Origin of the sequence: Sorangium sp. So ce117 (assembly GCF_051524395.1) — a bacterium.
GTDB classification, from domain to species: domain Bacteria; phylum Myxococcota_A; class Polyangia; order Polyangiales; family Polyangiaceae; genus Sorangium; species Sorangium cellulosum_B.
Map to the genome: position 1 here is coordinate 4,519,900 of NZ_CP150309.1, position 230,686 is coordinate 4,750,585.

Sequence of the window (230,686 nt, forward strand, 5' to 3'; positions counted from 1 at the left end):
CGCCGCACGCGCAGTCGTCGTCGCAGCCGCGGCTGTCCTCGATGTCGGTGAAGAAGAGATGCCGCTCCGTGTAGGGGCCCGGCGGGCAGGCGGCGTCGCCGTCCCTGGCGATGCAGAGGCCGCCCTCGAACGGCGCGGCCGGCTTCGGCGCGCAGACCTGGCCGAGGTTGCAGCCGCGGCCGAGCGGCTCGGCCGCGGCGCACGCGCGGCCGAGGCGTGTCCACCTCGGGTCCGGCCTCTGCACCTGCACGGCGCTCGGCGCGCACTCGCCGCCGGAGGCCGCGAGCGGGCTCACGCTGACCGACACGGCGCACGGCGCGCCGGTGGTCGCCGAGCACTCCGCGTTGCTGCTTGGCCCGCAGGTCAGTCTGTCGCTGAAGACTCCATCGGGGCCCCTGCACACCTGGGCCGCCCAGCCGGGCGTCGCGAGCGGGAAGAGGCAGTGCGGCTCCGACCCGCAAGGCGCGTCCGCGACGGTGATCGTGATCCCGTCCACCGGATCGCACTCTTGCCCCTCCGCGGGACCGCACGAGCACGCGCAGCTCGCCGGCGGCGCGGACAGGCCGCGGTTTCCGGCGAACGGCGGCCCCGCGGCGAACTCGGGTGGGCAGCCCGGGTCCATCGCGGGCTCACCGTCGAACAGCGCGAAGTAGCCGCTCCAGCCTTCCGGCACGGCCGCCGTGCACACGAAGTTGCCGCACGCGGGATCAGCGCAATCGATCTGGCCGTCGCCGTCGTCGTCGGCGCCGTTCACGCAGTCCTCCGCCCCACCCCCGCTGGAGCTGCTGATGGCCCCGGGGCCTCCGGAAGGCTCGGGCTCATGGAAGGTGTACTCGGGGTACAGGCAGGCGGCGGGAGCGGCCAGGGCGCCTGCGGCGCCGAGCCCGATGCAGGCCGTGAGGCGCGCTCCCCGGCCGACGAGAAAAGAGCCCACCGAACCACCTCCGTGCCAGGTGGCCCCGCAGCGCCCGTTCGCGCTGCGTGCCCCCGCCCGGAGGATATCGCGCCGCGCGGCGTGAGCCACGAGCGCCCCGCGAGCGACGTGCGCTGCGCGGCTACTTCTTGGCGGGCGCGGCCGGCTTCGCCGGGGCGGCGGGCGGCGCGCCCTTGGCCGGCGGCGCGCCCTTCGCGGGCGGCGCCTCGCCGGCTTGCCCGCTGTTGTACATCTGGATCGCGCGATCGGTGAGCTCGAGATCGGCGCGGTAGTAGGGAACGGCCGACTTGTCGAGGATGAGGTCGTAACCCTCCTGCGCCGCGAGGCGCCGGAGAAGGCCGAGCACCTTCTGCAGCATCGGCGTCGTGAGCTCGCTCTCCTTGCGCTGCATCTCGCGCTGGGCGTCGAGCGTCGTCGCCTGGAACTCGGCGGCCTGGCGCTGCCAGGTCTCGAACCTGCGCTGGAGGACGTCCTTCGGCGTCTTGCCCGCCTGGGCCTCCTTGTCGAGCTTGTCCCGCTCGTCGTCGAGCGCGCGGCGCTTCGTGTCGAGCTCCACCTGGCGGCTGTCGAACAGCTTCTTGAGCGTCGCCTGGACGCGGAGCCCTTCCTCGGTCTCCAGCATGGCGCGGCGCACGTCGACGACGGCGATCTTCGACTGCGCGGACGCGGGCGCGGGCGACAGCAGCGCCGCGCTGCCGAGCGCCGCGGCCGCGAGCAGCGGCAGGACGCGCGCCGTGAGCCACCGGCCCGAGGTGGGGCGGGCTGCCAGCGCAGCACCCTGGCTCGCGCCGGCCGGACGCGCAGGGGTGGAGAACGTGGAACAGCGCGCGACGAGCCGCTCAGGAGCGTTGTTTCGCATCGCGGATGGCCTTAGCTACCCGGCCACCCAACGTCAAGAACGTGGCGCGCCCTTCTCGTGCGCTGCCGCCGCCGCGCCCTCCGGGTGCGCGTCCTTGCTCTGCGCAGGGCTCGCGCTCCTGTGCGCCGCTGGATCGTTGCTGCTCGGCGCCTCGGCGCGCTCCTTCCGTCCCAGGGCGGCGGCGGTCTTCGCGACCTTGCTCCGTGGCGGCGCCCCGGCGGCCCGCTGGGCGGACGGGTCCGCCGCGTGCGGCGGCCGCTGCGTCGAGGGCAGCGACCGGCCGAGGCGCTCTCGAGCGAGGGCGATCAGACGCCCGACGTCGTCGTTCCCCCGGAGGAACGCGTCGCGCTGGCGCGGATCCCGCAGGGCCTCGACGCGCGCGGCCAGGGCGGAGAACGCGGCGTCGAGCGCGGCGTTCGCCTCGCGCTCGTCCCCGATCGCGAGGAGGGCCTCGACGAGCGTGACGCGGATCGCGTCGCTCCACTCCTCGATGGGCCCACCCGCGAGGTGGCGCGAGGCCTCGCGCGCCGCGTCGACCGCGGCCCTGAGCTCGCGGCGCGCCAGCTGGACGCGCGCCATCGCGAAGCTCGCCATCGCCTGCAGCGCGGCCGCGTGGTGCGCCGCCTCCTCGCAGAGCCAGCGCGCGACGGAGTGGGCGGTCGCGTGGTCGCCGGGGGCGCCGCGCCAGACGAGGAAGAGCGCCTCGTACAGCCGGCCGGCGAACCTGAGGCGGGAGATCTGGCACGCGTCGGCGATCCCGCTCGCCTGGCGCTCGAGCGCGACGCCCTCCTCGATGTCGCCGAGCCGCGCGTGCGACATCCCGAGGTTGTGGAGCGCGAACCCCTCGAGCGCCCGGAGCTTCCGGCTCCGCGCGTCGAGCAGCGCGCGCTCGAGCAGCGCCTGCGCCTCCTCGAACAGGCCGAGCTGGTTCAGCGCCGAGCCGGTGTTCAGGCGGGCCCTTGCCGCGATGACGGCGTCGCCGGCCGCGTCGGCGTCCGCGACGAGCGACGCGCCCAGAGAGGCCGCGGCGGCCAGATCGCCGGCGTGCATCAGCGCGGCCAGGTGGGCCTCCCGGGCGTGGAGGAGCGCGTCGGTCGAGCCGCTCCCGCGCGCGGCCTCCATCGCCGCGTGCGCGGCGCGGAGCGCCTCGGCGGGCCGCCCCAGCGCCGCCAGGGCGCGGACGCGCGACGCGAGGAGCTTCGCGCGGATCGACGGCGAGAGCGCCGCCGCGAACTGCGGAGAGAGCGCGGACGCGGCGCGCGCGTCGCCCTCGGCGCCCTGGCCCGCCTCGATCATGCAGGTCACCGCGACGACCTGCGCCTCGCCCCACAGATCCGAGCCGGGCAGCGCGAGGCGCGACGCCTGCTCCGCGGCGTCGAGCGCCTCGCCGAGGCGGCCGAGCAGCTCGAGGATCTCCGCCCGGCGGACCAGGAGCGCGGCGCGCGTGGTCCCCTCGGCCCCGCAGGCGAGCCCGCGCGTCGCGAGCTCGAGCGCCTCGTCGAGCTCCGCGCCGCTCGCCGCCGGGTCCCGCGTCGCGCGCGCGTAGAGCAGCGCCGCCCGCGCCTTGTCGCCGCCCGCCTCGGCGTGGCGCGCGATCAGCCCTGGATCGACGCCCGCGGACTCGAGCCAGGCGGCCGCGGCGAGGTGGAGCGCGGCGCGGTCTTCCTCGAGGATCGACGCGTACGCCGCGTCGCGCACGACCGCCTGCCGGAACGTCCACTGCACCTGCCCCGGGACCCGCGGCTCCAGCTGGCGCGCGATCATCTCGCCCGCCTCCAGCTCGGCGAGCTCCGCGCCCACGGCGCGCTCGAGCAGCGCCGCGACGCCCGCCGTCCAGAAGACCTGGCCGAAGACGGACGCGGCGCGCAGCGCCCCGCGCACCCCGCTCGACATGCGATCGACGCGGGCCTGCACCACGGCCTGCACGCTGAGCGGCACGCCGTCGCGCCCCTCCGCGGCCGACCGGATGAGCTCCTCCAGGAAGAGCCCGTAACCGCCGGCGCGCTGGACGATGGCGCCGCGCGTGGCCGGGTCGGCCTGCGGGAGGGCGCTCGCCACGAGCCGATCCGCGGCCTCTGGGGCCAGCGGCGGGAGCGTCACGCGGGTCACGTCGCGGTGCTCCCACAGCGACGGGAACCGGGCGGAGAGCTCGGGCCGCGCGAAGGCGAAGACCCCGAAGCGGAGATCGGCGCAGCCGAGCAGCCAGTCGACGAGCTCGACCGTGGTGCTGTCGGCCCAGTGCATGTCCTCGATGACCAGGATCTGCGGCGTGGTCTCGGACTTCGAGCGGAAGAACGCCTCCACCGCCATCCGCGTGCGCGATTCCATGAGCTGCGGGCTCTCGCGGGCCGCGCGCAGCGGCTCGTTGCCCTCGTCGGGGAAGGGCACGCCGGCGAGCTCCCCGATGAAGCCGGCGAGGAAGCGGAGCGGGCGGGCCAGGCGCATCGCCACGTGGGCGCTCACCTTCTGCACCTGGTCCTCGAGGCGCTCGCACTCGCGGATGCCCATGAGCGCGCGCAGGGCGCGGCCCAGCCCCGTGAGGCCCGCGCCCTGGCTCATCGCGTCGCCGCGGCAGAGCAGGATGATCGGCGCGTGCGGCGCCGTCTCGAGGTGCTGGATCAGCTCGGCGCGGACGCGGCTCTTGCCGATGCCGGCGGGGCCGGTCACGAGCGCCGCGCGCGGCGCGCCGCCCTCGGCGATCTCTTTGAAGATGCCCTGGAGCCTGGCGAGCTCGTGCTCGCGCCCGAGGGTGGCCGTGGGGAGCCCGGCGAGCTTGCGCGCGTCGAAGCCGGCGGCGTCCTCGTGGATGAGCACGCCGCCGCGCGCGTCCTCCTGGACCACGAACCGCCCCTCCAGCGCCGCTGTCGCGTGGGCGTCGATCCGGACCGCGCCGGGCGCCGCGTACTCCAGCTGCTGCGCGGCGCGATCGAGCGCCTCGCCGGCGAGGCTCGTCCTGCCGCGGACGGCGTGCCCGACCGCGACCGAGGCCCGCGCGCCCGGCGTCGATCGGGCCACGGTCAGCGCCGCCCGCGCGGCGCGCGCCGCCTCGTCGCCCCGCGAGCGCTCCACCCCGAGCGCCGCGGCGAGCCTCCCGTCGGGGAGCGGCTCGAACCGCGGGTCGTCGCCGAGGACCTCGCGGAGCGCGGCGTCCACCGCGGGGCGGAGCGGGCCGGCGCCCAGCTCGAAGAGCGCGCAGGCGACCACGCGCCGCTCGCTGTTGGCGAGCCGCACCTGCGGCCGCTCGTCGCCCGGCCCGGCGGGCCTCGGCATCATCTCCTGCGCGGCCGCGCGCCGGACGATCGAGGCGGACCTGTCGGTCGCGGGGGGATCGTTGCTCAGCTCCCCGACCCGCGCGAGCGCGCGCGCCAGCTCGCCGCCGTTCTCGTACCGCTGCTCGCGATCGCGGGCGATGGCGCGCGCGAGCACCTCGTCGAGGGCCTCGGGCACGTCGAAGCGGATCTGCTGCGAGCGCGGGGGGTCCTCGACCACGAGGCGGCTGAGCAGGGCGATCGCGTTCTCGGTCTCGAACACGTTCCTGCCCGTGACCAGGCGGAACAGGACGGCGCCAAGCGAGTACACGTCGGCCCGCGCGTCGACCGCCTCGCCGCGCGCCTGCTCGGGCGCCATGAAATGCGGGGTGCCGATGATCGTGCCGCGCTCGGTGGGGCAGTCGTCCGGGACCGCGAGCTTCACGACGCCGAAGTCGATCAGCTTGATCGCGGTGCCCTTGCCGCGGACGAGGAAGATGTTGGAGAGCTTGAGGTCGCGGTGGACGACGCCGCGGGCGTGGATGGCGGCCATCGCGGCGGCGCTGCGCCGGACGACCTCCACCGAGTCGCGCAGGCCGAGCGGCGCGCGCCGCTGGCGCTGCCCTAGATCCTCGCCGTCCAGCCACTCCATCGCGAAGAAGAGGCGCCCGTCGAGCCAGGTGCCGTGCGCGACGTACTGGACGATGTTGGGGTGCCGCAGATCGGCGAGGATCGAGATCTCGCGCGCGAAGCGGGCGCGTTCCTGGTGCGACGCGGCGGCGCGCAGGATCTTGAGCGCGACCGGGGTGCCGGTGGTCTGATCCGTGCCCTTGAAAATATCACCCATGCCGCCGCTTCGGCTGCGGGCTTCGATCATGAAGCGGTCGGTCGGGTCGGTGAACTCCGGGAGCACCGTCCGGATAGGCTACGCGAACCTCGCGTCTTCATGCCAGCGAGAAGGCGTTCTACGCGGTGCGCAGCGCCGGCGGGCGACCTGGGCCGAAGCCCGAATCGCGCGCCGTCATCGTGCTGCTCCGCAGCGTAGCGCCGCCACGAGCGGCGCGATCGGGGCACGGCGCTCGAAAATTCCAGCCAGCATCCGCGCCGCCGCGCCGTCCGCACCGTCCTCCTGCCCGCGCGGGGGCCCTCCGTGCGCTCAGAACCCCGCGAGCAGCCCGGCGCCGAGGGAAGCGCTCGGACGCGGAGGTCTCAGCGCGCCGGCGAGCGGGTGGTCGACGAGCCCGAGCGCGGCGAGGACCTCGGCGTGGGTATAGAACGAGAGCGTGTCGTTGAGCGCGAGCTCGATCCCGCCGCGGAGCCCGAGCGCCATGAACAGCAGGGACACGTCGGCGGCGGGGGCGGTCCGATCGCCGACCTGCGCAACGCCCACCTCGACGAGAGCGCATGTGACGAGCAGGTCGACCGTGTGGAGGCACGGAGCGAAGGCGCCGCTCGTGTGCGTGCGCGGGTACGGCGATCGCGCTTTCGTGCTCCCGCCGGGGCTCGGGGCGTACGGACTCGACACCTCGCCGTGTCCGAGCGCGCTCGGCTTCGAGACGACGAACGTGCCCCGGCTCTCCAGCGAGAAGGAGAGGCTCTGTGACCAGCGAACCCTGACGAGCAAGGAGGCGCCGCCGAACAGCCCCTCGCGCACCCCGAGCCCGGCTATCGCGCCCATGCCGACCCGCGCCGAGCTCCACGGCTCGTCGGGCCTGCTCGCAGGCTCCGGGCGCGCCGGCGCGATCTCCGGGCGAGGCGGCGCGTCGGGCGCTCGCTTGTCGCTCGCGAACGGCGTCAGCGTGAAGGAGATCGCGACCGCGACGGTATGGGTGAGCTGCTCGCAGGCGCCATCTCCGTGCGAGAGGTCAAAGCCTCGGCCGGAGACCCGCCCGTCGGCGTTCCGGTAGGTCGTCGTCGCGACGACGTGGGCGCCGTGAGGCCTGATCGCGACGTCGACCTCCTCGGTCGCGTCCTCGCGAAAAGGGTCGTACCCGACGCGCAGCCGGATCCGCTCGCGCAGCGCGCGCTCTCCGGGGCACGAGGCCGCCTGCGCATCCTCGCTGTAGCGCAGCCGCAGCGCGCGGCGTGCCGGCTCCGCCGCGCGCGATGGCGCGCTGAGCAGCAGAGAGGCGAAGACGATCATGCAGAGAAAGGAGCGTGCCATATCCCCGGTCAGCGGCTCCGCTGGACGAGCCATCCGTGGCCGCCATGAAGCGCTCTCGAGGCAAAGCACGTCAAGAGCTCACGTCGCTTCTCTTCGCGATCCCGGCAGGCGTCAATTGACGTGATAATCGAAGCTTGTGAATGGTAATGGCCGCGAAATCGCGATTGCGCACGAGCGGGATCCGGATCCGTGACGAGCGTGACCACTCGCCCGTATACACGCAGGCAGCTGACCGGCGCGGAGCATGAGAATTCGTCGGGATTCGTGGCAATGCAGACATGCTGTCTGCAATGGCCTGCGCGCGGCGGGCATGCTCCGCCGGCCGCGCGGACCTCTCGGTCAGCGCCGTGCGCGGTCGATCTCGTTGGAGGGGGAGGGAGGGGGGAAGGGGGGAGGGGGGAGGGGGGGAAGGGGCCGGCGAGCGATCAGCCAGCGCTGGCGCCGGCGCTGGCGCCAGCGCGCGAGGCGAGCCGCGCGAGGTCCTTGGGATCGCTGACGCGGACGAGGATGACAGTGATGTTGTCCCGCCCGCCGCCCGCGTTCGCCTTCTCGATGAGCGCCTGCGACGCCTTCTCGGGATCGGGCTCGGCGAGCAGGACGTCGCGGATCGCCTCGTGGGTCGCCATCTTCGACAGGCCGTCGGAGCAGAGGAGGTAGACGTCGCCGGGGTGGGGCCGGGCGATGATCAGATCGACCTTGACTGCGGGGGAGATTCCGATCGCCCGGCTCAGGTGGTTCGCCATCGGCCCGGTGATCCCCGCGGCGCCCATCGTGTGATCGGTGGTGAGCTGCGTGAGCTCGTTGTCGCGCAGGCGATAACAGCGGCTGTCGCCCACGTGGCCGATGTAAAGGCGCTGCTTGTTGGGCGAGAACCGCGCGCTGACGAGGGTCGTGCCCATGCCCGTGAGGCTCCGCTCGGCGTGGGCCCGCTCGTAGATCGCCTGGTTCGCTTGCTGGATCGCGACCGCGAGCTCGCTGCCGCGACGAGGGACGTCGGGGTAGGGGCTCTCCTCGTCGCTCTCCACGAACGACTGATCCTTGAACGCGCGCGCGATCGTGTCGACCGCGAGGCGGCTGGCGACGTCGCCGCCCGCGTGGCCGCCCATGCCGTCCGCCACCGCGAACAGGTAGTGCTCGTCCAGGCAGAGGTAGCAGTCCTCGTTCTTCTTGCGCTTCTGACCGGGGTCCGTCTGGCCGACGGCGCTGATGAGCAGGAGCGGCGACGAGCTGGTCGGCTCGTCGACGGCGGCCTCGTCGTCGTAGATGATGGGGACGGCGGAGGGCTCCTCGCGCTCGTGCCCGTCGTCATCGTCGTCGTCGTCGTCGTCGCCGCCGTACGACGGGACGCTCGCGCGCTTGATCGTGCTCTGCAGCACCTCCGGCGGCGCCAGCGTGATCAGCGTGAGGTCGTCGTCATCGTCGTCGAACGCGTCGTCGTCGTCGCAGCGCGATGGGCCGTTCGAGCGCTTCCAGTCGGCGCTCGAGACCCGCTCGGTGCGGCCGTGACCTCCTGCGGTCTTCGCGTGGGCGCTCTCGCTCGTGGGCGTGCCGCCCCGCAGCCCTGCTGCGCCTGGCCTCGTCGTTGAATCTTCGAGATCTCCCTCCCCCTCGTCGAGGGCTTGGGCTCCTGGGCCCCCCTGCGTCGGCGTCGTCGCCGCGCGAGGACGGGTCCGGTCGCCGTTGTTTGAGCGAAAATACCAATAGATCAGCCCAAGAAGGGCGATTCCCATGACAAGGGCGGCTGCGAGATCGGCCATGTCCCGGCGACCAACGTAGCAAAGGCGCGACGCGTCTCCGAGATCAACGTGCAGGGGGACGGACGACGGCGATCGATCCTGGTCGACCTTGACCTGCGGAGCCCACACTGCAGGGGCGCACCTTGGGCACCACCCGGCGCAGGGGAGCGCCACCTCACCCCGCCGCAGGGCTCGCCACCCCGTGACGGGCGACCGCTGCAGGGCGCCTCGTCTAGAGCAGCGCGCCTCGCCAGGAAGAGGCTGCGCCTGGCGGGCTGTGCGCGCTCACCCGGGGCAGGCCGTGCGGGCGTGCTGCGCTGCGGCAGGCGCGCTCGAGAAACGAGGGTCTTCGCAGCGGCGTGTGCCGCTCGTTCGCCAGGAGGCCCGCTGCGAGCGCCGCGCGCCCGGCGCGTGTCCGCCGCAAACGAACCCACCGAGCGGAGCGGGTTGCCAGTGCTCCTGGTGCTGACTAGTCTCCGCGCCCGCATGAAGCTCGCCCGCACACTTCTCCAGACACCTCGCATCGTTGGCGTGGGCCTCGCGGCCTCGATCGTGGGCGTGGGCGGGCTCGGGGTCATGGGCTGCTTCGTCGAGGGCGAAGGCCTCCCGCCGCCGGTCGAGGGGCTCTATTACCCGACGGGCCTGGCGGTGTCTCTCGGGGGACGGGTCCTCTACGTCGCGAACTCGGACTTCGATCTCCAGTTCAACGGCGGCACGGTCCAGGCGCTGGATCTCCAGCGGCTGCGCAGGCGGGCGCTCACGCTCCAGTCGGCGCTCGCTCCCGGCGGGCCGAACGCCAGCGCCGGCGTGCGCGGCGCGTGCAATAACGTGGGGCTGGCGACAAACGCCGCGTCGTCGCTCTACCCGGGGCCGTGCGGGCCGCTCGACATCTCCGCCCTCGAGGGCGACGACGAGGTCGTCCGGAGCTCGGCCGTGATCGGCGCGTTCGCGTCCAACCTCCTCCTCGTGCACAGGCCGCTCAGCGGCGAGGGCGCCGACCCCGGCGCGGAGCGGCAGGCGCGCCTGTTCGTGCCCGTGCGCGGCGACCCCTCGGTGACCTTCTTCGACGTCGCCGACGATCGGTCCGACGGCGCCGGTGCGCAGCGCTGCGACGGCGACGCCTGCTTCCAGCTGGACTGCGGCGCGAGCGCGGCGGGCGGGCGCTGCAGCAGAGATCACCGCATCGGGGAGGACCCGGGCCAGGAGCTCATCCGGCGCAAGCTGCCGCTGGAGCCGTTCGGGATCGCCGCCGGCCCGGGCGGGACGAGCATCGTCGTCTCGCACCAGACGGAGAGCGCCGCGAGCGTCATCGTGAACCGCTGGGAAGCGAACGAGAGGCCGCAGCTCGCGCACGTCCTCACGGATCTCGCCTTCGGGCCGACGGAGGTCGCGGCGGTGCCGCGCCCGGGCGTGCTCGGGGCGCTGCAGCAGGGCGGGTGGGCGATCGACGACCAGCCGGCGTTCGCGGTCACGTACCTCGCGGCGCCGGAGCTCGGCCTGCTCCGCTATCAGGACGCCGCTTCGGGCGGGGCGCCGCGCCTGTACGAGTCGACCCCGACGCCGATCACCGCGCTCGCGAGCGGCACCGACTCCCGCGGGATCGCGTTCGACGCGAGCGAGCGGCAGGCGTGCGAGGACGGCTGCGCAGGCGCGGCCGAGTGCCTCGAGCGGTGCGTGGAGATCCCGATCCCGGTCTACGTGGCGCATCGCGGCCCGAACTCGCTGCTCATCGGCGAGCTGACGACGACGCTGGTCAAGAAGGACTCGGACGTCCCCGCGGCGAAGCGGGCCTCGGTGTTCTACTCGATCGCGTTCCACGACGCCGCCCCGCTCGGGGCCTACCCGTCTCGGATCGAGGTGGGCGAGGTGATCGACCTGGAAGGCGCGCGCCGCCGCAGGGTCTTCGCGCTCGCGTTCGACTCTGGGCTCGCGTTCTCCTACGACCCGGAAGCGCGCCGCGTCGACGCCGTCATCAAGACCGGGCGCGGGCCGCAGGCGCTCGCGTTCGACACGGGCTCCACGCGCAGCGACGATGCCGACAAGAAGCGCTGCGAAACCGAGCAGGGCAGCGCCGACTGCGAACCCTATTCCCTCATGTACATCGCGCATTTCACCGACTCGTACCTCGGCGTTGTCGACCTCGACATGCGCAAGGCGAACACGTTCGGAACGATGATCCTCACGGTGGGCACGCCCGTCCCGCCCCGGGAGTCCCAATGAAGCCGCGCCTCGCGCTCCTCGCCTCCACCTCCGGCCTGGCGCTCGCCGGGTGCGCCGCGGAGGCCACGCCGGTCCCCGTCGAGGCCCTGGCGCAGTCCGGCCGCAGCGCCTTCGTCTGCCTCGCCATCGACCGGCCGGATCCCGGCAAGCCGGGCGTGATGCGCTCGCTGCCGATCACGGACTGCTCGTACGGCACCGTCGAGTCGTCCACCGACTACGAGGTCGACGCCAAGGACGGGGGCAGGGCCACGCTCCCGCACCTCTACGGCCTCGTCACGCAGACCGCGCACGGCGAGGTCGCGGTCGTCGACCTGACGACCGAGTCCTCGCTGATCGTCGATCGGGACACGGGCGCGCCCGCCCCGAGCTTCCTCCCGGTCGGCGCGCAGCCGGTCGACATCGTCGCGACGCCGGGGGGGACCGCGTCGTTCGTGGCCGTCGCCGAGCCGGGGCGCGCGGGGATCTACGCGCTCCCGTCGGCGAAGGTGCTGCCGCGCGAGGGCTGCCCGGTCCCGTCGCTCAGCTCCTGGCCGGCCTGCTCGCTCCCCTCGGCGCCGGGCGAGATGCTGCTCGTCGCCGACCCGCCGGACCCGGACGCGGACCCGGAGGGCAGCGGCAAGCTGCGGAGCTCGTGCGAAGGCAGGTACGACGTCGAGCCGACCGAGCCTGGCAATCCCGGTGCGTTCGTGGACGACGTCTGCTCCACGTCGAACGGGAGCTTGGACATGGAGGGCGGCGGCCGGCAGAAGCTCCTCGTGACCCTGCCGGATCTCGGCGGCTTCGTCGTGATCGACGCGCAGAAGCTGCTCGAGGACACGGCGTACCAGGACGGAGGCTTCGCGGCGTGCGATGTGGAGCGTTGGGTCCCTCTCGAGGTCTCGCTCCCGCCGGCCGCGCCGCCCGACGAGCCGCCGCCCGGCGACGTGCCGCCCGACGACGTGTCGTGCGCTCAGCCGGCGGTCGCGGCCAGCCCGGAGCAGGCCTTCGACAAGGCCCGGCCCGCGGGGCTCGCGCTCTCCGGCGACCGGCTGTTCATCGCCGATCTCGACGCGCCTGTGATCCACGTCGTCGACCTCCCGACGCCCTGCGAGCCGCGCCTGCAGCCCCCGCTGCTTCCCGCGTCGACGCTCGACCCCGGGCGCGTCGTCACGACGAGGCGCCTCGCGGTGAGCCAGGCGTCGCCCCCCGAGTTCAACCGCTACCTCTACGCGGTCGACGCCGGCGACGGCAGCGTGATGGTCTTCGACGTCAGCGACGACGTCAGCGAAGACGCGTCCAGGCGGTCGCCGCTCTCTCGCGAGAACCCCGACTGGAACCCGTTCCAGCCGCCCGACCGCATCCGCCTGCCGGCGCCTGTCCGCGATCTCGCGATCGTGCAGCGCGAGATCCCGAGGAGCCTCCCGGCGACGGGCGTGGTGCCGAGGGGGATCCGGTGCAGCCCCCTCCCGGAGCTCAGGACGTGCGACAGCAGCGTCACGTCGTGCGACCTCGAGACGCTGTACCGCACGTCGACCGATCGCGACTCCGGCGCCGGCCCGCTGAAGCTCCGGGGCACGTTCGCGTACATGGCGCTCACGAACGGGCAGGTCGCGATCGTCGACATCGACGACCTCGACGCGGCCTGCCGCGGACCCGAGCGCCAGAGCGTCCGCGCGGGCTGCGACGCGGACGCTTCGCCGAGCAGCCCGCTGCTCGAGACGAGCGGCGAGGCGTCCTGCAACGTCGTCCTCCCGCACGCTGTCCGCTCGGAGACCTACATCGTGGCGAGCGACGGCTCCGGCCAGATCGAGCCCGGCGTGCAGGGCCTGCCGATCCTCTACGATCGCAGCGGCGCGGTCGTGCCGCTCTCCGGGGAGAGCCCGAAGATGCGCGCCACGTTCCCGTCCGAGGGGGCCGCGCCTGACCTCGCGCTCGCGGTGGGGGTGCAGCGCGAGGTGATCGCTTCGAGCGACAGCGCTGAAAGCGAGCTCGACGAGCGGGGGCTCGTGCTGAGGTCCGGCGGGCCGCAGCACGCGCTGACGATGAACCTCGAGGACCCGCGGGTGCACATCGCCAACGAGACGTGGGCCGTGACCTACGAGGGGGTGCTCACGTCGATCACCCGGGCCTCCGTCGCCTTCGACGAGAACCTCCACCTGAGGGGGACCGACGCCCGCTTTTGCCGCCGCGGCGTGCAGAGCCTGACCAGCGTGAAGGCGCAGCTGAAGGCCGCGGGCGTCCCGGAGGGCGAGGCCGAGACCCGCGCCGAGCAGCTCGCCGACTTCGCGCAGATCACGTCCGAGCTCCCGGACGAAGACGCCACCTACTGGAAGAGCGTCGACTCGGCCGTCTGCTCGTTCGACACCTGCAACGCGAAGTACGGCAGCGTCATCACGTCGCGCCCGGCGCTCCGCATCGTCGAGGCCTACGAGGACCACCTCGAGCTCGAGCGGACGGACGAGGTCGAGTTCGCGGCGTGCTGCTTCGCCGGCTCGGTGCAGCTCGGCATCCGCGCCGGGGGCCAGTGGGTCGTCCGGAGCAACGGCGCCGGCTTCCTGCACCACGTGATCGCCGATCCTGCGGGCGGCTACTGCCGCAACTCGTGCGACACGCGCCTCTCGCGGTTCAACGGGCGCGTCGCCCATACGCCGCGCGACGGGCGCGTCACCGACGGTGACGTGGGTGCGTTCCTCAACCCGATGTTCCGGTTCGCGGTCACGGGCGGCGTGCCCGAGCAGGACATGCAGTTCCGCTTCACCACCCAGGGGGCGTTCACGCCGCTCGCCCTGGACCTCGCGGACATCAGCGACACATCGGAGCTCCAGCCGCAGTCCATCCAGCTCGTTCCGGCCACGGGCCAGCTCGCCGTCACCGACGGCTCGGTCCAGGGCCTGTTCCTGCTGAGCTCACGCGACGTCGCCGTGACGCGCCGGTACCGCTGAGCCACCTGCCGGCCCCGCGGCATTGCGGTTTCGGCGCCGATATTTCCACGAAAACAGCGGAACAAACGCGCGAATCACGCGTAGACCTCACCGGCGGTCGAGACTAAGACGCCGGCGATGCAGCCGTCCGAGCAGCCTGCGGCCAGGAAGAAGCTGACCCCGGTGATGCGCCAGTACGAGGATGCGAAGGCGCTCCACCCCGACGCCATCCTCTTCTTCCGGATGGGCGACTTCTACGAGATGTTCAACGACGACGCGGTCCTCGTGTCGCGCGCGCTGAACCTGACGCTCACGAGCCGCAACAAGGGCGAGCCCGACGAATCCCCGATGGCCGGCGTCCCGCACCACGCGGCGCACGGGTACATCGCGCGGCTGCTCGCGCTCGGCCACAAGGTGGCGATCTGCGAGCAGTGCGGGGATCCGTCGAAGATCAAGGGGCTCGTGCCGCGGCAGGTCGTGCGCGTCGTCACGCCGGGGCTCGTCACCGAGACCGATCAGCTCGACGCGCGCGCCAACCATTACCTGGCGGCGGTCGACGGCGGCGGCGTGCCCCGCGGCGACGCCCTTGGAGCGGGGGGCCCCTACGGCCTCTCGCTGCTGGATCTCTCCACCGGCGAGCTCTCGGCCACCTCGGTCCCGGACGCCGCGACGCTGCTCGCGGAGCTCGCCCGGGCGGATCCGCGCGAGGCGCTCATCGCCCGGGACCTCCCGGACGTCCGCGCGGCGGCGGCCTCGCTCGCCTGCCGCGCGGCGCTGCGCGACGACGAGGAGCTCGACAGCGCGCAGGTCGCGTCGATCCTCGACGACGCCGCGATCGAGCCGATCTCGGCGGCGGCGCTGGCCGAGCACGCGCTCCCGGCGGTGCGCGCCGCGGCGCGGGCGCTGCGCTTCGCGCGCCGCTGCAGCCCCGGCGCGCGCATCCCGGTGCGCCGCATCGCCCCGCACGACACCTCGGGCACGCTGCGCATCGACGAGACGGCCCAGGCGCACCTGGAGCTCGTGCGCGCCGCGGACGGCGGCCGCCGCGGCACCCTGCTCGACGTCATCGACTGCACGGTCACCCCGGGCGGCGCCCGGCTCCTGCGCCGCCGCCTGCTCTCGCCGCTCGCGGACCTGGCCGGCATCCGCCGGCGCCTCGACGAGGTGGAGCTCTTCGTCTCGCACCCGCGCGCCCGCGGCGAGCTGCGGCAAGCGCTCGGCGGCGTCGGCGACCTCGAGCGCCTCAGCGTCCGCGCGCTCCTCGGCGAGGCCACGCCGCGCGACCTCGGCCTCCTGCGCGACGGCCTCACGGCGGCCCCCGCGGCGATCGCCGCGGTCCGGTCGATCCCCGACCTCGGCAAGGCGGCGGCGCGGAGCGACGACGGCGCCGCTGCGCGAGGCAAGGAGGGCGCTGCGGCGCGGGGCAAGGAGGGCGCTGCGGCCGGATCGAGCTCCGAGCCGCTCCTCGCCGAGGCGGCGGCGCTGGATGTCGTCGCTGACGTGTGCGCCGAGCTCACCGCCGCGCTGATCGAGCGGCCGCCCCCGAACACGCGCGAGGGCGGCATCTTCCGCGAGGGGTACGACAAGGAGCTCGACGACGCGCGCGGCGTGGAGAAGAACGCGACGGAGCTCATCCTCGCGCTCGAGGCGAAGCTGCGCACGCAGACGGGCGCGCCCTCGCTCCGGGTCAAGTACACGCGCGTCTTCGGCTGGTACATCGAGGTGACGCGCGCGCACATCGCCAAGGTCCCGGCGACCTTCCGCCGCAAGCAGACCGTCGCGACCGGCGAGCGCTACACGAGCGACGAGCTCGACGAGCTCGCCGACAAGATCGAGCACGCCGGGGCGCGCGCGCTGGAGCGGGAGACAGCGCTCTTCGACCGGCTGCGGGCCCTCGTCGCGAAGAGCGAGGGCCGCCTCCGCGCGCTCGCGCGCAAGCTCGCGGCGTGGGACGTCGCCGCCGCCCTCGCCGACGTCGCCCACCGCAACGACTACGTGAGGCCGCACGTCACGGTGGGCGAGGCCCTCGCGATCCGCGACGGCCGCCACCCGGTGGTCGAGCGCTACGCGGCCGCGGGGCACTTCGTGCCGAACGACACCCGCCTCGATCTCTCGGGCGAGCGGCTCTGGCTGATCACGGGCCCCAACATGGCCGGCAAATCGACGCTCATGCGCCAGGTGGCGCTGATCGTGGTCCTCGCGCAGATGGGCAGCTACGTCCCGGCGCGCGAGGCGGAGATCGGCCTCGTCGATCGGATCCTCTCGCGGGTGGGCGCGAGCGACAACGTCGCGCGCGGCGAGAGCACGTTCATGGTGGAGATGCGGGAGACCGCCGAGATCCTCCGCGACGCGACGCGGAGATCGCTCGTGATCCTCGACGAGATCGGCCGCGGCACGAGCACGTACGACGGCCTCGCGATCGCGTGGGCCGTGGCGGAGCACCTGTTCGACGCGATCGGCTGCCGCGCCCTGTTCGCGACGCACTACCACGAGCTGACGGAGCTCTCGGCGCGCGCGCCGGGCATCGCGAACTACTCCGTCGCCGCGCGCGAGCACGGCGACGACGTGATCTTCCTCCACAAGCTCGAGGCGGGCCCCGCGAGCCGCAGCTACGGCGTGGCGGTCGCGCGGCTCGCGGGGGTCCCCGAGGGGGTGCTCGCGCGCGCCCGCGCGATCCTCGCGACGCTGGAGTCGGGCGCCGCGCTGCCGGGCGGCAAGCACGCCTCCCTCCGCGGCCGCACGCGCGGCGGCGCGGCGCAGCTCGACCTGTTCGCCCCCGCGCAGGCCGCGGTGCCGCCGGAGCAGTCGGCCGTCATCGAGACGCTGCGCGCCGTGGACATCGATCGGCTCGCGCCGCTCGACGCGCTGCGGCTCGTGGCCAAGCTGAAGGGGCTCCTCGGCGGCGGCGGCTGACCGCGGCGGCTCAGTCCGGCGGCGCGATCTCGCGGAGCTCGGTGCCGCCCGCGTACCCGTAGCTCACGAACGAGTCGAACCCCGTCACGAGCAGCCCGACGGGCGCGGAGGCCGTGAGCCAGTGCACGCCGTCGCGCTGCATCCCGGGCAGCACGTTGTCCGGCGCCTGCCGCGCCGGATCGATCGCCGCGAAGCTCAGCTGGCAGCGGTAGACGACGAACGACGGCGCGCCGCCCCCGCGCTGCTCCTCCGTGAGCCCGTCCGCGGGCGCGATCTCGCACTCGTCCGGCCCGAGCGTCGCGTCGTCGAGCCGCACGACGGCCGACCTCGGCGCGACCACCGAGATGAAGTCGAACGCGTACTTGTCCGGGGTCAGGAACACGTAGTCCGGCCGGAACTGCTCGATGGGCGGCAGGATGATCAGGCTCGGGTCTCCGCCTGGCAGCCCCTGCTTGACCCCCGTCGCGTTCTGGCTGGCCATGATCTGCGACACGATGACCGGCTCGGAGCTCTCGATCATGAAGTCGCCCCACGCCGTCACCTCGCGGAACGCGCCCAGCGCCGACAGCGTGATCCGATCGTCCGGCGGCGGCAGGGTCGTCTCGATCACGGCGCCCTTGCCGCTGGCCGCCACGATCCTGACGTACTCCGGCTCGGGCACGGCCTCGATCCGCGCGCCGGCCTCCTTGACGGTCAGCGACCGGCTCGGCGTGTGCGGCACCGCGAACCGCTTGCCGGCGGTCCGGGTCGGATCGAGCTGATCCTCCAGGTGGTCGGCGCAGCAGCGGCGATCCGCGAGCACCTCGAAGTGCGGCGCGTCCGAGGCCTCGCTTCCGGTGAAGACCGCGATCGGCTGATCGGCCTTCACGATCGATCCGGTGAAGTCCGCGTTGAACCCGCCGCTCTCCAGGTTGAGCACGTCGAACGCGCCGAGCTTGACCTCGATCGACCCGCCCTCTGGCGTCTCCGGGACGGGCCCGCCCCCGACGACCTTCGCTGTCGTCGTCACCTGCACGGTCGTCCCTTCGCGCGTCCCGACGATGGTCAGGAACGCCCGGAGGTCGATCGGGTTCTGCGGATCGAAATTCGTGTCCGGATCGTCCGTGACCGCGATGGTCTGCGGCCACCCTGTGACGACGTACGCCGTCGCCATCGCGCCCGGGCTGTACGTCAGCGCCTCGCGCGGCTTCAGCAGCGAGGCGTCGTTGGAGAACACGTTGGCGTTCTCCAGCGGGTTGAACTGGTAGGCGACGATGGGGAACTTCGACGTGATCTTGTACGCGTGCCGCGTGAGCGCCGTGTGCGTGCCCGTGTTGTACTCGCCCTCCGGGCTGCCATCGACCTCGCGCGGCCCGAGCTTGAACACCTGGAGATAGAGCGGCGCGATGAGCGCGCTCGCGATCTCCACCGGGGCGGGCTCGTCGCCCGGCGCGCCGTCGTCCTGGTAGATGTGGATCTCGTTCGGCACGTCCGGCTGCGGGTTCGAGACCACCACCGCGAACTGCTGCGCCGCCGCGTTTCCTGTCGCGTCGATCCGCGCGTTGTCCAGATCGACCGCCCAGTACTCGCACCCCACGTTGCTCCGCTCGAGCTCCGCGACGGCGCAGAGCTGCTGGCAGCTCCCGCTCCGGCACGCCTCGCCGGCCTCCGTGTCGCACGTGTCGATCACGCGGCCGAAGCGGCCGTCCGCGTCGCAGACGACGACCTCCTGCTCGCGGCACGAGTGTGCAGCGGGCACGCAGGGCCGGCAGCCGAGCTCGAGCGACGCGCAGACGAGCCCTCGAGCGGCGCAGTCGTCGAGCGTCACCCAGGCCAGCCCTGCGCCGGTCTCCTCGCAGCGCGCGAGCTCCGCCCCGCAGCGCACGTCGCCGGCCGTGCAGAGCGGCGGCGCCTCCGGCCGCTCACCCCACCGCGTGCCGCTGTCGAAGCAGCTCGGCGCGAGCCCGAGCCCCGCGGCGACGGCGACGAGGGCGGCGGCTGCAGCGCGCCGCGATCGGGGGCGGTGTCCTGGCTTCCGTGCGCGCGTCGGCCTGCGCGCTCGCGTCGGGTGGGGCGGGGCGCTCATCACAGGTGTGCGTTGAAGCTGTCGAGGGAGTAGGCCGTCATCCCTGCCGGCTTGAGCTGCCGGTAGACGAGCTTGCCGTAATCGAAGCCGTCGATCCGCGCCCCGTACACCCCGATCGTGAGCGGCCCCGGCGGCAGCGCGCCGTGCTCGAGCCCGAGCTGCCGGAGGTCCGGCACCTCGACGGCGTGCGACCCTGCCGGCACGGCCACGGTCCACCGGATGAGGCCGTTTCCGCTCGCGATGTCGTAGACGCTGAGACCGACGGGCGCGCCCGCGCCGAACGAGGTCGCGAGGTGGGACCCATCCCAGGCGGTGTTCTGCGCGGGCGCCGCGAGCGTCGGCACCCCCACGAAGTCGCCGATGCGCACGGGCTCGCTCGTGCTGGTGGAGAGGACCCGCCCGACGACGGACAGCGGCGCGAGCCCGGCCTGGCCGGTCACCGCGCGCGCGGACGAGTGGTAGCTCGCGCCGAGCAGGTCGCGGGCGAGCGGCGGCACGCCCACGAACGTCAGCCCCCCGTCGAACGGGATCAGCGGGCTCTGTGCGCCGATCGGGAGCGTCGCGAACCCGTCGTTGCCGATCATCAGCGACACGTTCGCCTGGATCCGATCCGGCCCCTTCGGCCCCTTCGCCGGCGCCTTGACGTCCATCGAGAGGGCGTGGTCGAGCGGCTGATTGATCCGCAGGAACACCTCCCTCGTCCACTCGTTCGGGAGCACGGGGATCCCGCGGACCACGCCCATGGCGTATGCGGTGAACCGCGGCGGGGTCGTCGAGCGATCCTCGAGGCCCGCCAGCGCGTAGATCGTGCGGTTGCCGGGCGCGACGTACATCGTGAACCCGTGCCCGAGCTCGCCCGACGTCTCCGGCGTGAGCGCCTGGAACTCGGACGGCAGCTTGAAGGTCGCGAGAGGATCGGCGCCCGTCGTGAACAGGTACGCCGCCTTTCGCTCGGTGTCGCGGCGCGGGCTCGGGATGTTGCCCCACGCGACGCTCCCGGGGTCCAGCGACGTGTCCCAGACGAGCTCGCCCTCGATCGCCCCCGCGCTGCCGACCTTGCCGCCGACCGGCGGGGGCGGATCGCCGGACGCGCCGCACGCGGGGGTGAGCACCGGATCCAGGTAGACGGTCACCGTGTCGACCGGCACGTCTACGAACGAGATCGGGCTATGGCATGTCGCGGCCACGGTGACGGTGCGCGGCGAATCGAGCGACGCGTCCTCGATCACCGCGACGCCTGATGCGTCGACCTCGATCGGGGAGGTCGTGTCGGTGCCGACGACGACGCTCGCTCCGGGGATCGGATCACCCGTGAAGTTGTTGTAGACGAGCACCTTCAGCCGTCCGGCGAGCGGCGCGCCGCTTAGCCCGCCCTTGTAGCCGTTCTCGCTGTCCTCGTAGGTGTAGCCGTCCAGCACGAGGATCGTCTCGCCGCCGGTCGTCACCGAGATCGTCTTCGCGCCCGGCGTGCCCTGGGGCACCGTGCACAGGAGCCGCGTCGGCTCCTGGACGGCGAGCGACGTGCACGGCTTCTGATCGATCTTCGCGACCGTCCTCTCGTTCCAGCGCGTGCCCTGGCCGACGAGCTCGATGGTCGTCCCGCCGGAGATCGGCCCGCTCGACGGGGACGCATAGAGCGCGTCGTACACGTAGCCGCCCGGCAGCGTTCGCCGGGTCGACGTGTCGTCGCCATTCTGCACGGCGAGCTCCACCGGGCCCGCCGCGCCTGGCGGCGCCGCCACCTGGACCCGGCTGGGATCGATGGGCACGATCGCGGACGGATCGACCTCGACGTCGCCGAACCAGACGCGGACCTGGGAGCTGAAGCCGTTGCCGTGGAGCAGGACGCGCTGGCCTCCGTTGAACGGCCCGTGCGTCGGGTCCGCGCCGAGCAGCGCGTGCGGATCGCCGCCGGGCAGCCCTGCGCCGGCGGACGATGACGTCGACGTGGTCTGCGGGTCCACGCCGAAATCGCCGCCATCGCCGTCGGTCTGCCGGCGGATGCCCTCCGGCGCCGAGGCGATGCACGCAGAGACGATCGCGAGCCCTGCGCAGACCGAAGCGAAGCGTGCGGTAAGAAAGCCTCGTGATGCGGTTCGCACGAGGCGAGTGTACGCCATCGCGGATGCCGGGCCACGGCGCGCCAGGGGGCGTGGCCCGGCGTTCCCGTGCTCCGCGCCGCGTGGTCCCATCGGCGCAGCTGGCGCAACGAAGGCAACTGCGCTGGTAAATGCGCTGGTAAATGCGCGGGCAACACCGTGGATGGCTGCGCGGGCAACACCGTGGATGGCTGCGCGGGCGCCTGCGCGGCTGGCTGCGCGGACAACCGCGCGGAGACACGCGCAAACACACGGAAATTGTGCACGCCGAGGTGGCGCTTCATCGCTTGACAAGCGATGCACCTCGGGGTAGCAAACCGCCCCCCTTCTTGCGGTCTCGTGACGAGGGGGACAGCGGAGGCTGAATCCTCGCCTTCGCTGCTGCAGAACCGAATCCACACGCTCTCCTGGCACCCACGGCATTCCGCGGCCCGGTGCCCCATCAGCACGGACGCTCCTGTCCGCGCATGGGGTTGGTCGCGGGAGGGGGAGCGGCGGACCAACCGAAAGGACACTGCCGTGACCGATACCAGCTTCTCCGCATCCGTCCCCGCGGCCGACACCATGCAGGCCGCCGCCCCCCAGCCGGGGGATTTCCCGCTTCCGCTCCGCTCGCTGCTCGACGCGGGCGTGCACTTCGGCCACCAGACGAAGCGCTGGAACCCGAAGATGCGGCCGTTCATCTACGGCGCGCGCAACGGCATCCACATCATCGATCTCGACCAGACGACGCGGCTCTTCAAGCGCGCGTACGACTTCCTGACCGACGCCGTCGGCCGCGGCGGCCACGTGCTGTTCGTCGGCACGAAGCGCCAGGCGCAGGACATCGTGCAGGAGGAGGCCCGCCGGTCGGGCATGTACTTCGTCACGAACCGCTGGCTCGGCGGCACCCTGACGAACTTCCGGACGATCAAGCAGGGCCTCGATCGCCTGCGCACCCTCGAGCGCATGAAGGAGGACGGCACCTACGAGCAGCTGCTCAAGAAGGAAGTCGTCCGCCTCGAGAAGGAGCGCGAGCGGCTCGAGAAGTACCTGGGCGGCCTCAAGGGGATGGGCGGCCTCCCGGCGGCGATCTTCGTGATCGATCCGCACCAGGAGTCCATCGCGATCAGCGAGGCGCGCAAGCTGAACGTCCCGGTCGTGGCCATCACGGACACGAACTGCGACCCGGATCTCGTCGACTTCGTGATCCCCGGCAACGACGACGCCATCCGCTCGATCCGGCTGATCACGGCCCGCGTCGCGGACGCGTGCGTCGAGGGCGCGCAGCGCCGCAAGGATCACGGCGAGGGCGGGCAGCAGGCGGCGGGCGGCGGTCGCGGCCAGCGCGACGAGATCAACGTCTACCAGGGCGGCCGCGGCGGCCGCGGCGGCGGTCCGCGCCAGCAGCAAGCGTCGTAGCGCGGCGCGAGCCGAGCGGCCCAGCGCTCGGGCGGCGCGGTGACGACGACGTCGCCGCTCGCCTGGGCGGTGTGGCAGCCGCGAGAGAGCAGAGAGGGCGCAGGGACAGAAATGAAAATTTCACGCCTCTGCGCCTTCTGTGCCTCTGCGGTTCGACCCGCCCTCGCTCGGGCCGTTCGTGCAACAGCAGTCGGACGTGTGGTGAACGGGGGCCGCTCGGCGCGGCCTCTTCCTATCTAGGTTTCAGGTTGAAGGAGAAAGAGCCATGGCCGGCATCAATGCGCAGGCGATCAAGGAGCTTCGTGAGCGTACCCAGGCGGGGATGAGCGACTGCAAGAGCGCCCTCACGGAGGCCGAGGGCGACATGGAGAAGGCGGTCGAGATCATCCTGAAGAAGGGTCTCGCGAAGAGCGCCAAGCGGGCCGGCGCGTCCGCCACCGAGGGCGAGGTCCGCGCGGTGGTCGCGGCCGACCGGCGCAGCGCGACGATGGTCGAGGTCAACATCCAGACCGACTTCGCCGCTCGCAACGACGCGTTCCGTCAGTTCGTCGGCGACGTGCTCTCGGCGGTCGAGAAGGCGCCCGACGGCGCGGACGCGGCTCAGCTCTCGATCGGCGGCAAGTCGATCGCCGACACGGCCACCGAGCTGACCGCGCGCATCGGCGAGAAGGTCGCGGTGCGCCGGTGGGATCGCGTGTCGATCCCGGCGGGCAAGCACGGCGTCACGCACGCGTACGTGCACCTCGGCGGCAAGATCGGCGTGCTCGTGGCGGTCGAGGCGTCGAGCCAGGCGGTGGCGGAGCACCCTGCGGTGCAGAAGTTCATCGACGAGACGGCGATGCAGGCCGCCGCGATGAGCCCGCTCGTCCTCCGTCGCGACGAGGTTACGGCGGAGCTGAAGGCCAAGCAGCAGGAGATCTTCGAGGGTCAGCTGCGCGAGGATCCGAAGCCGAAGCCGGAGGCGGCGTGGCCGAAGATCATCGAGGGCAAGTTCAACAAGTGGTACTCGGAGGTCGCGCTCCTCGAGCAGGAGTCGGTGGAGGCCGCGTCGCGCGGTGAGAGCGGCCAGACCATCGAGAAGCTCCTCCAGGCGGCGTCGAAGGCGGCCGGCGGCGAGCTCAAGCTCACGCGCTTCGTGCGGTACGAGCGCGGCGAGGGCATCGCCAAGAAAGAGGACGACTTCGCCGCCGAGGTGGCGAAGATGGCCGCGAGCTGACGCGGTCCGATGCGGGGGCGCCTCGCCGCCGTCTCGATCGACCTCGACGAGGTCCCGAACTACTTCGCCATCCACGGGCTCGCCGTCCCGGATCGTTCCGGGGCGGCGGCCGCGCTGAGCGCCGTCTACGACACGGCGCTGCCGCGCATCGCTGACTTCGCTGCCTCCCACGGCATCCCCGTCACGCTGTTCGCGATCGGCCGCGATCTCGCGCGCCCCGAGAGCGCCGCGGCCTTGCGCGCGCTGAGCGACGCCGGTCACGCGGTCGAGAACCACTCGTACGGGCACCGCTACGACCTCTCACGGCTCCCGCGCGCCGCGATCGCGCGTGATGTCCTGCTCGGCGCCGAGGCCATCGCGGAGGCCGTCGGCCGGCGTCCGACGGGCTTCCGCGCGCCGGGGTACACGGTGAGCGACGCGCTGTTCGACGCGCTCGACGCGGTCGGCGTCGCGTTCGACTCCTCGGTGTTCCCGTGTCCGACGTACTACGCCGCGAAGGCGCTCGCGATGGGCGTGCAGCGGGTGAAGGGCAGGGGGTCGTCGGCGATCCTGGACACCCCGAGTGTGCTCTCGGCGCCGCGCCGGCCTTACCGGCCGGGGCGGCCGTGGTACCGGCGCGGCGGCCGGCGCTTCGTCGAGCTGCCGATCCAGGTGACGCCGGGGCTCCGGCTGCCGGTCATCGGCGGCAGCGTGGCGCTCGTGGGCGCGGCGTGCGCGCGGCTCCTGGCGCGCGCCTGCGCCGGGGAGGCGCTCGTCAACCTGGAGCTGCATGGCATGGACTTCCTCGACCGGAGCGACGGCCTCGAGGCGCTCGCGCCGTACCAGCCGGAGCTCAGGGTTGCGCTGGGTCGGCGGCTCGAGGCGCTGGGGGCGTTCGTGGAGGAGGTCTCACGGAGGGGAGCGAGCTTCGTGCGGCTGGACGAGGCGAGCCGGAAGCGCGGGCTCGTGGAGTGACCCGGGGGCGGTGCCGACGGGCGGCGCGAATTCCCTGACGAGCATGGTGCCGTCGGCTACCTTCCCGGCGATGGAGTTCGAGCGCCTCCAGGAGATCTACAACCGCTGCAACCCCGACGAGCCGCTGTCGCCGGGCGATGAGCGCAACGTGGACATCGACGTCCACGGCGTCCGCGGGGCTCACTGGACGAACAAGCTCGCACGCCAGATCGAGCTCTCCAGGACGCCGGTCTGCCAGCTCTTCACCGGCCTCCGCGGCACGGGAAAGAGCACCGAGATACAGCGCCTCGCCGCCAGGCTCTCCGATCAGAACCGGCGCAACCTCCTCACGGTCCTGATCGACGCGGACGATGTCCTCGACCTCACCGTGGAGATCGACATCTCGGACGTGCTCGCGCTCGTGCTGCTCCACACCGAGCGTACCGTCCTGGCCGCGGAGGGTGAGGACGCGGCCAGCGCGTTGACGGACGGGCCTCACCGGCGGCTCTGGGCGTGGCTCTCGCGGACCGACGTGGAGATTGGAAAGCTCACCGCGGGCGTCGAGGCGGGGGCGAAGACCGGGGTCGAGCTCAACCTCAAGACCAACCCGACCGTACGCCACCGGGTCCGCGAGATCGTGGCCAGGCACCTCTCCACGTTCGTCCGCTTCGTGCACGACGAGCTCCGGGAACTCGACTGGCGAGCGCGCAAGCTCGGGCGCTCCGGCCTCGTGATCCTCTTCGACTCGCTGGAGAAGCTCCGGGGCACGAGCCTCACGTGGAAGCCGGTGCTCGAGAGCGCCGAGCGTATCTTCTCGACCGGCGCGCCCTACCTCCAGCTGCCGGTGCACGTGCTCTACACGATCCCGCCGGCGCTCGCGCGCCGCATGGTCGAGCCCCCGGTGTCGTTCCTGCCGATGATCAAGGTCCGGGACGCCGGGGGCACGCTCCACCCCGAGGGGGTCGAGGTCATCACGGAGCTCGTGAAGAAGCGTATCGATGAGGCCGCGCTCGAGGAGATCTTCGGCAAGGCGGCGCTCCGGAGCCGGATCCGCGATATCGCGCTGTGGTCGGGCGGCTACCCGCGCGAACTCGTGCGGCTGCTCCAGACGCTGCTGGAGCTCGAGACGTTCCCCGTGGAAGCAAAGACGCTCGAGCGCGAGCTCCACCGCGCGGGGAACGCCTACCGGAGCATCGTCTACGACAGCGGCGCGATCCCGTGGCTCGCCACGGTGAACCGCACGAAGCGGCTCATCACGAACAACGAGCAGGAGCGCGAGGCCGCCGACCACCTGCTCCAGAACAACGTCATCCTGCGCTATCTGAACGACGACGAGTGGGTCGACGTCCACCCGTCGGTGGCCGGGATGCAGGAGCTCGCGGGGCCGGTTCCGGACGCGAAGGACGCCGCGGGGGAGAAGAGCGCATGACCGGCGCCGCGGGCGGGGAGCGCTCGCGGCTGGTCCGGGCGCTCGCGCTCTCGCGGCGATTCCACCTCTACCTGGCGCGCTGCGCGAGCCCTCGCGCTGCGGATCAGTTGGTCGCTGAGCTCGCCGCGGAGCTCCCGCGTGGCGGGCGCGCCGAGGTTCGCCTCGTCAGGCTGGATCCATACAACGCGCGGATCGAAGACACGCCGCTCACCGACGGCGAGCTCGCGGATCGCGTCCTGCTTCCGCTCCTCGACCCACCCGAGGAGCTCACTGGCGCGATCTACTTGGTCGACGCATCGCGTGCGGCCTACGCGGACAAGGAGGCCTGGGCGCGCTTCTTCGCGCTGTGGAACGAGAAGCGCAACGTCCTCGGTTCGTCCCGCGGTGAGGTCGTGGTGATGCTGCCGACTGCGCTCGTTCAGGTTTTCGCGACGGCGGCGCCGGATGTGTGGTCGATCCGGAGCGGGGAGTACGTCATCGAGGAGGACGCGGGCGCGCGCGAGGCCGACCTGGGGAGCGGCGCGCGGGGGTCCCTGTCGTTCGTGGGCGTTGCCCGCGTAGCGCTTCCCTCCTTATCAACGACGGTGTTGGGGAGCGTGAGCGCGCGCGACGGCGACGTGCTGTTGCTCGTTCGCGCCGTCTCGCCGCTTGCGCTCTTCGGCGGCGATCTGGTGGTCGGGCCGTGGGTCAGTGATTTCCTCGTCCAGAGCGGGGCCGACGCGCTGTTGAGCGAGCTGCACGCAATGGAGCAGCGCGGCATCGCCGAGGTCGCGCCGCCCCTCCGGGCGAGGCGGATGCTGCGCGTCGCCAATGCGCTGCTCGCCGAGCGGCGCTTCGGCGAGGCCGAGGCGCTGTACTCCGACCTTCTGGCTCTCATCGAGGCCGACGACGCGGAGCTGACCGCCGTCGCGCTCTCGCACCTCGCCATCGCGGTGGCCGCGCAGGATCGTGCCGATGCCGCCGTCGTCCATGCGAACCGGGCGTTTTCGCTCGTCGGCGCCGAGTCCGGTGGAGGGGGCGCCGGCGCGATCGAGTTGCCGGATGTGCGGCAGGCGAACGCGCTCGTGCAGTGGTGCCTCGGTCACCTCGAGCACGCGGATCTGCTCGACCAGTTGCTCGTCATGGAACCGAAGGGAGGAGCCCATCGATGGCGCCCTTACGTGCCATTCGCCAACCTTCTATCGCACATTCTCCGGCGGGTTGAGCGCGGCCGCGTCGCCAGCGCGCTGGCGTTTGGCCGTTCACTGGCCTCTCCCGAACTGCACGAGAAGCACCTCGAGGGAAGGCGTGCGGTCTTTCGCATCACCTGCGCGGACATTGAGTTCCTCTCCGGCAACATCGATTCGTCGCTCCGGGAGCTCGAGCAAGCCGCTGTCGAGGACACTGCCTGGCCGGCGGAGCACGCGAGCCTCGCTGGCCGCCGCGAGATCGCCGTGGCGCTCGTCGAGATCATTCGGGGAAACGAGGATCGGGCCTCGAAGATCCTCAGGCGAGCGAGGCGTGCAGCGGTTCAATTGCGCTCGGAGCTCGATCTAGACGGCGGTTGCCGGGCAGCGGCCTTCCACGCGGTGACGTCCGGGCTCCTCGCGATGGTCACGGGGGATCCTGGAGGCGCCGCCTCGTGGTTTGACAACGCGCGTGTTCGGATCGCCGACTGGGGGCGATTGGGTCTGGACCGGCGATCACGCCTTCGCGCGCAGCTCTTCGTCGAGCTGCTTCGGGCCGCACTCCAGCCGGAGGGAGACGGCGCTGTCGCGGCCACGCGCGACCTCACCCGCCAGGCCGAGGCGCTCCTCGGTGACACCGCGGAGGATCACATGAGCCGCGCGCTCGCGGTCGCGGCGCACCGGGAGCTCGCGCGGCGCCTCACGGGGGCAGGCGGCGGAGACGCTCGATCCGCCGCGCAGCGGGCCGCGGCGCTTGCCCAGCCCCTCGGCAGCCTCGATGTGCCCGCGTGGGACGAGCTGCTTCGCGCTGCAGAGCGCGCGCGCTGAGCTTCGCCCGCAGGCGACCTCCATGAGGAAGCGCTGGTGGCTGAGAGGGAGGGGGAGTGAAATGGATGCGACGCATCATGCGCGCGCTCCTCGTGCGTCATGCTCGCGTTCATGGCGTGTGGTGCGCGCGCTCCCGGCGCATCGTGCGCTGGGTTCTGCCGTGTCTGGCGCGTGGCGTGCAATGGCCCCCGCGTGCTGCTTGGGCGGTGTGCGCGCGCTCCCGGCGCATGGTGCGCGCGTCCCGGCGCGTGGTGCGCGCGTCCCGGCGCGTGGTGCGCGGGTGCGACCGCCGTCCCGCGCTTTCGCCCGCCGGCCTCGCGCGCGATCCTCGGCCGTCGTGGCGCTGCTCATCCTGCGCTTCGCGCGCGCCGCACCCTGCCATGCGCGTCCCTGCTGGCGGCCGCGTGCCGTGTCCCGGGTATGGTGCGCCCCTGAGCGTCATCGGATCGGGCTGTCGCGACGTGACTGTGCTCGCTGGAGTGCTCCCTTTCCTTTCATTGACGCCTTCTCATAGCTTCTTCTTTCATGGCCATTTCCAAGACCAAGAAGCCCGCGCCGGCGGTATCGCCGGCCGAGGTACCGACCGTCTCACCCGCCACCATCACCCTCGACGCGCTCGCGAGGGAGCTCGGCCCCGCGGATGGCGCGTTCGCCGCAGGCACCTACGCGGGCATCCCCGAGGAGGACCTCGTCGCCGAAGGGACGCGCATCGACTCGCAGAGCCTCATCGATGACGCCCCGCACTTCGTCGCCTCGGCGCGGCGGATCCTGGGCTCGCTGTCCGAGGCGCAGCGCGGCAAGGTGCGCATGCCCGCGGCGCTCTTGCCGCTGCTCGTCGCCGAGGCGGGCAGGCTCCAGGCGATGAAGCGGTCGCACGACGCGGAGGCGACCGAGGCGGCCGGCGCGAGGGCCGCGCTCGAGGTGCAGGAGCGGAGCGCGATGCGCGACGGCATCGGCGAGCGTGATCTCTGCTACGACGGCCTGCGCAACGCGCTCGGCGCTCGCCGCATGGCGCGGGTCGACGCCGTCGTGGGGCGCGCCGACTCCTCCGAGAGCCTCGCCAAGGGCCTCGAGGCGCTCGCGAGCTTCATCGACGAGACCCGAAGGGCCGATCCGGCGCAGGACGCGAAGCTCCTCGAGGACTACGGCGTCGGTGCCGAGTGCGCGGCCGCGCTCCGGGTCACGGCGCAGCGGGTGCGCGGCGTCGCCAGCGTCCAGATCGCCGCGGGGCGACGGGTGACGCAGCGCGCGCTCGATCTGCAGGACGGACGGGTCGCGATCGTGATCGAGAAGATTCTCCGCGCCTTCCGCGCGGCGCGCCGGGTCGATGGAACGATCCTGGTCCCCGAGCTGAACAAGGCCGCATGGATGTTCGAGGCCCGCTCCGGCAGCTCCGGCAAGAAGCCCCCGCCCGCCGGAGAAAAGCCCTCGTCCGGCGCAGAGACGCCCCCGCCCGCCGCCGGCGGAGCGCCGGGCGCTGCACCGCCGGCGCAGGGAGAGACGACGCCGAGCCTCGGCGCCGACGGCTGAGCCTCATCCCCCAGGACCACGGGCGGCGCCGCCTGCCGCCCGCGCCCTCCACGGCCCGTCTCCACGCCTTCAGCCCGCGATGAGCCGCCTCGTGATGACCATGCCGAGGACGCCGGCGAGCAAGCAAGCGACCAGCGTGATCGCGATGTTGGTGAGCCCCGCCGCCCACGACTTGTACTCGATGAGCCGGATCGTCTCGTTGTTGAAGCTCGAGTACGTGGTGAAGCCGCCCATCACGCCGGTGCTCAGGCTGAGGCGGAGCGTGGGCGACAGGAGCTCCGTCGTCGCGGCGATCTCTCCGATGGCGCCGAGCAAGAACGACCCGATCACGTTGACCGCGAGCGTCCCATACGGAAATCCGGCGCCGAAGCGCTGCTCGCACCACGTCGAGAGCCCGTAGCGGGCGAGGGTCCCCGCTGCACCGCCGAGGCCGATCCAGAACCACCGATCCATTCGTTTCGCCTCGTCGCTCGGGTCGAGATCACCGTGGCCAGTGGCGGTAACCTTGCGTCCGCCCCGCCGCTGGCCCGACGCGCGCGCGGGCGGAGCGCCGCGCACCTGCGCGCCCTACTCCGCCGCCTTCCTGAACTCGATCACCCGCCCGCCCGTGCTGTCCGCCAGCGCAGGCCGGTTCACCCGCGACACCTCATCCGTCGCCACCCCCGACGCCGCGATGAACTGGCGCGCCTGCTCGTTGTCGCCGTGCGCCAGCTCGTCCGGCGTCCCCGACGCGACGACGCGCCCCTGGATCACGAGGAACGCCTGGTGCGCGATGCGGAACGTGCTCGCCATGTCGTGCGAGATCACCACGCTCGTCACCTTGAAGCGCGCCCGCGTCTCCTCGATCAGGTCGTCGACCATCCGGCTCGTCAGCGGATCGAGCCCGCTGGTCGGCTCGTCGTAGATGAGGATCTCGGGCTCGAGCATCAGCGCGCGCGCCAGGCCCACGCGCTTGCGCTGCCCGCCGGACAGCTCCGACGGCATCCGGTCCTCCTTGTTCTCGAGGCCGAGCGAGTTCAGCATGCCCACGACCTTGTCGCGGATGTCTCGCTTCGACATGTGCTTCCGGTGCTCGCGCAGCGGGAACGCCACGTTGTCGAAGATCGTCAGCGAGTCGAGCAGCGCCGCGTACTGGAACACCATGCCGAACCGCTGGCGCATCCGGTTCATCTCGAAATCGTCGAGCGCGCCCATGTCCACGCCGTCGACCCAGATGTGGCCGGTGGTCGGCCGCTCCAGCCCGATGAGCAGCCGGAGCAGCGTGGTCTTGCCGGCGCCCGACCCGCCGATGATCACCGCCGTCTCGGTCCGCCGGAGGTGCATCGTGATGCCGTGCAGCACCTTCGTCGCCCCGAACGATTTCTTGATGTCGTCGACGAAGAGGTGATCCTCCGGCTGCCACCCCGGCGGCATGTTGCCCACCTGCTGCGCCTCCGGGGGGGCCCCTCGCGGGGGGGGCTGGCTGGGCGGCCTTCTCGACATCCGCACAGTACGGTACCACGGAGGGGGCCCCGCAGGACGCCGATCGCCTTGCATCACGGTAAGGGCGAGCACGTGCTTGACGCGGCAGGGCGCGGGACGGAAACGTTGCTCATGACCGACGACCTACTCAAGGCAGCCCTCGAGACGGCAGAGGCGAAGACCGACAAAGACGGCTGGGCCGAGCTCCCTGAAGGGCGCGTGCTCACGATCTACGCCGCGCACGACGGCGTGTCGCTCCCGGTGACCAAGATCGAGGCCGTGTCGAGCGCGGGCGGGCTCCTCAAGGCGCGCAGCACCAAGGGCGAGACGTTCGTGCTCGCGCTGAAGGACGTGTTCGCCATCGCCCTCGACGGCGGCGGCAAGGGAGCCCAGACCAGGAAAGCCGGCTTCCTCGGCTGATCGCGACGACCTTCGATGGCCCGATCGTCGAGAGCGGGAGGAGGTCCTGCGGCGCGGTCCGCCCAGCGGGCCGTCGACCTCGCGCTCGCCGAGCTGCAGCGCCGGTTCGGCCTGGGCCGCAGCCTCGCCGCCCCGGGCTGGGTGCGCGAGCGGGTCCTCGCCGTGCTCAGCGCCGTGGCCGCGCGCCACGGCGTGTCGCCGCTCGCGGCCGCCGAGCGGCTGCGGGACGACAGGGAGGCCATCGAGGAGATCGTCAGCGCGCTCCGCGTCGGCGAGACGCGCTTCTACCGCGACCCGATCATCTGGGAGGCCATCGCCACCTCGGTGCTGCCCAGGCTCCCGCCCGACCTGCCCATCGCCGGCCTCTCGGCCGGGTGCAGCACCGGCGAGGAGGCCTATACCCTGGCGATGGTGCTCGCGAGCGCGGGCCGCCGCTTCAGCGTGCTCGGGGTCGACCGCGCCGCTCCGGCGATCGAGGCGGCGCGCGAGGCCGTCTACTCCGCCGAGGCCGTCGACCAGCTCCCCCCGTCCTTCGTTCAGCGCTACTGTGAAGAGAAGGGCGGCGCGCTGCACGTCGGCCAGCAGCTCCGCGACGTCGTGTCCTTCGAGGTCTGCGACCTGGTGCACGCCGTGCCGAGCGGCGGGTTCCAGATCATCTTCTTCAAGAACGTGCTCCTGTATCTCGCAGAGCCCGCCGGCGACGCGGTGGCGCGCCGCCTCGCGGCCGAGCTCGGCCCGGGCGGGCTCCTGTTCTCCGCCGCGAGCGAGGCGCCGCGCCTCTGCGGCGCCGGCCTCACGCCGGTCAAGGTGAACGCGCACGTCACCGCCTTCCGCGCCCCGGGCGCCTGAGAAAGCAGAACGACACCGCATGAGCGTCGACCTCTCCCCCACGTCCAGGCCCAGCGGGCTCGTCGAGCTCCGAGCCGCCTATGCGCGCGAGCGCGCCGAGCTCGATCGCACGGCGCCGAGCGGCCCCACGCCGGCCGCGGACCCGGCCGCCGTCGGTGTCGCCCTGGGGCGGCGCCACGCGCGCCTGCTCGACGATCTCCTGGCGCGCCTCTTCCACCTGCTGCGCGAGTCCGGCGGGCCCAGCCGCAAGGAGTGGGACTCGGTCGCGATCGCCGGCGTCGGAGGCTACGGCCGCGGCGCGGTCGCGCTGCGGAGCGACCTCGATCTGCGCATCCTCGCCCACAACGCCCAGCGCGCCAGCGCCATCGCGGACGCGCTGCTCTACCCGCTCTGGGACATGGGGGTCGCCGTGGGGCACCAGGTCGTCACCATCGACGACCTCATCGACGGCGCGCGCGAGGACCTGCCCACCGCGACGAGCCTGCTCGACTGGCGGCACGTCGTCGGCGACGCGTCGCTGTCGGAGTCGCTCTGGCAGCGCGCCTCGTCGGGCATCTTCGCGCACTCGGAGCTGCCCCGCTTCATCGAGCGGCTCGGGAAGGAGATCTCGCAGCGGCACGAGCGCTTCGGCGGCTCGGTCTACCTCCTGGAGCCGGACGTGAAGAACGGCGCGGGCGGGCTGCGCGATCTCGACGTCGCCCGCTGGGCCGCGAAGGCGCGCTACGGCGTCGGCGAGTTCGACGCGCTCGTCCGCTTCGGCGCGCTCGTCGCCCGCGAGGCGGACGAGATCCGGAGCGCCGCGGAGATGCTCTGGCGCATCCGCAACCTGCTCCACGCCCACTCCGGGCGGAGGACCGACCGGCTGACGTTCGACGAGCAAGAGCTCTGCGCAGGCGCGCTCGGCTACAGCAAGGGCGCCGGTCCGGCCGACGCCGGCCGGAAGGGCGCGCCGCCCCCCGGCGAGGCCGCCGTGTCGCCCGAGGCGATCGAGCGGATGATGAGCGACTACTACCGGAGCGCCCGGACCATCTCGCGCTCCCTCGACATGATCGTCTCGCGCGCCACGCCGACGCTGACGCGGCGCCGCCGCCGCGACGAGGACCTCGGCGCCGGGGTCCGCCTCTTCGACGGCTGCATCACGATGAGCGATCCGGATCTGCTGAGGACCGATCCGGCGATCGCGCTGCGGCTCGTCTCCGAGGCCGTCGAGCGCGGCGTGCCGCTCTTGCCCTACGCGCGCGGCGCGATCGTCCGCGCCGCCGGCGATCCGGCGTTCTGCGCGGCGCTCCGCGAGAGCCCCGAGGCCGCCGAGCGGTTCCGGACCCTCGTCGCCACGTGCAAGGAGACGGAGCTGCAGAGCGGCTCGGTCGTCCGCGAGCTGCACGACCTCGGCCTCCTGCTCGCGATGATCCCGGAGTTTTTGCCGGTCGTCGGGCGCGTCCACCACGACGTCTACCACGTGTACACGGTCGACGTTCACTCGGTCGCCGCGGTCGATCGGCTGGCGGCGCTCGTGCGGGGCGAGCTCGCGGGCGAGTTCGGGCTCGCGTGCCGGCTCGCCGCCGAGGCGACGCGGCCGACGATGCTGTTCTTCGCCACGCTCCTGCACGACGTGGGCAAGGCGATCGGGGGCACCGATCACAGCGGGCGCGGCGCCGAGATGGCCCGGAAGATCCTGGCGCGGCTCGGCTTCCCTCAGGAGGACATCGACGAGGCGTGCCACCTCGTGCTGAAGCACCTCGTGATGTACCTCATCGCGACCCGGCGCGATCTCGATGATCCCGCGACGATCTCGGAGTTCTGCCAGGAGGTGCACGGCCGCGAGGGGCTGCGCGATCTCTACCTGCTCACGGTCGCCGACATCTCGACCACGAGCCCCACGTCGATGACGTCGTGGAAGGCGCGCATGCTCGACGAGCTGTACCTCTCCGCGGACAGGGCCCTGCGCGGCGCGCGCGAGGACGCGGGGTCGTTCGACATCGACGACCAGCGCATGGCCCGCGCGATCAGCGGCACGGTCGGCGCCCTCGAGGACCTCCCGGCCGCGAGCGAGGCCGAGCGGCGCGCGCAGCGGGACTTCCTGGCCCGCTACCTCGCGTCGATGCCCGAGCGCTACCTGCTCGCGAACAGCCCGGCCGCGATCGCCGCGCACTCGGAGCTCGCCCGGCAGCAGCAGTCCGGCGCCAACAGCGTCTCGGTCGCGCTCGTCCCGTCGCGCCACCCGGAGGCCGCGGAGGTCTGCGTGGTGGCGCCGGATCGCCCCGGCTTGCTCGCGGCGATCACGGCCGCGCTCGCGGCCTCGCGCCTCGAGGTCCACGCGGCGCAGATCCACTCGCGCGCGTGCGACGACCACGGGATGGACGACGGCGGCGTGATCCGCGCGAGGGCGGGCTCGTCCCCGCCCGCCGGCGTGCGCCTGCAGGCCGTCGACCTGTTCTGGGTGCGCGACCGCGGCGAAGGGGTAGGGGGGGTGGCGCGCGCCATCCCGAAGCTCGTGACCGACATCCAGGCGGTGCTCTCGGGGCAGCTCTCCGGGGCCGAGCTCGCCAAGAAGCGCCGGGGCGGCGCGCTGCGCGAGCGCCCGACGCCGAAGGTCCGGACGCAGATATCCATCGACGATCGCGCCTCGCACCACACGGTGATCGAGGTCCTCACGCGCGATCGCCCCGGCCTCCTGTTCGCGATCTCGGACGCGCTCTACCAGCTCGGCCTCTCGATCTCGGTCGCCAAGATCAACACGGAGGGGACGCGCGTGGCCGACGTGTTCTACGTGAGCGACGCGGACGGGACGAAGATCGCGAACGGCAAGCGGACGCAAGAGGTGGAGGAGCGGCTGCACGCGGTCCTCCAGGGCCTGGACGGCGAAGGGAGTGTCGGATGAACGAGAGCTGGTTTACGCGCGCGGTGTGGACGACGACGGCGAGGCCCGCCGCGCAGCGGGTCCTGGCGGCAGCGGCGCTCGCCGCGTGGGTCGCGGCGTGCGGGGGGGCGCAGGAGCCCCAGCGCGACCCGCTCCTGGCCGATCCGCCCGAAGGCAGCGACGCGGCGGCCTCGAAGGGCGCGTCGTCCACGGCGCTGGACCGGGGCATCGCGTACATCAAGAACGAGAAGTACGAGGAGGCGAAGCAGCACCTCCTCCAGGCGATCGAGCACGAGCCAGGCAGCGCCGAGGCGCACTACTACCTCGGCCTCGCGAACGAGAAGACGAACGATCGCGCCGGCGCCGAGGCGTCGTACAAGAAGGCGCTCGCGAGCGATCCCAAGCTCGAGGCCGCCGCGCTGAACCTGGCCGCGCTCTACCTGGACGAGCCGCCTCGGCCGGACGAGGCGATCGCGGTGCTCTCGAAGGCGATCGAGCAGGCGCCGGACCGGGCGGCGCTCCACCAGAACCTGGGCTACGCGTACGGGCTGAAGGGCGACGTCGCGAACGCGAGCAAGCACTACGAGGCGGCGCTCAAGGCGGAGGACTCGGCCGCCACGCGCTTCGCCTACGGCGCGATGCTGTTCGAGGCGAAGGTGCTCGACCGGGCCGCGGCCGAGCTCAGGAAGGCGCTCGCTGCGACCGGCGACGACGTGGCGACGATCGCGACGATCGGGCGGATGCTCGGGCCGGCGAAGGCCTACGCCGACTGCGTGGCGGCGTTCGACCGCGCCATCAAGCTGAAGCCGGAGGCCGAGTTCCACGTGCGCCGCGGGACGTGCCGCCACGAGCTCGGCGACGAGCCGGGGGCGCGCGCCGACTACCAGGCGGCGATCAAGGTGGACCCGCGGTTCGCGGCCGCGCACTACTACCTCGGCCTGTCGTTCCTGGCCGAGCGCAAGCCGCAGAGCGCGATCGCCGCGCTCACCGAGGCCGGGAAGCACGGCGGCGACACCGAGATCGGCAAGCGCGCCCGCGCCAAGGTGAAGGAGCTCAGCGCCAGGCTGAAGTAGCGCCCGGCCGCGCGCCTTCGGGCGCGCGCGGGCGAGGGGGCCGGCCGCGCAGGGTCACGCGCCGAGCAGCGCGATGATCCTGTCGAGCTCGTCGAGCGAGCCGTAGGTGATGCCGAGCTCGCCGTGGCCGCCCTCGTCGCGCACCTCGACGCGGGTCCCGAGCCGCCGCGCGAGCCGCGCCTCCAGGTCCTTGATCGCGGGCGACTTCCCGCCGCGCTTCTTCTCGCCCGGCTCCTCGCCCTCGGCGGCCCGGAGCTCCTTCTCCTTCGCCGCCTTGATCAGCGCCTCGACCTTGCGGACGGGGAGCTTGCCGTGGACGGTCCGCTCCGCGACGTCGGCCATCACCTTGTCGCTGGGCGCGCCGAGCAGCGCGCGCGCGTGGCCCTCGCTGAGCTCGCGCGAGATGACCATGGTGCGGATCCGCGGCGGCAGCCGGAGCAGCCGGAGCGAGTTGACGATCGTCGTGCGGTCCTTGCCGACGCGCTCGGCGAGGGTCTGGTGCGTGTAGCTGTGCTCGCGCAGCAGCCGGTCGAACGCCTCGGCGATCTCGATCGGGTTGAGGTCGGCTCGCTGCACGTTCTCGACGAGCGCGAGCTCGAACGCCTCCTTGGGGGAGACGTCCTTGACGACGACGAGCACCTCCCTGAGCCCCGCGCGCTGCGCGGCGCGCCACCGCCGCTCGCCCGCGATGAGCTCGAAGGCGTCGTTCCCCGCCTGCGTCCTGCGCACGATGAGCGGCTCGATGAGCCCGTGCTCGCGGATGCTGCCGGTGAGCTCCTCCAGCTCCGTCTCGTCGAAGTGCTGCCGCGGCTGCCCCTTCTGCGGGACGATCTTCTCGATCGCGCACACGAACACGCTGCGCCCCTCGGCCGCGGTCGCTGTCGCCGGCGGCGCCGCGGGGAGCAGGGCGTCGAGCCCTCGTCCGAGCGCGCGCCGCGCCCCTTTCTGATCGGCATTCATGATCTGGGTCGTGCGTCCCTCGCGGGCTCTCCGGGGTTCTGCGGGGGCGAAGGCTCGGCCGGTGGCTTCGCCTCCGCGGCGTCCCCGCGCGGCCGCTGCTTCGTGTCGGCCGCGGCGGCGGGCGGGCCGTCCAGGATCTCGCGCGCGAGGCTCAGGTAGCCCTGCGCCCCCTTCGACTGCGCGTCGTAGAGCAGCGCCGGCTTGCCGTGCGACGGCGCCTCGCTGAGCTTCACGTTGCGCGGGATGATCGCGTCGAAGACGCGGAAGTGCGCCTTCACCTCGTCGGCCACCTGGTGGGTGAGCGAGTTGCGCCCGTCGTACATCGTGAGGACGACGCCCTCGACCGTGAGCTCCGGGTTGAAGGCGCTCCGCACCCGGTCGATGGTCGCCATCAGGTGCGTCAGCCCCTCGAGCGCGTAGTACTCGCACTGGAGCGGCACGAGCACCCGGTGCGCCGCGGTGAGCGCGTTCAGCGTCAGGAGCCCGAGCGACGGCGGGCAATCGAGCACGACGTAGTCGTAGCCCGCGAGCTGCGGGCGCAGGGCGTTGCGCAGCCGCACCGCGCGGTCATCCGCGTCGACCAGCTCGAGCTCCGCCGCGACGAGGTCCTGAGTCGCGGGCACCACGCCGAGGAGCGGCACCTCGGTCGCGACGATCGCGTCCTTCAGCGCCGCCCGCCCGATCAGGACGTCGTAGAGGGACAGCTCGAAGCTCCCGCGCCGCACGCCGACGCCGCTCGACGCGTTCCCCTGCGGATCGCAGTCGACGAGCAGCGTACGGCACTCTGCCGCGGCGAAGCTCGCGGCCAGGTTGACCGAGGTCGTGGTCTTGCCGACGCCCCCCTTCTGGTTGGCGACGGCGAAGATGACAGGCGAAGGCTTGGGGGCGGAGCCGGGCTTGCCGGGCGCGCCCCCCTCGTTGGGCGATGGCATCGTGCTGTGTCGCGTCCGACCAGGCTGCTTACACGACCCCCATCGGCACGTCGAGAGAAGCGGGCGCCTCGACACAAACGTTCGACCGAGCGTGCGGGTCTGTCCTGCGGTCGACCCAGCGCGCGGACCCAGCGCGCTGCCGCCGCGGGCGCCCCGGGACGCCCTGGACGCTGGGCTGCGGCGCCCAGGACTCGCCCTGGACGCCGGGCTGGAGCGCCCTCGGGGGCGTGACCCGCGCGGGGCGTCGTCACCCGCTCGCCGCCATCCCATCGATCGCTTGCCGGATTGTTGGCCTGAACGGCAGGGATATCTACAGTGCCCACATGTCGCTTGATGTAGGCAAAGGTGGCCGAACGGCGAAGGCATGGGCGCGCGGTCGAGCCTCGAGGCGAGGCCGCTGCTTCGGCCTCGGCGGGGCGCTGCTCGCCTGCTGCGACCCGGGGCCCGTCGATCGGGTCCTTGCTCGCGCCTTCTGGGGCGACGGGCGCGGCCCTGCGCCGCTCGCCCCTGCGCAGGTCCTCGTGCTTTCGCCTTCGCTTCAACGCAGGTCGGCGATCGGCTCGCGCCGTCGTCCACCCTCGACCTCGAGTCGCGGGACGACGTCGACCGCCCCTTGATCACGGACGTGGTGCCCAGCTTCGCCGAGCAGACCGACGCACCGACGTCGCCTCGGCACATGTGAGGAGGACAGATGCCGCTTCCCAGGTCGTATCAGAGCTTCTCAGAGTTCGAGCGGGAGATTCTCCGCCCGAGCCGTGTCGGCTTCTCGCTCGAGGACATCGTCGAGGAGGAGGGGTCCTTCGACGCCGAGCTCGACTTCGACAAGGACCCCTTCGACGTCTCGGACGACGACTGAGCGCGGCGGCGCGGCGGCGGTGGTGTGCGGCATGGCTTCAACGTCCTCGCACGTCCTCGCGGTCGCGCTCGGCGCTGCTGCTCCGTCGCATCACCAGCGCCGGCGCTGCGCGGCGCTGAACATCAGCTTGCACGATCCCTCCCGGGATCCGAGCCCCGGCGGCCGCCTCTCCGCCGGGGCTCCTTTTTTTTAAAGCAGTGTCCTGTCGCTCGTCTTGACCCCCCCAGCGACGCGTGGCACGAGTGCCGCCCTTCGAAAAAACCGCCATGCAAGTCAACGTCGAAAAGCTTTCTCCCGTGCTGATGGAGTTTCAGGTGGAGGTCCCCGCGGACCGGGTCCGGAGCGAGGTCGACAAGGCCTATACGGCGCTCCAGCGGACGGCCCGGGTCCGGGGCTACCGGCCTGGCAAGGCGCCGCGCCAGGTGCTCGCGCACCTCTACGGCGGCCGCATCCACGCCGATGTCGCCCAGCGGCTCGTCGACGCCACGCTGAACCAGGCGCTCGCCGACAAGCAGGTGCAGCCCCTGTCCCAGCCGGCGATCGCGCCCACCGAGCTCCGCCCTGACGACGCGTTCTCCTACAAGGCCCGCTTCGAGGTCCGCCCCGACATCGCCGAGGTGAAGTGGGAGGGCTTCGAGGTGAAGCGCCCCTCGACCACGCCGAGCGACGAGATGATCGACGCCGAGATCACCGCCCTCCGGCGCGAGCACTCGACGCTGCAGGCGCCCGAGCCGGAGCGCCCCGCGGCGAAGGGGGATGTCGCGACGATCGCGTTCACCCTCGAGGTCGGCGGCGCGCTGCGCGACACGAAGGAGCAGGAGATCGAGACCGAGCTCGGCAGCGGACAGGTCTTCAAGGAGATCGAGGACGCCCTCGCCGGGATGACGCCCGGCCAGTCGAAGGACGTCTCGGTCACGTTCTCCGAGCAGCACTCCAACGCGGATCTGCGGGGCAAGCAGGCGACCTTCCACATCACGCTGAAGGATCTGCGGGAGCGCATCTTCCCGGAGGTGGACGATGAGTTCGCGAAGGACTGCGGCGACGAGAGCCTGTCCGCGCTCCGCGAGTCGCTCCGCAAGAAGCTCGAGAAGGAGCTGACGCAGCGGGCGAGCGACGCCGTCGCCGAGCAGCTCGTTGTGGAGCTCTGCAAGGCGAACCCGATCCCGGTCCCGCCGTCGCTCGTCGATCAGCAGGCGCAGCTCGCCGAGCGCGAGCTGCTCGCGACGGCGCGGAGGCAGGGGCAGCGCGTCGATCCGACGCCGGAGTTCCGCGCCCGCGTGCGGCTCGACGCCGAGATGAAGGTGCGCGCGGGCCTGGTCATGGCCGAGATCGCGAAGGCGAAGGCGGTCAGGATCACCGAGGCCGACCTCGAGAAGGGCTACGAGGAGCTCGCCGAGCAGACCGGCAAGAACGTGGCGAAGATCAAGGCGGAGTACCGCGAGCCCCAGAAGCGCGAGCTCTTCGCCGGGATGATCCTCGAGGACAAGATCCTCGACATCATCGAGGCTGCGGCGAAGGTCGCCGACGCGAGCTAGCTTCGTCCAGCAGCGGTCCGGCGCGGAATGTCCGGACTCCTGCCCCGCACGCCGGCGCCTCAGCTCTGCTGCGCCGGCGTGCGCCGTTTGTCCAGGTCGCGCCTCTCGCGCTCTCGAGCTACGTCGGGCGCGCGCGGCTGGATCGAGCGGGCCGCGGCGCGCCGCGTGTTCCGTGCGCCATGGGCGAGCGGCCGATATTTCCGGTAACCTCGGGCGCGTTCGGTCTTGCGATCGGACGCAGTCTGGCCCAGGAGTAGAGCCCCTGCCGCGCGGCAGCGAACCCCCCGGAGCACCGGATGACCCGACGAGTCGAAACCCGCACCCAAGCCATCGAGTTTCTCGAACGCGAGAAGGCCTACATCCTCCCGACGGTCACCGAGGTGACCCACCGCGGCGAGCGGGAGTGGAACATCTTCAGCCGTCTCCTCAAGGATCGCATCGTCTTCATCGGCACGGAGATCGACGACTTCGTCGCGAACGCCGTGATCGCGCAGTTCCTCTTCCTGGAGAGCGAGGATCCCGAGAAGGAGATCCAGGTCTACATCAACAGCCCGGGCGGCGTGGTGACGTCGGGGCTCGCGATGTACGACACGATGCAGTACGTGCGTTGCCCGGTGTCGACGATGTGCATCGGCCAGGCCGCGTCGATGGGCGCCGTGCTGCTCGGCGCCGGTCGCAAGGGTCGGCGCTTCGCGCTGCCGCACGCGCGGATGATGATCCACCAGCCGCTCGGCGGCGCGCGCGGCCAGGCGACGGACATCGAGATCCAGGCGCGCGAGATCAAGAAGATCAAGGAGACGCTGATCGACATCCTCGTCGACGCGACCGGCAAGAACCGGGACGAGCTGGCGAAGGACATCGAGCGCGACTTCTACCTGAGCGCGACGCAGGCCAAGGAGTATGGCCTGATCGACGAGGTCTTCCCGAAGCGGAACAAGTAGGTGGCCGCGCCGCCGCGTCCGGCGGGCGTGCTCGGGGTGAAGGCCGGCGCGGCGTCGCCCCGGGTCGCGCCGCGGCGCGGCGTGGCGAGTCCGCGCCACGGCCCGCCGCTGTGGCGGGCGGGGCATTGCGCGCGGGCGCGCAGCAGCGGAGCACACGGGCCCGGCGCCTCACGCGCCGCGCTGCGCTCGCTCGATCCGCTGCTTTTCGCGTTTTTCGCGCGATGCGCGGCCGCTTCGGTGGCCGACTGCGGGGCGCCATCGGGTGATTCCCTGACTTCGGCCACAGGCTGGAGACCACCCCCGTTAGCTTGCGACGGTACGGGCACCGCACTAGAATCCGAGCGCGGCGTTTGGCTGCGCATCGCTGAAAATACAGGGGACGGTGGAAGCCGTTCCCGCCGCAAGTTGGAGGGGCCGCCGCCGCGGCGGGACCCCACCTCTCATTGAAGCGGTAGCGTCGGCAGACCGCACTGAGGGTCGAAGTGGAGCGAAGGCGGGACGATCACTCGAATGGCAATCTAAGCTGCTCTTTCTGCGGCAAGTCGCAGAAAGAGGTGAAGAAGCTCATCGCGGGCCCCACGGTGTACATCTGCGATGAGTGCATCGGGCTGTGCAATGACATCATCGCGGAGGAGGTCGAGAAGGACGAGCCGTACGCGGGGTCGACCCCGGTGCCCAAGCCCGCCGACATCAAAGCGACCTTGGACGAGTACGTCGTCGGCCAGAACCGCGCCAAGAAGATCCTCGCTGTAGCGGTGCACAACCACTACAAGCGCATCGACAGCCGGGTCTCCTCGGACGACGTGGAGCTGTCCAAGTCGAACATCCTCCTGCTGGGGCCGACGGGGTCCGGCAAGACCCTGCTCGCGCAGACGCTCGCCAAGATCATCAACGTCCCCTTCGCCATCGCGGACGCGACGACGCTGACCGAGGCAGGGTACGTCGGCGAGGACGTCGAGAACATCATCGTTCAGCTCCTGCAGAACGCGGATCACGACGTCGAGCGCGCGCAGCGCGGCATCGTCTACATCGACGAGATCGACAAGATCAGCCGGAAGAGCGACAACCCGAGCATCACCCGCGACGTCTCCGGAGAGGGCGTGCAGCAGGCGCTGCTCAAGATCATCGAGGGGACGATCGCCAATGTCCCCCCGAAGGGCGGGCGCAAGCACCCGCAGCAGGATTTCCTGCAGGTCGACACGACGAACATCCTGTTCATCTGCGGCGGCGCGTTCGTCGGGCTCGATCAGATCATCCAGCGGCGCATCGGCCAGAATACCCTCGGCTTCGGCGCGGACATCAAGGCGAAGAAGGACTTCAAGCTGGGCGACCTGCTCAGCGTCGTCCAGCCTGAGGACCTCCTCAAGTTCGGGCTCATCCCGGAGTTCATCGGGCGCCTGCCGGTCGTGGCGACGCTCCACGAGCTGAACGAGGAGGCGCTCATCGACATCCTCACGAAGCCGAAGAACAGCCTGGTCAAGCAGTACCAGAAGCTCTTCGAGATGGACGGGGTGAAGGTCAAGTTCACCCGCGGCGCGCTCGTCGCGGTGGCTCGCCAGGCCCTCGAGAGGAACAGCGGCGCCCGCGGTCTTCGCGCCATCCTCGAGTCGGCGATGCTCGACATCATGTACGACGTCCCGTCCCGTACGGGGATCAAGGAGGTCGTCGTCAGCGAGGACGTGATCGTGAAGCACGAGCCTCCGCTCATCGTGTACACGAAGGAGGCGGAGCTCGCGTAGCGCTCGCCCCCGGGGGGGCGGCGGGCCGGGGGCGCAAGGAGCGGCCCGAGCTGCGCCCTCGCCCCCCGGAGGCCTCTCCGAGCGTGCCGGCGCCGCGTGTCCCTGGAGGGCAGCGGGGCGAACCGGCGGAAGTTCAGCATCAGATCAAGGCATTTGTGACAACCGAGGCGGGGGTGCCCCGACCTCCCGATACTCCCGGAAAGACGGCGGATGTTCTTCAAGAACGACAGTGATCGCGGCAAGAACGCACCCGAGCGCGGGATCGTCCCGTTGCTCCCGCTTCGCGACATCATCGTCTTTCCACACATGGTCTCGCAGCTGTTCGTCGGGCGCGAGCGCAGCATCGCCGCGCTCGACGAGGCGATGAACCGCGGCAAGGAGATCTTCCTCGCCGCGCAGCGCAACGCGAAGACGAACGATCCGACGCCGGACGACATCTTCGGCGTCGGATCGGTCGGCGCGATCATGCAGCTGCTCCGCCTCCCGGACGGCACCGTCAAGGTCCTCATCGAGGGCAAGCGCCGGGCGCGCATCCGCCGCTACGTCCAGAGCGATGCGTACTTCCTGATCGAATACGACGAGATCGTCGAGAGCTCGGTCGCGAGCGTCGAGGTCGAGGCGCTGATGCGCTCGGTCCAGTCGACGTTCGAGATGTACGTCAAGCTCAACAAGAAGATCCAGCCCGAGGTCCTGATGGCGGTGCAGGCCATCGACGAGGCCTCGCGGCTGGCCGACACCATCATCGCCAACCTGCCGACCATCAAGCTGACCGACCGGCAGGCGCTGCTCGAGATGGAGGAGCCGCAGAAGCGGCTCGAGCGTCTCATCGAGTTGATGCAGGCCGAGATCGAGATTCTCCAGGTGGAGAAGAAGATCCGGAGTCGCGTCAAGAAGCAGATGGAGAAGACGCAGAAGGAGTACTATCTCAACGAGCAGATGCAGGCCATCCAGAAGGAGCTGGGCGGCGGCGAGCGCGACGAGTTCAAGAACGAGATCCAGGAGATCGAAGAGGCCCTCAAGACCAAGCGGATGAGCAAGGAGGCCGCCGCGAAGGTCAAGAAGGAGCTCAAGAAGCTGAAGATGATGCACCCCACGAGCGCCGAGGCGACCGTGGTGCGCAACTACATCGATTGGATCCTGGAGCTCCCCTGGTACGACAAGAGCGAGGAGCGTTATGACCTCGTCGAGGCCGAGCGGATCCTCGATGAGGACCACTACGGCCTCAAGAAGATCAAGGAGCGGATCCTCGAGTACCTGGCGGTCCAGGCGCTCACGAAGAAGCTCAAGGGTCCGGTGCTCTGCTTCGTGGGGCCGCCCGGCGTCGGCAAGACGAGCCTGGCGAAGTCGATCGCGCGCGCGACGGGGCGCAAGTTCGTGAGGCTGTCGCTCGGCGGCGTGCGCGACGAGGCGGAGATCCGCGGCCACCGGCGGACGTACATCGGCGCGCTGCCCGGCAAGCTGATCCAGTCGCTCAAGAAGGTCGGGACGAACAACCCCGTGTTCCTGCTCGATGAGGTCGACAAGATGTCGACCGACTTCCGCGGGGATCCGGCGGCTGCGCTGCTCGAGGTGCTCGATCCTGAGCAGAACCACACGTTCAACGACCACTACCTGGATCTCGATTACGACCTCTCCGACGTGATGTTCATCACGACGGCGAACACGCTCTCTGGCATCCCCGTGCCGCTCCAGGACCGCATGGAGGTCATCCAGCTCTCGGGATACACGGAGTTCGAGAAGCTGAACATCGCGGTGAAGTACCTCGTGCCCCGGCAGCGCAAGGAGTGCGGCCTCGAGGACGTGTCGCTCGACTTCACGGAGGGCGCGCTCCGGACGATCATCCACCACTACACGAAGGAGAGCGGCGTTCGCTCGCTGGAGCGCGAGATCGCGAGCGTCTGCCGCAAGGTGGCCAGGCGGGTGGTGTCCGACGGCAAGGAGAAGCCGATCGAGGTCGTCGCCAAGAGCATCCCGAAGTACCTCGGCGTCCCGAAGTACCGGCTCGGCCGGCGCGAGGAGCGCGATGAGGTGGGCCTCGTGAACGGCCTCGCCGTGACGAACGTCGGAGGCGATCTGCTCCCGGCCGAGGCGACGGTGGTGCCGGGCAAGGGCAAGCTCGTGATCACCGGGCTGCTCGAGAAGGGGATGGAGGAGAGCGGGCACGCGGCGATGAGCTATGTCCGCTCGCGCCTCGACCGCCTCGGGCTCGAGGCGGACGTCTATCAGAAGGTCGACATCCACATTCACTTCCCCGATTTCGTCCGCAAGGACGGGCCCAGCGCCGGCGTCACGATGGTGACCGCGCTCGTCAGCTCGCTCATGAAGGTGCCTGTCCGGAGGGATCTCGCGATGACGGGCGAGATCACCCTGCGCGGGCGCGTGATGCCGATCGGCGGGCTCAAGGAGAAGCTGCTCGCGGCCCACCGCGGCGGCATCGCGACCGTCATCCTGCCGAAGGAGAACCGGAAGGATCTCCGGGACGTGCCGCGGCGGGTGCTGAAGGCGCTGCGGCTCGTGCTCGTCGAGCACGTCGACGACGTGCTCCGTGAGGCGCTCATCCTGCCGGACGCCTATGCGATCTTCGGGCCGCCCAAGGGCGTCCTGGAGTACCGGGACGGCGAGCTCGTCGTCGAGGCGGCGCCGGTCAAGGCGCCGCCGGCCGCGGCGGGCGAGCCGACGCCGGCCGCGCCGCCCGGCGCGTGAGCGCGGCACCGTCGGATAGGCTGGCGGTCGCCGCAGAGACGCACTAGCTCTGCGTCGCAATGATTCGACGCGCACTGATTTCGGTATCCGACAAGACGGGATTGCTCCCGCTGGCCAGGCGGCTCGCGGAGAAGGGCGTGGAGATCCTCTCGACCGGGGGGACGCAGCGGGCGCTCGCGGACGCCGGCGTGCCTGTCATCGGGGTGGAGGCCTATACCGGCTCTCCCGAGGTCATGGATGGCCGGGTGAAGACGCTCCATCCGCGGGTGCACGGCGGCATCCTGATGCGCGGCGCGATCGACGACGAGGACCTCGCGCGGCTCGGCGGGGCGCCGATCGATCTCGTTGTGTGCAATCTCTATCCCTTCGAGGCGACCGTCAGGAAACCGGGGGTCACGCACCCCGAGATCATCGAGAACATCGATATTGGCGGGCCGTCGATGGTGCGGAGCGCGGCCAAGAACCACGCGCGCGTCGCGGTGGTGGTCGATCCGACCGACTACGATGCTGTGCTCGCCGAGATCGACAGGCAAGGTGAGGTGTCGAGCGCCACCCGCCGACGGCTAGCCACCAAGGCGTTTGCGCACACGGCGGCCTACGACGGGATGGTGTCCGGTTACCTCTCCTCGCTCCCCGAGGAAGGCGAGCCGAACGCGGCGGAGCGCGAGGCCTATCCGCGCTTCCTCACGCTCGCCCTCGAGCGGGCTTATCCGCTCCGGTACGGCGAGAACCCGCACCAGTCCGGCGCCTTCTATCGTGAGCGGGGCGCGGCCGCGGGGTCGCTCGCGCTGGCGGAGTCGCTGGGCGCGGGCGGCAAGGAGCTCTCGTTCAACAACCTCGTCGACGTGGACGCCGCGTTCGAGGCGGTGCGCGAGCTCGCGCAGCCCGCCGCGGTCGTCGTGAAGCACACGAACCCGTGCGGCGTCGCGACCGGCGACAGCGTCGCGGCCGCCTACCGGACGGCGCGCGACGCGGACGCCGTGAGCGCCTTCGGTGGGATCGTCGCCCTGAACCGCGAGGTCGACCGCGCTGCCGCCGAGGTGCTCGTCGAGACGTTCCTGGAGTGCGTGGTCGCGCCCGCGTATACGCCCGAGGCGCTGGAGGTGCTCCGGACCAAGAAGAACCTCCGGCTGCTCGCCACCGGCGCGCTCCTGCCCGCGGATCACCGGGAGCTGACGTTCAAGCGCGTCGGCGGTGGCCTGGTGGTCCAGGAGCGGGACGCCTCGGCGGCCGGCGAGGTGCGCGGCGGCCGGGTCGTGACGAAGCGCGCGCCGACCGAGAAGGAGCTCGAGGCGCTCGATCTCGGTTGGCGCGTCTGCAAGCACGTGAAATCCAACGCGATTGTGCTCGCGATGCCGGGGCGGACGGTCGGGATCGGCGCCGGACAGATGTCGCGGGTCGAGAGCGTGCGCATCGCCTGCAGCAAGGCGGGCGAGCGGGCTCGTGGGAGCGTCCTCGCGTCGGACGCGTTCTTCCCGTTCCCGGACAACGTGGTGCTCGCCGCGGAGCACGGGATCACGGCGGTCGCGCAGCCAGGCGGCAGCGTGAAGGACGCGGAGGTCATCGCCGCGGCCGACGCGGCGGGGATCGCGATGGTGTTCACCGGGGCCCGGCACTTCCGTCACTGAGCTGGTCTGGCGCCGAGGTCCCGTCACTGAACCGCCTCGCGCCTCTGTCCCGGGATGCGCGCGCTCCCACGCCCTTGCGCCGGAAGGGTGGGTCACGCTCGCAGAAAAGTTGACCTTTGCGCCTTGACTGTGATGATGGTCAACGCTGCGCCTGGGCAAAGCGCTGTGCGCGGCGCGAAGGAGCGAGCTGTGGGCGGAATCAGCGAGACGTGCAGCGTGTGCGGGACCGGATTCGAGGTCCAGTTCCGGTACCAGATGGAGGAGAAGGACGGCGGCTTCTCCTTCTTCTGCTCGCAGAAATGCCTGGAAAAGAGCCAGCTCGGCGGGCAGGGCGGCGCTGCGCTCGCCACGTGCGACGCGTGCGCGAAGCGGTTTCCACCGGATCTCGTGTCCCAGGTGCTCTACGTCGCCGGGCGCCGGCACTACGCGTGCTCGCTGGGGTGCCGGACGCAGCTGGTCCGTGAGGCGAAGGGGGTGCGGCTCGGCGACATCGCGGCGGCAGCCGCGGCGCCGCCCGAGGGAGCAACGCCGACCGGTGACGAGGCGCCGCCGGCAGGAGGCGGGTCGCGCTCCGCCGTGGCGGCAGGTGAGCCGGCGGCTCGGGCGAGCGCCCAGGGCGAGGCGACGGGGCGGGCCGCGCCGGCCGGGTCTGCCGCTCGCCCGGCGGAGCTCAAAGGGCAGGGCGCGGTCGCGGTGCCCCTCTCGCCGGCGGGGGGCGCGAAGCGGCCGGCGCAGCCGCCGCAGCGCCCGGCCGGGGTGCCCCGCTGCCTGGCCGTGTTCAACCACAAGGGCGGTACGGGCAAGACGACGACGGCCGTGAGCGTCGCGGCCGGGCTCGCGGCGCGCGACAAGCGGGTGCTCCTCGTCGACACCGACGCGCAGGGGAACGTCTCTGTCTCGCTCGGCGCGGGCGCGGAGCGGTCGCTCTATCACGTGCTCGTGATGGGGCTCCGGGTCGCGGACGCGACCAAGACGGTGCGACCGAACCTGGATCTCCTGCCGTCCAACGAGACGCTCGCCGCGGCAGAGCTCTACCTGGCAGGGCGCCAGAACCGCGACCGCGTGCTCTCGGATCGCCTCTCCGCTGCAGCGGCCGAGTACGATTACGTGGTGCTCGACTGCTCGCCGAGCCTGTCGCTGATGAACCAGAACGCGCTGGTGTTCGCCGACAGCGTGCTCGTCCCGGTCGCGTGCGACTATCTGTCGCTCGTCGGCGTCCGGCAGGTGATCAAGACGGTGAAGAACGTGAACGCGCTGCTGCATCACCCGGTGCAGATCTGGGGCGTGCTGCCGACCTTCTACGACGGCCGCGCGAAGATCGCGCGCGAGGCGGTGAGCACGATGAAGCAGCACTTCGGGGAGCGCTGCCTCGCGCCGATCCGGCAGGCGATCAAGGTCAAGGAGGCGCCCGCGCAAGGGCAGACGATCTTCGAGTACGCGTCGGGAACCCCTGCCGCGGACGACTACCTCGCGGTGGTCGATCGCATCATCGAGAGCCGCGAGCGCGGCACGGCGGGCTCCGAGGCAGGGGCGGCGCGCGACGGGACAGCGTGGAGCGTCGACCGGGGGGACGCGGCCACCGAGCGGCCGGGCGCTGCGGCGGCGGGGGCGTGAAGGGACCCGCGGACGCGGAGTCCCGCTGGATGAAGGGACCCGCGGACGCGGAGTCCCGCTGGGTGAAGGACCCGCGGACGCGGGGTTTCGCTGAATGAAGGGCCCGCAGTCGCGGAGCCTCGACCGGGCAGGGGAGCTGGAGGAAGCAATGAAAAGCGAAGGCGATCTCGGGGGCGCCGCGCGGGCGCTGCTCGATCGCGATGAAGTGGAAGGTGTTTTGTCCGGGGCGTTCTATACGCCCACGGAAGCGCCTCGCGTGCGCGCGAAGGCCCGGACGAGCGGCGCTGCATCCGAGCCGGGTGCTGCGCCGGCGCCGGAGAGACCGCAACACTACAAGGTCATCTGTATCTCGATGTACACCGAGGATCTCGAGCGGCTGGACGAGATGGTCAGCTCGCTCAAGGCGCGCGGGATGACCAAGGCCAACAGGAGCGCGCTGATCCGGCATGCGCTCTCCCAGGTGGACCTCGACAAGATCCCGAAGGGGATTTAATCCCTTCTTCCAGGGAGACTTCGACAGGACGCAGGGCGCGACGTCCGCATTTCCATCATCGTGCGGCGGGCGCCGCGGGCTCCGGGGGGCCCTGAGCGGTGCCGTGGGGGACCTGCGGGCCGGCCGGCTTTCCCGGGAGCGAGCGGCGGAGGGCCCCTGCACAGGCGCCGGCGCTCGCGACGTCGTGGCGCTGCGCCTCGTCCCGCGGCCGCCTCGCCGCGGGCATGCGGCGTGCTTCACGTGCTAGAGTCGAGGCCTACCAGAGAGGGAACATGGACCAGAACTACGTAGGATACGGGACACGCTCGTCGGTGCTCCGCGCCGGTGCCGAGTCGCGCGAGCGCTTCATCGTGCGAACGTACAACCACCTGTTCGGTGCGATCGTCCTCTTCGCTGCGATCGAGGTCGCGCTGTTCAAGACCGGCGTCGCCTCGGTCATCGCCAGGGCGATGATGGGCACGAGCTGGCTGCTGGTTCTCGGGGCGTTCATGCTCGTGAGCTGGCTGGCCAGCCGCGCGGCGCACACGTCGGTATCGAAGCCGGCGCAGTACGCCGCGCTCGGCGGCTTCGTGCTCGCCCAGGCGATCGTCTTCGTGCCGCTGCTCTACATCGCGGACATGGTCGCTCCCGGCGCGATCCAGAGCGCTGGGCTCGCCACGATGGCCGGCTTCGCCGGGCTCACCGCGATCGCGTTCGTGACCCGCAAGGATTTCTCGTTCCTTGGGGCGCTCCTGCGCTGGGGCGCGATCTGCGCGCTCGTCCTCATCGCGGCAGGCGCGCTGTTCGGCTTCCAGCTTGGCACCTTCTTCAGCGTCGCCATGGTCGCGTTCGCTGGGGCCGCCATCCTGTACGACACGTCGAACATCCTGCACCACTTCCCCGAGGACCGGTACGTCGGCGCCGCCCTCGAGCTCTTCGCGTCGGTCGCCATGCTGTTCTGGCATGTGCTCCGCCTCTTCATAAGCTCGCGCAACTGAGCGGGGGCACCCGCTTCGGATACGGGCCCACCTCGACGTTTTCGGTGCTCGGCGTACAAGAGTACGCCTCCGCGCCGAAAACGCCGATCTGGGCCCGTCTCCTGTGCGGGTGCGCCCCGCTCGGGCGGGGGACGTTGCGGAGAAGGACTCGGGCGGGGGACGTTGCGGAGAAGTGAGGAGAGGGGGCGTCAGGAGCCGAAGAGGGCTTGTAGCGCTCTTGTCAGCGAGAAGAGCATGAGAGCTGCCAGGGCGAGGATGCCTGCCAGCGCCAGGAACAGGCCGGCGTAGAAACGAAGATTGGAGGGCGGCGCGCCGCCCTGCGTTCGCGCCGCGAGGTGGGCGCGCAGCAGGTCGAGGTTGCGCGCGTTCGCCTTGTAGGTGGCATCGAAGAGATCGCCTACGAGAGGGACCGTGCCGAGCAGCGTCTCGAGGCCCACGTTGAGCACCATGCGCAGCACCGCGGAGGCGGGGAGACGGTAACGCGTCGCCGCGAGCACGATGTAAATCGAGAGCGCGAAACCGATGAGATCGCCGACCCCAGGGATCAACCCGATCACGGCGTCGTAGCCGACCCGGTAGCCGACTCCAGGGATACGGATGGAGTTGTCCAGAAAATGCCCGAGGGCGTTCAAGCGTTTCAGCCGCTCGTCCTCGAGATCAACGGCCTTCAGCGGGGCAAGGGGCGGCACGGGCATGGCGGACCCATCTCTGCGAAGCGGCTCAGACATCCCTTGCAGTTTACTTCTCGCCCCCTCCAACGGCGACTCAAGAGAGACCGCGGGGCGGCGTCGCAGCGACACGCGGCGCGGCGGGCGAGGATCGGGCAGGAGCACGTCGCCTCGGGAGGGGGCCGTGGGCGGGCGGGCGCTGCCGCCATTGCGGCGACGGCGCTGTGATCCATGCTGGCGCCTGCCATGTCGAGCCCGCGCGCCCTGGTTCGCAGCTCCGGAGCGCGCCGAGCGCTGCTCGGCCTCGCCAGCGCGCTGCTCGGGACGCTCGGCGGAGGCGAGGCGCGCGCGCAGGGAAGGTACGAATCCGCGCTCCTCGGCGGGCGATCGGCGCTCCTGGGGGGCACGGGGGTCGTGCTGGGCGTCGACGGCGCCGCGCCCTTCCTGAACCCGGCCACGATCGTCCGCATCGAGGACCGGAACATCGCGTTCTCGTCGGCGTTCTTCCGCTACGCGCACCGCACACTGCAACGGTGGCACCAGCCAGGGCCGGTCGACCCCGGCCTGTACGGCGATCTCCGGCTCGATCGCACGTCGGTGAGCGATCATGGGCTGGACAGCCTCCCCGACGCGACATGCTATTTCTTCAACTGGAAGAGCGGCGCACGAGGCCCGGATTCGACGCGGGTGCCGGTCGGCCGCCAGGTCGTCGCCGCCTGCCTCGGCAAGACGGAGGAGAACGAGTTCGGGTTCGACGCGCTGCGATTCTCGGGGGAGTCCGCCTCGCGGCGCGTGAGCCAGGCGCAGACGCTCCGCTACGCGTGGGGTCGCTTCAGCGCCGGCCCTTCGTGGAGCTACAGCGCCACCTCGCGCCTCGCCGTGGGCGCCTCGCTCTCGCTCGTGCGCACCCGCTACACGAGCTCGCTCGGCGTCGCCAGCCTCGTGGAGGACACCAGCGCGGGCTCGGCGAGCAACGCGACCTACCAGGCCGCGCTCTCGGGCGATTCATGGGACCTCCTCGCCCACCTCGGCGTCACGTACCGGCTGAGCCGGGTGTTCTCGGCCGGGATCAGCCTGCGGACGCCCAGCGTTCACGCCGTCGACTCCCTGGACGCGAGCTACGTCGACACGCGCGCCGATGGGACGGCGGCGGCGCGCTACTGGGCCGGTGAAGGGGAGTTCGTGGCCCCCTCTCCAGCCCGCGTCGCTGTCGGCGCGAGCGCGGAGTGGAGCAGGCTGCGGCTGGAGCTCGACGGCTTCTTCTACATGGGCCAGCGCGAGTTCGCGAGGATCACCGCCGATCGCGAGGAGATCGCGATCACCGGGGGCGCGGTGACGAGCCGGGCGCAAGGCCGCCTCGACATCGTCGAGGCGGCGGCGCCCATCGTCAACGTCGGGCTCGGCGCCGAGGTGTTCCTCACCCGCGACCTCAGCCTCGTGGGCGGCGTCGCCTCCGATTTCAACGCGCTGTCGAGCCTGCGAGGCCCCATGTCCGCCGAGTCGAAGCTCTTCTTCGAGCGGATGAGCGGCGCCCACGCGTCGCTCGGGTTGGTCTCCTATACCCGGTACGGCGACCTCGTGTTCGGCGCCCGCCTCGATTACGCCGCCGGGCAGATGGCGGCCGTCAACGCGTTCGCGTCGCCGGTGCGGCTGGATCCCATCGACTGCAGCGAGATCGGCGCGACCCTGGTGCTCGCCGGGAGGATCAGCCTGCGCACCGTGGAGGACGTGGCGCGCGAGATCGGCGACGCCGTGGAGGGCTCGGCCGCCGCGCCCCCCGAGCGGACCAGGCCGAGGGAGCCGATGCGGGCGCCCGCTCGAGAAGACTGAGCAGCGACGCGCGCCGTGGATCGATCGGGCGCCGCGCTCGTCCGGCGCGAGGATCTGCGCCGGCAGCTGCGCCTGAGGCCGCTCCCACGCCGCGGCGCCGCGGCGCTCACGCCGCCCCGGCGTCCCGCGGGCGCACCCCGGCGCGCTCCGCGAGGGCCTCGGCCTCCGCGAGGGCCTCCGTCTCCGCGAGGGCCTCGGCCCCGGCGAGCACGTCCGCGTCGCCTTGCTCCCTCAGGCGCTCGAACGCCGCGAGCGCCGCCGGCGCGACCGCCGAGAGCCAGCGCCGGCTCGCGGCGTCGAGCCGGAGCTCCTCGCGGAGCCGCTCCACCTCGCCAGCGCCCGCGGCGCCCGGGCTCGCCGCCGCGCGGCACACGTCGCCGAGCAGCTCGTCGCGCGCGTTCAGCGGCAGGTCCGCGTCTCGCTCGGTGAGGCGCGCAGCCCCGGCGATGTCGCCCTCCCGCGCCCGCAGCGCGAGCGCCACCCGCATCCTGGCCCTCTCCAGGAACGGGTACGACGCGTACCGCTCCGCGAGCAGCGCCATCTCGGCGCGCGCGTCGGCGCGCCGGTCCATCGCCGCGAACAGGAACGCGCGCTCGGCCAGGAGCGCAGGCAACAGGATGTCCGCCGCCATCGCGCGCGCCGCCTCGGTGCCCAGCCGCGCGAGCCCCGCCTCGCACGCCGCGAGCGCCGCGGAGAGCTCTCCCTGTCGCTCCGAAAGCTCGGCGAGCGCGAGGTGCGCCTGCGCCGCGGCCGCGGGCACCTTGCTTCGCGTGAGGGCCTCGATCTCACCCTTCCCTCGCTGCTCCTCGCCCTTCGCGACGGCGATCTGGGCGGCCATGAAGCGCTGCGAGAGCTTGCGCGCGCGCGCCATGTTCACGAGCACGGCCCCGACGAGCATCACGATGAAGAAGATCGGCAACGCCAGGACAATGGCGAGCGGTCCGACGATCGGCTCCGCTGGCAGACGCTCGATCTCGGGCGCCACCGGCGGCGCCCCATCGGAGCTCAAGAGCTGCCACACCCCCAGGAACAGCATCACCAGGGCCACCCACAGGAGCAGCACGCGGCGCGCCGCCTTCGTCACCGGCTGGCGGTTGCTCCCGGCGCGCCCCTCCGCCGCGGCGCGCGCGGGGGCGTCGGCGCGGTCCACCTCCGCGCGCGACAGCTCCTCGACACCGCCCGCCGCCAGCGCGGGGGCGCGCATGAACGGCGCCGCGTCGGGCGAGATGCGCGCCGCCCAGTCCGCCGCCGAGAGCTCGCCTCCCGCCTCCGGCTCCCGCTTCGCGCCGGTGCGGTAGACCGAGCTCGCCTTCGCCTTCAGCATGCGCTGGTAGGCGCGGACGAGGGCGCGCTCGCGCGGGCGCGTGTGCTCGACGAGGAGGATCCGCTCGCGGAGCAGGTGCGCCCGCAGCGCCTCCCTGTCGCCCGAGCGCTCCAGGAGCACCGCGGCCGCGAGCTCCGCGCGGGCGCGCACCTCGGGCGACGCCAGGGCGCTCGTCCGCACGACCTCGATGTCCGCCGCGGCGCCGTCGCGATCGCTCGTCGAGGCGCGGAGCAGGGCCCGCAGCGAGCGCGCCGCGGCGATCGTCGCGTGCTCCAGGTGAAAGGAGAGCGGGTCGGTGCGGCGGGTCACCGCGGCGTCGGCGCGGGCGAGCGCGCCCGCGAGGTCGCCGCGCTGCATGGCGGCGAGCGCGCGCTGGACGTCGATGACGCGCAGGACGTAGCGCGAGCGGCACGTCGCTTCCGCGTAGTCGAGCAGCTCGGCGGCGTCCTCGCGCTGGCCGGAAGCCGCGAGGTTGTACGCCTTGTTGACGACCTGCACGGCGACGCCGATCGATCGGGCGCGTAGCCCGAACGCGATCAGGAGCGCGCCGGCCATCCCGAAGGGCACTCCGGCCGCGACGCTGCCGAGCCCCGTCACGCTCACTCCCGCGCCCACCAGCGCCATCGACGCGCCGATCGCGATCTGCCGGTTCGCGAGGCGGCGCGCCGCGTGCGGTGTGATCCCGAACCGTGCAGGCAGCTCTCTCGCCATCGCGCGAGCGTAAGAGACCGCCGGCCGCGCGGGCCAGGGGATCTCGCGGGCGCCGCGTCCGCCGCGCGGGCCGCGCGCTAGGGCAGGGGCGCCGGCGGGTCGATCGGCTCGACGCGCACCCGCTCCTCGTAGAGCGCGCCGCCCTCGCCGATGTCGGTGGTGCGCGCGGTGATCAGCGCGTTGGCGCAGCGGCCGTCCCGGAGGTGACCTCCCTTCGGGAGGAGCGCGACGTCGCGGCGCTGGGCAGGATCGTGGCGGAGCAGCGCCGTCATGGCGCCGACGCGCGACGTGATCCGGCAGGCGCCGCCGTCGGGCACGCCGCCGGCCGCGTCCGGGTGGACCGTGACGACGGCCGGACCGTGCTGGGGTCGCGCCCACTGCGACGACTGGGACTTCTCGGTTGAGAGCGCCATGAGCAGCAGCGGGAATTCGCTCGCGTCGGGATCCACGCGTTCATCGGGCGCCTCGGTGATGAGGTTGACCCGGCCGCTCGGGGTCGGGAACTTGCGGTCCTCGAACAGCACCTTCGGCGCCAGCGGGTTGCGCACGGGCCCGCGCTCCAGCGTCTCGAGCGTGACGCCGAGCGGCGCGAGCCTTGGCTCGGTGACCCGCCGCTTCCAGTCGCGGGCGCTGCCGTCGAGCGCGCCGCCGAGGCCCACGCGCCGCGCGAGCGCCTGCATGATCTCGAGATCGCTCTTCACCCCGGCCGGGGGCGGGACCACGGGCGTGGCGACGCCGAGGTAATGGTGGCCGTAGGCGCCGACCACGTCGTCCGCCTCGAGGAGCGTCGTCGTGGGCAGCACGAGGTGGGCGGCCCGCGCCGTGTCCGTGAGGAAGGAGTCGACAACGACGACGAACTCGCGCGTCCGGAGCGACTCCGCGACCGTGTCGGACTCGGGCAGCATGGCGACCGGGTTGCCGGCGGTCACCCAGACGGCGCGGATTGGCGGGTCGCTCATCCCGAGCACCTCGCGCCCGAGCAGGGGCTCGCAGACGGTGCGGGGCGCCGGGCGCTCGCCCTCGAACGGCGAGAGGTCGAACGCGCGGCGCCGCTTGAAATAGAAGGAGACGCCGCCGCCCGGGATGCCGAGGTTCCCGCTCACCGCCCCCAGCGCGTCCAGGGCGCGCACGATCGCACCGCCCGTGGTGCGCCGGCCCATGCCCCAGCCCACGAGGATCGCCGTGGGCCTCTCGGCGAGGCGGCGCGCGAGGTCCAGGGCCGCGCGCTCGGGCACGTCGGCCTCGCGGCACCACGCGGCGACCGAGCTCCGGCGCGCGAGCGCGCGGAAGGCGTCGAGGTGATCGCAGTAGTCCGCGGCGCGCGGGTCGGTCCACCCCTCGTCGAAGAGCACGCGGGCGACGGCCATCGCGAGCGCGAAGTCGCCGCCGGGGCGCGGCTGGTAGAAGGCCCCGCAGAGCGACGCCGTCCTGTGGTGCACAGGATCGATGAGCACGAGCTCCGCGCCGCGCGCCTTCGCCTCGCGCAGCACCGGGAGCGTGTGAGGGCTCGAGGTGAAGACGTTCTTGCCCCAGAGGAGGATGTGCCGGGCGTTGAGGAGATCGGCGAGATCATGGCTGTCCTCCTCGCCGAAATCGGCGAGCTGCGCGGCGTCGCCCGCGCCGGAGCAGATGTCGCCGCGCTTGACCGTGACCGGCCCGAAACGCGCGAAGAACGCGTCGGCGATCCCCGTGAGCATCCCGAGCGAGCCGCCGCTCCGGTAATGGAAGATCGCGGCCGGGCCCGACTCGCGCCGGATCGTGAGGAGCTGCTCGGCCGCGGTGTCGAGCGCTTCCTCCCAGGAGACGGGCGTGAGCTCGCCGCCCTTGCGGAGCAGCGGCGTCGTCAGACGCTCGGGCGAGTACTGGGTCTCGAGGAAGCGCGACGTGCGGTAGCAGAGGAAGCCCCGCGTGATCGGGTGGTCCGGGTCGCCGCCGAGGCGCACGACGCGGCCGTCCTCCACGGTGGCCACGATGCTGCAGGCGTCGGGGCAGTCGCGGTTACAGGTCGTCTTGCGGAGCTCCTGCATGGCGGCAGCGTAGATCGGGCGTGCGGTGCGGTACACCCGCCCCGCCCCCCGGAAGTCCGTCCGGACCTGGCCAGGCTTCCACGCCGCGCCGGGGCGGCCCCGCGCGCCGGCTCAATCGGCCGCGAGCCGCTCGGGCGCGTACTCCCGCGAGTCGTCGCCCGAGACCTCCTGAGCGATCGCCCGCAGCTGCTCGTAGCGCTCGCGCAGGAGCGACCACAGCCGATCGCGGATGTCCCTCGAGTCGAGCCGCTCCGGCGGGCGGGTGTTGCTGAGCAGCCACTTCGCTGTGCCGTTCAGCTGGGTCAGCTCCTCCCTGGTGATCGGGATGCGGCTCTGCACGTGGCTCCACCGGTCCAGGATGAGGTTGGTGATGGTGGCCGTCGCGCTCGCGGGATCGCCGGCGACGAGCGCGCGCCGGACGATGCCGAAGGTCTCGGGGACGATGCTGCGCGGGAAGTACACCTCGGCCGTGGCGAGCGTCGGGCGCAGCACGCCGTAGAGCAGATCGAGCTTCTCGACGATCTCGGGCGGCGGCGCGCTCTCGGGCTGCATGCGTGTCACCGCGTAGTCGAGCGCCATCGCGAGCTCCGGCAAGCTGCGGATCGCGTCGAAGCGGGACTTCGGCAGCCGGCGCCGGTGGCGCGCCGGATCGCGCGTGACGGACTGCACTGCGCGCCGGACGATCGCGAGCACCCCGCTCGCGTCGCCGCGAAAGGCCTGCACGTTGGCCGCGGGCAGGTCGCTCGCCGGCATCGCGTACCGCTCGTAGCGCTCCCGATCCAGGCTCTCGTCGCCCCGGGCCCGCGGGTCGGCCTGCAGCGGCGCGGCGCCGGCCGATGAGGCCGCTGCGGCCCGCTCCGGGCCTGCCTGCCGCGGTTCTCCGGCGCCGGCAGGCTCTCCTGGAGAGGGCGCCGCCGCGTCCTGCCTCGTCTCTCCCGGACCAGGCACCGGCCCGGATGTCGTGCTCTGGGCGGTGCTCTCGGCCTCGAGCGGTGTGGACCGGAGCGCTGGATCCCGCAGCGCCTCGAGGTCGTCTCGCGCACGCGTCATCTCGGCCATCGTACGTAAGTCGGTACTTCGGCACAAGATCCGCAGGCGATCGAGCGCGCTCGCGCGGGGCTCCGGTTGCAGCTTCCATGGCGCGCCGCAGGCGCCGCCTCGCCCACCGGTGTCATCGCGTCCCGCAAGCGTCACCCCGCACACACACGAGCGGAGGGGTGGCCCGCGCTGGATCCTCCGCCTTCCGCGTGGATCACGCGTCGAGCGCGTCCCAGAAGGTGCGCAGATCGTCCGAGAGCGGCGCCTCGATGCGCACGCGTTCGCCTGTCATCGGGTGTGTGAGCTCCAGGAGCCCGGCGTGGAGGGCGTGACGGTCGAGCTCGAGCGCGCGGCGGTCGTCGTCGGTGAGCTCGCCGTCGGCGCCGCGCGCGAACATGCCCTCGTCCGGGCCGTAGAGCTTGTCACCGACGAGCGGCAGGCCGCTCACCGCGAGGTGGACCCGGATCTGGTGCTGCCGGCCGGTCTCGAGCGTGCAGCGGACGAGCGCGTAGCGCCGGCCGGTGAGGGGATCGGCGCGGCGGCCCAGCACCTCGCACGCGGTGGCCGACGCGAGGCCGCGGCCCGGCGGCGCGACCCGCATCTTGACCTTGTAGCGGCTCGCGTCGTCGAGCTCGAGCGGCAGCTCGACCCGGAAGGTATCGTGCTCGGGCCAGCCCCAGGCGATCGCGGCGTAGCGCTTGACGACGCCGGTGCGCTCCTCGAACTGCGCCTTCACGTTCCGGTCGGCCTCGGGCGTGCGGCAGAGCAGCAGCACGCCGCTCGTCTCCCGGTCGAGCCGGTGGGCCAGGAACAGCCGCTCGTCGGGGCGCGCGGCCTCCATCATCTTGATCACGGTGCTCTTGTGGTACCGCGCCGTGGGGTGCACCGGCAGGCCCGCCGGCTTGTTGATGGCGAGCAGCGCGTCGTCCTCGTGGAGGACCGGGATCGGGGTGTCGGGCGCCTGCTCGTCCCATGGCTCCCGCCAGAGGAGGATGCACTGCTCCGGCCGGACGCGATCGCTGCCGCGCAGGCGCCGCGCCTCGGGCGAGTAGGCGCCGCGGGCGACGATCTCGGCGGCGCGCGTGCGGCTCGTCCGCTTGAGCTGGGTCTGTACGAACCGGTCGAGCCGCATGCCGGCCGACTCCGGCGGCACGCGGAGCACGGTGACGACCGACCCCTCCGGCACCTCCGCGGGGCGCACCACCGGCGTGCCGCGGCCGAAGGGGCCGCTCGTGCCGGCGAGCTCTCGCGCGCTGATCCTGGTCATGGGCCGAGCCGGCCTTGGCATTTAGCAAAAGCGCCGGCCCGCGGCGCGGAAAAGGGGCGGCGCGCGTCGGCGCGCTGCTCCCTGGGTTCACTGGGGGACGAGGATCTCGCAGGGGAAGTCGAACGAGATCTCCTGCGCGTCCTTGAGCTGCTCGCAGGCGTCGCCGACGAGGGTGAGCTGGGTGGCGCTCTCCATCGTCCAGCCGTTCTGCGCGTCGTAGGGCACGGGCGTGCCGTCGAGGAGCACCTGGCCGAGCGACGCGTTGCGGAGATCGACCTCGATCGAGCCCTGGAGGTCGAACGTGCAGCTCTTGACGCCGGCGATGGCCGCGTCGAGCTCGTCCTCCAGGGAGGACGCGTCGGTGGGGTCCGGCGTGTAGTAGGTGGCGGTGCCGCCGGCGTCGGCGTAAGTGCCCGCGCCGGCGAAGCAATCCTCGTTCGTGCCGCTCCGGGGCCGCTGGACGGGCTGGCCTGCGCCCGCGTTCGCGACGTCCTGCAGGTGCTGCGCGAGCGCGCCCGACCCGAGGCCGAAGACGAACGTGCCGATGCCCTGCTCGTAGGCGTCCTGCACCGCGCCGACGACGTCGTCGCGCGCGCACACGGCCAGCACGTCGTCGCAGCGATCGGGCTCGCCGTCGGTGACGAACAGGATGTACCTGGGGCCGGGCTCCGGGAACGCGAGGAGCTCCGGGACGACCGTCTCGTTGAACGTCATGGCGGTGGGCGTCTCGAGCTTGCCGGGCGGCACCGTGGAGGCCTCTTCGTAGGCGGCCGAGATGGCGGCGTGGTGGTTGAGGGCGATGCCGTCGGCCCTCGCGAGCAGCGGGCACTGCATGTTCTCGATCCCGGTGAACGTCACGAAGCCGAAGCGCACCCTGTCCTGCAGCCTGTCGACGACGTTGAGCACGGCGGTCTTGAGCGGATCCCAGAAGCCGCTGCCGTACATGCTGCCCGAGCGATCGACGACGATCATCACGGTCGGCGTCTGCGGCTCGAACGTGATGTCGAGCTGCTGGCATGCGCCGCCGCCGCCGCCGTCCGTGCCGCTCGATCCGTGCGAGCCGGCGAAGTCGAGCCCCGCGCCGCCTTCGCCGACGACCGAGCCCGAGACGGGGCCGGCGCCGGCGCCGCCCGCGCCGCCGCTGCCGCCATTGCCACCGATGCCGCCGGAGCCCTGGGACGAACCGCCGCCGTCGTTCTTGCCGCCGCAGCTCACGGCGACGCCGGTGGCGAGGAGGGCGAGGACCAAGGAAAGCCTGGGAAAGTAAAGCGTACTGCTCATGGAGAAACGATACACAGGGCAGGACGGCCCGTCTCCGCCATGCAGGGCCCTGGAAGTGGATGTGGCGCGGATGGAAAGTTGCTCCAAAACGGCGCGCGCGGCGCTGCGTCTGCGGCGACACCCGAGCGCTGGCCAGCGTTCAGCGCCGCTGTGGGTTCGGAAGCCGCGCTGTACGCGCCCCGGTTCGTGCGACACACGGCGCCCGCATGGACATCCTCTTCGCTGCGTCCGAGATCGCGCCCATTGTCAAGGTCGGCGGCCTGGCCGACGTCGTTTCGTCGCTCTCGAAGGCGCTCCGGCTGCTCGGGCACAAGGTGACGATCGCGCTGCCGCGCTACAAGGCGCTCGACTCGAGCGGGCTGATGATGGCGCGCCGCCTCACCCCGATGCCGCTCGAGGTCGATGCGAAGGTGTAAACGCGCGCCGGTTCTCCCTGTTCTCCCGTGCCGTCGTGGAGCTTGTCCGCCAGCGCGCCCGGTCAGGGATGCACTGCTCCGGCCGGACGCGATCGCTGCCGCGCAGGCGCCGCGCCTCGGGCGAGTAGGCGCCGCGGGCGACGATCTCGGCGGCGCGCGTGCGGCTCGTCCGCTTGAGCTGGGTCTGTACGAACCGGTCGAGCCGCATGCCAGCCGACTCCGGCGGCACGCGCAGCACGGTGACGACCGACCCCTCCGGCACCTCCGCGCGGCGCACCACCGGCGTGCCGCGGCCGAAGGGGCCGCTGGTGCCGGCGAGCTCTCGCGCGCTGATCCTGGTCATGGGTCGAGCTGGCCTCCGCCTTTAGCAAAAGCGCCGGTCGGTCGTGCGGAAACGGCGGCGGGGCGCGCCGCTCGACGAGCGCCTGGACGACCGATGCGCTGGGGAGATCGACCTCGATCGAGCCCTGCAGGTCGAACGTGCAGCGCTTGACGTCGGCGCCTCCCAGCGTTCAGCGCCGCCTCGGCCGCCCCCCTCCCGGAGCCGACCGCTCCACGAGCGCGGGTCTGCGAGGGCACCAGGAAGTAGCACGGCATACAGATCTGCCTGAGCGGGCCGACTTGGAAGTATTAAATCGTACAAATCTTCCTGCGGAATAGCGACTGGAAGCTCGAGCGGGACGAATACGTCCGCCTGACAGAAGGCGACGTGACCTCGCCGTCGGTGACGAACAGGATGTATTTGGGGCCGGGCTCTCCGAAGGCGAAGAGAGCGGGGATGATCCCGTGGGACTGGTCGTCATGGATTCCCGCTCGCGGGTTCTGATGATGTTGTTGTGCCGCGAGTCAGTAACCGCGAGTCAGTAACCGCGAGTCAGTAACCGCGAGTCAGTAACCGCGAGTCAGTAGAGGATGTGTCCTCGTGCGCATCATGGATGAGACGAGCAGCGCTCCAGGGCCGGGATCGCAGCGACGACCGCTCATCGCCGGCCTTGGAATCCTGGCTATGCCGGGTTTTGGGTGTTGAAAAGCTGCGGATCGATCGTGACATCTCACGGTTGACCCGTGACATCTCACGGATCGACCGCGAAATGCCGGAGCATGGCGGCACGTGGGCGTCGAGCAGACCAAGCCGCGCGGGCGCTACCCTGATGCCCGCACGTGCGGTCACGTGCGCACCCGCACGTGACCGCACGTGCGGGCGCTACGTTCTGCAGGCATCAAGCCATTGAGGGCGACGTTTTCATCGGCAATCCCCGCCTGTCCTCGCTGAGCGCGGGTTGGTCCGAGCATTGCTGGATGCCGCAACGACCGCGGCGCGACCGCGCGAAATCCCGTCGAAGCGGCGCCGGCAAGCGCCGGCGCGACGACCCAGGACGAGCGCGCAGCTCGAGCACGGACACGAAGATCGGTGCGCGATCGACGTGCGCCACGCCCGGGCGGCGCCAAGCGGGCAGCAACCCCATTCAATCAACGCTTCAACATAACGGAGTTTGACATGCTCAAGAAGATCATGGCCGGTGCTTTGATGGCGGCGGGCGTCTCGGTGGCCTTCGGCGCGTACGCCAGCCCGACCGATACTGCGATCGACTGGCGTATGGACGCCTTCGTAGGCGTCTATCGTCATCAGGCTGACGGCAACGTCTCCATCAATTTCAAGAGCACGCCGTCGTCGACGACGTTCATCAACTCCTTCCCCGGCTCCGGCGGCACGGACATCTGCGGCGGCACCACCACGCTCATCTTGAACTCGGGGCTCCCTGGCTTCCAGGATATCGTCAGGTCCATCAGCGCTGCCGGTATCTCCGGCAAGAAGGTGAAGATTGGCTACGACGAGTACAGCGGCGTTTGCTACCTGAAGGAGTTCACGGTCTTCATGTGACAGGGTGGCTGCGGCCGGGTGAATGCACCTGAGCGGGCGGCGCGGCTCCACGGAGCGCCGCCCGCTCAGGGCGTCAGACGAGCGTGACCGCGACGGGCGCGCGTCGCTCGGTCCGAGGTACGCGCGCGGGTCACAGTGGTGAATCAACGATGCGAGGTTGATATGTCGAGACATTTCAGAGCGCAGTACCCGGTGCTGGCAGTGATCGCGGCCATGTCCGCCGCTTGCTCCAGCGCCCCCGGCGGAGAGGCGCCGGGGGACGACTGGGTGGAGAAGAACGAAGATCTGAGCACCGTCCCGACTTATGAGCAGTACAGGGACGAGGCGCGAAGGACCATACTGGGCCGCGACGTCTTCGTGGTCGAGACGGACATGCTCTTTTCGGACGAGGCCAAGCTGCTCGATTATTACAACGAGCGCTACACCGATCCGGTGGACAAGAGCATCATCAACGTGGCGAGCGGAAACCGCGACACGCGCAGCAGCCCCAAGAACATCCGCTATTGCTTCAGCGCTGGCTGGGGCCAGAATCAGGGAACCTACACGGCGCCCGATCTGGAGCCGGTTCGCATCGCAATCCAGCAGGCCATGGAGGCGTGGGAGGGGATCGCCAATGTCCAGTTCGTCTACATGTCCGCCCTCGACGGCGCGACATGCTCGACCTCCGGGGCCAACCCCGGCGTGGACTTCATCGTGCAGCACTACAGCGACTCGAATACTGCGATCGGGCCGTTCCCTTCGAACTCCTGGTCCAATCAGAGGCTGCTCGTTCCGACGAGCGGGATCGGCCGCCTGCTCGCGATTCACGAGGTCGGCCACGCGCTCGGGTTCAGGCACGAGCACACCCACTCGGGCGCGAGCCCGCGGTGCTCCGAGAGCGGCACGTACGAGGAGCTCACGGCGTTCGATACGGACTCGGTGATGAAGTATTCAGACTGCACGGTCAGCCAGGCGATCAACGGGACCGAGCTCAGCGCGCTGGATGCAATCGGCGCGCGCGTGGCGTATGGCCCCCCCGACTGGTGGTGGGCCGTGATCGTCAACTAGCACTACGACGGGCAGTCGCCCCGGATCAGCAGAAAAACCGCCAAGGTGCCAAGGCCGCCAAGAGGAGAAGGGAAGGGCCGTCCCGGTATTCCCCTGGTTCCTTGGCGCTCTTGGGTGCGCCGGTAAAACCGGCATCAGGAAGTAGGTGAGCATGCAGCAGTACAGAAGCAAGTCCTACCCCGGGAGGTGCCCACCCCCGGGAAGTCAACCTTGCGGCGGCGTGGGCGACCACGACGGCGAAGCGTAGGAAGACGAGCGGACGGGCCGGGCGATGGAGCCTCGAAAACAAGTCAGTCAGTGGGAGCCGACGCGTTCCAAGACCGCGGAAGGCCACGGTGCAGCGGCCGCAAAGACAGCGGTGGGCGATGGCACTGCACTCCCCTCGGGGTCGGAGAGTTCGGCACGTCAGCACTTGCCTGATGAACGGGAACCGGGAGGCCTCGGAGGCGCCTCTTCGCCAGTGGTGGGCGGGAGGCAGGCGCGGGAAGGCGACAAGCCGCAAGCCGCAAGGGCGAAAGCCCCGGAGCCGCATGCCCCGATGGAGTCGGACGAGCCCATAGTACCGAAGAAGTCGGCGAACTCGCGGGTAACGCCCGAGGAGTCGATGGAGGGAAGGGGCGAGGCCAACGGGAATCTCGACCAGCGAAACGCGTCCCGGGCTCAGGATCGGCAAGACGCGCTCACGCACCTGGATCGAGTCGGAAAGCGAGCGACGAAGGAGAAAGGGACGCGGTTCGATAACCTGCTGAGCTACATCAAGGCGCCGCTGCTGAAGGAGGCGTACGAGCGCCTGCGGAAAGACGCGGCACCTGGCGTCGACGGTGAGACGTGGAGCAGCTACGGCGAGAGGCTGGACGCACGGCTGCTCGACCTTCAGGACCGCGTACAACGCGGAAGCTACCATCCGCAACCGGTACGGCGCGTGCACATCCCGAAAGGCGATGGCCGCACGAGGCCGCTCGGGATCCCCGCGCTGGAAGACAAGATCGTCCAGCTGGCGGCGCGGATGCTCCTGGAACCGATCTACGAGCGAAGCGAGTTCCTGGGGTTCTCGTACGGCTATCGGCCAGGCCGGTCGGCGCACGGGGCTCTGGACGCGCTGAGCGTAGCGATCGTCAGCAGAAAGACGAACTGGGTGCTCGACGCAGACATCCGGGCGTTCTTCGACACCATCGATCACGGGTGGATGCAGAAGTTCGTCGAGCACCGGATCGTGGATCGACGCATGGTGCGGCTGCTGATGAAGTGGCTGCACGCGGGCGTCATGGAGGACGGCCAGCTCCACGACGTGGAGGAGGGAACGCCGCAGGGGGGGATCATCAGCCCCCTGCTGGCAAACATCTACCTCCACTTCGTGCTCGATCTGTGGGCGCATCGATGGCGGAAGCGGCACGCGCGCGGGGAGATGTACATCGTGCGCTACGCCGACGATGTCGTGATGACCTTCCAGTACGAGCGGGACGCACGGGCGATGCAGGAAGCGCTTGCGGAGCGCCTCGCTCAGTTCGGACTGGAGTTGCATTCTGAGAAGACGCGGGTGCTCCGGTTTGGGCGGTACGCATCGGAGCACTGCGGCAAGGAAGGACACGAGCGGCCAGAGACGTTTGATTTCCTCGGCTTTACGCACATCAGCGCGAAGCGCGTGGATGGACGTTTCGCGCTCGTGCGCCGGACCTCCCGGAAGAAGAGGGCAGCAAAGCTGCGGGATCTCCGTAGGAAAATGAGGCGCAAGGCGCACGACCCAGCCAGGGAGCAACACCGATGGCTGAGCGCCGTGCTCCGAGGGCACTACAACTACTACGGGGTACCTGGAAACGCGCGAGCCCTGGGCTCGTTTCGCCACCAAGTGCGCGAGGCGTGGCACAGGGGCATGCAACGTCGCAGCCAGCGGGCTCGTTGGACGAACGACCAACGGACCCGTTTCGACGAGCGTTTCCCGCTTCCTCCGCCGCGCATCACACACCCCTATCCCACCGTGCGCTTCTCATCCGTAGACCGGAGGTGGGAGCCCGGTGCGGGAAAACCGCACGCCGGGTTCTGTACGGGGGGCGGCCCGAAAGGGCCGTCCCTACCGTGACCGCCTTGGGTGCGCCGGTAAAACCGGCATCAGGAAGTAGGTGAGCATGCAGCAGTACAGAAGCAAGTCCTACCCCGGGAGGTGCCCACCCCCGGGAAGTCAACCTTGCGGCGGCGTGGGCGACCACGACGGCGAAGCGTAGGAAGACGAGCGGACGGGCCGGGCGATGGAGCCTCGAAAACAAGTCAGTCAGTGGGAGCCGACGCGTTCCAAGACCGCGGAAGGCCACGGTGCAGCGGCCGCAAAGACAGCGGTGGGCGATGGCACTGCACTCCCCTCGGGGTCGGAGAGTTCGGCACGTCAGCACTTGCCTGATGAACGGGAACCGGGAGGCCTCGGAGGCGCCTCTTCGCCAGTGGTGGGCGGGAGGCAGGCGCGGGAAGGCGACAAGCCGCAAGCCGCAAGGGCGAAAGCCCCGGAGCCGCATGCCCCGATGGAGTCGGACGAGCCCATAGTACCGAAGAAGTCGGCGAACTCGCGGGTAACGCCCGAGGAGTCGATGGAGGGAAGGGGCGAGGCCAACGGGAATCTCGACCAGCGAAACGCGTCCCGGGCTCAGGATCGGCAAGACGCGCTCACGCACCTGGATCGAGTCGGAAAGCGAGCGACGAAGGAGAAAGGGACGCGGTTCGATAACCTGCTGAGCTACATCAAGGCGCCGCTGCTGAAGGAGGCGTACGAGCGCCTGCGGAAAGACGCGGCACCTGGCGTCGACGGTGAGACGTGGAGCAGCTACGGCGAGAGGCTGGACGCACGGCTGCTCGACCTTCAGGACCGCGTACAACGCGGAAGCTACCATCCGCAACCGGTACGGCGCGTGCACATCCCGAAAGGCGATGGCCGCACGAGGCCGCTCGGGATCCCCGCGCTGGAAGACAAGATCGTCCAGCTGGCGGCGCGGATGCTCCTGGAACCGATCTACGAGCGAAGCGAGTTCCTGGGGTTCTCGTACGGCTATCGGCCAGGCCGGTCGGCGCACGGGGCTCTGGACGCGCTGAGCGTAGCGATCGTCAGCAGAAAGACGAACTGGGTGCTCGACGCAGACATCCGGGCGTTCTTCGACACCATCGATCACGGGTGGATGCAGAAGTTCGTCGAGCACCGGATCGTGGATCGACGCATGGTGCGGCTGCTGATGAAGTGGCTGCACGCGGGCGTCATGGAGGACGGCCAGCTCCACGACGTGGAGGAGGGAACGCCGCAGGGGGGGATCATCAGCCCCCTGCTGGCAAACATCTACCTCCACTTCGTGCTCGATCTGTGGGCGCATCGATGGCGGAAGCGGCACGCGCGCGGGGAGATGTACATCGTGCGCTACGCCGACGATGTCGTGATGACCTTCCAGTACGAGCGGGACGCACGGGCGATGCAGGAAGCGCTTGCGGAGCGCCTCGCTCAGTTCGGACTGGAGTTGCATTCTGAGAAGACGCGGGTGCTCCGGTTTGGGCGGTACGCATCGGAGCACTGCGGCAAGGAAGGACACGAGCGGCCAGAGACGTTTGATTTCCTCGGCTTTACGCACATCAGCGCGAAGCGCGTGGATGGACGTTTCGCGCTCGTGCGCCGGACCTCCCGGAAGAAGAGGGCAGCAAAGCTGCGGGATCTCCGTAGGAAAATGAGGCGCAAGGCGCACGACCCAGCCAGGGAGCAACACCGATGGCTGAGCGCCGTGCTCCGAGGGCACTACAACTACTACGGGGTACCTGGAAACGCGCGAGCCCTGGGCTCGTTTCGCCACCAAGTGCGCGAGGCGTGGCACAGGGGCATGCAACGTCGCAGCCAGCGGGCTCGTTGGACGAACGACCAACGGACCCGTTTCGACGAGCGTTTCCCGCTTCCTCCGCCGCGCATCACACACCCCTATCCCACCGTGCGCTTCTCATCCGTAGACCGGAGGTGGGAGCCCGGTGCGGGAAAACCGCACGCCGGGTTCTGTACGGGGGGCGGCCCGAAAGGGCCGTCCCTACCGTGACCGGTTCGCTTCCCGGCCCGACTTCCCGCTGTAATGCTAGCTCCCCTGGGCCGACATATCTCCACCCGGCAAACATCCCATCGCCGCACGGGAGGGCGCGCCGAGCGACAGCCCCGCTGCTCGGCGGCGTCGGCTCGGTGTCGCGTGACCCGCCATCATGAAGTGAGAGCTGCGCCATGTCGTTCTGCACATTCAGGGTCGGTTCGGCGCGCGATCGAGCTGCTCGGCGTCCTCTCCAGCGGCTCCGTTCGATTCGAGGTCCGATACCGATGATCGTCACCGTGGCGGTCCTCACATCGGCGTGCGGGTCCCCGGGCACGGAAGAGTGCACCGTCGTCGCTGTATCGAGCGCGCTCGTCGGCGGTGTCGAGCACACCGGCTACCTTGGCCTCTCTGGCCAACAGACTGGCGCGGTCGTCGCCGTGGAGCTGAACCCGGGAGAGGATGGCTCTGCTGCGAACCTCTGCACGGGTGTGATGCTGAGCGAGGAATCGCTGATCACCGCGGCTCACTGCCTCTGGATGGGGACCGCTCGGCTGAAGATCGCTGCTGCGGACTGGCAGCGCGACGTTGTCGCCCAAGGACAGGAGATCGCGCTGCACCCCTCGCGTGACGTCGCGATGATCAAGATCGCGGGACTGGGCGCGCCTTCGTGGCTCCCGCGGGCCCGGGGGAGCGCTTCCGACCGCGCTGGCCATCTGGTAGAGGTCGCGGGGGCGGGCCTGAGAGAAGACGGCGGTGCCGGGACCGTCGAGTTTGCCGTCGCGAGGATCGCGTCAGCCACCGAGGATCATCTGATCGCTCAGATGTCCGGTGGCGGGCTCTGCGGAGGAGATTCCGGCGGTCCCCTGCTGCGCCGAGGCCCGTCCGGTGCGGTCGAGGTCCTCGGCGTCCTCTCGCAGGGGGCGCCCAGCTGCGCTGGACCGGACAGATACGAGCGGCTCGACAACCTCGTCGGGTGGCTCGACGCGATGGTCGGCGCACCGAGCTCGAGCGAGTCGGCCTGCGAGACGCTGGGCACGAGAGGAAGGTGCTTCGGCAGCACCGCCGTCTGGTGTCAGTCGGGCGTGGAGTCGGCGGCATCGTGCGAGGGGGAGTCCGCTTGCGGATGGGACCCGGCGCAGCGCGGGTTTCGCTGCGTGAGCGCCTCGAGCGACCCCTGCCGGGGCATCACCGATCTCGGCCGCTGCGACGGCGAGAGCGCGCAGCGCTGCGTCGATGGCGTCGTGGAAGAGCTCTCGTGTCCCGCCTGCGGCAGCACCTGCACGATCTCGTCGCGCAGCGGAAAAGCGACCTGCTCCTGACCCGAAGCCGGGGGCGAGATCATGCTGTACGGCGGGGCGCCTGTCCGGGGTGCGGTCACCGGGCGCGCGCGAACCCACGAGCCGGGCCGGAGCTGGCGTCGCGCAGCCCCGCGACGTCGATCGCGTGCTTCTTGAGCAGACGATACAGCGCGTACCGGCTCGTCAGCCCGAGCTCGCGCGAAGCGCGCGCCAGGTTGCCCTCTTCCCGGACGATGCAGGCGCGGATCTCCTCGGCTGTCGGCTCGTGCGATCGCGCGCGCCGATCGCGCGGCGCATCACCGGGCTCGGACGGGGGCGGATGGCTCGACGCGCTCCGGCGGTCGGGACCGCCGAGGAGCGTATCGGGGTTGCCCGGGAGCGTGATGATGCTCCCGGTGCTGTCCGCCATGGCCTGCCAGAGCAGGCTGTCGAGCTCGCGCACGTGGGTCGTGAAGCGGTGGTGAAGCAGGTGCTCGATGAGCTCGCCGGAGACGCAGTAATCGCCGTTCTCGTCCCGCGCGAAGCGGCGCATGAGATCGGGGCTCCTCTCCGCGGCGCGCCGGAGGAGGTAACGCACGAACAAGGGGATGTCGTCGATGCGCTCCCCGAGCCCGGCCACGGTGAGGCGCAGCGTCATGCGCGCGAGCAGGTCGTGCTTGAGCACCTCCGGCGGCCGGTTTGTCGCGGCGAGGAGCCTGAAATCGGCGCGCCTCGGGGCGGCCTCGCCGAGGCGCTGGTGCTCGCCGTCGGCGTCGAGCACGCGCAGGAGGTTCGCGTGGATGCTCGACGGCAGCTCGCCGATCTCGTCGAGGAACAGCGTGCCGCCATCGGCCGCGCCGACGAGGCCCGGCCGCCCAGGCATGCCCGGGTTGGGGTAGTTCTTGATGTTCCCGAAGAGCTCCGCGTCGACGAGCCCCGGAGGGAACGTGGCGGCGTTGCGCGTGACGAGCGGACCCCCCGCGCGCCTGGAGAGCGCATGCACGGCGCGCGCGACCCTCTCTTTCCCGGCGCCGCTCGGGCCGAGGATCAGGGTGTGGAGGTCGGATCTCGCCGCGAACGCCACCCGATCGCGCAGCCGCCAGGCGGCGGGGCTCTCGCCGAGGAGGCCGTAGGCGTCCGCGTCGCCGAACCTGCCGGAGCACTGCTCGGGAAAGTGTCGCATCAGCGGCAGCGAGAGCGCGCGCCTCGTGCACCGAAGAAGAAGCTCATCCTTGAGGAGCAGCGTGTCGCCCGGCGTGAGCACGCATCGTGATACCGGCGCTCCCCGGAACAGCGCCGGGCAGGACCCCAGGCGCTCAACGTGGAGTCCGTCGCTCAGGAGGCGGATGGAGAGCTCCTCGCTCGAGATGCCTGGACCCCGGAGCGGCGACGTCGGCTCCAGTTTACCCGGGCGCTGCCGGAATAGCCGGATGCGCCCGTCGCGGTGCCGGTCCGACGCAGGCGTCTGACCGAGCACCTGGGGGCAGTCGCGACGCGTGAAGAACGCGACCTCGCCGACGCGCCACGGCTCCGTGGCGGACCAGGCGAGCACCAAGGCCAGCGCCTCATCGTCGTCGCTCTCTGAAAAACGCAGCGCGGCCTCAGCCAATCCGGACACTGGCCATCCCCTCATGTGCGATCCACCGGAGATCATCGGCGTAAATAGTTAGTTACAATACATCAATTGAAAGCAAGAGTCGCGCCATATTGGTCTCTGAGGGCTGACGTCACCTGCAAGCGCTCCTGTTTTCGGCTGGCCTGCGAGGCACGGAGGGACACGAGCAGCCGACCGTCACGGCGTCGTTCGATGCTGGACGTCACGGCGTCGTTCGATGCCGGTCGACGTGCGCGTTGGCCTGGTGACGAGAGAGTACGGGTCGCAGGGCGCCCGCGACGCCTGCTGGCACGCTGGTGCCAGTGTGCCGCACGATGTGCCACCCTTGACGCGTTGTGTTGGCGTTCTATGGCGCATTCGTTCGTCGCTCGGCCGCTGTCACCGGTGGCCCCCCCCCTCGAGGTGGTGGCGGCGCGCGGGCGGCCCCGTGCTGCTGCCGCGGGCAGCGCGACGGCGGGCGCCGGGGGAGGAGAAGAGGCATGGGGCGGGTACACGGCGCCGAGCCGCGACATCGAGCGCCGGCGCCGACGAGAGCTGCGCTTCGATGCGCATGCAGAGGCGCCGGGGCGCGCCGAAGAGGCGCCGTCGCACGCGCCGACGAGGACACGTCCGGCGGCGAGGAGCCACGCCCGGCCGTGCGGAAGCCGCGCTGTACGCGCCCCGGTTCGTGCTACACACGGCGCCCGCATGGACATCCTCTTCGCTGCGTCCGAGATCGCGCCCATCGTCAAGGTCGGCGGCCTGGCCGACGTCGTTTCGTCGCTCTCGAAGGCGCTCCGGCTGCTCGGGCACAAGGTGACGATCGCGCTGCCGCGCTACCAGGCGCTCGACTCGAGCGGGCTGATGATGGCGCGCCGCCTCACCCCGATGCCGCTCGAGGTCGACGCGAAGGTGTCGCCGGGCGGGCCGATCCAGGTGACGCTCTTCGACGGGCGGCTCAGCACGGGCGTGGAGCTCGTCGTCCTCGATATGCCAGGCTTCCACGATCGGCCCGGCATCTACGGCGAGGAGGGGCGCGACTACGAGGACAACGCGCGGCGGTTCTCCCTGTTCTCCCGCGCCGTCGTGGAGCTCGTCCGCCAGCGCGCCCGGTCGGGCGCGCCGTTCGATATCGTCCACGCCCACGACTGGCCGACCGCCATGGTGCCGTACCTGCTCCGCCACCAGCCGTCCGCGCCTGGCCGCACCGTGCTGACCCTCCACAACGCCGCGCACCAGGGCCTCTTTCCGAAGGACACGCTCCCGTACCTCGGCCTCGACGACGACCACTTCCGGCCCGAGCGGCTCGAGTTCTACGGCCAGCTCAATTTCCTCAAGGGCGGCATCCTGGCCGCGGACACGCTCACCACCGTCTCGACCACCTACGCGAACGAGATCCTCACGCCGAAGCAAGGCGAGCGCCTCGACGGCGTGCTCCGCACCCGGGCGAACCAGCTGTCCGGCATCGTCAACGGCATCGACTACGCCGTCTGGAACCCGATGACCGATCCGGCCATCATCGCCCGCTACGACGCGGAGGACGTGAGCAACAAGGGCCGCTGCAAGAGCGCGCTCCTCCAGGAGCTCGGGCTCGAGATCCGGCCGGATCGCCCGCTCCTCGTGTCCATCGGCAGGGTGGTCGCGCAGAAGGGCAGCGATCTGCTCGCGAACGCCATGCCGAAGATCCTGAAGAGCGACGTCAGCGTCGTCGTGGCCGGCGAGGGCGACGCCGAGCTCATGGAGAAGCTCTCCGCCGCCGCGGCCAAGGCGCCCGAGCGGGCGAAGTTCCTCGGTGGGGTGAGCGAGGCCGTCGTGCACCGGCTCATGGCCGCGGCCGACCTCGTGGTCGTGCCGTCGCGCTTCGAGCCGTGCGGCCTCGTGCAGCTGTACGCGCAACGCTACGGCGCTGCCCCGGTGGCGTGCAGGACCGGAGGCCTCGTCGACACGATCGTCGACATCGACGCCGCCCTGGAGACCGGCACGGGGTTCCTGTTCGACAAGCCGACGGCCACCTCGCTGCTCGGCGGCGTGCAGCGCGCCCTCGCGGCCCTCACGTCGCCCCGCTGGCCCGCGGTCCAGCGCCGCATCATGCGCCTCGACCTCGGCTGGGACCGCCCCGCGCGCCGCTACGTCCAGGTCTACCGCCAGGCCCTCGCCAGCTGAGCGCCGCGCCGTCGCCGAGCCGTTTCCGTTCCGCGCGCGGTCGCGAGGCGCTGCGCGCGGAACGGAAACGGCTCGGGACACCGCCTGAAGGTGCGGCCCGACCGAGATCAGGCGCCCTCTGCGCGACAACGTGTCGCATTGGCGCGGGGCAGGAGCCTCGCCTATAGGAGCGGCCGTGCTGGCCAGAGCCGTCGCCGGTGTGGTGCTCCTGCTGTCGGTCGCGGTGCACCCGAGGGCCGCGCGCGCGTCGGCCTGCTGCGGTGCGGGCCACGGCATGGCCCAGTGGCTCGCTCCCTCGGAGCGCGCCGCGGCGAGCTTCTCCGTCCGGCTCTCCGAGCAGCTCGGGGCGTGGGCGGTGGACGGAGGCTTCGACGCGTCCGGCGAGGGCGTGTACCACCGCGAGCTGAGGGCCGAGGCCGGGTGGCTGGTGCGGGCCGGGGATCACCTTCAGCTCGCCGTCTCCGTGCCGATGATGGTCACCTGGAGCGGGGTGGGGCTCGGCGCCACGTCGTCCGGCGGCGGGCAGGGTGACCTGGGCGCGGCAGCCAGGATCGACCTTATCGACGGCGCGGCGTCGCCGTGGATCCCGTCCGCCGCGTTCACGCTCGGCGTGACGCTCCCGACCGGGCGCGGCCCGAGCACCGCGACGGCGCCGTTCGACGCCGGCGTGAGCGGCGCGACCGGCGCCCGCGCGATGGGCGTCGACAGCGTCGACATCACCGGCGCCGACACGACCGGCCTCGGGGTGGCCGAGATCCGGCCGGCGATGGTCTTCGAGAAGTCGTGGGGCTCGTTCCACGCGCTGCTCTCCGCCTCGACCAGCGTCCGCACCAGCTACCGTCTCCCCGACGGCGACGCGGCGCGGTCCGCGCCCCGCCTGCAGATCCTCGCCGCGGCGGGGCCCTCGTGGCCCTCCGGCGCCTCGCTCACCGTGGGCGCGCTCCACGAGCGCGAGGGCGAGCCGCGCGAGGATGAGCCTGGCCCGGGCCCGCGCGATCCCATGGGAAAGGAGCGCGTGCGGACGGCGCTGCTCGCCGTGCTGGCCCACGACGTCGGCGCGCGCTGGACCGCCGTCGGCAACCTCCAGGTGGACGTGCCGATCTCCGGGATCGGCCGCAACGAGGGCGCGTTCGCCGCCCTGTCCGCAGGCCTCCGCTACGTGTGGGGAAGACGTGATTGAACCTCGTGAACAGCCTTCGCCGAAGTCACCTCCGAGGCGCCGCTGGGTGCGCGCCCGCGCCGCCCTCATCGCGGCGCTCGCCGTCCTCTCGCCGGCGGGCTGCGGATCCCGGGACGTGGAGCCGGACGACGGCCACCGGCTGGACGTCGGTGCGAACGGGCGCATCGAGTTCGCGGTGGAGTCGACCGAGCCGATCAAGCGAGGCTTCAACACCTTCCACGTGCGGCTCACCTGGACCGACTCGCGGGACCCGGCGCAGCGGATGAAGCTCCGCTGCTACGCCAGCATGACGAGCATGGGGCACGGGTCCGTGCACGAGGGCACGGAGATCGAGCCCGGCCTGTACGAGGTCGCCGACGTGCCCTTCGGGATGGGGGGCCTCTGGGACGTGCAATGCCGGGCCCTGACCTCGTCTCTCATCGACGAGGCGGCATTCGAGTTCGACGTCCACTAGGCTCACCCCTCGTGCGAGTCCCTACAGAACGCTCCGTGCGAGCCCTCCCAGCGCTGACGCGTCACTCCCGCAGCGCGCCAGGCGCGCGGCGGCGTGGCCCCCTCTCGTCCTGCGCGGCGCCGCTGCTCTCGGTCGCGGCGCTGCTCTCGGTCGCGGCGCTCTCCGCGCCGGCCTCGGCCAACGGCCGCTTCCCGGCCGCAGGCTTGATCGCGTCGCACCCGAGCGACCCGTCGCGCCTCATGGTCCGCGCGACCTACGGCCTGCTCGCCACGCACGACGGCGGCGAGCGCTGGCGCTGGATCTGCGAGCCGGTCGTCGGCTTCGGCGGGAACGAGGATCCGATGCTCGCCTTCCTCGCCGACGGGACGATCATCGCCGGGGTCTTCGACGGCCTCAGCGCGTCGAAGAACGGCGGCTGCGACTGGTCGTTCGCTCAGGGCGATCTGACGAACCGCTACGTCACCGACCTCTCGGCCGATCGTGAGGACCCTTCCCGTGCCGTGCTCGTCGTCAGCATGGGGCTCGGGGCGGGCCAGTTCCTGACCCAGCTCTGGGAGACGAGCGACAACGCGGACAGCTGGACGAAGGCTGGCGTCGATCTGCCCGGGGACTTCCTCGCCCACACGGTCGACGCTGCGCCCTCGGACCGCGCGCGCGTCTACGTGAGCGGCCGCTACGGCGCGCCCGACTACACCGGGGCCCTCCAGCGCACCGACGATCGCGGCGCGACCTGGGAGCGGCTCGACATCCCGGGGAGCGACGACATGCGCCTGCCGTTCCTGGGCGCGATCGATCCCGTCGACCCCGACACCGTCTACGTGCGGCTCGACGGCGATCCGACCGACGCGCTGCTCGTCTCGAAGGACGGAGGGCGCAGCTTCACCACCGCCTTCGAGAGCGCCGGCGACCTCCTCGGGTTCGCGCTCTCGCCGGACGGCGCGACCGTGATCGTGGGCGGTCCCCAGGACGGAATCTGGCGCGCGCCGGCCGCGTCGCTCGAGTTCGAGAAGATCTCGGACGTCGGCGCGCGGTGCTTGACCTGGACCGCCGCGGCGCTCTTCGCCTGCGGCGACGAGTTCGCCGACGGCTTCACGGTGGGCCGATCGATCGACGACGGCGAGAGCTTCTCCGCGCTGCTGCACCTCGACGGGCTCTGCGGGCCGATCGAGTGCGCGCCGGAGAGCGGGGCGACCTCGACCTGCGCTCCGCTGTGGGGTGCGACGGCGCTCACCATCGGCTCGCAGCAGTGCGACGGCGGCGCCGCAGCGGCCGGCAGCGGCGGCGGGGGATCCGAGCCGCCACAAGAGGAGGCGTCGGACGGGTGCGGGTGCAAGATCGGCGCGGCAGGCGCGGCGCGGGGCGAGGACGCCGCGCCGTCCGCCGGCGGTGCGGTCTGGCTCGCGCTCGCGGCGGGCCTCGCGAGCGCGCGGCGGCGCCGGCGCGCACGCTAGCGCGGCGACATGCGCGAGCGCGCCGGCGGTCGGGAGCACGGGCGCCACGGCACACGAGCGAGCGCGACGGCGCAGGCGCGCAGACGAGCGCAACATAACCGCTTATGGAAGGGCGCTCGCATGGCGCAGGCAGGAGGGTACGGACGGAGAGGGCGGACCGATTCGGCGCCGTCCGCGGGAGAGCCGGACGGGCGAGCCGCCGCCGGTTCGTTTCTGGATCTACGTCCTCGTGGGCTGGCGTAGACTGAGGGCGCCGCGGCTCCGGCCAGCGCGTGAATGGCCCCTAGAGACCTTCCCAGATCGCCGCTCGCCGTCTTCCTGCGCGCTCACAGCGCGGAGATCCTGGAGGCTTGGGAGCGCGCCGAGCGTCGCCGCGCGCCGGGCGAGCAGTCCCTCGGCTACATCGCGCTGCGCGAGGAGCTTCCCTCCATCTTCGCGCGCCTCGCCGAGCGCCTCGAGGCGGCCGTGTCCACCGCGGCTGCGCCGCCGGGCGACCAGGAGCAGGACGCGTGGAGCGGCGTCGAGTCCGTGTCGGTCGAGTTCCCCGAGCCGCTGCTCGGCTTCCGCGTGCTCGACAAGCTCCGCGACGGGTTCGAGCTCGAGGACGTCGCCGCGCAGTACTCGGTGCTGCGCCGCTGCGTGCTCCGGATGCTCGAGCGGACAGGCACGCAGCCGTCGTGGGTCGAGATGACGATCCTGCACGAGGTGCTCGATCAGGTGATCATCGATCCGGCGACGCGGAGCGCCGCGCTGCGCGAGCGCGCGCTCGGCGCGCTCGATCGCGTCTCGGCCGAGGGCATGGGCAACGTCCACATCGATCGGCTGCTGCGGCGGCTTGTCGAGGTGCTCGTCGAGTCGGCGCGGTCGGTCGACTGGGCGGTGATGCTGCTGCTCGAGGGCGAGGTGCTGCGGATCCGCGCCGGCATCGGCGTCGATGAGGCGCTGTGGGGCCTGCGCGCCTACAGGCTGGCGGAGGGCTTCGTGGGGCGCGTGGTCCGCGAGCGGCGCCCGGTGGCGCTGCGCTCGGCGGCGCCGGATCCGCTGGCCACCGACGCCGGGGGCGGCGCGGCGGGGCCCGAGTCGGGGGCGCAGAGCGAGCGCCCGAGCGACGCGCTCCACGCGCTCTACGGCGTGCCGATGCTCTCGGAGGGCCGCCTCGTCGGCGTCACGGTCGTGAGCTCCCGCCGCGTGCCGGAGTTCTCCGAGGGGGACCGGCTGCTCTTCAAGAAGGCGGCCGAGCGCGCGGCCGCGCTCGCGACCCAGGCCCAGCTGCGCGAGCAGCTCGCCGCGGAGCGCGGCCGGTTCGAGGCGACGATCCAGCGGCTCCCGGTCGGCGTGGTCGTCGCGGAGGGGACGTCGGGCGCCGTCGCGCTCAACAACCGGCGGTTCGCGGAGATCGTCCGCGGCCCCGAGGAGACCCCGAGCAACGCGCCGCTGCGGACGCTGCTCAGCGAGACCGACGACGACCAGCGCGCGCGCTGGCTGCTCCACCGGGCGCTGCACGGCGGCGAGACGGTCTCCCGCGACGAGATGGAGTTCGTCCGCGCGGACGGAGAGCGCCGCCTCGGGAGCTTCAGCGTGGCCCCCGTGCGCGACGCCGAGGGGCGCATCACCGCGGCCGTGATGACGGTCGAGGACGTGACCGAGCTCAGGAAGGCCGAGCGCGCGCGGCAGATCCTGATCGACGCGAGCGCGCTGATGGCGGAGTCGCTCGATCACGACGGGACGATCGAGCAGGTGGTGCGCCTCGGCGGCGAGCGCTTCGCGGACCTCTGCGCGCTCGATCTCGACGACGGCGGCGGCGCCCCGCGGCTCGTCGCGTCCGCGCGCCTGCCCGAGGCGCGGGCGCTCCTGCCGAGGCTGCTCAAGCACCCGCCGCTGCTGCTCGGCGACGCCGCCTCGCTGGCCGAGGCGACGGCCCGCAGGGAGGCCACGCTGATCCCGCTGGTCACCGATCCGTGGCTGCAGCGGATCGCCCGCGGGCCGGAGCACCTCTCGGCGCTGCGAGAGCTCGGCGCCCGCTCGGCGATCCTCGTGCCGCTCGCGGCGCGCGGCCGCAAGCTCGGCCTGCTGAGCCTCTGGACCGTGGAGCGCGAGCTCCGGCAAGACGACACGGGCGTGGCCGCGGAGCTCGGGCGCTTCGCGTCGCTGGCGATCGAGAGCGCGCGGCTGCACGGCGAGGCGGCGCGAGCGAGGTGACGCCGCTCGTGCGCCTCGGGATGTGACGCGCGTGCCCCGGGCGTGCCCGGAAGGCCACGCCCGCCGCCGGCGTCGGGCTGTCCCTGCCCGCCCTCGTGGTCCATGTCGGGGCGAGCTCGGCGGTTCGCCGGAGCGAGCCCGGCGGGTTCGTCCGAGGCGACGCAGCGAGGCGCGGGCGAGCGCGTGGCGGCTTGCGTCGCGGGGGTGGATGAGGCGAAGCTCCCGCCCTCGCACACGACCGTATGACCACCACCAACCAAGAACGTCCCCTCGCTGTGCTCGTCGGGGTGCAGCTCCCCGGCGTCGACGATGTAGAGCACGCCGCCGATCTGGCCGAGCTCGGCCGCCTCGTGCACACGCTCGGCTTCAACGTGATCGCGACCGTGTCGCAGCGGCGAAGCGCGCTCGCGGCGGCCGCGGTGCTCGGGGAGGGCAAGCTCAGGGAGCTCGCGGAGCTCACGGGCGGCAGCGGCGTCGTGCCCTCGGGCGCGCCGGAGCGAAAGAACAAGGCGCGCGCGCGCCGGGCCGCAGAGAGCGGTGAAAGCGGTGAAGACGACGTCGAGCTCGGCGAAGACGACGGCGACGACGCGGGCGACGACGACGGCGCGGAGCCACGCGCGGGCGGCGCCGAGCAGGCGGCGCGCCTGGCGACGGTCGTGGCGGTCGACCACGACATCTCGCCGAGCCAGGCGCGCAACCTGGAGCGGGCGACGGGCGCGCAGGTGCTCGACCGGGCGGGCGTGATCATCGAGATCTTCCACCGCCACGCGCGGAGCCGGGAGGCGAAGCTCGAGGTCGAGATCGCGCGGCTCAACTACGTCGCGCCGCGGCTCCGGGAGACGGGCGGCGGCGGGGATCGGCAGCGCGGCGGGATCGGCGGCAAGGGCGCCGGCGAGAGCGCGATCGAGCTTGATCGGCGCAAGATCCGCGATCGCATCGCGGAGCTGAAGGAGGAGCTCGTCGCGGTCCAGCGCGAGCAGTCGACGCGCCGCGCGCTCCGGCAAGGGCAGCGCCGCGTCGCGCTGGTCGGCTACACGAACGCGGGGAAGTCGTCGCTGATGCGGGCGCTGACGGGCAGCGAGGTGCTCGTCGCCGACAAGCTCTTCGCGACGCTCGACACGACGGTGCGCGCGCTCCACCCGGAGGTGCGCCCGCGGATCCTCGTCTCGGACACGGTCGGCTTCATCAAGAAGCTGCCGCACGATCTCGTGGCGAGCTTCCGCTCGACGCTGGACGAGGCGCTCGAGGCGTCGCTCCTGCTCTACGTGGCCGACGCGTCGGATCCGACGTTCCGCGATCAGCTCGCGGTGACGCGCGGCGTGCTCTCCGAGATCGGCGCGAGCGAGGTGCCGAGCCGGCTCCTGCTGAACAAGGTGGACCGGCTCTCCGAGGAGGAGCGGGAGGCGCTGCGCCTCGAGTTCCCCGAGGCGACGCAGCTGTCGGCGAAGATCCCGGACGACGTGGCGGCGCTGCGGGAGGCGATCATCGCGTTCTTCGAGCAGTCGATGGTGGAGGCCGAGCTGCTCTTGCCGTACGCGAAGCAGAGCCTCATCGGGGAGATCTACGAGAACGCGCGCGTGCTCTCGGAGGAGTACGACGACGTCGGCGGCCGGCTCTCGGTGCGGGCGCACGCGGCGGCGCTCGATCGGCTGCGCAGCCTGCTCGCGCGCTGAGGGGCGGCGGGCGGCGCGGGCGCGCGCGGCCTCGGCGCGGGCGAGCGGGGTCAGCCCGGGCGGGAGGCGCGGGCGCGCGCTGCGTCAGCGTGCGCCGCGATGGCGCGCGCCTCGTCGGCCTGCAGGCGCCGCCGTCGCCTGCGGCGGCGCAGGAGGATGCCGATCGCGAACGCCAGGAGGTGGAGCCCAGCAATCACCGCGACGAGGATCCACCGCTGCACGCGCCGAGCGTAGCACCGGAGCACCGGAGCGCGGGCGTCCGGGGCGCGTGGTACGCTCCGCTGTCCGCTGTCCGCTGTCCGCTGTCCGCTGTCCGCTGTCGCTCCGCGCCATGAGCTCCTCCACCGACGCCGCGCTCGAAGCGATCGTCCAACGCGGGCTGGAGGCTTACCGCGCGGGGCGGTTCTTCGAGGCGCACGAGCTGTGGGAGTCCGGGTGGCGAGACGAGCCGGACCCCGTGAGGAAGACGTTTCTCCAGGGGCTCATCCTCGTCGCCGCGGCCCTGCACAAGCTCACGAGGATGCAGAGCCCACCGGGGGCGTTGCGCCTGCTCGACAAGGCGCGCGCTCGGCTCGCGGGCACGCCGGATGGCATGGGCGGGCTGGCGATCCCGCTGCTCGTCGACGACATCACCCGCGCAGCAGCCGTGATCGAGCAGCTCGTGCGCGGAGAGAGAACCGAGATCGACGCCTCGCTTCTGCCCAGGATGGAGATCGCGGGCGATGTCGCGCCGCCCTCGCCGTCCGGGGCGCGTTCGCGGCCGTGAGCGTCTGACCCGAACGGGCTCCGCAGTCGATATTGCGCTCGTCGCGTGCGACATGGGACGCGGGCGTGACATCGTTTGCCTGAGTGGTGGTCGCGCATGGGAAGCGCCCGTGTGGGGGGATATCGTGGCAGACGGGTACTGTGGAACCGGAGTGGAGGGGACGGCGAGCGCCGAGCCTCGGGCCAAGCTGCAAACCGAAAGGAGCCGCGTGACACGGCGCAAGCAGATCCTGATCGTGGACGACGACCAGGAGATCCGGGAAATGCTCGAGATCACGCTGGAGGAGGAGGGCTATGACGTCCTCTCGGCGAGCGACGGCGAGGCCGCGCTCGCGCTGCTGGAGCGCAACCGGCCGAATCTCATCCTGCTCGACATGCGCATGCCGGTGATGGACGGTTGGGGGTTCGCCCGCGCGTATGCGTCGTGTCCTGGTCCGCGCGCGCCCATCCTCGTGATGACGGCCGCGGTGGACGCCGGCACCTGGGCCCGCGAGGTGGGCGCGTGCGCGTCGGTCGCAAAGCCGTTCGATCTGAACCGCTTGCTCGATTCGATCGCGGCGCACACGGGGTGCCCGCCCGGCCCGAGCCCGGCCTCCGCTTGAGCAGGTCCAGGCCGGGCCGCGGGCCCGGCGCGCTGCCTGAGCGGGTCATCTGAGCGGGTTCATTGCCGGCATGAGCCCGACCGAGGCCGCGGCGGGTCTGCGAGGGGCTCGGCGGTGGATCAGCCGCCCGTGGCGCGGCGCATCGCGCAGAGGAGATCGCCGCGGCACGGGTCGGTGGGAGCGCGGCGGTCGGTCGTGTTCGGCGCCGAGGGGCCCGGCTTGGCGCGTGTCGGCGCGGCTGCGCCCGGGGCCCGTACGCGGTTCCCGGGTGCGCGCTGCGAGGCGGCGACGCCGTCGGGCGCGTCGCCAGAGCTGTCGCGCTCGGCAGGAGGCGCGACCAGCGCGCGCTCGGCAGGAGGCGCGACCAGCGCGCGCTCGGCGGGCGCCTCGACGCGCGGGAGCCGCGCCTCGACCGCGCGGGCGGCGGCGGCGAGGCCGGCCGCCGCGCGAGGGCCGGTGGCGGCGGCATCCGGGGCAGAGATGCCCGCCGTGAGGGCCGCGATCGCGGTGGCGCCGGCGAGCAGGACGGCGATCGAGCGGGCGCGCCACGCGCGCGCCGGCACGTCGAGCGCCGGCGCTTCAGGCACGGGTGCGGACGCGGGCGGCTCGCCGAAGGGGAAGATCGGCAAGAGGTCGAGGACCTGGGGGCGGGCGCCCTCCTCGCCGGCCTTCAGCGCGGTGAGGTCGATCTGCCCCGAGGACGCGTCGCGCTCCTCGCTCGCGGCGCGCGCCGCGGGCGTGGTCGTGACGGCGGCATCCTCCGTGATCGCCGGCGTATCCAGCGAGGGCGCGTCCACCGACGGCGCGTCCACCGAGAACGAGACCGAGGTGTCTTCTCCGGGGCTGGCGGCGGCTAGCGGTTCGTTCGTCCACTCCTCGTGCTGCGTGTACTTCATGGTTGCTCCCGCTTCAGCCGTATCGGTCGAGCGCTGGAGTCGCGCGCCTGCGCCGGCCGGTCGGCGTGTCCTTTCGAGATTTGGACATGCACACGCGCGCGTGCTTGGGCCCGCCGTGCGCCCAGGCCCACGCTGATCGGCTGCGGTCGCTCAGCGTTGTAAGCGATTCCGCCCCGCGCGCGCGCAGGCGTTCGCCGCGTTCGCCGCGTGCCTCACGTCCGTCGCGCTCGCCGTGTTCGCCGCGACGCACGCGCCTGCTACCGAGGTCGGGGAGCACCTGAAGCGCGCCCGTCGGCGGCGTTCGCGATCTTGCGAGCGGGCTCGTGACGCCCATACTTCGACCGCTCGGATCGCCGAGGGCGTGCAGCCGGCGGGCCTCATGACCGCGTGCGCTCGGGGAAGTTGGTTGCGATCGGGGCGTTCCTCGTCGAACAGAAGTTCCCACGCAAACGCGAATCGGATACTTGAGGTGAGATGAAACCTACACGGCTCTTCACGGTTCTGGGGGCGCTGATGTTCCCCCTTGCAGTGGCTCTGGTCACCAGCGGGTGCCCCAAGAAGGAAGAGGACGACGTGCCGCCGGTGCCCTCGGCTCCGCCCGTCGTGCCGACGCCGGCCCCGACGCCGACCCCCACGACGCAGATCGTGCCCGAAGAGGACGCCGGGGCGGATGCGGCGGACGCCGACACGGCGGACGCGGACGCTGGAAAGAAGGTGGTCGGCACGGGCGATTCCAGCGGGATCCGCAAGTGCTGCGCGGCGCTGCGCCAGAACGCGAAGTCGGCCCCGCCCGAGCAGCAGGGCGGCTACCTCGCGGCCGCCTCGGCGTGCGACGGCCTGGCGAACTCGCCGCAGGGACGGCAAGCGCTCTCGACCCTGCGCGGCCTCCTGGTCGGCGCGCAGATGCCGGCGTCCTGCCAGTAACGGGACGGACGGGAGGGCCGGCAGCGGTCGGGTGAGCGGCCCTCCCGCCCAGCTTGCCGGATGCACCTGGCGAGCTGGGCCGGTCGTCCGGCTGTCCTGAGGGGGCCGGGGCAGCCGGAGCCGTCAGCCGTGCACGGAGCCGTCAGCCGTGCACGGAGCCGTCAGCCGTGCACGGAGCCGTCAGCCGTGCACGGAGCCGTCAGCCGTGCACGGAGCCGTCAGCCGTGCACATAGACGAGCGTACCGCCGCCCTCGATGTTCATGGCTCCGTGCCACTCGGGCGGGACGGCGGGCTCGGTCCACTCGAAGAGCCAGGCCGCGTCGGCAGGGGCCAGGTTGATGCAGCCGTGGCTGCGCGCCTTGCCGAACTCGTCGTGCCAGTACGCGCCGTGCAGCGCGTAACCCCCGTGGAAGTACTGGGTGTACGGCACGTCACGCAGGTCGAACGCCGCCTCGGACGCCTCGTCATCGCCGTCCATCGTGGTCGAGACGTGCTTCGCGTGGATGTAGAACGAACCACGGACGGTGGCGTCGGTCTCCTCGGGATCGGCCATGCCGCTGCGACCGCTGGAGATGAGCGCTGCGAACACGGGGCGCGTGCCCTCGTAAGCGACGAGCATCTGGCGGCGGATCGAGATGTCGATCCACTTCTTGCCGTCGCGCGCGAACCCCTGAGGGTCCTTGCGCAGCTCGGCGATGACGAGGTGGTCGGCGGCGAGCCATGAGCCCTCGGTGGTCTCGAGCAGCCCCTTGGCGCCGCCACGCGTGCGGCCGGTGAGCACCCAGCCCGAGCGGTGCGGCGCGAGGCCCGCGTCGACGAGCGCGCGGCCCGACGCGGAGGGGCGCTGCCGCGTGGTGCCGTGGACGCGGACGAAGGCTGGGGCGCCCTTCAAGGCGGGATCGGGGCGGGGATCGGTGCCGGGCGGCGGGGGAGGCAGCTCGTCGGCAGGCAGCTCGGCGATGGAGAAGCTCGCGGTGTCGGCCGGTGGAGCGGCGGCGGGCGTCGGGGCGGCCGAGGACGTGGGGGATGCCGACGACGCCGCGGCGGCCGCCGATGCCGTGTCGGAGGCGCTCGCGGGGACCTCGGCGCCCTCGGCGTCGAGATCCTTGATGATCACGCCGCGCATCGCGCTGAGGCGCGCGGGACGGGTGCGATCGAGCGGGATGAGATCGAGCTCGGTCGTGAGGCCGAAGCGGCGGTTGGTCCACTCGAAGGTCGTGATCAGGCCGAAGGCGGAGCTCTCCTTGGTGCGACCCGTATGCACCGAGTAGTGGAGCTTCTCCTCGGCGCCGTACGGCTTCGGGAGATCCCGGCCGGCGAGGAGGAACTCCGGCACGGGATCGAGCGGCAACGACGAGGGCGCGACAGCGGCGCGGGCGAGGTGGACGCCGAGCGTGGACCCCTCGACGCGGCGCTGATCCTCGACGGTCGGGAGCCGGAAGTAGAGGTGCGGCGGGGGCGAGCCCGACATGACGTAGTAGTAAGGCACCGGCGCACCACGGCGCGGGCCGCGCACGGCGGCGGCGACCACCTGGTGCTCGAGCGCGAGCGAGGCGCCCTTGCCCACGCAGACGTAACCGCGCGGCGCGATCCGGTACCAGCCGCCAGCACATCCATCGGCGCCCGCGGGGAGCTCGGCCCGATCGACGACCGCGCCGGCGCGCAGGTAACCGAGCTTCGTCGAGCGCTCGTCGGGAGCGACGTAGATCCAGGTGCGCATCGCGATGCTGGCGATCTTCGCGCCCCGGCCCGGGAGCGTGGACTCCTTCGAGGAGGGTGATGCGGCGGCCAGCGACGCGAGCGACGCAGGGGACACGGCGTCCGGCGCGGCGGATCCAGGAGAGGGGGCCAGCGGCTCGGCCGAGGGGAGACCCGGGGCCGCGATGGCGGCACCGGTGGCGGACGGGGCGGGCGCGACGCCGGAGCGGTGATCGTCGGTGGCCCTGCCGGGCGGATCCTGGGACGGAGAGCAGGCCGCGGCCGAAAAGGCGAGCGGGGAGGCGCCGGCGAAGGCGACGGTCACGGCGAGAGCGCGAGCGCGGAGCAGGGCGCCGGAGAGCGAGCGGGAGGGCGCCGTGGCGCGAGCACCGACGCGGGGGCGAGCGCGCGTGCGCAGAGAGCGCTTCGGTGCGGGCAGCGACACGGGGGCGGAGGCTCGAGCGAGGGAAGGCATCGACGCGAAGGCGGAGGCAGGGACACCCAGGCCCGAGGTGCGAAGGCGCGCGGGGCCAGCGAGCCAGCGGGCGACGAGGAGCCGAAGCTGGAGCCGCAAGGGCTGAGCGGGCGAGGTGTATGCTGAACCGAGGGGGAGATGCAATCTCCTGCCGGCGGCTTGGGGACGGGGAAGGAGAGGAGGGAGAGGGAGACGGGAGGGAGAGCTGGAGACGGGACGAGGGGGAAGAAGCGCTAGCGCTTGATCTTCTTCGCGAGCAGGTCACCCAGCGTGCCGAAGTTGCGAGGCGCAGGCTTCGCGCCCTTGTCGTTGCCGCCGCCGGAGCGCTCGCCCTTGGCGTACGACTCGAACTGGCCGCGCTCCTCGTCGACGCGGAGCGCGGAGATCGAGAGGCGGATCTTGCCGGACTCGTCCACGTTGAGGATCTTCGCCTCGACGTCCTGCCCCACCGTGAAGTGCTTCTTCAGGTCGGCGGAGCGAGGCGTCGCCGTTTCGGCCGTCGGGACGAGGCCGCGGCCCGAGCGGCCCGAGGTGCCCGCGATCTGGACGAAGACGCCGTAACGCTCGATGCCCGTCACCTTGCCCTTGACCCGCGCTCCCTCGACGAGCAGCGGCGCGCCGCCCGCGGCAGGCGCGGAGACCGCGAGCGACGTCCCACCGTCGCCGTCGTCGCTCGCGCGCACGACGACCGGCGTGAGGCGCACCTGGCCGGTGCCCGAGTCGACGCCGGCGACCACGGCCGAGACGCGCGAGCCGACCGCAACGCGGAGCTTGCCGTCGCCGTCGGCGAGCGCGACGCGCTCGAACATGCCCTCCTGCTTGCCGCCAAGATCCGCGAAGACCGCCTCGCGAGCGATCGCGACCACGGTCACCTCGACGGTCTCACCCGTGTGGTACTGGCGGCGGCGCTGCTTGCCAGCTCCTTCGGACTGCTCGAAGAGCGAAGCGAACGATTCCTTGGAGGCGGCGGAAGGGCGTGACGACGACATGGCGCGACCTCATAGCGCGAGGCGAGGGCGCGAGGAAGGCGGCGGTGAGCGGGAAGCGAGGGGAGAGGCGGGAGGACGGGGAGGGAGGGGCCGAAGCAAGGGGCAGGGGCCGAAGCGGGAGGAGAGGGAGACGGGGGAGGGGGACGGGACTGGGGAGAGGACGGGGAGGGCGGAGAGCAGGGAGGCGGCGGGAACGGAAAGGTGGAACCTGGCAGGGGCTTCTGCTAGCTTCCGCGGCCGCTGAATCGGGTCGATAGCTCAGTCGGTAGAGCTGCGGACTTTTAATCCGTAGGTCCAGGGTTCGAGTCCCTGTCGACCCACTGAATGATTCCGAGAGGTTAGACGCGAAACCTCAGGTGGAATCGAGGCGGAGGTGGGCAGCGGCGCTGCCCACCCGGGCGTCTGGCGGACGGCGCCCTTGATGGCCGTCTCGCTCAGGTGCGCGTAGCGGTGCGTCGAGGCGATCGACGTGTGGCCGAGGTGCTCGCGGACGCTCCTCCGAGCGTCCTGCGACGGCCGCAGCCGGCGGCCGGCGAGCTGATACGTGGGGCCCTCCTCGCGCGCGAGCGGCCGGCATGAGCCGACGCCCGAGGCGAGGCGAGCCGAGGGGCACGCTCGCGCGCGACGATCCGCAGTGCGCGCTACGTCGAGACGTCCTCCAGCAAGTCGCCGTCGGTGCGTTCGCCTTCTCGCTCTCGGGGTCGTGCGCGCTGACGAGGTGGTATGCGAACAAGGATGCGAGTTCACTGCCCCTGGCGGGCTGCTGCTCGGCCGCGTCGAGCCGGTGCGGCTGTGCGGTGGGGCTGCTCTGGTCATCAACGCACCAAGCCGACGTGATGTCTCGTCGACCTGGCCGAGCTCTGATGTTGGTCGCAACAGGTCGTGGTACCCGTCTCGGCAGGTGCAGGTGATGGTGGCGTTCTCGTTCCTATCGCGGCGAGACGCTATCGAGCCGAAAGAAAAAGCCGCCGGCCCCGATCCGTCGCCTTGAACTTCATGCGTAGCCTCCTCGTCGATGCGCATTGCCCCGGACTGCGGGCGTGTGGGGGCATCCGGGGGCCAGGCGGTGTACGTTCGTCGGCCGCGACCGTCCGGCGCACCTTCGATCTCATGGGTGACGTCGTCGAACGCACCACGTCGCTCGGCCACTCCGCCAGGTGGATTAGCAACGTCTGCGGGCTCCCCGAGAGGGTGATCCCCGACGGGAAAGACGAGGTTGCGTCGGAGTTCGTCGAGGCGTGAGACCTGGCGTACGGCACGCGCCGCTTCGAGTGCCACCCTGCGAGCCAGATCCTGGCGAAAACGACAATGTCTGGCACAAGGGACGCTCCATGCCGTTCAGGACCGCTCCCTCGAGCACGCCGCCCTTCGCAGCGCCATGATCCCTGCTCCGCGATCACCGGATGCGCTGGCCAAGGGCCCGGCGGCGGCGGAGCGTGGCGTCCTCGCCTTCTGGCGCGAGGTCGAGCGCTGCAGCAGCGCCCCCCTCGGTGGGAAGGCGCGCGCTGGCGCCGTGGCGGGCCTCGAAGGGTGGCTGGATCATGGCGGTGCGCGCGTGGCGCTGCTCGGGCCGAGCGGGCGCGGTAAGTCGATGCTGCTGGGCGCGTGGGCGCTGGAGCTGGCCCGCGCGGGCCGGCACGAGATCGCGTTCGTCCCCGTGAGCCGCCGGTTCGGTACGGCGCTGGAGTCCACGGCACTGAACCTCCTTTACGCGCGCGTGGCTCTGTTTCTCAGGTCGCGATGGCGCACCGGCAAACGGCCGCACGGGGTCGAGGAGATGCGGCGCGTCCTCGCGACCATGGTCGAGGAGGGCCGCCCGCCCGGAAGCAGGCCGCTCGTCGTCATTCTCGACGGGTTCGACGAAGGCGTCTCCTGGACCCTCGATGCAGCGCAGCGATTCCTGCGAGACCTCGGCCCCGGCGTGCGCGCCGTGCTGTCGGCGCGCTCGAGCGAGGCGCTGGGAGGGCTCCGGGAGGGGACGGAGGTGGTCGCGCTGCCGCCGATCGCGGTCGACGACGTCGCGGAGGCGATCGGGCGGAGGCTCGGCCATCTGCCGGCCAGCGTGAAGGACGAGGTCGCACGGGTGAGCGGCGGGGAGCCGTTCCTCGTGGAGGCGCTCGTCGAGGCCCTTGCGCAGGAGCCCGCGGCTGTGGCGCCGGCGCTCGCGAGCGTTCCCGCCGGGGCTCCGGGCGTCCTGGATCTCTGCGCCGGCGGCACGATCCGCCCCGTATTGCCATGGCTTGCAGGCGCGCTCGCGCCGATCGAGGTGGAGGAGCTCCTCGCGATCTCGACGGTGAACGGCGGCGCCTGGAACGAGCTGAGCGGACCGCTCGTCGCCGCCGGAGAGTCGGGCCTCGCGCTCCGTCACCCGGCCTGGGCCGAGGCCATCGAAGGGCGGCTCGCGCCGCACGAGCGCGCCGCGGTCGATCGCCGGTTCGCCGACCACGGGAAGCGCGCGTTCGCCTCGGGCGCGGTCTCTGACTACGTGTGCCGGAACTGGCGCGCTCACCTGGAGCGGGTCGGCGCGAGCCTCGCAGAGCGGCTCGACGTGGTCTCGAGGGCGTGGCTCGACGTGTGGAGGACACGCCCGGATGGCTCGTCCGGGTTCATCGCCGACGTGGACGCGACGGCGGCGTGCGCGGCGAGCCTTCTGGTCGATGCCGCGGCCGGAGGCGATATCGTGGCGGTGCTGGCCGCGCGGGTCCGCTGCCTGCTCGTGACGAGCTCGGTGCGAACGATCCTTGGCTTCGAGGAGACGCGGCGCGCGCGGGCCGCGCTGGCGGCGCAGGACGACGAGGAGGAAGAAGAAGGGGCCGAGGGAGGCGAGGGCTCCGCCGGACCCCACATCGAGATGCCGCGCGTCGGCGAGGACGTCCTCGAGGCCGGGCGGCCGATCGCCGACGCCGCGGAGCGCGCCGGCGCCCTGATCCGGCTGGCGCACGAGCTGCCCGACGCCGAGCGCGCCGTCGTGCTCGACTGGGCGCTCGAGGCCGCCAGCGAGGAGCACGCCGGCGGGGTCGCGCTCGCCGCCGTGGCGCGCGCACTCGGCGGGCAGGCGCGCGTGACGGCCGCGCGCGAGGCGGCGGCGCGGCTCGGTCGCGAGCCGACCAGAGAGAGCCGCCTCGCGCGCGTGTCCCTGGCGGCGCTGCTGCCCGAGGACGAGGCGCGCGACCTCGGTCGCGAGGCGTTCGCCGAGGTCCCGGCCGACGCGAGGAGCAACGAGCTGCCGCGGCTCTCGGAGGCCGCCGCGCGATGGTCTCCCGCGGCGGTGCGCGGGCTGTGGGCATGGTCCGAAGCGCTGCCCCCCTCGGAGCGGCACATGGTCCTCGCTCGCCTCGCTACGGGCCTGCCCGCGGAGGAGCGGGAAGCGGGTGCGTCGGAGGCGCTGGGGCTCGCGCTGTCGCTGCTGGCGGACGACGCGCTTCCACCGGACGCGTGCTGGAGCATCTGCGCGCTCGCGCCGCACGCGCCTGCCGGCGCCGCGTTCGCGCTGGTCCAGGCGTGCGCGGCTGCGGCCGGCTTCCACCTCCCGGTGGTGAAGGCCGTCGCCGCGCGCCTCTGCGATCTGGGGCGCGTGGAGGATGCGCTCGCGCTGGTGGAAACGCTGCCCCAGCCGTCGGACCGGGTCGAGGTGCGATCCGCGCTGCTCGCGCACCTGCCCGCCGCGGTCCACAAGGCCGCCTGGGCCCAGCTGTCGGGCGATCTGCGGGAGAGCGACGGCGCGCGCCTGCTCTTTGCGCGGAACGCCGCTGCGTGGACCCGGGCTCTCGGGGCCGATGCGGTCCTCGACCTGTCCCGCGAGATCGGCGCCCCGTGGTCAGAGCTGGTCGCGATCGCCGTGGCCTCGCCGGACGACGCGCCGGCGATTGCGCGCGATGTGGTCGAGCGCGCTCTGGAGCGGCCGAGCGACGAGGACGAGGCGCTCTTCGCGCTGATCCCGCTGGCCGCCTCGATGACCGAGCCGCACGCGCGCCGCGTCTGCCAGAGACTCCTGAACGAGCTCGGCTGGAAGCCGCGGCCCGATCTCCTCGACGACTGGACGAAGGACGACCTCGGGCACCTGGCGCCGTTGTTCGCCCGCGTCGCTGGGCCGCAGGGCGTCGTCGCGGTGGCGCGGGAGATCGTCGATGTCGCGCGGTGGCTGCCCTGAGCATCCGCGTGGAGATGGCGCGCGCCGAGCCCTTCAGGCCTCATCTCCGCGGCGTATTCGCAGCTGCCACCGGGCCATAGTCGCTGACAGGCCTTGAGGGCACGCCTCCCGACGCCGCGTACGCAGCGAACAGGCCGCCATGGATGACAGGCGGCGCAACGAGGCTATGGCCTCGAGGGGGCTCACGGTTCGATGGGAAGATCTGCGCGACGTGCTCTATGCAGTCGAGGCCTCGACGCATCCAGCGCCGCAATCTACGCGTCGCCGGGCCGACCTTCCCGAGGAGCTCCTCGGCAACACGGGTCAACTGCCCAAGCCCGGGTGAGCTGCCCACCCCCGCCTGCGGCTCATAAAGCATTGCGAGAAGCTGACTAATTTTCTCGTTGTAGCCATCCTATTTTTTCATGTCGCGCTCGCTCCGTGCGGACGATTTTTGGTGTCCATCGCGTTGGCCTGTGGGGTAGGAGTGGCGTGAAACGGCTTCATGAACGAACATCGAAACCCAGGTTGCTCACGACCTCCGCACAGGTACGCACGACCAGCTCTTCCCGAGTTGGCCGGGCAGCGACGTGCTGGATTGCATCCGGTCCACGGCCTCTTTCCGGCTCGTGAGCACGACGTCGTGCTCGGCGTCCTGGAGCGCTCGATCGTGCTCCTGACGCCGCACAACATCGAGACTCTCCTCGCTGAGACGACCTGGCACACATGAGCGAGTACCAGTGCTACGAGTTCGTCGCGCTCGATCGTCCCCTCACGCCCAAGCAGATGGCGGAGCTCAGGGACATCTCGACGCGCGCCGACATCACGCCCACGCGCTTCTGGAACGAGTACCAGTGGGGTAACCTCAAGGCCGACCCGGCGAGGCTCCTCGAGCGCTACTTCGACGCGCACGTCTACTTCGCCAACTGGGGTACGCGGCGGTTGATGTTCCGGCTCCCGGCGGCGCGCGCCGACGAGAAGCAGCTCCACCCGTACTTCCCCGGCGGCGCCGCGCGCATGACGAAGGCCGGCGAGCACGTCGTGATCGAGCTGGTGAGCGACACCGAGGAGCCCGAGGACGACTTCGCGAGCGGCGTGTCGCTCGCGTCGCTGGCACCCGTGCGGAGCGAGCTCCTGGGCGGAGATCTGCGCGCCGCGTACCTCGCCTGGCTCCTCGCCGTCGAGGCAGACGATGTCGAGGACGACGAAACGGAGCCGCCGCTGCCGCCGGGGCTCCGCGAGCTCTCCGCGCCGCTCGAGGCGATGGTCGGCTTCCTCCGCCTCGACGGCGATCTCCTGGCGGCCGCGGCGGAGCCGAGCGGCGCAGAGCCGGAGGATACCGACGCGCTCCGTGCGTGGGTCGGCGCGCTCCCCGCGCGTACCAAGGATCAGTGGCTACGGCACGCGGTGGACGAGCCGGAGCTCGCGCTCGGCGCCGAGCTGCGCCGCGCGTTCCGTGCTCGGGTGAAGGCGAAACCAACCAGGGTTCCACGAACCGTCGCGGAGCTGCGTGCCGCGGCCGAGGAGCATCGCGAGAAGAGAGAGCGCGCCGAGGCGCTCCGCGCCGAGCGGTCGCGCAAGGCCGCAGAGGCCGCCCGGACGAAGCAGCTCGACGCGCTGGCCAAGCGGCTCGACGCAGCCTGGAGCGAGCTGGAGGCCCTGGTCGCGAAGAGCGCCTACGACGAGGCGCTGAAGCTGGCGATCGACCTTCGCGACCTTGCCGCCCGCGACGGCACGAGCGCGGGGTTCGCGGAGAGGTTCAAGGCGATGCGGAAGCGACAGTCGCGGCGCCGAGGCTTCTTCGACCGCTGGAAGTGAGAGAACGAGCCGAGGCGAAGGTGAAAAAAGACGATGGCCGAGCGAGGCGCCTGCCGCAGCCAGCGGAGCGTCCGCTCGACGACGGCGTGCGCTACGGCCCGGAGACATGGCGCGAGATCGACGGCGTCGCCTTCGCCCACTGGGACCGGTGGCTCCTGCGGCTCGCGCTGGCGGAGCCGCGCGGTCTCGATGCGATCGCGCGTGAGTTCCGTGCGCGCGCGGCGAGTCGACGCGTCAGCAGCGAGGCCGCCGAGGCGATGCTCGCGCAGGTGGTCGACCTGCGTGGCCGGCTCGCACGCCTCGCGCGGACTCCGGAAGAGGTCCTCGATGCGGAAGAGCGAGCGAGCGGGTGGCTGCTGAAGAAAGCCTGGAGGCGGGTCTGGCATGACGGTCCGAACCGCCGCACGGACGCCATGCGCAACACCCCTCGCCGGCGGATCGAGGCGCACGCGCTCCGGGGGAACTGGCCGCGCTTCCCGGTGTCGCCCGCGCGCTTCGAGCCCGAGCTCCGCCGCGTCGTCGGTGACGACGCGTACTACGATCACCGCGCCACGGATCTGGTCGCGCACCTCCTCGAGAGTCAGGTCGACCTCCTCGGAGCGATGGCAGCCTCGGATCTGGAGCGCCTCGCGCTACATCGAGCGGCGATGACCGTGATCATCGAGATGATGGATCGGATCGACGACTCCCTCGCCGACATGAGCGAGGTGTTCGCGGCGAGCGAGCGCGCGTACCTCGCGCTCGCCCGCGATCATGCCGGGCTCGACGGGATCCTGCGCGACCTGCTCGAGCTTGCCGTGTGGGAGGATTACGGGTTGCTCCGCAATGTCGGCGCCTTCCTGGGGGCGCTCCAGGAGGAGCACGCGAACCTCGCCGTCCGCGAGCTCTCCGGCATCATCGCGGAGCTGCGGCGAGAGGGCCTCGATCACGAGCTCGCCCGTGCGCTCACGCTCCGCAAGGCGGTGCTGGCCCCCTGGGGATAGGGACCGCGGCGAGCCGGCCTCGCCCACTGGAACGGCGCAACCCTCCCACTCGTCCCACCCGGCCAAAGACCTATTCCAAACCTGTTCCATGACTCCGGTCGACTCCCGCGGACTTCGCAGGTTCACCACCAGGCGGAACACACGGCATCCGGGGACATGACGCCACGTCCCTGGATTGCCGCTCACGGACGGTACCGCGGATCGTCGAGGAAAGCGGGATCGGTCAGCGACCGCAGGAACGCCACCAGATCGGCCTTCTCGTCCGGAGAGAGCCCCAGCTCCTCGATCTGCGGATCGGTGGAGAAATGGCCCAGCCCGCCGCGATCGTAATGGTCGCCAACCTCCTCCAGCGTCGCCAGCGATCCGTCGTGCATATAGGGGGCGCTCGCCGCGATGTTCCGCAAACCGGGCACCTTGAATTTGCCAAGGTCTCCCGTGCGCCCGGTGATCACTTGGCGCCCGACGTCGCCGCCGTCGAGGTAGGTGCCGTTGTTGAAGAAGCCTTCGTTGGTGAGCATTCCGGACGGGTGGCAATGGAAGCAGCCAGCCGGCTCGCTCAGGAACAGCGCCTCGCCGCGGCGCTCGGCGTCTCCAAAGGTCGTGTCGTCCCCGCGCTTGTGCCGGTCGTAAGGGCTGTCGGCGCTGACGATCGAACGGACGAAGCTGGCCAGGGCATGGCGCAAGGACTCCTCCCCGGGAGGCCCGCCATAGGCATCCTTGAACGCCTTCACGTAGACGTCATCGCCGGCGACACGAGCGACGGCCTCGGCGAGCGGTAGATCCATCTCGTCGGGGTTCTCGATGGGCTTCCCCACCTGCTCTTCCAGGGTGGCCGCGCGGCCATCCCAGAAGAAGCTCTCGCCCCAGGCCAGGTTCACCAGCGCGGGCGCGTTCCGCTGTCCCAGACGGCCGTCGACCCCCCGGGAGACGGGGTCCGGATCGGCGAAGGCGTACTCCTGGCGGTGGCAGCTCCCGCACGCTACCTCGCCGGTGCGAGAGAGGCGCTTGTCGAAGAAGAGCCTCTTGCCGAGCTGGGCCCTCGCCTCGGTGAGCGCGTTGTCGGCCGGCGCTCTGGCCGCCGCGGTGCGCGCCGGAAACCCGGCGGGGATGGCGTCCGTGACGAGCGGCGGCAGAGGTCCAGGGGCCGTCGGACCGTCGTCGCCGCATCCGCCCGCAAGGAGCAGCGCCGTGAGGCCGATGGCCCCACCACGGTTGGAGCCCGGCGTCACGGACCGAAGGTGAACACCGTCAGGTCGGGGAGGCCGCGCCGCAGGCGCTCACCCGCGAGGAGCTCGTCTCCCACGGGCCCGGGCGGAGCGACGAACCCGGTCAAGTCGATGTCCGCCGTGGCGCCCCCGAAGACCTCGTCCATGACGACCCGGACGACCTTGCCCGTCGAGCCGCTCGCGGGCACGGACAGCGCGCCTCGTACCTCGACCCTGGGGGCGAGATCCTCGGCCAGGTTGCCTCCCATGTGGACCGCCGGCGGAACCGCGGCCGTCTCTCCGTCCGGATCATCGGAACCACCCTCACCCTCGGCCGGCGGAGCCACGCTGCCCTCGTAGCGCAGGAAGAGGTAACCGCTGTGCGGCCACGTCATCTGGGAGGCTTCCGACAGAGGCGCGACGTTCGCTTCGGGCCGAGAGGTGCTGCAGGCCTTGTGCAAGCCCCAGACGAAGCTGACGCCTTCATAGCTGCCGTCCGGAGCGCGCAGCCGGAGCGTGGCCGAGCCCGGGTCCTCGGCGTTGAAGAAGTGGACCCCGTAAGGGGTGGCGGCGCCGTCCGGGCCGACGATATCGACGGGCACGAGATTGCCGTCCGCCCCGATCAGCGCCGCGTGCGAGACGTAGAAGCGAACGTTGAGCGGCGTGACCGTGCTGCCGTCCGGCGCGACGTTCGGCTCGCCGAACACGAACGGCTCGCCGCCGAGGACGAGCTCGAACGCGAGCTCGACGATGGCGCCCTCGGTCCTGATGGACGCCGGCTGCTCTGCGCAACCGGTCGGCCAGGTGGCCTCGGCCTGGCCGCCGGCGCCACCCGCGCCGCCCGTGCCGCCCGCGCCGGCCTGGCCGCCCGCTCCACCGGACCCGTCGGGCTGGCTGCCGCCCGCCCCGCCGGTCCCGGACGTCACTTGCTGCTGATTCGGAGACGTGCCGCAAGCGGTCGCGGCGACCAACAGCAACCCGATCCACCGGAACAAGCCAGGAGATTTCATCGTGGGATCGAGTGTACGCGAGGAGGCACCCCACCGGAACAGATGACGCATCGCCGAGATCTTGCTGGGCGAGACGCGATCAAGGCGCGAGCGATGGCGTGACGAGCGGTAGCAAAGACTCCGGACGGCTCATGCGGATGGCAGTACGGCGAGGTCGACCAGGATCCGTCGGAGCTCCTCCACCCGCGCCTTCTCGAGGGGCTGCAGCGGGGCCCGGAGCGGCCCGACCCGTGTGCCCATCAGCTCGAGGGCCGCCGAGATGGCCCGCGGCAGGCCATGCGCGACGATGAACTGAAGGAACGGCAGCTGGCGATAGAAAGAGCGCCGAGCGGCGTCGAGATCACCACGGGTCACCGCGTCATAGAGCTCGACGGTGAGGCGAGGGATGATGTGCGGGGCAGCCGTGCACCAGCCGCGAGCCCCGGCCACGAAGGCGGCGAGCGCGAGCGGATTGCTTCCGTTGTAGAAGGCAACCTGGTCGCCGCAGAGCTGCACGAGGCGGTGCATCCGGTTCACGTCCCCGGTGCTCTCCTTGACCATCGTGACGTTCGGGATCTGCAGCAACCGTGCGATCACGTCCGGGCTCAGGTCGAGGCCGCCCGTCGCCGGGTTGTTGTACACGGCGATGGGGAGGGAGATGGCCTTCGCGACGGCCTCGAAGTGCGCCACGATCTCCCTGTCCGAGAGCTTCCAGTAGCTCATCGGGAGGATCATCACCGCGGCGGCGCCGGCCCTCTCCGCGTACCTCGCGTGGTGCACCGTCCGCTCCGTGGTGAGGCTCGAGACGCCGACCAGCGTCGGGACCCGGCCCGCCACGCGCCTCACGACGATGTCGGTGACGGCCTCGCGCTCCGCGTCCGAGAGGTACGGCAACACCCCGGTGCTGCCCAGCGGGGCGATCGCATGGACCCCCGCGGCGAGCATGTCGTCGACGATGCGGCCGAGGAGCTGTTCGTCGACGCGTCCAGCCTCCGTGAACGGCGTGATGGGGTAGGCGATGATGCCACGGAGAGAGGATGTCATCGCACGCCTCCTTCCGCCTCGTGATCCCAGTCGAAGAGCTGATCTCCCCGATCGGGCACCTCTTCGCGGAGCGCGACACCTCCCATGTTCTGCAGCATCGGCGCGTTCTCGCAGGCGAGGTAGCGGGCCCGACCCTTTCCGGTGTTGACGTGGTTGTGCCAGGCCCAGACAGGGACGTAGATCGCGTCCCCCTGCTTCCAGTCGACACGCCTCCCGCCCACGTACGAGTAGCCCTCTCCCTCCAGGACGTAGAGGATGGTCTCGTACGTGTGCCGATGCCGGTTCGAGGATTGCCCCGGATCGAGCCATCCCAGGGTCACGCTGATCGCGTGGGACGGGAGGTCCACGAAGAAGACAGGATGCTTCCTCGCCCTCGAGTACTTGCCGTGAAGCCCGGCGGACTCGACCGCGGGATGCGCGAGCCTCTCTGGCATCACCACGCGAGGCCGCGGCGGCGTCTTGTCGAAGTCTGCTGAATGGAATTGTTCGCTCATGTCGGCTCCCTGTCAGCGCAAAAGGCGTCTTGCGCAGGAGAGTGGATAGCGCGAAGCTGGACCCATGACAGGCTCCAGAACGAACATCTCGACGGGTCCAGCTGGTCGGCCCTGGCGCTTCGACCTGGTGCTCGACGACGGCGCGTCCGTGCCTCGGCAGACCCAGCTGAGCAGGGCGATCGTTCAAGAGATCCAGCGCGGGCGGCTGCTGCCGGGTTCAACGCTCCCGGGCAGCCGGACGCTCGCGGCGCAGCTCAACGTGAACCGGAAGGTCGTCGTCGCCGCCGTCGACGAGCTGGTGGCCCAGGGGTGGCTCGAGGCGCTGCCCGCGCGCGGCACCCGCGTCGCGCTCAACCTTCCGACGCTCGCCGTCGCGGATGCCGAGGGCCGCCGCTCGGTCGATACGGTCCTCGCCAAGCGCCACGGCGCCATGATCGCGGTGAACGACGGGATCCCGGACGCCCGGATCGCGCCCGTGGACGAGCTCGCGCGCGCGCAGCGGCGCGCTCTCCGAGCGCTGGCGCGGACGGGCCTCGGCTACGGAGATGCCGCGGGCGATCCCGTGCTCAGGGAGGTCCTTGCGGGCTTCGTCAATCACGCACGCGGGTTGTCGTGCTCCTCGGAGGAGGTCGTGCTGACGCGCGGCAGCCAGGGCGCGCTGAGCCTGTTCGCGCTGGCGATGCTGGAGCCTGGGGATGTCGTCGCCGTCGAGCACCCTGGATACACGCCTGCCTGGCGCGCGTTCCAGCTCGCCCGGGCCGACGTCGTTCATGTGCCGGTCGATGCCCACGGCCTTCGAACGGAGGAGCTGGAGGCGCACGCCAGGAAGCTCAAGGGGCGCCTCAAGGCCGTGTACGTGACGCCTCACCATCAATACCCCACGACCGTCGCCATGTCGGCCGAGCGTCGGATGCACCTGCGACGAATCTGCGAGTCGTTTCGTCTCTACATCGTCGAGGACGACTACGACTACGAGTACCACTTCGAGGGCGCGCCGCTGCTCCCCCTCGCCGCGACCAAGGACCTCTCGTCGCGCTGCATCTACGTGGCCTCGCTCTCGAAGCTCATCGCTCCGGCCCTGCGGCTCGGGTACATCATCGCGGACAGGTCCGTTGTCGCGCGCTTGAGGGCGGTCCGTGAGCTGCTCGATCGTCAGGGAGATGTCGCCCTCGAGCGCGCCGTGGCCGAGCTCATCGAGGACGGCGAGATCCAGCGTCACGCGCGGCGCGCCCGGCAGCTCTACCGGCAGCGTCGTGATCACCTGCTGGAGCAGCTCGCGTCGAGGTCGCCCTTGCGTTCCGCGATCGAGTGCGACCCGCCCGGCGGGGGATTGGCGCTCTGGATGCGCTTGCGCAACCTGACCTCGGAGGAGCTCGTCCAGCGCGCGCACGCACGCGGCCTGGCCCTCACCCCGGGGTCCGTTCATGTCGCGGCCGGGGCGGTGCCCGCATTTCGCTTCGGCTTCGCGGCGCACACGAGCGAAGAGCTATCGAGGATCTGCGATACGCTGGAGGCGTGCCTGATGTCCGACGCCCGATCGAGGCGCCGATGAACAGCGTTCTCCGCGTCGTGCGTCGTGTTCGCCTTCCGGAGGCGCCCCAGCACGAGCACTTCCTGTTCTATTGAGGGCTCGGGAGGATAGGACGAGCCGGCTGGATCATTCCCACCCGCTCGTCGTCAGTGACCGCGTCACACCACGCGCCGGCGGTCGCGCTCGAACAGCTCGCGCTCCAGCTCGCACGTCTCGAGCCCTGTCCGGACCGGCCACGGGGTGCCGGTCACGACCTCGACCACCTCGGCGATCACCTCCGGCGCGCGCAGGACGCGCCTGTGGCCGAGGCCGCGGGTCGACATGAGCCGCGCGCCCGGCCAGCGATCGGCGAGCGCCGCGCCTGCCTCGAACGACACCTCGCGATCGTCGCGGTCGTGCACGACGAACAGCGGCGCGTTCATCCGCGGGGCCGCAGAGAGCGCGTCGAGGTCCGCGAGCGGCACGCCGTAGCGCGCCTCGAGGCGGGCGACCATGCGGCGCCGGACGGCCTCGTCGATGCCGAGGAGCTTCGCGAAATGCTGGGTGTAGCGGACCGCGCTGTTCGGCGGCGCGATGAACACGAGCCTCGGCGCCGGAGCGCCCGCGCGCCGGACGGACGCCGCGCGGGACAGGGCATACGTCGTCGCGGCGCTCCCGAGCGAGTGCGCGACGATGGCGTGGACGGGCCCGACCTCGTCCATCGCGACGGTGACCGCGCGGGCCAGCTCCACGAGCGTGGCCGACCGGCTCGGCCCATCGCCGTGCCCCGGCGCGTCGAACGTCACGACGCGAAAGCCCAGGTCCACGAGCGGCCTCACGAACGCGCCGAGCTGGCTCCCACGCCCCTCCCAGCCGTGCACGAGCAGCACGGTCGGCCCGTCCCCCCACGACCACGCGGGCAGCGCCTCCGCGCCCCACGGCAGCGAGAAGCGCGCCGCGCCGGCGAGGATCTCCTCCTCCCAGGCCGGGCGCGCGTGCCGGCGCGGAGAGCGGAACAGCCGTTCGGCCGCCAGGGAGGCCAGATCCGGCGCGGCCTTGTTGAGGAGCTTGAACCCGAACCGGAGCCCACCGCGCAGGAGGACCTGCCGCGGATCAGTACGAACGATCGTTCTATTATTGGGCGACGAATGGACCTGATTGGCTTCCTGCATGGGGGACCTCCTCGGGGGATTGCGAGACGGATCAGGCAGAGCGGCGGGGCGAACGCCGGGCGTCGGCCACGAGCCTCTCGAAGGCGGTGCGGGCCCGGCGCTCCGACGCCTCTTCGCGCATCAAGCGGCTGAGCGCGTGGGAGCCGGACGCGATGGCATAGACCTCGAAGGCGAACTGCCCGAGGTCGAGGTCCGAGCGGAAGTGGCCCTCTTCGACGGCGATGCGCGCGGCGGTCGCGAGCGTGGCCAGCCAGTCTTTCTGCGACGCGACGAGCGCGTCGCGCGCCGGACCGGGCTTGTCGTCCAGCTCGGCCGCGGCTGCATGGAAGACGCAGCCGCCTGGCATGAAGTCCTGCTCTGTCCAGACGAACCATCGATCGATGAGCGCGCGCACGCGCGGCTCACCGCGCGGCTCGCGCAGCGCGGGCGCGACCACGAGGTCGACGAAGCGGCGCTTGGCCTCTTCGAGGATGGCGACGTCCAGGTTCTCCTTGGAGCTGAAGTGCGCGAAGAGGCCGCTCTTCGACATCTTCACGCGCTCCGCCAGGGCGCCGACGGTCACGCCCGAGAGCCCGACCTCGCTCGCCAGCGCCAGCGCCTCGGCCAGGATGGCCTGCCGGGTATCTTCACCTTTCGCCACCTCGACTTGATAGAACGACCGTTCTATTTTGTCAAGCGACGGGGCAGCCGACCCAGGTAGGGCCGACAGGGCAGCCGACCCTCCTCGACGATCGCCTGCATTGCCGGCGCACGCTAGGCGCGCTTCGCCAGGTAGGCATCGACCAGCTCGATCAGCCGTGCCCGGCCGAAGCTGGGGTCGTGGCCTGCATGCACGATCTGCACTGGGAGCTCCCGCAACCGCTTCATGGTGCGGACGTAGGCGGGAATGTCTGCGCCCTCGATCTCATCCAGCAGCGGCCCGTCATAGATCGCATCGCCCGAGAACAAGGTTCCGGTCGCCGCCTCCCACAGACCGATGCTGCCCGGCGAGTGACCGGGCAGGTGCAGCACCTCGAAGTGACGGTCGCCGAGATCCACGACGTCGCCTTCGGCGACGACCTCCGTGACCGGCGCGCCATGCAGGGCGTAGCTTGCCATGTCGTACTCCGCGTAGGGCAGGGCGGTGATCACATCGCCCTCGATCGGATAGCCAGCGTCGCCCAGCTTGCGGATCTTCGCGGCGCCCATCACCGAGGCCAGCAAGGTGCCGCGGTCGGTCGGTGAGCGCAGGTTCTCCGCCTCGAGTTCGTGCACCAAGGTGTGCTCGAAGTCATGGTGGCTGCCCACATGATCGGCGTGGGTGTGGGTCGCGACCGCCGTCACCGGTTTGTCGATCAGGTGCTTCATGGCCTCCCGCAGGCTGACGATGCCCAACCCCGTGTCGATCATCAGGTCGCGATCGCGACCGCGCACATGCCAGATGTTGCAGCGCATCAGCGGCACCACGTGCGGCTCGATCAGCAGCGTGATGTCATCGCTGACGCGCGTGATCTCGAACCAGCGGTCGGCGATCGGCAAAGTGGCCATGCGTTTCACTTCAACCGCCCGCCTGACTCCTCGCTCGGCCGATCGTCCACGGTTACCAGCTCCTGGTCACCCCGTCGTCCCGGTTACCACGTCCCCTGGTAACCGCCCCGGTGCGATGCGCGAAATCCATTGAAATTCAATTACTTGGCGCGATGGCCCGAGAGCTGCTTCAGGGGCTGGCAGGAGACCTTACCATGGTAACCGAACCGACATCCCACCGCCTCATGCTTCCCATGCTCCTCGCTACCCTGCTCGCCGCGTGCGCCGGAACGGCCGACGGCGGCAGCTCGACCGGCGACGCCCCGGCCGATCCGGCCGGGCCAGCGCCTCACGAGGGCGTCCGCCCCGGCCAGCAGGCCACGCCCGCCGTGCCTTCGGCGCCGGATCTCGCGTACCCCGGCAAGGGCTTCATCGTCCACGAATGGGGCACCGACACCGTGGTCGTCGGCTCCGACGGCTCGCTTCAACCGGGGCTGCACCACGAAGAGGAGGACCTCCCCGCCTTCGTCTATGACCGGCTCGGAGCCGGCACGCTCGATGGCTCGATCTCGACGAGCGTCAACGTGAAGATGGAGACGCCGGTCACTTACTTCTACGCCGAGGAGCCGCTCGACGCGCATGTCCAGATAGGGTTCCCCAAAGGGATCTTCACGCAGTGGTACCCCGCCGTCCGCGAGTTTTACCCGCCCATCATCGCGCCCGGCAGCGTTGCTGGCGTGACGACGTACGCGGACCCGGCGTTCGACCCCGACTTCCCCTTCAGCTCGCAGACGTGCGCGGAGGCGTACGGCCCGAACGCGCGCGGGTACCTCCAGTGGAGCAACATCGAGGTCCTCGGGCGCGACAGCGATGTCCCCCTGCCCGAGGCGCCGCTCGATCGGTTCACGTGGGCGCACGCGCGCCAGGTCGGCGCCAACCCGCTCCGCATCGCAGGCGTGCCCGGCGCGATGGAGGCGCCCCAGCACGAGCGCTTCCTGTTCTATCGAGGGCTCGGCAACTTCGACCTGCCCGTCCGCGTGACGGCCGGCACCGGCGGGGAGATCTCCGCCGAGAATACCCTCGACGAGGCGATCGGCGCCGTCTTCGTCCTCAACGTCGGCGCCTCGACGGGGGCGTTCGTCGCGCACCCCCAGGGCATCGCCACGGGCGGCACGCTCGTCGAGCGCGCCCCCTCGCTCGACGGAGCTCCGCCGCTCGACGAGTTCGTCGAGTCGCTCGGCGCGAGCATGATCGACACCCTCGACGCGACCGGTCTGTACCACGACGAGGCCGTCGCCATGGTGAACACCTGGAAGCGCCAGTGGTTCCGGACGCCCGGCGTCCGGGTGCTCTACCTCGCTCCGGAGGCGTGGACCGACGCCTCGATCCCGATCGACATCATTCCCACGCCTGCCGATGTCGTGCGCGTCATGATGCTCCGCGTCGAGGTGCTCTCGCCCGAGCTCGAGGCAGCGGACGTCGGCGCGGCGCGGCGGCTCGCAGATCCTTCCCTCGCCGGCGACGCCGAGCGCCACTTCGACGATCTCGGGCGCTTCGCCGAGCCGCGCCTCCGCCGCGCGCTCACGATGCTCGGCGAGCCCGCGTACGGCCAGCCCCTGCTCGCCCGCATCGCAGCCGGAGCGACGGCGAGCGCCGCGCGCGAGTAACCTCTCCACCATGCACGCCCCGCGGCGCGAGCCCTTCGTGGCCCATGCTCGGTACGAGCCCGGCGAGATCCTCGGACAGGGAGCGCAGGGCGTCGTGGGGCGCGTGATCGACCGCGAGGCGCGGGGGCGCGAGCTCGTCGCGAAGGTGTTCCGTCAGGGCGCCTTCCGCGAGGACACCCTGCTCGGCGAGTTCGCGCTGCTCGCGCGCCTGCGCGTCCCCGGCGTTGTGCGGGCGCACGATCTCGGGCGGGACGAGCGGACGGGAGCGCCCTTCCTCGTCGAGGAGTACGTGGCCGGCGACGACGCCGCGGCGTGGGTCCAGGAGGGCCCGGCCGCAGAACGCCCGGCGCGGCTCGCGGGCGTGCTCGCCGGCGTCGCGAGGACGCTCGCCGCCCTGCACGACGCGGGGTTCGTGCACAGCGATCTCAAGCCGGCGCACGTCCGGCTGCGGCCGCTCGGCGGGGGCGGCGCCGAGGCCGTGCTCCTCGACCTCGGGGCGGCGGTGTCGAGGGCGCGCGCGCCGGGCGGCGCCGTCGCGTTCACCTCGGCGTTCGCTGCGCCCGAGCTGCTGGCCGGGGGCGCGCCGTCGGCCGCGTCCGACCTCTACAGCCTGGGGGCGCTCGCGTGGTGCTCGGCCGCGGGCCGCCCGCCCGGGCCCTTTCGCGCGCGGCGCCCGCTGCGCGACGCCGCATCGTGGGTCCAGCCGAGCGTGGCCGAGGTGATCGAGGCGCTGCTCGCGCTGCACCCGCGAGACCGCCCCTCCGAGGCCCGCGAGGTGCTCCGGCAGCTCGGCGTCGCGGCCGCGGAGGCGGGCATCGCCGTGGGGGCGCCGCCCGCGCCCATCGGGCGGGAGCGCGAGCTCGAGGCGCTGCAGCAGGTGCCGTCACCGTCAGGCCGCGTGCGCTACGTCACGGGGCCGAGCGGCGCCGGCAAGAGCCACCTCGGCCGCGAGCTCGTGACGCGGGCGCTGCTCGCCGGGCGGAGCGCCAGGTACGTTGCGTTCCCGCGCGAGGCCGACCCGCTCCAGCTGCGGCTCATCGCGTTCTTCCGGGGCGCCGAGCGGGCGCCGCCGTTCGTGACGCCGCCCGGCGACGGGCCCCCGCTCCTGCTCTTGCTGGACGACCTGGATCAGGCCCCGGCCGAGCTGCGCGCCGCGCTCGACGCGTACCGGTGCCGGCCGGCGGCGCCCGGCGGCGCGGCGATCGAGGTGGTCGCGACGGCCCGGAGCGCGCCCGAGGGCGCGGCGTGCGTGGCGCTCGGGCCGCTCGGCGACGCGAGCTTCGCTGCGCTGTGCCGCGCGCTCGGCGTGGACGACGACGCGAGCGTGCGCGAGGCCGCCGTGGCGTCGGGGAAGAACCCGGGGTGGCTCTTCGCGTCGCTCGGCCGCGTGCCGCTCACGAAGGACACCGCGATCGAGCGCGTGCGCGGGCTGTCGGCCGACGCCTGCGCGACGCTCGCCGCGATCGCGATCGCGGGCGGCGCCCTGCCCGAGGCGCGCTGCGCTCTCGGGTTCGGGCGCGGCGGCCGGGCGTACGCGCGGGGTGGCGCGCAGCCGGGCGCCTCCGGCGAGCGAGCCCTGGGCGAGCTGCTCGCGGGCGCGCTGATCGCGCGGCGGGAGGCGGCGGCCGGCGCGCTCACCACGCTGTCCGCTCCCGCCCTGGCGAAGGATCTCGCCGCGGCGCTCGCCACGCCGGAGGTCGCCGAGGAGGTCGCCGCGGCGCTGCTCGCGGATCCCGGCGCGCCCGCGTCGGCGCTCCTCTCGGCGGCGGCGGCGCCGTGCACGAGAGCCCGGCGCGCGCAGCTCCACGAGCGGGCCGCGGCGCAGGCGCGCGAGGCCGGGCTGCGGTCGGAGGAGATCGAGGCGCTGCTCGCGCTCGGCGAGGACGCGGACCGGAGGACCCCGGCGCTCCTCTGCAGGCTCGAGCGGCTGACGCGCGACGCGGGCGTGGGCGCGGCGCACCCGCAGGTCGTGGCGTGGCTCGACGAGGCGGCGCAGCGCGACGAGCGGGTGCTCGTGCTCGCGCTGCGGCGTCGCGCGGAGAAGCGCGCGCGGGATGGAGACGCGACCGCGGCCAAGGAGCAGGCGCTCGCGGCGCTCGCGGCGGCGCGAAGGCTCGGCGGCGGGATGGCCGAGGCGTTCGCGCTGTCGACGCTGGGGCTCGTGGCGCTGATGCGCGCCGACTGGGGCGAGGCGGAGGCGTGGCTCGCGGGGGCGCAGGCGAAGCTGCCGTCAGCGGGCGAGCGCGTGGACGACGTGGAAGGCGAGCGTGTGGACGACGTCGAAGAGGTGGCGCGGCTCCACCACAACGCGGGCGTCGTCGCCCTGTACCGCGGCCAGGTGGACGGCGCGGTGCGGACGTTCGAGGCGTCGCTCGCGGTCAAGCGGACCCTCGGGGACCGCGCCGGCATGCGCTCGTGCCTGATGAACCTCGGGATCGCGCTCGGGAAGGCGTCGCGCTACGAGGAGGCCTTCGGCGCGCTCGACGAGGCGATGCGCCTCGCGCGGTCGCTGGGGCAGGTGGCGGGGCGCGGCTGGTGCCTGTCGGCGCGCGCGGACATCGAGGTGCGCCGCGGCGACGCGCGCGCGGCGGAGCGCTGCATCGAGGAGGCGTGGGCGCTCGCGGCGTCGCTCCCTGCGGCGATCCAGGCCGATCTCGTGATCGCGCGGGCGAACGTGGCGTTGCTCGACGGCGACGGGCGGCGGGCGATCGCGGCGCTCGCGGCGCTGGACCCGGGTGTGCGGGCGAACGACCCGCTGGTGGACGCGCGGGCGCAGGTGGCGGAGGCGCAGGCGTACCTCACCAGGCTGCCGGCGGAGCCCCGGCGGGCGGCGCGGGGGGCGATCCGGGCCGCGCGGCGGGCGCGCGCGGCGATGCTCGCGGAGGTGGAGGCGCAGGCGCTCGACGTGCTGCGCTCGGCGCGGCCGGGCGCAGCACGTCGAGCGCCGGCCGCGGCGACGGCGCGGGGCGGCGCGCATGCGGCGCAAGGGGCACCGTCCGCAGCGCAGGGCGCACCGGCGGCGGCGCACGGCGCACCGGCGGCGGCGCAGAGCGCACCGGCGGCGGCGGGCGGCGCGTATGCTGGCCCAGGCATGACGGCGGCGGCGAGCGGAGAGGACGACGCGCTCTGGGCGTGGCTCGCGTCGGCGGCGACCGCGGACGGCGCCGCGGAGGCCGCAGTCGGGCTCGCGCGCGCCCTCGTGCAGCAGTCGGGGGCCGAGCGCGCGCTGCTCGCCGTGGTCGACGAGCAGGGGCGGGTGGTCGCGGCCTGGGGCGCCGACCTCGACGGGCTGGAGATCGCCGAGGCGGCGCGGCGCATCGCGCCCGACCTGGCGCAGCTCGCGCTGAGCCAGGCCGCGCCCATCCACTACCAGCGCGACGTGGAGACGCCGGGCGGCCGCGGCTCGCGGCTCGTGCTGCGCGTCGGCGCGGGCCACGCCTCGATGGGCGCGCGCGCCCTGGCGGCGAGCGCGGCCTCGCCGGATCCGGCGCTCCTCGGGCCTCCGCGCGCGCTCATCGTGGTCGAGCACCGGTTCCGCCCGGCGTGCTTCGACGCCGTCACGGAGGCGCGGGCCGCTCGCTGGGCGTCGCTCGCGGGGCTCTTCCTGCGGCTCTTCGCTCGCCCCGGCGCGCCGGAAGAGCCCCGCCGCGAAGGCCCGGCGCCTCCCTGCGTCCCCTCGTTCGCCGAGCCCGCGCCCGATCTCCGGCGCGCCGACACGACCGTCGTGCCCGCGGCCCAGCCGCGGAGGAGCTTCCCCGACATCCTGGGCCAGAGCGCCGCGCTGGGCCGGGCGCTCGCGCGCCTCGACGCGGCCATCGACAGCGATCTGCCCGTGCTCCTCATGGGCGAGACCGGCACGGGCAAGGAGCTCTTCGCCCGCGCGCTCCACGATCTCGGCCCGCGCCGTTCGCGCGAGCTCGTCGCCATCAACTGCGGCGCCGTACCCGACGCGCTCTTCGAGGCGGAGCTCTTCGGCCACGCGCGGGCCTCGTTCACGGGGGCCGAGCGCGCGCGCCCCGGCCTCCTCGCCCGGGCCGAGGGCGGCACGCTCTTCCTCGACGAGCTGGGGGAGCTGCCGCTCGCGCGGCAGGCGGCGCTGCTGCGGGCGCTCGAGTCACGGCGCTATCGCCCGGTGGGCAGCGACGACGAGCGGCCGTTCGACGTGCGGATCGTCGCGGCCACGAACCGGGATCTCGCGCAGGCGGCCGCCGAGCGGGCGTTCCGGCAGGACCTGCTCTTCCGGGTGAACGCCATCGAGATCCACCTGCCGCCGCTCCGCGACCGGGAGGGCGACGTGCCGCTGCTGCTCGCCGGGTATCTGGCTCGGACGGGCGCCCCCATCGAGATCGCGCCGCGCGCGCTCGCGGCGCTCGATGCCTACACGTGGCCCGGCAACGTGCGGGAGCTTGCGCACCTGGTCCAGCGCCTGGCCGCGCTGGGCGTGCGCCGCGTCGAGCTGGAGCACCTCCCGCGAGGGGTGAGGGCGAGCGCGCTGCCGGCGAGCGCGCGCCGGACGCCCGACGCCGCCGAGCGCCCCGCGTCGCCGGCCCGGCCGCCGATGGCCGGACCCGTCCCGCCGCCGGCCGCGGGGCGGGGAAACTCGGGCGAGGCGCGCCACGCGCTGGCCGAGGACGACGAGCGCGAGCCGATCCGGCGCGCGCTCGCGGAGACCGGCGGGAACATCAGCCGCGCGGCCGAGCGCCTCGGCATCACGCGCCACGGTCTGAAGAAGCGCATGGCGCGCCTCGGCATGCGTGCTCCCTCCGGGTCGCAGAGGAAAGCGGAGTGAATCCCCTCGTGAAGGCGCTGCTGACAGAGAGGCAAGCAAACTCAGTCGTGGAGGACTCTTTATGAAGGGCAGCGGTTCCGGAGCACTGAACACATCGAGGCTCGAGGAGGAGCGCCGACAGGGCCGCGCGGCAGGAGAAACGGTCGTTCCGATCTCCCCGCGCCCCTGCCATCGAGAGCCGCGCGCTCGCCGTGGATGGATCGGGCGGTTCGCGCTCGCGCTGCTCGTCGCGGGCTGCTCGCCTGCGGCCGTCGACGGATCGCCGGCGCCCCTGCCGGACGGCGGAGGGGGCGCCCCCGCCGAGCCGCCTTCGCCCGCCGAGTGTGATGCCTCCGCGGCCGACGGCGTCGCCGTCTTCGCCTCGAGCGTCGATACAGGCGCCCCGCAGGCGCCCGGAGCTCCCCCCTACGCGATCGACGGCTGCTTGCTGGCCTACGTCGCGCCGCGCGAGGCGGGCGACGTGAGCGGCGCTCTGAGGCTGCGTGATCTCGGTACGGGCGAAGAGCTCCTCCTCGCGCCGGCCGTCGAGACGCCCCGCCGGCCTGCGCTCGCCGGCGACGTCGTGGTCTGGGAGGCGACGGACAGCGGAGCACGCGTGGTGCGCGTGCGCCGGGGTGGCGAGACGCAGACGATCCGCGGCCCGTTCGATCACGCGGGCGAGCCGCGTGTGGCGGGAGACGCCGTGGTGCTGACGGGCTGGCTGACCGCGGACGAGAGCGGCGACACGGACGTCTTCCTGTACGAGATCGGCCAGGCGGAGGCGGTCCAGATCGCGTCCGGCCCGGGGCAGCAGCGTTTCCCGGACATCTCGGCGACGCACGTCGCCTTCGCTGATTTCTCCGAGGATCCCGACGGCCGCTTCGATGAGGACGAGCGCGATCTAGCGGACATCGTGGTCTATGACCGGCGCACGAGGCGCGCTGTCCCGCGATTCCGGGAAGGCAAACAGTCCTTCCCGATGCTCGGCGCGCTCGGCGCTGGAGAGAGGGTGGTGGCTTATCTCGAATGGGCGCCGTTTCATCCGGAGCCCAAGTACGAGCAGTTCGATCTTCGGATCGGGGACATCACCGCTCCTGCGGACGGCGACGCCCTGGCCGCGAGCATCGAGCAGTCGGGCCGGCCGTACGTGCTTCCCGAGGTCCGCGGCGAGCTCATCGAGTGGGTGGAGCGGCCCGCGGACGGCAATGCGTCCTTGCGGCGGAGGCCGGCCGATCTCTCGGCGCCCGCGGTCGAGGTCCCCGGGCTCTCGGCGTTCGAGCTGTTCGGGCCGTCGGCTTCTGCGACGATCACCGTGGTCGCGGCGCGCTCGCCGGGAGGCGAGCTGGAGCTCCACGGCGTCGCCCGGTGATCCGGGGGCGCAGGCTGGCTCCGTGGCGACGCGGTGCAGGTCCGGGAACGCGACCTCCCGGCGGGACAAAGGCCTTGCGAGGGGAGTCGGCGTCGGGCGCCCGCGATCACCGGAGTGATGACGAGCGCCCCCCACGCCTGCCGAGCTACTTCTTCGCAGCAGCGGGAGCAGCGGTAGCAGGCGCCGCGGCCGGCGCCTTCCCAGCAGCAGCGGCAGCCGGCGCCGCGGCCGGCGCCTTCCCAGCAGCAGCAGCGGCAGCCGGCGCCGCGGCCGGCGCCTTCGCTGCGGCAGCCGGCGCCGCGGCCTGCGCCTGCGGCGTGATGATGCGGAATTTCCCGCTCAGGTGCAGCAGCGACATCGTGTACAGCATGCCGTCGTAGTACCGCCACTTGCCGGTGGGCGCCTCGCGCTGATAGAGCTCCTCGACGAAGCGCCAGGCCCGCGGATGGGTCGCGGCCAGCGCCGCGACGGCGTTCGCCGACACGAGCCCGAGCGAGTCGTAGTCGACGGTGGGCTTGCCCTCGAGGGTGAAATTGCCCTTGTACTTGGGGCCCTGCGCCTCGAAGAACGCGAGGAGGCGATCGCTCAGCTCGGTCTGGCGCGGATCCTTCGCCCACCACGCCGCGTCCACCGACCAGTTCATCGCGGTGCGGAACGCGTCCTGACGGAAGTTGGCGGTCCCCGCGTCCCAGGAGGCAGCCTTGGGGGTGCCATCGAAGTTGGCGTAATCCGGAGCGAGCCCGGTCTTCGGATGGGTCACCTTGACGAAGTAATCGCGGCTCACCTTGGCCGCCTCGGCCCAGAACGCGCGATCGGCCTCGGGGCCCCAGGCCGCCCAGACGTCGTAGAACGCCGGCAGGTGATACGACGGATCGGTGTGATCACCGTTCTTGGCGAAGTTGTCCGCGTCGGGCGTGAACCGCACCATCTTGTGCTCGGTGTTGAAGAGCGAGTGCAGCGTCGTCTTGCGCTTGTCCTTGTTGACCGGCCCGGTGATCGGCTTCCGGTTCTTCATCGCGTCGAGGATGGCGAAGGCTTCCTTCTTGTAATCGTAGATCCCCTTGCCGTTCCCCCAGCGGTTGGACGCGAACAGCAGCGCGGTGGCGAAATACTCCTCCGCGTCCGGGGCCGGATTCTCATCCATGGCCGTGCCGTCCGCGCGCATCTGCCACGAGAAATAGCCGAAGCCGGGGTGCTTCGGATCCGCGCGGTACATGTGGGACTTGGCCCAGTTCCACAGGGCGTCGAAGTCGTCTTTGCGATCGACCTGCACCGCGATCATCATGCCGTACGACATCCCCTCGGAGCGGACGTCGTTGTTGCCGATGTCCATGATGTACGCCTTGGGGCCGTTCGCGTTCTTTCCCGCCGGGAACAGGACGGCCTGCTCCTTGGGATCGCCGTGAAACAGCTGCTCGTAGGCCTTCGCGATCTTCGCGTCGATCTCTTCGGGCTTGTGTCCCAGCTCGGCGAACAGGTTGCGGTACTCCCCCGTGGCGAACGCTCCCTTGGCAGCGGGCTTGAGCGGCGGACCGAGGGGCGCGGGCTCCGCCGGGGCGGGCGTCTGGGCCGCGCCGCTCGGGGTCGCGGTGCTGGCCGGAGCGGCGCTGCCCGCCGGGTTCGTGGAGCTCGCCGGATCGGGCGAGCCGACCTGGGTGCCTTGGTTGCTGGGCGCGCAGGCGATCACCGTGACCGCAAACCATGCCGATACGACGGGAGACGTTAGCATTCGCAAGTTCATCGCTGTCCTCGTGTTCGAGCTCGCATCCTCTGAGGACGCGCTCGGCGTGAACATCGCTGGCGACGTCCACGTGATGACGCTACTGGGCGAGAAGGAAATCCAACCGCTCGGAGGCGTCAAGTCCCAACTGCCGGGCCTGCCTCGGGGTGAGAGGACACCGTGACAACCGCGATCCGGCTCTTCTGTAAAAGTCGCGTGATCCCGGCATCTTTCATGCGTCGAAGGGGACCGCCTTCACGCCACAGCGCTGCTCGCTCACGGGTCGACGTTGTCGACGTTGTCGACGTGATCGACGTTGTCGACTTTCGGCCGCCCCGAAGCGACGCCGCTCGACCGGGCGCGGCTACGCCCCGAGCTCCGCGAGCGACCGGCAGACGCGGCGGAGCCGGTCGCGCAGCCACCGGTGCGCCGGGTCGGCGTCGAAGCGGGGGTGCCACGCCTGCGCGATGGTGATGGCCGGCGTGGTCACGGGCAGCGGGAAGGTGACGAGATCGAAGCGCGGGGCGGCGTGCGCGAGCCATTTCGATGGGAACGCGCCGACGAGGTCGGAGCTGGCGAGGAGGCACAGCGCCGCGTAATGGCCTGACGCCACGGCCGCGGTGGTCCGGGCGAGCCCTTTCTTCTTGAGGGCCTCGTCGATGGGGCCCCAGGTCTTGCCCAGCCTGGAGACGCCGAGGTGGGCGTGCTCGACGAACCGCTCCAGCGTCACCTTGCCGGACGCGAGCGGGCCGCCGCGGCGCACCACGCCGACGAAGCGGTCCCTGACGAGCGCCTGCACGCGGATCTCCGGGCCCATGTCGCCGATGATGCCGAGGTCGAGATCGATCCGGCCCTCCCGGAGCGCGGCGACGTCCTCGTCGCCCTCGGGCAGGAAGCGGACGGTGACGCCCGGGGCCTCGGCCCTCAGCGCGTCGAGGAGCGGGGCGCCGACGAGCCCGAGCATGCCGTCGCTGGTCCGGACCGCGAAGCTGCGGGTGAGCGCGGCGACGTCGAGCGCGCCCCGCTCGCGGAGGACCGCGCTGGCCGAGGCGACCACCGCGCGCACGCGCGGGCGCAGCTCGGCGGCGCGCGGCGTGGGCACGAGCCGCCGGCCGGCGCGCACGAGGATCGGGTCGCCCACGGCCTCGCGGACGCGCGCGAGCGTGCGGCTCATCGCCGAGGGGCTGAGGTGCATCCGCTTCGCGGCCAGGAGGACGCTCTCCTCCTCGAGGAGCACGTCGAGCGCGACGAGCAGGTTCAGATCCATGGAGTGCATGGGACGCAGCAATAACTTACCGTACATGCACTGGAAGTCATGTCTGTTCGGGCGCAGGTTCTGTGTCGACCAGGGCAGCCGCGAGGGCAGGGGAGCCGTCGCCTGGGCCTGCCCGGAGGAGACATGCCATCATGAGCACGACGCTCGATTCGCCGCGCGTTCAAAGGACCCTCGACCGCCTCTTCCAGGACGCCGACAGCGGCGATCCGGGCATCATCGCCCGCGTCCGCGGCGACTGGGAGCACCGCGGCCCGAGACCCGACCCCGAGACGCTCGCCCACATGCTCGCCGACGCGTATCTGCCGGTCTCCCGCGAGGTCGGGCGGCTGCTTCACCTGCTCGCCTTCGCGGCGCGGGCGCGCACGGTGGTGGAGTTCGGCACGTCGTTCGGGATCTCGACGGTGTTCCTGGCCGCGGCCATCCGCGACGGCGGCGGCGGGCGGGTGATCGGCAGCGAGCTGCACCCGGAGAAGGTGCGGCGGGCGCGGCAGAACGTCGAGGAGAGCGGGCTCGGCGATCTCGTCGAGATCCGCGAGGGAGACGCGCTGGTGACGCTGCGGGACGTGGAGGGGCCGATCGATCTGGTCCTGCTGGACGGATGGAAGAACCTTTATTTGCCGGTGCTCCGGATGCTCGAGCCCCGGTTGCGGAGGGGCGCGCTCATCGTCGCGGACGATCTCGACATCGCGCCCGACGACCTGCGGCCGTACCTGGAGTACGTGCGCGGCGCGGGCAGCGGCTACGGGTCGGTGGAGATCCCGCTGGGGGACAGGCTGGAGATCTCCTGCTGGCACGGGCGCGAGCGCGAGGCGTGAGATAGGCCGCCTCGTTCCGTTCCTCGCGCGAGGGCGAGCGGCGCGCGGCGGCGCGTGTGCATCAATGGTTCTTCTTGCAGCCCCCGTAGCGCTCCACGCTCGCGAGGGTCGGCGGATTGCTGAAGTACGTCGCGTCATACCCGCCGGTGATGAGGACCGAGCCGTCCTGCAGGGTCGTCGCGGTGGGGAAGCCCCTCTGGATCGGCTCGTCGATCGGGGTCCAGCTGCCGTTCGCCTCCTTGAAGATCTCGGCGCCGTCGCTGCCGACGGCCATCACGCGGCCGTGGGACATCGGCGCGACGGCGGACGCCCACGTGTGGAGGAAGTTCGGCGGCGCGGTCAACGTCCACGTGTCGTTTGCGGGATCGTAAATCTCGGCGGTCTCGCCGGCATCGACGAGAACCTCGATCTCCTCCTCGGTGCCGCCGTAGATCCTGCCGCCGCCGCCGACCACCAGCACGCGCCCGCTCGGCAGCAGCGTGGCCGTGTGCTGCATGCGGGGCAGGTTCGTCGGCGCCGCCGCCGTCCAGACGCCCGTGGCCGGATCGTAGATCTCCACGCTGGTGCGGCCCTGGGGCATCTCGTTGCCGTTCAACGTGTAGCCGCCGACGACGAGCACGCGCCCGTCGTGGAGCAGCGTCGCCGTGTGCAGGTAGCGGGTCACCGACATCGACCCTGCGCTGGACCACGTGTTCGTGGCAGGATCGTAGAACACGGCCTCCTTGAGCGTGCTGTCGTCGTCGCTGCCGCCCGTGCGTAATACCCGCCCGTCCGGCAGGAGGGTGAGCGCGGTATAGGCGAACTCCCAGCCACGGGCCGCCTCGCCGGGCGTGAGCGGGACGCTCGCCGTCGTGCCCGTGATCGGATCATAGACAAGCCCGCCTGGGCTGAAGAGCACCCTGCCGTCCTGGAGGAGCGCCGCGCCCACGGGGGACATGGGGTAGGCCAGCGTGTGACGGGGCGTCCACGTGTCGGCGGCTGGATTGTAGAAGTCGACCGTCGTGGGGTAGGGGTAATCGCCGCTGCCGCCGGCGACCATCACCTGGCCGTCCGGCATGAGCAGGGCGATGTGCCGCTCCCGCGCCGCTGGCAGCGGCGCCACGGACGACCACTCCGCGTGGACGCCGACGTGGCGCCGGCACTTCTTCTTCTTCGCGTGGTGGTTGGCCAGCGGCGCTGAGGTCACCTCGAGCGCCGCCTCCTCGAGCGCATCCGCGGCGGGGGGTTCAGGCTCCGCCCCAGCGCCGCAGCCCGCGACCGCGAGCGCGGCGAGGGAGAGGAAGGGGACAAGACAACGATGATGGCGACGACCGATGGTAGACATGTAGGACCTCGTCAGGAGCTGGGGGAGCGGCAGCCGTCCTTTGCCGGGGAGGCGCCATGGAGCGCAACAGAAGACCATATCAGATGGTCGTGTAAGTCGGAACGGGGCGCGCTTGCCCTGGCGAGCAGTCCCCATGAGGTGCCCTGCGCTCTGTATCACCCATGGGCGTTAACCAAGCTTCGCGCCGCGTTCTCCTACATCCGAACGTGAACGTAGTCGTGGTCGTGGTCGTGGTCGTGGTCGTGGTCGTCAACGGTCGGCCGTGAACGACCACGACCACGACCACGTTTACGACCACGTTTACGTTTACGACCACGTTTACGACCACGTTCACGTTCACGTAAACGTTGGTGACAGATGGTGGAGCGGTGCGGGCTTCGGCGACCGAACGAGCTTGGTCAACACCTATACACGTTATACCCCCACTACCGCTCTCGCCATCGCCCCCCGCGCGCTCGCCACCGCCGCAAACCGCTGCCCCAGGTACTCCGCCACCCTCACATCCTGGCTGAACACCACATTGAACCGGATATGCGGATCGCCCGCCCCCTCGGCCATGAACGTCGCCCCGCGGGCCAGCAGGATCTTGTTGAGGTACGCGTCCTTCACCAGCTCGTCGACGTCCACCCCGCGCGGCGCCGTGCCCCAGAGGAACAGCCCGCCTTCACCCGGGTGGTCCAGCAGCACGCCGGCGTCGCGCAGCCGGCGCGCCGCAGCGTTCCGTGCCGCGCCGAGCTTCTGCTGCAGCCGATCGATGTGCTTGCGCCACCTGCCGGCCGACAGCACCTCCAGGAGCACGAGCTCGTTCAGCGCGCCGCTCGTCAGCACCGAATAGATCTTCTCGCGCAGGAGCGGCTTCAGCCGCCCCGGCTCGGCCGCGATGTAGCCGAGGCGCAGCGCCGGGCTCAGCGCCTTGCAGAAGCTGGAGTAATAGATGACCCCGTCCAGCCCCGAGAGCTGCGCCAGCCGCGTGGGATGCCCGGGGTGGAAGTGACCGTGCACGTCGTCCTCGGCGATGAGGACACCGTGCTGGTGCGCGATCGTCAGCACGCGGTGCAGGTTGGCGGCGCTCGAGCCCCAGCCGGTCGGGTTGTGCAGCACGCTCTGGAGGAACATCAGCCTGGGCCGGTGCTCGCGGCACGCAGCTTCCAGCGCCCCGAGATCCACGCCGTCCGGCCTTCGCGCCACCGGGACGAGGCGGTAGCCCGCCTGCCGCAGGCGGCCGAACAGCAGGAAATAGCCCGGGTCTTCCACCAGCACCGCGTCGCCTGGCTGGAGGTAGCCCCGGCAGATCAGGTCGATCGCATGCGTGCCGCCCCAGGTCGTGAGCACGCGGCCCGCGTCGGCCGCGATGCCCTGGGAGCGCATCAGCATCGCGATGCGCTCCCGCAGCTCGGGCAGCCCCTGCGGCGGGCAGCGCGCCGCCATGCCGGCGTCGTTGCGGGCGAGCGCGCGCTGGAGCACGGTCGCCGGGATGGCGTCGCTCAGCCAGCTCGCCGGCAACGCGCCGCTGCTGGCCAGCAGCACGCCGGCGCGCTGGTCGTTGGACTGCTGCGCCAGCCACACCGGCTCCTGCTCCTCCCCGGCCTCGAGCCACGCCTCGCTCGGCATGGCCGACGCCGCCTCGCACACGAAGAACCCGGCCGTGCCGCGCGACTCGACCAGCCCGGCCGCCGCCAGCCGATCGTAGGCTGCAACCACGGTGTTGGGGCTCACGCCGAGCTGACCCGCGAGCTGGCGGATCGACGTCAGCCGCGCGCCGGGCGGCAGCTGCGCGCCCTCGATCAGCGCGCGCAGCCGCGCCTCGATCTGGTCGGCCAGGGGAACGGCGGAGTCGCGGTCGAGCGAGAACATGGGTCAACGCAGGAGCAGGAGCGCCAGCACGGCCAGCGCGCCGGCCATGATGCCATTGAACAGCCGGTGCCGTCGCGGATCGGTCAGAAATCGCCGGATCGCCACGCCGAACAGCGCCCACGCGGAGGTGCATGGAAAGGTGATGGCGAGGCTGATGACGGACACCAGCAGGGCGCCGCTCGCCACGCCCATGCCCGCCGGCATGAACACCGAGGCCACCGTGATCGCCTTGACCCAGCTCTTCGGGTTGACGGCCTGGAACAGCGCCCCCTGCGCGAACGAAAGCGGCCGCGGCACCTCGGCGCCCTTGACCGCGGCGCCGCCGGTCAGCTTCCACGCCAGCACCAGCAGGTACAGCGCGCCGGTCACGCGCAGCACGGCGTGCAGCGCCGGGTAGGCGGCGAAGAGCGCGCCAAGGCCCAGGCAGGCGAAGAAGGTCTGGACCGCGCCGCCCACGCCGATGCCCAGGAGATGCGGCAGCGATCCGCGGTAGCCGAAGTTGGCGCCCGAGGCGGTGAGCATCATGTTGTTCGGCCCAGGAGTGCTCGACATCACGAAGCAATAGGTCAGGAGGGGCAGCAGCTCGGTCATCGTAGGTCGCTCCGGTCGGGGATGGACCGGAGCGTAAGGAGGCGGTGTTCGCCGGAGAAGGCACAGGGGACGCGCCGCACGAAAGCACTGTGTCAGTCGCGCGACCGGTACAGCGAAGGGCCCGGGCCCGGGGTGCGCATGGCGGAAGCGGCAGTAGCGAAGCCGCTGGATCGAGCGTCAGCACGGGTGGAAGCGACGGCTTCACCCCCGCCACGATCAGCTTCAGCTGGTCTACGTACAAACTGCTGGGCACCACGCGGACGCCGCTCACTTGCAGCGACATCGGCGCCGGGACCGTGGGATTCACGCTCAGTGGCGACTCGCTTGAACGCGCCGAGAACTGGTACAGCTCGAACGGCGAGTTCTGCGCCTCGGGTGACTACCCGACCTATCGCTGGGAGCACGGCCCTGGCGACTTCTATCTGACCATCACCCTGTACACCGGCTTGGCTTCGGACAACACTCGGAACGCGCTCATTTCGGGCGTGGTTGGCTTCACGGTGCCGGAGGGGGCGGCGCACGTCGACGTCCCGGAGGTCAAGCTCGCTCGCATCATGTTCCCGCTGAGCTGGTCAATCGAGAAAGCCGGCACCGCCGCGACCTGCGCCGACGTGGGCGCCACCGAGGTGGATTTCCTGCTGGCCGAGATCCGCGAGAACTTCGAGAGCACCATCTCGTGGAGCGAGCCCAGCGTCCGCGGCTTCGCCGAGCGGCAGCGCGAAGGGATGCGGGAGCGTTTGGTGCTAGCGGCTGCGACGTGCCGGCGGATGCCATCGCACCGGCTAGACTCCACGTTCCGGCTGGCGCGGAGACGGCTTGATCGCGTACCTGTATCACTTGGAGCAGCACAGCCGGACGAGGCCCGTGGGCGCGGAGGAGACATGACGGACGAATCCGCGGCAGGCGCGCCCGACAAGGCGGCGTTCTTCCGACCGGAGAACGAGCGGGAGGGCTCGCGCCGCGAGATCTCGAGCCCCACGGGGAAGTACAGGCTCGTGGTGTCGAGCTTCTCGACCGGACGTGGCACCTGGGACTATGCCCAGGGCGAGGTCTACAGGACCGCCTCTGCCGATCCCATCGCCGTCGTGCAGAGGAACTTCGACTGGTTCCCTTTCCTGTTCGTCGAGGCGCACCCGAACGGCCACGACTACCTGGTGTGCGGCGAGGACTACCAGGGCCAGACCGTGGTGGAGCTCGATACCGGGAGGCGCCGCGACCACCTGCCGGACGAGGCGAAGGACGGGATCGCCTTCTGCTGGGCGGACATGCGCTTCGAGCCGCTGGCCGCGATGCTCGTCGTCGAGGGGTGCGTCTGGGCGTTCCCGTACGAGATCCGCTTCTTCGACTTCTCGGACCCGATGTCGGGATGGCCCGAGATCGAGGCGCCCATGGTGAACGACCCGGAGGGGGCGGGCGCGTGACCCCCGTCTCTCCCTGCGCGCTCGCGCCTCCGGGGGTTCAACCTCGCTTCATTTCGGAAAGTCCGTCGACTCCGCGACGGCGCGCCACGCGGCGAGCTCCTGCGCCACGAACGCGTTCTTCGCCTCGATCGCAGCGACGGTGTCGCTGCCGAGCGGGAGGCGGAGCGGGGGATTCTTCGCGCGGGCGAGCTCGACGACCACGCGCGCGAGCCGCTCCGGGTCGCCAGGCTGCTGGAGGCTGACCGTCTTCGCGTAGCTCCGGACCTTGCCCGCGGTCTCCGCATAATCGGCGATGACCTTGCCCGTCTCGACGACGGACTTCGCCTCGAGGAACTCCGTCCGGAAGTAGCCCGGCTCGATGATCGTCACCGCGATGCCGAGCGGCGCGAGCTCGGTGTGCAGCGCCTCCGAGATGCCCTCGACGGCGAACTTCGTCGAGCAGTACACGCCGAACCCGGCGCCCGACCGGTAGCCGCCGAGCGACGAGATGTTCAAGATCTGGCCGGCGCGCTGCTTCCGGAGCTGCGGGAGCACGGCGCGCGTCACCGCGAGCAGGCCGAACACGTTCGTCTCGAAGACCCGCCGGACCTCGTCGCCCGAGGTCTCCTCGATCGCGCCCATGACGCCGTAACCGGCGTTGTTCACGAGGACGTCAATCCGGCCGAACCGAGCGATGGCCGCCTCGACGGCCGCGGCGACCGACGCCTCGTCCGTCACGTCGAGCGCGACGGGGAGGAGCGCCTCGGGCCGCCCGAAGCGGTCCGTGATGCTCTTCGGATCGCGCGCGGTGGCGACGACCCGATCGCCGGCGGCGAGCGCCGCCTTCGCGATCTCCGCGCCGATGCCGCGCGACGCGCCCGTGATGAACCACACCCGCTCGTGCTTGCTCGTTTCCATGGGGATCTCCTCTTCGTGGCCGGGGCGCTGCGCCCCTCACACGACGGAAGATGCAACATCCCGAGCATGAAGAGAATGCGCGAAGATGCTGATGCTTTATGAACATTTTGTTCATAATCCAGCATGACCGACGCGCTCGACGGGCTCACGACGTTCCTCGCCGTGGGCCGCCACAAGAGCTTCACCGCCGCGGCCGCCGCGCTCGGTGTCACCCCCACCGCCGTGAGCCAGAAGATCAAGCTCCTCGAGCGGCGGTGCGGCGTTGTGCTGTTCCAGCGGACAACGAGGCGCGTCGCGCTCACGGAGCCGGGCGAGAGCCTCTTTCAGCGACTGCGGCCCGCGATCGCCGACGTCGAGGACGCGCTCGCCGCGCTCGGCGACTACCGCGGGCGCCCCTCCGGGAACCTCCGCATCACCGCGCCGCGCGTGAGCGGCGCGTGGCTCGTCGCGCCGCTCGTGGCGCAGATGCGGGAGGTGTACCCGGAGCTGTCGATCGAGGTCTCGCTCGACGACGCCTTCGTCGACCTCGTGGCATCCGGCTTCGACGCGGGCATCCGGCTCGGCGACGCGGTGGAGAAGGACATGGTGCGGGTCCCGATCTCGAGCCACTCGTCGTGGTCGATCGTCGGCTCGCCGGCCTATCTTGCGAAAGAGGGGCGGCCGCGCGCGCCGGAGGACCTCGTTCGCCATCGGGCGATCCGCCAGCGCCTCCTCGCGAGCGGCGTCGTCTATCGCTGGGAGCTGGAACGCCGGGGCAAGACGATCACGGTCGACGTCCCCGGCGGCGTCGTCACCGACGATATCGGGCTCATGGTCGCGCTCGCGTGCGCGGGGGCGGGCCTCGCCTACGTGCCGGACCAGGCCATCGAGCGCGACCTCTCGGAGGGACGGCTGGAGCGCGTGCTCGAGGCGTTCATCACGAAGGGGCCTGGCTTCTGCCTCTATTTCCCCGCGCGCACGCAGGAGCAGCCGAAGCTCCGCGCGCTGATCGAGACGGTCACGAGCTTCCGCGGGCAGGAGGCCAGGCCGCTCAGTCGCACTCCCCGACGCTCCACATCCCGGGCGCCTCCACGTGGAGCGTGACGATCTCGTCCTCGTCGAACCCGAGCGCCTGCTGCACGCCCGTTGTGCGGTATCCAAGGAAGATCTGGTCGTCCCCGAGGTCGACGATCTGCTTGTGGGCGCGGCCGTGGATCTCGTGCTCCGCCACGGACGCGGTGATCGCGTTGCAGGCGAAGGGGACATAGCTGACGTGCGCGAGCATGATCGGCCCGGAGACGTTGAAATCCGTGACCGAGAGCCCGGTGAACTGCCCGTCCGCGTCGTCGCTGCTCGGGTCGGTGAACGGCGTGAAGGTCCGGCCCCCCTCCTCGTTGTAGAGGTTGGCGATGGAGCTCGGTGAGCTCGGGTTGCTCGCCATGACAGCGATCTTCCCGGCGCCCGCCTTCCTGGCCTCGTCGACGCGGTAGATGGCCACCCCGCCGGAGACGTCATCGAAGTCGAGCCAGCGCTGCAGGCCGCGGTCGTATCCCTCGTTCTGGCGGTTGTCGATCAGGAAGTACTGATCCGGATCCGAGGTCTCGACCTTGTAGATGGTCGGCGCGACGCCCTGCCCGAGGAACTCCGCGCCGGCCGTCCGGACGATGGCAATGTCCTGCGGCGGGGACCCGGGCTCGATCACCGTCGGCGCCAGGAATCCGGCCTTGATCCGGCTCCAGGCGCCCATCGCCACGGGCACCGAGCCCGCGGGCGAGCCGCTCGTGCTCCCCCAGCTCCCGCTCGCCATCACGCACCATGACCCGAGCGGGGTAGGGCCCTTGTAGAGATCCGGGAGGCCGACCGCCGAGTGCCCGAGCTCGTGGACGATGACACCCACCGTGGCCGGCATCGTGGTGGGCACGCCGCCGACCGAGTGGACCTGCCGTTCGCCGAGCGCGGCATAGCCGGTAAGGACCTTCCCGTCGAGGGTGATCGGGTCCTCGAAGCCCTTCGCATGGGCCCAGATGGAGGGCGTCTTGCTCGTGTTCGCGGTCTCGTAGCCGGCCACGATGAAGACCGTGTTGAGCTCGTCGCCGCGGACCTTGCCGTCTGCGTTGGTGTCGTAAGAGGCGAAGTTGACGAAGGGATCCGCCATCACCAGCGCCTCCTTCAGGTAGAGCTGGAGGAGGGAGAAATCCTTCTTGCTGTTGGGGTGCGCGAACGGGAGCTTGATCCGGACGATGCCGTCGTTGGCGGTGCCCTGGGTCTCCTTCGCGCGGGTGAAGGAGAAGTTCCCTCGCGACATGTCGGCGTAATAATGGTTCACCGAGCCAGGGAGGCTCCCGTACATCGTCTGCTTCCAGTACGCGAAGTCGGTGTTGAAGTTGCCGGTGAACGCGCCCGGCGCGGCGAGCCCGCCCCCCTGGGTGAACTCCAGCAGGATGGTCAGCAGGGGGCGCCGGATCCCGGAGATCACGGTCGGATTCGCCGCGAACGAGAGCGCGCCCCGGGAATGTGCGATCTCGGCCTCCCAGAGGGTATCGAGCGCCTCGTCGTCGATGCGCTGGAGCAGCGACGGATCCACGGGGCCGCCGTGCCCGCGGAGATCGCGGACCAACACCCCGGAGGGGACGAGCCTGAGGGCGCCGCGCGCGTCCGAGCCGAGCTCGGCGACCTCGTAGTCGCCCGAGAGGGCGTTGAGCACGACGGCGGTGCCGTCCGCCATCCGGAGGTAATCGAAGTGCTCGTCGCCGATCACCTCGGCGCGGAAGGTCGCGCCGGTCGCGTCGAGCTGGATCTCGCGCAGCCCGGGCTCGGCGCTCACCGCGGCCGCAGGGCGGCTCGTCGAGACGGCGCTCGCCAGCGCGGCGAGCGCGACGAGCCCGAGCCGCGCCGATCGGCGCGCGCCGGCGATCCCCTGGTGATCCACGTTGCCCGCGCCGCTGTTTCGAGACGTCATGTCCGCATCCTCCTCAATCCGCGTTTCGCCGCGTTCGAGGGGCGCATCGCAACCCGCGTGCCGCCCTCGGCCGGCGGCGCGGATCGCCGCGTTCTCAGGCCGATCCGCGCGCCCCGGGCGAGCGCTGCGCCCCGCGCCGACACGCCTGCGGGACATCTGTCATGCGCGCGCGACAGCGGCCGTCGCGCGCGCATGACAGATGTCCCGCAGGCGCGCGGGCGCGGTCCCGCGGCGCGCGGGCGCGGTCCCGCGGCGTGCCGGTTCCGGGTTGACGCGGCCTCCCTCAGGGGCACCATGGCGCTCATGGGCGACGATCCCGGGGCGACCTGCACGCTCACGAGCTTCGATCAGGGGCGCTCCCTCCGGCTCCCGGCGGTCTCGGTGACGGTCACCCTCCCGGACCGGCGCACGCTGACCGCGCCGCTCGAGTTCGGCGACGCCGCGGGCCGGAGCCTCACCATGCGCGCCCTCTTCGCCAAGCTGGAGCGCGCGGCCCCGACCGACGAGACCCTGCTCCTGCTCGGCGAGTCCGGCACCGGCAAGGAGGTGCTGGCGCGGGCGATCCACGCGCGGAGCCGCCGCAAGGACGGCCCGTTCGTCGTCGTCGACTGCGGCGCCATCGCGCCGAACCTGGTGGAGAGCGAGCTCTTCGGCCACGCCCGCGGCGCGTTCACGGGCGCCGCGGCGGCGCGGCCGGCTCCGAGAATCTTGAATTTGCGGAACGCGTTTGCTTGTCCTTCTATGGAACGTAGTGTCAAGCCAGATCCCTCCCGATCGCCGACCGTCCTCTTCAACGGAGGCGTCCGCTCCCAGTCGGCACGTGCGGCGTGGCTTGTCCGGGTTAGGCTGGCTTTTGCGACGGGGCTTGCCCGCGTTCAGCTGGCAAGCGCGGCGAGCCTTGAGCGCTTCCCGGTCGGTCACGCGTCCGCGATTGGCGTTGAAACCGCTAGCCAATACGGAGGATGACGGTAGCTCCCTTTCTGGGGTGTTTTCGCTGGCATCCTCGACGAGATCGAAGCCCTGTTGTTCTCGCGCACGGAGCGGGAACCATCCTTCTATCTGGGCCTCTTCTGACCATGGCTTCTTTCGGTACTCCGAGGGGGCATAGCCTATCCGAGGGACCTCAGGTCGACTGCGCCTGGGCCAGGACAAGCATGGATACTCACCCTCGAACCTTGCTCGTCTCCAGCTGCTGCGCCGGCGATTACGCCGCTGTTGGGGATCGGCAAATCCACACGTGAGACGAGTCTTTAGCCTTGCTTGCGATGCTTCGTCGGGTCGTACTTCTCCTTGCTCTTCCACATCGAAAGAGCGATCGCGGCGATCTTGCGGGCGATCGTCAGCTTCGCCAGGTTCGGCTTCGTGCCCGCATCGATCAGCCGCTCGGCGCCGCTCCCGAAGTATGTGGTCGACACCTTCGAGCACTACCTCGGCTGCGGAGACGTCGCGGGAGGTTTTCTCCGCTGTCATTGCGAGGGGTGTAGCCACGACGTGCTGGTGGCTTTCTCCTACAAAGCCAGACGTGTGTGTCCAAGTTGTGGGACCCGCCGGATGTGCAACGAGGCGGTGCAGCTCGTCGATCGCGTCTTCCCCAACGTACCGATCCGGCAGTGGGTCGTCTCCCTGTCATGGGAGCTTCGCCGCTTGGCGGCGACGAAGCGCGGCGTGCTGGGCGCGATGAATCGGATCTTCGCCGAAGAAATCGGGCGCCTGACGAGGCGGCTCGCGGGCGTCGCCGATGCGCAGACGGGGTCGGTCGGATGCCCTCAAATGTTCGGTGGCAGTCTCAATTTGCATCCGCATCTGCACACGCTCGCGGTGGACGGCGTATTCGAGAAGACGGACGGCGGCGGCGTGCGCTTCCACGAGGCGCCGGCTCCGTCAAAGGACGACGTGAGTGAGGTAGCCAAGCGCGTGCGCGAGCGAGCGGTGCGGTGGCTGCGCCGTCATGGATATGTCGACGAACGCGCAGCCGAAGAGCGGAGCAACGAGACCCCCGAGCCTTCCGCCGCCCTCGACGCGTGCACGCAGCTTGCGCTCGCGGGCGGCGCGTTCCTCGCGCGACCGTTGGCGCCCCGAGAGAAGTCCGACGCGGACCTCAATCACAAGGAGCGGCGCTTCTCGGCGACGTGCGACGGGTTCGACGTGCACTGCGCGGTGCGCCTCGCGGCCGATGACGACCAGGGTCGCGAACGGCTCGTGCGCTACTGCACGCGTCCGCCGTTCGCTCTCGACCGGATCGAGGTGCTGCCTGACAAACGCATCGCGTACCTTCTGAAAGTGCCGCGTAAGGGGCGCACCCATCCCGTCATGACGCCGATGGAATTCATGGCCAGGCTCGCCGCTTTGATTCCCCCGCCCCGGATCCCGCTTGTCCGCTACCACGGCGTGTTCGCGCCGCGTTCGTCATGGCGTGCGCGCGTGACGCCCAAGCCGCCGGCCCACGCGGCCAAGCCATGCGCCGCGGCGCTGGCCCACGCGGCCAAGCCATGCGCCGCGGCGCTGCCGGCTTCCACGCCTGCGCCGGCTTCCGCTGCCGCGTCGCTCGCGGTCGTGCCTGCGTCGCCCGCGGTCGCGCCTGCGCTCGCGGTCGCGGTCGCGGGTGGACCTATGGCGCCCGAGGTGGTCGTCGATCCAACCATGCTCTCCGTCGCCCACTGGGGCCGCCTGGAAAGCGGCGAGCTGTTCGCCCGGGCGAGGTACGTCGAGCGGTCGGTGCTCATGAAACGGACATGGGGCTTCGACGTTCTGCACTGCCCGCGCTGCGCGAAGAAGATGCGCGTGCTCTCGACCATTACGGATCCGGCCACGATCCGCCGGATCCTCGAGCATCTGGGCGTGCGCGCGGACCCGCTTCCCCGCGCACCAGCACGCGACCCCACCTGGGAACAGGTCGACCTCGGGTTCGACAACGCCGCAGCGTAGCTCGACGCGGCGCCGCCGGCCGGCATGGCGAGCCGCGACCAGGGCCCAGGGGCGGAGTTGCGCCCGGCGTATGGCGATTGCGGTTACGGACGCGCGCAGGCTGAGCAGGAGCGCGCAGGATGGCTCGGCCGGCACGCCCCACGAGGGAGCTTGACACGGGCGAAAGTTCTAGCGTTGACTATCCGCTCGCGCTTGCGCTGGAGGAAGGCGTCGCAACCTGGGACGCCGATGCGAGCCACGGCACCGGATAAGGCACGTTCGGAGGGGGTCGGATGCGCACGCGACGTCTCAGTCACGCGAGGCTTGACGTCTCGCCAGAGGGGCGCTCCCATGCGCGTGGGAGAGATCGGAGGAACAGATGCCACAGGATGTTGCACGAAAGGGTTATATCGACATCATCGAGTCGCAGCTGGCCGCGCAGCTGGGCTCAGTCGGTGTGGCGTACACGGAGAAGGTGACACTGTTCATCGCTCACAAGGATCGGGATGGCGCGGATCTGTCAAATGTCGTGTTCTGGATCCAGGAGGCCGAGCGGGCGCTCTCGTACGTCGGCGGGGGCGCCACCTCACTGCAAGCGCGCGGAGCCTGGCTTGGTGAGCGCGATACGCCGCTGTACGAAAACACCACGCTCGTATACTCCTATGCGCCACCTGCTGCTATCCTGGAGAACGTACCTCGACTGCGAGACTTCCTCCATCGTTACGGGCGCGAGGCCAACCAGGGGGAGGTCGCGCTGCTCTTGGAGAATACGGATGGCCAGTGGTTCTATCGCATCCGCGCACCCTACGATGTGGTTGCCGTCGAAATGTGAGCGGTACTCCGTACTCGGTACTTCGCAGTGAGGTACCACCACATAAAGGTTCACCGGAGGCTTACGGCATACGACTCCGAAGGCAAGACGTGGCCAGGCGAGGACTTACAATAGATCGCGTCGCAGCGGTTCCATCGCAAAACCTCTTCGAGCGATGCCGCGCAGAGTTCAATCGTGCCGAGCCCAGTTATGACGATCGCCGCTTCGTGAGCTGAGAGCGGCAGCCGGTCGAAGAACCGATCGAGCTCTTCATTGTGGTTCGGATCGAGTTCGGCGTGCTTGTACAGCGTGCGGAACGCCGCCTGGGGGTAGCCGCTCCGACGCCACGAATCATCGATCACCGACCGACGTGCAGGGTAGCCTTCAAGGGCCGCGATATGCCCGAGCAGACAGGCCGGATGATAGTGATGAATGAAATAGTACTGGGCGCCAACGAGTCGTGCGACCGTGTTCGACGGCAGCCTTCCTAAGATCTGTGACGCTGAACCCCAATCACTTCTAGGTCCTCCAAGAGCCATGCATCATGATGCGATTCCTCGACGATATGCTCCTGATAGAATCAAAGCGCAGGGCGTACTCTCGGAAGCAAACGAGCGAACACGGCCGCCTGGACCGCAGCACGACGCCGCCCGCCTGCATCGGAACCCTCGCAGGCGAGCACGGCCGCCTGGACCGCAGCACGGCGCCACCCACCTGCGTCGGACACCACGCAGCGCCGGTGCGCGCCGCCGGTCGCCCTGCGGTGGTCCGCACGTGCCTCCCGACGGGCCGTCGCGGCCCGCGGAGCGTCAGGGCCGGCAGGCGCCGCAGAGGCAGCGCCGGGTGCGGACGGCCGCGAGGAAGCGCTTGCGGGTGGCGGCGTCGAGCGCGTCGCCGTCCAGGCCATGGCCGTCGCCGACCAGATGCCGGCCGCCGCCGCTCTCTTGCCCGACCCAGTAGCGGCCGTCCCACGGCACGAGCACCACGTCCGGGTCGTCGACGTGGGTGAGCCGGACGCCGAAGTCCTCGGACACGACGTCGTCGCCGAAGCCGCGCACGATGCGCGACACCCAGTGTGCCCATGCGTCCGCTCGCGCGTGCTCCATCCCGGCGGAGTCGACGAACGTGTACTTGAGCAGGCGATCGGCGGCGGTCCAGCCGCGGCGGCGGTGGTCGGCGAGCCGCAGGTGCCAGGCGTCGTCATACACGAGCGGGCGGCCCTCGGCGCCGACCGTGAAGCCCGCTCGCCGCAGGACCTTTTCCCACATGCCGTTGAGTGTAGACGGCCGCAGCTTCCGGGGCGTCGTCCGGCCCTCCCGGAGCGGTTCGTAGCCGATGGTGACGACCCGGCCGCCCACGACTCAGCGGGCCTGGCCTTGCCGGACCTGCAGCGTGTGCTCGAACGAGACCGGCATCACCGCCGGCATCCGCACGTCCACCCGGTGGCCGAGCACGTTCACCAGCACCGACGTGGCGGTCGCGCTGATCACCTCGCCCGCCGGCTGGCCCGGCGCCGTCACCGTCGCCGCCGCGATCTGGGCGGAGGTGATGCCCGGCTCGACGGTCGCGGTGACCGAGAGCGGCGCGGGGCCGGCGAGGCTCGTCGACGTCAGGACTGCCGAGATCAGGAAAGCCAGGAACACGGGCACGTCCGGAGGATCGGGACCGGAGCGTACGCCGCGCCGGACTCGGACGCCAGGGGCTCAGATCCCGCCGTTCACCGCCAGCACCTTGCCGCTCATGTACCGGTTCTCCAGCGCCAGCCACCCGGTCAGCGGGCCGAGCGCCACGAGGTTCGCCCGCCCCTCCGGCGCCTCGAAGCGACACTGACCGCGAAGGGCTCTCGACGACGGCGCGCGCGGTGCTGGAGCGGATTCGCCGCTCGGCCGCGGGATAGCCGATGGAACCGCGGCACGCAGGCGCTCCGGCGAGCAGCCGGAAGGTGCGCGGCGTGAGCCGCAAAAACGCGCGCCTGGTTGACAGCTGCGCATAGGAAGGGACGCCTTCCGCCGCCCATGAGGTCCACTCTTGACACACGGGGCCTCATGGGCTCACCTAGGGCTCGATCCGCAGGCGGACCTCGCCGAATCAAGTGCCGTAGACAGTGAATTCGACGTCAAATTAGGCAGGTCGTCCGTCGCGAAGGATCGTGAATGAGCGTCCTGTGTTTAGGGAGCAAACGATGGGCGACACTCCGAGCGTTGCTGAGCTTACCACATTGCGGATCCATGGAATCGTTTCGCGAGCTGCTGCTGCATATATGCGGGTGCGCATGCAAATTGATTGGAAGAGTGCGATGCACTCGCTCGACGGTGCCTTGAAGCCTTTAAATGCACAATTAAAAGCCAAACAGATAACATTCGATCAATTTCGATCCGCGGTGACCAAGCTTATCGACCACTTCGAGCGGGTCGTCGAGGCGTCCCACCCTATCGGGGACAGGCGAAGCGAGGCCGAGGAGGTGGCGTTGTTCGGCAACGATGCGCCTCGATACATAATCCTGATGCTTGACGCACCCACGTCCGCAGACGCCGCGGAGGCCCTGATGCGCGCAGGACCATCCTCGATTCCCGTCCTTCTAGAGGTTCTCGCGATTGGAAACACGTACGCGCGTGCCGGCGCGCTGTGGGCTTTGGCAGACAAAACCATGTCTGATCCTCGGAGCGTCGGCCCTGCCCTAAACGCCATCGCGAAGGAGAAGCACCCCTACCTACGCACGTATGCGTCGGTGGTGCTCGGCCACTCACAGGATTCGTCGAAACGGAACGAAGTAAGGGCAGCGCTCACGGCAGCGGCGCTGCACGATTCGGATGCCGACGTCCGAGACGCCGCGTCTTGGGCTCTCGCGGGCCGTGCTTGGCGCACGGACGACCCAGACGACGTATCCGCCGCGTCGCGGGCTCTCTTGCCGCTCGCCCGGAGCGGGGATGCCGACGCGCAGAGCGTCATTCAAGAGCTGCTTAAGCAGCAAATGATTCTGGCTGCCATGCCATACGCGGTTGCGCGCCATGACGGATTTGTACCGGAGAATTTTACCGTAGAGGGGATTGCACGCGCGAGCATGGCCGTTGTGAAGGAGATTCTTAAGGCGACAGCTGTGGATCTCGCGGTCGATATCATCAAAGACGGATTGGAACGCTGGCGCGACAGCATGCGCGCGATGAATGAGCGCATAAACGCGGAGAACGCTGAATTTATGCGTAGCATGGAGGAGCGTGCCCGGATCGATCGGATAGTCCGCGAGCAGCGCGAGCACTTTGAGCGAGAGCTCAGCAGAACCGCAGATGGCCGCACCGATCTCGCGCGTCCGGCGATCGAGCGCGATCGAGACCACTACGCGTGATAGCGTTTCCAGTCTGACAGAGGACGTTCGCACGGGGCACCGGCAGTAGCCCATTGCTCTTGTTGCCGGACCTGAGAAACCGGCGAAATTTGAACAGCCCGGCGGAGGGCGGAGCTGCTGGGCGGGAGGACTACGACTTCTTCGCCTTGCCGGCGTCCTTGCTGGTGGACGCACGGCGTGACGAGCTCTGCTCCTCGGCATCGCGGAGCCGATAGCTCTGCCCCTCGATGGCGATGACGTCGGCGCGGTGGATCACGCGGTCGATCAGGGCGGTGGCGCAGGTGGCGTTGGGAAAGATCGAAGGCCAGTCGCAGAGCGGTCGGGTAGCCCCGGGTCGTCGCCTTCCCGGGGCCCCCACGGATCCGGACGTGCAGGTTTCCCGCATCCGGCTCTTCGAGACACGGCTTCGCTACACGATTCGGACGGCGGTCGGCTTCAGAAGCGGGTAGCGCTTCAGGAGCCGGTTCATTGCCGCCCAGGAGAGACCACGCTGGGAGCGGCGATGCAGCCACCGCCACCACACCCGCGTGGCCCAATGCAGAAGAGTCCAGAGCCTCGCCCGATTGCCAGGGCGGCCATAGTAGCCGTAGTGGCCTCGGAGCTTCAGGTTCAAGACGTGCTGCTGCCTCTCGAGTGGTTCATGGCGATGGGCCTTGCACCACTGCGAGATACCCCTCAATGCCCGTTGGAAGCGATCCGATGCCGTTCGTGTCTTCACTGCCCACTTGCCCGCGAGGCTCTTGCCCCAGTGGATGGTGAAGCCGAGGAAGTCGAAGGTGGCCGGCTTGTACGGCCCCTTGTCGGTGATCATCGCGTGCCGCGCCCGATCGGTGAAGACCGCGGCCCCATGATCGGCAGCGTTCACCGTTCACCGCCGGCACCCACGCCGATCTGGGCCGCGCTCGCCTCCGCGGCGTAGACGTAGCGCCGGCCGAAAAGTCGAAGGCCCGAGGGCTGCCACCCTCGGGCCTTCTGGAGCTCCGCGTTGCCGGAGTGCCCCACCTTCATCACAAGCCGGGCTCCAGGTCCAGAAAGCGGCGTCATGGATCCCGTTGCCTTCGCCCGCCTACCGCCTCGCCCACTGCGCCCGCTGCCGCGTCCAGCTTCGGTTCTGCCGTCGCTGCGATCGCGGCCAGCGCCTCTGCTCCAACTGCCGCCCGCTCCGGCGTCGTGAGTCGCTCCGCCGCGCCGGCGCCGCCTACCAGAGCCGGCTTCGCGCTCGCCGCCTCCATGCCGCTCGCCAGGCCCGGTACCGCGACCGGCAGCGGGACAAGTTCTCCGCGCAGAAAGTGACGCATCACGTGGTGACGGAAGCCGCGGCCGCGTCGATGTCCCAGGTCGCGCCGGAGATCACCCCCGGCCGAAAGGACAACGATGACGATCGGATCCGAGATGTCGGCCGCTGCTCGCTCTGCGGAGCGCGGCTTCCGCCCTGGGCCATGCGCGAGCGGCGCGCTCGGTCAGCTGTTCACCGACGCGCTCCCCGCGTCCCACGAGGCCCTCCGCGGTGATGGGAGGCGGCGGTGATCGCCAAAGACAAGGAGGCGGACATCCTGCGCCTCTACCACGGCGAGAAGTGGCCTATTGGCACCATCGCCGCCCAGCTCGGGCTGCATCACACCACCGTGCAGCGCGTGCTCGGGCAAGCGGGCGTCGACCCGAAGGTCGTCGCGCCCCGCCCGTCGATGGTCGACCCGTTCGTGCCCTTCATCGTCGAGCAGCTCGGCAAGTATCCCTCGCTGCGCTCGAGTCGCCTCTTCGGCATGCTCAAGGAGCGGGGCTATCCGGGCGGTCCCGATCATCTGCGCCGGGTGATCGGCCGTCTCCGCCCCAAGAAGCCGGCGGAGGCCTTCCAGCGGCTCCGTACGCTGCCCGGCGAGCAAGCGCAGGTCGACTGGGCGCACTTCGGCAAGCTGGCTGTCGGCCGGGCGCTGCGCCCGCTCTGGGCCTTCGTCATGGTACTCAGCTACTCGCGGCGGATCTTCCTGCGCTTCTTCCCGAGCGCGGCGATGCCCTTCTTCGTTCGCGGGCATGTCGAGGCGTTCGCCGAGTTCGACGGCGTCCCGCGCGTGCTGCTCTACGACAACCTCAAGAGCGCTGTCGTGGAGCGTCACGGCGACGCGATCCGGTTCCACCCCATGCTGTTGGAGCTCTCGGGGCATTACCGCTTCGAGCCGCGCCCTGTCGCCGTCGCCCGCGGCAACGAGAAGGGCCGCGTCGAGCGCGCCATCCGCTACGTCCGCGAGGCGTTCTTCGAGGCCCGGACCTACGCCGACCTCGACGACCTCAACCGACAAGCGACCGAGTGGACCAGCTCCGCAGCGCTCGATCGCTCCTGGGTCGAGGACCGCGCCCGCACCGTGCGCCAGGCCTTCGACGACGAGCGCAGCGTGCTGCTCGGGCCCCCCGACACGCCGTTTCCAGCTCACGAGCGCGTCGAGGTCGAGGTCGGAAAGACCCCCTACGCGCGCTTCGATCTCAACGACTACTCGGTTCCCCACGACCGGACGAGCCGCACGCTCGTCGTCCTCGCCGACCTCGAGCAAGTGCGCATCGCCGACGGCAACGAGATCCTCGCGACCCATGTCCGCTCGTGGGACCGCGGCCAGCAGATCGAGCAGCCCGTGCACATCCAGCGCCTGGTCGACGAGAAGCGCCGCGCCCGCGAGCATCGCGGCCTCGATCGCCTCGCCCGCGCCGCCCGCAGCAGCCAGGCATTCCTGCGCATCCTCGCCGAGCGCGGAGACAACGTCGGCAGCGCCATCGCCCGGCTTCTACACCTGCTCGACGCCGTCGGCGCCGCCGAGCTCGAAGAGGCGCTCGTCGAGGTGCTCGAGCGCGACACCATCCACGTCGGCGCCGTGCGCCAGGTGATCGACCGTCGCCGCTCCGAGCGCCACCTGCCGCCTCCGGTCTCGATCCCCGTTACGCGCGGCCAGTACGCCGCCCTCGTCGTCACGCCGCATTCGCTCGCCACCTACGACGCCCTGAAGAAGGACCCGACGCCATGACCGATCTAACGCCCGCCGAGACGAAGGCCCGCCTGAAGGGCCTCGGCCTGTTTGGTCTGCTCGCGTGCTGGGAGGAGCTCGCCGACAAGCCCTGGCTTCGCGAGGTGCTCGCCATCGAGGAGCGCGAGCGCCACAAGCGCAGCCTCGAACGCCGCATCAAAAACTCCCGCGTAGCCGCCTTCAAGCCCATGGCCGACTTCGACTGGTCCTGGCCCAAAAAAATCGACCGCGAGGCCGTCGACGACCTCTTCGCTCCCGGCTTCATCACCACCGGCCACAACGCCGTGCTCGTCGGCCCCAACGGCGTCGGCAAGACCATGATCCTGAAGAACGTCGCTCACCAGGCCGTCGTCCGCGGTCACACGGTGCGCTTTTCGACCGCGAGCGACATGCTCGCCGACCTCGCCGCGCAGGAGTCCTCGGCCGCGCTCGCGCGCCGGCTGCATCGCTACACGGTTCCCGCCCTTCTTTGCATCGATGAAGTAGGCTATCTCTCCTACGACGGCCGCTACGCCGACCTGCTGTTCGAGGTCGTCACTCGTCGCTACGACACGCAGAAGCCGATCCTGCTCAGCACGAACAAGGCATTCTCCGACTGGGGCCAGGTCTTCCCGCACGCCGCCTGCGTCGTCACGCTCGTCGACCGGCTCGTGCACCGGGCCGAGGTGATCGAGATCGAGGCCGAGAGCTACCGGCTCAAGGAAGCCAAGGAGCTGAGCGCCATTCGCACCAAGCAGCGCCGCGCCAAGAAGCACTGAGCCACCTCTTCACCGGTGAACTTCACCGCCGCCGGATGCGGGTTTCACCGGCACCGGGCGCGGATTTCACCGGTGAACTTCACCGAATCCCTGCGGATTGCCGCGATCATCAACACCCCTCGTCAGCGTCGCGTCGGCGCGTCATCCGGTCCGGCCGCTCGAACGGCAGAATCCGGGTCTTGTCCGGGTGCAGCGTCAGACCGTACTTGCGGAATCGCTTCGGTAGCACAGCCATCACGCGGCGCGCGTCCTCCTCGTACTCGAACAACATCACAGCGTCATCGGCATAGCGCACCAGATGGGCTCGGCCGCGCATGCGCGGTCGCACCTCTCTGGCAAACCACACGTCCAACACCTCGTGCAGAAGGACATTTGCAAGAATCGGGGAGACGACCCCGCCTTGCGGACTACCCGCGTCCGGGTACTTCAGACTTCCGTCCTCGAGCACTCCCGCATTCAACCACTTACCTATCAGGCGCAGAATCGCTCCATCGCGTATCCGGCGACGCAGCACTTCGCCCAGACGCTCGTGATCGATCGAGTCAAAATACTTCCGTATGTCGATCTCGATGACCCAACCGCCAGCCATCCTCATCGCCTCTCGGTGCAGCTCGTCCAGCGCTTGTTGCGCCGACCGGCCGGGACGAAAGCCGTACGAGCAGTCCAGAAACTCCTCCTCGTAGACGGCTTCAAGCACCATGGCAACTGCGCGTTGCAGTACCTTATCCTCGAAAGTTGGAATACCGATCGGCCTCGATTCCGAGCCCGACCCTTTCGGGATATGGACTCTGCGCACCGGCGGCGCACGGTACGTGCCGGACTTCGCGCGTTCGAGAAGCGACCGGAGGTTGTCCTCCAGGTGCGCCGCATAGTCGTCCGCACTCTGTCCGTCCACGCCCACCGCGCCATCTTTGCGCGTCCTTCGGTGTGCCTCACGTAGCCATCCCAGGTCGATGTGATGAGCAAGCGTCGTGAGCGGCTGTTCGCGGAGTTGCCGCGCCAGCCCTGCTATCCGTTTGAGTCGCGTTGAGATGGGTACCAAGCCCGATGTCTCTTCCATCTTTCCCTCTTACGGTTCCGTGTCCCGGCGCGCCCTTCGCTCCACGGGGTCCCACGGCTCGGTTCCCCCGATTCATCGCTACTATGGCGCGCTCCGACGTCCCACCGCCCCGCTTCTGCTTCGCTCGCGCTCGCCTTCACGGTTCCGTCTCACGACGGAGCCAGTGGGACCTCCCAAGTTCCTCGGCGACCCTCGCCACGCATGCCCCGGCTCTTCGACTCCGGTGGAATCTCAGGAGCAGGCCTCCGGGAACATGTCCCTACGCATCGCTCCCTCGATGTTGCCTTCCGGGCTTACGGTCCCGTCGGCTTCCACGACTTCTTTCTTTCGGAGCCCGATTCCGCAGCCCGCGTGCTCGCTGTCTACGCTTCGTGGTCCGGGTTGCCCTCGGTCACCACGCAAGACTCGCTTCCGACTGGCGGCCCTACCTTGGTCGGGCAGGAATTCAACCCGCTGGGTCGCTACATCAGGTTTCAGTTGGTGTGGACTTCACATGGCATCCTCCTGATCGAAGCTGTGCTTGGCGCACCGTAGGTAAAAGAAGCCGGATCGCAGCGCGAAGAAGTGTAGCGCAGCAAACCGAAAGGGTGGGGCCGCGAGCGTCGTGATGGCTCGGTCCTGGGTCGAAAGAGCGTGGTCCGGGCGGCGCCGAGCGCGCTACGGGGGCGCATCGGCGTGCCGTGGGCACACGTGTCCGTCCGGGCGTTGGTCTGGCCCGGGACGCGCGACGCGAGACGCTATACGGCGTCACCGAGCGCCTTGCGGCGCAGAACGAAGCCGCCTTCGTCGGCAACTTCCTTCGCCCGCGCAGACCGTTTAGGCTGCCGTAGCTGGCCGCGCGTAGGCGGCGATGCCCAGCCGACCCTCTTCCCATGCCGGCGGGGAGGGGGCATTGGACGAGCCACGTGGCAGGTCCTCGGGTGTCGACGGCTTCCGCAAACCACGACGGGAATACTGCCGCGGATTTTTTGGTACCCGCCCGGGTGCCCCGCTTGAGGTCTGCCCGCAGCTCCCGCTGCTTCAGCAATTTCCCCGTATTTAAGAGCAAGGCGCATGCCGGTACCGGACCGGGCCTCGCTGCCCTCCCGTGCCGTTCTGCAGCGCCCCGCCCGGCTTCGTTCAACCCGACGTTTGCGGGACTGCGCCGCGATCTCGCCGCCGCTGCTGCTCAGGCGCAGTCCCGCAAACGCCTATTCGTTACGTTTGCGGGACTGCGCCGCGACCTCGCCGCCGCTGCTGCTCAGGCGCAGTCCCGCAAACGCCTATTCGTTACGTTTGCGGGACTGCGCCGCGATCTCGCCGCCGCTGCTGCTCAGGCGCAGTCCCGCAAACGCCTATTCGTTGGGCCCGGGTTGGGTCCATGCCACCCGAGGGTGGTGCGATCCGTCGTCACGCCCCCCCGAAATCCCGCCGAAAGTAACGGATCGCGACGGTTCGACACCGCACCGGAATCCTGGCGGGACTGTTCGGTGGTGGCGAACCGTCGCGATCCGTCGGATCCCCGGGGATTTGGGGAGAGCGTAACGACGGATCGCACCCCCTCGGACGGCATGGGCCCAACCCGGGCCCAGCGGTCAAGCCCTGGGTCCGGGGAGATCGCCCTGGCCGACCAGTCGCGTCGCGCCGCCGTGGTCGCCTCGCTCGCCAGCACCCTGAGCTGCGCCGTCGCCCTCGGGGATGAGGTGGCGGCCCGGGTCGTTCACGGGGCGATCGGCCGGCTGCTCGGGCTGCCGGTGGCACCGGAGTCATGAGCAAGCTTGGACCGAACGCCGAGCCCGCCGCTCGCGTCGACTCGCTGCCGAAGCCCTGCCGCCCGCCAGTGCCCGCGGGCTCTGCTGAGATCGCCCGCGCGCGATGGTTGCGTGCCGGTAAGCATTCACCGTCGGACTGGCTAATCCAAAGCATCACAACGGAACATGTTTGCTTGCTTGCATGAGTTCGCGTGCCACGTCGCAGGGCCATGGGGCCACCCGGTTGCAGGGTCATGGGGCCAGGGGCGCCAAGCTCCTGGATCAGCAGGGCTCGTACACCTGACTCCGGTGCATTTGCCAGCGGTGACCGTACAGAGACCGGTTTCACCGGCCCCGCACCTTGATCTTTCGCTTCGCACCCGACGTCAGACTCACCGTCTCGACCGCCTTCTCGGATCCGGCCCCGACCTCACGCGCCAAAAACAAGCCGTGTCCTGCGCCGTCGTCATTAGCTACGCACGCCACCACGGGCGCGAGGGAGAGGGCACGATCACCGTGAAGGATGTAGGTCCATCCCTCTTCAAGCCTATCGCGCAGCGTCACCTCACGGATGGGGAAGTGCGCCGGGCTACCATGGAGCTGGCGCACTTGATAGCGGACCGTGCCGGCCGTGGGATCCGCATCGACCAGGCCCGCGAGGGCAACGAGCTGCGTGCAGCGGAGACCCTCGACGTCTCGTTCGAGCTGTGTCCACAGCTCCTTGAGTTGCTGCTCGGTAGCGGCGACCGCCTCCTCGGTCGCGGTCACCGAGTGCGAGAACATGTTGCGATCGGGGATGACCTCGGTCTCGATCGCGTGGGCGAGGGCCGAACGCTTGCCGTCGGCCGTCACCAGCGCGCGCACGCTCGTGACGACGGGGTCGTTCGCATCGGGAGGCAGCTCGGCGGCGAAGGCGCAGGCCAGTTCGAACCAACCACCCATCGAGAGGGGCTTGCCGGCGAATCGGCCGATCGCCTTGCGCGCCTTCTCCGGCACGGTCCCGCCGGATCGCTGACGCAGGAGGGCAAGACCGATTGCGGCCAAAAACGTGAGCGCCTTCTCGAAGCCGTCCCGGCGCGTCTTCACGCGCAGCACGGCATTGGCTTGTGACCTCACGAGACCGTCGACAATCGCGAGAGGGGCGGGGAGGGCGGCCGTCTCACGCACAACGGGCGCCGTTTCCTCGGAGACTGTCGTCGGCGCTTCGGAGGCGCCTTCCGTGACGTTGATCTTGAGGCGCTCCGCCTGTTCGAGAACGAGCTGCGTCGCGCGCTCGGTCCCGTCGGGCGGGTAGCCGCGCTTCTTCAGCACCTTCTTCACGGCCAGGCGGAGCTTCGCCTGCACCGACTTCTTCTGGTTCCAGTCGATGGTGGCGGTGCGGTGCACGACCTCGGTCAGCTCGCGCGCGATCGCAGCCAGGCCGGCGTCCTTCAGCACCTCGACGGCGCTGTCGTTGTCGGCCAGCGCGTCGAAGAATGCGCTCTCCTCGCGGGAGAGGTTCCGCGCCCTGCTCGCGACGTCCCCCTCGCGAATGATGCGGGCGATCTCGAGGAGCTCATCGATCACCTCGACGGTCGTGATTGTCCGCGCCCGGTAACGCCGGAGGGCGTCTTCGAGCATTTCGGAGAACTTCCGGCCCTGAACCACGTTGGTCTGCTGCCGCGTGCGCACCTCGTCCAGGAGCAGGCGCCGCAGCAACTCGGCCGCGAGGTTCTTGTGCTGCATGCCGCGGATGTCGGCGAGAAACTCCGGCGACAGGATCGAGATATCGGGCTTGGGCAGGCCGGCGACGGCGAAGACGTCGACGACCTCGGTAGGGACCACCGCGTTGGCGACGATCTGGCGAACGGCGTGGCTCAGATCGGCGCCCGAGGTGCTCCGCCCGGTCTCCAGCTTCAGGAGACCAGCGCGAACGGCCTGGTGGAAGGCGACCTCGTCGCGGACCTCGTCGCAGCGCTCGTGAGGGACCGCGGCGGCGAAGGCGGTGGTGAGCTTACCCGCGGCCTGGAGGTAGCGGTCGTGGCCGTCGGGCGGCGCGTTCTTGGACTGCCCCTCGGCTCCCCTCTGCGCGAGGACGTGCTCGCGGGCCATTGGCAGGAGCGCCAGGCGCTTCGCGGGCGGAGCGGCGAGGAAGCCGGGGATGTCGAAGCCATGGAGCACGTCGCGGCAGATCTCGAGCTGCTCCAGCATCAGGGCGACGACCTCGTCCTGCTGGTTCGAGGGCGCGCCCTTGCCGCCGCTCGCCGTGTAGGTGGCGAGCGCCTTCTTGAGGAACGGTGCGATGCCCAGGTAGTCGACCACCAGGCCAGCCGGCTTGTCCCCGAAGACGCGGTTCACGCGAGCGATCGCCTGCATGAGGTTGTGACCCTGCATAGGCTTGTCGACGTAGAGCGTGTGCAGGCAGGGCGCGTCGAAGCCGGTCAGCCACATGTCACGGACGATGACGATCTTCAGCGGATCCTTCGGATCCTTGAACCGCTCGGCCAGGCGCTCTCGGGCGGCCTTGCTGCGCACGTGGGGCCTGAGGAGCGGGACGTCGGAGGCCGAACCGGTGATGATGACCTTGATAGCGCCGGAGTCGTCGTCGGCTCCGCGCCAGGTCGGACGGAGGGCGACGATGTGATCGTGCAGCTCGGCGGCGATGCGCCGGCTCATGCACACAACCATGGCCTTGCCGTCCATGGCCGCAAGGCGCTTCTCGAAGTGCTCGATCACGTCGCGGGCCACGAGGCGGAGCCGCTTCTCGGTGCCGACCAAGGCCTCGAGCCTGCTCCAGTCGCTCTTGAGGGCCTCCTTGCGCCCTTCTTCCTCGCCCTCCGTGACCTCGTCGAACTCGGTGTCGATGTGCGGCTTCTCCACCTCGTCGAGATCGAGGCGGGCCAAGCGGCTCTCGTAGAAAATGGGGACGGTGGCCTTGTCGTCGACGGCGCGCTGGATGTCATAGCGGCTGATGGTGTCGCCGAAGACCTGTACCGTGCTCCGATCGTCGAGCTCGATGGGCGTGCCCGTGAACCCGATGAACGATGCGTCGGGGAGCGCGTCGCGCAGGTGCTTGGCGAGCCCGTAGACCGTGGCGCCGGTCTTCTGGTGGATGCGCGCCTCGAAGCCGTACTGGCTGCGATGCGCCTCATCGGCGATGACCACGATGTTGCGCCTGGTGGAGAGCGTCGGCGTCTTTTCCCCCTCTTCGGGGAGGAACTTCTGGATGGTGGTGAAGTAGACGCCGCCCGACGCGGTGCGGAGGAGCTTGTGCAGGTGCTTGCGATCGGCCGCCTGCACAGGCGTCTGTCGGATCAGCGCTTCGGACTTGGCGAACGTGCCGAAGAGCTGGTCGTCGAGGTCGTTGCGGTCGGTGAGCACGACGATCGTCGGGTTCTCCATCCGCGGGTCGAGCACCAGCTTGCCGGCGTAGAACACCATGCTCAGGCTCTTGCCCGATCCCTGCGTGTGCCAGACGACGCCGATGCGCTTGTCGCCCCCGGAGCCGACCGCGCGCACCGTCTCCTCCACGGCGCGGCGCACCGCGTGGAACTGGTGATAGCCGGCGACCTTCTTCTGCACCTCTCCGCGATCGTGCTCGAAGGTGGTGAAGCTGCGCACGAGGTCGAGGAAGCGCGCTTTGTCGAAGACGCCACGCACCAGGACATCGAGCGGCTGCGCGCCCTTGGGCTCATCCTTCTCGCCGGTGATGGTGCGCCAGAAGGCGAAGCGCGAGGCGTCGGCGGTGAGCGATCCGATCTTGGCGTGAACGTCATCCGAGATCACCAGGACGGCATTGGTGGCAAACAGCGATGGGATGTCGGCTTTGTACGTATCGAGCTGGCGGATCGCCTTGCCGATGTCGGCGTTGGGGTCCGCCGGGTTCTTCAGCTCGAAGACGGCGAGGGGGAGGCCGTTGACCCAGACGACGACATCGGGGCGGCGGAGCTGGCCGCGGCCGTTGATCCGGTCGACGATGGGTACCTGGTTCGAGACCACCCAGTCGTTGGCTTCGGGGTCGTCGAAGTCGATGAGGCGGACCAAGGTCCCGCGAACGCCGCCGGTCTTTTGAGCGACGTCGATCTCCACGCCGCGGGTGATCAGGCGGTGCAGGGCCTCGTTCTGAAGTGGCAAGGTGGGGGCATCACGGCGCAGGACGCGCCGGAGGACCTCGGCGACGGCGTCCTCGGATAGCTCGGGATTGATGCGGCGGACGGCCGCGGCGAGGCGGCCCTGGAGGATGGTGTCTTCGAGGCTGGATCGTTCGTCGTGGGCCGATTCCGGGTCGAGATTGTCGGCTGGGAGGACCTCGTAGCCGAGGTCCGCGAACCACTCCAGGGTGGCGAGCTCGAGGTCGGATTCCCGCACTGCATTCATGAATTGGTTTCCTTCGCCGATTCGAAGAGCGCTTTGATCGCGTCCAGATCGGCCACAAGCTCTGCAGAGTCGTCCTCGAACTCCTCCGCGACCCCGAACGCCTCGAACGTAAAGATGCTGTGACCGCGCTCGACCCGCCGCTTCTTCATGAACGCGAGCTCGGACCGGTGCCCCCTCGCGTCACGCCAGACGATGATGGGGGAGAGCGGGAAGAGTTCCTCGCCCGATTTGAGGAACACGTCGTTGGACGAACGTTGGATGAGCGCGGCCGCTATCTGTGGCGACATGACCCTCGTCTCAACGGTTCGGGTGGATGCATGGCCAAAAAACGTCTCGAAGACCCCCTCCGCCCGCCTGGGCCCCGGTCTGTCGAAACGGACGATCTCGACCCGTTCGAGCGCGCTAACCTCCCGAAGCACGCTGTAAACTTCAGGTTCCAGCTCCGCGATGAGCGCGGACGATTGCCGGTCACTCAGCGTACCGAGGTGCGCGAAGTCTTCGTTTCTGTGCGCATTCAGTCGAATCATCCGTTCCACAGCCGTGCGCGACACGGTCGAGCGAAGCAACGGCAGATCCGCGCTCGACTCGTATGCCACGCAGACAACCTCAAGACGATCTCGCACGTTGCGCGAGTCAAGATATCGCCTGAAGTCCCGGGTCTTGGTAGCTGTCACGGCGATCTTGCTCTCGCGCGCTCGAACCTCGGCGAGGGTCAATGCGTAGACGAATTCAATGATAGATTCCCAGGTATCTTTGAGAAACTGGAGGCGCTCGTTCTCGGTGCGCGCGCTATTGAGGTAGCGGTAGAGGCAGTGCGCGATCGGGTGAGGGAAGCGCTCTGTGGCGGTCTCGAGGAGCTCGTCGAGCTGTTCCTGACGCCATTCCAGGAGCGCCTCCCTGTAGTAGTCCTCGTCCGAGGCGAGGATGTTGCTGCGCAGGAACTCTCTGCCCGCGATCACAACTGGCCCATCGGCGTTGATATACTCATCAAAGCCGTCGTCTCGGACGAGGGGCGCGCGCTCCTCCGCCAGCATACGCGGACCTACAGCTTCGCAGCGTGCTCGGCCTCGGGGACGCGGAGCTCGCCAGAGAGGAGTTTGGGGAGGAGGGTGTCGCGGAGCGCGCCGAGAGTCTCATTTTCCCTTACCAGAGCCCTCGCGGCTATGCGCCACTGATCGGCGCTGAGCGCAAACGCCCCCTGGACGGCCGCAGGGGGAATCAAGACCGGATCCATGTGGAGGTGATTCCGGTTGATGCCGGGAACAGCTACCTTATCGCTGTACTTCTCGAAATCGACACGCTCCAACGTGTGAAAGACGAAGCTCGGCTCGTTGCCCTTCAGATCCGAGGAATAGAGCGTAGTATTGAGCGGCCAATAGTCTTCGCTCATGAAGAACACCCGTCCAAGGGTACCGTATCGCCCAGTTACGATACCTGGCGCCTTCGCTTGAGCCACGCTATGCGTACCACTCACGCCCCCAGAAGAAACAATCGGGACAGTGCCCGGTTTCCTTGCCGAAGACGGCAGATCATGCCCCCTTCGCAGCTCGACGAGGGCGTCGAGCCTGTCGACCCGCCATCCACGAGGGATTGTGCCAATCTGCGAGTCAGTGAACCCGTCCGGAAACAGCTTCGCTGTCTCGGCATCCATCCCGACCGGCGGCCGGCCTTCAATCTTTGCGCGCACTGGATCGAATTTGACGAACCACGACTGAACGTGGATTTCGCGCCTACGAAACCGATCCGAGGCGTGAGAAATCCGCCGTCGTAAACGGAAGTCCTTGAAAGAAAGGCTCGGCGTGGCGACCCGTCCGGGTTGCTATGACCAAACGAAGGCACACGCCGAGCACCTCCAAGGTGCGTCGACGCGAGCTCGGGTTCAAGAGGAAAGGCGACGGACGGCACCAAGAGCGAATCCGGCGGCCAGACCCTCGCAGCATTCACGTCGAGCCCACGGAGAAGAACCTGACGGGCGTCGCAGGGCTCGCCCCGTTCGGCGCCTTCATCCGCGAGCTCGGCATCGACGCGGCCCTGAGCCGCTGGTTCTCCCGGCTGAAGACCGGCCGCACGGTCATCTACCCGATGGCTGCGCAGATGCGCCTGCTGATGGACAGCGCGCTCGCCGGCGAGGAGCGCGTCTTCGGCATCGAGGCGCTCGCCGTCGATCCGCTCTTCGTGCGTCTCGCCGGCGGCGTCGTCCCGAGCATCGACACCGTCTACCGGGACCTGTGCCGGTTCGATGAGGAGGCGCTCGAAGCGCTGCACAGCATGGTCGTCGACCACGGGCTCGCCCTCGTTGCTCGCCGAAAGCACCGTTTCGTGCACATCGACGTCGACACGACCGTGGAGCCGCTCTTCGGGATGCAAGAGGGGGCACTTCCGGGCCCGAACCCACGCTACCGTGGCCGGCCGAGCTATCATCCGATCCTGGCGCGCATCGCCGAGGTCGAGGCCATTGTCGGGGCCAAGCTGCGACCGGGCGACACGAGCTTCGGCGAAGCCGATGTGCCCTTCGTCGAGGAGTGCATCGACCGGGCGCGCGCCGCAGCGCCGAGCGCGGCCATCTACGTGCGGATCGACGGCGCGGGGGATTGCAGCGCCTTGATGCACGCCGTCGCCACGAAGGAATGCTTTTTCCTGACCAAGGCGCGGATGAGCCCTGATCTGGTCGGCAGGGTCGCGTACGCCACCGGATGGCGTACCATCGACCGGGATGCCGACGGTCGTCCTCGACGGCAGGTGACCGAGGTCCCCTTCCGGCGCAGCGGTTGGCCGAATGGAGTCCGCGTGATCGCCGTACGCACACGCGATCGGGAGAACGGCAAGCAGATCTACCTCTGGGAGGGCCTCGACTACACGGTGCAGGTCTTCTTGACCAACGAGCCGGTCGAAGCGCCGGAAGACGTCGCGGCGCGGTATGACCTGCGCGCGGGCATCGAGCCACTCATCGGCGATCTCAAGCACGGATGGGGATGCGGTCGCGTGCCGAGCCATAGCTTCAACGCCAATCATGCCGCGCTGCTGCTGAAGTTGCTGACCGCCAACCTGATGCGCCGGTATGTCCTCGACCATGTTCCGCACCTCGCGACCTGGCGAACGCCGTGGTTGCGGCGCGCGCTGATCCTCGTCCCTGGAAGGTTGGCCCGCTCGAGTCGGTGCACGAAGCTGCACGTGCCGGAGCGCTCGCAGCTCGCTCGCCGGCTCAATTGAGCCCAGAACCAGCCGAAATCATGGTGGGGGGTAAGGGGGGCGTGTGCCTTTGCGCCGCGCTGAGCGCACCCGATTGTAATCGACGTCGCATTCGTCGGCGGAACGCCACTCGCGCGTCGCCGTCGGCCCACTCGTGCCCCGTAGGCGCGAAATCCACGCTGAAAGATCGCTCGGGCCATCGCCTCCAGCGTCTCGTTCGTGCGGCGGTTTAGGTCGATCTTGTCATCGAGCGCGCCAAGAATGCGCGCGATGGCGTGTTGCGTATGAAGCGGAGGAACCACAACAGAGAGTCCACGTTGCGCCGTGAGACTGACGTATGGCGCCATGTCAGTTTCGCCTGCACGCGAACGCAGTTGTTCATGAAATCCGGGCGACCGCATGTAGCAGTAGAGATAAATTCGATCGAGCCTCCGACTATCGACAGCCCGCCAGAATGTGGTTTGTGGACTGCAAACGAACGGCGGAGCATCTAGGGGCGTTCTGGCGACCTTGCCAACAGTCCCCTTGTGCGATAGCAAGATGTCTCCGCCTGCGCCGACGCCTTTGGTGATGCGAGCATGCGCCACGCTGTTGATTTTGGAGGCGCGATCAAAATGAACCCGTCCGTCGTTCATGTCCGCGGCGCGAATGAAAGCAATCCCGTGCTCAACAAACTCGTTTGTGCGGGGGCGGTACTCTCCGTGGTTGCCATCTTCGACGAGCAGAACCCCTTCTTGCTGAAGTTCAGATACGGTTGCCGCTCTCCAGGCGGAAGTCTTAGAGCGCATAGCCCAGACCCCTAAGATTCTCCCGAATTTCCTTCTCGAGCCCGGCTCCCTCGGCAAATTGCTCCGCCAGCGCCGCCGTGAGCCGTTTCATCTTCTCTTCGAACGGCTCACCGTTGTCTTCCGCCTCCTCAGCGCCGACGTACCGCCCGGGCGTGAGCACATATCCGTGGCCTGCGATCTCATCCTTTTTTGCTAACTTGCAGAATCCGGGCTCGTCCGTGTACTTCCCGGCGTCCTTCTCGCCGCGCCACGCGTGGTACGTACGTGCGATGCGTGCGATGTCTTCGTCCGAAAACTCGCGATGCACCCGATCCACCATCGTGCCCATCTTACGAGCATCGATGAACAGTACCTCCCCCTTGCGCCTCCTGAGCGCTCCCGCTGCCTTATTCTTCGCGAACACCCAAATGCACACCGGGATCTGCGTCGCATAGAAGAGCTGCCCCGGCAGTGCCACCATGCAGTCGACTACGTCCTCCTCGACCATCTTCTGCCGGATGGCCGCCTCACCCGACTGCATCGATGACATCGACCCATTGGCCATCACCACCGCTCCAACGCCACGCTCGGGCGAGAGATGGTGCAGGATGTGCTGCATCCAGGCGAAGTTGGCGTTTCCGACAGGCGGCGTGCCGTACACCCAGCGTGCGTCGTCGCGCAGGGCCTCGCCACTCCAATCGCTCACGTTGAACGGCGGATTGGCGAGTACGTACTCCGCCTTGAGCGGCTTGTGTAGGTCATTGCGGAAGCTATCGGCCCAGGTATTTCCGAGGTTGGCCTCGATTCCGCGGATGGCCAGGTTCATCTTCGCCAGGCGCCAGGTGGTGGCGTTGAACTCCTGCCCGAAGATCGAGATGTCTCCGGCTTTGCCGCCGTGCGCCTCGAGGAACTTCTCGCTTTGCACGAACATGCCGCCGGAGCCGCAGCACGGATCGAAGACGCGGCCCTTGAGCGGCTCGATCATCTCGACCATCACCCGCACGACCGACTGCGGGGTGTAGAAGTCGCCGCCGAGGCGCCCCTCGGCGGAGGCAAACTTGGAAAGGAAGTACTCGTACACCCGGCCCAGGACGTCCTTCGTCCGGTTCTGCGCTTCGTGCAGCTCCACCGCGCTCAGGAGATCGATGAGCTCGCCGAGCCGGTGCTTGTCGAGCGCAGGGCGCGCGTAGTCCCTCGGCAACGTCTGCCGGAGCGAGCTGTTCTCGCGCTCGATGGCGTCCATCGCGTGGTCGATGAGCACGCCGATCTCGGGCTGCTTGGCCTGCTTCTGGAGCGCGCTCCAGCGGGCCTTGGGCGGGACCCAGAAGATGTTCTCGGCGAGATACTGATCGCGGTCCTCTGCGTCCTCGCCCTCCGCCACCAGCGCTGCGTGCTTCGCTTCGAAGGCATCGGAGATGTACTTCAGGAAGATGAGGCCGAGGACGACGTGCTTGTACTCGGCCGGATCGAGGCTCCCGCGCAGCTTGTCGGCAGCGAGCCAGAGCTTCTCCTCGAAGCCGATGACGGCGCCCGAGATCTTGCCATTGCCCTTTCGCGCCGCCGACTTCGGCGACGGAGGCGGCTCGTTCTCTCTCGCGGTCGGCTTTGGCGACGGGGGCGGCTCGCTCCCCGCGAACAGCACAGCCTGCGCTGGGGCCGCCTTGCTGGCAGCACCGCTGCGGGCGCCTCGCCCGAAGAGCTTCTCCAGCTTGGCGACGATCTCCGGCGGGGGATCGGCCTTCCCCGTCTCCCACTGCGACACGCGCGCCTGGCTGACGCCCAGATGCGCGGCGACCTCCGCCTGCGAGAGTGCCTTCGCCTTGCGCCCGTCACCCAACCAGCTCGAAACCTTGCTCACCGATCGCCTCGATCAATTCCGCGCCATCCCACGCTCCACGCGGGGGGCGGGCCAGTTCTGACACGGCGTCCAAGGTAACGCTTCGCGGCTCGACAGGTCCAGCCCTGGTCGGGCTTTGCCGCTCCGGCGGGAGCTGGTAACGTGGCAGCGTGGGATCGCCTGCGGAGTGGCAAGACCTCGCCAGGGAGATACGCGCGGCGAAGGATCCGTGGCCCAGCCGCGCGTTGGTGCGCTTGTTCGCGCTCGCGGAAGAGGACGGCCGGAAGGCGCTGCGCAGCTTCACTGGGGAGATGGATGACGCGGCTATCGTCGACCTGATCCGCGATCTCCTGGTCACCCAGCTCCGCGCCGTCCTCGAGGCAGAGGAGCCGCGGGGTTTTTTCTGGCGAGCGCTGGTGCGGCGGGCGATCTCCCGGAAGAGAAAGGGCAGCTCCCGCGTCGAGCCCACACCCGAGCAGGAGCCGCCGCCGTCGGGACCTCTCGATGCCGAGGAGCAAAACCGCGTCTCCCGGCTCGACAGGGCGGCGGCCTGGGCGCGCCTCAGCCCGCGGGAACAAGAGGTGCTGAGCGCCCTCGGCGAAGGCGAGGACCGTGACGCGCTCGCCGAGCGCTGGGGCACGACGCGAAACAACATCGACCAGATCATCAGCCGTGCCCGACGCCGCCTCGCCGAGGTCGACCTGTGAGGCCGATCTTGATCCCCTCGCGTACCGTGGCGCTTCCCGGCGGGCTCGTCGCACCACCGGTGGAGCAGAAGCTCACGACGTGGCAGGCGCACTTACTGAAGCACCCCCTTGGCGTGCATGCGGTGCGCGGCAACCAACCGTGGAACCAGGAGGGGTGGGACCGGACCGTGCCTCCGGTGGTGACCACGGAGCAGCGGGAGCGCATCGCCGGTCGCATCATGGCGCTGAGCCCTAACGGGATGCGCTGCCAGGTGCGCGAGCTACGCGGCGCGCGCTCGCCGGAAGCCGAGCCCTGCTACGCTTGTCAGACGCCGCTGATCAGCCTCTGCGCTGCGATCCTCGACGAAGCAGACGGTGTAGGGCATCCATACGCAGCCACGATCGAGGCGCTCCTGACGGGCGTCGCGGAGGAGGCGGCGGTGGTGATCCCGCGCCGCGATCTGTCGTTCCGCTTGATCAGGAGCCTGACCCGGCCGGCCTGGATCGAGGCCGGGACCGTTCTCGCGGTCGGGGTCGATGGGAAAATGCCGATGGTCAGGATTGCCCGAGCGGACGGGACTCGCGCCGATTTCTGGCTGAACGGGAACGGCTTGAAATGGCGCACGACGTACCGAAAGCCCCAGGCTTCCGTGCGCACGCAGTTGAGCTTCCTGACGGATCACTTCGCGCCGGCGCCGTCGCTTCCGCTGTCAGATGTCTACGTGGTGCCGCGTCGATGGTGGGAAGCCTATGGGATCTGACCTGGAAAGCTCGCCCTTTCACCGCCAGCTCCTCGCCGCGCTGGACGGCCTCCGCGGGCTCGCCTTGGCCGATCTGGAGCCCGCTGCGCTCTTGGTCGCGCTGACCGTCGTTGGCGACGCGATACGCCTCGGCGTCGAGGTGCCGAGCCCGGTCATGCGCGCGGCTGAGGCGCTGCCCAACGACGCGTTCTGCGCCGCATTCCTGGCGCTTTACGAGGAAACGGCGACCTGGGCACTTCCCGTCGAGCCCGATACAACCGGAGATCTGCCCGACTTCGCATGGGCGGTGCGACGGCGCGACGAGGCCGAGAGCGTCATCGTTGCCACCCGCCGCGTCTTGGTTCCCCGAGGAACGCTGCTGGACGAGCTCGAAGAGGTCCGGGCGTTCGATGCGTTCCTCAGGCTCTCCGACTTCACGTGTGGAGGCAGGCTCGGACGCAAGGACGCCGAGCGCGCGCTGGGGGAGCGCGTGATCCTCGCCACGCCAGGCTCGTGGGTCGAGGCGCTGCCCGACCTTGAGCGTGCCGAGGAGCGCATCGCGGAGGCCGAGAAGACAACGGGCGAACCGCTCCCGTTCGCGATGCCTTCGGACACGTCCGTCGACGCCTACGTGACGCACGGGCGCCTCGCCGCCTGGATCGAGGGGGCCGCGCGGCGCTCGCCCGCGTTCGCGGAAGAGCTGGAAGCCATGATCGACGCGAGCTTTGCCGCCGGGGCCACGGTGGTGAGCCTGCGGGCGCTCCGCTGGCTGAGCGGGCGACCGGGGCTTTCACGCGCGAGCAAACCCGGCGCGGCGCTGGCGAAGCGCGCGTCGGTTCGGATCGCCGTCGTGCCGCCCGCCGCCCTCGCCGCCGCCGACCGGGACGAGGCGCTCGTCGCACCGCAGCGGACGGTGCATCTCGGCGCGCTCGACCCGCTCGACGTCGAGGCCAGCCTGACCGTCTCCGCCGAAACCGCCACGCTCCAGCTCTTTCCCGCGCGCGGCCTGGACCTCGCGAGTGTGCAGCTCGGCTCGGCCGTCATTCACGCTCCTGACGTCGAGGGCATCTGGCGCGTGAAGGTGCCGACCACAGCCCAGCCGCTCGATCTGCGGGTTCAGGCATGCGACGGCCGTGTCTTCGAAGAAACCATCGAGCTCGGGCCGGAAGGGTGAGCTGTGGATCGCGCGGAGCTGACGCATCTCCTCGACACAGCCGAGCGCGCGTCGCGTGAGAACAGGGCGCGGATGCTCTTGGACGAGGTGCGCCCGCACCTCGTCGCCCCGTGGGTGGACGAGGTGCTACACGCGCGCGCCGCGTCTTTGTGCGAGCGCCACGGGCTGACCTGTCCGCCGCGCGCGGAAGCTCCGCTCCGCGCCGGTGAGACGTGGCTCCTCCTCGTCGGGCCGGGCGGGCAAGGCCACGTGGTGCGGCTCGCTGCCGGAGATGCGGGCGTCGATCCCGGTCCCTCCGCGCAGGCTGAAGGACGGCGCGCCCTGTACGGCCTCCATGCTGCCGCGGCGAGCCGCGGTCGTCAGATTCCCCAAGACGTCGCGACGCGCGGCATCCGGGTCCGAGGCGGGCTCTCGCGAATGCAGATCGAGGGCGGCTCGCTGGGCCTGAGCACGGCCATCGCGACGCTGTCGGCGGCGCTGCGCACGCCCCCGCGCTGCAACGTTGCCGGGAGCGCCATGGTGCTCCCCGACGGGCGCCTCGGGCGGGTGTCGTTCCTCGCGGAGAAGGTCCGCGTCCTGCGCGCGCAGTGGCCCGCCGTGGACAGGCTCGTGGTCGCCGCGGAACAGGACGACATTGACGCGGTCAGCGGTCTCGTTCAGGTCGTCCGTGCTCCCGATCTCGCCACGGCCTGCGCCCATTTCGATCTATCGCTCGAAAACCTGCCGCGATGCCGGATCGAGGAGCGCCGCCGTATGCTCGCCGACCTGCGCAGCCACGAGCACAAGCCGCACGACGTGGTCCAGTGGCTCGAGAAGTCGGCGGAGGCGTGGGAGGTCGCGCGCGCGTTCCACGTAGCGGCGTGTGCGCGGGACGCGCTCGAAGCGCGCCTCTTGGCAGCGATCTTCGCCTCCCATGCCGGCGATGGCCAGCTGTCACGTGTGATTCTCGAGGAAGTCTCCGAGGATGATGTCAGATCCCGGCCTCCGCTGCGCGTGCGCGGGCTGATCTACCTGGCGACGGGGAACATCGACGACCATGTCGTGCTGGCTGAGCGCACCGCCGCGCGCGCCGTTGAGCTTTGCGCCGAGTTGTCCGGGGATGATCGGACGGTGCTGATCGGTCAGGCGCTCGGCACCCACGGGCGCACCCTCCTGCACGCGGGCCGCATCGACGAGGCGGAGCCGCTGCTCCGCGCCGCGCTGGCGCACCACCGGGACCACCTGGAGGTACAGTGGCCGCGCTCGGCGTGCTACCTGGCGACGTGCCTGCGCCATGCGGGGCGCGCGGCCGAAGCGCTGGAGCTGATCGGCGAGGCGCTGGCCGCAGCCGAGCGGCACTCCGACCACTGGGAGGTCGCCGAGACCACGGCGCTGTACCTGCGCCTGGAGCGCGGACGGGCGCTCGCCGTGCTAGGGCGGCTCCGGGACGCGGTGTTGGATCTGGAGCACGTAGTTCGCAAACAGGATCCAGCCGCGGCCTATCCACGGCTCGGGGCCCACCGAACACTGGCCGACGTGCTCGCGCGGCTCGGAGACGCTGACGAGGCCCGCAAGCATTTGCGCGTGTGCGTGGACATCGCGCTGGGGACCGGACCGCAGACGCTGCGGCGGGTGGGCGGTGTTGCCGCAGCCGAGGCGCTCCTCGCCGCGAGGCCGCTGCTCCCTGCCCTCGACCTCGAAGCAGCCTGGATGACGTGCTTTCCAGCGGATGTCGATCGCGGGCACGTCCTTCGCACGTGGGTTTACTGACTGCCGAGTGCGGCTCAACGTCCGCTGGGCTCGTGCCCACGCGCTGTTGGACGGCAAGGTGCTCTCCCGGACTGAGAGCGCGCGAGTCCCCGGCTGCCCGCCACACTGACGCGAAATCTCTCCATGCACTGTCAGAAACTCTCGCCGCCTGCGTGGGAGAGGCATGCAGCATCAAAGAGATCCCGCCATGGCGGGGATCCGCTTCCTCCACACTGCCGATCTTCAGCTCGGCATGCCGTTCGGCAAGATCCCCGGTGACGCTGGCGCCAAGCTGCGTGAGCGGCGCCTCGATGTCATCGACAAGCTCGGCGAGGTTGCGCGCGCCAACCGGGCCGATTTTGTGCTGGTCGCTGGGGACTTCTTCGACGCAAACAACGCGCGCGATCGGCTCGTCCAACAGGTCCTCTCGCGGGTGCGTCAGGCGAAGGTTCCCTTCCTGGTGCTGCCCGGCAACCACGATCACGCCGGGGCCGGATCCGTCTACGCGCACCCGTGCTTCCACAAGGAGTGCCCGGAGAACCTCGTCGTCCTCGATCGGCGCGAGCCTGTCCCGGTGCTCGGCGGTCGCGCGGTGATCCTGCCGGCGCCGCTCCACCGGAAGCGGGAGCTTGGCGATCCGACGGCACACCTCACGCCGGAGCTCGGCGCCGACGAGGTCCGCAACGCGATCCGCATCGGCGTGGCGCACGGCTCGATGCTGGACGTCGCCCGCGACCTCGACGGCAGGACGCCCAATCGCATCGCGACGGATCGCGCCGAGCGCGCCCACCTCGACTACCTGGCGCTCGGCGACTGGCACGGGATGAAGCGGATCTCCGATCGGACATGGTACTCGGGCGCGCCGGAGCCGACCAGCTTCAAGCAGAACGAGTCCGGGTTCGCGCTGCTCGTAGAGATCGCGACGCACGGCGTGGTACCCGAGGTTCAACCGATCTCCGTGGGCATCACGCGCTGGCTCGTCCATGAGGAGACGACGCAAGGCGCGGACGACGTCCAGCGGTTGCGGGAGTGGTTCGATGCGCTCGAAGCGCCCCAGGACGCGCTCGTGCGGCTCACCCTCGACGGTGCCTTGGCGCGCGCCGACATGGAGGCGCTCGAGCAATTGCTGGCGCGGATGTCCAACCGACTCCTCCACTTGGAGCACGACTTGCGGGTCCGCACCTGGCTCACCGACAACGATCTCGCGACGGTCGCCGTGGACGGCGCCGTCCGGAGCACGATCGACCGACTCCGTTCCGTAGCGTCGTCGCCCGCGCCGCAGGCCCGTGCCGCGACTCGCGCGCTCCTCACCCTTCACCGCCTGGCTGTCGCCGCCGGAGGCCCGTCATGCTGATCAAGTCCGTCGCGGTGCGGAGCTACCGCACCATCCGCCACGCGAAGGTCGACTTCACAGCCGGCCTGAACGTCATCTATGGTGACAACGACATCGGCAAGAGCACGCTCATTGACGCGCTGCGCGCCGGCCTGGTGCGGCCTGGGCGCCTCACCGGCAAGGTGCTCGCGTCCATGTGCCCGCGCGACGGTGGCCACCCGGAGGTCGACGTGTGCTTCGAGCTCGCCGGCGACGAGTACACCGTGCACAAGAAGTTCGCGTCGAACGGGTCGACTCGTCTCTACCGGCGCAGCGGCGGCGGCGACGTCCTCCGCGAGATCACCGGCGATCCGGACGAAGAGCTGACCCGGCTGCTGCGCTTCGGAGAGCGGCGTACCGCCCGAGGGGCCACCGATCTCGGCATCCTGCCCCTGATCTGGGTGACGCAAGGGGCGAGCGGCCTCGCGCCGAGCGAAGTCATGGCCGGCGAGGCCGGCACCGCGCTCTCGATGCGGCTCGCAGAGATCGGCGGATCCGCTTTCGACGGCGCAGGCACCGAGCACTTGTTCGATCGGGTGCGGGCGGAGTACGAGCGCCACTTCACGCCGGGGCGCTGTGAGCCGAGGACGGCCTCGCCGCTCTTCCAGGCTCGCGAGGATTTGGAGCGCGCCGAGGCCGACGTGAAGGAGCTCCACCAACGCCGAACGGAGCTCGACGCGATCTTCGCCGAACGGCAACGCTGCGAGCGTGAGCGCCGCGAGCTTGCGGAGCGCCTGCCGGTGCTCGAAAGGGCGCTGGAGACGGCGCGCGCGACCTGGGAGCAGGCGCGCTCGTTGCTCGCCCAGCGGGCCGCCGCCGCGTCCGAGGGCAAGGCCCTGCGGCTCGAAGCGCAGGCGGCCCGCGATCGGCTTACCGGGCGCCGCGCCACGCAGAGCGAGATCGCCGAGCTGCGGGGCATGGTCGAGATCGCTGCGCGGGCGGCCGAGGACGGCGCTGAGCGGCTGCGCATGCACGATGCCGGGCGCGAGGACCTCGCGCGGCACGTGGACGCCGCCACGATGGAGGAGCGCGCGGCGGAGCGCCGGCTTCGCGTGGCCCAGGCGCGCGTCGAGCTGCTCCAGGAGAGCGGCGCGCTCGCTGCGCTCGAAGCGCGACTCGCCGAGGCGGAATCGATCGAGCATCGCGTTGCCAAGCTCCACGAGCAGCTTGGCGGGATGCAGATCCGTCCGGAGGATCTCGAGCGCTTGAGCAAGCTCGAGCGCGACGCGGAGAAAGCCGCTGCCGCGCTGAAAGCGGTGGCGGCCAGCGTCGAGATTGTGGCCCTTCGAGACGGGCCCGTCGAGATTGACGCCGAACTCTCCCAGCTGCGCGCGGGCCAGCACGTGAGTCGCCAGGTGGCGGCCCGTACGGTCGTGCGCGTCGGCAACATCGCCGAGATCGTGGTGAACCCAGGCGGCAGCAGCCTGGCCACAGCGCGCGAGGCTGCCAACACGAAGCAATCGGCGTTCCGGCGGGCGTTGGAGCAAGCCTCGGTGGCGAATGTGGCCGACGCGCGCGCGGCCGTCGAGGCACGGCGGGCCGTCGAGGGCGTGATCGCCGTGGCCAACGCGAAGCTCGGCGCCGTCGCCCCCTCCGGCGTCCCGACCCTCCGGGAGGAGTGCGCGGCACAGCGGGCCAAGACCAAAGCAGCCCAGAGCTTGCTCGACGGCGCCGACGTCGCCGCCCCGACCGGCGAGAGCATCGACGAGGCGCGGGTGAATGCGAAGGCTGCCGATCGCGTGCACCAGGCGGCGCGGACGGCGTGGGTGCGAGCGCAGGCGGTGCTCGCGCGTCACGACGCCCAGCGGGCGGAGCTGCTCGCCGCACGCGACGTCGCCGAGTCGCAAGTAACGGGGGCCCGCCGGGGGCTCACGGATTTGGAGACGGCCCACGCGCGTTCAGTCGTGCGCGACGGCAGCGACGCGGTCCTCGAAGAGCGGGCGCGCGCCGCCGAGGCCGTGGCAGACGAGGCAGATCGCAACCTCGCCACCCTCGCCGCGCGGATCGCCGAGCTCGATCCGGAAGTCGCGCGCAACCGCGCAGAGGCCGCCGATCGTGCGCGCGACACCGCGCGCGCCGAGGGCGCTCGGCTGGAGAAGGAGATCCACGGGCTGGACGCGCGGCTCGACCAAGCCGAGGTGCTGGACGCGGACGATCGCCTGGAGATCGCCGAGGCCCATCTGGCACGGGCCAAGAAGACCGAAGAGCGCTGCGCCGACGAGGCCGAAGGAGTGCGGCTTCTCTACGAGACGCTGCGCACGTGCCGCGAGGAAGCCCAGGCGAGGTTCCTCGCGCCACTGACAAGCGAGGTGCAGCGGCTCGCCCGCCAGCTCGACCCGACCAGCAGGGTCGCGCTCGACGCGACGTACGGCGTCCAGCTCGAACGCGCCGCATTCGGCTCCCACAGCTTCCACAGCCTCGGCGGCGGCTGCAAGGAGCAGATCGCGACGGTGGTGCGCCTCGCCATGGCCGGGATCCTGGCCGGTGACGGCGTTCTGCCCGTGCTCTTCGACGACGCGATGGTGAACACGAGCAATACCCGCTTCGACGGCATGGCCGACGTACTGCTCGGGATGGCGTCTCGGCTTCAGATCATCGTTTTCACGTGCCACTGGGAGCGCTACGCGGCCCTTGGCGCTCACAACGTAGTCAACCTGGAACGAGTTAGAGCGCAGCTCGAGGTGCCGACGAGGGCCGCCGCGGCCTTGTAAGGCACCGCGGGAGTCGTTAGCCCGAGCGGCGGCCATCCGCGGCGCGCCGAGGCCGCCCTCGGGCGCTCACGGCGCGATCGACAGTCTCCCCTCGACGTCTCGCGCCGTGTGCCGCTCAACCCAACCAGAGGAAGGAGCCGTCGTCGTCTAGGATCGGCAAGGGCTCGACCTGCGCGAACAGCTCGGCGCTGGTGAACCCTTCGTGCACGTCGCACGGGGCCAGCAGCGCCTCAAGCCATCGATCGATCAGCGCAAACAGCTGCGCCCGCATTTTTGCGGTCGTGTGCGTGACCGCGTGGGCCGCGTCGCGACGGAAGGAGTGCACCGAGAAAGCTTTGTTCAGTGCCTTGAAATCATGCTCCGGAGCCGCGACGTCCGGCCGCTCCATCCGTCTCGCGACGGCGAAGTAGGCGAACGCCTCGAACGATGCGAATGAGTCGCCAGGTGCCGTGCGGGTGAGCGTGCCGTGAGGCCACGCGGCCTCCGCCCGCTGCCACGTCGCGTCGGCGCCGTCCGGCGCTCGATAATAGTCGAGCTTCAAGGCCCAGAGGGCCCAGACGCGGAAGATCTGCTCTGGCAGCGCCAGGACGGACATGCACGCCAACGCGTCCCCCGCGATGGCGCGGGCAGCCTCAAGCTTGAGGAGCAGCAGGAGCGCCGCCGTGCGCGGGTCCGGATCGCCCCCGCGAAACCCGGCGAGAGTGTCGACAATCCGCACGTTGCCGCCGCGGAGGGATCCCTGGACGCGGCTGGAGAGGGCCTCGATTTCCCGGTAGCGCGCCTTGACCCGATCAACGTCGGCGGCCCTGACGGAGAGGGCCTCCAGCACCCTGGACGCGGCCTCGACGGCCAATCGGAGTTTGCCCCAATCGGTGTCCATGCCCGGCTCGCCTTCGTTGCTGGCGTAGAGGATCGCCATCACGCGAGCGTGCACCCCTAGCAGCCTGACGTTGCCGGGGCTCGTCGAGCGATCCGCGGCCTCCAGCATTACCGATGCGACGTCGTACTTCTTGCGCTGGTAGAACGTCCTGGCACGCTCGAACAGGATCCGGGGATAGGAGCTCTCGCGGTGCTCATTCACCGCGTCTTCGATGGCGCCGCGCACCGCGGCCTCGCCGAGCGCCTCGGCCCGGAGCGCGTCCTCCTTCAGGAGGATGTTCTTCCAGGGGTGGTGCGCCAAGGTCTGGAGCGCTTCGGTCTCTTCGCTCCCCTGGTAGAGGTCGACGACCGAATTGCAATAACGCTGCTCCTTGGGGCGATCGAGCTTCCTGACCAGCGGGCGCATCCGCTGCACCGCCTCCTCGCGGAGCTCACGGCGCACGCTCGCCGTGAGCTCCGGCTCCTTCATGCGGATCCACCGATCGACGACAGCTCGGAACGGCTCTGGATACCCGCCGGTGAGATCGCTCGCCAGCTCGATCACGTGCATGGGGGCGCGCTTCTGCGAGCGGCAGAGCTCCCGGAGCTCCTCCTCTGAAGGCGCGTCGACCTGCCGCATCGAGTGCGTGTCGCCGTAGTCACTGGCGAGAAGGATCTGCCCGGCGCGCTCCCAGCGCTTCTTCAGCTCGTCGTAGCCAAACGGCGAGATCGTCACGGTCCGGAGGCGCATGGCATTCTCGGCGTCGCGGAGGGTGCCGAGCACGAAGCGATCCAAGGAGTCCAGGAAGCGGTGGAATCGCTTGATGATCTGTACCACCGGCCGCCCAGTGGGGAGCGTGTGGAGGAAGCGCTTCAGCCGCGCGTCCGAGGCCACGTCCGACCGCTGCGGCGGCAGGCGGACAACGTCGCCCCATTGATCTTGCAAGAGCGTCAGGTAGTCGTCGACGCCCTTGACGGTGTCGGGGGCGAGGACGGCAACGAGAGGGCGCGGCGTGAGCGCGGCGAGGCGCTCGGCGATCTGCTCCGCAATGGCATTCTCGCCGAAGCCAGGCGGGACGACCAGGTTGTAGCTGGACGAGGCAGTCCGGTGCACCAGCCCGTCCACGACCTCGACGACCAGCTCGTCCTGCTTGTGGACGCCGATCATGATCTGTCCTTGCGCAGCTCGCGGTTGCCGTCCTCGCGCAGGAGCGTCGCGTCCTGCCGGAGCGCCGAGGCGGTGAGCGGGATGCGGATGCGCACGCGCGGGCTCCCGGTCCGACCGTCAACTTCGAGGGCCCCCTCGCCGGTGAGGGCCTTGAACGCGTCGAGCCGCTCGACATCGTCGGTCTCACGGAGATCCGCGCCCGCGCTCCCGTCGGCGATGGAAAGCCACGGGTACTCGGGCGTCGTGCGCTGCGCTACCTGCACGAGGATCAGCTTGGCGATGGCCTGCACCCGCGGAGTGAGGCGCTTCAACGACTCGAAGATGGGCGCGTAGAACCGGACCGCGTCGATCCGCGGGCCGCTGGCGCGCACCGTCCCGGTGATCATCGCGTCGACGATGCGGTTCAATGACGCGGGGGTCAGCGGCCGGCCCGCGGAGAGCATGGCGGCCGAGTAGCCGAGCATGGTCAGGTAATACGGGTGCCCGCCGGAGAGCTGGTGCGCTGTGCGGGCCAGCTCGGCGAACGCCCCTTTGGCGCAGACCCGATCGCGGGCGCGCAGCGGGAGGAACGTCTGCTCGATCGCCTCACGATCGGACTCCCAATCGAACGGCGGGATCTCGAGCTGGTCGATGCTGCCGAAGAGCGGCGCGGCGTAGTCGTCGACGAGCAGGCGCTGCAGCCCCGAGCCGGCGAGCACGAGCGAGATCGACTCGGAGTGCTGCACGATCTGGCGGATCTGCCACATCAGCTGCTCGACCTCGTACCGCTGCTGCGCATCAGCGAGCAGAGGCTCGACGAAACGATCGAACTCGTCGATGAACAGGGCCAGGCGCGAGATGGCCCCCCTCGACTCCCGCTTCATCCGGTCCAGCAGCGCCTCGAGGGCGTAGGAGAAGGACGCAGCGGGGTTGAGCCCGCGCGCGAGGTGGGTGATCTCGGCCCGATCCTCGAGCGCGGCGCGGATCGGCCCGTTCTTCGCGTCGGCCTCGAGCGCGGCGATGATCAGGTCGAAGAACCTCTTGGCGATCGAGGTCTTCTCGAGCGCGAGGCCGGACACATCGAGGAACGCTGCCGTGACGCGCCCCTGGCCTGGCGGCAGGCTGGCCACCATCTGGCAGAGGAGGGACGTCTTCCCGATCCTCCGCTGGCCGAAGATCATGATGCTCCGCTGGCGCTCCTCGGCGAGGAGGTTGCGCTCCACGGCCTTGATTTCCCGCTTCCGACCGTGGAAGTTCCCGGCGGTCGTGACGGGATCACCGGAGGCGCCGGGCCAGCCGAGGCGCAGGTCGTGCTCGTTCAGCGGCTGTGCGGAGGCGCTCTCCGCGATGCGCACGGTCCACGCTCCGCGTACGTCGATCCGATTGCTGCGGATGGTCTGCCCGGTGACGCGGTAGGGGATGTCGAGCACGTCGCCGGGCGGCCCGAGCTGCGCGCGCGGGATGCGGCCGAGGAGGAGCGTCTCCTTCACGAGGATCTCGTCGACTGCGATCTCCGCCTCGATGCCGGCTGCCTCTCCGCCGATCCGGATCCGCAACGACTCCGGCAGGTCGAGCGAGGGGACCAGCCGGATGGGCAAGACCACGATGCCGTCGGGCTCTTCGCCGACCGTCGCCCCGTCGAGCGAGCAAGTGACGGCGCTGCCGGGCATCTCCCCGGCGCTGGGCTCGATCCGCGCGAACAGGAGCGTCCACGGCTTGGTGTTGGCGCGGCCGCGGGACTGCTCGTAGAGCGCGGAGGAGATCTGGCGCGCCGGGAGGCGCAGCTCCGGATCCACCTCAGCGCGCTCGAAGACGGTCACGCACTGGCTGATCAGATCGTCGAACGGACGGGCGGTGTGCGCGAGGTGGCGGAGCGCCTCGAAGCGTCGAATCCGGTAGAGCATGTGGAGCAGGTTGCTGCGCGGACGAGCGCTGTCCTTCACGCCCGTCAGCGCGTTCCAGAGGCTCGCGGCGAGCGTCGAGCTCCCGGTTCCTTCGCGGACCTGTATCGTGCTGGCGGTCGCGAGCAGATCGGCGATCCACCGATAGGCGCGATCGGCCGGGCTCGTTTCCGAGAGCTGCGCGAGCAGATCGGGCAGGCGCTCGGGACCCACGTTCGCGTCGTCGACGAGAACGCGCGCCAGCGCTCGAGGGAGGAGCGCGTCGATGTGCGGTGTCAACCCATAGAAGCTCGCGTCCGAGCCCCTCCACACGCTCGCCAAGGACGCGTTCCGGAACACCTGGAGGATCACCTCGGGCTCGTCGTCGAGCGGCGCGTGCGTGAGCGTGACAGCATACGCGACCTCGCCGCCGGTCAACGTCGCCTCAACCGACTCGGCGTCCTTGAGAAGAAGCGCAGCGCCGACCGGCCGCGCGCTGCGCCAGTCCTTCTTGTGGATCGCGTTCCGCAACGCCTCGGGCGAGGGGGGCGGGAGCCGGGCCTCGCGCTGCGCCTGCTCCTGCAAGAACCGGCGGATCTCCAGGGCGACGTTGACGGGCGGTGGCACGGTCCGCTCCCGCCGCTCGGCACGCGGGGGCTCCTGCGCGCCCAGGGGATTACCCTGGCGCAGGGCCAGGTCGAGGATCGATGCGGACGCCGTCGACTGCGGAGCGATCTCTCCGACGAGCCGCAGGATTGAACGCTCCGGGGCGTTGTTCTCGATCTGCTCGGCGAGGTCGAGCAGCGGCCTGGCGGCCTCCTCCCGATCGTCTCCCTCGATCGCGTCCTTGATGCGCGCCGGGATCCACCGCTCGAGGCTCGCGACCAGGAGATCGACCGTGTTGGGATCATCGTCGCGGTAGCGGAGCTTGCCGCGCATGAACCTCGCGCAGGTCTTCACCGCCATGCCGAGGCGGAGCGACAGCTCGTCGTCGAGCCAGAGGGCCGGGCGATCCACGCGTCGCGCGAAGGCGGACCAGCTCTCGCGGAGCGAGGCGCTGAACACCTCGAGGCGCGCCGCGTCCTCGAGCTCCAGGAGGTGGCTCCGCTGATCGCGGCGAGCGGCTCGGATGGCCTCCGCTCGCTTCGTGAGCTCCTCGATGGGGAGATTGTCGACCTGCTCTTGACCCGCCTCGCGCAGGAACTCGACGAGCGCGAGCCGCGCGGGATCCGTTCTCAACCGGTATACCGCGACGAGGTCCTCGAGCTCGACGATGAGCTTCCCGGCTTGATCGAGATCCAGCGACGCGAAGGCGGCGTCGAGATCCTTGAGCCAGAGATCGAAGTACTCGTCCTGATCGCGCGCGGCGTGCGCCTGCGAGAGGGTCGGCTGGTGCTCGTGACGGATCGCGTCGATCTTCTGGGCGATCGCCTCCTCGACCTTGCGCTCGCCCTCGGGATCGCCCTTGACGGCGCATCGAGCCGCCAGGAGGGCGTTGGTGCGGAGGTACACCTGCGCGGCGGTGAAGGTGTCGGGGGGCGCCACGCCGCGGGCGGCGCGCAGCCGGTCGACGGCGAACCACCACAGCGGCACGACGCCGTCCGTCACCGCACGAGGCCAGGAGAAGATCATCCGCGGCCTCACCACCACGTTCCAGATCACCAGGCTCACGACGCCGCTGGAGGACAGCTCGCAGCGGCGACCGAAGTCCGCGGCCAGCCCGAGCGGCGCCGTCGACCCGACACCGAGCTCGTCGACGGCCTTCTGCAGCGACGTGCACTGGTCGTTGCGGGCGAGCGCAGCCTCCCTCCGCAGCGCGGCGAGCGCGTCGTCTGTCTGCGTCCGCCGCACGGGAGCGCCGAGCCGGCGCCAGCGTTGCAGCTCCTCGTCGAAGCCAGCGAGGTACGCGCGCGTCTGCCGGTAATGCGTGTCCTCGAGCTCGCCTTTTCGGCCGCTCTCCCGCGCGCACTGCTCCACCATTTCGTCGAGCGTCCCATAGGAGGCCCAGGTGCGCGCGACGGCTTCGACGTCTCTGGCGTGCAGCGCATCATCGAGCGGCAAGAAGTACCGGGCGCGGGCGATCACGCGCAGGCGGTGGTAGTTGCCCCTCATGCCTGGCGGGTTCCGGACCAGCTCGAGAAGGTGAGCCTGTGACCGCGCCGCGTCCTGTTGTATCGTTGCGGCCGCTCCTGCGTCATCCCGGCGGATCAGCGCGCGCAGGCTCCCGGGCGTTTCTCTGCGCTGGTTGCAAAAGGCGCGGTAGACGGCGAGGCAGGTCGGATGAACGTCTGGGTAGGCGAGGAAGCTCGCGAGGTAGTCGAGCGCCTCGAGCTGATCGGACATCACCGCCGCGGTGAACGTCATCTCCGCGAGATGGCCGCGCAACGAGGCCGCCTTGTCGGCGAGCCGCTGGAGATCGGCGAAGCTGAAATAGGCGAGCAGGTTGGCCCTCTGGAAGCGATCCCCCTCGACGATCAGCGGCTCGAGGAGCTCGGCGGTCTCTCGTGAATGGGTGTGCCAGGTCAGCGCGAGCGCGATCCCGGCCAGCTCGATCCGGCCTTCGAGCGCGGCCTTCGGGTGCTTCGAGGCGCCGAGGAACGCGGCGAGATCGAGCCAGTGAGCTGGGGTGAGGTCGCGCACCAGATCGTCGAGATCCGCGGTCGGATCGAGCACCGCGAACCGCTCGATCATCTCCTGCGCGCGCGCCTCGCTCTGGGTCTTGCGGGCGAGCTCTTCCCTCAGTCGAGCCGCTTCTTCTTCGAGCCGCGAGGCCATCTCGTCGAGATCCGCGACGCCGCGCTGGACGATCGGGGCCGGCGTGCGCGACAGGCGCTCGGTCAACGCGAGGAGCTGCTGGTGCGCGTTGAGAACGCGAGACGCGCGCAGCTCGAGACTCGAGAGTCTGTCGTTGGCGCTCTCAAGCGAGTCGCGCTCGACGAACGCCGCGTTCTTCTCCAGCGGTGGCGCCGCCGAGAGCCAGGGGATCCCCGCCACGTCGAGCAGCCTCTTCTCGACCCTCGAGTGGAGCTCGTCGAGCAACTGGAGCCGCTCCTGGTAGCTCTGCGCGGCCTTGTAGAGCTCGCCGACGCCCGCTCGGAGCGCACGGAGAGGCAGCTGGTCCCAGCCCTGCCAGTTGCGGAGGAGCTCAGTCAGCTCCTCTGACATCGCCGCGCCGGCGGGGATGACGGGCGGCTCCGGAGCGGACGTCGTTGCAGGTCTGGACGCGTCGACCGACGGCCGGGGGGCCGCGCCATTCTCGACGGGCGCCGGCGCGGGGCCTGCGCCGCTCGACGCGGGGGGAGCCAGCCGAGGCGCCGCGACGCGCGGCGCCTGAGAGGGGACCTGCGACGATGGAGCGCCGTCCCCTGCCACCGACGCGAGCTCGACGCCATTCTGCGAGAGGATCGCGAAGAGGCGCGGCCCGAGCGCCGGAGTGTTCATGGCGGCGAGGCTGGCGTACCGGGCCACGAGCAGCGCCTGCTCGGCGCTTCGCGGGTTCTCCGCGAGCCACCGCTCGAACCGGGCCGGATCGAGCCGCAACGGCTCTTGTGCCGACTCGCAGATGGCCTCCGCAGGGGGGAGCCCTTCCTGCTTCGCGAGATCGTTCCAGATTCCGTGCGACAAATGGCGCTGGAGATCCGTGATGCTCCTCGGGCGGTGGCGCTGGTTTCCCAGCACTTTGCCGAGGCGCGCATCGTACATTTGCATGGCCTTCTCACGGGCACGCTGTGAAGCCATGACGCTGATGACCGCGCCCCCGAACTGCTCGTCGTTGTCCACGGAGAAATGCGGACCGCGCGCGACGACGTCGACGCGCTTGAAGACCGCGCGGAAGAACTGGCGCAACGAAGGGTGCTTGATCGCGCGGCTCCACAGCGAGGGGTCCCACAAGGCCTTGCAGAGGCCGTTCCCTTTCGACCAAGGGAACGGCGGGTGCGCGTCGACCGGTCGAGACACCGGGAAAGCCGGGATCGTCGCCCCAGCAGCGTCGGAAGGGACGGGCGAGGTCTCGGCTGTGGGCTCATCGGCGCTCATCTCGCCTCCATCATCGTCGGATCCTCCTTGCTCGCCGGCGAGCCGATCTCCGCCAGCGGCGCTTCGCGCGCAGCCTCGAATCTGCTCTCGTACCCTCTATCGGGTTCGGCCTCACCGCGCGCCACCACAGGCTCAACGCGCGGTCGACAACGATCGGGTCGGCGCGGCGGGCCGGGCCGAGGTCCCTCATCACGCGCCGCGGAGGGCGGTTGAGCGAGGCCGGGGGCGGGCACGGTTGGGCCGATCAGACTAATGACTCGACGCGGGGGATGGAAGGCGATCATGGAGCGCTCACGGGGAACGACGCACGAAAGCCAAATTATCTGACAGTCGCTTTCGGAACAAAGTCCGATCCGCGCACGTTGGCAACCAGTGTGGGTTCGCCTCGCACATCGCGTACAGCCGGGCCTCGTCGAGCCGCCCGGTGTCCCGAACCCCGGTCGCTGCCGGCGCCTTAAACCGCTATCAGCTACGTGTCTCTCTCGAAAATGGGATCGTCGTAGGATGGGAGGATAAGAGAGATGCCTTCTAGCCGGACCGACCTGGTGCCCCGCCGGCAGGGCGGAGCGGGGCGAGCCAGCCAGGGCGGGGAACCCCACTGGCGCCAACATCCCCGTGCAGCCGCGCCCGCCGATCTGGCTCCGGGCCGCGCCGGCATGTAAGTTCGGCACCGGAATGAACCCCGGTGGCTCGGTGTCGTCGTGGATCTCGGACTGCACGGTCAAGTGCAGCGGGGGCGCCCGCTGCACTCGCGCAGGAGACGGTGATTGCGGGCTAAGCGGGTTTGCAGCGGCCGCGCCAGTACGTAGAGTTCGGCTCCGTGTTGGTGGGGCCTGACATCCCCGCTCGGGAGTCCATCGCCTCAACGTCCCGATGATCGAGGACGAAGTCCTTGATGGTTTCCCGAAGCCCGATGATGTCGCGCAGCGCGCCGATGGCCTTGATGCGTCGCTTGTAAATCACAGAGAGAGGCAGCCCCGCGTTTTCGGCGATCTGGGCCATCCAGACTCCGTTCAGATCGTGTGCCACGAGAACGACGCGCAGCTTCGGGTCGAGCTCGTTCACCGCGTCGATGACGCACGATCTGATGCTGTCGGATTCCATCGCAGCAGCGGCATCCGGTGCTGGATCGGCTACATCGATGAAATCGACGAGCTCGTCCCTGCGGTGCCGCATGCGCTCGTGATAGTGCCAGGCAGCGTGTACAGTGATCGCGTTCAACCAGCGTTCAGGCCTGCCACGCTTCGGATCGAACCTGGGCCAGCTCTCCCAGGCATTGAGCCAGACTTGGCCTGCGACGTCGGTACGGTGGCACCGTGGGACCCCGAGCCTCCCCAGCCAGCGCAGCACGGCACGAACCTGCGCCGGGCAAAACAGGCGCGCGTGCGCGGCGGCGCGCTCGTCTTCATTCGACAGACGATCCATGGCGTTACCCTCCCCCGCGGGCAACCGCCCCTAAGCGGGTCTTGCCGTGCGTCCGCCTCATGCGGCACCGGTAAGGGTCTTCCCCGTCCTCTACCAAAGGAAGACGTCAGCCGTAGCTGCTCAGTTCCCGTAGCGGCGGCATGCTCGCCAGCAGGCTCCTGATGGTGTGTAGCTTGGTGTGTAGCTGCGAAGCGCGGCGGCGCTCATCCATGGCTCCCTACGCCCGGAAGTGTCGTGTTCAGCGGAGAGCGCTCTGCGTCCTCCCAGTCGGACGCGTTGGCGGAGCTCGTCCCCCCTTCGTCACGCTGTAGCGGGAAGCTCGTCAGCGTGGCGGCGCGCTGGACGAGCTCCGCCCCCGTGGCGGTGCGGACAGGGAGCGGCGACCGAAGCCGCGGCAGCGGAGGCGGCGGGAGCTTCGCCCGCGGGCTCCTGGCCGCAAGCACGGGAGACGGCACCACGGGCGGAGGAACGTCGAGCGCGCGGGGCGGTATCGTCGGCGGAGTCGGTGGCGCCGAGCTCGGCGCCACCGACTCCGCGGGAAGCGCCGAGCTCTCACGCTTGGTGCTGGGCGCACCGATCTGCATTGCCACCGTCGTCTCCGCGTCCGTTCGGTGGTCGTCGTGCAGCCGCCACAGGCGCTCCCAGTACCGCGCAGGCGTGCCGGTGAAGGACTCCAGCTGCCGGGCAAGGCCGGGCGTCATCGGCAGGTCGCTCCTCAGCAACCGCTCCACCTCCCTCGGTTCCAACCCCGTGCTCTCGGCCAGCTTTCTCCTCCACGAAGGCGTCGTCGCGCAGAACGACTCGAGGACCCTTCCTGGCCAGGGGACAGGGCGCGTGCGGGTTTCCGTCAGCTCGGCGAGCGCCGCGTCGACGTGACAGTCCAGGAGGCGCCGGTATCGGTCTCGCTCGCCCGCTGCCTGCTCCTTCGCATCGGTGAGGGCTGCCTCCTCGTCATCGTGCGCGTGCTCGCGCGCCTCGCGAAGCCCGCGCTCGCGTCCCAGCGCTTCGCGCGCGGTGACCGCGAAGCCGATCGCGACGCACGCGATCATCGCGAGCCCGAGCGGCGACACGAGCCACATCGCACCCAGCATGTCTTCCATGAACTTTCGCCTCCTGGACTTGAGCGTCTTTGTCCGACGCAAGGCGGATCTCGGCGTTGCGCTGCGCGGAAGCAGCACCGCTATACCCGCCTGCCTAGCTGTTGATGGGTAGCCGACGATTCAGCGAAGCTGCCTTAACAGCTCTTCGCGCTCTGCGGCGAGCCGCCCTCGCGGGAATTGCCGCGCGTGGGCCTCAAGCAGCCGCCGAGCCTCGACGTCGGCCATGACGTCGTTGGCCTCGATGGCCCTCCGCGCCTGGTTGACCAGGCTCCTCTCGACCTCGCCGGCGGTCGGTCGAACAGCGCTCGCCGGAGGCGCGGCCCGGTGACTTCTCGTCTTCGCGTTCGAGGGAGCGGGCGTGCCGGTCACCATCGCTTCGCCGTGCGCGCTTCCATGTTCCGCCCACGACGAGATCTCGTGCGCGGTCGCCGCGGCGTCGGGCGCCCCATCTCCGCCGGCGGGCCCCGCGGCGCTCTGGGCGCCATCTCGCGCGGGGGGCGCCACGGCGTCCTGCTCCGCGGGCGCGGTGGCAGGGGCGCGAACCGCCGCCACCCTGATCCACGATTCCAGGTCGGGCAAGGGCGGCACGGCGGAGACGAGCGCGCCGGTCAGCAGGACGAGCGCGGCCTGAACGATGATCCTCATGCCCAGCCGGCGCAGCGAGGCCACCCACGACGCGCGACGGCCGAAGCCCAGTGCAAGCGGCACGCAAATGCGCCCGTCCCTTCCCTGAGAGCGCTCCTGCGCCTGCCACCGTCCCCCCTGCACCTCGAGCTCCTTGTGCGCCCGCCGGTGTCGCGTCTTCACCGTGTCCAGCGGGAGCCCCTGCTCGGCGGCGATCTCGGCCAGCGGGATCTCCTCGAGGTCGTGCTTGATCACGAGATCCCGGTACTTGGGATCGAGTTGGTCGATCAGCTGCCGGGTGAGCTTTTCCCGCTGCCGTCTGCGGAGCAGCTCTTCCGGCGTGGGGAGCTCATCTCGGATCTCGCGCTCATCGAACGACGTGAGCACCTCGCCGCGGCAGCGCGCGTCCCGGACGTGATTGCGCGCCTGGTTGACGGCGATCGTGACGCGGTAGGGCCCCGGGTCTCCGCCCGGCTCGATCCGTTGGTCGGCGTCGAGCCCCCGCAGCAGCGCCTCCTGGGCGATATCCTCGGCGTTTCTCGCCGGTACACCGTGGCGCCTGGCCAGGCGCCGGAAGAGCTCGAAGCCGGGGGAGACGGTCTCTGGCTTGGCCACGGTAAGCAGCACACGCGAGGCGGCCCAAAAGGTTCAGAGAAATGAGTCGAGGAGCAACTTCGGTCGGACAATGTGCCGCCATGTAGTTTCTTGGACTACGTTTGGCCATGTCTGACGGATGGTTGAACGCATTCCCTCATCCGACCGCCAATTCCCACCGAAGCCGCCGAGACGTGGCGGTTTCTGCCGGTTGACGCCTAGCAGCCGGCGTCGGTACCGTCGCGGCATGCGTTGCATTGCGCATTCGCTCTCGATTCTTCTTGTGCTCGGGGCCGCAACAGGCTTCCCGAACTCGTCCAGTGCGGACGATACCCATCCGAAGGCGGGACCGAGCGACGGGTCGACGGTGAAGGAGCATGTTCGCCGTGGTCAGAAAGCGCGCAAGGCCGGGCTGTGGACCGAGGCAACCGCTGAATACAAGGCAGCTTTGGAGGCCGCGGACGCGGCGACCAGCACCGAGGTGGAGCGCGCGGAGCTCGCCGGCGAGCTCGGCCTTTGCGAGCTCGCGCTGCACAGGTACCGCGACGCAGCCGAGCACCTGGCCAGGAGCCTAGAACAGCGCGAAGCGTTGCCGGAAGCGCTCCAGCGGCGATTCGAGGCAGGGCAGCGCAACGCAGCGCCGCACGTCGCGCGGCTCGTGCTCGGCGTCGATCCGCCCGACGCCGAGGTGCTCGTCGACGGCAAGCGCATCGGCCGGACCGCGCGGACCTACACGCTGTTCTTCGAGCCGGGCCAACACATGGTGCGGGGGCGTGCACCCGGCTGCAAGGACGCTCTTCATTCCTTGCGCGCTGTGGCGGGCGCGGAGCACGAGTTCACGATGCCGTTGCTGTGTGCGGCGGCGAGCGGCACCAAGGACGCGAGCGGCGCCAAGGGGACCGCGACCGCGACGCCGACTCCCGTGCGTGCTTTGCCCCCTCCGCGCGCGCAGGCCCCCAGCCCGTGGGCTTCCTGGCCGGGGACGCTGCGTGTCGTGGGAATCACGCTCGCGACGGGCACCGTATCGACAGGCGCCATCCTCATGATCAGCGCCAGCAAGCTCGATCAGGATATGAGCGCTCGGCGTGACCAGCTCATGACCGACCCAGGTTCGAGCTCGTCGATGTGCTGGCAAGCGCCAGAGCGCTCGCCATGCGGCGAGCTGCGGCGGCTGCGCGACGCGCGCAACCTGTCCGACCGGGTGGGCATGGCCCTGGTCATCACGGGCGGCGTGATCGGCGCGGCAACCGCCGCGTCCTTCTTCACCGACTTCTCCTTCCTGGGCCGTACGTCAGCTCAGGATCGGGTCCAGATATCGCCCGTCGTGACCGGGCACGAGACGGGCGTGAGCATCGAGGGGGTGTGGTGACCATGCCGAGTACCGAGGGGATGCGGCCACAGGCAGACCGAAGAGCGTTGGCCGCCGCCGTTGCTGTCGTGGTCTGTGCGTGGGGAGCGAGCAGCACGCTGATGGCTTGCACTTCGTACCGTGACGATTGCTGGGAAGTGATGGAGTGTGTCCCTGCGCCTGAGCCGACTTTCTGCGACGGCGACCCAGTGACCGCAATGGCGCTCGACGAGTGCGGGGTGTTCGTCAGCGAGCAGGGCGACGACAACAGCCCCGGAACGAAGGACGCTCCGGTGAAGACCCTGCAACACGCGATTGGGCTCGCCGCGCATGGGCGGAGCCACGACGAGGAGCCGACCCGGCGCGTGTACGCGTGCGGCGGGGAGTTCACGGAGACGATCTCGCTGCCCTCGGGCGTCGACCTCTGGGGCGGGCGTCGGTGTGACGGCGGGGATTGGTCGTACGAGGGGTCATTCGAAGGGCCGGATCACCCGACGATCATCGCTCCGCCGGGGGGGATACCGCTGCGGATCCTCGGGGAGGAGGGTGCGGCGCTCGCGGGGAACGACGCGACGTCGGTGATCGCCGGCGTGCGCGTTGTCGCGGCGGACGCCTCGGCGCGCGATGGCAAGTCGTCGATCGGGATGATTCTGAGCACGGGGGCCAGGGCGAGCGTGCGGGAGAGCGTCATTCTCGCGGGCGACGGCAAAGATGGAGAGCCGGGCAAGGACGCGCCGAGCTATCGAGCGACGGATGGCGTGGAGGGGAACGATGGCGCGTCTGCCTGCACGGCCGACGCCGCCGTGGGCGCCCTTCCGGTGGCCAACATGTGCGACGACGGCATCGAGTCGACGGGCGGATACGGCGGCGACGGCGGGCTTAACGGCGGTGGCGATGGCACGCGAGGACAGCCCGAGCCCGCGGAAAATCCCGAGGGCAAAGGTCTTGGAGGAAGCGGTGCAGGCAGCGCACTGTGCAAAGACGGGGCGAAAGGCGCGTCGGGCGCCGACCGTGGTCGCGCTGACGGCGCGGCTGGTGAAGGGTATCTCAACATCCACGGATGGGTCGGCGTTCTGGGCGAAGACGGAGAGACGGGCGGCGTCGGCCAAGCGGGCGGCGGGGGTGGCGGCAGCAAGTCGCGCGGGCCCATGTATGCGTGTCCGACAAGCCGCCCCCAAAGTGGTGCGGCCGGTGGCTCGGGCGGAAGTGGCGGCTGCGGCGGCACGGGGGGCAGGGGCGGCGGCTATGGCGGCGCGAGTATCGCCATCGTTGCACTGGAGGACACCGAGTTAGAGCTAGCGGCGACGCTGATTGTCGCGGGTAACGGTGGCAAGGGCGGGGTTGGCGGAACGGGCCAACTGGGCGGCATCGGTCAACTGGGAGGTCAAGGCGGTTTGGGTTTTGGTAATGGTATGTGGAACGCGTGCGACGGCGGCCGGGGAGGTGACGGCGGCCGCGGCGGTGATGCCGGTGGCGGGCTCGGCGGCGCTTCGGTCGGCATCGCCTACGTGGTCCCCCATTTCGCCATCCTGCCCGGCACGACCATCGAGGTTGGGGGAGCTGGAGACGGCGGCCCCGCAGGAAACGCCGATGCCAATGACGAGGTGGGCAAAGGCGGGCCCGGCCCATCGGGTCAACTCTATCGTTTCGGTGCGGAAAACGAGCTGCCCCGCTGAGTCGCTCACCGCAGCGCTGCCGTCGAGGAATGCCGATGATGTCCAATTCAACGTGCTTCGTTCTCCTTGTTGTTCCGCTCGTCGCTGCCGGTTGTGGCACCACGCCAGGGGTGAACGACCCCGGCGAGGCGGTCCCAGAATCGCTATGCATCGAGCAGCTTGCCATGGATCAGGTGATCGATGGCTGCGGCGTGTTCGTCACTGACCCGTTTTTCGGCGGCGACGACGCGAACCCCGGCACGAAGGACAGGCCGGTTCGTTCGATGCAGCGCGGGATCGAGCTCGCACGCACCGGGCGCGGTCGCGTGTTCCTAACCAACCTCAGCCTTGACGAGCACGTCACGCTGCCCTCCGGCGTGGATATCTATGGAGGCTTCCAGCTCGTCGATTGGGGACGCGGGCCGGGTGATACGACCAAGATCGTCCCCCGCTCCGGTAGGAGCATCGCGCTGATCGTCGAGCCAGCGGGCGCGGGCGACACCGGGGCAGCGGATGGCGTCTCGACGATCGACCATGTGACCGTCCTGGGCGGGATTCATGTCGGGATGCTGGTCAGGTCGGATACCGTGGTGGAGTTCACCCGGGGCAAGATCCGCGCATCCTGGGGATTGGGAGGCCGCGATGGCGAAGAGTGGCCCTGGCCATCTCAGGCTGCGGACGGCCCGCACGGCATGTACGGCGGGGATGCGTGCTCGGCGGCCACGATCGCTGGCGGGCCGGCGGTCGTCAACCCGTGCGACGGCGGAACGCCGAGTGTCGGTGCTAAAGGGGGTGACGGGCTGCCCGACGGCGCGGAGGATGGCGACACCGGCACGCCCGTCCTTGCGTCCGACCCCACCAGCTCAGGACGGGGCGGGGACGGAGACCGCGAAGTAGACGGCGGTTGCGACAGTGGATTCCACGGCAGTCCTGGCCTCTGGGGAACACCGGGCGCGGCTGGCGAGGGCATCGGGCGGATCACCGAGACCGGATGGGAGGGCGATGGGGCAGCCGAGGGCAGCCGCGGCATGCCGGGCCAAGGCGGCGGCGGGGGCGGCGGCCGTCGCGGCGGGCTCGTCGTGTGCGGCGAGGCCTCGAAGGGAGGCGCCGGCGGCGGCTCGGGCGGCGCAGGGGGCTGCGGCGGACGAGGCGGCCGAGGGGGCGGGAACGGCCAGCCGACGATCGGCATCGTCGCGCTCCACGCCAAGCTGACGGTGCGCGACAGCGAGATCGAGACGCTCGACGCGGGAACGGGGGGTGACGGCGGGGAGCCCGAGGATGGCGGCAAAGGCGGCCGAGGCGCACCCGGCGGGGCCGTGGGCGATGGTAGGTGGGGCTGTGAAGGCGGCAACGGCGGCCGAGGTGGCGATGGCGGCTACGGCGGCCCGGGGCGCGGCGGCGACTCGATCGGCATCGCTTACCTCGACGAGGACCAGCTCACGCTCGAGGGCGTGACCTACGAACTGGGGCCGCCAGGCAAGGGCGGCGTGAGCTGGGATTGGTCCGGCGACGAGATCACGGGGGAGGACGGCATCCAGGTCGAGACGCTACGTTTCCCTGAATAGGATCACGACACTTCAGGCGGGACCCTGTAGTGACAAGGCGCCGACGGTGGCACAGTCGGAGCTCCACGAGGGCGCCCGCGGGCCTGCTGGTGGCGACGTGGACAGCCGCGCGGCGCCAGGAGCACGACGCCGAGACCTCGCTCGCGGAGCTCGCCGGCGAGGGTCACGAGCTCAGCGGCCTCCGCCTCAGCAGCCTCCGCCTCGACCCCGCGGCCGGTCCGCAGGCCGTGGCGCCACGCACCCCCAAGCACACCAATCCGGTTCCGCGACTGTCCGCGCATTGAGGACGGACAACCTGGCGCTCGGGGCGCGATCCACGGCCGAGCAATGTCCTAGCGCTTTGGTGGGGACGCTTGCTTCTGGAGGACGTGCGGGCGAGCGTGCGCGAGCGAGAAAATTCGCGGGGTGGAGGCAATGCGCATGAGCGAAAGATCCAGACCGAGGCGACGGAGGACGATCCTTGCGGTCGCTGTGGCCGCCCTGGCGTTCGGCGCCGCGGGGGCAGGTTGTTTGTGGAAGTTCGGGGACGACACGTTCGGGAGCTTCTGCGCAGCCTCGGTGGGCGGCGAGGAGCACTGCGTGGGCGAGAATCAGGGGCCAGGCGCCGCGTGGGCCCAGGCCGAGAAGGACGGCGCGCTGCCCATCGAGGTGTGGGCCACCTGGCCGAACAACAAGACGCCGGAGGAGATCGTCGCGAGCGAGACCTCGCTCGGCGTCTGGTTCGGCCACATCGACGAGGCGATCGCGTACGTGCGCGACGACGCGAGGAACGCCGAGTCCCTGCGGGCGACGCTCGCGGGCAAGCTCGCGCGGCTGCTCGACGAGGCGAGGGACCGCCAGAGGGTGCTGCTCGCGGAGGCACCGGTCGACGCGGCCGGCAACTTCAGGGCGGCGATGCTCGACAAGGCCAGCGCCGAGAGGGAGCCGCTCGCCGCCACGCTCGCGGCCGACAGGCAGGCGATGGCGGCCGTGCAGGTGATCTTCGACCAGGCCCGGGAGGAGGCCGCCCCGCTGCGATCGAAATACGCGGGCGTCGCGGCGCGCTTCGCCGCGTACCGCGCGACCGAGGCGGCGGAGACGGCGGCGTACGCGGCGCTCTCGGCGCAGGCGTCGCAGTCGGACATCGACGGCCTCGACGGCGTGGAGCAGGCCGTGCTCGCGGCGGCGCGCGAGGCGAGCCGCGCGCCCGGCGAGCTCACCGCGGATATCCTGGGGTGGTCGGCGACGCTCCAGGTCCTCGCGGCCTCCTTCGATGAGGCGATGGCGCCGCACAGGGAGCTGCTCGCCACGCACGGCGCCGTGCTGCCGGACATGACGTCGGGCGCGCTGCGCTCGCTGAACGCGATGCTGGGTTACGTGACGGGGCGCGTCGCCCGGAGCGACGCGACCGCGGCGGCGCTGCTCGGCGGCATCGCGCTGCGCCGGCAGGCGCTCCGCGTGCTGCAGATGGACGAGGGGTCGCGCGAGGCCGTCGCAGGGGCGCGGACGCGCAAGGCGTCGGACGCCTTCGAGCAGCGTGCGCGCGCGCAGGTCGCAGCGCTCTCGGCGGCGCCGCCGGTGAGCGAGAAGCTCGGGCTGCCGCTCTTGGCCGAGCGGTGCGGAGAGCTCCTGGCGCTGGCGCAGCTGCGACCGCTCTGCGAGGCGGCGGGGTTGTCCTGGCGCGAGGCCGGGTGCGCAGAGCTTCGAAGAAGGTTCGACGCCGCGGAGGCCGAGCTCAGGACGGGGGTGCCGCAGAAGATCGCGGCGGGTCTCGCGGCGCTGCGGGAGAAGGGCATGGCCGCGGCGGCGCTCGACGCGGCTCAGGCGAGGCTCGACGCCGGGGACGTGAAGGGCGCCGCGATCGCGTATGACGCCGCCGTGCGCGGCGCGGAGGGGACATGACAGGCTCCAAGGACGTTGCGCCGCGCGGCCGGAGCGCCGCGGTGTTCCAGAGGCTCGTCGCGCTGATCACTGCGGTGGTGTTGGTGGCGCCGTCGTTTGCGTGGGCCGGCACGCCGTACAGGCTTGAGTGGGAGCGCACGGAGCTCAGCTCCTCGTGCGAAGGGGCGTTCCTCGTCGGACACAACTTCTTCAGCGTAAACGACACGCCGCTGACCACGTACGAGGTCCCCGGCGCGCTGCTGGATCTCCCCGACGGAACGCAGACGAACAGGGCGGAGACGGAGTTCGACTCGGTGCTGCTCCAGATGGGAGCGAACGACTTCGACTTCCATGTCAAGAACTCCGCCGGCGAGGACTGGTGCACCGAGTCGCACGAGGTGGTGCATCTCGTCTCCGAGCCGCTCGGACTGAACAAGCCTCTCTTCAATGTGCGGCGCAGCGGAACGGCGTTCTCCGGCGACACGACGCTCGACCTGAGCCTCGCGGAGATCAACCCGGCGCTGGCGCGCGACATCGAGATCCTGCTGGCCGAGATCGCCAAGGAGCGCGCGGCGCTCGTGGCGAACGCACGGGCGGTGGGCCTGCTGGCGGAGAAGATGGACCTGCTCCAGCAGCTCGACACCGAGCTCAGGGACCTTGTCGGCCGGCCGCTGGACGAGATCTCGCGGACCGACCTCGAGGCGATCCTGGACCGGTACGAGGACGCAGTCGCGCCGGAGACGCGCGCGGCGATGGAGCAGCTCGTCGACGATCTGAAGCAGAGCGTAAGCGCTCTCGAGGACGAGCTCGCGCGGCTGATGGACGAGTTCGGCGCGCAGGCCGACGAGGTGGCGGACCTGGCGACGGAAGACGCGCGCGCCGAGGGGTGGGACCCGGACGACCCGCAAGCGTACGCGCTCGGGGAGAGCGAGGTGCCGTGGGTCGAGGTGCCGGACATCGCGGAGGTGGACGGCGCGTTCGACGAGGGGCGGGATCCCTATGCGGCGTACGCGGACGCGGTGCTCGCGGCGCTGGAGGCGGACGTGAGCGGCCGGGTGGTGGTCTTTCGCGCGGACTTCGTGGCGAACGTGAGGGCGTGGCGGGCGAACAGCGCGGCGCTCGAGATCGCGCTGCGCGACCGGATGGGGGTGTCGCTCGCGGAGACCAACGCGTTCCTGAAGGCGCAGAACCGGATCACCGGGTTCGTGCGGCAGTTCATGGATGCGTCGGACTGGTTCGAGGACTCGCCCGTGCCTGCCGACCTGCGGGCGCAGGTGGACACGGTGCTCAAGCCGAGGTTCGATGCGCTCGCGGACCAGATGAAGGACAGCCTGAACCAGTGGACGGGGGACGGGCTCGACCTGGAGCAGACGCAGCTCTACCAGACGATCAGCGCGTTCGCGGGGGCGATGTCGACGGTCGCCGAGGGCTTCGAGGCGTACGCGGAGGTGATGCAGACGCTGGTGCACGCGACGACGCGCATCGGGGTCGGGTTCGTGCCGGTGGTCGGGCCGACGCTCGACCTGTGCGAGGCGGTGACGGGCAAGGAGTGGTGCCTGCCGGCCGGGCGAGAGTTGAGCGATGAGGAGCGGATCTTCTCGGGGATTGGCTTCGGGCTCGGGGCGGTCGGGCACATCTGGCACGGCGTTGCCGCCGCCGGTGCGCTACCGCCGCGTGGGATCCGGATCGCCGGGGAGATCGCGAAGGTCGATAAGGTCGTTGTCAAGGGGTTCGAGGTATGGAGGCTCCGCGGGTTCAAGACGCTGAAAGGGCACGTCACGGAAGCCGGGTTCAACACCTTCGAAAAAACGGCGATCAGCTTCATGACCCGCGACGAGCGGGCGCTCCTCGGCGTCGGCGACGGCGGCGTGCGTAAGATGCTTGACCTTCCAGGCGAGTCGCTCCCCGGCATGTCCGGTGGGAAGGCTCCTGACTTCGTGACGGTGTCCCGTGGGCAGAAGCTGATCGTGAGCGAAGTGAAAGGGGGCAACCCGGTTGAGCTAGACGATGTGTTCAAGCAGTTGTCGAACGGGATGGAGGGGCTACGGAACAAGGGGGTCGCGGGGGATGTCGAGCAGGTCGAGCTCATCATGACGCGCGGTGCGAAATTCAAGCCGGAAAAAACGTATAGTGTCAAGGACGGGTACCTCTTCAACACGACGACGCGCAAGAAGGTGACCCTGAAAGGATTCAATCACCCCATCAAGGTGACCCAGCTATGAGCGAATCAGGACCGTCGTTCTTCGCCTGGTGTGACGCGGCAGAGACGCTCGACGCGTTCCTGGCGGCGCTGCCGGCGCTCATGCATCCAGGGACTCGTATTAGCATGTTGACAGACGATGGCCTGTTCTACACGTCCTCCATGGACGAGGCGGTTGCGATGCTCCGCACCCAGTTTGCCGCAGGTCCTTCGGCTGGAGCAAGCGTCGACGTCATGCTGAGCGCCACCAAACGCCTCTTCGGTTGCAGCGGTGACTGCTACACCGAAGAGGCCGGCCGTGACATTTCGGCCGGCCCCATCCACATGACCACGTGCGACCAGGAAGGCTTCCTCTGCTCGTATCTCGAGCTCGCCTGGGGCAGGGGCCCGCGCTCGATCGAGGCCGAGGCCGCGGTCGCATGGCACCTGCTCCGGGACGATCTCGTGGACCTCCTGCTCCGCCTCTGCGCGCCGGACGCGAGCGGGCGCGTCCGCACCGGCGCGTGCACGAACGGGGGAGACTGGATCGCACCCGTCCGCGTGTGCGCGACGTACAACGCGGACGCGCGGGACATCGCGCGCGACCTCGCCCTCTCGTGGCTACAGCGCCACGACAAGGAGATGGTATCGCGCAACGCGGGCCTCTCGCTGGAAGCGCTCCGCGCGCGGGTGGAAGCCGCGCCGGCCGGGGCGCGCGTCCCGCTCAAGGGCGGCAGCGAGCGCGCGCACTCCCTCTCCCGCGAGACCGTCCTCAAGGCGCTGGCAACGCCGCCCTCCGCCCTGCTGGAGGCGCTCGAGGCCGCGGCGGCGCCCGACGAGGCGTGGCGCGCCGCCGAGCCGCGCGCGCGAGAGATCCTGGCGCTGACGAGCGAGATCGCGGAGACGGGTGAAGGCCCGCCCACGTGGCAGGTGCACACGGACACGCGCGCTCACGTCCGCTTCCTCCGAAAGCACGCACCTTTTCACGTGCGCCGCCTCGCGGGCGGCGGCGTGATCCTGGCGACCCACCCGCTCCGCTCGCTCTGGCCGCTCTGGGTCGACGCGCTCCTCTCGCTCGGCCTGATGCCCTGACCCAGCAACCTCATGAGGGTGAACCAAGGATGAAACCAGGGCCGTACTTCTTCGCCTGGTGTGAAGAGGCAGAGCGGGTCGACGCGTTCGCGGCGGCGCTGCCGGCGCTCGTCATCCCAGGGATGTATATCCGCGTGACGATGGGCTCCGACGTGGATCGCACCGTGAACTTTGTGGACGAGGCGGTCGCGATGATCCGCGCCCGCTTCGGACGCACCGATGCCGAAACCTACTTCGCCATGGAGCTCGACGACCGGCGCTCATTCTATGGCCACTATCGCTGCTTCACCGGCAAGAGCGAACGTCGCAAGCCGATGGGCCCCATCCACATGGTCCCCGCAGCAGTGGCGAACATTGTCCCGCTGGATTTGTACCTCGCCCTGGGCAGCGGACCGCGCTCCGTGGAGGCGGAAGCCGAGCTCACGTGGCACATCGTTCTGGACGACCTGGAGGACCTGCTGCTCCGCCTCTGCGCGCCCGACGCGAGCAGGCGCGTCTCGACCGGCGGCTGCACGAGCGCGTGGACCTGGCTCGCGCCGGTCTCGATGTGCGCGACGTACAACGCGGACGCCCGCGATATCGCGCGCGATCTGGCCCTGTCGTGGGTCAGCCTCCACGACAAAGAGAAGGTCTCGTTGATCGCGGGCCTGTCGCTGGAGGCGCTGCACGCGCGTATCGACGCCGCGCCGGCCGGGGCGCGCGTGGTTCCGACAGACAAGAGCGGGCGCTCGATCCCGCTCTCCCGCGAGACCGTCCTCAAGGCGCTGGCCATGCCGGGCTCCGCCCTGATCGAGGCGCTCGTGGCCGCCGCCGATGTGCCCGACGAGGCGTGGCGCGCCGCGGAGCCACACGCCGAGGAGATCCACAACCTGACGGTGCAGGCCCGGGCGCGCGGTGAGGGGTTCACCCGCGACGGCGGGTCCCTTACCTGGGTGAAACTGACGGGCGAGCACGTCTACTTCCTGGTGGATCACGCCCGGTTCCACGTCCGGCGCCTCCCGAACGGTGGAATCTTGCTGGCGACCCACCCCTACCGCACGCTCTGGCCGCTCTGGTCGGATGCCCTCTTCGCGCTCGGCCTGATGCCCTAACGATCCTGCCCAGCCGCCGCGGCGTGCCCGCCTCGCTCGAGCGCATCGACCTGGTCGTCGAGATCGCCGGCCGGCGCTTCGAGGAGCGATTCGCCTGCCCCTGCGAGCCGAACAGCGAGACGACGTTCTCGTGGGACGGCAAGGACGCCTCGGGCGCCCCCTCGAAGGCGCGCAGCCGGTGACGGCGCGCAGCCGGTGACGGTGTGGGTCGGCTACGTCTACCGGGGTGGGGCTTCGGAGGCGACGGCGTACCGGCCGAACCCTTTCGCCCGGTGCGCGTGGGTCGCGTTCTGCGCGGTGTGCCTACCTTGGGGCCCCTCCTCGGTGTCACCTCCGCGCGCATCGCTGAGGGGGCGCGCAGAACTACCAAATCGAGCCCTTCATTTTCCCCGTTTTTCGGCCCCTCAGCGACGCTTCCCAGAACACCTAACCTCGCGATACGGCTCGATGTTCTTTCCGGGCGCGTAGCCCGGTAGTTCGCGGCGAACTACCGGGAGCGCAGAACTACCGTTTCGTGCCCCTTCCGGCGGCGTCGGTCACGGTTGCGAACGAACCCAACACGGATGGAGGTACATCATGACACGAGCGGCGCTCGCCCGTGTATCGGCACCCCTTGCGCTTCGTCAGGTGGAACACGGCACACGCGTGGTCGAGAGGACATTCCCGGACGTGCCTGGCCGAGGATCGTGCCCCCCGAGGGGGCTTCCCCAGCCCACCACGGCAACGGCGACGCTCGCGATCCCGCTGGACGGGCTCACGCTCACAGCGCCGCAGCCGGAGATGCTCTCGCAGAAGAATGTCGAGTCAGTCACCGGGATCCCGGCACGCGTCTACCTCGACACGATCCGCGGACCAGGCTTCCCGCTCGCGGTCACGAGGCTCGGCAAGCTGCGCCTCGTCCAGCGCGAAGCGTTCGTCGCCTACCTCCAGGCGCTGGCTGGTGACCCAGCATCGCGCCGTGACGCAGAGGTGGATGAGCGCACGCGGATTGCTGCCGTGTTGGCCTCTGCCGGCCTCGAATCTGTCCTATGTCCGCGCACCAACCGGGCGAGCGCTCCTCCCGCAGGAACACGCCGTGGTAGGCTGCCGCCGAAGTAGAGCGGGCCCGCTCGGCGGTGGAACGCCGGACGGGCCCTTGATCGAGCCCCGCTATCACCGGAGACCGACCCATGACCGACGTACCCCAGCGACGGGCGCGCGCCAAGCGCTCGGCGTCGTCCCCCGCCTCATCCCTCCCTGCACCAGCGTCGACCGACCGGCGTTCGCGTCCGAGCCGCTCTGGCGGGCGGCCCTCTCCGGTGGCGGAGGCAGCTGCGCCCGCCGCAGACTCGCCGAGCTCGGTGAGCACGACGGCGCTATCGAAGCTGGCGGCCCGCGCGCCCGGCAGGCCCGTCGGAGACAAGCGCGCCAACGGCTCCGGGTCCGTCCGGCTGCGCGGGAAGACGTGGACCGCGCGCCTTAGCCTCGGCGAGGCCGGTCGATCCACGTTCAGCTTGCCGACATGCCGGACCGAGCAAGAAGCCAACGCGCGCCTGGAGGTGCTGGCCGACCTCGCCGGGCGCCTGCTCACAGCCGGCCAGATCGTTCTCGGCTTGCCGCTGCTGGAGCGGGCTGCGGCGCGCGAGGGCAGCGCGCTCCGCGACGTCCGGCTTGCCATCGAGCAGCTCTGCAGGGGCGAAGCGCGTGCTCGTGCGTCCGGGGAAACAACCTTCGCTGAGTTCGCCGAGTTGGTTGTTTCTGGAAGGCTCGCCGAGCAATACCCACTGCATGTGAAAGCGCTTCGCCATCCCGAGCAATACCGGCATAAGCTCAATCATGTTCTAGGGGTACTCGGCCCCGTTCCTCTCTCTCGTTTGACGCTCGACCATGCGGATCGCGCGATCTCCATGCTGCCAGGACATCTTGAGGACTCCTCGCGTCAAGGAGTCGCAAAGGTCATTCATCGGATACTCGCGCTCGCGACCTATCCGGCGCGCATCATCGCCAGCAATCCGCTGCCGCGTGGATGGATCCCCAAGGCGGAGGACAACAAGGCCAAAGGCTCCCTCTATCCCGACGAGGATAGGCGCCTGATGGCGGCGGTGAATATTCCGCTGTCCTATCGGATCTATTATGGCTTCCTGATTCGCGAGGGAATGCGGGCAGACGAGGCCGGAAGGCTGGAGCCGTCTGACCTCGATCTCGAGCGCGGCGCCGTGGTGCTCGACGAGAACAAGACGGATGACCCACGCGCCTGGGCACTCTCACCCGACGTTGTGCGCGCGCTTCGGACCTATTTCGTTATATGTCCCCCGAAAGAGCGTGTCTTCGTTGGGCCGAGCGGGCCCCTGCCGGGGCGCAGTGGGGCGCACAACTTTCGAAATCACCTGCGCCGTGCTGGCATCGATCGGCCCGAGTTGTTCGAGACCACGCAGTCAAGGCTGAATATACGCTTGCACGACACCCGTGCGACTTTCATCACGATCAAGCTCGCGAACGGCCGCACGGAGACGTGGATCTCCGATCGGACCGGGCATAAGTCGAGCCGTCAGATCCACCACTACAAGCGCGCAGCGCGCAAGGTCGCTGAGCTCGGCTTGGGGGACTTCGCTCCTCTGGACGAGGCGATCCCCGAGCTGAACGGCAGGGGCAGCCGTTTAGGTGGAAGTGATCCCATGTCCGCGGGACCGGAGGCGGGCTCGCCGTCCCCGAGCAACGGCGCGTCCCTTGTCCGCGCGCTGCACCACCGAGCGCCGGCCGCGGTCGATAACCACGCCGGCCAGCCCGCAGCGGGCGCCCCGGTGGCTGCAGGCGGCCCGTTGGGCCCGCATTGGGCCACGTCGGAGAGCGAGTCGGCCGCGAATCAGACAGAACAGATTGAAATCATTGACATTTCGTCCGCATCCGCCCCGACGCCGCAGAAATCCTGGCGGGATTTCTGACGCACGGAACTAGGCGCGCCGGTGCGGCGCTCGCCTACGAGGCTCGGGCGCCGCCCCGCGGGCGCGCGGGTTCCGGGTTGACGCGGCCTCCCTCAGGGGCACCATGGCGCTCATGGGCGACGATCCCGGGGCGACCTGCACGCTCACGAGCTTCGATCAGGGGCGCTCCCTCCGGCTCCCGGCGGTCTCGGTGACGGTCACCCTCCCGGACCGGCGCACGCTGACCGCGCCGCTCGATCTGCGCCCCCTCGTCGTGGGCGCGGGCGCCGACTGCGATCTGGTCCTCGCCGATCCGCGCGCCTCGCGCAGGCACTGCGAGATCCGGATGACCGAGCAGGGGGTGCTCCTGCGCGACCTGGGCAGCAAGAACGGCACCCTGGTCCGCGACGTCCGGATCCGCGAGGCCTTCGTCCCGCCCGGCGTCCCCGCCACGGTCGGCGGCTCCGAGATCGTCGTCGGCCCCGCGGGCCCGGCGGCGGTCCTGCCGCTCTCCGCCGCGGACGCGTTCGGCGACGCCGCGGGCCGGAGCCTCACCATGCGCGCCCTCTTCGCCAAGCTGGAGCGCGCGGCCCCGACCGACGAGACCCTGCTCCTGCTCGGCGAGTCCGGCACCGGCAAGGAGGTGCTGGCGCGGGCGATCCACGCGCGGAGCCGCCGCAAGGACGGCCCGTTCGTCGTCGTCGACTGCGGCGCCATCGCGCCGAACCTGGTGGAGAGCGAGCTCTTCGGCCACGCCCGCGGCGCGTTCACGGGCGCCGCGGCGGCGCGGCCGGGCCTGCTCGAGCAGGCGAGCGGGGGCACGCTCTTCATCGACGAGATCGGCGAGCTCCCGCTCGATCTCCAGCCGAAGCTCCTCCGCGCCATCGAGGGGCGGCAGATCCGGAGGCTCGGCTCGAACGAGTGGGTCCCCGTCGACGCGCGGATCGTGGCGGCCACGCACCGGAACCTGCGCGCGAAGGCCCAGGACGGCTCGTTCCGGGCCGATCTCTACTTCCGCCTCTCGGTGGTGGAGGTCCATGTCCCCGCGCTCCGGGAGCGCAAGGACGACATCCCGCTCCTCGTCGAGCGCTTCCTCGTCGCGCGGGATCCGCCGCGCGCGCTCGCGGACCTGCCGCCGGGCGCGCTCCCGCTGCTGGAGGCGTACGACTGGCCGGGGAACGTGCGCGAGCTCCGGAACACCGTCGCGCGGCTCGTCCTCTTCCCCGAGCTGCTCCACGAGATCCTCGGCGCCGCGCCGCCGGCGCCGCAGGGGAGCGTCAGCGCGGAAGCGGCGCGGCCCGATCCCTCGGGCGCCGCGCCCTCTGGAGCGGCTCCGTCGGGCGCGGCGCCCTCCGGCGCGCCGCCGGCAGGGGCAGGGGATGCGCGCCTCCGAAGGCTCCTCGAGCTGCCGCTGCCCGAAGCGCGGGAGGTCGTGCTGGAGGAGCTGGAGCGCGCCTACGTCACCGAGAAGCTCCGGCAGCACGGGGGCAACATCTCGCACGCGGCCGACGCGATGGGCGTCTCCCGCCAGCTCGTCCACCGGCTGCTCCAGCGCCATGGCCTCCGGGCCCGATGATCGTGCCCGTGGACGGTGACGAGCCCCGCGTCGACGCCCCGCCGTGGCCGCGGCGCGGGCGCGACGACGCGACCGTCACCGGCCCGGCCACGCCCGGGGCTTCGCCCGCTGCGCCCGGGGCGTCGCCTGCCGCGTTCGAGGCCACGTCCGATCTCGGCCTCGGCGAGGAGAGCCGGCGCTCCGCCGACGCGCCCGCGGTGCCCTCGTCGATCCCACCCTCGCCGGTACCGCCCTCGCTCCACGCGCGCTTCGAGGACTTCCACCTCCTCGGCCGCGGCGGCATGGGCGTCGTCTACCGGGCCCGGGATCTCCGGCTCGGCCGGCGCGTCGCTATCAAGCTCCTCTCGGCGGGCGCGCAGATCGACGGGAGCTTCCTGCGCGAGGCGCGCTCCCAGGCGCGGCTCCGCCACGAGAACGTCTGCGAGGTCCACGAGGCAGGCGTCGCCGATCACGTGCCCTTCCTCGTCATGCGCTGCATCGACGGCCCCTCCCTCCAGGACGCCCGCGGCGATCTGACCCTCGAGGAGAAGGTGCGCGTGGCCCGGGCCGTCGCCGCCGCGCTCCACGAGGCGCACCGGCTCGGCCTCGTGCACCGCGACGTCAAGCCGAGCAACGTCATGCTGGAGCGGGGCACGGACGGCGCCTACCGCCCCTACCTCATGGACTTCGGCATCGCGCGCGAGGCGGGGGAGAGCGGGCCCACCCTGACCGGCGCCCTGCTCGGAACCCCCGCGTACATGGCGCCCGAGCAGGCCGCGGGCCGGGTGCACGCCCTCGATCGGCGGACCGACGTCTACGGCCTCGGCGCGACCCTCTACGCGCTGCTCGCCGGCCGCCCGCCGTTCACCGGGGGCGCCGTGATGGACGTGCTCCGCCAGGTGCTGGACGCGGACGCGCCGCCGCTCCGGACCCTGGACCGCGACATCCCCCGGGATCTCGAGGCGGTGGTGATGCGCTGCCTCGAGAAGCAGCCCGGCGCCCGCTACGAGTCGGCGCGCGCGCTCGGCGAGGATCTGCAGCGCTTCCTGGACGGCGATCCCGTGCTCGCGCGCCGCGCCTCCCTCGGCCGCCGCCTCGCCCGGCATGCGCGGCGGCACCGGGCGGCCGTCGCGGGCGTGACCGCGCTGCTGCTCGCGGCGCTGGTCGTCGCCGGCCTCCTCGTCCGCGGCCGGCGCGCCGCCGCGGAGCAGGCGGAGCTCGCGCGCGAGCTCGGCGAGACCGTGAAGGAGATGGAGCTCTTCCTGCGCGCCGCCCACGCGATGCCGCTCCACGACGTCGAGCGCGAGCGCGACGTTGTCCGCGCCCGGCTCGGGGCCGTCGAGGCCCGGATGGCGACAGCGGGCGAGGTCGGCCGCGGCCCCGGCGAGTACGCGCTCGGCCGCGGCCTGCTCGCGCTCCAGGAGCCGCGCGCCGCGCTCGACCACCTCCGCGCGGCCGAGCGGGCTGGGTACCGATCGCCGGGGCTCGACCACGCCGCCGGCGTGGCGCTCTCCGAGCTCTACCGCCGCGCCCTGGAGGAGACCCGCCGCATCCGCGACCCGGCGCAGCGCGAGGCCCGGATCGCGGCGCTCGAGGTCGAGTACAAGGCCCCGGCGGTCGGGCACCTCCGCGCGGCGCTGGGCGGCGCCGGCGAGGCGCCGGCGCACGGCGCCATCGAGGCGCCCGCCTACGTGGAAGGGCTGCTCGCGTTCGCCGAGGGCAGGCACGACGAGGCGCTGGAGAGGGCCCGGGAGGCGTTCGCGGCGGCGCCGTGGCTCCACGAGGCGAAGAAGCTGGAGGGCGACGTGCTCTTCGCCCTCGGGAGCCGCCACCGCCACGACGCCGCCGCCTTCGACTTCGACCGGATGAAGGGCTACTTCGACCGCGCCGCCGAGGCGTACCGGATCGCCGCCGATCACGGCCGGTCCGACCCCTCGGTCCACGCCGCCGCGTGCGAGCTCTGGACCCAGACCATGAACGCCGCCGGCAAGCGCGGCGACTCGATGCGCCCGAGCTTCGAGCGCGCGCGGGCGGCCTGCGAGCGGGCGCTCGAGGCGAGCCCGCGGAGCCCCGAGGCGCTGGTCAAGCTCGCCTGGGTCCACAACTGCTTCGCCTGGTGGGCCGCGAGCGGCATGCAGCCGGGCGAGGACGCCGAGGCCGCCCTGCGCGCCGCGACCGCGCGCGCCGAGGCGGCGCTCGACAGGAGCCCGGACGACGCCTTCGCCCGGTACGTCGCCGCCGCGGTCGCCCGCGCGCGGGCGTACCACGCCGACATGCTCGGCCGCGACCAGCGCGCGGACCTGGAGCGCGCCATCCAGGGCTACGAGGCCGCGCTCCAGCGCGAGCCCGACTTCGCCTGGGCCCTCGCCGAGCTCTGCTCCGTCCACGCCGAGCTCGGCCGCCACGACTCCCTGCACGGCCGCGACCCGAGCCGCTCCTTCGAGCGCGCGGGGGCCCGCTGCGACCAGGTCCTCGCGCTCGACCCGGGCCTCGACGGCGCGCGCACCTCGCGGCTCGTCACCGGCGTCTACGAGGCAGAGCACCTCGTCCGCGCCGGCCGCTCCCCCGAGGAGGCGGTTCAGCGGACGCAGCAGGTGATCGAGGCGATGCATCACAAGGACCCTTCCTGGGGCTGGGCGCCCTACTGGCGGGTCTGGCTGGAGCACGCGCTCGCGCTGCACGCGCTCGACGCGGGCGCGGATCCCGGCCCGGCGCTCGCGCGCGTCCGGGCGAGCGCGCTGGAGGTGGCGCCGGACGCGACCGCCTTCCCGGACTCGCTGCGGGCGATGCTGGCGGTGCTCGAGGCGCGCGCCGGGGTCGCGCGGGGTGAGGACCCGTCGCCCTCGATCCGGATCGCGCGCGAGGCGCTCGATCGCCAGATCGCGGTGGCGCCCTGGGACGTGTCGGACCGGCTGCAGCGCGCCGAGGTGGAGCTGCTCGCCTACCGGTGGAGCGCGCAGCGCGGCCGGCCGGACGCGGCGCGGCTCGACGCGGCGCTCGCCGTGCTCGACCCCCTGCTCGGCGGGCAGCGCGCCGATCCCCGGCTCCCCGCGCTGCTGGCCGAGATCCACGAGACCCGCGCCGCCCACCGGGCGGACCGCGGGGGGGACGCCGCCGCCGACATCGCGGAGGGGCTCCGGCATGCGGACGCGGCGCTCGGGCTCCACCCGCAGTTCGACCGGGCGCTCGTGGCCCAGGGCGGGCTCTGGCTGCTGCGCGCCGCGGCCGCGCCCGGCGCGGCGGCCCGGCAGGAGGCCGCCCGGCGCGGGGCCGCGGCCCTGGAGGCGGCCCTCCTGGCGAACCCGCTGCGCGCCCGGACCGAGGGCGCGCGCCTCGCGGAGGCGCGGCGGCTCGCGGGCCAGGCGCCCGACCCTGCCGCGCCCTGACCGCCCCCGCGGACCGCGGACCGCGGCGCTCACCGGGGGAAGAGCGCGGGAGCGCTCGCGCGCTCGCGCCCGGGCTCACGGCACCAGTCGGGCTCGATGTCCTTCAGCCACGTCATCGTGCACGGCTTGTCGTTGCAGATGAACTGGCCGTGCCCCGGGAGCCCGACGGGCTGGCAGGTGCCGTCATCGATGCTGTCCGCCAGGGGCCCCATGTAGTTGAGGCCGCAGGCCCCCTCTTTGTAGCAGTACCGCTGCTTCAGCGCCGACTCAGGGTCGACATCGCAATGGGCGATGAACGGGGCCGTTGCATAGACGGACACCATGGCGCCGAACGCGGTCGAGGGGACCGCGCACCAGAGCGCCTCGCGGTGAACGTACTCGGTGTGAGGCGCCCCGTCGTCGGTCACCTGGGTGCCCGTGAGCAGGACGCTGAGGCCGTCGGTCACGTCGTTGACGTAGGCGATCACGCACTCCAGCACGTTGCCGATCACGGCATCGGAGAGCCCCTCCTCCGTCCAGGCCGACGCGCTGCTCACCATCCCTCGCCCCAGGTAGACCTCCTCGCCGTGGTGCACGACGGTGCCGGCGGCGGCGGCGCAGCGGACGGTGTGACCGAAGACCTCCTTGCCGTCCACGCCCCCGGGCGCAGCCTCGTCGAGGATCTTGGTGGCGAGGATGTCCGGGTGGATCTGGTCGCCCTTGAGCAGCGGGCTCCGCAGCGCCGTGACCACCGCGTACTTCCATGTGTGCCACGCGAGCTTCGGGGTCCCGTTGGTGTCCGGGATACCGGGCTTCATCACCGTCGCCTCGAGCCCTGGTTCGTCGATCTCGACCTCGATCTCCAACTCCGACGCCGGCCCGCAAGCCGCCATGAGGAGCCCGACGCCCATCACCATCCCGTGCGCACCAGCAGAGCGCTTCATCGCGATCTCCTCGTCCAGAGAGTTTCGAGCCTTCGTTCACGGCAACGGCGAGCTCGCCGAGCGTGGACACAAGCGGCCATGATCGCCGCGCTGCGTGCCGGGGACAAGAGCATGCGCCGTGCCATGTTTGGGAGCGGCGCGGCGGCGGCGGATTTGGCCGCGCGTCTCCCGGCGAGGTGGTACGGCGGCGTTACAGGTGACCGTCGCGCGGACAGCGGGTGTTGCGCCGCCATGACAGGCGCCCATCGGAGCTGCCCGAGCTGCCGGAGCGAGGGGAAAAATCGACCGAGGCCGTGTCGGGTCGGCGGGGCCTTTTGCGGGAGTAGGGGAAAGAGGGCGCGATCGCGCGCTCCACGAACGCCTTCGGCCCGAGGTACGCGCCATGAACAAGCCGTCGTCGCTCTCCGTTTTCCTCACGCTCGTTCTCGCCGCGGTCGGCTGTGGCAGCAGCACGGAGCCCGTCGAAACCGAGACGCCCGTGCCCGCGCAGGAGGCCCTGCGGGGGAGCCGTTACTGCGAGATCCTGCTCGGCGACGCGGATCCCGGCGCGGGATCGGTGACGATCGACGTGTACAACACGCAGGGCCTGAACGAGTGCCCCGAGGCGGCGTGGGCCGCGGTCGATGAGGCCGAGGTGAAGGCCGAGACGAGGGCGGACGTGGTGGTCATGAACGGCCCGCGCCACTGGATGATCGACAGCTTCGAGGGCTCGAAGGTGCTCGATCCTGAGGTGCGCACGCTCGGCGGCATCGAGATGCGCAAGACAGGCACGCTCAACGTCGCGCTCGCCGAGGCCTCGGGCAAGGCGAAGCCCTACGAGACACGCACCGTGCGGCGCGACACGACGTGGGGCTACGACGCGGGAAAAAGCGTCTACGAGCTCGTCGATCCGGAGGGCGCGATCTACGAGATGCAATCGTACAGCGTGCAGGAGGTGCAGCAGGACGAGGCGTCGCTCGCGAAGCTCGGCGAGACATTGACGCTCCCCGACGGCTGGGCCTTTCGAACGCGGGTGCTCGACGAAGAGCTCGAGGTGGAGGCGGTGGACGGGCTCGCCGTCGTGGTGCAGGACGACTCCGGGAATACCTATCAGCGCTCGCAGCAATAGACTACGAAGGGAGGGGGAGTGGCCGCGAGGATCACGCGGTGGCGTGGCGTCATGAGTGTCCAGCCCAAACAGCACGCGTTCCTGAAGCGCCTGTCAGCGCGCGCTCTCGCCACGCTCGATCTCGGTCCCGGCGACGCGCTCGCATCGATGAGCCTGGACGAGCGCCGCCGCCATCTCGCTGGAGCGAGGCTGCCGGTCTGGGACGTCCTCTTCGAGCTTCACGCGCAGCTCGCTGGCATCGGTCCCCGGCGCGCGCCCGGAGCTACTTCGGCATCTTCATCACCGCGCCGCCGTAGTACGAGTTCGTCCAGTAGACGCTCGTCGCGTCAACCGCGATGCTCCCGGCGTCCGTTTGCCTGAGCGCGAGCACGGCGGGATCGCCACCCTCGATAGGCATCTTCATCACCGCCCCGTCCAGGTCCGTCCAGTAGACGCTGGCGTCGTCGACTGCCAGCCCCGCGATCGGGGCCAGCTTGTCAGCGAGGACAACAGGGGTTCCCCCCTCGATAGGCATCTTCATCACCGAGTGCGTGACCTCATGCTGGTTCTGCGCGGTCGTCCAGTAGACGCTGGTGGCGTCGACCTCGATGTGCCTTGCGTACGGCTGCTCGCTGGCGAGGACGACAGGGGTGCCTCCCTCGATCGGCACCTTCATCACCGAGTCGCCGACGCCGTTCGTCCAGTAAACGCTGTCGGCGTCGACCTCGAGATCCTCTGGATAGCGCTGCCCGTCCGCGAGGATGACACGGGTGCCTCCTTCGATCGGAATCTTCATCACCGTCTCGTCGTCCGTCCAGTAGATATTGCGGGCGTCGACCTCGATATCGAGGGGGTCGCCCATCACTTCGTCCAATTCGGCGATGATGACGGGGGCGCCGCCTCCGATGGGCGCCTTCATCAACCGGGTCATCCGGCGCTCTTCTTCGGCGCTTATGTACACGAAGACGTTGCTCGTCCAGTAGACGTGGGTGGCGTCCACCGCCAGGCCCCATGAGATATCCCCCTCGTCGAGGACGGTGGGCGCGCCGCCGTCGAGAGGAGACTTCATGACCCCGCCATCGGAGGCGTTCAGCCAGTAGACATTGGCGCCGTCGAGCGCAATGAAACCGGGCCAGGCCTGCTCGTCTGCCAGGACGACACCACAGCTCGACGCGTAACACACCACATGTTCCGGATCTTCGCCGGTGCGCTGCTCGCAGCCTGAGCCGATGGTGCCGGCTCCGATGATCGCTGCCAGCATCGCTGCGGCTCTCGTGTTCAACATGGTATTCTTCATCGAATCTGGCTCCGGCGCAGAGCGCGCTTCCGCGATCCGCCCATCTGGGGTTGCGACGACCGGCCTCGGAGAGGTCGCCCGACCGTTCGACGTTATCCCAGCGATCCATCCCGATCGAGTCTCGCGCACGAAAGACGCGCGCTCGAGAACATGTTCACGAGCTTTTCGAACGCTCCACGAGCCTTGCCGCTCGCCAGCGCCCGCAGGCTCTCGTGAGCCGCCGGCGGGCGGTGGTTCGTGATCGTGACATGTCATGCTGCGATCCGTGACATGTCACGCCGTGATCGTGACATGTCATGCTGCGATCCAATCTGGGCGACGCGTATGCGCGTATGGTAGAGCGGTAGAAATCGGTAGGGCTCCCTGTTCGCCGGAGCGCGGACGCGTCGACGGCCCACCTTGAGACTCGGATCCCGCGCAAAGGTGCTGTTTCTGTGAACCTGAAACCGTGATCGACCAGACGAGCGTTCGGCATGTTCCTGAAGATTTTCATCGTCCTTTTGCTCGCGCTGCCAACTCTGTTTTCCATCTATGTCTTTTCGATTGAAGGAACGAGGATGCTCAAGCCGTTGGCGTTTGCCTTGACGCTGGCCTCTGCGCTCTACGTCCTTGTCGTCAGTCTCGTTCGCGTCCGTCACCCTTCCACGCCGTACCTCGGTTTCTGGCTCGTGTTGCCCATCTGCTCGGCGCTCATTCTCGCTTGCGTGGTGATGGCTCTCTCCGTCGTCGGTCATTGACGAGCCCGTGAAGGGGGACATCGCGCTCGTCCGGCAGCGCCAGTACCTCGTCGAGGACGTCATCACGCCCGAAGCCCCGAGCGAGGCCACCCGCGTCGATCTCGTCTGCCTCGACGACGATGCGCAGGGCGTCCGCCTCTCGGTGCTCTGGGAGATCGCGCTCGGCGCGAAGGTCCTGCAGCTCGAGGCCGAGGGGCTCGGCGCGGTCGCCTCGCTCGACCCCCCGCGCCGCTTCGCGGCCTACTTCCACGCCCTCAAGTGGAGCAGCGTCACGGCCACGCGCGCCGACCTCTTCCAGGCGCCGTTCCGCGCGTCAACCGCGCTCCCATCCCCCGAGGGGCGCGCCCGGCAGCTGCTCCAGCGCATGCTCGACCTCTCCCGCCAGCACCGCCACCGGCCCGACGCCAAGGTGGCGGCGCTCCTGCGCTGGCTCCGCGCGGAGCTCTGCCATCGAGGACGAGATCCGGGACGAGCCGGCGGAGCTCGAGGCGCTCTACCGCGTGAGCCTGAAGCGGCTCGCGCCGGTCGGGCTCGTGTACCTCTGGCCGACGACGAGCATCTAGCGGGGTCGTCCGGACCGCCGCCGGTCCGATCGCGGCCTACCCGGTCGTGGCTTGGCCGTTCGCAGGATCGTCGCCTAGGATGCCCTGGACCCGACGATGCATCTCCAGCGGTTCCAGGTCCAGGGCTACAAGAACCTCCGCGCCCCGGTGTGCCTCGCCGATCTCGGCCGGCTCAACGTGCTGCACGGCGACAACAACGTCGGCAAGTCGAACCTGCTGGAGAGCATCGGGCTGTTCTTCGCGGCGATCCAGGCGCTGCGGGAGGAGGCGCGGGGCGGCCCGAGCCTCATGGAGCGCTACGCGCGGACCGCGCCGCCTCCCCAGGCCGCGCCGGACGAGCGGCCGCCGCGCGAGGCCGTGCGCGGGTACGAGTACTTCACCCTTCAAGGATACCCGCCGGCCGAGATCTTCAATTTGAAGGACGCGGGGCCGATCGTCCTCGAAGCGGAGCTCCAGCTCGATCGCGAGAAGGACGATCCGCCCTGGCTCGATGAGCCGATCATCGCCCAGGTCCGCCTCGAGCGCGGGGAGGAGGAGGTGACCGTCCGGATCACCACGCTCCGGCGTACCACGGACGGCGCGGATTTCGCGGCCGGAGCGGGGGACAAGGCGGCGACGGACGCCGCGTTCGCGCTGGTGCTGGAGCGGCTCGGGCAGCGCGTGCGCCGGAAGGAGGTCGTGCCGCGCTTTGCGCTGGTGCGCGCCGATCGCACCCTCACGCGCGACGCATCGGAAGGCGCGTCGCCGCTCGCGACGCGCGAGCCGCTCCCCCGCGCGCTCGGCAAGGCGCTGCACGACGCCGAGAGCGCGACCGGCGCACCGCGCGAGCGCTTCAAGCGTTTCGTGGCGGCGCTCGGCCGCTTCGGGGATCTGGTCGGCCCCGGGCAATGGCGCATGCGCTTCGACACCGAGGCCGATCGCGCGGAGCTGGTCCTGGATACCGGATCGGAGCTCTTGCCCTTGCGCTTGATGGGCTCTGGCATCCAGCAGATAGCGGTCCTCTGTGCGCGCCTCGTGATGACGGGCGCGGACATCATCGGAGTCGAGGAGCCGGAGCTGAACCTGCGCTGGACGGCGCAACGTGCGCTGCGCGACGTGCTCGACGAGCTCGCCGCCGACCCCGAAGCCCCGTCGCAGCTCCTCATCACGAGCCACTCCGGGCAGTTCGAGAAGCAGCCTCCCTTCTACCTACTCACGCGCTCGGAGGACGGGCCGCGGATCCACAAGGTGTCTGCCGAGGAGGCCTGGGAGTTCACCCAGCCGGCGGCGCCGCCGCCGCCCTCGGGCGCGCGCGCGCCGCGCGGATACCTGACGATGGAAGGGGTGGTGCAGGTCCCGCCCGAGGTCCAGCAGCAGCTCGGGCTCTCGCACGGAGGCGGCGTGGTCTTCGTGCGCGATAACGACGGGCATTATCGCATGCTGACGAACGACCAGTATGCCGAGCTGTTCGAGGACCGGGGGCCACAGCAGTGACGGCCGACGAACTCGCGGCGCGGCTGCGCGAGGGCGCCGTCACGCTGGCGTTCGACACCAACGCGGTGTACCGCGACCGGCGGCTCAACGAGCTTTGTGACCGCATCGCGCGGCACAACCTCCGCCTGGCCGCCGAGGGCCGCGCGCCGGTCCGGCTCGTGATATCGGCCGTCGCCTATGCCGAGAAGCTGTTCGACCTCAAGCAGCGATGGCGAGGGACCTTCAACCTCGATGTCATCCTCGACGGGCTTCGCTCCAAGGGGATCGAGGTGCAGCCGTTCGACGCCCGGCACGCGCTGGAGACGGCGGCGCGGCTCGGCGAGCGGTACCCGAACGACGCGGCCTGGCAGCGCGCCAAGCGCGACCGCTGCCTTTCGTGCCTGGGGCTGCCCCCGAGCGCCGCGGAGGCTCCCGGCACCGGCCGGACCTGCGGCGCCACGGTCGACTGGCTCGTCGGCGGGCATGCCCGGGCCGAGGGGTGCATGCTCGTGACCGACGACACCGATCCAGAGCTGGGCGGGCTCCTCGATCGGGTCGGGCTGGAAACGCTGGCCGCCGCGCTCCGCCTGCTGTCGGAGGCGCCTGCGTGAAGGCGACCCCCTTGCCCAGACCGCGCCCGTGCATCGTCACGGCGCTGGAGCTGCTCGGGGTCGACGACCCCGAGATGCCCGAGGGAAGGGCGCGCCAGGCGTTATCGATCGTCCAGCGCCACCTCGGCGACTCCGAGCTACCCAAGCTCTGGGGAAGCCACATGTTCCTCGCGGCCCCTCGCGTGCTCCACGTCGCGCCGGTGAGGCCAGCGGGGATGCTCTTCTTCTGGCAGGCGCTCAACATCGTCCACCTCCAGGCGGCTCTCGTGCCGCTCGGCGTGCTCGTGCGCGGCGCGATCGCGCTCGGCGAGGCCGCCGCGAACGGCGATCTCGTCATCGGCCGCGGCATCGTGGAAGCCGAGCGCCTGCGCGACGAGGTCGCACACGTCCCGCGGGTCATCGTCGACCCCCGTCTGCTCCGCGAGGTCGAGCAGAACGCCGTCCTGCGCGCTCCGCAACATTCGGTCATGGAGGAGCTCGATTACATTCGCAAGCTTCTCCGCCAGGACAGGGACGGCCTGTGGTTCGTCGATTATCTGTGGGCGATCAGCTCGGAGGTGGACGAGCCGCCCGAGTACCTCGATTTCTTCAAGGACCATCGCCGGCTCGTGACGCGCAAGCTCGAAGCTGCGACCGTCCTCGATCGCTCGTCGCATGCCTGGATCTGGCTGTGGAGCTACCACGGCCGGATCTTCGAGCTGCTGGAGAGCAAATGGCCTCTCGACGATCAGGAGCGCTCGGAGCTCCGCATCCCTGCGACGAGCCCCCTCGTCTACAGCTTTCCCCCGTCTACCAAGGCCCCCTGAGCGCATGGTCCAGTTCGCCGAGGCCTTCCCCGAGGAGTCAATTGTCGCGGCGCTGTCGCGACAATTGACCTGGAGCCACTTCGTTCTCCTGCTGCCGCTCGAGGCTCCCCTCGCGCGCGCGTTCTACGCCGAGATGTGCCGCGTCGAGCGCTGGATGGCTCGACCGCCACGAGCGCGAGCCGAGAACGGCGGCGTCGCCGCACCCAGGCAGCCGAGCACCATCTGCCAGCGCAGGTCGACGACGGACAACTCCACCGCCTCGGCATCCGATGCGCCGACGTAGCCTTGGAGCAGCGTGACCATGCACATCAGCGCCGGTGGATGCGGCGCCTCGCCTGCCCCCGTCGTCCGGTACATGCCCTCCAGCTGCTCCTGGAATGTCTCATCGAACAGCTCGTGCCGGTGCTGCCTCGGCGGTGGACGAGCCCCTGTCTTGTGATGCCTCTTGGATGTGCGCTCGCCTGCCGTAGACTTGCTGGCCATGACGGCGAGCCGGCGCGGTCTCTACCAGGATCTTATCACCGAGGCGCTGGCGTCCCGCCTGCGCGAGCTCGACGCCAGCCTGGAGGTCCGCACCGCGGGGCTCCGGGCCGCTGAGGCCGCCGACCGTATCGCACTGCACCTGGGTCGCCTCGTGCAGCGCGCCATCTCCGGCGTGCCCGATGCAGAGCGTGTGGCCGTCGGCGTGGGTCTGGCGCGGAGGCTCGTCGAGCAGATCGATCAGGTGATCGCCGGCGCGGAGCTCCAGCCCGAGGCGCCGGTCGAGCCGGCGACGGTGCTCCACGCCATCGTCGGGCGCCAGCCGGACGGCAGGCCGGAGACGATCCCCGAGCCGCTCATCCCGCTCCTCGACACGGCGCTGCTCACCAACGCGCCTGGCGAGCCGAGGGTGGGCCACCAGCTCCTGACCGAGGTTCGCTCGGCGGACCGCATCGACGTCGTCATGGCGTTCGTCCGCCGGAGCGGCATCGCCCCGCTGCTCGAGGCGCTCCGCGTGCACTGTCAGGCGGGCCGCGCGCTGCGTGTGCTGACGACCACGTACACGGGATCGACCGAAGCGCTGGCGCTCGATGCGCTCCGCAAGATCGGCGCTGACGTGTGTGTGTCGTACGACACGGGGACGACCCGCCTGCACGCGAAGGCCTGGCTGTTTCATCGCGCGTCGGGCTTCTCTACCGCCTATATCGGTTCCTCCAACCTGACGCACACCGCGCAAACGAGCGGGCTCGAGTGGAACGTTCGCGTGTCCGGCGCGCGCAACCCGGATGTCATCGCCAAGGTCGCCGCCGTCTTCGAGAGCTACTGGAACAGCGGCGACTTCGTGCCGTACGACCGCGCGGAGTTCCTTGAGCGCGTCGATCTGGCGACGAACGCGGCGCCATTGGTGATGCTCAGCCCGATCGAGCTCCGCGCCGAGCCGTTCCAGGAGCGTCTGCTCGAGCAGATCGCGCTCTCCCGCGAGCGCGGGCATCACCGCAACCTGCTGGTATCGGCGACCGGCACCGGCAAGACCGTCATGGCCGCCATCGACTACGCCCGACTTCGGGAGGCGCTCCCCCGCGCACGCCTGCTCTTCGTCGCGCATCGCGGGGAGATCCTGGAGCAGAGCCTCGCGACCTTTCGTCACGGCCTGCGCGATCATGCCTTTGGCGAGCTGTGGGTCGGCGGCCGTCACCCGCGGCGCTTCGAGCATGTCTTTGCGTCGATCCAGAGCCTCTCGGCAGCAGGGCTCGATGATCTGGATCCGTCCCATTTCGACGTGGTGATCATCGATGAATTTCACCACGCAGCCGCGCCGTCGTACCTCGCGTTGCTGGAGCGCGTGCGTCCCGTCGAGCTCCTCGGGCTCACGGCCACGCCCGAGAGGAGCGATGGGCTCCCGCTCCTCGGCTGGTTCGATGACCGGATCGCCGCAGAGCTGCGGCTCTGGGACGCGATCGATCAGCACCGGCTCGTTCCGTTCGTCTACTACGGCATCCACGACGGGCTGGACCTGCGCGATGTGCCCTGGCGTCGCGGGCGCGGCTATGACGTCGATGGCCTCTCCAAGCTGCTCACCGCCAACGACATCTGGGCCCGGCAGGTGGTGGCCCAGCTCGCCGCGCATGTCGATGACACGCGAACGATGCGGGCGCTCGGATTCTGCGTCAGCATCGAGCACGCGCGGTTCATGGCGCGCGTCTTTCGCGAGGCCGGTGTCGCGGCGACCGCGGTGTGGGGGGACAGCCCCGATGATGAGCGGCGCGCGGCCCTCGCGGATCTCGGCGCGCGGCGGGTCAACGCTGTCTTCTCCGTGGATCTGTTCAACGAGGGCATCGACGTCCCTGCGGTCGACACGCTGATCCTCCTGCGCCCGACCGACAGCCCCACGCTCTTCTTGCAGCAACTCGGACGTGGCCTGCGGCGCAGCGTCGGCAAGACGGTGTGCACGGTGCTCGACTTCGTCGGGCACCATCGGCGCGAGTTCCGCTTCGATCGCCGCTTCGCTGCCTTGCTCGGCGGGAGCCGGAAGGAGCTCGTTCAGCAGATCGAACGCGGGTTCCCGTTTCTGCCCGCGGGCTGCCACATGGAGCTCGACCAGAAGGCATCGGAGCTCGTGCTCGACAACATCCGGCAAGCGGTGCCGTCGGGGTGGACGGCCAAGGTCGACGAGCTGCGGCGGCTCGCCCGCAGCGGCGACGTGAGCCTTGCGCGGTTCCTCGAAGAGACCGGGATCGAGATCGAGGACGTCTATGCCGGGCAGCGCTCGTGGTCAGACCTCCGTGGTGACGCTGGGCTCCCGTCGCTCGGCGTGGGCCCGCACGAAGAGGTGCTGCGGCGCGCGTGCGGGCGGCTGCTCCACGTCGACGACTTCGTTCGGATCGAGGTGTACCGCCGGCTGCTCGCGTCTGACGCGTGTCCCGATCCGGGGGCGATGAGCTTGCGGGAGCGCCGCCTTCTGCGCATGCTCGTCGCGACCGTGGCCGATCGCGCCATCGACAAGGCGACCACCCTTGCGCAAGCGTGCGCTCTCGTCTGGGCACACCCCCAGGTGCGCGCGGAGCTCGTCGAGGTGATGGACCTGCTCGCTGCCCGCGTGGACCACGTTCACCGGGAGCTCGCGACCCATCCGGACGTGCCGCTCCAGGTGCACGCGCGCTACTCGCGCATCGAGATCCTGGCGGCGTTCGGAGTCGGGGGCAGCGCGAAGGTCGCGCCCTGGCAGACAGGCGTGTACTGGGCGAAGGACGCCCGCGCCGACCTGCTCGCGTTCACGCTCGACAAGACGAACGGGCAGTTCTCGCCGACGACGCGCTACCGCGACCATGCCATCAACCGGCAGCTGATCCACTGGGAGAGCCAGTCGACCACCCGCGCCGAGAGCGAGACGGGGCAGCGCTACCAGCGGCACGAGGACCTCGGCACGGCGGTGATGCTGTTCGCGCGGCTGCGCAGCGACGAGCGGGCGTTCTGGTTTCTGGGGCCGGCGAGTTATGTGCGGCACGAGTCGGAGTTGCCTATGGCGATCACGTGGCGGCTGAAGCATGCGCTGCCGGGCGACCTGTTCGCGTCGTTCGCCGCCGCGGTGGCGTGAAGGGAACCTCGTCCGCTTCTGCGGACAAAGTGCTTGCCTGCGGTGCGCGTTGCAAAGTGACCCACCCGCCGGCTCCCGTCTCGGCATTGCTCGGAGCTCGAACTGCCGCCGGAGTCTGAACCACAAGCAGGTCGTTCCGGGCCGCCATCGGCAATGTCATTCGGGATGAGGTAAGTGCCTGTTGCGGTAAACCACCTGCGCGCCAGGTGATAACATCGCAGGCGAAGTACAGAAGGGTGAGTCGTGTCTCTTGACGCTGCGCGCGTCTGTGCGCTCTACTCTGCTGTCAGGGCGGCATGGCATCACCGCAGAGCATCGCTGGCTGGATCGACATCTCCCCCGCGGCGCTGCGCAAGCTGCGCGCCGAGCTGGAGCTACACGACAAGAGCGTGCTTGACGAGATGGGTGTCGGCGCGATCCATACGGGTTACGCCGATCTCTTCTTTCCGGGCACCTCCGTGTTGCACACCCGGGCGCGCTACCTGCTCTTCGTCCCATGGATCTACCTCGGGCTCGCAGCCCACCCGCGGGCTCGGGCCGAGCGTGTGCGCGAGCTCAAGGAGAAGGCGGAGTTGTGGTTGACCGGGTGTCTGCGCGCTCATGCCCAGGAGAACGACGACGGCATCATCGGGGGAAGGGTCTACCCCGAGCCTCCCGCCCAGCCGCCTGATTTCGCCTACTGGTCGGCGCTGCGCGAGTATCGCCTCTACGATGGCGTTCCGCGAGCACAGCTTCTCGCGCGCTGGGACCGGGCGCGGGTCATGCTGCGCAAGGACGTGCACACGCGCGAGGACCGCGTGGATCAGCAGCCGCTTGGCCTGTTCGATGTGCCTTCCTTGCCTGAATGGTGGATGCAGGAGGACGCCGACGTCTCCTTCCAGCTCGAGTCCCACGAGGCGGAGTTCCTCCGGGAGCGCCTCGCCCAGCGCCGCCCTCCCTGCCTCCTCGGCGTGGCTGCGGCCCTGCTTGGCAAGCGAGTCCGGCCGACTGCCAGGACCCTCTGGGGAGACCCCTTCATGCGTCGAGCAGCTGAGGTGTTTGATCGGGATCACAGCGGCCCCGACCTCCGTCCCGCGTCGGCTGCAGCGGCGCTCCAGCGGGCGGACGGTGCCTCGGCACTGGCCGAGCTTGTGCGGGCGATCTATGCGGCGCTCGTCGAGATGCTGCGGGAGCAGGATCTCCGGGCCGCGAGCCGCCTGCCTCTCCCCGAGGACCATGCCCACTACCGGGAATACCTGCGGAGCTACTGGGAGGAGGACGACGGTGATACGGTACGCCGCGCGCGTGATCTGCCCCTCCAGGGGCTCAAGGCCGATATCCACCTGCCGGGGCGGCTGCCGGAACTCCTGGCCCACGTGCAGGCGCGCGTGAGCTCCATCCGGCGCGCTTCGGAGGTCCAGGCGCGGCTCCTCGACAGCACCACCTTGGAGCTGTTCACCAGCCTGGAGTGGGACCGCAAGCGCACGCGAGCGAGGCTCCCCCGGCGTGACGGCCGCGGGCGTCGCGAGGGCTTCGGGAAGGGCACGGTCCGGGTGGCGGACATCAATTACCGCTGGCCCATGGTCTCCAGGATGCTCCGCGACATCCAGGAGGGCTTGCCCGATGTCTGATCAGGAGCAGCAGCGCGTCCGCTCCATGGGGGGCCTCGCGCTCCTCGACTGGCTCCGCCCACCCCCCGGCTTTGTCACCGATGCCGCGCTCGGCACCACCTACTCGCTCGACCTCGTCACGTGCGCCGCGGCGCTGGTCAGCCTCGACGGGACCGCGCGGGACAACACAGATTTCGGGCTCACCGCAGCCCTGCGCGCCATGCAGCGCCTCGCGGAGCGGGTCTTCGTCGTGGCCCAGCAGGGATGCGTTCACGCGCCGGAGCGAACGAAGGAAGCTCTCTTGCCGATGCTGGACCGCTTCGTGCGCATGGTGCGCCGTCCGCTCGACGAGGGCGCCTTTCACCCGAAGGTCTGGTTGATCCGACAGATCCGCGCGCGACACCCTGGCGCGGCGCAGCAGGAGGACGAGATCCGCTATGTGCTCGTCGTGGGCTCACGCAACCTCACCCGCGATCTGTCGTGGGATCTCGGCGTCGCGTTGCAGGGATCTGTGCGGGGGCGGCGCGAAGCCAACCTGCCCGGCGTCGGCGACTTCGTCCGGTTCGCGTGCCGCCTCGCGGATCTATCGCCCGTCGCCGATCGTTTCGCGGACGTGGATCAGATCGAATGGGAGTACCCGGACAAGGTGCGCGCCATGCGATTCGGATTCCACGGCGAGGAGGGCGTCAGTGCCTGGGACGGGACCATCCTGCCCGAGCTGTTGGAGCGCGCGCGGGGCGTGCTCTGGATCTCGCCGTTCCTGGACGCCAAGGGGGTGGAAGCAGCGGCGAAGCTCTCCGAGAACGCCGAGGACCGACGGCTTGTGGCCGGCACCGCGGATCTCAACTGCGTCGCGCAGACCTCGATCCGGACGAACCTGGAGCGCTTGGAACTGCGCTCGCTGCCGTCGGCATCCGAGGAGCCGTCGCGGCGTGCGGCGCCGGACGCGCTCGATGCGGACGGCACCTCGACGGAGGACCCCGAGTTGATCGAGGACGCGCGCGGGCTGCACGCCAAGGCGATCGCGGTTTGGAAGCCCCGTGCAGCCTCGGTCCTGATCGGCAGCGCCAACCTCACGCGCCGCGGCTGGCTCGGCGCCAACGTCGAGGCCTGGTTGCTGCTCGAGGGCCGCACGGACCTCGCCGACGCGCTCTGGGCCTGGTCGGAGCAAGTCGCAGCCGAGTATCACCTGCCAGAGCGTGGTCACGGCTCGGAGCAGGACGATGACACGCTCGATCGGTGGCACCATCGGATCGCTGCGCGCTCCTTCGTGCTGCGCGAGGGCGCCCCTGCCGAAGGTGCCGAACTCTCCGCGGATACCCCGCCTCTTCCGGAGGACGCGCGCAACGTCGAGCTCCGTGTGGGCCGCCTGGCGCGCCTGGCGGACCTCTGGGCCTGGACTCCGGGCGCGAGCTCGATGGCGCTTGCTGGCTGTGAGCTCGCGCAGCGAAGCGCCCTGCTCCATTTTGTGCTCCGCACCGGCAGCGCCGACGATGTCCAGGAGCGCGCGTGGCTGCAACATGTGCGGATCGAGGCAGCCCTGGATCCGGACGCTCGCGATCGTGCCCTTCTCCGGAGCGCCCTGCCGCCCGAGCAGTTCCTCGAATACCTGCGCGGGCTCCTCGATGACGACCTGCCTGACGACCTGGGCGACGACGAGCGTGGCGCATCGGCGCGATCGGCGCGCCAGGAGCATGCCGGCGGCGATCGGGCGGCGGGCTTAGGCGTCGAGGTCCTGCTGAGGGCGCTGGCCAGGGCACCCGATCCTCGGACCAAGGTCGCGGAGATCGGCCGCGCGCTCTCGGCGTATCTCTCCGCCGCCGACGCTGCGGAGCCTCGGCTCGCTGAGCTGCAGGCGCTCTGGCGCGCGATCGAGGAGGCCTACACGTGAAGCATGGCGCCGCGTGCAAGCGATTCCAGAAGGCGACGGTCGCCGCGGCCTTTCAGGCGCTCAGGGATCCAGCGGGATCGCGACGCTTCCTCGTGGCCGATGAGGTTGGCCTCGGCAAGACGCTGGTCGCGCGCGGGGTCATCGAGGAGTTCATGCGCCGACCCGAGCGGCCTCCGCGCATTTTCTATGTCTGCTCCAGCCTGGGCATCGCACACCAGAATACCGCACGTTTGCTCGAGGTACTGCAGGAGCAGGACCGGGAATCAGCCAAGGTTCAGGTGGATCGCCTCGGCCTCGTCCCGAGCCAGCCGCGCCCGCGGCCGGCCCCCTTCCACCTTTACTCGCTCACGCCGGACACCTCGATCAAGACCACGGGCCGCGGTCGCGCGGAAGAACGTGTGCTGATCGGCCGAGCGCTCCAGAAGATCTGCGGGCTGCGCGAGTCCGAGTGGCTTCGTGGCGCTCTGCAGGGAGCGGTTGGCGGGCAGCGCTGGGAAAGCCTGTGGTACGGCAATCCCTGGCCTGACGACGCCGAGGCGTACCTGGAGCCGTTCAAGCGACGTTTGCGCCGCGAGCTCGGGCTGAAGGAGCACGCATGGACCTCGACCCTGGCGGACGCGATCAGGGAGCGTCTCCGCGACGGGGACGAGGCGTGTCTCACCCGCACGCTGGGGCGGCTGCGGCGGGCCATGACCCTCGCGGTCATCGACGTCGTGGCGCCAGACCTGGTGATCTTCGACGAGTTCCAGCGCTTCTTTGAGGTGCTCGTCGAGGACGACGAGGAGGGCGAGGACGACCACGAGAACGAGCGGGACCACGAGGAGGAAGCGCACCACGTCCTGCGCGCCATGCTCGCGCCGGAGGCAGCCAGCGGCCACACGCCGGACCGGCGCCCGGCGGTTCTCCTGCTCTCGGCGACCCCCTACCGCCTGTTCGCGCGCTTCCGCGAGGGCGGGCAGCACCACGACGAGCTCTTTCAGCTTCTCCGCTTCCTCTTCGCTGACACTGCTGGCCAGCACCTCGCCGAGCTGAAACGCGATTTCGGCGCCTACCGAGATGCCTTGATCCGCGATGCCCCCGGATCGGCGCGGGCCCTCGAGGCCAAGCAACGCATCGAGCAGCGGCTCCGCCGCGTGATGGCGCGCACCGAGCGCGATCTTCTCGCACCGCTCTCGCAGGACCGACGCAGCAGGACGCGCAGCACGGCCGAGGCGCCGGTCACGGCGCAGGACCTGGTCGTCTTCAGGCACTTCCTGGAGAGCGTTCGCGATGACGATCGCCACGCCGTCGAGGCGTTCTGGTCGTCGATCCCGTACCCGCTCCAGATGATGGGAAACGACTACGTCGCCAGCAAGCATGCCGACTCGAGCCGCGCCAGCGGTCTCGCGAAGACGGCCCGCCTCGTTCCCGCTCGCCTCGGCGATTACACCCATGAGGCCTGGGCCCATCCCAGGCTCCGCGGCCTGCTCCAGCGGCTGCCCGCGGACTTGCTCAAGCTCCCCTGGCTGCCGCCGTCCCGACCGTGGTGGCCGCTCGCCGGGCCGTTCGCCGACTTCCCGAGCGCGACCAAGGCCCTGGTATTCTCGCGCTTCCGCGCCATCCCTCGCGCGCTCGCGACCCTGCTCAGCTACGAGGCGGAGCGGCGCGCGTTTGGCGGGGCGGTGGGGCGCAAGCGCTACGGTTACTTCCGGACCCGCTCGGTTAGGGCCGGCCGGCGCTCCCGCGGGAAGCGTCACCTACGCCCGCTTCCCGCCGAGGCCTTCACGTTCGGCACCTCGTCCGGGCACAACCGTAGGCTGCTCCTGATGTTTCTGCCGCTCCCGGCGCTCGCCGCGATCGGCGATCCGCTGGCCATGGCCGGCATTTCGAGCGGCACGCTCGACCGCGTTGCCGCGCGAGAGCAGGTGCGCGTCAGGCTGGTCGAGCTGCTCGGGGAGGACCGCTCACGCACCCGGCGGGATCCGCTCGGGTGGGCGCTTGCGTTGGAGCGGCGGAGCCCCGCCGGGTGGAGCGCGCTGCGCAAGGGAGCAGCGGCCTGGGTCGCTACGGAAGGCAAGGAGCACGGGCGCGCATCGAGGTCCTTGCGGCAGGCGCTCGACGCGGCAGCGCCGGTCGGATCGCCTTCCCCGGGCGATCTGGATGACCTCGCTGATCTGGCGCTCACGGGGCCGGGCGTCGCGCTGTTCCGCGCAGTGCGGAGGGTATTCGGGGGCGCGAAGGACGAGGGGGAGCGCATTGAGGCGGTGTGTCGCATCAGCCTGGGGCCCCTCCGCACGTACCTCGACGGACCCGAGTGGCACCTCGTGCTGAGGCAGGGCGGCGCACGGCGGTCGCATGGCGACGCCGTGCGCGCGGCCGTCTGGGGCGGCAACCTCGAGGCGGTCCTGGACGAGTACCTGATCACGCTCCAGGGCGTCGATGCGGCCGAGGTGCACCACGAGGGTGAGGCCGACGCGCTGAAGAAGCTCGGCGAGGTGCTGGGCGTGCACCACGGCGCGCGGCTACAGGTACACACGCTGTTGCGCGGCAGGGCGATGCGGCTCCGCTGCCATGCCGTGCTGCCGTTCGGTCTCGGCGCTGGAGCGATCGAGGAGCAGCAGGCCGTGCGCGGCGACCGGGTGCGCGACGCCTTCAACTCACCGTTCCGGCCGATGGCGCTCGTCACCACGTCCATCGGCCAGGAGGGCCTCGACTTCCACCGCTACTGTCGGCACGTCGTCCACTGGGACCTGCCCAGCAACCCGGTGGACCTGGAGCAGCGCGAGGGGCGGGTGGATCGTCATGGGGGTCTGGCCGTGCGACGGGCGCTGGCCGGACGCATCGTGGATCTGCCGCACGACCGCAGCCCGTGGCGCAGCCTGGCAGCGCGGCTTGGCGCCGAGGAGTCGGCCGGCGGTCTGGTGCCCTGGTGGCAGGTTGAAGGCGCGGAGATCTTGCGCTCGGCGGTCATGCCGAGCTTCTCGGAGCAGGCGGGGAGGCTCGCTGCGCTGGAGGCCGATCTGGCGCTGTATCGCTATGCCCTGGGCCAGCCGGATCAAGAGGCGCTGGTCCGAGCCCTCGCGCGCCGGCTGGATAGGGTAGGGGAGGAGGACGGCGCGAAGCTCCGAATTTGGCTGCGGGAGGTTGCCATCGATCTTTGCCCGTTGCCGCCGGAGCAGCGCGACGCGGGATGAAGCGCCATACCCGCGGGGGCGGAGCGCTCCGTCCCCGCTGGCTACTCAAGCCGCGCTGGTGTCCGCGAGGAACGACAATGCGGTGTCGATGTCCGAGAGCGAAGCCTCCTGGGTTGTCCGTTTACGGAGCAGCCGTAGGTTCAGAGCGAGCAACTCGCTGACCTCTGGCGAGGGCAGAGGCAACCCCTTCAGCTCGTAGAGCCTGCGGGACAGACGCGAGGGCGGGTGCAGCGCGACGAGCGCCTGAAGAGCCGCGGATGCTGCCTCCGCATCGCTGACCTGGATCGCAGCCTTCAGCCGGCGCAGCAGCACCACTGCCAACGCCTCGTGCATCGCGGCGAGGAGCTTGGGTCGCGATGCGGCCTCGCCCGTCGCCGAGTCCGGTTGACGCGCGCTGTCTCGCATCAACTTGTAGATGGCCGCCCACGCCTTCTGCTGCACCAGGACCTCCATCACACGGGGTCCTTGCTGCTCCCACAAGGTCCGGGTCGACAGCATCGTTGCTAGCCACCTCATCAGCTCGTCTATCGCGTTATGCGCCATCGGGCGCTGCGCGATCCTGTCCAGGGCCAGGCTCACCAGATCGGCTGGCGGGTCGCCGTGCCCGGCGAGCCAGCGGGCGAGCGCCAGGAACTCTCGCCCGTCGCCGACGACATGCGCCCGCCGGCGCACCGCCGACGCCACGCTGCCAGGCAGATCCACCTCGTCGGGCCAGCGGTACCAGCGCTCGCCGGGCTCCTCCGCGCGCGCTTCTGCGATCGCAACGAGCGTCGTCTCGTCCAAAAGCCAGGGCGCCTGCGCATGCACCCTCGCTGCCGGCAGGACCGGTAGATCCCGGCTGCGAGCAGCGAGCTCCTGCTTCAGATCCTCGGTGAGCAGAAGATCAGGCGCGAGCTGCGCCCGCTGGAGCGCCACCAGGATCGAAGCCTCCGGCAGCCCGTACCCCAACAAGTCCTCGCCGGCCTCTGCGCGTTCTCGGCGGAGCGGCGCCCGCGCCCACTTGTGGAGACGCGCGGCGGCGGCGGCTCCCCCGAGGCGCAGGTATGCCGCCACGGCATCCGCGGCAGACGCCTGGTGGTACGGCTGCAAGAGCACCTCCGGCGCTGGCAGCCGATCCGGCGGCAGAGGGTCAACAGCAGCCGCCACTTCGCTCAGCTTCGATGCCGGCAGCTCGCACAGGAGTTTCGGATTCTCGAGGACCATGGCCAGCAGCCGAGCAGCGCGCGCGGGGGTGACCGGGAACGACACGCGCCGCGCGAACTGCATTTGCACGTCATTGAAGCGAGGCAGGAGCTTCTCCATGTAGCTGAAGAGGCGTTCTTCGAATGCCTCGTCCGCGTCCCCAGGCAGCGGCGCCCACAGCAGGACCCAGCCGACCATTTCCCCGGCCCACATCCACCGGAACTCGCCGTCGGTAAGGCTCCGGCAGGCTATCACCAACCTGCTCTCCTGTGCCGGATCGACATCCAGCACGCCAGGATCGGAAAGGCAGCGCTCCAGGTATCGGAACGCGCGCTCCCAGGCATCGGGCTCGCCGCGCTGGAACGCTGCGCGGACCGACTGCACCACCCAGGGCGCAACCGCTGGCCCGTCGAGCGACGCCCAGGCGATCTCGTCGAGCAACTCCGCCGCCAGACGTCGATCGCCCTGCGTATGGCCCTTGAAGGCTCCCTCGAAATCGGACCGGTGATCCGGCCCCACGAGCTCTGTCACCAGATTGCTCCACTGCACGCCCCGACGGGCGGCCGCCAAGAACTGCGCCACATACCACGCCCTCGCCCGGATCCGCGCCGTTGCGTCGCCAGGCCAGTGCAGTGCCAGGGTCAGCAGGTAGCGCCCTTCGCTCGGTCCCGGGCGCCATGCCAGGTTCAGCTTGCCCGCATCCTCAAACGGCACCTCGAGCGGCAGCGCGTCCTCCGGGCTCAGGATCGCGAGCATCTGCCGCGATTCCAGCCATGCCACGACACTCGCGCGCGCCCGGTTTTTTCGCGCGACGTGCTGCGGGGTGGTGTCCACCGGCGCGACCGGCAGAAGCCCGTCGCCCTCGTTCAACGCGCGCGTCTCCGCGCCAACGTTATCCCAAGTGGTGCTGTCGTGGGAGGCTGGGCCTCTCCCGATCTTCTTCAGCACATCGGGCGAGGTGAGCTCTCTGTCTCCGTTTATCGCGGCGGCGCGCAGCGCGTCGCGGCAAGCCATGTCGTTGCGCCGGTGCGGAAACAACCAGGCGGCGATGTCGCAATCCTCCCGGAGCTCGAGCGCACCTTGGAAAAACGGGCTCATCCCTCGGAGGTGTCTGGCGGTATGCCACCAGGACTCAGCATCCACCCTCGCCCGCAGCCGGTCCGCGACATCATCGAGCGTGTCCGGCTCCAGTCCGGCCGCCCACCCGTCCGAGTGCGCCGCGAACCACTCAAGCTGGGAGTCTTGGAGAAGCTGCGCGAACAGCGCCTCCACGATGGGTGCGGATCGCGGTGGGTTCCGTGTAAGCGTAACCGCCCGACCAACGCCATCGTGACCAGCCCGTCGGGGCCGGTTACCAGTTCCCATCGCGACGAAGGAGGAAGCGATGGCAACGAGGGTGGAGTGGGCCGATCGGGTGGAGCGATGGGAGCGCAGCGGGCTGAGCGCCGAGAAGTTCGCGCGGCGCGAAGGGTACAAGCCGAAGCAGCTGTACTGGTGGCGCTGGAAGCTGCGAGCTGACCAACCCTCGCAGCTCTCGCCGTCGTCGTCGACCGAAGCGCCGCGCTTTCTGCCGGTCCACGTGGTGACGGACGCATCGGCCATCGCGCCGGAGCCGATCGAGATCGCGCTGCCTAACGGGCGGGTGGTGCGGGTCCGGCCGGGCTTCGACCTGGCCACGCTCGAGCGGGTCCTGGCGCTCGCGGCCGAGGAGACGCCGTGCTGACGCTGCCGCCGTCGGTGCGCGTGTACATCGCAGCCGAGCCCACGGACCTGCGCAAGAGCTTTGATGGGCTGTCGGCCTTGGTCTCTCAGCGCTTCGGAGCCGACCCGCTCTGTGGGCATCTGTTCGTGTTCAGGAATCGGCGAGGTGACCAGATGCGCGTCTTGTTCTGGGACCGCACCGGCTACATGATCGTGGCGAAGAAATTGGCACGCGGTCGATTCCATCTCGCCTGCGACCTGCCCAAGGGGGCCACCCACGTCGAGGTCGAGGCGGCCGAGCTCTCGCTGATGCTCGAAGGGTTCGACCTGTCCGAGGCCGTGCGGCGCAAGCGCTGGAGACCCGGCGTGAGAAAAATTGCTGCGTCGAAGCAAAGCTTGATGGATTCGCGCGCGATAGCTATCTCGCGCGCCACGTGACCAGTCCTCTTCAGTCCCAGGCACAACTGCCCGCCGATCTGGCGGACGTGCGGAGCAAGCTCGAGCAGCTGGCGGCCGCCGGGCAGCTTCCGGAGCTCATCGAGCTGGTGCTCGGGCTGCTGGTCCAGCTGCGCGACAAGAACACCGCGCTCTCGGCGAGGCTCGCGAGCGCGCTGCGCGAGCTGTACGGCCGCAAGAGCCAGCAGGTCTCGACCGAGCAGCTGATGCTGATGTTCGCCGAACTCGGGGCGGAAGCGCCGCCGGGGGCGGCGGGCTCGGAGTTCGGCGCGGACGCTCCGCCGCAGCCGGAGCAGGGGCTGGTGCCGCAACCCCCCGAGCCGCCGAAGCCGCCGCGAGGACGGGGTGGGCGCGCGCCGCTCCCCGCGCACCTGCCTCGTGAGACGCGCGTGGTGCCCGTCCCTGAGGCGGAGCGGACGTGCCCGCAGTGCGGCGCGGACAAGAAGTGCATTGGCCATCGTACGAGCGAAGTGCTGGAGTTCGTGCCGGCGCAGTTCAAGATCATCGAGGAGAAGCGGGAGAAGCTCGCCTGCCCGCGCTGCCCGGAGCAGGGCGTCACGACGGCCGATAGCGAGAAGGTGATGGACCGAGGCCGTCCGGGACCGGGGCTTCTCGCCAGCATCCTTGTCGAGAAGTTCGAGGACTCGATGCCGCTGTATCGGCAGTCGCAGCAATACGCGCGCTTTGGCGTATCGCTGTCCCCGTCGACCCTGGGCGACTGGTCGGCGTTCGCGCTCGACGTGCTCGCTCCGGTGGCTGAAAAGATCGCGGAGCGGGTGCTCGACTCGTTCTATCTGCGCGCCGACGACACGGGGATGCGGGTGCTGGATCGAGATCATCCGACGGGGGTGAAGCGAGGCCACATCTGGGCCTTCGTCGGGGCGGGTTTCGTGGCGTTCCTGTACGCACCGGACTGGAAGGCGAAGCATCCAGCGGCGCTGCTGCAGGGCTTCACCGGCTACTTGCAGGGCGATGGGTATGCGGGCTATGGCGCGATGCTCCGCGGAGGCGACGACGGCGAGATGATCGTGCCCGAGGAGCGTCGGCTCGGCTGCGGGATGCACATCCGCGCCAAGTTCGAAAAGGCGGCCAAGGGCGGCGATGCGCGAGCGGCAGTGGCGCTCTCGTACTTCAAGGCCATCTACCGAATCGAGGCGAGCTGCAAAGACGAGGCGCGGTCCACGGAGGCCCGCCTGGCGTACCGGCAGGAGCGGTCGCTCCCCGTTGTGGACGAGCTGTATCAGTGGATTGACGAGCTGCACCTGCGGCTCGTGCCAGGCACGCCGCTCTACATCGCTACCCAGTACGCCATCAACCAGGAGGCTGCGTGGCGGCGCTGCTTCACGGATGGACGCTTCGAGATAGATAACGGCGAGGTCGAGCGGCAGCTAAGACGTGTAGCCCTCGGAAGAAAAAACTATCTATTCGCGGGCTCCGACAAGGGCGCTCAGCGCCTGGCCGTTGGCTATACGATCTTCGGCTCGTGTCGGATGCACGGAGTCAACCCGCTCGCCTGGGCGACAGACGTCATCGGCAAGCTGCAGGCGGGTTGGCCGCGCGACCGGCTGGACGAGTTGCTGCCCGACGCATGGGCGAGATCGCCGCGTGCTGCTCCGAGCGCCGGCGGACTCGACGCGACCTGAACAACGCGAGCTTCGGCCGGCGACGCAGGCGGATGCCGCCTTGCCGGGTCTTCTTTCAGGACCGCCTGTGCCCGCGCCAAGTCGTGGGCCGACGCCGCCCCGCGCCCAGCATCGTCGGCCGCGGCGAGAGCCGCAAGGGGCCGTGCCCATGGCGATGGCCGGGCGCTTACGTGTAAGCCACTCCATCAACATTCCCTGCGTCAACTTCTGGAGGTGCTGGTAGAGAAACTCGTGATCGTCCTGGTCCAATTTCTGCTGTTGAAAAATGAGCACCGCGACCCTGAGCACGTCCTCTTTCGAGGCGCGCAGGAGCACAGCAATATCCGTCTTGTGCATGACGAATCACCATTCGCCGCAGACCGCCAACGCGAGGCGGCGCAAACCCCCGCTGCGTCGTGCCGGTGACGGTGCGACGCAAACAGCAACCTCCCGCGGCGATCCGGGCGGCAACTATGCCAAGGGCTTCCGTCGCTCTCCGCCCTTCGGAGAAGGGCACCACCGGCACCGTCTAGGGGGGGAGGGATGGCTCCTCCTGCAAGTCGACCCCTGGCGCAGGTCCGAGCTTGAAGCAGTCGCCCCGCCCCTGTCAAGCCCTCGCGCTCCTTCCGCGGGCTGGTTGGTCAAGATCGAGCCGCCGAGGCTGGCTACTTGCTCGCCTCGTCGAGCAGACCTGCGGCGCGAAGCTGTAGGCGCGGGCTGCCTGGTGCTCCACGCGGACCCAATGACCGCCCTTGTCGTCGCGGCGGCACGCACCGCAAACGAGCTCTGACTCGCTGACCCCTCTACGTCAGGGAAGATGTCGCGGCTGTTCCTGTGGGCCGTGCCGTCCGGACGCGGAGCTGCGATGAACGCCTGTAGGTGCAGAGCGTACGCCCCTGCTGGACCTGGAGCCTTCCCTCAGCCCGCGCCCCCGCTGTAGCCTGGGTCCTCTCTATCGCCGCGGCGGCTGACGCCGCCACGAAGCGCGGAGGGTCCACAACCGATGCGACCGCTTTCCCCACACGAGAAGAAGGTCTTTGAGCGGCTCTGCGGGACCGTGAGCCCCGAGGAGCTCGCGACGTTGCGGGACGCGGTGCGGCGACACCTCGGCGAGCTCGTCCACGCGTCGCGGCGGAACGAGCTGTTGCCCATCGACCTCGCTGAAGAGCTCGCCCTCCGCCTCGACGACCTGCTGGAGCAGCTCGGAAGCCTCGCCGCAGAAGCGCGGCCGCTGGTGGTGGGGGCGGCGCGGTACTTTGTCACCAAGGACGACGTGCTCCCCGATCAGGAGGGGCTCCTGGGCCTGGATGACGATGTTGCAGTGTTCAACGCGGTCGCGCGCCGCATCGGACGCGCGGATCTGGAGATTTCAGGATGACGGTGGTCGGAGAGTACCCGCCGGGCTCGCGGGTCAAGGTGCGTGGCGAAGAGTGGATGGTCGAGCGGAGCCTGGCGATCCCCCAGGGCGGGGTCGCCATCCACGTCCAGGGCCTGAGCGATCTCGTCCGGCACCACAAGGCTGTCTTCCTCAGTGAGCTCGACACCATCGATGTCCTGAATCCCGAGCAGACCCAGCTCGTCACCGACGACTCGCCCGGCTACCGCCGCACACGGCTGTTCCTGGAGACGCTGCTGCGCCGCACGCCGCCCACCGACGCCCGCGTGCACGTGGGCCACCGGGGTGCGCTCGACGTGATGGCCTATCAGCTTTTTCCCGCACAGAAGGCCCTCTCCTCCCTGCGCCCGCGGCTGCTCATCGCCGACGGCACCGGCCTCGGCAAGACGGTCGAGGTGGGCTTGCTCCTCTCCGAGCTCATCAAGCGCGGCCGCGCCCGGCGCATCCTCGTCGTCGCCATCAAGAGCATGCTCGCGCAGCTCCAGCGCGAGCTGTGGGCGCGCTTCACGATTCCGCTCGTCCGCCTCGACTCGGATGGGCTCGCCCGCGTGCAGCAGAAGATCCCTTCGAACCGCAACCCCTTCTCGCACTTCGACCGGTGCATCCTCTCGGTCGACACGCTCAAGAACAATGCTCGCTACCGCGCCTGGCTCGAGGAGATCCCGTGGGACGTGATCGTCGTCGACGAGTGCCACAACGTCTCGAACCGCGGCAGCCAGCGCGAGCAGCTCGCGCGCCTGCTCGCCACGCGGTGCGACTCCCTGGTGCTCACCAGCGCGACGCCCCACAACGGCAAGCCCGAGAGCTTCGCCAACCTCATGCGCATGCTCGACCCGACGGCGGTGGCCGACGATCGGCAGTTCGTCGAGGCCGACGTCCGTCACCTCTACGTGCGCCGCTTCAAGAAAGACGTCGAGGGTCAGGCCGGCACCTCGCTCCAGGACCGCGCGATCCACCTGCACCAGGCCGACGCCAGCTCCGCCGAAGAGGCCGCGCTCGCCGCGCTGCACGCGCTCACCCTCCACAACCTGGGGCGCAAGCGCCACGGCGTCGATCACCTGCTGCGCTGGGCACTCGTGAAGGCGTTTCTTTCGAGCCCCGACGCCGCCCTCGAGACCCTCGACGAGCGCATCAAGAACACCGAGAGCGCGCTCGCGGGAGGCGCGGCGGGGCCGCACCCGCATGCGGCTGTCCTGCGGGCGGACCTGCAGGTGCTTCGCACCGTGCGCGACAAGGTCGCCGCTGCCGCCGCCGAGGCCGCGTTCTCCAAGCTCGGGCGACTGGTCGCCGAGCTGCGCGCCGTCGGCTTCACCGGCAAGCCCGACTCGCCGCGCGTCGTCATCTTCTCCGAGCGCATCACCACCCTCAAGCGCCTCCAGAGCGCGTTGCCGCGTATGTTCGGCATCGCCGAGCCCGAACAGGTGGTGGGTCGCTACGACGCGTCGTCGCAGCGCACCGAGACCGAGCTGCGCAACCTGCAGGAGTCGTTCGGACGGGAAAGCAGCCCCCTGCGGCTGCTGCTCGCCTCCGACGCGGCGAGCGAGGGCGTGAACCTGCACTACCACTGCGCGCAGCTCTTCCACTTCGACATGCCGTGGTCGCTCATCCGCCTCACGCAGCGCAATGGCCGGATCGACCGCTTCGGGCAGAAGCACACACCCCACCTGCACTACCTGATGACCCGTACGCGCAAGGGGACGGCCGATCAGCACGTCATGAGGCGCCTGGTCGAGAAGGAGCAGACCGCGACGCGGCAGCTCGGCGACGTGGGCGCGCAGCTCGGTCTGTACGATCCCGAAGCGGAGGAGCGGTACCTGACCGAGGGCGTCGCCGCCGGCCGTGACGTGAACGAGCTCATGCCAGACGCGCCGCTCGCCGTGGGCCGCGCGGAGGCGCAGATCGCGGTCGTCGACGACGCGGAGGACGACGAGGCGGATGGCCGCGGCGCCACGACCGCCGTCCAGGAGCCGGCGCCGGAAGAGCCTGGCGCCGGGCCCATCGACCTGCTCGCCCTCGTTACCGAGATCGAGCGAAGAGAGGCCGGGATCGAGGCCGAGCCCGTCGCCGCCGCACCCGCCACCCCGACCGGCTCCGTCGCAGGGGCCGGCTCTACGCGTTCCGGGGTCGCCGCCGACGAACCCGAGCGGCCGGCGATCGACCTCGTGGCGCTGCTCGCGGCGCACGAGGCGGCCGAGGCCAAGGCGCCGCCCATCGAGCAGCTCGTCGCGGCCGATCCGACCCTCTTCGCGGACGACTACGGCTTCCTGGTGGCGGCGCTGCGCCACCTCGAGAAGCACCCGGCCGTGGGCGAGGCGCCTCTCGCCTGGGAGGCGAACGACGCTCACCGCACCCTCAAGATCGCCGCGCCGGAGCCGTTTCGCTCGCACCGGGAGCCGTTCTTGCCGGCCGAGGCCTTGCCTGACGGCGGCACCTACCAGCTCGTGCAGAGCCGCGACGAGGTGGCACGACGCCTGCGCAGCGCGCTCGAGGGCGACGGGAGCTGGCCCGAGTGGCACCTGCTCTGGGAGCAGCACCCGCTCGTCGAGTGGCTGCTCGATGCGCTGGCTGCCTCGTATGCGCGGCTCGAGGCGCCCGTGCTGCGCGCCCCCGCCGTGCCCAAGGGGTCGGCCTTTTTCCTGCTGAGCGCGCTGCTCTACAACACCGAGTCGCAGCCGGTGTACGCGGGCTGGTTCGCGCTCGAGAGCCGCGGGGCGAACCTCGGTGCGGCGCCCATTCCGTTCGCGGAGCTCGCCGCGCGCGTGGGGCTCGCGGGCGATCTGGTGAACCCGGGCAAGCCGTCGGCGCGCATCGCCGCGCTCCAGGCGCTGGTCGAGCCGGTGATCCGCCGCGCGCGCGAGGTGGTGGCCGAGCAGCGCAAGGATGCCATGAAGGGCCTCCTGAAGAAGCTGCGGGCCGAGGAGCGGCGCTTGACCGACTGGCACACTCGCTCGCTCGAGGCGCTGGCCGAGCGGCGGGCACGCTACGAGGCCAGACAGGAGCGCGTGCCGGTGCTGCTCGAGCGCAAGCTGCGCGATGAAGAGCGCTCCGTCGAGCGGGTGCGCAGGAACCATCGGGATTGGATCGAGCGCCTGCAAGCCGCGGGCGCGCCCTACGTGCGGCTCGTGGCCGTCTTTTCAGGGGAATGACGCGTGGCAGATCTGACAGGTATCGAAAACGTCGGCGAGTTCTTCAGCCAGCATTACCTGGCCGAGCTGCTGGAAAAGGACCTGGCCTCCGAGGGCGGCGACGGGGGCGCCGCCATCGAGGCCGCGCAGAAGGCGCTCGGCGCGCTCGGCCGTGAGCTGAACAAGATCCTGACCGACGCGCCGCTCCACGCCGAGCCGAAGCACCTGTACGCGCTCGCGCATCCGTTCCAGGTGTCGCTCTGCGAGGCGCTCGGCTTCACTTACCAGAGCGGCGCGGTGCTGCCCCTGGGCGACGGCTCCACGGCGCCCGCGCTGCACGTGACCGAGCGCCACGGCGAGACCTACCTGGCCGTGATCGAGGGCCGCCTGCGCGCGCCGAGGGAGGTCGAGAGCGGCGCCTCACTGGAGCTCCTCTGGACAGCACCGCTCCCCCAGAGCGCCCGGGAGGCGGGCATGGAGCCTCCGCTCGACACCACGCTGGGCGAGGCCATCGCGCACGCCTTCGAGGTCGAGTCGCCTCCCCGGTGGATCCTGCTGCTCTCCGGCGCCGAGGTGTACCTGGCCGAGCGCGCGCGGTGGGGGCGCGGGCAATACCTGCGCTTCGACCTGTCCGAGCTGCTGGGTCGCAAGGACCCGAAGGCGCTGCGCATCACGGCCGCGCTCCTGTGCCGCGCCAGCCTGGTGCCCGACGGGGGCACGCTGCTGCACGATCGCCTCGACGAGAGCTCGCACAAGCACGCGCAGGGGGTCTCGGCTGACCTCAAGTTCGCGGCGCGCGAGGCGGTGGAGCTGCTCGCCAACGAGTGGGTCCATTACCAGCGCACCACCGCCAAGAAGGCGCTGCACGGCGAGCGGGTCGCGCGCGAGCTGACGGAGGAGTGCCTCGTCTACCTGTACCGCCTCCTGGTCCTCTTCTACGTGGAGGCGCGGTCGGGCGAGCTTGGCCTGCTCCCGATGAACAGCGAGGAGTACGCGCGCGGCTACAGCCTCGAGGCGCTGCGCGACCTGGAGCAGGTGGCGCTGGGGCCGGAGTCGCGCGACGGCTTCTTCTTCGACGAGAGCCTGCGCCGGCTGTTTCGCCTGGTGAATGAGGGGTTCTCGGGCACGAAGCAGCTCTCCTTGCCGGTGCGTGCGCCGGCCGAGCCTCCCGGCGACGGCGCTGCGAGCACATCCAGGACCGAGGCGGGCAAGGACCAGCGCGGCTTCCGCATCGAAGGGCTGCACAGCCCGCTCTTCGACCCGCGCAGCACGCCGCGCCTCGCCAAGGTGCGCCTGCGCAACGAGGTGCTGCAAAAGGTTATCCGCCTGCTGAGCCTCACGCCCGAGGCGCGACGCGGCCGCGGAGCGAGGGTGTGGGGTCGCGGGCGGATCAGCTATGCGCAGCTCGGCATCAACCAGCTCGGTGCCGTCTACGAGGGGTTGCTCTCGTATACCGGGTTCTTCGCGCGCGAGCGGCTCTACGAGGTGCACCGCGCCGGGGTTCAGGACAAGGACGCGACGCAGCAGGCGTGGTTCGTGCCGGAGCGCGAGCTGGTCCGCTACAAGGACGAGGAGCTCTCGTTCGACGAGGGCGGGCAGAAGAAGCGCCGTAAGTACGAGCCGGGGACGTTCATCTACCGGCTGGCGGGGCGCGACCGCGAGTCGTCGGCCTCGTACTACACGCCCGAGGTGCTCACCCGCTGTCTGGTGAAGTACGCGCTGCGGGAGCTGCTCCAGGGCAAGTCGGCCGAGGACATCCTGGCCTTGACGATCTGCGAGCCGGCGATGGGCAGCGGCGCGTTTCTCGTGGAGGCGATCGACCAGCTCGCCGACGCGTATCTGGAGCGGCGCCGCAAGGAGCTCGGTGGGATCGCGCTGCCGCCCGATCAGTATGCGCTCGAAAAGCAGAGGGTGAAGAGCTACCTGGCCGAGGCGCGCTGTTACGGCGTGGACCTCAATCCGATGGCGGCGCGGCTGGCGGGTGTGTCGCTGTGGCTGGGGACGTTGCACAAGGGCCAGTCGACGCCGTGGTACGGGGCGCGGCTGGCGGTGGGCAACAGCCTGGTGGGCGCGCGGCTGGAGGTGTGGGCCGCGGAGGACTTCGGCACGGACGAGGCGCTGGCCAAGGCGATCGCGGCCACGGTGAAGAGGCATGGGGTGGCCGATGATCTGGAGGCGCAGCTCGAGCTGGTACTGGCGGCGCACGAGGGCAAGCACCCGGAGGCAGTGGCCGAGGTGCGGAGCCGGCTGGAGCGGGTGAAGCGGCTAGCCGGGGCGCCCGCCGAGGGCGAGGAAGGGGCAGGGGAGGACGGGGGCGAGGCCGAGGCGAGCGAGGCGGAGCTGGCAGCGGAGCAGCGCAAGGAGGTGGTGAAGGCGCTGAAGAAGCTGGCGACCGAGCTGAAGCTGCCGCGGCACCACCGGCGGCCGCCGCGCAAGGTGGAGGCAAAGGCTGTCGTCGCGGGGGAGCGGCCGGCGGGGAGCGTGTGGCACTTCCTGGTGCCGGACGCGGGGATGTCGCCGTTCGAGGACGACAAGGTGGTGGCCGAGCTGGCGCCGGAGGCCGTGACGCGGCTGAAGGCGTGGCGGAAGGACATCGAGGAGCCGTGGAGTGCGGTCGACGTGCGGCGGCTCCAGGCGCTGTCGGCGCGGGTGGACGTGCTGTACCGGGAGGCTGTGGAGGAGCGGCGCCGGGTGCTGGCGATGTGCACGCCGGCGGCGACGGTGTGGGGGAGCGATGCGCTGGAGAACGCGCTGCCGGCGCTGGAGAAGCGGGCGGAGCTGCTCGCGGGGCTGAAGTTGCCGGGGAAGGCGTACTGGCGGCTGGAACGGCTGATGAACCTGTGGGCGGCCTTGTGGGCTTTTCCGCTGGAGCACAGCACGCTGCTCCCGAAGCGCGAGGCGTGGCTGCGGGCGTTGGAAGAGGCGCTGGGAGTGGACGCGGGGGCGCCGGCCGTGGCGGTGGGGCAGATGTCGCTGGGGATCTGGCCGACGGATGAGGGAGACGAAGGCGACGAGGCGGAGGAAGAAGGGCGGAAGGGGGCGGCGACCTTGTGGACGGCGGCGGAACAGTCGTGCGCAAGGCTGCGGCCATTTCATTGGGAGCTGGTATTCCCCGAGGTATTTGTGGAGGGTGGGGGATTCGATCTGGTGGTGGGAAATCCGCCATGGATCAAGGTGGACTGGAATGAAAGCGGGATCCTAAGCGATATGGATCCAAGGATTGAGCTCGATGGCCTCAGCGCGAGTGATTTGGCTAAACGCCGGGGGGCAATTCTCAGCAGCGACGGCCGAGTCCACACTTATCTGGAAACACTCACTAGTGAACTGGGCTACAAAACGTTTGTGAGTGCCCCTAGTTCGTTTCCTTTGCTGTCTGGAGTTCAGCCCAATCTATACAAGTGCTTCATCTCCCAGGGTTGGTGCATTGGTAGCACGAGTGGCATCGTCGCCCTAATTCACCAGGACGGGCTCTTTGACGATCCTAAAGGTGGCGAATTTCGTCAAGCGGCGTATCGCAGGCTTCGGATTGTCCTTCGATTTCGGAACGAGTTTCGTCTGTTTGCAGACGTTAATAATGGTCGTCCATATACGCTGTCCGTGTCTGGGGCGAAACCTAGAGCTTTGACGGGTTTCTTGGTTGTTGCCAATTTGTTTCATCCGGCCACGGTCGATGCTTCTATGTTGCACGATGGTGGTGGAAAGACGCCCGGAATTAAAAGTGATAATGATGAGTTCGAAATTGTTGGGCACCGGAATCGATTGGTCAATGTGGGCGAGCGCGAGCTTAAGTTCTTTGCGACGCTTTTTGATCGTCCTGGGATACCCACGCTAGAAGCGCGTTTGCCAGTTATCCACAGTGCCGAAGTGGTGCATACCTTGCAGCGGCTTGCTCAGTACCCGCATAAGCTAAGCGGCATGGGTAGCGGAGTGCTCGGAACAAAGATGTGGGATGAGACCGAGGCTCAGAAAGATGGCACGATTCGTCGCTGTGTCAGCGTTCCAGGGAATGCTAGCGAATGGATTGTTAGCGGTCCTCACTTCTTTGTTGGAAATCCATTTAATAAGAGTCCTCGAGATCCGTGTCGTCATAATAAGGATTATGATGAGATTGATCTTGAGTTGATTCCAGATGACTATCTTCCGCGTGTCAACTATGTTCCAGGTCCGGATCGTGGCGCGTATGATGCTCGTGTGCCTCGATTTTTGGGCAAGCCAATGACTGACTATTATCGGCATGTGAATCGGACCATGCTTGCTGCCGGGGGGGAGCGTACTGCCATCGTGGCAATTGTTCCTCCTGGTCCTGGGCATATCGATCTGGTTCATTCTGTCTGCTTTGAGCGGCTCGATCTTCTGGTTGAGTGTAGTGCGCTTTGGTCGTCGCTTGTTGTTGATTTTCTGGTTCGATCAACAGGGAAGGGGCATCTTCGTCGAGAATTGCTCTCGATTTTGCCGATTCCCGCAACGAGAAATCCAACTGTTCATCTGCTGTCATCGCGCGCCCTCCGCCTCAATTGCCTCACCACCCATTACGCCGACCTCTGGAACGACGTCTGGCCGCAGGTTGCCACCGCCCCCGCCTGGTCCATCTCCGACCCCCGCCTCTCGCCCTGGCCGGCCCGCTCCACCCAGTGGCATCGCCATTGTGCCCTCCGCAACCACTTCGAACGTCGCTGGGCACTCGTCGAGATCGACGCCCTCGCCGCCCTCGAGCTGAAGCTCACCATCGACGAGCTTTGCACCATCTACCGCACCCAGTTCCCCGTGCTCCGCGAGTACGAAAAGAACACCTGGTACGATCGCAACGGCCGCATCGCCTTCACCACGAACCGCGGGCTCACCGGCGTGGGCCTCGATCGCAAGGCCTTCGAGCTCTGGCAAGCCTGTCTCAAGGAAGGAAAGCGCCTCCCCGACGACTTCGACCGCCAGCAGCTCGAACCCCCCTTCGACGTCCGCGACCGCGAGGACGACATGCGCGCCGCCTACGCCTTCTTCGCCGAACGTCTCGCCTCCGGCACGACGCAGACCCCTCCGGCCCGCTCCGCCGGCCGCGCTGCCACCTCATCGAAGGCCGCCCGCGCGTGATTCCGCATCTCGTCGCGGCCGAGATCCGCGAGACCCTCCTCGATTACCTCCGCAGCACCTGGCAGCTCGCCGACCGGGACCTCGAGCGTGCCCTCCTCGCCTTTCTCTCCGGCGAACGCGGCATGTTCAAGGGCCCCTGGGTCCGCCTCGGCCTCCCGTTCGCCCTCGCCCCCGAGGGCGCCGACATCCCCCTCGACGTCAAGCCGCCCTACCGGCCTTACCTCCACCAGCTCCTCGCCTGGCAGCGGCTCTCGTCCCGCAACGGCCACGAGCCCGAGGCCACCCTCGTCACCACCGGCACCGGCTCCGGCAAGACCGAGTGCTTCCTCTATCCCATCCTCGATCACGCCCTGCGCTCCCTGAACCGGCGCGAGAAGGGCATCCAGGCGATCCTGCTCTACCCGATGAACGCCCTCGCGGCCGACCAGGCCCGGCGCATCGCGAGCATCGTCCACGGCGACGAGCGCCTCCGCGGCCGCCTGCGCGTCGGCATGTTCGTGGGCGGCCAGGGGCAGCACCGCGAGATGGGCGCCTCCCATTGCATCGACGACAACGATCACCTTCGCCGGAATCCGCCGGACATCCTCCTCACCAATTACAAGATGCTCGACCTGATGCTCCAGCGCCCCCGCGACGCGGGCCTGTGGGCTCACAATGCGCCCGGCCGGCTGCGCTATCTGGTGCTCGATGAGCTGCACACCTACGACGGCGCCCAGGGCACCGACGTGGCCTGCCTGGTGCGGCGGCTGGGCGCGAGGCTGGGGGCAAGGCTAGGCGGAGCAGATGCCATCTGCCCAGTGGGCACGAGCGCCACGGTCACCGGCGGGGCGGATACGACGGGAGAACTCCTTACGTTCGCGTCGCGGGTGTTCGATCGCCAGTTCGCCGAGGACGCGCTGATCGGCGAGGCGCGGCTCTCGGCGGCGGAGCTGTTCGAGATGTTCGGCGCCGAGGGCGCCGGCGCGCTGGCCACGGGCGACTTGGCGCGGCTGCTGCCAGCGCCGCAGGAAGAGGCGGACGCCCACGTGCGCGCGGCGGCCAGGGCGTGGTTTCCCCGGGATGCGGCGCTGGCCCGGGCGGCGGGCGAGGACTTCCGCGTCCGGCTCGGCGAGGCGGTGCTGCGGCACCCGCTGGCGCGGGCGCTCGTGCGGACGGCCGGGCAGCGGCTCTTGCCGTGGGACGTGATCTGCCGCGAGGTGCGGGCCGGGACGCCCGCGCTCTCGACGCGCACGGAGGCCGAGGCCGAGGCGCTGCTGACGAGCCTGCTGACGCTGCTCTCGTGGTCGAAGCGGCAGGTCGGCGTCCGGCGCATGCCGCTCGTGAGCGTGCAGGTGCAGCTCTGGGTGCGCGAGGTGCGGCGGCTGCTGCGCGAGGTGACGGCGGCGGGCGTGGCGCCGCGCTTCCGGTGGGTCGACGACGGGCCGGGCCCGGAGACGACGGCGGCGCTGCCGACGGCATACTGCCGCGAGTGCGGGCACGCGTCCTGGGTGACGGTGACCGACGGGTTCGGGAGCAAGATCGAGCTCGACTACGGGCTGATCGCGCGCGCCGTGGAGCAGCGGAGCCCGGACGTGCGGTACCTGCACCACGACGCGAGCGTGCGGGCGGACGACGGGACCGCGCCGGCGCGGTCCATGCTGGATCTGGAGACGCGGGAGCTCCTGGGCGAGAAGGACGTGGGCCCGGGGCGCCTTCCTGTGTTCGCGCAGCAGGACGAGGCGGACGCGACGGGCGGCCGGGGGCGGCAGCGGTGTCCGGCGTGCGGGACGCGCGACGCGATGCGCTTCCTGGCGTCACGCAGCGCGAGCCTGACGAGCGTGGCGGTGGGGCATCTGTTCACGACGCCGCTCAACACCGATCGGAAGCTCCTGGCGTTCAGCGACAGCGTGCAGGACGCGTCGCACCGCGCAGGGTTCTTCGGCGGGCGGACGTACCGGTTCGCCCTGCGCTCGGCGCTGCTCGCGGTGGTGCCCGCCGAGGGGGCGATCCCGCTCGCGGCGATCGGCCCGGCCATGGTGGCGCACTGGCCGGCGCGCCTGGCCGAGGGGCGCTGGGATCCGGACGCCGCGTTCGTGGCGGCGTTCTTGCCGCAAGACCTGGAGTTCCTCGAGGCGAACGCGGCGTGGCAGCAAGCGCAGGACGATCGCGAGGCGCGGGCCCGGGAGGCCGAGGCGCGCGGGGAGATGCTCGGTGAGGCACCGCCGCGGCCGCCGGAAGCGCTGGTGGCCGCGGTGGGGGAGCGGCTGCGGTGGGAGGCGATGCGGGAGCTCGGCGTGGCGTCGCGCATCGGGCGGACGCTGGAGCAGTCGGGATGCCTGGCAGTGACCGTGGATCCAGCCCGCTTCGAGCGGGCCGTGACGCGGGCGGCGAGCGTGCTGCCCGAGAAGCTGGGCACGCTGCGAGGCATCGGACAGGCGGCGTTCGCGCGGATGATCGCGGGGCTCGTGACGCGGCTGCGACAGCGCGGCGGCGTGCTCGATCCGCTCCTGGAGGGCTATGTCGAGAACGCCGGAGAGCCCTTCTTTCTGAGCAAGCAGCGCGCGCCGCTGCTGTCGCCGTTCGGGCGATCCACGTCGCGGCCGAGATTCCTCACCAGTGAGGCGAAGCCAAGGAGATTCGACAGCGTCCAGCCCGCCGAGAAGCGCACCTGGCTCACCGACTGGCTGGGGCGCGCGCTGGGCGTGGACCTCGCCCCGGACGAGGCGCGCGACCTCGGCGCGGCGCTCGCGCCGATCCTGGTGCAGGCCGGGATCCTGGGCGAGCGGGCGATGGGCGCGAAGCACAAGGCGTGGGGCCTGCTACCCGAGGCGCTGTGGGTGAGCCGAGCCCACGTGTCGCGGCGATGCGCGGCGTGCGGCTACGCGCTCGCCGCGGTCGCGGGCTCGGTGACCGATCCGCTCGGAGCGCCGTGCCTGCGGTACAGGTGCGAGGGGCGCTACGAGGCGGTCAGCGAGGAGGAGGGGCGCGCGGCGGCGTATTACCGGCGGTACTACGCGCGCGCGGCGCTGGGGCTGGTGTTCCCGCGGGAGCACACGGGCCTCCTGGGACGGGCGGAGCGCGAGCAGCTGGAGGTCGAGTTCAAGGAGCGACCGCGCCCGAACGCGGCGAACCTGCTGTCGTGTACGCCGACGCTGGAGATGGGCATCGACATCGGCGACCTGTCGGCGACGCTGCTCTGCTCGGTGCCGCCCAGCCCGGCGAGCTACGTGCAGCGGGTCGGGCGCGCGGGCCGCGAGACGGGCAACGCGCTGCTGATCAGCTTCGCGGCGACGCGGCCGCACGACCTCTACTACTTCGAGGATCCGCTCGCGGTCATGGCCGGCGCCATCCACCCGCCGGGGTGCTTCCTCGACGCGCCCGAGGTGCTCAAGCGGCAGGCGCTGGCCTTCTGCTTCGACCGGCTGGCGCGCGAGGGGCACAGGATGCCGGGGCTCATGCGCGAGGCGCTGGGCGACGCGGCGCCGCCGTTCCCGCAGCGGGTGCTGGCAGCCATCGCCGAGCGGCGCGACAGCCTCAAGGCGGGCTTTCTGGAGCTGTTCGCGAAGCAGCTCAACACCGAGTCGAGGAAGCGGCTGGAAGCGTTCTTCGAGCCCGAGGGCGACGGGCTCGCGCCCGTCGAGCGGCGGCTGGTCGAGGAGATCGCGGGCGCCCGGGCGCAACGCGAGGAGCTCCTGTCGCGGGTGAAGCGGCTCAGTGCGCGCATCGAGAAGATCCAGAACGACGAGGCGGAGCGCAAGAAAATCGAGGATCCCGAGCGGGAGATCGCCGACCTGCGCTTCGAGAAGAGCTACGCGTCGGCGGAGCTCACCGGTCTGCTGGACGAGGACTTCTGGGGGTTCCTCTGCGACCGCAGCGCGCTGCCGAACTACGCGTTCCCCGAGCCGGGCGTGAAGCTCGACGCGTACGTGCGGCGTGAGGGCGCCGCGTCCGCCGTGCAGCGTCTGACCTGGGTGCGGCCGCCTGCCACGGCGATCGCCGAGCTGGCGCCGTTCAACACGTTCTACGGGAGCGCGCGGCACGTCGTCGTCCAGAACCTCGACCTCAAGCACGGCGGCGCACCTGGGCAGTGGCAGCTCTGCGAGCAGTGCCACCACATGGCCGAGGTCGCGAAGCAGCCCGACCCGATGCCGGCATGCTGCCCGGCCTGCGGCGCCGACGGCTGGGGCGAGGTGGGGCGGCGGCGGTGGCTCGCCCCGATGACGCACGTGCGCGCCTTCGCGCGGCACCGCGACGCGACCGTCGGCGACGAGAACGAGGATCGCGAGCGGGCCTACTACGAGGCGCACAACTTCTACGATCCGGCGGGGAACACGCCGCTCCACGCATGGGTGAACCGCGACGCGGGCTTCGGCTTCGAGCTGCTCCCGCGGCTGACCCTGCGCCGGATCAACTTCGGCCCGCGCGACCCGAGGGCGAACCGGGCCACCGTCGCGGGACGCGAGCTGCCCGAGGTGAACTTCGTCGTGTGCGCCGACTGCGGGCAGGTACAGCAGCCGGTGGATCGCGTGTCCGACCAGGGCTGGCCGAGCCACTGGACGACGTGCTCGAAGCGCAAGGCGCCGAAGGACAAGCAGGACTTCCGCGAGATGCACCTCGTGCGGCGGCTGGAGAGCGAGGCGCTGCGCCTGGTGGTCCCCATCTCGCAGCACGCGTGGGCGACGCGGCTCCCGAACCTGCGGGGGGCGCTGCGGCTGGGGCTGCGACGGTACTTCGGTGGCGATCCGGACTTCTTGCTGGTCGACAGCTACGACGAGCCGCTGCAGTGGCAGGAAGGGAGGCGGCGCTACCTGGTGGTGCTCGATCTCGTGCCGGGCGGCACGGGCATGCTCGTGGATCTGGCGTACGGCAAGGGGGCGAAGCTGCGGCAAGTATTGCTGCTGGCGAAGGAGGCGCTGGAACGCTGCCCGTGCAACCAGCGGGGCGAGGAGGCGAAGGCATGCCACCTGTGCCTGTACGCGTACCGCGAGCAGGAGGCGCTGCCGCTGCTCGATCGCGCGGTGGCGCTGGACGAGCTCGACAGGCTGGTGGAGGGCTTCAACGGGCTGACGCTGGGCGAGACCGTCGGTTCGCTGGCCCAGGAGGCAGTGCTCGAGAGCGAGCTGGAGGCGCGATTCCTGGAGCGCATCGACGCGTGGATTCGCGAGCACCAGAGCGGGAAGGGGGACGAGCCGGCGCCGTCGTTCGAGCGGCTGGACGCCGCGTCGTGGCGGCTCCAGGTCGGCGGGCGGCGCTGGCTGCTCCGGGCGCAGGTGGATGTCGATGAGGACCTGGCCGAGCACCGCTGCCGGCCGGATTTCGTGCTGTACCCGGAGGCGCAAGAGCGCGGCGTGCTGCCGGTGGCGGTCTTCCTGGACGGCGCCGCCTACCACGTGATGCCGGGCGTGCCTCGTGCGCGCATCCAGGACGACCTGCGCAAGCGGCTGGGTCTGTCGCGTCCGGGGCATTTCCTGACGTGGTCGATCACCTGGCGCGACGTGAACGAGCACGAGGCGAGCACCACGACGAACGCCGTGCCGCCCTGGTGGCCCGACGCGGCGTTCCGGACGCAGCTCGGCAAGCTCGCGGCGGCCCTGAAGCTCGACGCGCTCTTGCCGGCGCTCGACCGGGATCCGCTGACAGGACTGCTCGCGCACCTGAAAGACCCGTCGAAGCTGCGCTCGCTGGCGGCGCTCTCGGCCTTCGTGCTGCTGCACCAGCGCGGCAAGCAACTGCCGGCGGCGCGGGCCGCAGCGCACCACGACGACGCCCGTGAGTCCGAGGTGCCCGCGGTGTCGCCGGCTGAACCGGTTCCCGGCGGCGACACCGTGCTTGCCAAGGCGGTGGTCGGGACCGACGGCGAGGCGTTGCTCGTCGTGAGCGCGCCGCGCGACGCGTTCGCGACGCTGACCACGACGCCGGAGCGGGTCAGCTTGACGCTACGGCTCGACGACCGGCACGAGCGGCGGAAGGCGCCCGGGTTCCAGACCGTATGGCGGCAGACCCTGCGCGCCTGGAACCTGCTGCAAGCCCTGCCAGGAGCACAGATCGCCAGCTCCGAGCAGCTCGCGGATCAGATGGGCGGCGCAGCCTCGATAGAGGCCGCGCGCTCGGCGGCGGCGAGCGAGGCGCCGCCGCGCAGACCCGCGAGCGCGCGGCCGACGGCGGCGCTGTCCGACGAGGCCGAGGGGGTGCTCGCCGAGATCCGCGACGAGCAGGCACGCGCCGTGGTGAGGGCGGTGCTGCTGGCTGGCGCGCCGGTACCGGCGGTGCCGTACGAGACGATGGTGGGGTTGCGCGGCAACGCGGGTGACATCGAGATCGGCTGGGCGGAAGCGCGGGTGGGCGGCTACCTCGACGAGCAGCGCGACGCGGCCGAGATGCTGCGCGCGCTCGGCTGGACGCTGTTCCCGATCGAAGCCGGATTGGCGGAGGCCGCGCTGCTCCGAGCGCTGCGCCCAGAGGAGGTATGACCACGATGCAGGTGGCGATCGCCCGCGACTACTTCCCGGCGTATGCGCGGCTTCCGCGCAAGGCGCAGCACAAGGCCGACGAATTTCTACGGAAATTCACGACCGACTCCACGCAGGCGTCGATCCACTACGAGCCCATCCGCGGCGCGCAGGACAAGCAGCTTCGCTCCGTGCGCATCGGCGACGATTACCGCGCCATCGTGCGGGCACCCGAGCGGGGGGACGTCTTCGTGCTGCTGTGGGTAGACCACCACGACGAGGCCTATCGCTGGGCAGCATCCAAGCGCACGGCCGTGCACCCGGCAACGGGCACCTTGCAGCTCTACGACCTCGACGCGGCGGCGCACGTGGTCACGTCGCTCGGCACGGCGCAAAGTGTCGATGCTGCTTCGACTCAGGAAACGCGGCCGGCGAAGGGGGACATCGAACGGCCGGTGAGCGCGCCGGACACGGACGGCGCGCGGCTGTTTGCGGGTTTCACGGACGACGACCTCTTTCACGGCGGTGTGCCTCGGGCGCTCCTCCCCGCGGTGCGCGCCGTCGCCTCGGAGGCCGAGCTGGACCAGCTCGCGCCCCATCTCCCTGCCGAGGCGGCCGAGGTGCTCACCGGCCTTGCGGCCGGCCTCGCGCTCGATGCGGTGCTGGAGGAGATCCTTGGCCGCGGCGCTCCGAAGGGGCCCGAGGCAAAGGCCGAGGTGGACCCGGCCGATGTGGCCGCGGCACTCGAGCGGCCCAGCACGCAGCAACAGTTCCGGTTGCTCGGCGCCGACTTCGACCTGGAGAGTGCTCTTGCGCATCCGCTCGACGTGTGGCGCGTGTACCTCCACCCCAGGCAGCGCGTCCTCGCGCGCGCCCGCACCAAGGGGCCGATGCGCGTCACCGGCGGCGCCGGTACGGGCAAGACCGTCGTCGCGCTCCACCGCGCCGCCTTCCTGGTGCGCGACGTCTTCGTCAAGCCCGACGACCGCCTGCTGTTCACCACGTTCACGGTCAACCTCGCGTTCGATCTGCGCCGGCAGCTCGAGAAGCTGCTTGAGCCGCACGAGCTCTCGCGCGTTGATGTGAAGAACATCGACGGGTGGGCCTCGGAGTACCTGCGGAGTCGGGGCGAGCACGTCCGCCTCGCGACCAACGAGATGCGGGACCAGGCCTGGCGGCGGGTGATGGACATCTATGCGGTCCCCAACTTCGGCCTGGAGTTCTGCAAGACCGAGTGGCGCGACGTCGTGCAGGCGCAGGACCTCCATGACGAAGAGGCGTATGTGCGCGCGGTGCGGCTGTCGCGTGGCGTGCCGCTGGGCCGACGCGAGCGGCGGCTCTTGTGGCCGCTGTTCAGGGCTTACCGACAGGAGCTCGAAGGGCTCGGCCAGATGGAGCCGATCGAGATCGTTCGGCGCGCGCGGCAGCGGGTCGAAGTCGACGGCGGACCCGCACGCTACCGCGCGGTAGTAGTGGACGAGACGCAGGATTTCTCGCTGGAAGCGCTGCGCCTGGTGCGCGCGCTGGCAGGGCCCGAACACCCGGACGACCTCTTCTTGGTCGGCGATGCTCACCAGCGGATCTACGGCCGACCGGTCGCACTGAGCAGCGCTGGCATCAACGTGCGCGGGCGACGCTCACAGGAGCTGCGCCTCAACTACCGCACCACGGCGGCGATCTGCCGTTGGTCGCTGGGCGCGCTCGGCGGGGAGCAGGTCGACGACCTCGACGAGGGCACCGCGAGCCGCCGCGGTTATGTCTCACTCCGCGAGGGGCAAGCGCCGTCGGTGCACAGCTTTGAGTATGCAGCCGACGAGGTGGCCTTCGTGGTCGGCGAAGTGCGGCGGCTGCTGGCGTCGGGAACGCCGCCCGAGGGGATCTGCATCGCGGCACGGAGCGCATTTGCGCTGCGGGATCGCTTCCTCGACGCGCTCATCCGTGACGGCATCCCGGCGGACCTCATCGACCGCGAGGAGCCTCGCCATCCCAGTGTGCGCCTGGCGACCATGCACCGGATCAAGGGGCTGGAGTTCCCGGTGGTGTTCGTCGTGGGTGTGAACGCCGACGAGGTGCCTTTCCGCTCACCGGAGCTCGAGTCGGACGATCCGGTTGTGGCGCATCGCGCTGAGGTCGCCGAGCGCTGCCTGCTCTACGTCGCTGCGAGCCGCGCGCGCGACGCCCTTTTCGTCACGTCGTGGGGCACCCCGAGCCCTTTCCTCGCCGCGATGGGTCCACCCCCCGCCGCAGTGAGCCCCCGGCGTCCCACAGTGCGGCCAGCAGCGGCCAGCAGCCTCCCACCGCCTTCGGCCTCGATTCCACCCGCGCCGGCGGCGGTGGCGCCCGAGCTGCCCGCGCCGGAGCCTGCGGCCGTCGCCGAAACCCCAGCGTCACCTGCCTTCACGGAGCAGTCTGCGACGCCTCTCGTTGCAACGACGCCTCCCGCTGCAAAGCCGGGCGAGACCCCGCTGCTTGCTCTGTCCTTGCCGGTGCGCTTCATGAACTGGGCGGAAAAGAAGGGCCTCACGACCCTCGGTGAGCTCTCGCGTATCCCGCCGCGCGACCTGCTGGCCGAGCGCAATCTGGGACGGAAGACCCTCGCCGAGACCCGGGTCGTGCTCGAAGCAGCGCTCGGGTGCTCGTGGGAGGAGGCCGCAACCGAAGCCGAAGCGGCAGCGCGCGCCCCGGCGGCGAGCGACGCATCCTTGCAGGAAGACCCGTTCACCTCGAAGCAATGGGACGTCATGCGCCTGGCCTTGCCGGACGCTTTGGCCTCGGCTCGCATCGATGATGTGGATCTGCCGACACGCGTGGTGACGTACGCGCGCGCCGAGGGCATCGAGACGATCCCTGCGCTTGCAGCGCGCTCGAAGGCGACCCTCCTGTCCGCCAAGAACATGGGGCGCGCGTCGATTCCTGCGCTGGTGGAGGCGTTGCAGGCCCACATGGAGCGGCTCGACGGCGTCCGGCGGAAGATGGACGCCGGCCTGCTGGAGTCGTGGAAAGCGCTGCTCCAGGAGCAGGATGCTGTGCGCCGCATGGTGTTTACGCGGAGGGCCGGCCTGGGAGCTCCGTCGGAGACGCTGCAATCGATCGGCGAGACGCTCGGCGTCTCGCGCGAGCGGGCCCGCCAGCTCGAGAACGCGGTGCTGGTGGATCTCGGCCGTGAACGCTTGTGGCTCGGCGAGATCCGGCGGCGGTTCGAAGCGGCGCTGAACGATGGCGTCGCCGCGCTCGATACGCTCGCGGAGGATCCGTGGTGGACCGGCATCGCGGCGATGCCCGCGGCGCTCGACTACCTGGGCGAGCGGCTGCTCGATGGCGCGATGCGCGTGGTCGACGTGGACGAGCGTGCCTACCTCGGTCGGTGCGCCCAGGCAGTGTTCGACGACGCCGCGGCGGAGCTACGAAGAAAGGCATCGGAAATGCCTCTGCCAAGCCCGTTGTCTGCCTTCCGAGCGCTCGCTGACGAACACGTGTCCACCCTAGGAAAGTTCCTGGCCGACGTGGCGTTCGAGCGACTGCGCGAGCGGCTTCACGTTGAGCAAGCCGAGGATGGCGCCGGCGAGGAGCCTGGCGCGGAGGCACGCGTGCTCGGGTTCGGTGCCGGCACTGCGGCGGCGGTACTGGCGGCGTTGCGGGCATCACCGACGCCGATGCGGGTGGAGGACCTGACCGAGCGGCTGGGGCGGTGCAACATGCCGGACGAGGTGCTGTTCTTCGACCGCGGCTTGGTGGGCCTGGAGCAGCACTTCCCCGACTTCCGCGGCTGGATGGACAGGGTGGTGCCGCCGGTGCTGGAGGTGCTGCAGCGCGAGCCGCCCGAGCGGCAGTGGCTGGCGAACGAGATCCTGGACGAGCTGGCCGAGTCAGTGGATTTACCGGAGTGGCTGGACCACTGGCACCTCGCGGCGCTGCTGCGCAAGAGCGGTCGGATGCGCTACCTCGGCCGTAACCGCTTCGCGCTGCTCGACGCGCCTGATGAACGAGGGCGCATTCACTATCGCGACGAGCTGGTCCGCATCCTTCGGGACCACGGCGGTCCCATGGTACGTGAGGATGTCATTGCAGCGCTGCGCAAGAAGACGACAGCGCCCATCGGAACGGTCTCGCTCAACCTGCTGCGGCCGCCCTTCGTAAGCTGCGATGCCGAGCGTGTGGGCCTGCTCGAGCGGGACCTCCCAGGCGGCGCGGCTGCGCTCGTGGAGGCGCTGGAGCACGTCGCCGTTTTGCTCGAGCGGCGTGCGCGCGGCCTCGGAGCTTCCCAGCTCAAGGCGGAGGTATCGCGGCTCTCGCAGAGCCATGCGCAGTGGTCGCTGGACATGTGCATGTCGGTGTTGCGAGGAGACCCGCGGTTCCGCTTGTCCCAGTCCGGAGCGGTCGGCCTCATGCAATGGGAGAGCGTGCGCGTGCCGACGCGAGCGGAGATCGTCCGACAGTGCCTGGACGAGGCCGAAGGCCACGTGAGCGTCGAGGCGGTGCAACGGCGCATCGAGGCTTACTACGGGAATCAGCCGGACCGGATTGTGGTGGGGGCGCTGGCGAACCGGTTCGGGGCGGTGCTGCGTGGCGACTGGCTACAGTGGGACGCCGGAGCCTCGCAGGCCCCCCGAGAGGTGAGCGAGCGCGGCGAGAGCGCGCAATAGGGTGGACGGCCCCGTGTTTCTCGGCTCTGCATCTGGTGGAGCAGAACGGCGATGTTGTGGAGGCGTCGAGGGCTGCGCATGTGATGACGATCGAGGGCTCGCTCTGAGCTGCCGGCGAGGTGACGAGGGCATGCAGACCATCGGCGTGAAGCGTGAGCTGGTCACGCCTGATGCCCTGGCGCGCGCACGTCTCACTGATGAGCCGCTCGGCCAGCGTGGCGGACTCGCGCGGGGCAACCATCCAGCCGACGACGTAGCGGCTCAAGACGTCGAGGATGACGTACAGGTGGAATTAGGTCCACTTCGCCGGCCCGAGCAGTTTGGTGATGTCCCAGGGCCTCCACCAGTGAAACGGCGGCAGCTTCTCACGCACCTCGGCCGCGAGCGTCGCCGGCTCCTCTCGCGTCGCTGTCGCGGCCGTCTACCCCGACGGAGCCCAGTGGAACGCCTCGATCTGCTTGAAATCGAGCCCCACGAGGCTGTCCCCGTGCCGTAGCGCGTGATCCACGAACGTGAACGGGAGCGTCCGGCTCAACGTCACCAGCCACAGCGACAGCTTCGCCAGCTCGACGGCCGCAGCGTTCTTGTCGACGCCATAAAGGCACTGCTGCGCCACGGGCCGCCGCGCGTGGAGGTGCGCATCGCCGTGCTGCTCAATGACGCGCGCGAGCTCGCCCGGCCGCGTCCAGGCGGCGACGATCTCCAGGGCAGCTCGCGGCACGCGGCGACCAGGAACGCCCCCGGTCGAACAGGCGGCCTCGCCGCGGCGGGAGCTCGAGCGTGCCGTGCTTCACGCCGAAGGTCTCCGTCAGGGCCAACAGGAGCGCGAACCACGGCTTCTTCGCGCCGGAGGCAGCCGCCTGCGCGGCGGTCTCCGAGGAGGCCCGGGACCCGCGGTCGCTCACCACCCCGTCCTGCGAGGCGCTCGGCGCCTCGTCGAACGCGGCGAACGGATCGTCGGCGGCGCCCCGAGCGATCGGCCGCTGCGCAGCGTGTGGGGGTCCTGGGCCCGTCCCGGTGGCTCCGGCGTGCATGAGATCTGGACGACGAACCGTATCCGCGCGATAGACGGCGAGCGCCGCCATGCTCGAGAAGATCCGCATCCAAGGCTTCCGTGCGCTCAAGGACGTGGAGATCTCGCTGCCTCCAGGCAAACCGCTGGTGCTCATCGGCGAGAACGCCAGCGGCAAGAGCTCCATCCTGGATGGAGTCGCGATGATCTGCGCGGCTGCGGGCGGGCGGGCCGGGCGGGCGATCCTCGATCGGGGCGGATGGGCCGCTGTCGCGTGGGCCGGGACGAGCACCGAGATCGAGCTGCTCGCCCGCTTCTCGGAGCGCTCGCCCGTCTTTCAGCGGGAGAGGGCGCCGGTCGAATACATGATCCGCTTCGGGAGCGTCCGGGCGAGCCCTACCGTCCTCGACGAAGAAGTCCGGGTTTACAAAAACGGCTTCGACCAGCGTCCGTTCATCGCGCTGAAGGGCGGCGCCGCGTCCTGGGCGGCCAATGTCCAGACAGGGAAGAACGATGTCCTGGCCCCGGTGGAGTCGGACAGCGCGATGCTCACGAACTCCAGCCTCGCGGCCATCTCGGACGAGGTGCGTTACCCGACGCCGATGCACGTCAAGGAGGCACTGCAAAGCATCGCCTTCTATCCGTCGTTCGCCCTCGGCGCCGCCCCCGACGGCTCGGAGGGCGCGCACGAGCCCATCAACGCGCGGCCCGTGGAGCGGACGCGCCGCATCAAGCGGTCTGGGCGCGACCTCCTCAACGCGCTCCACACCCTCTCGCAGGAATACCCTGACACGTGGAGCGCGCTGCTCGCCGACCTGCAGGCCGTCTTTCCCTGGTGCGAGGAGATGCGATTCCCTCCCGGGCCCGGCCGAGGCGTGATCACGCTGACGTGGCGTGACAAGCGCTCGGGGGCGACCCTCTACCTCGACGACATGAGCGAAGGCATGCGCGTCTACCTGGCGATGCTCGCCGCGCTGCACGCGCCGGACAGCCCCGCGCTGATCGCGTTCGATGAGCCGGAGCGGAGCCTTCACCCCAGGGCGATGCGTCGGCTCGTGAAGGTGATGGAGTCGCGCGCGGAGAAGACCCCGATCCTGGCGGCCACGCACGCCGACCGCCTGCTCGATCACCTGGAGGACCCCGCCGCGTCGCTCGGCATCACGCGCTTTTCGAGCGACGCCGGCGTCACCGTGGAGACGCTCGACGGCGAGCTGCTCGACGCCTGGCTCAAGGAATATTCGCTGTCGGAGCTGCGCGCCCGAGGCATGCTGGAGTCGCCTCCTCAAGACGGGATGTCCGTGTCGTGAGATCGATCGTCATCGCCTACGAGGACGACTACCACGAAGAGCTGCACCTGCTCGTCAAGGCCATGCGCAGAGACCGTGGTCTTCCCGAGATGATCGTGGAGGGGAGACCCGTCCGCGGCACCGGCAACTTCGTGCACGAGGCGCCCAGGCTCCTGCGGACGCCGCTCAAGCAGACGAAGCTCCCGCCCGATCGTGTCGTTTGCCTCGCGGACGGCGACAGGCCGCAAAACCTCGTTCCGGGCGCGCGGCCAGCGCCCGCCGGAGGCGACGGCGCAGCGCTGCACCAATGGGTGATCGCCTTCGAGGTGTCATGGAAGGACCACCTCGTGCGAGAGTCTGCGCTCTCGGAGGAGAAGTCGTCGAGGTTGTACGTGCGCTGTATCCGCTGGAACAAGGAGAGCCTGCTCGTCGCGTGCCCCGACGCCCTCCTCGATCACGCCGAAGGTCGCCGCGAACAGGTTCAAGAGCTGCTGGACAGGTGTGTCCCTCCTCCGGCGACGCTCGGCGCCGAGGAGTT

The 230,686-nt window shown here is 70.5% G+C and carries 152 protein-coding genes, 1 tRNA gene and 7 pseudogenes (2 of these 160 running past the window's edge); 97 read left to right on the forward strand and 63 right to left on the reverse strand.

What is annotated here, in order from left to right; genetic code table 11:
* The 5 genes from WMF46_RS16865 to WMF46_RS16885 form a co-directional block, all read right to left on the reverse strand.
* Positions 1–934 carry the 5' portion of a hypothetical protein gene (locus WMF46_RS16865; RefSeq protein ID WP_437986544.1) on the reverse strand. Its footprint begins 248 nt before the window's first position, so only the first 934 of its 1,182 coding nucleotides appear in the window; the start codon lies at positions 932–934; its stop codon lies off the left edge, out of view.
* Between the two features lie 121 nt (positions 935–1,055).
* Positions 1,056–1,793 (reverse strand): OmpH family outer membrane protein, encoded by a 738-nt coding sequence (locus WMF46_RS16870; protein ID WP_437718081.1) that lies wholly within the window; start codon positions 1,791–1,793, stop codon positions 1,056–1,058.
* A gap of 33 nt (positions 1,794–1,826) precedes the next feature.
* On the reverse strand, positions 1,827–5,888 hold the full coding sequence (locus tag WMF46_RS16875; protein WP_437986545.1) for a serine/threonine-protein kinase: 4,062 nt from the start codon (positions 5,886–5,888) through the stop codon (positions 1,827–1,829).
* A gap of 309 nt (positions 5,889–6,197) precedes the next feature.
* Positions 6,198–7,205 (reverse strand): hypothetical protein, encoded by a 1,008-nt coding sequence (locus WMF46_RS16880; RefSeq protein ID WP_437986546.1) that lies wholly within the window; start codon positions 7,203–7,205, stop codon positions 6,198–6,200.
* Between the two features lie 425 nt (positions 7,206–7,630).
* Entirely contained in the window at positions 7,631–8,962 is a 1,332-nt protein-coding gene (locus WMF46_RS16885) for a PP2C family protein-serine/threonine phosphatase (RefSeq protein ID WP_437986547.1), read from the reverse strand.
* A 465-nt stretch (positions 8,963–9,427) separates the two neighbouring features.
* Here WMF46_RS16885 and WMF46_RS16890 point away from each other — a divergent pair, with 465 nt between their 5' ends.
* The 3 genes from WMF46_RS16890 to mutS all read left to right on the forward strand — a co-directional run bounded on the left by WMF46_RS16890 (position 9,428) and on the right by mutS (position 16,974).
* Entirely contained in the window at positions 9,428–11,161 is a 1,734-nt protein-coding gene (locus WMF46_RS16890; RefSeq protein WP_437986548.1) for a hypothetical protein, read from the forward strand.
* Complete coding sequence (locus WMF46_RS16895; RefSeq protein ID WP_437986549.1) at positions 11,158–14,082, forward strand: hypothetical protein; 2,925 nt, start codon at positions 11,158–11,160, stop codon at positions 14,080–14,082. The genes WMF46_RS16890 and WMF46_RS16895 overlap by 4 nt, the downstream gene beginning before the upstream one ends.
* 117 nt (positions 14,083–14,199) lie before the next feature.
* Positions 14,200–16,974, forward strand: a complete 2,775-nt coding sequence (mutS, locus tag WMF46_RS16900) for a DNA mismatch repair protein MutS (RefSeq protein ID WP_437986550.1) — start codon at positions 14,200–14,202, stop codon at positions 16,972–16,974.
* A gap of 10 nt (positions 16,975–16,984) precedes the next feature.
* Here mutS and WMF46_RS16905 read toward each other — a convergent pair whose 3' ends face one another.
* A complete protein-coding gene (locus tag WMF46_RS16905; RefSeq protein WP_437986551.1) occupies positions 16,985–19,039 on the reverse strand; it encodes an IgGFc-binding protein in 2,055 nt (684 codons plus the stop codon).
* On the reverse strand, positions 19,039–21,141 hold the full coding sequence (locus WMF46_RS16910) for an IPT/TIG domain-containing protein (protein WP_437986552.1): 2,103 nt from the start codon (positions 21,139–21,141) through the stop codon (positions 19,039–19,041). The genes WMF46_RS16905 and WMF46_RS16910 overlap by 1 nt, the downstream gene beginning before the upstream one ends.
* Before the next feature lie 561 nt (positions 21,142–21,702).
* On the opposite strand from WMF46_RS16910, the gene rpsB reads away from it, so the two are divergent.
* The 6 genes from rpsB to WMF46_RS16940 all read left to right on the forward strand — a co-directional run bounded on the left by rpsB (position 21,703) and on the right by WMF46_RS16940 (position 29,641).
* A complete protein-coding gene (rpsB, locus tag WMF46_RS16915; RefSeq protein WP_437719550.1) occupies positions 21,703–22,539 on the forward strand; it encodes a 30S ribosomal protein S2 in 837 nt (278 codons plus the stop codon).
* A gap of 265 nt (positions 22,540–22,804) precedes the next feature.
* A complete protein-coding gene (tsf, locus tag WMF46_RS16920; protein ID WP_437986553.1) occupies positions 22,805–23,755 on the forward strand; it encodes a translation elongation factor Ts in 951 nt (316 codons plus the stop codon).
* A gap of 9 nt (positions 23,756–23,764) precedes the next feature.
* Positions 23,765–24,709, forward strand: coding sequence for a polysaccharide deacetylase family protein (locus tag WMF46_RS16925; RefSeq protein WP_437986554.1), 945 nt, complete (start codon positions 23,765–23,767; stop codon positions 24,707–24,709).
* Between the two features lie 43 nt (positions 24,710–24,752).
* Positions 24,753–26,117 carry a hypothetical protein gene (locus tag WMF46_RS16930; protein ID WP_437986555.1) on the forward strand — a complete coding sequence of 455 codons (1,365 nt, stop codon included), beginning with the start codon at positions 24,753–24,755 and terminating at the stop codon, positions 26,115–26,117.
* Positions 26,114–28,111 carry a hypothetical protein gene (locus tag WMF46_RS16935; RefSeq protein ID WP_437986556.1) on the forward strand — a complete coding sequence of 666 codons (1,998 nt, stop codon included), beginning with the start codon at positions 26,114–26,116 and terminating at the stop codon, positions 28,109–28,111. The genes WMF46_RS16930 and WMF46_RS16935 overlap by 4 nt, the downstream gene beginning before the upstream one ends.
* Before the next feature lie 525 nt (positions 28,112–28,636).
* Positions 28,637–29,641: a hypothetical protein gene (locus WMF46_RS16940; protein ID WP_437986557.1), complete on the forward strand. Its 1,005-nt coding sequence runs from the start codon at positions 28,637–28,639 to the stop codon at positions 29,639–29,641.
* A gap of 69 nt (positions 29,642–29,710) precedes the next feature.
* Here the strand turns inward: WMF46_RS16940 and crcB are convergent, their stop codons facing one another.
* Both crcB and WMF46_RS16950 read right to left on the reverse strand, forming a co-directional pair.
* On the reverse strand, positions 29,711–30,094 hold the full coding sequence (crcB, locus tag WMF46_RS16945) for a fluoride efflux transporter CrcB (protein WP_437986558.1): 384 nt from the start codon (positions 30,092–30,094) through the stop codon (positions 29,711–29,713).
* A 114-nt stretch (positions 30,095–30,208) separates the two neighbouring features.
* Positions 30,209–31,054 carry an ABC transporter ATP-binding protein gene (locus tag WMF46_RS16950; protein WP_437910995.1) on the reverse strand — a complete coding sequence of 282 codons (846 nt, stop codon included), beginning with the start codon at positions 31,052–31,054 and terminating at the stop codon, positions 30,209–30,211.
* Positions 31,055–31,234: 180 nt separating this feature from the next.
* Between WMF46_RS16950 and WMF46_RS16955 the strand changes: the two genes are divergently transcribed.
* The 4 genes from WMF46_RS16955 to WMF46_RS16970 are packed head-to-tail and all read left to right on the forward strand — an operon-like array spanning position 31,235 to position 36,304.
* Positions 31,235–31,522 (forward strand): hypothetical protein, encoded by a 288-nt coding sequence (locus WMF46_RS16955; RefSeq protein WP_437986559.1) that lies wholly within the window; start codon positions 31,235–31,237, stop codon positions 31,520–31,522.
* Positions 31,523–31,537: 15 nt separating this feature from the next.
* The gene (locus WMF46_RS16960; protein WP_437872506.1) at positions 31,538–32,371 is read left to right on the forward strand and encodes a CheR family methyltransferase; all 834 of its coding nucleotides are present in this window, start codon (positions 31,538–31,540) and stop codon (positions 32,369–32,371) included.
* A gap of 19 nt (positions 32,372–32,390) precedes the next feature.
* Positions 32,391–35,252: a [protein-PII] uridylyltransferase gene (glnD, locus tag WMF46_RS16965; protein WP_437986560.1), complete on the forward strand. Its 2,862-nt coding sequence runs from the start codon at positions 32,391–32,393 to the stop codon at positions 35,250–35,252.
* Entirely contained in the window at positions 35,249–36,304 is a 1,056-nt protein-coding gene (locus tag WMF46_RS16970; RefSeq protein ID WP_437986561.1) for a tetratricopeptide repeat protein, read from the forward strand. The genes glnD and WMF46_RS16970 overlap by 4 nt, the downstream gene beginning before the upstream one ends.
* A gap of 54 nt (positions 36,305–36,358) precedes the next feature.
* Here WMF46_RS16970 and WMF46_RS16975 read toward each other — a convergent pair whose 3' ends face one another.
* A complete protein-coding gene (locus WMF46_RS16975; protein WP_437872509.1) occupies positions 36,359–37,264 on the reverse strand; it encodes a ParB/RepB/Spo0J family partition protein in 906 nt (301 codons plus the stop codon).
* Positions 37,261–38,196 (reverse strand): ParA family protein, encoded by a 936-nt coding sequence (locus WMF46_RS16980; protein ID WP_437986562.1) that lies wholly within the window; start codon positions 38,194–38,196, stop codon positions 37,261–37,263. The genes WMF46_RS16975 and WMF46_RS16980 overlap by 4 nt, the downstream gene beginning before the upstream one ends.
* A gap of 691 nt (positions 38,197–38,887) precedes the next feature.
* On the opposite strand from WMF46_RS16980, the gene WMF46_RS16985 reads away from it, so the two are divergent.
* From WMF46_RS16985 to WMF46_RS17025, 9 genes are all read left to right on the forward strand, one after another.
* On the forward strand, positions 38,888–39,052 hold the full coding sequence (locus tag WMF46_RS16985; RefSeq protein WP_012235776.1) for a hypothetical protein: 165 nt from the start codon (positions 38,888–38,890) through the stop codon (positions 39,050–39,052).
* A 266-nt stretch (positions 39,053–39,318) separates the two neighbouring features.
* Positions 39,319–40,587 (forward strand): trigger factor, encoded by a 1,269-nt coding sequence (tig, locus tag WMF46_RS16990; RefSeq protein WP_437553051.1) that lies wholly within the window; start codon positions 39,319–39,321, stop codon positions 40,585–40,587.
* Between the two features lie 296 nt (positions 40,588–40,883).
* Positions 40,884–41,528: an ATP-dependent Clp protease proteolytic subunit gene (locus tag WMF46_RS16995; RefSeq protein WP_012235778.1), complete on the forward strand. Its 645-nt coding sequence runs from the start codon at positions 40,884–40,886 to the stop codon at positions 41,526–41,528.
* Positions 41,529–42,010: 482 nt separating this feature from the next.
* Positions 42,011–43,267: an ATP-dependent Clp protease ATP-binding subunit ClpX gene (clpX, locus tag WMF46_RS17000; RefSeq protein ID WP_012235779.1), complete on the forward strand. Its 1,257-nt coding sequence runs from the start codon at positions 42,011–42,013 to the stop codon at positions 43,265–43,267.
* Between the two features lie 210 nt (positions 43,268–43,477).
* Positions 43,478–45,970 (forward strand): endopeptidase La, encoded by a 2,493-nt coding sequence (lon, locus tag WMF46_RS17005; protein ID WP_437986563.1) that lies wholly within the window; start codon positions 43,478–43,480, stop codon positions 45,968–45,970.
* Between the two features lie 59 nt (positions 45,971–46,029).
* Entirely contained in the window at positions 46,030–47,598 is a 1,569-nt protein-coding gene (purH, locus tag WMF46_RS17010; protein WP_437986564.1) for a bifunctional phosphoribosylaminoimidazolecarboxamide formyltransferase/IMP cyclohydrolase, read from the forward strand.
* Between the two features lie 189 nt (positions 47,599–47,787).
* A complete protein-coding gene (locus tag WMF46_RS17015) occupies positions 47,788–49,212 on the forward strand; it encodes an AAA family ATPase (RefSeq protein WP_437986565.1) in 1,425 nt (474 codons plus the stop codon).
* Between the two features lie 148 nt (positions 49,213–49,360).
* Positions 49,361–49,705 carry a hypothetical protein gene (locus WMF46_RS17020; RefSeq protein WP_437909526.1) on the forward strand — a complete coding sequence of 115 codons (345 nt, stop codon included), beginning with the start codon at positions 49,361–49,363 and terminating at the stop codon, positions 49,703–49,705.
* 272 nt (positions 49,706–49,977) lie between these two features.
* Positions 49,978–50,682: a Bax inhibitor-1/YccA family protein gene (locus WMF46_RS17025; protein WP_437553059.1), complete on the forward strand. Its 705-nt coding sequence runs from the start codon at positions 49,978–49,980 to the stop codon at positions 50,680–50,682.
* Between the two features lie 188 nt (positions 50,683–50,870).
* On the opposite strand, the gene WMF46_RS17030 is transcribed toward WMF46_RS17025, so the two are convergent.
* A complete protein-coding gene (locus WMF46_RS17030) occupies positions 50,871–51,377 on the reverse strand; it encodes a DUF4112 domain-containing protein (protein WP_437300150.1) in 507 nt (168 codons plus the stop codon).
* Between the two features lie 219 nt (positions 51,378–51,596).
* Here WMF46_RS17030 and WMF46_RS17035 point away from each other — a divergent pair, with 219 nt between their 5' ends.
* Positions 51,597–53,180, forward strand: coding sequence for a hypothetical protein (locus WMF46_RS17035; protein WP_437986566.1), 1,584 nt, complete (start codon positions 51,597–51,599; stop codon positions 53,178–53,180).
* Between the two features lie 106 nt (positions 53,181–53,286).
* Here the strand turns inward: WMF46_RS17035 and WMF46_RS17040 are convergent, their stop codons facing one another.
* From WMF46_RS17040 to WMF46_RS17060, 5 genes are all read right to left on the reverse strand, one after another.
* Positions 53,287–55,215, reverse strand: coding sequence for a hypothetical protein (locus WMF46_RS17040; RefSeq protein ID WP_437986567.1), 1,929 nt, complete (start codon positions 55,213–55,215; stop codon positions 53,287–53,289).
* Positions 55,216–55,292: 77 nt separating this feature from the next.
* On the reverse strand, positions 55,293–57,242 hold the full coding sequence (locus WMF46_RS17045; RefSeq protein ID WP_437986568.1) for a molybdopterin-dependent oxidoreductase: 1,950 nt from the start codon (positions 57,240–57,242) through the stop codon (positions 55,293–55,295).
* A 111-nt stretch (positions 57,243–57,353) separates the two neighbouring features.
* Positions 57,354–58,292, reverse strand: a complete 939-nt coding sequence (locus tag WMF46_RS17050) for a hypothetical protein (RefSeq protein ID WP_437986569.1) — start codon at positions 58,290–58,292, stop codon at positions 57,354–57,356.
* A 202-nt stretch (positions 58,293–58,494) separates the two neighbouring features.
* Positions 58,495–59,547: an RluA family pseudouridine synthase gene (locus WMF46_RS17055; protein WP_437986570.1), complete on the reverse strand. Its 1,053-nt coding sequence runs from the start codon at positions 59,545–59,547 to the stop codon at positions 58,495–58,497.
* Positions 59,548–59,634: 87 nt separating this feature from the next.
* Positions 59,635–60,828: a vWA domain-containing protein gene (locus WMF46_RS17060; protein WP_437986571.1), complete on the reverse strand. Its 1,194-nt coding sequence runs from the start codon at positions 60,826–60,828 to the stop codon at positions 59,635–59,637.
* Between the two features lie 206 nt (positions 60,829–61,034).
* Here WMF46_RS17060 and WMF46_RS17065 point away from each other — a divergent pair, with 206 nt between their 5' ends.
* Positions 61,035–61,244 carry a glycogen/starch synthase gene (locus WMF46_RS17065; RefSeq protein ID WP_437986572.1) on the forward strand — a complete coding sequence of 70 codons (210 nt, stop codon included), beginning with the start codon at positions 61,035–61,037 and terminating at the stop codon, positions 61,242–61,244.
* Here the strand turns inward: WMF46_RS17065 and WMF46_RS17070 are convergent.
* A complete protein-coding gene (locus tag WMF46_RS17070) occupies positions 61,207–61,587 on the reverse strand; it encodes a hypothetical protein (protein WP_437986573.1) in 381 nt (126 codons plus the stop codon). The genes WMF46_RS17065 and WMF46_RS17070 overlap by 38 nt on opposite strands.
* A 1,155-nt stretch (positions 61,588–62,742) precedes the next feature.
* On the opposite strand from WMF46_RS17070, the gene WMF46_RS17075 reads away from it, so the two are divergent.
* From WMF46_RS17075 to WMF46_RS17095, 5 genes are all read left to right on the forward strand, one after another.
* Positions 62,743–63,126, forward strand: coding sequence for a hypothetical protein (locus tag WMF46_RS17075; protein WP_437986574.1), 384 nt, complete (start codon positions 62,743–62,745; stop codon positions 63,124–63,126).
* 162 nt (positions 63,127–63,288) lie between these two features.
* Positions 63,289–64,173: a hypothetical protein gene (locus WMF46_RS17080; RefSeq protein ID WP_437986575.1), complete on the forward strand. Its 885-nt coding sequence runs from the start codon at positions 63,289–63,291 to the stop codon at positions 64,171–64,173.
* Between the two features lie 538 nt (positions 64,174–64,711).
* Positions 64,712–66,250, forward strand: a complete 1,539-nt coding sequence (gene ltrA, locus WMF46_RS17085) for a group II intron reverse transcriptase/maturase (protein WP_437979957.1) — start codon at positions 64,712–64,714, stop codon at positions 66,248–66,250.
* 433 nt (positions 66,251–66,683) lie between these two features.
* Positions 66,684–68,222 carry a group II intron reverse transcriptase/maturase gene (gene ltrA / locus WMF46_RS17090; RefSeq protein ID WP_437979957.1) on the forward strand — a complete coding sequence of 513 codons (1,539 nt, stop codon included), beginning with the start codon at positions 66,684–66,686 and terminating at the stop codon, positions 68,220–68,222.
* Between the two features lie 281 nt (positions 68,223–68,503).
* On the forward strand, positions 68,504–69,526 hold the full coding sequence (locus tag WMF46_RS17095; protein WP_437986576.1) for a trypsin-like serine protease: 1,023 nt from the start codon (positions 68,504–68,506) through the stop codon (positions 69,524–69,526).
* 55 nt (positions 69,527–69,581) lie between these two features.
* On the opposite strand, the gene WMF46_RS17100 is transcribed toward WMF46_RS17095, so the two are convergent.
* Entirely contained in the window at positions 69,582–71,102 is a 1,521-nt protein-coding gene (locus WMF46_RS17100; RefSeq protein ID WP_437986577.1) for a sigma 54-interacting transcriptional regulator, read from the reverse strand.
* 684 nt (positions 71,103–71,786) lie between these two features.
* Here WMF46_RS17100 and glgA point away from each other — a divergent pair.
* The 6 genes from glgA to hflX all read left to right on the forward strand — a co-directional run bounded on the left by glgA (position 71,787) and on the right by hflX (position 80,198).
* Positions 71,787–73,241, forward strand: coding sequence for a glycogen synthase GlgA (gene glgA, locus WMF46_RS17105; RefSeq protein WP_437986578.1), 1,455 nt, complete (start codon positions 71,787–71,789; stop codon positions 73,239–73,241).
* A 175-nt stretch (positions 73,242–73,416) separates the two neighbouring features.
* On the forward strand, positions 73,417–74,421 hold the full coding sequence (locus WMF46_RS17110) for a hypothetical protein (protein ID WP_437986579.1): 1,005 nt from the start codon (positions 73,417–73,419) through the stop codon (positions 74,419–74,421).
* A gap of 46 nt (positions 74,422–74,467) precedes the next feature.
* Positions 74,468–74,875 (forward strand): FixH family protein, encoded by a 408-nt coding sequence (locus WMF46_RS17115; protein WP_437986580.1) that lies wholly within the window; start codon positions 74,468–74,470, stop codon positions 74,873–74,875.
* Positions 74,876–74,910: 35 nt separating this feature from the next.
* Positions 74,911–76,326: a WD40/YVTN/BNR-like repeat-containing protein gene (locus tag WMF46_RS17120; RefSeq protein WP_437986581.1), complete on the forward strand. Its 1,416-nt coding sequence runs from the start codon at positions 74,911–74,913 to the stop codon at positions 76,324–76,326.
* A 276-nt stretch (positions 76,327–76,602) separates the two neighbouring features.
* Positions 76,603–78,525: a GAF domain-containing protein gene (locus WMF46_RS17125; RefSeq protein WP_437986582.1), complete on the forward strand. Its 1,923-nt coding sequence runs from the start codon at positions 76,603–76,605 to the stop codon at positions 78,523–78,525.
* Between the two features lie 242 nt (positions 78,526–78,767).
* Positions 78,768–80,198 (forward strand): GTPase HflX, encoded by a 1,431-nt coding sequence (gene hflX, locus WMF46_RS17130; protein ID WP_437986583.1) that lies wholly within the window; start codon positions 78,768–78,770, stop codon positions 80,196–80,198.
* Between the two features lie 50 nt (positions 80,199–80,248).
* Here hflX and WMF46_RS17135 read toward each other — a convergent pair whose 3' ends face one another.
* The gene (locus WMF46_RS17135; RefSeq protein WP_437553086.1) at positions 80,249–80,419 is read right to left on the reverse strand and encodes a hypothetical protein; all 171 of its coding nucleotides are present in this window, start codon (positions 80,417–80,419) and stop codon (positions 80,249–80,251) included.
* Between the two features lie 110 nt (positions 80,420–80,529).
* Between WMF46_RS17135 and WMF46_RS17140 the strand changes: the two genes are divergently transcribed.
* Together WMF46_RS17140 and WMF46_RS17145 are read left to right on the forward strand one after the other, a co-directional pair.
* Positions 80,530–80,964 carry a DUF309 domain-containing protein gene (locus WMF46_RS17140; RefSeq protein ID WP_437986584.1) on the forward strand — a complete coding sequence of 145 codons (435 nt, stop codon included), beginning with the start codon at positions 80,530–80,532 and terminating at the stop codon, positions 80,962–80,964.
* 208 nt (positions 80,965–81,172) lie between these two features.
* A complete protein-coding gene (locus WMF46_RS17145) occupies positions 81,173–81,565 on the forward strand; it encodes a response regulator (protein WP_437900304.1) in 393 nt (130 codons plus the stop codon).
* A gap of 119 nt (positions 81,566–81,684) precedes the next feature.
* On the opposite strand, the gene WMF46_RS17150 is transcribed toward WMF46_RS17145, so the two are convergent.
* Positions 81,685–82,461: a hypothetical protein gene (locus WMF46_RS17150; RefSeq protein WP_437986585.1), complete on the reverse strand. Its 777-nt coding sequence runs from the start codon at positions 82,459–82,461 to the stop codon at positions 81,685–81,687.
* A 474-nt stretch (positions 82,462–82,935) separates the two neighbouring features.
* Here WMF46_RS17150 and WMF46_RS17155 point away from each other — a divergent pair, with 474 nt between their 5' ends.
* Positions 82,936–83,385 (forward strand): acyltransferase, encoded by a 450-nt coding sequence (locus WMF46_RS17155; protein ID WP_437553094.1) that lies wholly within the window; start codon positions 82,936–82,938, stop codon positions 83,383–83,385.
* Positions 83,386–83,603: 218 nt separating this feature from the next.
* Here WMF46_RS17155 and WMF46_RS17160 read toward each other — a convergent pair whose 3' ends face one another.
* Together WMF46_RS17160 and WMF46_RS17165 are read right to left on the reverse strand one after the other, a co-directional pair.
* Entirely contained in the window at positions 83,604–85,409 is a 1,806-nt protein-coding gene (locus WMF46_RS17160) for a L,D-transpeptidase (protein ID WP_437986586.1), read from the reverse strand.
* 383 nt (positions 85,410–85,792) lie between these two features.
* Positions 85,793–86,548: a S1 RNA-binding domain-containing protein gene (locus WMF46_RS17165; RefSeq protein ID WP_437986587.1), complete on the reverse strand. Its 756-nt coding sequence runs from the start codon at positions 86,546–86,548 to the stop codon at positions 85,793–85,795.
* A 247-nt stretch (positions 86,549–86,795) separates the two neighbouring features.
* On the opposite strand from WMF46_RS17165, the gene WMF46_RS17170 reads away from it, so the two are divergent.
* From WMF46_RS17170 to WMF46_RS17190, 5 genes are all read left to right on the forward strand, one after another.
* A tRNA-Lys gene (locus tag WMF46_RS17170) sits at positions 86,796–86,868 on the forward strand.
* 790 nt (positions 86,869–87,658) lie between these two features.
* Entirely contained in the window at positions 87,659–87,790 is a 132-nt protein-coding gene (locus tag WMF46_RS17175; protein ID WP_437986588.1) for a hypothetical protein, read from the forward strand.
* Positions 87,791–87,926: 136 nt separating this feature from the next.
* Positions 87,927–90,698 (forward strand): hypothetical protein, encoded by a 2,772-nt coding sequence (locus tag WMF46_RS17180; protein ID WP_437986589.1) that lies wholly within the window; start codon positions 87,927–87,929, stop codon positions 90,696–90,698.
* Positions 90,699–91,403: 705 nt separating this feature from the next.
* Positions 91,404–92,495 (forward strand): hypothetical protein, encoded by a 1,092-nt coding sequence (locus WMF46_RS17185; RefSeq protein ID WP_437986590.1) that lies wholly within the window; start codon positions 91,404–91,406, stop codon positions 92,493–92,495.
* A 20-nt stretch (positions 92,496–92,515) separates the two neighbouring features.
* Positions 92,516–93,478 carry a hypothetical protein gene (locus WMF46_RS17190; protein WP_437986591.1) on the forward strand — a complete coding sequence of 321 codons (963 nt, stop codon included), beginning with the start codon at positions 92,516–92,518 and terminating at the stop codon, positions 93,476–93,478.
* Between the two features lie 182 nt (positions 93,479–93,660).
* Here WMF46_RS17190 and WMF46_RS17195 read toward each other — a convergent pair whose 3' ends face one another.
* From WMF46_RS17195 to WMF46_RS17210, 4 genes are all read right to left on the reverse strand, one after another.
* A complete protein-coding gene (locus WMF46_RS17195; RefSeq protein ID WP_437986592.1) occupies positions 93,661–94,707 on the reverse strand; it encodes a cytochrome-c peroxidase in 1,047 nt (348 codons plus the stop codon).
* The gene (locus WMF46_RS17200; protein WP_437986593.1) at positions 94,704–95,609 is read right to left on the reverse strand and encodes an MbnP family protein; all 906 of its coding nucleotides are present in this window, start codon (positions 95,607–95,609) and stop codon (positions 94,704–94,706) included. The genes WMF46_RS17195 and WMF46_RS17200 overlap by 4 nt, the downstream gene beginning before the upstream one ends.
* 213 nt (positions 95,610–95,822) lie before the next feature.
* Entirely contained in the window at positions 95,823–96,716 is an 894-nt protein-coding gene (locus tag WMF46_RS17205) for a dihydrodipicolinate synthase family protein (protein ID WP_437986594.1), read from the reverse strand.
* On the reverse strand, positions 96,713–97,210 hold the full coding sequence (locus WMF46_RS17210) for a cupin domain-containing protein (RefSeq protein ID WP_437986595.1): 498 nt from the start codon (positions 97,208–97,210) through the stop codon (positions 96,713–96,715). The genes WMF46_RS17205 and WMF46_RS17210 overlap by 4 nt, the downstream gene beginning before the upstream one ends.
* Before the next feature lie 64 nt (positions 97,211–97,274).
* On the opposite strand from WMF46_RS17210, the gene WMF46_RS17215 reads away from it, so the two are divergent.
* The gene (locus tag WMF46_RS17215; RefSeq protein WP_437986596.1) at positions 97,275–98,762 is read left to right on the forward strand and encodes a PLP-dependent aminotransferase family protein; all 1,488 of its coding nucleotides are present in this window, start codon (positions 97,275–97,277) and stop codon (positions 98,760–98,762) included.
* A 137-nt stretch (positions 98,763–98,899) separates the two neighbouring features.
* Here the strand turns inward: WMF46_RS17215 and WMF46_RS17220 are convergent, their stop codons facing one another.
* The 3 genes from WMF46_RS17220 to WMF46_RS17230 form a co-directional block, all read right to left on the reverse strand.
* A complete protein-coding gene (locus tag WMF46_RS17220; RefSeq protein WP_437986597.1) occupies positions 98,900–99,892 on the reverse strand; it encodes an alpha/beta fold hydrolase in 993 nt (330 codons plus the stop codon).
* 31 nt (positions 99,893–99,923) lie between these two features.
* Positions 99,924–100,532: a TetR family transcriptional regulator C-terminal domain-containing protein gene (locus WMF46_RS17225; RefSeq protein ID WP_437986598.1), complete on the reverse strand. Its 609-nt coding sequence runs from the start codon at positions 100,530–100,532 to the stop codon at positions 99,924–99,926.
* Between the two features lie 113 nt (positions 100,533–100,645).
* A complete protein-coding gene (locus WMF46_RS17230; RefSeq protein WP_437986599.1) occupies positions 100,646–101,419 on the reverse strand; it encodes an MBL fold metallo-hydrolase in 774 nt (257 codons plus the stop codon).
* A 233-nt stretch (positions 101,420–101,652) separates the two neighbouring features.
* Between WMF46_RS17230 and WMF46_RS17235 the strand changes: the two genes are divergently transcribed.
* The 3 genes from WMF46_RS17235 to WMF46_RS17245 all read left to right on the forward strand — a co-directional run bounded on the left by WMF46_RS17235 (position 101,653) and on the right by WMF46_RS17245 (position 109,202).
* Complete coding sequence (locus tag WMF46_RS17235) at positions 101,653–103,065, forward strand: hypothetical protein (protein ID WP_437986600.1); 1,413 nt, start codon at positions 101,653–101,655, stop codon at positions 103,063–103,065.
* Positions 103,066–103,075: 10 nt separating this feature from the next.
* Complete coding sequence (locus WMF46_RS17240) at positions 103,076–107,854, forward strand: sigma 54-interacting transcriptional regulator (RefSeq protein WP_437986601.1); 4,779 nt, start codon at positions 103,076–103,078, stop codon at positions 107,852–107,854.
* A 61-nt stretch (positions 107,855–107,915) separates the two neighbouring features.
* Complete coding sequence (locus WMF46_RS17245) at positions 107,916–109,202, forward strand: hypothetical protein (protein WP_437986602.1); 1,287 nt, start codon at positions 107,916–107,918, stop codon at positions 109,200–109,202.
* Positions 109,203–109,347: 145 nt separating this feature from the next.
* Here the strand turns inward: WMF46_RS17245 and WMF46_RS17250 are convergent, their stop codons facing one another.
* A complete protein-coding gene (locus tag WMF46_RS17250) occupies positions 109,348–110,931 on the reverse strand; it encodes a glycosyl hydrolase family 8 (RefSeq protein ID WP_437986603.1) in 1,584 nt (527 codons plus the stop codon).
* Between the two features lie 355 nt (positions 110,932–111,286).
* Entirely contained in the window at positions 111,287–112,198 is a 912-nt protein-coding gene (locus WMF46_RS17255) for a LysR family transcriptional regulator (protein WP_437986604.1), read from the reverse strand.
* 131 nt (positions 112,199–112,329) lie between these two features.
* Here WMF46_RS17255 and WMF46_RS17260 point away from each other — a divergent pair, with 131 nt between their 5' ends.
* On the forward strand, positions 112,330–113,013 hold the full coding sequence (locus tag WMF46_RS17260; protein WP_437986605.1) for an O-methyltransferase: 684 nt from the start codon (positions 112,330–112,332) through the stop codon (positions 113,011–113,013).
* Positions 113,014–113,074: 61 nt separating this feature from the next.
* Here the strand turns inward: WMF46_RS17260 and WMF46_RS17265 are convergent, their stop codons facing one another.
* The 3 genes from WMF46_RS17265 to WMF46_RS17275 form a co-directional block, all read right to left on the reverse strand.
* Entirely contained in the window at positions 113,075–114,337 is a 1,263-nt protein-coding gene (locus WMF46_RS17265; protein ID WP_437986606.1) for a Kelch repeat-containing protein, read from the reverse strand.
* 414 nt (positions 114,338–114,751) lie between these two features.
* A complete protein-coding gene (locus WMF46_RS17270) occupies positions 114,752–116,191 on the reverse strand; it encodes a PLP-dependent aminotransferase family protein (protein ID WP_437986607.1) in 1,440 nt (479 codons plus the stop codon).
* Between the two features lie 3 nt (positions 116,192–116,194).
* Complete coding sequence (locus WMF46_RS17275; RefSeq protein ID WP_437986608.1) at positions 116,195–116,782, reverse strand: LysE family translocator; 588 nt, start codon at positions 116,780–116,782, stop codon at positions 116,195–116,197.
* A 296-nt stretch (positions 116,783–117,078) separates the two neighbouring features.
* Between WMF46_RS17275 and WMF46_RS17280 the strand changes: the two genes are divergently transcribed.
* Positions 117,079–118,203, forward strand: a complete 1,125-nt coding sequence (locus WMF46_RS17280) for a hypothetical protein (RefSeq protein ID WP_437986609.1) — start codon at positions 117,079–117,081, stop codon at positions 118,201–118,203.
* 48 nt (positions 118,204–118,251) lie between these two features.
* On the opposite strand, the gene WMF46_RS17285 is transcribed toward WMF46_RS17280, so the two are convergent.
* Positions 118,252–119,100: an oxidoreductase gene (locus tag WMF46_RS17285; protein WP_437986610.1), complete on the reverse strand. Its 849-nt coding sequence runs from the start codon at positions 119,098–119,100 to the stop codon at positions 118,252–118,254.
* Between the two features lie 123 nt (positions 119,101–119,223).
* Between WMF46_RS17285 and WMF46_RS17290 the strand changes: the two genes are divergently transcribed.
* Positions 119,224–120,183 (forward strand): LysR substrate-binding domain-containing protein, encoded by a 960-nt coding sequence (locus WMF46_RS17290; RefSeq protein WP_437986611.1) that lies wholly within the window; start codon positions 119,224–119,226, stop codon positions 120,181–120,183.
* On the opposite strand, the gene WMF46_RS17295 is transcribed toward WMF46_RS17290, so the two are convergent.
* Positions 120,131–122,038, reverse strand: coding sequence for a M6 family metalloprotease domain-containing protein (locus tag WMF46_RS17295; protein ID WP_437986612.1), 1,908 nt, complete (start codon positions 122,036–122,038; stop codon positions 120,131–120,133). The two genes, WMF46_RS17290 and WMF46_RS17295, sit on opposite strands and share 53 nt — an antisense overlap.
* A gap of 192 nt (positions 122,039–122,230) precedes the next feature.
* Here WMF46_RS17295 and WMF46_RS17300 point away from each other — a divergent pair.
* Positions 122,231–122,731: pseudogene (locus WMF46_RS17300) on the forward strand (sigma 54-interacting transcriptional regulator); the annotation flags it as partial.
* Between the two features lie 557 nt (positions 122,732–123,288).
* Here WMF46_RS17300 and WMF46_RS17305 read toward each other — a convergent pair.
* On the reverse strand, positions 123,289–123,453 hold the full coding sequence (locus WMF46_RS17305; protein ID WP_437988045.1) for a hypothetical protein: 165 nt from the start codon (positions 123,451–123,453) through the stop codon (positions 123,289–123,291).
* Here WMF46_RS17305 and WMF46_RS17310 point away from each other — a divergent pair.
* From WMF46_RS17310 to WMF46_RS17320, 3 genes and pseudogenes are all read left to right on the forward strand, one after another.
* Positions 123,443–123,604, forward strand: a pseudogene (locus tag WMF46_RS17310) (transposase zinc-binding domain-containing protein); the annotation flags it as partial. The gene WMF46_RS17305 and the pseudogene WMF46_RS17310 overlap by 11 nt on opposite strands.
* Entirely contained in the window at positions 123,605–124,963 is a 1,359-nt protein-coding gene (locus WMF46_RS17315) for a transposase (protein WP_437987902.1), read from the forward strand.
* Positions 124,964–125,321: 358 nt separating this feature from the next.
* Positions 125,322–125,774 carry a hypothetical protein gene (locus WMF46_RS17320; protein WP_437986613.1) on the forward strand — a complete coding sequence of 151 codons (453 nt, stop codon included), beginning with the start codon at positions 125,322–125,324 and terminating at the stop codon, positions 125,772–125,774.
* A gap of 50 nt (positions 125,775–125,824) precedes the next feature.
* Here the strand turns inward: WMF46_RS17320 and WMF46_RS17325 are convergent, their stop codons facing one another.
* From WMF46_RS17325 to WMF46_RS17335, 3 genes are all read right to left on the reverse strand, one after another.
* Entirely contained in the window at positions 125,825–126,292 is a 468-nt protein-coding gene (locus tag WMF46_RS17325; RefSeq protein WP_437986614.1) for a hypothetical protein, read from the reverse strand.
* A 270-nt stretch (positions 126,293–126,562) separates the two neighbouring features.
* Positions 126,563–127,021, reverse strand: coding sequence for a hypothetical protein (locus tag WMF46_RS17330; RefSeq protein ID WP_437986615.1), 459 nt, complete (start codon positions 127,019–127,021; stop codon positions 126,563–126,565).
* Between the two features lie 93 nt (positions 127,022–127,114).
* Positions 127,115–127,402, reverse strand: a complete 288-nt coding sequence (locus tag WMF46_RS17335; RefSeq protein WP_437986616.1) for a hypothetical protein — start codon at positions 127,400–127,402, stop codon at positions 127,115–127,117.
* A gap of 623 nt (positions 127,403–128,025) precedes the next feature.
* Here WMF46_RS17335 and WMF46_RS17340 point away from each other — a divergent pair.
* On the forward strand, positions 128,026–129,096 hold the full coding sequence (locus tag WMF46_RS17340) for a HEAT repeat domain-containing protein (RefSeq protein ID WP_437986617.1): 1,071 nt from the start codon (positions 128,026–128,028) through the stop codon (positions 129,094–129,096).
* A 130-nt stretch (positions 129,097–129,226) separates the two neighbouring features.
* Here WMF46_RS17340 and WMF46_RS17345 read toward each other — a convergent pair whose 3' ends face one another.
* From WMF46_RS17345 to WMF46_RS17355, 3 genes are read right to left on the reverse strand one after another with little or no spacing between them, the layout of a single operon-like run.
* The gene (locus tag WMF46_RS17345; protein WP_437986618.1) at positions 129,227–129,481 is read right to left on the reverse strand and encodes an ATP-binding protein; all 255 of its coding nucleotides are present in this window, start codon (positions 129,479–129,481) and stop codon (positions 129,227–129,229) included.
* Positions 129,482–129,505: 24 nt separating this feature from the next.
* Positions 129,506–129,961, reverse strand: coding sequence for a group II intron maturase-specific domain-containing protein (locus WMF46_RS17350; protein WP_437986619.1), 456 nt, complete (start codon positions 129,959–129,961; stop codon positions 129,506–129,508).
* The gene (locus WMF46_RS17355; protein WP_437982263.1) at positions 129,958–130,140 is read right to left on the reverse strand and encodes a hypothetical protein; all 183 of its coding nucleotides are present in this window, start codon (positions 130,138–130,140) and stop codon (positions 129,958–129,960) included. The genes WMF46_RS17350 and WMF46_RS17355 overlap by 4 nt, the downstream gene beginning before the upstream one ends.
* A gap of 479 nt (positions 130,141–130,619) precedes the next feature.
* On the opposite strand from WMF46_RS17355, the gene istA reads away from it, so the two are divergent.
* A complete protein-coding gene (gene istA / locus WMF46_RS17360; protein ID WP_437982262.1) occupies positions 130,620–132,107 on the forward strand; it encodes an IS21 family transposase in 1,488 nt (495 codons plus the stop codon).
* Positions 132,104–132,865 (forward strand): ATP-binding protein, encoded by a 762-nt coding sequence (locus WMF46_RS17365; RefSeq protein WP_437982261.1) that lies wholly within the window; start codon positions 132,104–132,106, stop codon positions 132,863–132,865. The genes istA and WMF46_RS17365 overlap by 4 nt, the downstream gene beginning before the upstream one ends.
* A 109-nt stretch (positions 132,866–132,974) precedes the next feature.
* Here the strand turns inward: WMF46_RS17365 and WMF46_RS17370 are convergent, their stop codons facing one another.
* Positions 132,975–133,925 (reverse strand): reverse transcriptase domain-containing protein, encoded by a 951-nt coding sequence (locus tag WMF46_RS17370; RefSeq protein ID WP_437986620.1) that lies wholly within the window; start codon positions 133,923–133,925, stop codon positions 132,975–132,977.
* A 1,550-nt stretch (positions 133,926–135,475) separates the two neighbouring features.
* Here WMF46_RS17370 and WMF46_RS17375 point away from each other — a divergent pair.
* The gene (locus tag WMF46_RS17375; RefSeq protein ID WP_437986621.1) at positions 135,476–135,676 is read left to right on the forward strand and encodes a hypothetical protein; all 201 of its coding nucleotides are present in this window, start codon (positions 135,476–135,478) and stop codon (positions 135,674–135,676) included.
* A gap of 1,197 nt (positions 135,677–136,873) precedes the next feature.
* Here the strand turns inward: WMF46_RS17375 and WMF46_RS17380 are convergent.
* The 3 genes and pseudogenes from WMF46_RS17380 to WMF46_RS17390 form a co-directional block, all read right to left on the reverse strand.
* A pseudogene (locus WMF46_RS17380) lies at positions 136,874–140,011 on the reverse strand (type I restriction endonuclease subunit R); the annotation flags it as partial.
* Positions 140,008–141,045 (reverse strand): hypothetical protein, encoded by a 1,038-nt coding sequence (locus WMF46_RS17385; RefSeq protein ID WP_437986622.1) that lies wholly within the window; start codon positions 141,043–141,045, stop codon positions 140,008–140,010. The gene WMF46_RS17385 and the pseudogene WMF46_RS17380, both read right to left, overlap by 4 nt.
* A gap of 8 nt (positions 141,046–141,053) precedes the next feature.
* Positions 141,054–141,401 (reverse strand): hypothetical protein, encoded by a 348-nt coding sequence (locus WMF46_RS17390; RefSeq protein WP_437986623.1) that lies wholly within the window; start codon positions 141,399–141,401, stop codon positions 141,054–141,056.
* 431 nt (positions 141,402–141,832) lie between these two features.
* Between WMF46_RS17390 and WMF46_RS17395 the strand changes: the two genes are divergently transcribed.
* Positions 141,833–143,221 carry an IS1380 family transposase gene (locus WMF46_RS17395; protein WP_437980858.1) on the forward strand — a complete coding sequence of 463 codons (1,389 nt, stop codon included), beginning with the start codon at positions 141,833–141,835 and terminating at the stop codon, positions 143,219–143,221.
* Positions 143,222–143,415: 194 nt separating this feature from the next.
* Here WMF46_RS17395 and WMF46_RS17400 read toward each other — a convergent pair.
* Both WMF46_RS17400 and WMF46_RS17405 read right to left on the reverse strand, forming a co-directional pair.
* A pseudogene (locus WMF46_RS17400) lies at positions 143,416–143,988 on the reverse strand (restriction endonuclease subunit S); the annotation flags it as partial.
* On the reverse strand, positions 143,978–145,825 hold the full coding sequence (locus tag WMF46_RS17405; protein WP_437986624.1) for an N-6 DNA methylase: 1,848 nt from the start codon (positions 145,823–145,825) through the stop codon (positions 143,978–143,980). The pseudogene WMF46_RS17400 and the gene WMF46_RS17405, both read right to left, overlap by 11 nt.
* A gap of 149 nt (positions 145,826–145,974) precedes the next feature.
* On the opposite strand from WMF46_RS17405, the gene WMF46_RS17410 reads away from it, so the two are divergent.
* The 3 genes from WMF46_RS17410 to WMF46_RS17420 all read left to right on the forward strand — a co-directional run bounded on the left by WMF46_RS17410 (position 145,975) and on the right by WMF46_RS17420 (position 148,404).
* Positions 145,975–146,511 (forward strand): RNA polymerase sigma factor, encoded by a 537-nt coding sequence (locus tag WMF46_RS17410; protein WP_437986625.1) that lies wholly within the window; start codon positions 145,975–145,977, stop codon positions 146,509–146,511.
* 8 nt (positions 146,512–146,519) lie between these two features.
* Positions 146,520–147,251, forward strand: a complete 732-nt coding sequence (locus WMF46_RS17415) for a hypothetical protein (protein WP_437986626.1) — start codon at positions 146,520–146,522, stop codon at positions 147,249–147,251.
* A gap of 64 nt (positions 147,252–147,315) precedes the next feature.
* Complete coding sequence (locus tag WMF46_RS17420; protein ID WP_437986627.1) at positions 147,316–148,404, forward strand: hypothetical protein; 1,089 nt, start codon at positions 147,316–147,318, stop codon at positions 148,402–148,404.
* 126 nt (positions 148,405–148,530) lie between these two features.
* Here WMF46_RS17420 and WMF46_RS17425 read toward each other — a convergent pair whose 3' ends face one another.
* Positions 148,531–148,740, reverse strand: coding sequence for a hypothetical protein (locus WMF46_RS17425; RefSeq protein ID WP_437986628.1), 210 nt, complete (start codon positions 148,738–148,740; stop codon positions 148,531–148,533).
* Positions 148,741–148,821: 81 nt separating this feature from the next.
* Here WMF46_RS17425 and WMF46_RS17430 point away from each other — a divergent pair, with 81 nt between their 5' ends.
* The 4 genes and pseudogenes from WMF46_RS17430 (at position 148,822) to WMF46_RS17445 (ending at position 154,215) form a co-directional block, all read left to right on the forward strand.
* The gene (locus tag WMF46_RS17430) at positions 148,822–150,153 is read left to right on the forward strand and encodes a tetratricopeptide repeat protein (RefSeq protein ID WP_437986629.1); all 1,332 of its coding nucleotides are present in this window, start codon (positions 148,822–148,824) and stop codon (positions 150,151–150,153) included.
* A 163-nt stretch (positions 150,154–150,316) separates the two neighbouring features.
* Complete coding sequence (locus tag WMF46_RS17435) at positions 150,317–151,486, forward strand: metallophosphoesterase family protein (protein WP_437986630.1); 1,170 nt, start codon at positions 150,317–150,319, stop codon at positions 151,484–151,486.
* Positions 151,480–151,569, forward strand: a pseudogene (locus WMF46_RS17440) (hypothetical protein); the annotation flags it as partial. The gene WMF46_RS17435 and the pseudogene WMF46_RS17440, both read left to right, overlap by 7 nt.
* Before the next feature lie 555 nt (positions 151,570–152,124).
* Positions 152,125–154,215, forward strand: a complete 2,091-nt coding sequence (locus WMF46_RS17445) for an ATP-binding protein (protein WP_437988046.1) — start codon at positions 152,125–152,127, stop codon at positions 154,213–154,215.
* A gap of 115 nt (positions 154,216–154,330) precedes the next feature.
* On the opposite strand, the gene WMF46_RS17450 is transcribed toward WMF46_RS17445, so the two are convergent.
* The 5 genes from WMF46_RS17450 to WMF46_RS17470 all read right to left on the reverse strand — a co-directional run bounded on the left by WMF46_RS17450 (position 154,331) and on the right by WMF46_RS17470 (position 165,899).
* Complete coding sequence (locus WMF46_RS17450) at positions 154,331–156,241, reverse strand: hypothetical protein (protein WP_437986631.1); 1,911 nt, start codon at positions 156,239–156,241, stop codon at positions 154,331–154,333.
* Positions 156,238–162,135, reverse strand: a complete 5,898-nt coding sequence (locus WMF46_RS17455; protein WP_437986632.1) for an ATP-binding protein — start codon at positions 162,133–162,135, stop codon at positions 156,238–156,240. The genes WMF46_RS17450 and WMF46_RS17455 overlap by 4 nt, the downstream gene beginning before the upstream one ends.
* A gap of 774 nt (positions 162,136–162,909) precedes the next feature.
* Positions 162,910–163,560 carry a sigma-70 family RNA polymerase sigma factor gene (locus tag WMF46_RS17460; protein ID WP_437986633.1) on the reverse strand — a complete coding sequence of 217 codons (651 nt, stop codon included), beginning with the start codon at positions 163,558–163,560 and terminating at the stop codon, positions 162,910–162,912.
* A 203-nt stretch (positions 163,561–163,763) separates the two neighbouring features.
* Entirely contained in the window at positions 163,764–164,660 is an 897-nt protein-coding gene (locus tag WMF46_RS17465) for a helix-turn-helix transcriptional regulator (protein WP_437986634.1), read from the reverse strand.
* Between the two features lie 120 nt (positions 164,661–164,780).
* Positions 164,781–165,899, reverse strand: a complete 1,119-nt coding sequence (locus WMF46_RS17470) for an RNA polymerase sigma factor (RefSeq protein WP_437986635.1) — start codon at positions 165,897–165,899, stop codon at positions 164,781–164,783.
* Between the two features lie 118 nt (positions 165,900–166,017).
* Between WMF46_RS17470 and WMF46_RS17475 the strand changes: the two genes are divergently transcribed.
* The 12 genes from WMF46_RS17475 (at position 166,018) to WMF46_RS17530 (ending at position 184,509) form a co-directional block, all read left to right on the forward strand.
* Positions 166,018–167,247: a hypothetical protein gene (locus tag WMF46_RS17475; protein WP_437986636.1), complete on the forward strand. Its 1,230-nt coding sequence runs from the start codon at positions 166,018–166,020 to the stop codon at positions 167,245–167,247.
* 20 nt (positions 167,248–167,267) lie between these two features.
* Positions 167,268–168,902 (forward strand): hypothetical protein, encoded by a 1,635-nt coding sequence (locus tag WMF46_RS17480; RefSeq protein ID WP_437987903.1) that lies wholly within the window; start codon positions 167,268–167,270, stop codon positions 168,900–168,902.
* Between the two features lie 35 nt (positions 168,903–168,937).
* Positions 168,938–170,446: a hypothetical protein gene (locus WMF46_RS17485; protein ID WP_437986637.1), complete on the forward strand. Its 1,509-nt coding sequence runs from the start codon at positions 168,938–168,940 to the stop codon at positions 170,444–170,446.
* 420 nt (positions 170,447–170,866) lie between these two features.
* Positions 170,867–172,327: a hypothetical protein gene (locus WMF46_RS17490; protein ID WP_437986638.1), complete on the forward strand. Its 1,461-nt coding sequence runs from the start codon at positions 170,867–170,869 to the stop codon at positions 172,325–172,327.
* Positions 172,324–174,528 carry a hypothetical protein gene (locus WMF46_RS17495; protein ID WP_437986639.1) on the forward strand — a complete coding sequence of 735 codons (2,205 nt, stop codon included), beginning with the start codon at positions 172,324–172,326 and terminating at the stop codon, positions 174,526–174,528. The genes WMF46_RS17490 and WMF46_RS17495 overlap by 4 nt, the downstream gene beginning before the upstream one ends.
* Positions 174,525–175,577, forward strand: a complete 1,053-nt coding sequence (locus tag WMF46_RS17500) for a hypothetical protein (RefSeq protein ID WP_437986640.1) — start codon at positions 174,525–174,527, stop codon at positions 175,575–175,577. Before WMF46_RS17495 ends, WMF46_RS17500 begins: the two co-directional genes overlap by 4 nt.
* A gap of 29 nt (positions 175,578–175,606) precedes the next feature.
* Positions 175,607–176,668, forward strand: coding sequence for a hypothetical protein (locus WMF46_RS17505; protein ID WP_437986641.1), 1,062 nt, complete (start codon positions 175,607–175,609; stop codon positions 176,666–176,668).
* Between the two features lie 23 nt (positions 176,669–176,691).
* Positions 176,692–176,850 (forward strand): hypothetical protein, encoded by a 159-nt coding sequence (locus WMF46_RS17510; RefSeq protein ID WP_437986642.1) that lies wholly within the window; start codon positions 176,692–176,694, stop codon positions 176,848–176,850.
* Positions 176,851–177,244: 394 nt separating this feature from the next.
* Positions 177,245–177,766 (forward strand): hypothetical protein, encoded by a 522-nt coding sequence (locus WMF46_RS17515; protein WP_437986643.1) that lies wholly within the window; start codon positions 177,245–177,247, stop codon positions 177,764–177,766.
* A 242-nt stretch (positions 177,767–178,008) separates the two neighbouring features.
* The gene (locus tag WMF46_RS17520; protein WP_437986644.1) at positions 178,009–179,589 is read left to right on the forward strand and encodes a tyrosine-type recombinase/integrase; all 1,581 of its coding nucleotides are present in this window, start codon (positions 178,009–178,011) and stop codon (positions 179,587–179,589) included.
* Positions 179,590–179,701: 112 nt separating this feature from the next.
* Positions 179,702–181,144 carry a sigma 54-interacting transcriptional regulator gene (locus tag WMF46_RS17525; protein WP_437986645.1) on the forward strand — a complete coding sequence of 481 codons (1,443 nt, stop codon included), beginning with the start codon at positions 179,702–179,704 and terminating at the stop codon, positions 181,142–181,144.
* A gap of 8 nt (positions 181,145–181,152) precedes the next feature.
* A complete protein-coding gene (locus tag WMF46_RS17530; RefSeq protein WP_437986646.1) occupies positions 181,153–184,509 on the forward strand; it encodes a protein kinase domain-containing protein in 3,357 nt (1,118 codons plus the stop codon).
* Positions 184,510–184,538: 29 nt separating this feature from the next.
* Here the strand turns inward: WMF46_RS17530 and WMF46_RS17535 are convergent, their stop codons facing one another.
* Positions 184,539–185,432 carry a hypothetical protein gene (locus WMF46_RS17535; RefSeq protein ID WP_437986647.1) on the reverse strand — a complete coding sequence of 298 codons (894 nt, stop codon included), beginning with the start codon at positions 185,430–185,432 and terminating at the stop codon, positions 184,539–184,541.
* 382 nt (positions 185,433–185,814) lie between these two features.
* On the opposite strand from WMF46_RS17535, the gene WMF46_RS17540 reads away from it, so the two are divergent.
* The gene (locus WMF46_RS17540) at positions 185,815–186,540 is read left to right on the forward strand and encodes a hypothetical protein (protein WP_437986648.1); all 726 of its coding nucleotides are present in this window, start codon (positions 185,815–185,817) and stop codon (positions 186,538–186,540) included.
* A 262-nt stretch (positions 186,541–186,802) separates the two neighbouring features.
* On the opposite strand, the gene WMF46_RS17545 is transcribed toward WMF46_RS17540, so the two are convergent.
* Complete coding sequence (locus WMF46_RS17545) at positions 186,803–187,780, reverse strand: hypothetical protein (RefSeq protein WP_437986649.1); 978 nt, start codon at positions 187,778–187,780, stop codon at positions 186,803–186,805.
* 509 nt (positions 187,781–188,289) lie between these two features.
* On the opposite strand from WMF46_RS17545, the gene WMF46_RS17550 reads away from it, so the two are divergent.
* Positions 188,290–188,553 carry a hypothetical protein gene (locus WMF46_RS17550; RefSeq protein ID WP_437986650.1) on the forward strand — a complete coding sequence of 88 codons (264 nt, stop codon included), beginning with the start codon at positions 188,290–188,292 and terminating at the stop codon, positions 188,551–188,553.
* Positions 188,554–188,866: 313 nt separating this feature from the next.
* On the opposite strand, the gene WMF46_RS17555 is transcribed toward WMF46_RS17550, so the two are convergent.
* Complete coding sequence (locus WMF46_RS17555) at positions 188,867–189,004, reverse strand: hypothetical protein (RefSeq protein ID WP_437909601.1); 138 nt, start codon at positions 189,002–189,004, stop codon at positions 188,867–188,869.
* Positions 189,005–189,212: 208 nt separating this feature from the next.
* On the opposite strand from WMF46_RS17555, the gene WMF46_RS17560 reads away from it, so the two are divergent.
* From WMF46_RS17560 to WMF46_RS17575, 4 genes are read left to right on the forward strand one after another with little or no spacing between them, the layout of a single operon-like run.
* Positions 189,213–190,589, forward strand: a complete 1,377-nt coding sequence (locus tag WMF46_RS17560) for an AAA family ATPase (protein WP_437986651.1) — start codon at positions 189,213–189,215, stop codon at positions 190,587–190,589.
* The gene (locus WMF46_RS17565; protein ID WP_437986652.1) at positions 190,586–191,179 is read left to right on the forward strand and encodes a hypothetical protein; all 594 of its coding nucleotides are present in this window, start codon (positions 190,586–190,588) and stop codon (positions 191,177–191,179) included. Before WMF46_RS17560 ends, WMF46_RS17565 begins: the two co-directional genes overlap by 4 nt.
* Positions 191,180–191,190: 11 nt before the next feature.
* Positions 191,191–191,985, forward strand: a complete 795-nt coding sequence (locus WMF46_RS17570) for a hypothetical protein (protein WP_437986653.1) — start codon at positions 191,191–191,193, stop codon at positions 191,983–191,985.
* 4 nt (positions 191,986–191,989) lie between these two features.
* Positions 191,990–192,268, forward strand: a complete 279-nt coding sequence (locus WMF46_RS17575) for a DUF1016 N-terminal domain-containing protein (protein WP_437986654.1) — start codon at positions 191,990–191,992, stop codon at positions 192,266–192,268.
* Here the strand turns inward: WMF46_RS17575 and WMF46_RS17580 are convergent.
* Positions 192,157–192,396, reverse strand: a pseudogene (locus WMF46_RS17580) (IS1182-like element ISStau8 family transposase); the annotation flags it as partial. The gene WMF46_RS17575 and the pseudogene WMF46_RS17580 sit on opposite strands and share 112 nt — an antisense overlap.
* A 70-nt stretch (positions 192,397–192,466) precedes the next feature.
* Here WMF46_RS17580 and WMF46_RS17585 point away from each other — a divergent pair.
* The 3 genes from WMF46_RS17585 (at position 192,467) to WMF46_RS17595 (ending at position 202,212) form a co-directional block, all read left to right on the forward strand.
* Positions 192,467–195,559 (forward strand): DUF3427 domain-containing protein, encoded by a 3,093-nt coding sequence (locus WMF46_RS17585; RefSeq protein WP_437986655.1) that lies wholly within the window; start codon positions 192,467–192,469, stop codon positions 195,557–195,559.
* 296 nt (positions 195,560–195,855) lie between these two features.
* Positions 195,856–197,169, forward strand: a complete 1,314-nt coding sequence (locus WMF46_RS17590) for a DUF6361 family protein (protein WP_437986656.1) — start codon at positions 195,856–195,858, stop codon at positions 197,167–197,169.
* 1,866 nt (positions 197,170–199,035) lie between these two features.
* The gene (locus WMF46_RS17595) at positions 199,036–202,212 is read left to right on the forward strand and encodes a helicase-related protein (protein WP_437986657.1); all 3,177 of its coding nucleotides are present in this window, start codon (positions 199,036–199,038) and stop codon (positions 202,210–202,212) included.
* 45 nt (positions 202,213–202,257) lie between these two features.
* On the opposite strand, the gene WMF46_RS17600 is transcribed toward WMF46_RS17595, so the two are convergent.
* On the reverse strand, positions 202,258–204,666 hold the full coding sequence (locus tag WMF46_RS17600; RefSeq protein ID WP_437986658.1) for a hypothetical protein: 2,409 nt from the start codon (positions 204,664–204,666) through the stop codon (positions 202,258–202,260).
* 112 nt (positions 204,667–204,778) lie between these two features.
* On the opposite strand from WMF46_RS17600, the gene tnpA reads away from it, so the two are divergent.
* From tnpA to WMF46_RS17640, 8 genes are all read left to right on the forward strand, one after another.
* Complete coding sequence (gene tnpA / locus WMF46_RS17605; RefSeq protein WP_437986659.1) at positions 204,779–205,117, forward strand: IS66 family insertion sequence element accessory protein TnpA; 339 nt, start codon at positions 204,779–204,781, stop codon at positions 205,115–205,117.
* Positions 205,111–205,533: an IS66 family insertion sequence element accessory protein TnpB gene (tnpB, locus tag WMF46_RS17610; RefSeq protein ID WP_437986660.1), complete on the forward strand. Its 423-nt coding sequence runs from the start codon at positions 205,111–205,113 to the stop codon at positions 205,531–205,533. The genes tnpA and tnpB overlap by 7 nt, the downstream gene beginning before the upstream one ends.
* Positions 205,530–207,194 carry an IS66 family transposase gene (gene tnpC / locus WMF46_RS17615; RefSeq protein WP_437986661.1) on the forward strand — a complete coding sequence of 555 codons (1,665 nt, stop codon included), beginning with the start codon at positions 205,530–205,532 and terminating at the stop codon, positions 207,192–207,194. Before tnpB ends, tnpC begins: the two co-directional genes overlap by 4 nt.
* A 982-nt stretch (positions 207,195–208,176) precedes the next feature.
* Positions 208,177–208,551, forward strand: coding sequence for a hypothetical protein (locus WMF46_RS17620; protein WP_437986662.1), 375 nt, complete (start codon positions 208,177–208,179; stop codon positions 208,549–208,551).
* Entirely contained in the window at positions 208,548–211,715 is a 3,168-nt protein-coding gene (locus WMF46_RS17625; RefSeq protein WP_437986663.1) for an SNF2-related protein, read from the forward strand. The genes WMF46_RS17620 and WMF46_RS17625 overlap by 4 nt, the downstream gene beginning before the upstream one ends.
* A gap of 3 nt (positions 211,716–211,718) precedes the next feature.
* Positions 211,719–216,779 carry an Eco57I restriction-modification methylase domain-containing protein gene (locus WMF46_RS17630; RefSeq protein WP_437986664.1) on the forward strand — a complete coding sequence of 1,687 codons (5,061 nt, stop codon included), beginning with the start codon at positions 211,719–211,721 and terminating at the stop codon, positions 216,777–216,779.
* Entirely contained in the window at positions 216,776–223,228 is a 6,453-nt protein-coding gene (locus WMF46_RS17635) for a DEAD/DEAH box helicase (RefSeq protein ID WP_437986665.1), read from the forward strand. The genes WMF46_RS17630 and WMF46_RS17635 overlap by 4 nt, the downstream gene beginning before the upstream one ends.
* Positions 223,225–227,850: a UvrD-helicase domain-containing protein gene (locus WMF46_RS17640; protein ID WP_437986666.1), complete on the forward strand. Its 4,626-nt coding sequence runs from the start codon at positions 223,225–223,227 to the stop codon at positions 227,848–227,850. The genes WMF46_RS17635 and WMF46_RS17640 overlap by 4 nt, the downstream gene beginning before the upstream one ends.
* A gap of 135 nt (positions 227,851–227,985) precedes the next feature.
* On the opposite strand, the pseudogene WMF46_RS17645 reads toward WMF46_RS17640, so the two are convergent.
* Positions 227,986–228,187 (reverse strand): annotated as a pseudogene (locus tag WMF46_RS17645) (DDE-type integrase/transposase/recombinase); the annotation flags it as partial.
* A gap of 84 nt (positions 228,188–228,271) precedes the next feature.
* A complete protein-coding gene (locus tag WMF46_RS17650; protein WP_437986667.1) occupies positions 228,272–228,571 on the reverse strand; it encodes a hypothetical protein in 300 nt (99 codons plus the stop codon).
* Positions 228,572–228,933: 362 nt separating this feature from the next.
* Here WMF46_RS17650 and WMF46_RS17655 point away from each other — a divergent pair, with 362 nt between their 5' ends.
* Together WMF46_RS17655 and WMF46_RS17660 are read left to right on the forward strand one after the other, a co-directional pair.
* Positions 228,934–230,169, forward strand: coding sequence for an AAA family ATPase (locus WMF46_RS17655; protein WP_437986668.1), 1,236 nt, complete (start codon positions 228,934–228,936; stop codon positions 230,167–230,169).
* A protein-coding gene (locus tag WMF46_RS17660) for a hypothetical protein (protein WP_437986669.1) crosses the window boundary here: on the forward strand, positions 230,166–230,686 show its 5' portion. 193 nt of this gene lie beyond the right edge of the window; only the first 521 of its 714 coding nucleotides appear in the window; it begins with the start codon at positions 230,166–230,168; its stop codon lies beyond the right edge, outside the window. Before WMF46_RS17655 ends, WMF46_RS17660 begins: the two co-directional genes overlap by 4 nt.

Excerpts from the sequence above, each read along its gene's own strand:
- WMF46_RS16870 (WP_437718081.1), bottom strand. The coding sequence starts at position 1,793 with ATGCGAAACAACGCTCCTGAGCGGCTCGTCGCGCGCTGTTCCACGTTC.
- WMF46_RS16875 (WP_437986545.1), bottom strand. The coding sequence starts at position 5,888 with ATGGGTGATATTTTCAAGGGCACGGATCAGACCACCGGCACCCCGGTC.
- WMF46_RS16880 (WP_437986546.1), bottom strand. The coding sequence starts at position 7,205 with ATGGCACGCTCCTTTCTCTGCATGATCGTCTTCGCCTCTCTGCTGCTC.
- WMF46_RS16885 (WP_437986547.1), bottom strand. The coding sequence starts at position 8,962 with ATGGCCGATCTCGCAGCCGCCCTTGTCATGGGAATCGCCCTTCTTGGG.
- WMF46_RS16890 (WP_437986548.1), top strand. The coding sequence starts at position 9,428 with ATGAAGCTCGCCCGCACACTTCTCCAGACACCTCGCATCGTTGGCGTG.
- WMF46_RS16895 (WP_437986549.1), top strand. The coding sequence starts at position 11,158 with ATGAAGCCGCGCCTCGCGCTCCTCGCCTCCACCTCCGGCCTGGCGCTC.
- mutS (WP_437986550.1), top strand. The coding sequence starts at position 14,200 with ATGCAGCCGTCCGAGCAGCCTGCGGCCAGGAAGAAGCTGACCCCGGTG.
- WMF46_RS16905 (WP_437986551.1), bottom strand. The coding sequence starts at position 19,039 with ATGAGCGCCCCGCCCCACCCGACGCGAGCGCGCAGGCCGACGCGCGCA.
- rpsB (WP_437719550.1), top strand. The coding sequence starts at position 21,703 with ATGCAGGCCGCCGCCCCCCAGCCGGGGGATTTCCCGCTTCCGCTCCGC.
- tsf (WP_437986553.1), top strand. The coding sequence starts at position 22,805 with ATGGCCGGCATCAATGCGCAGGCGATCAAGGAGCTTCGTGAGCGTACC.
- WMF46_RS16925 (WP_437986554.1), top strand. The coding sequence starts at position 23,765 with ATGCGGGGGCGCCTCGCCGCCGTCTCGATCGACCTCGACGAGGTCCCG.
- WMF46_RS16930 (WP_437986555.1), top strand. The coding sequence starts at position 24,753 with ATGGTGCCGTCGGCTACCTTCCCGGCGATGGAGTTCGAGCGCCTCCAG.
- WMF46_RS16935 (WP_437986556.1), top strand. The coding sequence starts at position 26,114 with ATGACCGGCGCCGCGGGCGGGGAGCGCTCGCGGCTGGTCCGGGCGCTC.
- WMF46_RS16940 (WP_437986557.1), top strand. The coding sequence starts at position 28,637 with ATGGCCATTTCCAAGACCAAGAAGCCCGCGCCGGCGGTATCGCCGGCC.
- crcB (WP_437986558.1), bottom strand. The coding sequence starts at position 30,094 with ATGGATCGGTGGTTCTGGATCGGCCTCGGCGGTGCAGCGGGGACCCTC.
- WMF46_RS16950 (WP_437910995.1), bottom strand. The coding sequence starts at position 31,054 with ATGCCGCCGGGGTGGCAGCCGGAGGATCACCTCTTCGTCGACGACATC.
- WMF46_RS16955 (WP_437986559.1), top strand. The coding sequence starts at position 31,235 with ATGACCGACGACCTACTCAAGGCAGCCCTCGAGACGGCAGAGGCGAAG.
- WMF46_RS16960 (WP_437872506.1), top strand. The coding sequence starts at position 31,538 with ATGGCCCGATCGTCGAGAGCGGGAGGAGGTCCTGCGGCGCGGTCCGCC.
- glnD (WP_437986560.1), top strand. The coding sequence starts at position 32,391 with ATGAGCGTCGACCTCTCCCCCACGTCCAGGCCCAGCGGGCTCGTCGAG.
- WMF46_RS16970 (WP_437986561.1), top strand. The coding sequence starts at position 35,249 with ATGAACGAGAGCTGGTTTACGCGCGCGGTGTGGACGACGACGGCGAGG.
- WMF46_RS16975 (WP_437872509.1), bottom strand. The coding sequence starts at position 37,264 with ATGAATGCCGATCAGAAAGGGGCGCGGCGCGCGCTCGGACGAGGGCTC.
- WMF46_RS16980 (WP_437986562.1), bottom strand. The coding sequence starts at position 38,196 with ATGCCATCGCCCAACGAGGGGGGCGCGCCCGGCAAGCCCGGCTCCGCC.
- WMF46_RS16985 (WP_012235776.1), top strand. The coding sequence starts at position 38,888 with ATGCCGCTTCCCAGGTCGTATCAGAGCTTCTCAGAGTTCGAGCGGGAG.
- tig (WP_437553051.1), top strand. The coding sequence starts at position 39,319 with ATGCAAGTCAACGTCGAAAAGCTTTCTCCCGTGCTGATGGAGTTTCAG.
- WMF46_RS16995 (WP_012235778.1), top strand. The coding sequence starts at position 40,884 with ATGACCCGACGAGTCGAAACCCGCACCCAAGCCATCGAGTTTCTCGAA.
- lon (WP_437986563.1), top strand. The coding sequence starts at position 43,478 with ATGTTCTTCAAGAACGACAGTGATCGCGGCAAGAACGCACCCGAGCGC.
- purH (WP_437986564.1), top strand. The coding sequence starts at position 46,030 with ATGATTCGACGCGCACTGATTTCGGTATCCGACAAGACGGGATTGCTC.
- WMF46_RS17020 (WP_437909526.1), top strand. The coding sequence starts at position 49,361 with ATGAAAAGCGAAGGCGATCTCGGGGGCGCCGCGCGGGCGCTGCTCGAT.
- WMF46_RS17025 (WP_437553059.1), top strand. The coding sequence starts at position 49,978 with ATGGACCAGAACTACGTAGGATACGGGACACGCTCGTCGGTGCTCCGC.
- WMF46_RS17030 (WP_437300150.1), bottom strand. The coding sequence starts at position 51,377 with ATGCCCGTGCCGCCCCTTGCCCCGCTGAAGGCCGTTGATCTCGAGGAC.
- WMF46_RS17035 (WP_437986566.1), top strand. The coding sequence starts at position 51,597 with ATGTCGAGCCCGCGCGCCCTGGTTCGCAGCTCCGGAGCGCGCCGAGCG.
- WMF46_RS17040 (WP_437986567.1), bottom strand. The coding sequence starts at position 55,215 with ATGGCGAGAGAGCTGCCTGCACGGTTCGGGATCACACCGCACGCGGCG.
- WMF46_RS17045 (WP_437986568.1), bottom strand. The coding sequence starts at position 57,242 with ATGCAGGAGCTCCGCAAGACGACCTGTAACCGCGACTGCCCCGACGCC.
- WMF46_RS17050 (WP_437986569.1), bottom strand. The coding sequence starts at position 58,292 with ATGACGCGTGCGCGAGACGACCTCGAGGCGCTGCGGGATCCAGCGCTC.
- WMF46_RS17055 (WP_437986570.1), bottom strand. The coding sequence starts at position 59,547 with ATGACCAGGATCAGCGCGCGAGAGCTCGCCGGCACGAGCGGCCCCTTC.
- WMF46_RS17060 (WP_437986571.1), bottom strand. The coding sequence starts at position 60,828 with ATGAGCAGTACGCTTTACTTTCCCAGGCTTTCCTTGGTCCTCGCCCTC.
- WMF46_RS17065 (WP_437986572.1), top strand. The coding sequence starts at position 61,035 with ATGGACATCCTCTTCGCTGCGTCCGAGATCGCGCCCATTGTCAAGGTC.
- WMF46_RS17070 (WP_437986573.1), bottom strand. The coding sequence starts at position 61,587 with ATGACCAGGATCAGCGCGCGAGAGCTCGCCGGCACCAGCGGCCCCTTC.
- WMF46_RS17075 (WP_437986574.1), top strand. The coding sequence starts at position 62,743 with ATGCTCAAGAAGATCATGGCCGGTGCTTTGATGGCGGCGGGCGTCTCG.
- WMF46_RS17080 (WP_437986575.1), top strand. The coding sequence starts at position 63,289 with ATGTCGAGACATTTCAGAGCGCAGTACCCGGTGCTGGCAGTGATCGCG.
- ltrA (WP_437979957.1), top strand. The coding sequence starts at position 64,712 with ATGGAGTCGGACGAGCCCATAGTACCGAAGAAGTCGGCGAACTCGCGG.
- ltrA (WP_437979957.1), top strand. The coding sequence starts at position 66,684 with ATGGAGTCGGACGAGCCCATAGTACCGAAGAAGTCGGCGAACTCGCGG.
- glgA (WP_437986578.1), top strand. The coding sequence starts at position 71,787 with ATGGACATCCTCTTCGCTGCGTCCGAGATCGCGCCCATCGTCAAGGTC.
- WMF46_RS17125 (WP_437986582.1), top strand. The coding sequence starts at position 76,603 with ATGGCCCCTAGAGACCTTCCCAGATCGCCGCTCGCCGTCTTCCTGCGC.
- hflX (WP_437986583.1), top strand. The coding sequence starts at position 78,768 with ATGACCACCACCAACCAAGAACGTCCCCTCGCTGTGCTCGTCGGGGTG.
- WMF46_RS17140 (WP_437986584.1), top strand. The coding sequence starts at position 80,530 with ATGAGCTCCTCCACCGACGCCGCGCTCGAAGCGATCGTCCAACGCGGG.
- WMF46_RS17150 (WP_437986585.1), bottom strand. The coding sequence starts at position 82,461 with ATGAAGTACACGCAGCACGAGGAGTGGACGAACGAACCGCTAGCCGCC.
- WMF46_RS17155 (WP_437553094.1), top strand. The coding sequence starts at position 82,936 with ATGAAACCTACACGGCTCTTCACGGTTCTGGGGGCGCTGATGTTCCCC.
- WMF46_RS17165 (WP_437986587.1), bottom strand. The coding sequence starts at position 86,548 with ATGTCGTCGTCACGCCCTTCCGCCGCCTCCAAGGAATCGTTCGCTTCG.
- WMF46_RS17175 (WP_437986588.1), top strand. The coding sequence starts at position 87,659 with ATGGGTGACGTCGTCGAACGCACCACGTCGCTCGGCCACTCCGCCAGG.
- WMF46_RS17180 (WP_437986589.1), top strand. The coding sequence starts at position 87,927 with ATGATCCCTGCTCCGCGATCACCGGATGCGCTGGCCAAGGGCCCGGCG.
- WMF46_RS17185 (WP_437986590.1), top strand. The coding sequence starts at position 91,404 with ATGAGCGAGTACCAGTGCTACGAGTTCGTCGCGCTCGATCGTCCCCTC.
- WMF46_RS17205 (WP_437986594.1), bottom strand. The coding sequence starts at position 96,716 with ATGACATCCTCTCTCCGTGGCATCATCGCCTACCCCATCACGCCGTTC.
- WMF46_RS17210 (WP_437986595.1), bottom strand. The coding sequence starts at position 97,210 with ATGAGCGAACAATTCCATTCAGCAGACTTCGACAAGACGCCGCCGCGG.
- WMF46_RS17215 (WP_437986596.1), top strand. The coding sequence starts at position 97,275 with ATGACAGGCTCCAGAACGAACATCTCGACGGGTCCAGCTGGTCGGCCC.
- WMF46_RS17220 (WP_437986597.1), bottom strand. The coding sequence starts at position 99,892 with ATGCAGGAAGCCAATCAGGTCCATTCGTCGCCCAATAATAGAACGATC.
- WMF46_RS17230 (WP_437986599.1), bottom strand. The coding sequence starts at position 101,419 with ATGGCCACTTTGCCGATCGCCGACCGCTGGTTCGAGATCACGCGCGTC.
- WMF46_RS17235 (WP_437986600.1), top strand. The coding sequence starts at position 101,653 with ATGCTCCTCGCTACCCTGCTCGCCGCGTGCGCCGGAACGGCCGACGGC.
- WMF46_RS17240 (WP_437986601.1), top strand. The coding sequence starts at position 103,076 with ATGCACGCCCCGCGGCGCGAGCCCTTCGTGGCCCATGCTCGGTACGAG.
- WMF46_RS17245 (WP_437986602.1), top strand. The coding sequence starts at position 107,916 with ATGAAGGGCAGCGGTTCCGGAGCACTGAACACATCGAGGCTCGAGGAG.
- WMF46_RS17250 (WP_437986603.1), bottom strand. The coding sequence starts at position 110,931 with ATGCTAACGTCTCCCGTCGTATCGGCATGGTTTGCGGTCACGGTGATC.
- WMF46_RS17255 (WP_437986604.1), bottom strand. The coding sequence starts at position 112,198 with ATGCACTCCATGGATCTGAACCTGCTCGTCGCGCTCGACGTGCTCCTC.
- WMF46_RS17260 (WP_437986605.1), top strand. The coding sequence starts at position 112,330 with ATGAGCACGACGCTCGATTCGCCGCGCGTTCAAAGGACCCTCGACCGC.
- WMF46_RS17265 (WP_437986606.1), bottom strand. The coding sequence starts at position 114,337 with ATGTCTACCATCGGTCGTCGCCATCATCGTTGTCTTGTCCCCTTCCTC.
- WMF46_RS17270 (WP_437986607.1), bottom strand. The coding sequence starts at position 116,191 with ATGTTCTCGCTCGACCGCGACTCCGCCGTTCCCCTGGCCGACCAGATC.
- WMF46_RS17275 (WP_437986608.1), bottom strand. The coding sequence starts at position 116,782 with ATGACCGAGCTGCTGCCCCTCCTGACCTATTGCTTCGTGATGTCGAGC.
- WMF46_RS17285 (WP_437986610.1), bottom strand. The coding sequence starts at position 119,100 with ATGGAAACGAGCAAGCACGAGCGGGTGTGGTTCATCACGGGCGCGTCG.
- WMF46_RS17290 (WP_437986611.1), top strand. The coding sequence starts at position 119,224 with ATGACCGACGCGCTCGACGGGCTCACGACGTTCCTCGCCGTGGGCCGC.
- WMF46_RS17295 (WP_437986612.1), bottom strand. The coding sequence starts at position 122,038 with ATGACGTCTCGAAACAGCGGCGCGGGCAACGTGGATCACCAGGGGATC.
- WMF46_RS17320 (WP_437986613.1), top strand. The coding sequence starts at position 125,322 with ATGCCACAGGATGTTGCACGAAAGGGTTATATCGACATCATCGAGTCG.
- WMF46_RS17325 (WP_437986614.1), bottom strand. The coding sequence starts at position 126,292 with ATGGCTCTTGGAGGACCTAGAAGTGATTGGGGTTCAGCGTCACAGATC.
- WMF46_RS17330 (WP_437986615.1), bottom strand. The coding sequence starts at position 127,021 with ATGTGGGAAAAGGTCCTGCGGCGAGCGGGCTTCACGGTCGGCGCCGAG.
- WMF46_RS17340 (WP_437986617.1), top strand. The coding sequence starts at position 128,026 with ATGCAAATTGATTGGAAGAGTGCGATGCACTCGCTCGACGGTGCCTTG.
- WMF46_RS17345 (WP_437986618.1), bottom strand. The coding sequence starts at position 129,481 with ATGCGGGAAACCTGCACGTCCGGATCCGTGGGGGCCCCGGGAAGGCGA.
- WMF46_RS17355 (WP_437982263.1), bottom strand. The coding sequence starts at position 130,140 with ATGACGCCGCTTTCTGGACCTGGAGCCCGGCTTGTGATGAAGGTGGGG.
- WMF46_RS17365 (WP_437982261.1), top strand. The coding sequence starts at position 132,104 with ATGACCGATCTAACGCCCGCCGAGACGAAGGCCCGCCTGAAGGGCCTC.
- WMF46_RS17370 (WP_437986620.1), bottom strand. The coding sequence starts at position 133,925 with ATGGAAGAGACATCGGGCTTGGTACCCATCTCAACGCGACTCAAACGG.
- WMF46_RS17375 (WP_437986621.1), top strand. The coding sequence starts at position 135,476 with ATGGGCCCAACCCGGGCCCAGCGGTCAAGCCCTGGGTCCGGGGAGATC.
- WMF46_RS17385 (WP_437986622.1), bottom strand. The coding sequence starts at position 141,045 with ATGCTGGCGGAGGAGCGCGCGCCCCTCGTCCGAGACGACGGCTTTGAT.
- WMF46_RS17390 (WP_437986623.1), bottom strand. The coding sequence starts at position 141,401 with ATGAGCGAAGACTATTGGCCGCTCAATACTACGCTCTATTCCTCGGAT.
- WMF46_RS17395 (WP_437980858.1), top strand. The coding sequence starts at position 141,833 with ATGACCAAACGAAGGCACACGCCGAGCACCTCCAAGGTGCGTCGACGC.
- WMF46_RS17425 (WP_437986628.1), bottom strand. The coding sequence starts at position 148,740 with ATGGAGGCCGTACAGGGCGCGCCGTCCTTCAGCCTGCGCGGAGGGACC.
- WMF46_RS17430 (WP_437986629.1), top strand. The coding sequence starts at position 148,822 with ATGCAGATCGAGGGCGGCTCGCTGGGCCTGAGCACGGCCATCGCGACG.
- WMF46_RS17435 (WP_437986630.1), top strand. The coding sequence starts at position 150,317 with ATGCAGCATCAAAGAGATCCCGCCATGGCGGGGATCCGCTTCCTCCAC.
- WMF46_RS17450 (WP_437986631.1), bottom strand. The coding sequence starts at position 156,241 with ATGATCGGCGTCCACAAGCAGGACGAGCTGGTCGTCGAGGTCGTGGAC.
- WMF46_RS17455 (WP_437986632.1), bottom strand. The coding sequence starts at position 162,135 with ATGAGCGCCGATGAGCCCACAGCCGAGACCTCGCCCGTCCCTTCCGAC.
- WMF46_RS17460 (WP_437986633.1), bottom strand. The coding sequence starts at position 163,560 with ATGGATCGTCTGTCGAATGAAGACGAGCGCGCCGCCGCGCACGCGCGC.
- WMF46_RS17465 (WP_437986634.1), bottom strand. The coding sequence starts at position 164,660 with ATGGAAGACATGCTGGGTGCGATGTGGCTCGTGTCGCCGCTCGGGCTC.
- WMF46_RS17475 (WP_437986636.1), top strand. The coding sequence starts at position 166,018 with ATGGTTGAACGCATTCCCTCATCCGACCGCCAATTCCCACCGAAGCCG.
- WMF46_RS17480 (WP_437987903.1), top strand. The coding sequence starts at position 167,268 with ATGCGGCCACAGGCAGACCGAAGAGCGTTGGCCGCCGCCGTTGCTGTC.
- WMF46_RS17485 (WP_437986637.1), top strand. The coding sequence starts at position 168,938 with ATGATGTCCAATTCAACGTGCTTCGTTCTCCTTGTTGTTCCGCTCGTC.
- WMF46_RS17490 (WP_437986638.1), top strand. The coding sequence starts at position 170,867 with ATGAGCGAAAGATCCAGACCGAGGCGACGGAGGACGATCCTTGCGGTC.
- WMF46_RS17495 (WP_437986639.1), top strand. The coding sequence starts at position 172,324 with ATGACAGGCTCCAAGGACGTTGCGCCGCGCGGCCGGAGCGCCGCGGTG.
- WMF46_RS17500 (WP_437986640.1), top strand. The coding sequence starts at position 174,525 with ATGAGCGAATCAGGACCGTCGTTCTTCGCCTGGTGTGACGCGGCAGAG.
- WMF46_RS17505 (WP_437986641.1), top strand. The coding sequence starts at position 175,607 with ATGAAACCAGGGCCGTACTTCTTCGCCTGGTGTGAAGAGGCAGAGCGG.
- WMF46_RS17515 (WP_437986643.1), top strand. The coding sequence starts at position 177,245 with ATGACACGAGCGGCGCTCGCCCGTGTATCGGCACCCCTTGCGCTTCGT.
- WMF46_RS17525 (WP_437986645.1), top strand. The coding sequence starts at position 179,702 with ATGGGCGACGATCCCGGGGCGACCTGCACGCTCACGAGCTTCGATCAG.
- WMF46_RS17535 (WP_437986647.1), bottom strand. The coding sequence starts at position 185,432 with ATGAAGCGCTCTGCTGGTGCGCACGGGATGGTGATGGGCGTCGGGCTC.
- WMF46_RS17540 (WP_437986648.1), top strand. The coding sequence starts at position 185,815 with ATGAACAAGCCGTCGTCGCTCTCCGTTTTCCTCACGCTCGTTCTCGCC.
- WMF46_RS17545 (WP_437986649.1), bottom strand. The coding sequence starts at position 187,780 with ATGCTGGCAGCGATCATCGGAGCCGGCACCATCGGCTCAGGCTGCGAG.
- WMF46_RS17550 (WP_437986650.1), top strand. The coding sequence starts at position 188,290 with ATGTTCCTGAAGATTTTCATCGTCCTTTTGCTCGCGCTGCCAACTCTG.
- WMF46_RS17555 (WP_437909601.1), bottom strand. The coding sequence starts at position 189,004 with ATGGCAGAGCTCCGCGCGGAGCCAGCGCAGGAGCGCCGCCACCTTGGC.
- WMF46_RS17560 (WP_437986651.1), top strand. The coding sequence starts at position 189,213 with ATGCATCTCCAGCGGTTCCAGGTCCAGGGCTACAAGAACCTCCGCGCC.
- WMF46_RS17575 (WP_437986654.1), top strand. The coding sequence starts at position 191,990 with ATGGTCCAGTTCGCCGAGGCCTTCCCCGAGGAGTCAATTGTCGCGGCG.
- WMF46_RS17585 (WP_437986655.1), top strand. The coding sequence starts at position 192,467 with ATGACGGCGAGCCGGCGCGGTCTCTACCAGGATCTTATCACCGAGGCG.
- WMF46_RS17590 (WP_437986656.1), top strand. The coding sequence starts at position 195,856 with ATGGCATCACCGCAGAGCATCGCTGGCTGGATCGACATCTCCCCCGCG.
- tnpA (WP_437986659.1), top strand. The coding sequence starts at position 204,779 with ATGGCAACGAGGGTGGAGTGGGCCGATCGGGTGGAGCGATGGGAGCGC.
- WMF46_RS17620 (WP_437986662.1), top strand. The coding sequence starts at position 208,177 with ATGCGACCGCTTTCCCCACACGAGAAGAAGGTCTTTGAGCGGCTCTGC.
- WMF46_RS17625 (WP_437986663.1), top strand. The coding sequence starts at position 208,548 with ATGACGGTGGTCGGAGAGTACCCGCCGGGCTCGCGGGTCAAGGTGCGT.
- WMF46_RS17640 (WP_437986666.1), top strand. The coding sequence starts at position 223,225 with ATGACCACGATGCAGGTGGCGATCGCCCGCGACTACTTCCCGGCGTAT.
- WMF46_RS17655 (WP_437986668.1), top strand. The coding sequence starts at position 228,934 with ATGCTCGAGAAGATCCGCATCCAAGGCTTCCGTGCGCTCAAGGACGTG.